This window comes from Burkholderia sp. YHN3-13, from assembly GCF_055810675.1.
Window position 1 is genome coordinate 109,516 of sequence record NZ_JBVVNQ010000010.1, and the last position, 176,782, is coordinate 286,297.

Here is a 176,782-nt window from a genome sequence, read left to right on the forward strand (position 1 = left end):
CGAAGTAGACATCGGTCGCAAATGGCGGGGCGGGTTGCTGCGATGCAGCAATCGCGCGCCAGGTGATTTGAGACAATCAATTTCGCTTGCGACTATCCGCGTCAGCCCGGCGCGGGACAGGCGACGCGTCGGCATCCATTCCAACTCTGGAGACGCGCGTGTTCCTTTACGGCTTTGGTCCTGTTCTCTGGGCCGGCACCGTGCAGACCATCGAGCTGTCGGTGCTGTCGCTTGCCACTGCGGTGGCGCTGGGGCTGATCGGCGCGGTGGCGAAGCTGTCGCACAACCGGGTGCTGCGAGCGATCGCGACCGGTTATACGACGCTGATCCGCTCGGTGCCCGATCTTGTGCTGATGCTGCTGTTGTTCTACAGCATCCAGATCTGGCTGAACCAGTTCACCGACCTCGTCGGCTGGAACCAGATCGACATCGACCCGTTCGTGGCCGGCGTGCTGACGCTCGGCTTCATCTACGGCGCGTATTTCACCGAGACCTTCCGCGGTGCGTTCCTGTCGGTGCCGCGCGGCCAGCTCGAGGCCGGCGCGGCTTACGGGATGAGCGGCGCGCGCGTGTTCGCGCGGATCATGTTTCCGCAGATGATGCGCTTCGCGCTGCCGGGCATCGGCAACAACTGGCAGGTGCTCGTGAAGGCGACCGCGCTGGTGTCGATCATCGGCCTCGCGGACGTCGTGAAGGCCGCGCAGGACGCCGGCAAGAGCACGTTCAACATGTTCTTCTTCATCCTCGTCGCGGCGCTGATCTACCTCGCGATCACGACCGTTTCCAACCTCGTGCTGATCCAGCTCGAGAAGCGATATTCCATGGGCGTGCGGCACGCAGAACTATGATCGAGATCCTCCAGGAATTCGGCAAGGCGTTCCTTTTCTGGGACGGCCAGCGCCTCTCCGGCCTCGCGGTGACGTTGTGGCTGCTCGTTGCGTCGATCTCGCTCGGCTTCGTGTGCGCGGTGCCGCTCGCGGTCGCGCGCGTGTCGAAGAAGAAGTGGGTGTCGATGCCCGTGCGGTTCTACACGTACGTGTTTCGCGGCACGCCGCTCTACGTGCAGCTGCTGCTGATGTACACGGGCATGTACAGCCTCGAGTTCGTGCGGTCGCACTCGCTGCTCGATGCGTTCTTCCGCAGCGGCTTCAATTGCGCGATTCTCGCGTTCGCGCTGAATACCTGCGCGTACACGACCGAGATCTTCGCCGGCGCGATCCGTGCGATTCCGCACGGCGAGGTCGAGGCGGCGCGCGCGTACGGGATGTCGCCGTTCACGATGTATCGCCGCGTGATCCTGCCGTCGGCGCTGCGCCGTGCGCTGCCGCTGTACAGCAACGAGGTGATCCTGATGCTGCACGCGACGACCGTGGCGTTCACGGCGACCGTGCCGGACATCCTGAAGGTCGCGCGTGACGCGAATTCCGCGACCTACATGGCGTTCCAGTCGTTCGGAATCGCCGCGCTGATCTATCTTGCGGTATCGTTCGCACTCGTCGCGGCGTTTCGCCGGGCGGAGCGCCACTGGCTCGCGTATCTCGCGGCCGCCCGTCATTGATTCACTTCGAGGAGAGCCAGTTGGCCGAGATCACTCAAACGCACGGTGCCACCAAGCTTGCGGCGCTCGACATCCACAAGCGCTATGGCGACAACGAAGTGCTCAAGGGCGTGTCGCTGAACGCGAAGGCCGGTGACGTCATCAGCATCATCGGCGCGAGCGGCTCGGGCAAGAGCACGTTCCTGCGCTGCATCAACTTCCTCGAGCGGCCGAATGCGGGGCAGATCGTCGTCGACGGCGAGGCCGTCCGCACGAAGGCCGACCGCGCCGGCGCGCTCGAAGTTGCCGATCACAAGCAGCTGCAGCGTATCCGCACGAAGCTCGCGATGGTGTTCCAGCACTTCAACCTGTGGGCGCACATGAACGTGCTCGAGAACGTGATGGAGGCACCCGTGCACGTGCTCGGCATTTCCAAGAAGGAAGCCGAGGATCGTGCGCGCGAGTACCTGGAGAAGGTCGGCCTGCCGCCGCGCGTCGAGAAGCAGTATCCGTCGCATCTGTCCGGCGGCCAGCAGCAGCGCGTCGCGATCGCGCGTGCGCTCGCGATGCATCCGGACGTGATGCTGTTCGACGAGCCGACGTCGGCGCTCGACCCGGAGCTGGTGGGCGAAGTGCTGAAGGTGATGCAGAAGCTGGCCGAGGAAGGCCGCACGATGATCGTCGTCACGCACGAGATGGGTTTCGCGCGCAACGTGTCGAATCATGTGATGTTTCTGCATCAGGGGCGGACCGAGGAAGAGGGCGATCCGAAGGAGGTGCTGGTGCGCCCGCAGAGCGAGCGGCTCAAGCAGTTCCTGTCGGGCAGCCTCAAGTAACGCGACGGGGCAGGTTTCAGCCGTGGTACCGGTGTCTCGTCCCGCAGGCGCCACCCGCACGACGCAGGTGGTGATCGTTGCATTGCCGCCCGTGTCGATGTCGGGCGTGGGTCCGATCGTCGATGCGTTGAATCTGGCGAACGAGATCGACGGGCGGCTGCTGTACCGCTGGCAGGTGTGTTCGTGGGACGGGCGGCCCGTGCCGCTCGCGGGCGGGGCGCAGTGGCATGCCGATGCGGCGTTCAACGATGCGATCGCATGCGACTGGCTGATCGTCGTGACCGAGCGGTTTCAGCAGTTTGCCGATTACCGGCTGTTTCTCGCGAGTCTCGCGCGGGTCGGGCAGCGGACGCCGGTCGTGACCGGCATTCACCACGGCGTGTGGTGGCTCGCGATGGCCGGGCAGCTTTCCGGGTATCGCGTGAGCGTGAACTGGGAGACGTATCAGCAGTTCGCCGAGCAGTTCGAGCGGTCGATCGTCACGCAGCAGATTTTCGAGATCGATCGCGATCGGGCGACCTGTGCCGGCGGGCAGGCGACCGTCGATTTCATGCTGGCCATGATTGGTCGGGAACACGGGCCCGAGCTGGGCGAGCGGATTGCCGATGCGCTCGGCGCCGGGACCTTGCGCAGCGGCGAGGAGCGGCAGCGGATTCCCTTCGTCACCGCGCCCGGTGAGCGGCATCCTCGGTTGAATGACGCGTTGCTGCTGATGGAGGCCAATGTCGAGGATCCGCTGACGACCGACGAGATCGCCGAGCTGGTCGGCGTGTCGCGCCGACAGTTGGAGCGGCTCTTTCGACAGTATCTCGGGGCGATGCCCTCCAAGTATTACCTCAATCTCCGATTGCTCAAGGCCAGGACGCAGTTGCAGCGGACCAGCAAGTCGGTCGTGCAGGTTAGTCTCGCTTGTGGGTTTTCTTCTGCTGCGCACTTTTCTAATGCGTATCGCGAAAGGTTCGGGGTCACGCCTCGGGAGGATCGGCGCGCGTGGCTCGAGAAGCAGACAGGTGGGGGGAGTGAGCCGCGGGCGGGGGCGCTCGTGGAGCGGGGGAAGGATTGATTTTTTGTGGTTTTTTGGGGGCGGTTCGCTCGCGTTTTGACGTGAATTGCCTGTGATCGTAATGGTCTATTAGCGTCGCCCCTGCGCGGGGCGGCGGTTACTTTTCTTTGTCTTGCCAAAGAAAAGTAACCAAAAGAAAGGCGCTGTGAGAACGCAAGACTTCCCGGTGCCATGGTCAGCAAAGTGGCCCTCGCCTAAATGTCCGCGCCAGCAAGGAACCCGGAGCGGTTCGAGCAATGGTTCTGACTCCACTCATCCCGCAGCGGAGCGGTATACCGCCCGCCAGCTCCATCCTCGCTTCGCTCGGCTGCAAGGTGCTTCTGGTCGTGCGGTGCGCACGTTTGCTTATCCAGGAGCCGTTGCCTGCCAGGCATCTCCGACGATTCACATCGATCGTGCAATTACGCCGCCTGCAAATCGATCATTGCTCGCGGTGTATTGCTGTACCCCATTTTTCCTGGCCGGGGCAGCGAATCAGGTGTTCACCGAAAATGACGTCTTGCCCAGACGAGTGAGGGCGATTGCTGATCGATGGCGACGCTGGAGGGGGTGTACCTGTCGGCCGAGCGAAGCGAGGGCGGAGCTAGCGGGCGGTATACCGCTCCGCTGGGGGATGAGTGATGTCAGAACCATTGCTCGAACCACTCCGGGTTCCTTGCTGGCGCGGACACTTAGGCGAGGGCCACTTTGCAGGCTATGGCACCGGGAAGTCTTGCGTTTTCACAACGCCTTTCTTTTGGTTACTTTTCTTTGGCAAGACAAAGAAAAGTGACCGCCGCCCCGCGCAGGGGCGACGCTAATAGACCGTTACGATCACAGGCAATTCACGTCAAAACGCGAGCGAACCGCCCAAAACCCCCAAAAAAACCACCCCCCACCCCCAGAAGGCAAAATAAAAGCGCACTATCCGCTTCCGATAGAACCCGTCGCAAATCCGCAAGACGCTTGCGTCACCCTTACCTAAACTTGATCCTGTTGAACCCTCTTACGAAACCGAAAGGAACGACCATGACGACCTCGACCGTGACCCGCCAGACATTCGACGAAGTGATGGTGCCGGTATTTTCCCCCGCCCCGTTCGTGCCGGATCGCGCAGAGGGCTCCCGCGTGTGGGACACGGCTGGCCGTGAATACATCGATTTCGCGTGCGGCATCGCGGTCACGTCGCTGGGCCACGGCCACCCGGAACTGCTGAAGGTCCTGGACGAACAAAGCCGCAAGCTCTGGCACATCGGCAACGGCTACACGAACGAGCCGGTGCTGCGCCTCGCGAAGCGTCTCGAATCGCTGACCTTCGCCGATCGCGCGTTCTTCGCGAACTCGGGCGCGGAAGCAAATGAAGCCGCATTGAAGCTCGCACGCCGCGTCGCGTTCGACCGCCACGGCGCCGATAAAGCGGAAATCATCTCGTTCGTGCAGTCGTTCCACGGCCGCACGTTCTTCACGGTCAGCGTCGGCGGCCAGCCGAAGTACTCGGAAGGCTTCGGCCCCGTGCCGGCCGGCATCACGCACCTGCCGTACAACGACATCGAAGCCGCGAAGGCCGCGATCGGCCCGCAAACCTGCGCCGTGATCGTCGAGCCCGTGCAAGGCGAAGGCGGCGTGATCCCGGCCGATCCGGCCTTCCTGAAGGCGCTGCGCGAAGCGTGCGACGCGCACGGCGCGCTGCTGATTTTCGACGAAGTGCAAACGGGCGTCGGCCGCACGGGCCAGTTCTACGCGTACATGGACACGGGCGTCACGCCGGACATCCTGACGACCGCGAAGGCGCTCGGCAACGGCTTCCCGATCGGCGCGATGCTGACGACGAACGAACTGGCCGCGCACTTCAAGGTCGGCGTGCACGGCACGACGTACGGCGGCAACCCGCTCGCCTCGGCGATCGCCGACAAGGTCGTCGAGCTGATCGGCGATCCGGCACTGCTCGAAGGCGTGCGCGAACGCAGCGTGCGCCTGAAGGGCGCGCTCGAACGCATCAACGCACGCTTCGGCATCTTCAAGGACGTGCGCGGCAAGGGCCTGCTGGTCGGCGCCGAACTCACCGCCGCGTTCGACGGCCGCGCGAAGGACTTCGTCACCGCCGCCGCCGAGAACGGCCTGATCATGCTGATCGCCGGCCCGAACGTGCTGCGCTTCGTCCCGTCGCTGGTGATCCCGTTCGACCTGCTCGACGAAGGCGTGAAGCGCTTCGAGAAGGCGGTCGAACAGGTGCTCGCCGCACAGGAAGCCACCGCGCGCTGATCGGCGCCCCCCATCGCAGACAGGAACGACGATGCTATTTGTTCGCCCCGGCAAACTCACGGATCTCGATGCGCTCGCGCACATGGCGCGCACCGCGCAGCCGGTCCTGCACTCGCTGCCGCACGACCGCGCGGCGCTCGAAGCGCGCGTGGCGCTCTCCGAGGATTCGTTTCGCGCGGACGTCGATTTCGCCGGCGAGGAGTTCTACCTCTTCGTGCTCGAGGAATCGTCGACCGGCAAGCTGCTCGGCACGGCGAGCATCGTGGCCGCGGCCGGCTACTCGGAACCGTTCTACGCGTTCCGCAACGACGCACTGATCCACGCGTCGCGCGAGCTGCACGTGAACCGCAAGATCCACGCGCTCACGATGTCGCACGAGCTGACCGGCAAGAGCCGGCTCGCGGGCTTCTACGTCGATCCGTCGCTGCGCGGCGATGCGGCCGCGCACCTGATCTCGCGCGCGCGGATGATGTACATCGCCGCGAACCGCCGGCGCTTCACGCCGGAAGTGTTCACGCTGCTGCTCGGCGTGAGCGACGGCAACGGCGCATCGCCGTTCTGGGAAGCGGTGGGGCGCAAGTTCTTCGGCCGCGATTTCACCGACGTCGACATCGCGTCGGGCGGCCGCAGCCGCACGTTCATCGCCGAAGTGATGCCGGCCTATCCGCTCTACGTGCCGCTGCTGCCGGAAGCCGCGCAGCGCGTGCTCGGCGAGCCGAACGAAACGGCCTTGCTCGCATACGACATCCATCTCGAGGAAGGCTTCGAGCCCGACCGCTTCGTCGACATCTTCGACGCAGGCCCGGTGCTGACCGCGCAGGTCGACCGCACCGCGTGCGTGAAGCACGGCTCGGAGCGCGTCGTGCGCGAGGCCGCGCACCAGCAGGGCGATGTCGCGTACCTGGTGTCGACGGGCAGCGGCGAATCGTTCCGCTGCGTGCTGGCCGACCTGCCGGGCGACACTGCCGAGGCACCGCTGGCCGGCGACGTGCGCGCGGCGCTCGATGTGAAGGATGGCGATGTCGTGCGCTGCGTGCCGCTGCACCGCCGCGACGATGAAGATTTGAAGGGAGACGCAGCATGATCGTCGTTCGGGTCGTACAAACGGGCGACGTCGACGCGCTCGTGTCGCTCGCGAAGGAAACCGGGCCGGGCCTGACCACGTTCAAGCCCGACCGCGACGCGCTCGCCGCGCGTATCGCGCGCGCGCGCCGCACGCTGGACGGGCAGGCCGCGCCGGGCGAGGCCGGCTACTTCTTCGTGATGGAAGAATCGAAGACGGGCGACATCGCGGGCGTGTGCGGGATCGAAACGCAGGTCGGCCTCGAGCAGCCGTTCTACAACTATCGCGTGAGCACCGTCGTGCACGCGAGCCAGGAGCTCGGCGTGTGGACGCGGATGTCCGCGCTGAACATCTCGCACGACCTGACGGGCTACGCGGAAGTGTGCTCGCTGTTCCTGAGCCCGCGCTATCGCACCGGCGGCGTCGGCGGCCTGCTGTCGCGCTCGCGCTTCATGTTCATCGCGCAGTTCCGCGAGCGCTTCCCGGAACGCCTCTGCGCGGAACTGCGCGGCCACTTCGACGAGGACGGCACGTCGCCGTTCTGGCGCGCAGTCGGTTCGCACTTCTACCAGATCGATTTCAACGCAGCCGATTACCTCAGCTCGCACGGCCGCAAGTCGTTCCTCGCGGAACTGATGCCGCGCTACCCGGTGTACGTCGACCTGCTGCCGCAGGACGCGCAGGACGCGGTCGGCCTCACGCACCGCGACACGCTGCCGGCCCGCAAGATGCTCGAAGCGGAAGGGCTGCGTTACCAGAATCACGTCGACATCTTCGACGCGGGCCCCGTGCTCGAATGCCACATCAACGACCTGCGCACGGTGCGCGAGAGCGTCGTCGTGCCGGTCGCGATCGGCGTGCCCGATACGGGCGAGGACGCGCAGGGCGGCCATCCGCCGAGGTCGCTGGTGTCGAATACGTCGCTCGGCGATTTCCGCGTCGGCGTCGCGCCGGGTGTCGTGGCGAACGGCTCGTTCGTGCTGTCGGCCGACGATGCCGCCGCGCTCGACGTGAAGGCCGGCGATCCGGTCCGCGTGCTGCCGCTCAAAGTCAAACAGGGATAAACGAATCATGACGGAACTCTTCATCGACGGCGCCTGGGTCGCGGGCTCGGGCCCCGTGTTCGCTTCGCGCAACCCGGGCACCGACGAGATCGCATGGCAGGGCGAAAGCGCGTCGGCGGCCGACGTCGACCGTGCGGTCGCGAGCGCGCGCCGTGCATTCGCCGGCTGGTCGGCGCTCGACTTCGAATCGCGTTGCGCGATCGTCAAGCGTTTCGCCGCGTTGCTCAACGAACGCAAGGAAGCGATCGCGACCGCGATCGGCCGCGAGACGGGCAAGCCGCTGTGGGAAGCACGCACCGAAGTCGCGTCGATGGCCGCGAAGGTCGGCATCTCGATTCAGGCCTACCAGGAACGCACCGGCGAGAAACGCCAGGACATGGCCGACGGCGTCGCGGTGCTGCGCCACCGTCCGCACGGCGTCGTCGCGGTGTTCGGTCCGTACAATTTCCCCGGCCACTTGCCGAACGGCCATATCGTGCCCGCGCTGATCGCGGGCAATGCGGTCGTGTTCAAGCCGTCGGAACTCGCGCCGGGCGTCGCGCGCGCGACGGTCGAAGTGTGGAAGGAGGCCGGGTTGCCGGCCGGCGTGCTGAACCTCGTGCAGGGCGAGAAGGACACCGGCATCGCACTCGCGAACCATCGGCAGATCGACGGACTGTTCTTCACGGGCAGCTCCGATACGGGCACGCTGCTGCACAAGCAGTTCGGCGGCCGCCCGGAGATCGTGCTCGCGCTCGAAATGGGCGGCAACAATCCGCTCGTGATCGGCGAAGTCGAGGACATCGACGCGGCCGTGCATCACACGATCCAGTCGGCGTTCCTGTCGGCCGGCCAGCGCTGCACGTGCGCGCGCCGCATCTTCGTGCCGCAGGGCGCGTTCGGCGACCGCTTCCTCGCGCGCTTCGCGGACGTCACGTCGAAGATCACGGCCGACGTGTTCGATGCCGATCCGCAGCCGTTCATGGGCGCGGTGATCTCGGCACGCGCGGCCGCGAAGCTGGTCGATGCCCAGTCGCGCCTGATCGAGCAGGGCGCGAAACCGGTCATCGCGATGACGCAGCGCGATCCGCGCCTCGGCTTCGTGAACGCGGCGATCGTCGACGTGACGGGCGTGGCCAACCTGCCCGACGAGGAACATTTCGGCCCGCTCGCGCAGATCGTCCGCTACGCGACGTTCGACGAAGCGATCGAGCGCGCGAACGACACGGCGTTCGGCCTGTCCGCCGGCCTGCTGGCCGACGACGAGAAGGCATGGGAACACTTCCGCCGCACGATCCGCGCCGGCATCGTCAACTGGAACCGGCCGACCAACGGTGCGTCGTCCGCCGCGCCGTTCGGCGGCACGGGCCGCTCGGGCAACCATCGCCCGAGCGCGTACTACGCAGCCGACTACTGCGCGTATCCGATGGCGTCGGTGGAAAGCACGCAACTGACCTTGCCCGCGAGCCTGTCGCCGGGCCTGCATTTCTGATCGAGGGAGCGACGATGAACGCACAAGAAGCCAATTTCGACGGGCTCGTCGGCCCGACCCACAACTACGCCGGGCTGTCGTTCGGCAACGTGGCGTCCCTCAACAACGAGAAGTCGGCCGCGAACCCGAAGGCCGCCGCGAAGCAGGGGCTGCGCAAGATGAAGCAGCTCGCCGATCTCGGTTTCGCACAGGGCGTGCTGCCGCCGCAGGAGCGGCCGTCGCTGCGCCTGTTGCGCGAGCTCGGCTTCTCGGGCAAGGACGCGGACGTGATCGCGAAGGCCGCGAAGCAGGCGCCGGAACTGCTCGCCGCGGCGAGCTCGGCGTCGGCGATGTGGACCGCGAACGCGGCCACCGTCAGCCCGTCGGCCGACACGAGCGACGGCCGCGTGCACTTCACGCCGGCGAACCTGTGCAGCAAGCTGCATCGCGCGATCGAGCACGAAGCGACGCGCCGCACGCTGTCGACGCTGTTCGCCGATCCCGCGCACTTCGCGGTGCACGAAGCGCTGACGGGCACGCCGGCGCTCGGCGACGAAGGCGCGGCGAACCATACGCGCTTCTGCGCGGAATACGGCAAGCCGGGCATCGAATTCTTCGTGTACGGCCGCGCGGAATACCGCCGCGGGCCGGAACCGAAGCGCTTCCCGGCACGGCAGACCTTCGAGGCGAGCCGCGCGGTCGCGCATCGCCACGGGCTCGCCGAGGAAGCGACGGTCTACGCGCAGCAGGATCCGGACGTGATCGACGCGGGCGTGTTCCACAACGACGTGATCTCGGTCGGCAACCGCGACACGCTGTTCACGCACGAGCGCGCGTTCGTCAACAAGCAGGCGATCTACGACACGCTGACCGCCGCGCTCGACGCACGCGGCGCGCGCCTGAACGTGATCGAGGTGCCGGAAGCGGCCGTGAGCGTGAACGACGCGGTGACGTCGTACCTGTTCAACAGCCAGCTGCTGTCGCGCGCGGACGGCTCGCAGGTGCTCGTCGTGCCGCAGGAATGCCGCGAGAACGCCAACGTCGCGGCCTATCTCGACCACCTCGCGGCCGGCAACGGCCCGATTCACGACGTGCTCGTGTTCGACCTGCGCGAAAGCATGAAGAACGGGGGCGGCCCCGCATGCCTGCGCCTGCGCGTCGTGCTGAACGACGCGGAGCGCGCGGCGGTCACGTCGAACGTGTGGATCAACGACACGCTGTTCGCGTCGCTCGACGCATGGATCGACAAGCACTACCGCGATCGCCTCGCACCGGAAGATCTCGCCGATCCGGCGCTGCTCGACGAATCGCGCACGGCGCTCGACGAACTCACGCAGATCCTGCGCGTCGGTTCGCTGTATGACTTCCAGCGCTGAGGCACGGATGCCGTCCGCCGCGCTGCTCGACGACTTTCTCGCGTTCACGCTGGCCGGCAGCGTGCCGGCCGAGCAGGGCGGTACCTGCGCGGGCGGTGCGGTGCGCTGGCAATGGCCCGGCGACGGGCTGCTCGTGCTCGAACCGGTCGCGGCGAACGAGGCAACACGCGCGAGCGTGCTCGTATCGGCGGGCGTGCACGGCGACGAGACGGCGCCGATCGAGCTGCTGTCGATGCTGGTGTGCGATCTCGCGTCGGGCGCGCTGCCGCTCGCGTGCCGGCTGCTCGTCGTGCTCGGCAACGTGCCGGCGATGCGCGCGGGCGAGCGTTATCTCGACGACGACCTGAACCGCCTGTTCAGCGGCCGTCACACGCAGGTGCCCGCGAGCCGCGAAGCGCCACGCGCCGCGCAGCTCGAGGCGGCCGCGGCCGCGTTCTTCGCGGCCGCGCCGGCGGGCAGCGCGCGCTGGCACATCGACATGCACACGGCGATCCGCGCGTCGGTGTTCGAGCAGTTCGCGCTGCTGCCGCATACGGGCACGCCGCCGACGCGCACGATGGTCGAATGGCTGGGCGACGCGCGCATCGCGGCCGTGCTGCTGCACACCGCGAAGGGCAACACGTATTCGCATTTCACGGCCGAGCATAGCGGCGCGCTCGCCTGCACGCTCGAACTCGGCAAGGTGCGGCCGTTCGGCCAGAACGACCTGACGCGCTTCGCGCCGGCCGACCGCGCGGTGCGCAAGCTGGTGTCGGGCCGGCCGACGGATGCCGACGCGGCGCTGCCGCGCGTCTTCACGGTGATCGACCAGATCACGAAGCAGAGTGACGCGCTCGAGCTGTTCGTCGCGGCCGACGTCGCGAACTTCACCGCGTTCGCGCGCGGCACGGTGCTCGCGCAGGACGGCGACTACCGCTACACGGTGACGCACGACGAGGAGCGGATCGTGTTTCCGAACCCGACCGTGAAGCCGGGGCTGCGTGCGGGCCTGCTCGTCGTCGACACGACGCGCGAGACGATCGCGGCATTGGTCTGACCGATCGGCGGCCGCGCCGACGCGCGGGCCGCCTTGCGTATTTGCGACATCGTCTTGCAAGTTCGATGGCCGGCGCGGCCGGTGTCGTATGCGCACCGCAGCATCGCGCATCGGCAGCCGCTTTGCCATGCCGGGCCGCGCGGATTGGTACAATCGCGGCCTTGCGGCTGTTGCGCCGCATCACGGCGCGGCAGCCGCATTGTCGGGGTCATCCGACCCTGCAATGATGCCTGCGCCCGTAGTTCCGGAACATTCGAGTATCGAGGAGAGCACCTGATGAAGTTGGATTGGCGTAAAGTGGCCGCGCATGCGGTGGTGGCGGCATCGGCGGCGGCGGCAGGCAGCGCGTTTGCCGCGGATCTGAAGGAGATCCGGTTCGGCGTCGAGGCCTCGTACGCACCGTTCGAATACAAGACGCCCGACGGCAAGCTGACCGGCTTCGACATCGACATCGGCAACGCGGTGTGCGCGAAGCTGAAGACGAAGTGCGTGTGGGTCGAGAACGACTTCGACGGCCTGATCCCCGCGCTGCAGGCGCGCAAGTTCGATGCGATCAACTCGGACATGACGATCACCGACCAGCGCAAGCACGCGATCGCGTTCACCGACCCGATCTATACGATTCCGAACCAGCTGATCGCGAAGCAGGGCAGCGGCCTGCTGCCGACCCCGCAGTCGCTGAAGGGCAAGCGCGTCGGCGTGCTGCAGGGCACGATCCAGGAAGCGTACGCGAAGAAGAAGTGGGCGCCGGTCGGCGTTGAAGTCGTGCCGTACCAGACGCAGGACCTGGCCTACGCCGACCTGAAGTCGGGCCGTCTCGACGCGACGTTCCAGGATTCGGAAGCCGGCTCGAAGGGCTTCCTGACGAAGCCGCAAGGCCAGGGCTTCGCGTTCGCGGGCGGCACCGTCAGCGACGCCGAGATCCTCGGCTCGGGCGTCGGCTTCGGCCTGCGCAAGAACGACGCGGCGCTGAAGACCGCACTCGATCAGGCGCTGAAGGACCTGAAGGCCGACGGCACGATCGACAACCTCGCGAAGAAGTACTTCAGCGTGCCCGTGACGCTCAAGTAAGCGCTTCGTTCGAACGCACGATGTAAAAAACCGGCCGCCGATGCGGCCGGTTTGCTTTTGGGAACCGGAAACCGCGCGGGCGGCCGGCCGTCAGCCGTGCTGCGCGGGGAAGAACCGCCCCAGTTCGTGCGCGAGTTCGTTGAGGATGCTCATTTCCTGTTGCGAGATCTTGCGTGCCGGCTGCGCGCCGGCCCAGTCGCCATACAGCAGCGCGACCGTCGCCGCATCGACCCGCACCGGCAGCAGCACGAACGCGCGCGTGTCGTCGAACACGTCGAGATACCACGCGGGCAGGCGCTTGAGCATCTTCGGTTCCTGCGCCTGCTCGATGAAGATGCCGACCGAATTGGTGATCGCGAGATGGAATACGTCCGGCTCGAAGCGCTCGTGAAAGCGCAGCCGGTAGAGCGCCGCGTCGACGCCGGGACCGAAACCCAGGCGCGCGGCGAACGTGCCGTCGTCGTGGCGCACGAACATGACGGTGCGCGTGAACGCGAGGCTCGCGAGCAGGCTTTCCGACGCCAGCGCGAGCACCGGCGTCAGCACGTGCTCGGACGGCAGCGCGCGCAGGTCGGCGAGGCCGGCTTCGAGACAGGCTTCGGGCTCGGCCTGCGCACGCGCGATCGCATCGGCGTTCGCGCGCAACTCGACGATCTCGCGCATCACGGTGTCGCTCGCTTCCTCGTGCGCGAGCCGGTCGGCGATCTCGACGAGCGCGTCGGGTTCCGTATCGAGCGCCGGCGCATAGTGCTGCGCGAGCGCCGCGATGTGCGCGTCGCGCTGCGGACCATCGGGCATCGCGAGCGCACTCGCGACGTCGGCCGAGCAGCGGCTCACCGCCCGCAGCCAGTTCACGCGTTCGATCATGTCCTCGTCGGCCGCGAGTTCGCGGCCGAACGCGTCGACGCGGTTCACGTGGTGGTGGTGGTCGGCGATGCCGTCGCGGATCATGTCGGGCAGCCGCCAGCGTGCCGCCGCCTCGAGCCCGATCTCGTCGAAACCGACGCCGAGCACCTCGACGCAGGCGGCCGATTCGTCGACGTGCATCTCGGCCGCGCGGCGGCGGATCTTGTCCCATTCGCTGTCGAGATAGCAGACCACGAGCAGCTTGCCGACCTGGCGCATCAGCGTGCAGACGACGGCTTCCTCGCCCGCGCGCAGGTCGGCGCGCTCGGTGAGCTTGCGCGCGACGCAGCCGGACAGCAGCGCGCGGTTCAGCTCGAGCTTCGCGTCGATGCGCCGCGGCGTGCTGTGGTGGAAATGGTCGACGAGCTTCAGCCCGACGACCAGATGGCCGACGGCGTCCATGCCGAGCACCATCAGCGCGCGCGTCACGGTCGTGATGTTGCCGCCGAACGCCATGTACATCGCGGAGTTCGCGAGCCGCAGCACTTTCTGCGTGAGCGCGAAGTCCGACAGCACGACACGCACGAGTGCGGTGAAGTCGAGGTCGTCGTTCTTCATCGCGGCCATCGTCGCGCGCAGCGATTCCGACAGCAGCGGGAAATCGCCCCGTTCGCTCATCCGGGCCCACAGCTTGTCCAGCAAAGCGGTGCGGGGCAGGTGTTCGGTGATTGACATACGGATCTGTCCGGTTCGCCGCGCGCGTCAGGCGGCGGCGTGCAGGTGCAGCTGCTGCGCCTCGAAGCGCCGCGCGAGCTCCTCGGACGGCAGCGCCTGGCAGACGAGCCAGCCCTGGATGTGATTGCAGCCCATCTCCGTCAGCAGTGCGCGCTGCGCCTCGGTCTCGACGCCTTCGGCGACGAGTTCGAGATCGAGCGTCTGCGCGAGGCCGACCACCGCCGACACGATCGCGCGGTCGTTGCGCGACGTCAGCAGGTTCTCGACGAAACTGCGGTCGATCTTCAGCTTCGCGAGCGGGAAGCGCTGCAGGTACGCGAGGCTCGAATAGCCGGTGCCGAAATCGTCGATCGCGAAGCGGATGCCGAGATCGGTCAGCTCCTCGAGCAGCACTTTCGCATGCGCGGGATCGTGCATCAGCAGGCTTTCGGTGATTTCGAGCACGATGCGGCGCGGGTCGATGCCCGTCAGCGCGATCGCCTCGCGCACGCTCTGCGTGAAGCGCGGGTCGCGGAACTGCTGCGGCGACACGTTGACCGCCACGTACTGCAGCGCAAGCCCCTGGCTGTCCCATGCGACGAGCTGCATGCACGCGGCCTTGAGCACCCAGTTGCCGAGGTAGTTGATCAGGCCGATCGATTCGGCGAGCGGAATGAAGGTCGCCGGCGGCACGAGGCCGTGTACCGGATGGCGCCAGCGGATCAGCGCCTCGACGCCGACCACCGCGCCCGACTGGCTGTGCGTGATCGGCTGGAAGTGGAGCGAGAACTCGCCGTTGCGCACGCCGTCGTACAGGTCGGCCTCGAGCTTCAGCCGTTCGGCGTCGGCCGGATCGTCGACCGGCGCATGGAACGCAAGCGCGTTGCCGCCCGATGCCTTCGCCTGCGCGAGCGCATGGTCGGCGCGGCGCAGCAGCGGGCTGTGATGCTGCGCGCGATGCGGCGCGGCGCGTTCGTCGGGGTAGAGCGCGATGCCGATGCTCGCGGACAGGTGCACGGTCTGCCCCTGGTACACGTAGGGCTCGCGCACCGCGGCCTGCAGCCGGCGCGCGAGCGCGTCGGCGGCGTGGCTCGCCTGCGAGCGGTCCGAGGCGCCGAGCACGATCGCGAACTTGTCGCTCGCGACGCGCGCGAGCCGCTCGTTCGGCGTGACGAGCGCCTTCAGCCGCTGCGCGGTCTCGCGCAGCAGCGTGTCGCCCGCGTCGTAGCCGAGCGCGCGGTTGATCCGCTGGTAGTCGTCGAGGTCGAGCAGCAGCAGCGCCGCGCAGGTGCCGTCCTCGTCGGCGGTCTGCTGCGCACGCATCAGCGCCGGCACGAGCGCGGACAGGTTGTCGAGCCCCGTCATCGGGTCATGGTGCATTTCATACGTCAGCTTCGCCTCGAGCGCGCGCCACGACGACACGTCGAATGCCGCGATCGCGAAACCGTCGACGCCGTGATGGCGGCTCTTGAACGCACGGACCTCGACGTCCAGCGGGTAGGTGAGCGACTTGACGATGCACATCGTCGCCTTCTCGACCTGGCCGGAACGCGCGGCGCGCGCAAGCAGGCCTTCGAGCGCCGAGGTATCCTGTTCGGCGATCAGGTCGCGCAGCGTCAGCGTGTGCAGGTAGTCGCGGTGGTAGCCGATGAAGCGCAGGCTCGCGTCGGACACGTACAGAAAGCGCAGCTCGCGGTCGACATGGGCGAGGAAATCCACCGTGCCGACCGTCTGTTCCAGCCAGTTGCGCACGGAGTCGTCGCGGCGCGGCGCGCCGGCGCGCGCCGGCATCAGCGCGCCGCCCGACCAGGCGAAGCGGCGCAGCGTATGCAAGGCGCTGCGCCAGGAGCCCTTGCGTGACGTCTGTTTCCTGTTGGCTTCCATGTTTCTCGCTGACGTGAAGGGCTGGAACTGGTTGTCCGCAAGGAATAACGGCAGATTGTGCGGAATCTTTAACGGGCCGGCCGCGGATGGCGCAGCCGCCGGCCCGGATCGCATCCCGGATGTTCGACAGGCGAACGCCGGCGTGGCCTGTATCGAGGCTGACTTTATAAGAAATGAGGACGCAGATGAAGCGAAAACTGTTGCTGGGCGCCGTGGCGGCGCTGGTGGCCGGCCATGCGCTGATGGCGCAGGCGGAATTGAAGCCGGGTGCCGCGGCGCCGGATTTCACGACGCAGGCGTCGCTGGGCGGCAAGACTTACACGTACTCGCTCGCCGGCGCGCTGAAGCAGGGGCCGGTCGTGCTGTATTTCTACCCGGCGGCGTTCACGAAGGGCTGCACGATCGAGGCGCATGCGTTTGCCGATGCGGTCGACCGTTACAAGGCTTACGGCGCGACGGTGATCGGCGTATCGGCCGACAATATCGACACGCTGACGAAATTCTCGGTGAGCGAGTGCCGCAGCAAGTTCCCGGTCGCGGCCGATCCGGACGCGAAGATCATCCGGGAATACGATGCGAAGCTGCCGGCGCTCGACCGCGCGAACCGCGTGTCCTACGTGATCTCGCCGGAAGGGAAGGTGCTCTACGAATACACGAGCCTGTCGCCCGACAAGCACGTCGAGAACACGCTCGCCGCCGTGAAGGCGTGGGCCGACGCGCATCCGAAGCCGTAAGCGGCCGCGCCTGGCACGAAAACGGCCCGCCGTGCGGGCCGCGGGCACGACAACACGCGCCGCCGGGCGGCGGCGCGCAGCGGGCCGTCACGCGCGCAAGGCCTGCTCGATCGGCACGCTGCCGCCGACGAAGCCGACGATCTTGCGCGAGATGCCGAGCTTGATCGCCTCGATCGCGGCCCATGCGACGTCCTGGCGCGACACGGGCGGCGCGGGGTCGAGCCAGGCGTCGGTCAGCGCGATCTTGCCGACGCCCGGATCGTCGGTGAGCGGGCCCGGGCGCAGGATCACGTAGTCGACACCCGACGCGATCACGCGGTCGTCGCCCTCGCGCTTCATCTGCGAATAATGGCGCAGCGCGTCCGGCGCCTGTTCGGGCCGGTACGCCGAAAGCGAGCTGATCACGACGAGCTTCTGCGCGTTGAAGGCGAGCGTGTATTCGGCCGCGCGGGCCACCGCGTCGCGGTCGACCTGTTCCTCTTCGGCCGCGCCCTCCGATTCGGCCGAGCCGGCCGCGTAGATCACGTGCGTGATGCCCTGGAACGCGTGCGAGAAATCGTTCGTCAGATCGGCCTCGACGACCCGTGCGCCCGCCAGCGCATAGCCGTGCCGGCGCACGAGCGCCGTGACCTCGAACTCCGGCTGCTTGAGCAGCAGATCCGCGCAGGCCTGGCCCGTCCGGCCGGTCGCACCAATCAGCAGTACCTTCGTCGTCATGAAACCGCTCCTTGCTCGATGCGTCTTCCGTCCAGATAGGGACGGACGACCGATAACTCAAGTGTAATGTCGATTTGCCCCGCCGGCGGGCGCGTATTAAGGGGCGTACCGGCGTCGGGCGTTCATTCGTTCACACGGATGCGGGAATGACGCGCCGACCGGCTATCATGTGCGCGATGGTTTTTTCGCCGTTACGCGTATAACGCGCCGGCCCACCGGTTGGAGTACACATGGCATTACCCCTGGACAACGTCAGCATGGCCGTGTTCTGCGACTTCGAGAACGTCGCGCTCGGCGTGCGCGACGCGAAGTACGAGAAATTTGACATCAAGCCCGTGCTGGAGCGCCTGCTGCTGAAAGGCAGCATCGTCGTGAAGAAGGCCTATTGCGACTGGGATCGCTACAAGGGCTTCAAGGCGTCGATGCACGAGGCGAGCTTCGAGCTGATCGAGATTCCGCACGTGCGCCAGTCGGGCAAGAATTCGGCCGACATCCGGCTCGTCGTCGATGCGCTCGATCTCTGCTACACGAAGTCGCACGTCGATACGTTCGTGATCATCAGCGGCGATTCCGACTTCTCGCCGCTCGTGTCGAAGCTGCGCGAGAACGCGAAGAAGGTGATCGGCGTCGGCGTGAAGAAATCGACGTCGGACCTGCTGGTCGCGAACTGCGACGAATTCATCTTCTACGACGATCTGGTGCGCGAGCAGCAGCGCACGCTCGCGAAGCGCGAACAGCAGCAGCGTGCCGGCAACGGCGGCGCGAGGCGGCCTGACGAGCCGGCCTCGCGCAAGCACGACATGGATGCCCGCAAGGCCGAGGCGATCGCGCTGGCGGTCGAGACGTTCGATGCGCTCGCGTCGGAGCGCGACGACGTCGGCAAGATCTGGGCGTCGGTGCTCAAGAGCGCGATCAAGCGCCGCAAGCCGGATTTCAACGAGTCGTACTACGGGTTCCGCGCGTTCGGCAACCTGCTCGACGAAGCGCAGGCGCGCGGCCTGCTGGAAGTGGGGCGCGACGACAAGTCGGGCGCGTTCGTGTCGCGGGCCCGCCAGCCGGCGGCCATGGAGCATGTCGCGGCGGGCGGGGACGGCAGCGCGCACGGCGGCGCCCACCACCACGGTGCGCGCGCGGCCGAACCGGCGCGGGCCGGGCGCAATGCGCAACGTCGCGGGCAGCGGGCCGAAGCGGTGGCGCACGAAAGCGAGCAGGCCGAAGCGGAAGCGGCGGACGTCGCCGAGTTCGTCGAGGCTGGGTCGGTGACGCCACCGGCTGAAACGGCTGAAGCGGCGGAGGCGGTCGACGCACCGGGCGAGGCGAAGGACGGCCGCAAGCGTGCGCGCAAGAGCGCGGCGAAGAAGACGGGCGCGAAGAAGGGTGCCGCCGCGAAGGGCGCCGGCCATCATGCGGCCGGGAAGACCGACGACGCCCACGGTGAGGCGAAGCACGGCGGCGACCAGCACGCGCACGGCAGGCATGCCGACGACGCGGAGCAGGGCGACGAACGGCATGCCGCCGTGACGCGTGCCGAGCCGGCGGCCGGCGATGCCGGCGGCGACGGGACTGCCGCCCAGCCGTCGCATGAGGCGGCGCCGCTCGAAGCGCATGCCGACGCACCGGCCGCTGCCAAGAAAAAGCCGGCCCGCAAGGCGGCACCGCGCGCACGTCGTCCGCGCAAGACGACGGCGGCCGAGTAACGGCAGGCGTCCGGGTGCCGTCCGAAGCGGGACGGCATCCGCGCCGAACGATACCGGCCGGCGCAATGCCGGCGCGGCTGCGCTAGCCGTTCAGCACATACGGACGCGTCATCACTTCGAGGAAGTGGCCGTCCGGGTCGTCGAAGTACACGCCGCGCCCGCCGTTGTGGCGGTAGATGTCGTCGGGTTGCCGCTTCGCGGGATCGGCCCAGTGCGCGAGCCCGCGCGCGCGGATGCGCGCCAGCACGCGATCGAAGCCGGCTTCGTCGAGCAGGAACGCATAGTGCTGCGACCTGATTTCCCCCGCCTGTTCGTAGAAATCGAGCGACACGCCGTTGTCGAGCGCGACGACCCGCATCGCGCCGAACGGCGTCGGCGGCGGCAATTCCAGGAGTTCGGTCAGGAAGCGGCTCGACGCATGCTTGTCGCTGCACCAGACGATCGTGTGATTGAGCTGGACGTTCATGGCGGGTTCCGGCGAAGGGCTCGCGGTAGGCATGGACTCACGATAGCCGATCGCCGCCCGGGTTCAAGGGCAAAAAAACGGCCGCCTGCCTGAATTGTCCCCAGGAGTTGGACACCACTCCAACCCTTGGGGTCGGCTCAGTCGGGCCGCCGCTTCCCGTCATTCGCCGGCCACCGCCGGCCCGCCCGAATTGCCGCGGCGATTGCGGCGTTTCTCTCCCCACACGCGGAACCGGTCCATGTACAGGTAGACGACCGGCGTCGTATAGAGCGTCAGCACCTGCGACACGATCAGGCCGCCGGCGATCGCGATCCCGAGCGGCGCGCGCAGCTCGGCGCCGTCGCCGCTGCCGAACGCGAGCGGCAGTGCGCCGAGGAGCGCGGCCATCGTCGTCATCATGATCGGGCGGAAGCGCAGCAGGCACGCCTCGTGGATCGCGTCGAACGACGACTTCTTGTTGTTGCGCGTCTGGTCGATCGCGAAGTCGACCATCATGATCGCGTTCTTCTTCACGATGCCGATCAGCAGGATCACGCCGATCAGCGCGATGATGCTGAACTCGGTCTTGAACAGCAGCAGCGCGAGCAGCGCGCCGACGCCGGCCGACGGCAGCGTCGACAGGATCGTGATCGGGTGGATGTAGCTCTCGTACAGGATCCCGAGCACGATGTAGACGGCCAGCAGTGCGGCGAGGATCAGGATCGGCTGGTCGTTCATCGACTGCTGGAACGCCTGCGCGGTGCCCTGGAAACTGCCGACGATCGTCGGCGGGACGCCGACCTGCGCCATGGTCTGGTAGATCACCTGGGTCGCCTGCGACAGCGACACGCCCGGCGGCAGGTTGAACGAGATCGTCGTCGCGACGAACAACCCCTGGTGGTTGACCGACAGCGGCGTCGTGCTCGGCCCGAACGTCGCGATCGCCGACAGCGGGATCATCGTCGACTTCGACGTCGACACCGACGCACCCGACGACGCGCTCGACTTGCCGCTCGCGGCGATCGAGTTGAGCGCCTGGTTGCGCGCGGAATCGGACGCGATCGCCGCGGCGCTCTGCGTGGCCGTCCCGGCGCTCGACGTGCCGGCCGACGTCGCGACATAGGTGCCGGCGGCCGCGTTGGTGGTCTGCGAGCCGTTCGCGCTGCCACCCGACGTGCTGATCCACACCTGGTTCAGCATCTCCGGGCTTTGCCAGTATTTCGGCGCGACTTCCATCACGACGTGGTACTGGTTCAGCGGGTTGTAGATCGTCGAGACCTGGCGCTGGCCGAACGCGTCGTACAGCGTGTTGTCGATCTGCGCGGGCTTGATGCCGAAGCGCGCGGCCGTCGGGCGGTCGATCGTCACCATCGCCTCGAGGCCGCCTTGCTGCTGGTCGGAGTTCACGTCGGTCAGCTCGGGGCGCTTCTGCAGCGCCTCGGTCAGGATCGGCCCCCACTTGTACAGGTCGGCGCTCGAATCGCCGAGCAGCGTGAACTGGTACTGCGCGTTGCTCTGCCGGCCGCCGACGCGGATATCCTGCGCGGCCTGCAGGAACGTGCGCGCACCCGCGACGTCCGCCAGCGGCGGGCGCAGCTGCTGGATCACCTGGTCGGCCGACAGCTTGCGCTCGGAGCGATCCTTCAGCGTGACGAACATGAAGCCCGAGTTGGTCTGCGTGCCGCCGGTGAACCCCGCGACGCTCTTCACGTTCGGGTTGCCCTGCACGATCCGCATCATCTCGGAGAACTTCAGCTTCATCGCCTGGAACGAGGTCGACTGGTCGGCCTGGATGCCGCCGATCATCAGGCCGGTGTCCTGCTGCGGGAAGAAGCCCTTCGGCACGACGATGTACAGGTACACGTTCAGCCCGATCGTCGCGAACAGCGTCAGCAGGATCAGCAGCGGCCGGCGCAGCGCCCACGACAGCGAGCGCTCGTAGCCGCGCTGCATGCGCGAGAAGCCGCGCTCGAGGAAGCGCCCGAAGCGGCCTTCGTTTTGCGGGTCGTGCGACTCGGGCAGCAGGCGCGCGCACATCATCGGCGTGACGGTGAGCGACACCGCGAGCGACACGGCGATCGCGAGCGACAGCGTCAGCGCGAATTCGCGGAACAGCCGCCCGACGATGCCGCCCATCAGCAGGATCGGCAGGAACACCGCGACGAGCGAGATGCTCATCGACAGCACCGTGAAGCCGACCTCGCGCGCACCGTCGAACGCGGCCTGCATCCGCGACTTGCCGTTCTCGATGTGCCGCGAGATGTTCTCGAGCACGACGATCGCATCGTCGACGACGAAGCCGGTCGCGACGATCAGCGCCATCAGCGACAGGTTGTCGATCGAGAAGCCGAGCAGGTACATCGCGCCGAACGTGCCGACGATCGAGATCGGCACCGCGACGCTCGGGATCAGCGTCGCGCGCCAGTTGCGCAGGAACAGGAACACGACCATCACGACGAGGCTGACCGCGATCAGCAGCGTGTGCTCGGTGTCCTTCAGCGACGCGCGGATGGTGGTCGAGCGGTCGAGCACCGGCGTGACCGTGATGTCGGCCGGCAGCGACGCGGTGAGTTGCGGCAGCGCCGCGCGCACGCGGTCGATCGTATCGATGATGTTCGCGCCGGGCGAGCGGTAGAGGATCACGAGCACCGCGCGCTTGCCGTTCGACAGGCCGAGGTTGCGCAGGTCCTCGACCGAATCGACGACGTCCGACAGGTCGGACAGCCTGACGGCCGAGCCGTTGCGGTAGGCGACGACGAGGTCGCGGTATTGCGACGCCTGGGAGGCCTGGTCGTTCGTATAGAGCTGGTAGTGCTGCGGGCCGAACTCGATCGCGCCCTTCGGCGCGTTGGCGTTCGCGGACGCCAGCGCCGCACGCACGTCCTCGAGGCCGATCCCGTAGTGGAACAGCGCCTGCGGTTCGAGCTCGACGCGCACGGCCGGGTTCGCGGAGCCGCTCACCGAGACCTGGCCGATCCCGTCGATCTGCGACAGCGACTGCTGCAGCACCGTCGATGCGGCGTCGTACAGCTTCGCGGGCGACGACGTTTCCGACGTCAGCGACACGATCATGATCGGCGAATCGGCCGGGTTGACCTTGCGGTAGGTCGGGTTGCTCTTCAGCGCGGCGGGCAGGTCGGCGCGCGCCGCGTTGATCGCGGCCTGGACGTCGCGCGCGGCGCCGTCGATGTCGCGGTTCAGGCCGAACTGCAGGATGATCCGCGCGTTGCCGACCGTGCTCGTCGACGTCATTTCGGAGACGTCGGCGATCGAGCCGAGGTGCCGCTCGAGCGGGCTCGTCACGCTGGTCGCGACCGTTTCCGGGCTCGCGCCCGGCAGCGACGCCTGCACCGAGATCGTCGGGAAGTCGACCTGCGGCAGCGGCGACACCGGCAGCTTGATGAACGCGAACAGGCCCGCGAGCGCGACGCCGAGCGCGAGCAGCGTCGTCGCGACGGGGCGGGTGATGAAGGGGCGCGACAGGTTCATGGCTTACGCATCCGTGCGCTTGCCGGCGTCGGGGCCGTGGCGTTCGAACCAGCCGCGCACGCGGCGCGCGAGCGAGTCGAAGCCGAGGTAGATCACGGGCGTCGTAAACAACGTCAGCACCTGCGACACGATCAGGCCGCCGGCGATCGCGATCCCGAGCGGCTGGCGCAGCTCGGAGCCGGCGCCGGAGCCGACGATCAGCGGCACCGCGCCGAGCAGCGCGGCGAGCGTCGTCATCAGGATCGGCCGGAAGCGCAGCAGGCACGCCTGGTAGATCGCCTCGCGCGGCGGCTTGCCTTCGACACGTTCGGCCTCGAGCGCGAAGTCGATCATCATGATCGCGTTCTTCTTCACGATACCGATCAGCAGCACGATGCCGATGATGCCGATGATGTCCAGGTCGTGCCCGGTGATCATCAGCGCGAGCAGCGCGCCGACGCCGGCCGACGGCAGCGTCGACAGGATCGTGATCGGGTGGATGTAGCTTTCGTACAGCACGCCGAGCACGATGTACATCGTGACGACCGCCGCGAGGATCAGGAACAGCTGGTTCGACAGCGAGGCCTGGAACGCGAGCGCCGCGCCCTGGAAGCGCGTCTGGAACGACGCGGGCAGGCTGATGTCCTTCTCGGCGGCCTCGATCGCCTTGACGGCTTCGCCGAGCGACGCGCCCGGCGCGAGGTTGAACGAGATCGTCGTCGACGGGAACTGCGACAGGTGCGCGACCAGCAGCGGCGACGGCCGCTCGTGGAACGACGCGATCGACGACAGCGGCACCTGGCCGCCGCCGGCCGACGGCAGGTAGATGTCGTTCAGCGATTGCGCGTAGTGCTGCTCCTTCGGCTCCGACTCGAGAATCACGCGGTACTGGTTCGACTGCGTGAAGATGGTCGACACGATGCGCTGGCCGAACGCGTCGTACAGCGCGTTGTCGACGGTCGCCGGCGTGATGCCGAAACGCGCGGCGCTCGGGCGGTCGATCTCGATGTAGACCGACTGGCCATTGCTCTGCAGGTCGGTCGCGACATCGGCGAGCGACGGCTCCTGCTGCAGCCGCGCGACGAGCTTCGGCACCCAGGTCGCGAATTCTTCCGCGTTCGGGCTCGTCAGCATGAACTGGTACTGCGTCGGGCTGACGGTCGAATCGATCGTCAGGTCCTGCACCGACTGCATGAACAGCGAGATGCCGGTGATGTTCGCCACGCGGTGCTGCAGGTCGCGGATGATCTGCGCGGCCGTTTTGGAGCGGTCGTCGCGCGCCTTCAGGTTGATCAGCATCCGGCCGCTGTTCAGCGTGATGTTGCTGCCGTCGACGCCGATGAACGACGTGAGGCTGTCGACGTTCGGGTCCTTCAGGATCTCGGCCGCGAGCGCCTGCTGGCGTTCGGCCATCGCGCCGTACGAGATCGATTGCGGCGCCTGCGTGATCGCCTGGATCACGCCGGTGTCCTGCGCGGGGAAGAAGCCCTTCGGCACGTAGATGTAGAGCAGGGCGGTCAGCCCGAGCGTCAGCAGCGCGACGACCAGCGTCGAGCGCTGGCGGTTCAGCACCCATTCGAGCGCGACCGCGTAGCGCGCGATCACCCAGTCGATCGTGCGGTGCACGCGCGCCTCGAAGCGGTGGCTTTCCGGCGGCGGCGAATGACGCAGCAGCTTCGCGCACATCATCGGCACGAGCGTGAGCGACACGATCGCCGAGATCACGATCGTCACCGCGAGCGTGATCGCGAACTCGTGGAACAGGCGCCCGACCACGTCGCCCATGAACAGCAGCGGGATCAGCACCGCGATCAGCGACACCGTCAGCGAGATGATCGTGAAGCCGATCTGCCTCGAGCCCTTCAGCGCGGCCTCGAGCCCCGACTCGCCTTCCTCGACGTAGCGCGCGATGTTCTCGATCATCACGATCGCGTCGTCGACGACGAAGCCGGTCGCGATGGTGAGCGCCATCAGCGACAGGTTGTTCAGCGAGAAGCCGGCCATGTACATCACCGCGAGCGTGCCGATCAGCGACAACGGCACGGACAGGCTCGGGATGATCGTCGCGTAGATGTTCGCGAGGAACAGGTACATCACCAGCACGACGAGCGCGACCGCGAGCAGCAGCTCGAACTGCACGTCGCGCACGGCCGCGCGGATCATCGTCGTGCGATCGGTGACGATCTCCACGTCGAGCGCGGCCGGCAGCGTCTCCTGCAGCTTCGGCAATTGCGCCTTGATCGCGTCGACCGTCTGGATCACGTTCGCGCCCGGCTGGCGCTGCACGTTCAGGATGATCGCGGGATCCGAATTCACCCACGCGCCGAGCTTGGTGTTCTCCGAGCCGGCGACGACCGTCGCGACGTCGGTCAGCATCACCGGGCGGCCGTTCTTGTACGCGACGACCGCGCTGTTGTACTGGTCGGCGCTCGTCAGCTGGTCGTTCGCGTTGATCGTGTAGGCGCGCGTCGGGCCGTCGAAGTTGCCCTTTGGGGTGTTGACGTTCAGGTTCGAGATCGTCGTGCGCAGGTCGTCGAGGTTCATCCCGTACTGCGCGAGCGCGGTCGGGTTCGCCTGGATCCGCACGGCCGGGCGGTTGCCGCCCGACAGGCTGACGAGGCCGACGCCCGCGATCTGCGAGATCTTCATCGCGAGGCGCGTGTCGGCCAGGTCCTGCACCTGCGTGAGCGGCAGCGTCTTCGACTTGACGGCGAGCGTGATCACCGGCGCATCGGCCGGGTTGACCTTCGCGTAGATCGGCGGGGCCGGGAGGTCGGACGGCAGCAGGTTGCCGGCCGCGTTGATCGCGGCCTGCACTTCCTGTTCGGCGATGTCGAGCGGCAGGTCGAGCGAGAACTGCAGCGTGATCACCGACGCACCGGCCGAGCTTTGCGACGACATCTGGTTCAGCGACGGCATCTGCCCGAACTGGCGCTCGAGCGGCGCGGTGACCGACGAGGTCATCACTTCCGGGCTCGCGCCGGGGTAGAAGGTCTGGACCTGGATCGTCGGGTAGTCGACTTCGGGCAGCGCGGCGAGCGGCAGGAACCGCAGCGCGACGAGACCGGCCAGCATGATCGCCGCCATCAGGAGGGCGGTGCCGACCGGCCGGAGAATGAAGAGGCGGGAAGGATTCATCGAGCGGCCCGCGCGTTATTGGGCCGCTGCCTGCGACGCACCGTGCTTGTGTCCGCCGTGATGGCCGGCAGCGCCCGACGCAGCCGAGGCACCCGACGCCGCGCCGGCGCCGCGCGTGCCCGACGCGCCTTTCGGCTTGTCGGCCGGAATCGAGATCTTCGAGCCTTCGCGCAGGCGGTCGGAGCCGTCGGTCACCACGCGCTCGCCGAGCGCGACGCCGCTGACGATGCTCGTGCGTTCGCCGTCGACCGGGCCGATCGTGACCTTGCGCACGGTTACCGTGTTGTCGGGTTTCACGACGTAGACGAACTGGCCGATCGAACCCGTCAGCACCGCGGACGTCGGCACGATCGTCGCGTTGCGCAGCACGTCGACGAGCAGCCGCGTGTTCACGAACTGATTCGGGAACAGCATGCCTTCCTTGTTATCGAAGTTCGCGCGCAGCTTGACCGTGCCGGTGCTCGTGTCGATCTGGTTGTCGAGCGTGGCGAGCGACCCCGTCTCGAGCGGCACCGTGTTGTTGCGGTTGTAGGCGGTGACCGACAGTTTCTGGCCCGCGTTCACCTGCTTGAGGATCTGCGGCAGGTTGTCTTCCGACGTCGTGAAGATCACGCTCATCGGCTGCAGCTGCGTGATCACGACGATGCCGTTGGTGTCGCCCGGCGTCACGTAGTTGCCCGGGTCGACCTGGCGCAGGCCGACGCGGCCCGATACCGGCGCCGTGATGCGCGCATACGTGAGGTTCAGCTTCGCGGAATCGATCGCGGCCTGGTCGGTCTTCACCGCGCCTTCGTACTGCTTGACGAGCGACGCCTGCGTATCGACGGTTTGCGACGCGATCGAATCCTGCGACAGCAGCGTCTGGTAGCGCTTCAGGTCGAGGCGCGCCGTCGCGAGCAGCGCCGAGTCGCGTGCGAACGTGCCTTCGGCGTTCTCGAGCGCCACCTGGTACGGGCGCGGGTCGACCTGCGCGAGCACGTCGCCCTTCTTGACGATCTGGCCTTCCTGGAACGACACCGACTGCAGGTAGCCCGACAGTTGCGTCTTGACCGTCACGTTCGCGAGCGGCGTGACGGTGCCGAGCGCGGACAGCACGATCGGCATCTCGCCTTGCGTCGCGGTCGCGACCTGCACGGGCTGCGGTACGTTCGCCATCGCAGCGGGGCCGCCGCGGCCGCGATGGCCGCCTGCGCCGCCGCCGGCGCTTGCGCCCGCGGTTTGTGCCGCGCTGCCGGCCGCCGGCGTGCGGTTCCACGGATGCCACCACAGCAGGCCGCCGATGACGACGACCGCGAGCGTTCCGATCATCAGCGTGCGGCGCGGGCGTCGCGCGGCGGGGGGCGCAGGGTCTTTCGAAGGGGGCGTGGGCTTTTGTTCGTTATCCATCGTGATCTGTCAGGAAGACGGCGCGGCGTGCCGGAAATCGGACTGCTGGGCTGCGCGTGGGCGAGCGGGTGACGGGACGGGGCGGCCCGGCTCGGTCCGGGGCCCCCGTCGACCCGCGCGGGGAAAAGAGCGGTGCGCGCCGAGAGTGCGGCGCGACGATGGGCATGATCCTACGTCCCGTCCCCGTTACAGTCCAGTCGTCTATCTTTCAACGGGTTACGGTCGTTACAGAACGCGACGGAACGGTGACGGAACGATTACACGCCGACGCGCCGGGCCGGCGCGCCGCCGATCTCGCGGGTGATTTTCGCGATGCACTCCTGCAGCGCGGGCACGACATGTTCCTGCAGCCATTCGGGCGGACACTGGTGCGACGCGCCGCCGCAATTCACCGAATAGCGCTGGCCCGACGGGCCGACGAAACCGGCCGCGACGGCATTCAGGCCTTCGCGCCATTCGCCGATCGCGATCGCGTGGCCGTCGCGCATCGCGTCGTCGAGCGCGGGGGTCAGGCGTGCCGACACGTGCGGCCAGTCGTCGCCCGCCGTGGTGCGCAGCGACTCGAGTAGCAGGCGGCGCTCGTCGTCCTCGAGCGCGGCGAGATACGCGCGGCCGACCGCCGTGCGCGCGATGTCCATCCGCGAGCCGATTTCGAGGCGCGTGACGAGCACGGCCGAGCGCGGCCGGATCACGTCGATCGCGACCATGTCGAGCCGGTCGCGCACCGCGAGGTGCACGGACAGCGACGTGCGTTCGGCCAGCTCGATCATGAACGGCCGCGAGCGCGCGCGGATGTCGAAGTTGCGCAGGAAGCCGTGGCTCAGCTCGAGCACCGACGCGGTGAGCACGAAGCGCTCGCTGTCGGGCAGCTGGAACAGGAAGCCGGCGCTGACGAGCGTCGCGGTGATGCGCGAGACGGTCGGCTTCGGGATGCCGGTCAATTCGGTCAGTTCGCGGTTGCTGACGGGGGCGTCGGCAGCCGCGATGCGGCGCAGCACGGCGAGGCCGCGGGCGAGGGCGGTGATCTCGTCGGGCGACGATTCACGGTCCCGCGACGCGGGAGAGGTTACAGTTGTCGACACGAGGGATTCTCTCTAATTCCGAAACTCGATTTCAATTTTGTTGGTATTGTAGGACTATTGTCAAAGGATGCATGTTCCGCGGGCGAACCGGTCATTGGATGAAATTTTACGGGTTCACCCTTGGTTTATTAGGAAAACGCTCAAATGAGCGTTGCCAGAAAGTGCATGAACCGGTGCAAATACCGCTTGACTTGTCGGGCGGAAACGGAAAGAATGTCTCACGTTTTCGAAACATCGTTTCAAGAGTTTAACCGGCAACGATGTTTCGCGCAGTCTCTCAGGTTCTAGCACGGCCCTCGGAATGGCTAGAACTTTTTTAGCGCCACGGTCTCCGTGGCGCTTTTTTTTGCCCGTCATTTTGACTGTCCGCCCGGGCACGTCAGGCCCGTATTATCCCCCGATCGATGGAAACGCCCGTCCGAGCCCGTTCGGCGCGCGCTGGCGCACGCCATGCACACGATTCGCACGCGCAAAAAAAAGCGCGATGCCCGCACTGGGCATCGCGCACAAAACGGCGTGGAGCGCCGACGAATGAACGGTGATGAAGAAGGGGAGTCCCGGTTAGGGACGCCTGGCCAGCGAGCCCCCCTCGTGTGACCCGGTCAGGCCTTCGCGAGCTTGATGCCGGTCTGCTCGGCCGTCAGGTAGCCGACGCTGGCGCCGAAGCGGTCCTTGAAGTTCGCGCGCACGAGCGGATCGAGCGTCGGCTTGACCTTGTCGTGCAGCGGCGATTCCCAGTCGCCCGCGTGCTGGAAGTTGCTCATGATGTAGGTCCAGCCGTTGATCTCGTCGACCGCGTGCAGGCCCGTCGACTCCGCGCCGGCCGGGCACGACAGCACGCGCGAGAGCGACTTCGTGTCGACGTTGTACGCCCACAGGAAGTTGTTCACGTGCATGCCCGAGTCTTCGCCGATGAACAGCGTGCGCAGCTTTTCGGAGAACTTCAGGTTGTCCGGGTTCGCGATCTTGTCCGGGTTCGCGAGGTTGCCGAGCCCGTCGGCCGCGGCGAGATCCTCGCCGACGAGCGCGGCCGGCGCGCCCATGTCGACCGGCACCCATTCGCTGTCGATCGCGCCGCCCGTCGTGTCGCGCTGGCCGGCCTTCAGGTTCAGCGCGTAGACGGCGCCCGCGGCGATCTTCTTGTCGACCGCGACGTCGCGCGACACCGCATTGCCCTTGACCATCGACGTTTCGATCCGCGACATCGCCGTATAGACGATCTTGTCCTTCGCGTTCACGGTCGTGCCTTCGAGCTTGGTGAAGCCCATGCTGCCGCCGAGCAGCGCCGCGTAGCGGTGCGTCTCGAGGAACGCGGCCGCCTTTTCCATCCCCGGCTTCACGCGCATCCAGTTGAACTTGCCGCCGAAGTGGATCTTCGTGTAGCTCGCGTCGTTCGGGTCGGCGGTCACCAGGTCCATGATGTCCGACGCCTTCAGCGTGTTCGCGAGCGCTTCGATCTCGCTGCTCGTCGCGTGGCCGATCCTGATCCACGTGAGCGTCGCGGTGCCGGCGCCGGCCGACGACGTCTGCGTCCATTTCGCGACGTACAGCGTGCCGGCCGACAGGTCGGCCGCCTTGTCGGCGACGAACATGAACAGGCCGCCGTTGGTGGCGTCGTCACCCATCATCACGGTGCGCTGGTCCGGCATCACCTGGATCAGCTCGTGCGAGATGCGGCCGAGGCAGTAGTGCTTCTTCACGCTGCCCGTGCCGTCCGGGTTCACGGTGATCTCGGGGAGGTGGCCGTAGTGGTAGGGGTTCGCCTTCGTCTCGTCGCCGAACGTGTTCTTGCTGAACGCCTTGAACTGCGCGTCGGTGGCGGCCTTCGTCGCGTCCGGCTCGTATTCCTCGCTCGACAGGTGCGTGCCCCACGGCGACAGGCTCGCGCCGCAGGTGATCCACAGCCCGTGCGCCTTCGACGTGTCGACGTTGTGGTACTTCACGACCTTCAGCGCGCCGGTGGCCGGATCCTGGTCGAGCGAGAGCACCGCGATCGGCGACGGCAACTGGCCGTACTGCGATGCGCTCGCCTGGTCGCGCGTCGTGTATTCGAACTGCACGACCGCGAACACCGTGTTGCCCTTCACGCCGGGCACGTTCGCGTTCTTCAGCGTCAGCAGCGAGCTGCCGTCCGGGCAGTCGGAATAGAACTGGCGCTCCTTGCCGGCGACCGAGCGATCGATGATCGGCTGGTTGTTGATGTCGTAGTAGCCGCCCGCGAGCGTCGTGCCGCCCTTGCCGTCCGGCACCATGTCGCCCGTCACGAAGAACGGCCGGTACGCGAGCTTGAAGTTGCGCGACGAACCGTCCGAGAACGACACCGACAGCGTCGAGCCGACCGTCGTCGTGGCCATCGCGGCCGCATTGTCGAGCGTGGGGGCGGCCATCGCCGAGAACGTCGCCGACGTATAGGCAGCGGCGACCGGGGCCGGCGTCGACGCGGGATCGTCGCCGCCGCAACCCGTCAGCAGGGCCGGCAGCGCGAGGCCGGAAAGGGGAAGCATCGGCGCGCCGGCGAGGATCTTCAGGGCCTGACGACGGGAAGCATTGGGCAACGCGGGCATGTGGAGTCCAGTTTCGGTTGTTGGAAGAATGGCCTTCGCGAAGCAGGCGGTCGGCAAGCTTCGCGAAGGCTGATTGAAAACTGGACGGAAGTGTAAGGACGCTAGATGAAAGTTTTTTGAATTGAAACCGTAATGGTGTGCCTGGCGTCCTTCGATGGATCAATCGCGCTCGGGCGTTGCCGTGATGCGATGGATCGACAGGTCGGCGCCGTCGAACTCGGCTTCGCGATCGAGGCGCAGCCCGACGGTCGCTTTCAGCGCGCCATAGACGAGCGTGCCGCCCGCGCTTGCGATCACGATGCCGCCGAGCGTGCCGACGAGCTGCGACAGGAACGACACGCCGCCGAGGCCGCCAAGCGCAGGCAGGCCGAACACGCCAGCCGCGAGGCCGCCGAGCGCGCCGCACATGCCGTGCAGCGGCCACACGCCGAGCACGTCGTCGATGCGCCACTTGTTCTGCACGCAAGTGAACATCGCGACGAACAGCGCACCGGCGGCCGCGCCCGTGACGAGCGCGCCGATCGGATGCATCACGTCGGAGCCCGCGCATACGGCAACGAGGCCCGCGAGCGGCCCGTTGTACGTGAAGCCCGGGTCGTTGCGGCCGGCCATCCACGCGGCGAGCGTGCCGCCGACCATCGCCATCAGCGAGTTCACGGCGACGAGGCCGCTGATCTTGTCGAGCGTCTGCGCGCTCATCACGTTGAAGCCGAACCAGCCGACCGCGAGCACCCATGCGCCGAGCGCGAGGAACGGGATGTTCGACGGCGGGTGCGCGGCGATCCGGCCATCCTTCGCGTAGCGGCCGTGACGCGCGCCGAGCAGCAGCACGGCCGGCAGCGCGACCCAGCCGCCGAACGCATGCACGACGACCGAGCCGGCGAAATCGTGGAACGGCGCACCGAACGCGTGCGTGAGCCACGCCTGCACGCCGAAGCGCTCGTTCCACGCCATCCCTTCGAAGAACGGATAGATGAAGCCGACGATGATCAGCGTCGCGACGAGCTGCGGATTGAACTTCGCGCGCTCGGCGATGCCGCCGGACACGATCGCGGGAATGGCCGCCGCGAAGGTCAGCAGGAAGAAGAAGCGCACGAGCGCGTAGCCGCTGTGCTGCGACAGCGTGCCGATGTCGTCGAAGAACTCGACACCGTATGCGATCGTGTAGCCGATGAAGAAATACGCGAGCGTCGACACCGAGAAGTCGACCAGGATCTTCACGAGCGCGTTGACCTGGTTCTTCTTGCGGACCGTGCCGAGTTCGAGAAATGCGAAGCCCGCGTGCATCGCGAGCACCATGACGGCGCCGATCAACAGGAACAGTGTATCGACGCCGGATTTCAGACCATCCATGCCGTGGCTTCCTTGCGCAAAAAACGGGCAAGGAACGCAAATATCGAGCCAACTTGGTGAACGGCTGCGTGGAATTGGTGCCTCGATACCGCGTGGTGCGGCATTCCGGTGAATCGTGCACGGGTGACGGAGCGGCCGACGACGATTGGTGACCGCACGATTTGCACGTGTGTGGTGCGGTGCGTGCTGAACTGGTGCGTGCGGCGGGCGAGGCGATGCGATGTGGTGCGCCGTGGCGCACCGATCTGGCGCGTCAGTGACGGGCGAACAGCGTGGGCGGCCGGCGCAGCCGCCACGCGCATGCCGACCAGTAGGCGGCGACGGTCGACAGCCCGAGCGCGGCGAACGCGAGGGCCGCGAAGCCGGCGAGCGACTGGCCGTCGCCGTCGGCGCCGAGGATGCCTTCCGCGATGATCAGCGCGGCCGTCCAGAAACCGATCACGGCCTGGGTGAGCAGGCGCGCGGATGCGACGCGGCGCGGGCGCCCGGATTCGGCCAGGCGGGGCGCCGACGGCGCGCGCAGGCACAGGAACAGGGTGGCGGCGAGCAGCGTGGCCAGAACGATGAACCAGTCGACGAGAAAAGCCATAAGAAAAAAGGGACACGTACGAAGCGGATTGAGGCGTGCCCACTTTAGTGGCGTAGCGCCTGCGATTGAATCAGACGAATCCGAAATTGAAAGGCATTTTTAATGGCTGGTCGTCATTTGGCCTGTTCCACAGGCGGTATCATCGACACCGGTCCAACCACAAGGCCGTGCGACGCACGGCCGGAGATTTGCTGATGAACATGAAGACATCGCGGGCGCATCGCGTGCCCGGGTCCGTACTGGCGGCGGTGGCCGCCGGTGCGCTGCTGTTGCTCGCGGGCTGCGAGAAGTCCGGCGCGCCGGCCACGCAAGCCGATACGGCCGCCAGCGCGGCCGCCGATGCCGCGAACAACGCGGCCAAGGCGCTCGACCAGGTCGCGAGCACCGTCAACCAGCAGATCAACGCCGCGAAGGCCGGCATCGCTTCGGCGGCGTCGGCCGTGCCGCCGCTGTCCGCGAGCGGTCTCGCGTCGGCCGCGCAGGCGCAGATCGACGCGGCCGCTTCCGCGGTCGTCGCGCATGCGGCCTCCGAAGCCGGTGCGAAGATCGCGGAAGCCGGCAAGAAGCTGCAGCAGTGGAGCCAGCAGAACGCGTCGGGCGCCAAGCCCGCGAGCGGGGAATGACGCGGGCTTGCACGATCCACGAAATGTAATTATCATGATTACATATGTCGCCGGTCGCGGTTCGGGCCGGTGTCGCCGAGTGAGTGAGGAATGAATACCAGCAGCCGGTTCGCGTTTGCCGTCCACGTGCTCGCCTTGCTGTCGATGCAGGAAGGCGTGCCGCTGTCGTCGGACATCATCGCGGGCAGCGTGAATACGAATCCGGCGCTGATTCGCCGGTTGCTGTCGATGCTGGCAGCCGCGGGGCTGACCACGTCGCAGCTCGGCGCGGGCGGCGGCGCGTTGCTGGCGCGCGAGCCCGGCGAGATCACGCTGCTCGACGTGTATCGCGCGGTCGACGACGCGCAACTGTTCGCGCTGCATCGCGAGACACCGAATCCCGCGTGCCTCGTCGGGCGGCACATCCAGGTCGCGCTGACCGGCTATATCGGCGATGCGCAACGCGCGATGGAGGCATCGCTCGCCACGCGCACGCTCGTCGACGTCACGGCCGACATGCTGGATCTCGAGCGGCGCACGCAACAGGCGGCAGCCGGCAGGTAGCCGGCGGCAGGCAGGGCAGGAAGCCGGATGGCGCGCAGGTGCGGGTGTCCGGTGCAACGGGGGCTTCGCCCCGTTTTTTTCGATCTTATCTGTAATTAACTGTGTTACATATTTTCTGACTGGAGAATCGTCATGACGCAACGTTCGTTGAAAATCGCGCTGTTCGGCGCCACCGGCATGATCGGCTCGCGCATCGCGGCGGAAGCCGTACGACGCGGCCACCGCGTGACCGCGCTGTCGCGCCATCCGGGCACGGCCGGCGACGGCATCACCGCGCAGGCGGCCGACCTGTTCGACGCGGCCAGCATCGCGGCCGCGCTGCCGGGGCATGACGTGGTCGCGAGCGCGTACGGTCCGAAGCAGGACGATGCGGCGAAGGTCGTCGGGGCCGCGCAGGCGCTGGTCGCCGGCACGCGCCAGGCCGGCCTGAAGCGGCTCGTCGTGGTCGGCGGCGCCGGTTCGCTCGAAGTCGCGCCGGGCAAGCAGCTGGTCGACAGCGAAGGTTTCCCTGACGCGTACAAGGCGGTCGCGCTGGCCCATCGCGACGCGTTCGACTACCTGAAGACGGTCACCGATCTCGACTGGACCTTCCTGGCGCCGGCCGCGCTGATCGCGCCGGGCGAGCGCACGGGCACGTTCCGCACGGGCGCCGGCAAGCTGATCGTGGACGCGCAGGGCAATAGCAAGATCTCGGCGGAAGACTACGCGGTCGCGTTCGTCGACGCGCTCGAGCAGGACAGCTTCGTGCGCGAGATCGCGACGGTCGCGTATTGAGCGGCGTGACGACCGGCGGCGTGTGAGCGCCGGCCGGGGCGTGGCGTACAAGCCGCGGCGCGTAACAAGGTCGGGCGATGCCATCCTCACGGGCGGCGTCGCCTGTTTCGTTTGGCGTGGCGAGCACGTGGCGGATCGGTATTTATACCGGTCGACGCGGCGAAGCCGTTTTCATACTGTTCCCCGTTGTGCAGGATGAATAGAATAAATTTCTATCTACGAGGGACTGGAGAAATGGACGCCATCGATCGCAAGCTGCTGGAACTGCTGCAGGCCGATGCCACATTGCCGATCGCGGAACTGGCGCAGCGCGTGAACCTGTCGCAGACGCCATGCTGGAAGCGCGTGCAGCGGCTCAAGGAGACCGGCGCGATTCGCGCGCAGGTTGCGCTGTGCGATCCGCGCAAGCTCGGCGTCGGCACGACCGTGTTCGTCGCGATCCGCACGAACCAGCACACCGAGGAATGGGCGCAGCGTTTCACGCAGGCCGTGCGCGACATGCCGGAAGTGGTCGAGGTCTACCGGATGAGCGGCGAGACCGATTACCTGCTGCGCGTCGTGGTGGCCGGCATCGACGACTACGATCGGGTCTACAAGCAACTGATTCGCACGGTGCCGCTGTTCGACGTCAGCTCGTCGTTCGCGATGGAGCAGATCAAGTATTCGACCGCGCTGCCCGTGCGCGATCTCGCGGAGCCGGCGTAGCGCGTCAAGGACGCGGCACGGAGGCTGACGGTGTCGCGCGACGGGGCCGCGGCACGGCGTCAGCGGCCGCGTGCCAGTGCGCGTGCGCGTTCGTCGGCGAGCGCGTCGCGGCGCACGAAATCCGCGACGAATGCGTTCGCTGGATGATGGTGCAGCGCGTACGGCGTGTCCCATTGCGCGAGCCGGCCGTCCTTCATCACGCCGATCCGGTCGGCGATCGCGAACGCTTCGGCCTGGTTGTGCGTGACGAGGATCGCGGTGTGGCCCGTGCGTTTCAGGATGTCGCGCAGCTCGAACGCGAGCCGCTCGCGCGTATCGACGTCGAGATTCGAGAATGGCTCGTCGAGCAGCAGCAGCTCCGGGGACGGCGCGAGCGCGCGGGCGAGCGCGACGCGTTGCTGCTGGCCGCCCGACAACTCGTGCGGATAGGCGCCGCCGGAATCGGCGAGGCCGACGAGTTCGAGCATTTCGGCGACACGCAGGCGCCGTTCGATCTTCGGCATGCGCCGCAAACCGAAGGCGACGTTGTCGGCCGCGCTGAGGTGCGGAAACAGCGCATAGTCCTGGAACATCATGCCGATGCGCCGCCGCTCCGGCGGCACCTCGAACGACGATGCCGCGACGGGCCTGCCGTCCAGCATGATGCGCCCCATGCGAACGGGCTCGAAGCCGGCGATCGCGCGCAGCACGGTCGTCTTGCCGCAGCCCGACGCGCCGAGCAGGCAGCCGATGTCGCCGCGCGGCAGCGCGAGGCTCAGCCCGTCGACCACCGTGCGGCGGCCGTGCGGCGTGTCGTAGGCGATGCAAAGGTCATCGAGTTCAAGCAGGTTCACGGGTTCAGGCTCCGATCTTGTGGCGGGTGCGGGCGAGCAGGATCACGGGCACGAGCCCGGCCAGCACGATCGCGAGCGCGGCGACCGCGCCTTCTTCGTAGGTGCCGCGTGCGGCTTCCGCATACAGCCAGGTCGCGAGCGTGTCGAAATTCAGCGGACGCAGCAGCAGCGTGGCCGGCAACTCCTTCATCGCGTCGACGAACACCAGCAGCGCGCTTGTCGTGAGCGCGGGCCGCAGCAGCGGCAGGTGGACGCGGCGCAGCGTGCCGCCGGCCGTCTCGCCGAGCGAGCGCGCCGCCTGTTCGAGCGACGGCGGAATGCGCGCGAGACCGGCCTCGATGCTGCCGGCCGGGATCGCGAGAAAGCGCACCGCATAGGCGATCACGAGCGCGGTGACCGAACCCATCAGCAGCAGCCCGTCGCGGCCGAGCGCCGCGCCGAACAGCCGGTCGGCTGCCGCGAACGGAATCAGCAGGCCGATCGCGAGCACGGTGCCCGGTACCGCATAGCCGAGGCTCGCGATCCGCGCGCACAGGCGGGCAGGGCCCGCGCGGGCGCTGTCGCGTTGCGCGCGCGCGGCCCACGCGACGACGAGCCCGCAGGCGAGCGTCGCGGCGGTGGCCGCGGTGGCGATCGTCAGCGTGTTCGTGAGCCCCGTCAGCAGTTGCGCGGACACGCCGCCGACGAGATGCAGCCGCTTGCCGGTCTCCACCGCGAGGTACGCGGCCGGTGCGCCGAAACCGAGCAGCACGGGCAGCCAGCCGAACACGGCGGCGCCGAGCGCGGCCGCGCCGGTGAGGCGGCGCGGCGCGATCGGCCGCATGCGCCGGCCATGCGCGTAGCGCTGGCGGCGGCGCCCATAACGTTCGAGCACGATCATGCCGACGACGATCGCGAGCATCGCCAGCGCGATCTGCGCGGCACCGGCGAGGTCGGAGCGCGTGATCCACGTCGTGTAGACCGACACGGTCAGCGTCTGCACGCCGAGAAATTCCGACGCGCCGATGTCGTTCAGCGTTTCGAGCAGCGCGAGGCTCACGCCGACCGCGATCGCGGGCCGCGCGAGCGGCACGACGACGCGCCAGAACGTCGCGACGCGTCCCGCGCCGAGCGTGCGCGCGGCCTCGAGCAGGCTCGCGGACTGCGTGACGAACATCGCGCGCGTGCTCAGGTACACATACGGATACAGCACGAAGCCGAGCACGAAGATCGCGCCGGGCAGCGAGCGCAGGTCCGGCAGGCGGAACTGGCGCGGGCTGTCGAAGCCGAGCAGCCAGCGGATCGCGCCCTGGACGGGGCCGATCGGATGCAGCAGGTCGAGATACGCGAATGCGACGATGTAGGTAGGCACCGCGAGCGGCAGCAGCAGCGCCCACGTCAGCATCCGGCGACCGGGAAAATCGTACGCGGTGACGAGCCACGCGCAGCCGGTGCCGACGATCGACACGATCGCGCCGACACCCGCGAGCAGCAGCAGCGTATTGACGAGCGCCTGCGGCAGCACGAATTCGGCGAGATGACGCCAGTGCGCGAGATCGGCGTCGAACGCGGCGGCCACGAGCACCGCGAGCGGCGCCGCGACCGCCGCGGCGACCGCCAGCGCCGCGAGCAGCCACAGGCTGCCCGCGCGCGGGCGCAGACGCAGCCGGGATGGCGCGCGGTACGCGCCGGACGATGCGGCGTCAGTTGTCAAAGCCGACCTTGTCGACGAGCTGGCTCGCCTGCTTGCGATGCTTCGCGATGTCCGCCAGCGGCAGCGGGTCGACCTTCAGCGCGCCGAAACTCGCGATCACCGGATCGAGCTTCACGTTCGCGCGTACCGGGTATTCGTAGTTCGCCTGCGCGTACAGCGCCTGCGCTTCCGGCGACACGAGGTATTCGAGCAGCTTCACCGCGTTGGCCTTGTGCGGCGCGTGCTTTGCGACCGTCGCGCCGCTGATGTTCACGTGCGTGCCGCCGCTCTTCGCGTTCGCGAACGTCGGGCGTACGACCTTGATCGCGTCGCCCCACTTGCGCGCGTCGCTGCCGGCTTCCGCGTTCTTCATGTGGCCGACGTAGTACGCGTTCGCGAGGCCGACGTCGCAGATGCCGCCGAGGATGTCGCGCGCGACGTCGCGGTCGCCGCCCGTCGCCTTGCGCGCGAGGTTCGCCTTCACGCCGCGCAGCCATTTCTCGGTCGCGGCCTCGCCGTCGTGCGCGATCATCGCCGCGACGAGCGCCGTGTTGTACGGATGCTGGCCCGAGCGGATGCAGACCTTGCCCTTCCATTTCGGATCGGCGAGATCCTCGTAGCGGAATGCGTCGACCTTCAGGTCCTTCTCGACGTACAGCACACGGTCGCGCAGCGACAGCGCGTACCAGTCGCCGTTCGTGCCGCGCAGGTTCGCGGGAATCGCGTCGTCGAGCGCCTTCGAGCGTACTGGCTGCGTGACGCCACCGTCGACCAGGTCGAGCAGGTTGCCGACGTCGACCGTCATCAGCACGTCGGCCGGCGACTGCGCGCCTTCCGCCTTCACGCGCTCGAGCAGGCCGTCCTTCACGAACACCGTGTTGACCTTGACGCCGCTCTGCTTCGTGAAGGCATCGATGAGCGGCTGGATCAGCTTGGGTTCGCGGGTGGTGTACAGGCTCACTTCCTCGGCCGCCTGGGCAAGCGGCGCGAAGGCGGCCGCGGCCAGGGCGAGGGCGCCGGCGAGCGGCAGCAGGCGGGTGCGCGGATTCGACATGGTGACTCCGGTGGGACGGGTGAACGAAGGAAATATTACAAAATGAAAGATTTTGGATTCTAAATCGAAATGGGAACGATTACCAACTGAAAGCGTGCGGAAAGCAGCGGGGGATGGGCGTAACGGCGATCGGAAACGGGACGTCGCAGCGCGGGCGCAAGCGCGTAGAATGCGCGCTTCGATGAATTTGACGGAGACGCACCGACCATGAACGATCAGCGCAAGAAGAACCCTGTTCGCAACGTGAGCATCCTGATCGTCGTGGCCGTGCTCCTCGTGATCGGGACGATCCTGTACAACGCGATTTCGCAGAAGCGGGCGTACGACGAGGCCCATCCGGCCGAGGCCGCGAGCGCGGCATCGCACTGACGTGCCGGTACGCGGCCCGGCCGGGCCGCGCACGCGGGGCATGCGAAGGGGCGCAATCCGCGGCTTCCGGCGCGACGGGCGCCGCGCGGGGCCTTGACGGCAGCGGGCGCCGAACGAGGCGCGCCGCGCATTCGGGTCAGCCGTGCGTCAACGTGACGCAGGGGCGAATTTCGGGCGGATCCGTGCGTAGAACACGGCCGCGAGCAGCGCGAGCCACGCCGCGCCGACATACAGCGCGACACGCGTATCCTCGAACCAGCCGAGCATCACGATCACGAAACCCATGAACGCGATCGTCAGCGCCGGCGCGGCCGGCCACAGCGGCACCTTGAACTTCAGCGCGGCGACTTCCGCGCTCGACAGGCGGCGGCGCATCGCGACCTGCGACAGCAGGATCATCAGCCAGACCCATACGGTCGCGAACGTCGCGATCGCGGCGACCACCAGGAACACGTCCTTCGGCATCAGGTAGTTGAGCAGCACGCCGACGAGCAGCGCGCCGGCCATCACGAGCACCGTGACCCACGGCACGCCGTGCCGCGACGTCGTCATCAGCACGCGCGGTGCCTGGCCCTGTCGCGCCATCCCGAACATCATGCGGCCCGCGCCGAAGATGTCGCTGTTGATCGCCGAGATCGCCGCGCTGATCACGACCAGGTTGAGGATCGTGGCAGCCGACTTCACGCCGAGCGCCGAGAAGATCTGCACGAACGGGCTGCCGTCGCTGCCGACGCCCGTCCACGGGCTGATCGACATCAGCACGACCATGGTCAGCACGTAGAACAGCAGGATGCGCGCGGGCACCGCGTTGATCGCGCGCGGAATCACGCGTTCCGGATCCTTCGCCTCGCCGGCGCTCATCCCGATCACCTCGATCCCGCCGTACGCGAAGATCACGACCGACAGCGACGCGACCAGCCCGCCGATGCCGTTCGGCAGGAAGCCGGCGTGGTTCCACAGGTTCGCGAACGTCGGCACGTCGGCCGAATGGCCGAAGTGCATGCCGGACAGCAGGATCGCGACGCCGCCGCCGATCATCGCGACGATCGCGCCGACCTTGATGATCGACAGCCAGAATTCGAGCTCGCCGAACACCTTCACGTGGCACAGGTTCAGCCCGCAGATGATCGCGACGACGCCGAGCACCCAGATCCATTGCGGGACATCCGGAAACCAGAAGCCCATGTAGATGCCGAACGCGGTGATGTCGGCGATCGCGACGATCACCATTTCGAGCGTGTAGGTCCAGCCGGTGACGAAACCCGCGAACGGGCCGAGGTTCTCGGTCGCGTAATGGCCGAACGAGCCGGCGACGGGTTCGCGCACGGCCATCTCGCCGAGCGCGCGCATCACCATGTAGACGGCCGCGCCGCCCAGGATGTACGCCAGGATCACGGCCGGGCCCGCGAGCTGGATCGCGGACGCCGAGCCGTAGAACAGGCCCGTGCCGATCGCCGAGCCGAGCGCGAGAAAGCGGATGTGCCGCGCGCTCAGGTGGCGCTGCAAGTTTTTCATCGAGTCTCCGATATCGTTATGCGACGGACCGGGCGAGCGGGGCCGGTCCGATTGGCTCAAGTTGTCTATACAACTTGAATGTGAACGAATGATAACAAGCCGGGCCGGGTGACCGGAATCGGGTATTCCCTGACTGGCGCGGCGAGCGGGAAGGGGCGTGGGGCGGTCGCGCGACGGATGCGCGGGCCGCGTGGAGCGGGCGGGTCATGCTTCGGGGATCGCTGAGTCGGGGCGCGCCGGTGGCCGACCCGCGGCGTGCGCGGGCCGGCCCGACGGCGCGGGTAGTCGGGGTCAGGCGGGCAGGCGGATCACGCTCGCATCCTTGCGGATCAGCAGCGACGACGCAAGCATCTGCTTGCATTGGTGGGCAAGCACTTTCAGGTCGTGCGTGAGCTCGGCGCCGACCGCATCGGATTTCTCCGCGGACACGACCATCGCGTCGAGATCGCGCGTGATCTGCTTCGACGCTTCGAGCTGGTCGGCGGGCGGCGGCTCGCCGGCCTCGGCCTTCTCGAGATTGTCGAGCACGGCGGCGAGGCCGCGATGCAGCGCGTCGTCGTGCTCGATGCTGCCGTCGGCCGAGCACGCGTTGCGGATCAGCGGCGCGGCGGCCGTGATCTGCGCGCCGAGCACGTGCGTCTGCACGAGCAGGTCGTTCAGTTCGGGCACGAAACGCTGGTGCGCCTTCGGCTCGATCATCATCCGCTGGAACGCCTGCCCGAGGTTCGCGAACGCGATGTGCACGTCCTTGCGCGCCAGGCGGTAGCGGTAGTCGTCGTCGAGGCTCGTGGCCGGCGTTTCGACCGCCGCGGCGACGACCGGCACGACGGCGGCGCCGTCGGCGGCGGGCACGGGCGGCGGCGACGCGCCACGCCCGGCGCGCCACACGGCCTCGAAATACTTGCGGGTCGCGGTGAGCATGTCGGCGACCTGCTTGCCCATCAGCCGGTATTCCCAGTACGGGAACAGCCGGCTCGCGGCGATCGCGATCATGCAGCCGACCACCGTGTCGATCGCGCGCTCGCCGATGATCCGCATGCTGCCCGGTGCGAGCAGGTGAAACATCAGCAATACGTACGACGACGTGAACACGACGCTTGCCGCGTAATTGAACAGCAGCAGGCTGTAGCTCATCACCATCGACCCGAACATGATCGCGATCAGCAGGTGCGGCTCCTTCACCGTGTAGATCAGCGCGATGCTCGCCGCGCAGCCGATCAGCGTGCCGATGATCCGCTGCGCGTTGCGCTGCTTGGTCAGCGAGTAGCCGGGCTTCAGGATGATGATGGTCGTCATCACGATCCAGTACGCGTTCGTGAGCGGCAGCAGCCGGCCGATCCAGAAGCCGACCGCCACCGCGATCGTCACGCGCAGCGCGTGGCGAAAGCTCGGCGAGCGCATGTTCAGGTTCGAGAAGATCAGCAGCGGCGACATCCGGCGGCGCTGCAGGAAGCGCGTGAGCGCCTTGTCGATCTTCAGTTCGGTTTGCTGCGGATCGGTGTGGCCAGACAGGTTGCGGCGCATCCGGTCGATCAGGCGCGTCGCGCTCCAGATGCGCCGGAACGTCGCGAGCACGGCCGCGTACGCTTCCGCGTTGGTGGCCGCGAAGTTCTTCTTGCGCATCAGCTCGATCTCGTACTCGATCGCGCGCAGCTCGGCCTTCACGCTGATCCGCGAATGCGGCGCGCGGTTCTCGAGCACCGCGAGGCCGATCTCCTCGAGATCGGCGGCCGCCTTGCGGATCAGGTCGCGGTAGAAAATGATCAGATCCGAGCCGCCGAACGTGTTGCGCACCAGCGGGTAGTCGGTGTGGGCGCCGACGAACAGCTCGTGCAGGTCGACGCTGTTGATGAACAGGTTGTACATCGTCGTGCGGCCGGGATCGAGCTTGCCGCGCCGCAGCTTCGGCAGGTTGCGCAGCACGATGTCGCGCGCGGTTTCCTGCGTTTCGACCGCGGTGATCTGCCGCGCGACCAGATTGCGGTAGCATTCGTCGAGATCGGCGTCGAGATCGTAGAACTGTGCGCGCGCCAGCAAGTAGTCGGCACAAGCGAACAGGCTCTCGGCCAGCGCCTGCTGCTCGATCCGGCGCGCCTGCCATCGCGACACGAGCGTGGCCCAGTACGTGTACCAGAGGCCGCCCGCGAGAATCCAGCCGGCGTTGATGAACGCCTGCAGCGGCGTGAACTTCTCCTCGAGCGTCATCACCATCATGAACAGCGTCGCGAAGCTGATTTGCGGCCAGCGGTTGCCGTAGACGACGATCAGCGACAGCACGAACGTGAGCGGCACGATCGTGAGCCACAGCGCGAAGATGTTCGGTGTCGCGAGGCCGGTGGCGAGCGCCGCGAGGAAGCCGATCACGCTGCACGCGAGCATTTCGTTGTGCTTGTACTTGAGCGGGCCCGGCATGTCGACGACGCAGGCGCCGAGCGCGCCCGTCGAGATCGTGAAGCCGAGTTCGCGGTTGTGAAACACGATCAGGCACAGCACGGCCGGCAGCGAGACGCCGACCGCGATCCGCAGGCCGCCGAAAAAGTACTGGCTGTAGAAAAACTTTCTGATTTCGACCGAATAGCGCATCGATGGGCTGAATGGCAGACGAAGACGCCGGGGCGGCGTATTGACTGGCGACGAGTCTATCGTATTTCGCGGTCCGCAAAACCTGGCTTTCCGGCAGAGGTTCGCGGCGGCGGTCCATTTGCTATCCTTGGTGATCCTGTTCGCCCGGCCCGGCCGGGGCGAGGTTCCGACGCCCGCTTCATGCTCCATCTCTTCTATTCGAACCGTCACGATACGCTGGCCGACGCGCTGCTCGAGGATCTGGCCGCGTTCCCGGCCCGCAACGGCCCGTGGGCGCCGCAACAGGTCATCGTGCCGAGCGCGGCGCTGCGCCGTCGTCTCGAGCTCGACATCGCCGCACGCAACGGCGTGTGCGCGAACGTCGAGTTCACGTATCTCGCGCAGTGGCTGTGGGCGCAGATCGGCCGCGTGATGGAGGTGCCCAAGCGTTCGCCGTTCGCGCCCGACCGCCTCGTGTGGCGCTGCTACCGGCTGCTCGCGCAGGCGGCCGACGGCGCGCCATGGCTCGCCTCGCCACGGCTGGCCGCGTACCTGTCCGCCTCCGACGATGCGATGCGCTACGAGCTCGCGCACCGCGTCGCGGCCGTGCTCGATCATTACCTGACCTATCGCCCCGAATGGCTGGCCGCCTGGCAGGCCGGCGAATCCGTGCTCGCGGGCGACGCCGCGCCGCGCGGGATCAGCGACGCCGCACGCGACGACGAGCGCTGGCAGGCCGCGCTGTGGCGCGCGCTGCTCGCCGAGCTGAGCGACAGCGGCACGCCGCCCGCGCACCGTTTCCTCGTCGAGGCGCGCCATCTCGATGCTGAAACGGTCGCGCGCGCGGACTGGCCGGAATCGGTCAGCGTGTTCGCGCTGCCGACGATGCCGCCGCTGCACGTCGCGTTGCTGCGCGAGCTGTCGCGCTGGATCGACGTGCGCGTCTATGCGCTGAACCCGTGCCGCGAATTCTGGTTCGACATCGTCACGGCCGCGCACGCCGAGACGCTCGATGCGGCCGGGCGGCTCGACTATCAGGAAGTCGGCCATCCGCTGCTCGCCGAGTGGGGCCGGCAGACGCAGGCGCAGCTGCACATGCTGCACGAGCTGACTGAAAGCGCCGCGTCGGGCGATGCCTCGCGCTTCGTCGAGAATCCCGCGCCCACGTGGCTCGCACGCGTGCAGAACGCGATCCTCGAGCTGCGGCCGGAGGCCGAAACCGGCGACACGCCGGCCGAGCGCGGCATCGAGGTGCACGTGTGCCACAGCCTCGCGCGCCAGCTCGAGGTGCTGCACGACCGCCTGCTCGCGTGGTTCGACGCCGATGCGAGCCTGCAGCCGTCCGACGTGCTGGTCGCGGTGGCCGACCTCGCGGCGGCCGGGCCGCTGATCGATGCGGTGTTCGGCACGGCCGGCGCCGGCGGCGCGCGCGTGCCTTACCGGATCACCGGCCTGCCGCCGTCGCAGGCGAACCCGGTCGCCCGCGTGCTGCTCGACTGGCTCACGTTGCCGGAACGGCAGGTCGGCGCGCCGGAGTTGGTCGAATGGCTGCGCGTCGATGCGGTGGCCGCGCGATACGACATCGACGCGGCCGCGCTCGAGACGGTGCAGACCTGGCTCGCGGCCGCCGGCGCGCGGCGCGGGCTGTCGCCGCTTGTCAGCGACGACGCGGCCGTGCCCGCGCCGCGCCATACGTTCTCCGATGCGCTCGCGCGGCTTTTTCTCGGCTATGCGATGCCGGAAGGCGCGGCGCCGATCGGCGCGTGGCTGCCGATCGAGGCGGCCACGGGCAGCGAGGCCGAACTGCTCGGCCGGCTGGCGCGCTTTACCGACGATCTCGACGGCTTCGCGCGTCGCCTGGCCGAATCGCACACGCCGAGCGGCTGGAGCGAACTGTTCGCCGATACGCTCGCGCGCTTCTTCGATTCGGGCGCCGCATATGCGGACGCGCTGGCCGGCGTGCGCGATGCGCTCGACGCGATGCTGGCCGCGATGACGGAAGGGGCGCCCGACGAAGCGTTGCCGGCCGCGGTCGTCCGCGCGGGGCTGGCCGCGGCGCTCGACGATCCGGCGCGCGGCGGGGTGCCGTGGGGCGGCGTCACGTTCTCGTCGCTGACGAGCCTGCGCGGGCTGCCGTATCGCGTCGTCTGTCTGCTCGGGATGGACGACGGCGTGCTGCCGAGCCTCGCGCGCGCGGACGAATTCGACCTGATGGCCGTGTTGCCGAAGCTCGGCGACCGGCAGCGCCGCGACGACGAGCGCAACCTGTTTCTCGACCTGCTGCTGGCCGCGCGCGACCGGCTGCTGATCGCCTATACGGGCCGCAGCATCCGCGACAACGCGCCGTTGCCGCCCGCGGCGCTCGTCGACGAACTGCTCGATCATCTGGCGATCGTCACGGCCGGGCCCGACGCCGCGCCGGACGCCGTCGATGCCGCGCGGCGCGCGTTCATCGTCGAGCATCCGCTGCAACCGTTCGCTGCCGCGTATTTCCAGCCCGGCAGCGCGCTCGTGTCCTACGACGCCGAGCGGGCGACGCTCGCGTCGCTGCTCGCCGCCGAAGCGTCGCGCGACGGCCCGCGCGAATTGCCGTTCTTCGCGCAGCCGCTGCCGGCCGAACCGGTCGAGCCCGTCGCGTTCAGCGAATTCGAACGCTTCTGGCGCCATCCGGCGCGCGCGTTGCTGCGCGGCCGGCTCGGCATCGTGCTTGCCGACGCGCAGGCCGAACTGCTCGATACGGAACCGTTCTCGCTCGACTTCGCCGGCAGTGATGCGCTCGCCGAGCGCGTGTTGCCGCTGTTGATCGAATCGGACGAGGGCACGGTGCATGACCACGCGCTGCGCATTGCCGATGCGAGCCCCGAACTGCCGGGCGGCGCGACGGGCACGGTGTGGCGCGATCAGGCGCTCGGCTCGATGACGCAGCTTGCGTCGAGCGTGCGCCGCGCGCTGGCCGACGGCATCGAGCGGCGGCCGTTCTCGCTCACGGTCGTGCCGGCATGGCCCGATACGGAGCAGGCGTTGTTCGGCACGGACGACGCGATGCTGTCGGCCGACGCGGTGAGCGCGCCGCTCGAATTGCAGGGCACGCTGAACCGGTTGACGCCGGCCGGGCAGATCATCTATCGCTACGCACGACCGAGCGCGCGCGACTATCTGTCCGCCTGGCTCGCGCATCTCGTGTACTGCGCGGTCGAGCCCGGCGGGCCGCGCCGCACGCTGTGGTTCGGCAGCGGCGGCGCGTTCGAGCTGACGCCCGTCGCGGCGCCGCTGGAACGGCTCGCGCCGCTTGCCGCGCTGTTCCGCGCGGGGCGGCGGATGCCGCTGCGGTTCTTTCCGCGCAGCGCATGGGCGCGGGTGTCCGACGGCGAGGCCAAGGCCGCGAGCGTGTGGATCAACGAACGTGTCGTGAGCGAAGCGGACGATCCGGCGATCGCGATCGCATGGCGCGGTGCGCACCCGTCGCTCGACGAGCCGTTCGGCACATTGGCGCGGCTCGTGTTCGAGCCGCTGATCGAGCATCTGAAGGAGGTTGCATGAGCGCCGTGTCGCAGCCGCAGCAGGCGCTCGAACTCGACGTGTTCGCGTGCCCGCTCGACGGCGTCAACCAGATCGAGGCATCGGCCGGCACCGGCAAGACCTGGAACATCTGCGCGCTGTACGTGCGCCTGCTGCTCGAGAAGGATCTCGGCGCGGACGAAATCCTCGTCGTGACCTTCACGAAGGCGGCGACGGCCGAGCTGCACGAGCGGATTCGCAGCCGGCTCGCGCAGCTTGCGCATGCGCTCGATACGGGCGACGACGGCGGGGACCCGTTCATCTCGCGCCTGCTCGAGACCACGCTCGGCGCAGACGGCGCGCTCGATTCCGAGACGGCCGCGAAGCGCATCCGGCGCGCGCTGCGCGCGTTCGACCAGGCCGCGATCCATACGATTCACGCGTTCTGCCAGCGTGCGTTGCAGGAAGCGCCGTTCGCCGCCGCGATGCCGTTCGCGTTCGACATGGAGGCCGACGATGCGTCGCTGCGCTTCGAACTCGCGGCGGATTTCTGGCGCACGCGCGTCGAACCGGCGGCCGCGCGCTGGCCGGGTTTCGCGACCTGGCTCGTCGAATCGGGCGCCGGCCCGGCCGCGCTCGATGCGCAGCTCGCGCGCCGGCTGAAGAAGCCGCTCGCCGCGCTGCGCTGGGACGGCGTGACCGAGCCGGACGAGTCGGCCGAGGCCGCCGCGGCCGAATGCTTCGCCGAGGCGGCGCGGCTGTGGGCGGCCGAGCGCGAGACGATCGACGCGTTGCTGCGCACGGCGCAGCCCGCGCTCAACCAGCGCTCGCACAAGCCCGATGCGGTCGCCGATGCGCTGGCCGCCTGGACGGCGCATTTCGCGCAGGGCGACGCGACGGCCGCGCTGCCGAAAGCCGCGCTGAAGCTCACGCAATCCGCGCTGACGAAGGCGACGAAGAAAGGCGGCGTGACACCCGAGCACGCGTTCTTCGACGTCGCCGATGCGCTCGAAGCCGCGGTGGCCGCCGCCGAGGCCACGCAGCGCGCGCGCTGGCTCGCGCTGATCGCCGACTGGCTCGACGTGGCGCCGGGCGAGCTGGCCGAGCGCAAGCGCACGCGGCGCGTTGTGTCGTTCGACGATCTGCTGGCGAACCTGTACCACGCGCTGCATGCGCATCCGTGGCTCGCCGAGACGTTGCGCGCACGCTATCCGGCCGCGCTGATCGACGAGTTCCAGGATACCGACCCGCTGCAGTTCGCGATCTTCGACCGGATCTTCGCGCCGGGCGGCCCGCTGTTCCTGGTCGGCGATCCGAAGCAGGCGATCTACAGCTTCCGCGCGGCCGATCTGCATACCTATCTGGCGGCGCGCGCACGGGCGAGCGCGTGCTACACGCTCGCGGTCAACCAGCGTTCGACGCCCGCGATCGTCGACGCGTGCAACCGCTTCTTCATGTCGAATCCGCGCGCGTTCGTGCTCGACGGGCTCGACTATTACGCGGTGCGTGCCGGCACGCGCGTGCGCGCGCCGTTCGTCGACGAAACCGATCCGGGCCCGTCCGGCGACTTCCGGGTCTGGGCATTGCCGGGCGGGGAAGGCACGTTGCTCAAGCGCGATGCGCAGGCACAGGCCGCGCAGGCGTGTGCCGCCGAGATCGCGCGGCTGATGCGCGGCGCGCGCGAAGGGCACGTGCGGCTCGGCTACACGCCGCTGTCGCCGGGCGACATCGCGGTGCTCGTGCAGACGCACCGGCAGGGCAGTCTCGTGAAACGCGTGCTCGCCACCTGGGGCATCGGCAGCGTCGAGCTGGCGCAGGCGTCGGTGTTCTCGACCGGCGACGCCGAGCAGCTCGAACGCGTGCTGGCGGCGATCGATGCGCCGGGCGACCTGCGGCGCCTGCGCGCGGCGCTCGCATCCGACTGGTTCGGCCTCGATGCCGGTGCGCTGTGGCGGATGGAGCAGGGCGACGGCGATGCGTCGAGCGGCGCGTCCGACAGCACCGACGCGATGAGCTGGGTCGAGCGCTTCTCGCGCTATCGGCTGCTGTGGCGCGAACGCGGTTTCGCGGTGATGTGGCGCACGTTCACGCGCGAGCTGCGGATCGCCGAGCGGCTGATGGCCGGTGCGGACGGCGAGCGTCGTGTGACCGACATCAACCATCTGGCCGAACTGACGCAGGCGCGCGCTTCCGCGCAGCCGGGCATCGCGCCGACGCTGCGCTGGCTCGCCGCGCAACGGCTCGACGGCGGCGGCGAGGAAGCGCAGCTGCGGCTCGAATCCGATCGCAACCTCGTGCAGATCGTGACGGTGCACAAGTCGAAGGGGCTTGAATACGCAATCGTGTTCTGTCCGTTCCTGAACGACGGCGGATTGCGCGAACCGCCTGCGTCCGCGTTGCCCGATGCGCGCGAGTATCACGACGAAGCGGGCGACGCCGTGCTGCATTACGGATGCGACGACGAGGCGGCCGCGCACGCGGCGCGGCAGGCGTTGCGCGAGCAGGCCGCGGAACGCGCGCGGCTCGTCTACGTGGCGCTCACGCGTGCGGTCTATCGTTGTTATGTCGTTGCCGGGCCGTACCTGTCGTCGCGCTCGACGCGCGAAGCGCGGCGCAGCGTGCTCAACTGGCTCGTCGCCGGCGCCGGCCAGTCGTTCGATGCGTGGCTCGACGAACCGCCCGACGAGGCTGCGCTCGAGGCGGCGTGGCGCGCGCTCGCGGGCGGCCCCGTGAGCGTCGCGCCGCTGCCCGTGCCCGCGCGCCGCGAGCGTCTCGCGGCGGGGCACGACGCCTCGCAGACGCTCGCGGCGCGCCACGCGACGCGTGTGCTGCGCGACGCGTGGCGGATGGCGAGCTTCAGCTCGCTGACCGCGTCGATGGCGCGCGAGGAGGCGGGCGTCGCGGCCGTGCCCGACGACGAACTGCGGCCCGATCACGATGCGCTTGCCGAGGTGACGCCGGACGGCGAATGGCACTTCTCGGAGCCGGCCGCGGCGGAACCGCCGGACGACGACATCCTCGTGTTCCCGCGCGGGGCCGCGGCCGGCGAATGCCTGCACCGCCTGTTCGAACTCAGCCGCTTCACGGAGCCCGAGTCGTGGCACACGGCCGCGCTCGGCGCGCTGCATGACCGGCCGGTCGAGGCGGAGCCCGAGCTCGCGACCCGGCTGCCGGCGATGATGGCGCAGCTGGTCGACGATGTCGTGCACACCGAGCTCGTGCCGGGCATGCGGCTCGCCGATCTCGATCCGGCGAAGCGGCTCGACGAAATGGGGTTCCTGTTCCCGGCACCGTCGCTCGACCTGGCGGCGCTGCGCCGCTTGCTGGTCGCGCACGGCTATCCGGACGTCGCACTGGAGGCGGGCACGCTCGCCGGTTTCATCAAGGGTTTCATCGACATGATCGTCGAACACGATGGCCGCTTCTGGATCGTCGACTGGAAGTCGAACCATCTCGGCACGACGCCGGATGCCTACGGCCCGCGCGCGCTCGACGTCGCGATGGCCGATCACGCGTATCACCTGCAGGCGCTGCTCTACACGGTCGCGCTGCATCGCTACCTGCGCGGACGGCTGCCCGACTACGACTACGATACGCACATCGCGGGCTACCTGTACCTGTTCGTGCGCGGCGTGCGGCCCGGCTGGCGCAGCGGCGGCGAGCCGTCCGGCGTGCATGCCCGCCGGCCCGCGCGTGCGCTCGTCGAGGCCCTCGACCGCATGATGGAAGGGAGGCGCGCATGAACGCGTCGGACGACACGCTCGAATTCACCGGCGGCCTCGTCGCGCGGCTGCCCGAGCCGGCCGATTTCGGCATCGCGCTTGCGGAAGGCTTCGCGCGTCGCATCGGCGAACTCGCGCGGCGCGCCGGCGCGCCGTCGGCCGCGGCACGCTGGGCGGCGCGCGCCGCGTTCGCGACAAGCCGCGCGACGGCCGGCGGCCACGTGTGCGTCGCGCTCGGCGCACTCGCGCAGCGCTACGACGCACCGCTCGACGAGGTGCGCGCCGCGCTTGCCGCGAGCGGCGTGGTCGCGTTCGGCACGCTGGCGCGCGGCGACGAGCGGCCGCTGATCGTCGACCGGCACGATCACCTGTACCTATCGCGCTATTTCGATTACGAACGGCGGCTTGCCGATGCGCTCGTCGCACAGGCCGGGGTTGCCGGTCCGGACGAAGGCCTGTCGCCCGACCGGCTGCGCGACAGTCTCGCGCGCTATTTCGGGCCGGCCAACGGCGAAGTCGACTGGCAGCGCGTGGCGGCGATCGTCGCGCTGACGGGCCGCGTGACGATCGTCAGCGGCGGCCCCGGCACGGGCAAGACGACGACGGTCGTCGGCGTGCTGGCCTGCCTGCTCGACGCGCACCCGGGGCTGCGCATCGCGCTGGCCGCACCGACCGGCAAGGCCGCGCAGCGGATGCAGGAAGCGCTGCATGCACGGGCCGGCGACCTACCGCCCGAACTCGCGGCACGCCTGCCCGACACGTCGTATACGCTGCACCGGCTGCTGGGCGGCGGCGGGGCGGCCGGCTTCCGCCATCATCGCGACAATCCGTTGCCGTACGACCTGATCGTCGTCGACGAGGCGTCGATGATCGACGTCGCGCTCGCCGCGCATCTGCTCGACGCGCTTGCGCCGGGCGCACGGCTCGTGCTGCTCGGCGACAAGGATCAACTGGCCGCGGTCGAAGCGGGGGCCGTGTTCGCCGAGTTGAGCGCGCGGCCCGCCTTTACGGCCGCGGCGCGCACGCGCATCGCACAGGCGCTCGGTATCGACGAGGCGACGTTCGTCGCGGCGTTGCCGGTGCCGGACGAAGCCGCAATCGCCACCGCGGCGGGTGTGCCGACCGCACGTCCGGCTTCCGTTTCGGCGCAGGCGTTGCCTTCGGCATCGGCTTCCGTTTCCCGCAAACCGGCGTCGCGGCAGAAGGCCGATCCGCGACAGGCATCGCTCTTCGACGACGAACCGCAGGATGACGAGGTTTCGTCGGCCGAGATCGTATCGCCACCGCCGGCAGTCCCGGCGCCGGCCGATATCGGCGGCACCGTTACCGCGGGGGAGACACCCGCATGGATCGAAGTCGACGAACTCGCATGGCTCGATGCAGTCGAGCTGCCGCCGTTCGACGCGGGCGACGCGGCGCTCGCATCGGTGACGGCAGCGACATCCGCATCGACCGGCGAAGTCGACGCCGCAGCCGCCGTCGCGCGCGCGCCGGCGCCGCTCGCGGACTGCGTCGTCTGGCTCGAACGCAACTACCGTTTCGGTCTCGATTCGCCGATCGGGCGGCTGTCGGTCGCGATCCGCGGCGGCGACGTGCAGGCCGCACTGGATGCGCTGCCCGCCGACGATACGGCCGCCGCGTCCTTCCACGACGATGCGGGCGATACGCTTGCATCGTCGACGGTCGAGCGGCTCGCGCGGCGGTTCGGCGCTTACCTCGACGCGTTGCGCGCCGCGCTGGACGCGCCGGTGCCCGATCCGCTGCCGCTGTTCGATGCGCTTAACCGGTTCCGGATCCTGTGCGCGACCCGCAACGGCTCGCGCGGCGCGGAGCACGTCAACGCGCTGGTGGCCGCGCACGTGCGGCACGCGGCGCGCGTGCCGCTCGCGGTCGGCGCGCACTGGTTCACCGGGCGGCCGATCATGGTGACGCGCAACGACTACGCGCTCGGGCTGTTCAACGGCGACATCGGCATCGCGTTGCCCGATGCGCACGGCGTGCTGCGCGTGTGGTTCCGGCGCGCGGACGGCACCGCGCGTGCGGTGTCGCCGGCCGCGCTGCCGCCGCACGAGACGGCGTTCGCGCTGACCGTCCACAAATCGCAGGGTTCGGAATTCGACGAAGCCGCGCTCGTGCTGCCGGCCTCGTTCAGCAGGGTGCTCACGCGCGAGCTGGTCTATACGGCCGTCACGCGTGCGCGCACGCGGGTGCAGGTGATCGGGCCGCGGCGCGTGCTGGCGCAGGCGGTCGCGACACGCACGCAGCGCGATTCGGGGCTCGCGGCGCGCGTCGACGAAGCGCTCGCGCGACGCCGCACGGAGGTTTCGCGATGATGATCCGCTATACGCTCGATCCGGCCGAGGTCGAATGGACGGCCGTGCGCGCACAGGGCGCGGGCGGGCAGAACGTGAACAAGGTGTCGAGTGCGATTCACCTGCGCTTCGACATCCGTGCGTCGTCGCTGCCGCCGGTGATCAAGGAGCGGCTTCTCGCGCTGTCCGACCAGCGCATCACGCGCGACGGCATCGTCGTGATCAAGTCGCAGGAATACCGCACGCAGGAGAAGAACCGCGAGGCCGCGCTGGCGCGACTCGATTCGCTGATCTCCAGCGTCGCGTTCACGCCGCGCGCACGCGTGGCGACGCGGCCGACGCGTGCGTCGAAGGAGCGGCGGCTCGAACACAAGTCGCGCCGCAGCGTGGTGAAGTCCGGAAGAGGGAAGGTGATCGACTGACGAATGAACGGCCGGCGGCGCGCGCGGCTAGCGCATCACCGTTCCCGCGCTGTCGAGCACGAAGTCGACGCAGAACACGACGAGCCGGCTCCGTGCGCGGATCGCGACGGCGGCCGTGTAGCAGTCGCGGCCTTCCGTCAGCGAGAAATGCGGGCCCATCAGCGCGACGCGTCCGGGTGCGGCGATCGCGCGCTGGAAGTACGGGCGCCGCGACCAGTTGCTGTGGGTTTCCGGGAACAGCGGCGCGAGGCGGGCGGCGACTGCCTGACCGTCGTCGGGCCGCGCGGTGATCGACGGCAGGAACTGCTCGCCGATCTCGTCGGTGACGAACACGCGGCGCGCGGCCGGCACCGTGAACACGCGTTGGGCGGCATCCTGCAGATTGCCGCTGGCGGAAAAGGCGGCCGCACCGCCCAGCACGAGTCGTTCGATCGCATCGAAGCCCGGCTGCTCGGCGATGACCGGCGGGCGCCGGCGTGCGATGAAGCGCTGCCACGCGGCGTCGAGCATCGCGGGCGCGGCCGCGCTCGCATGCGCGATCGACGCATCGGGCTGGCCGAACTGGAAACCCTGCACGAAATCGATATCGGCCTCCATCAGCGTCTGCAGCGCGTCGTCGCTTTCGACGCCTTCGGCCAGCACCATCGCGCCGGCCTGGTGCAGCATCGACACGAGGTGATGCATGATGCGGCGATCGTCGGCCGACCCGGTCGCGCGTTCGACGAGCGAGCGGTCGAGCTTGACGATGTCCGGCCGTGCGCGCCAGACGCGGTCGAAATTCGAGAATCCGGTGCCGAAATCGTCGATCGCGATCAGGAAATCGCGATGCTGGATCATGTCGATCGTGCGGGCGAGCGCGGCTTCGTCGCGCGCCGGTTGCTCGACGACCTCCAGCACGATGCGGTTCGGCGGCAACCCGAAATGCCGGCACAGCGCCTCGACGAACTCGCGCTGCACGAGGCCCGTATCGAGTACGCGCGGCGTCACGTTCAGGAACAGCCAGCCGTCGCCGATTCCCTGCGCGACGAAGTTGGCCGTGTGCAGGCAGCGCGCGAGCCGGTCGAGCAGCAGCGCGTCGGCGTCGGCACGCGTCTTGTCGAAGAGGGCGGTGGGCGAGAGCAGCGTGCCGTCCGCGTCGACGACGCGCAGCAGCGCTTCGTAGCCGACGACGCGCTTGTGCGTGATCGACAACACGGGCTGGAACACGCTGCGCAGCGTCGTGGTGCGAAAGGTGGCGACCCAGCCGCCGGGCGTCGGCGTCAGGCGTTCGAGCAGGGCGTCGAGCGACAGGTCGCGGGCGGGCTTCATGTCAACGGTGCCCGGGAGCGTACGGTGGCGCGGGAGCGGGCCGCCACGCCGATGCGGTCGCACGCGCAGGCGGACGCGAAAGAACGTGGTACATCGAGGCCGCCTCGTGCGGATAAGTGTTTCGAGTGTACCGGGATTGCAGCGGCGCGCGTATCAGGGTAACTCCAGACGCAAACGGTACACGGCCCGGCCATGGCAACGGCGCGGGGGTGCCGGGTGCCGTTCGCGTGCGTGCCGCGCATGACCGTCACGCAGCGGCGGGCGCTGCCGGCGCACATGACAACCCGACCGCATGGCGAATGGTAAAGGGCGGGGGGGACGAAAAATCCCGGCGGCGGAGACAGGCACGAACGAGATCCGCCGTCGGATGAATGCGGGTGCGCGGTGCCGCCATCCGCGATGCGTTGGCGCCCGCGCCGGATCCTCAGGCCGCTTCGCCGCCGCGCGGCCGGATGCCGGGAATCCGCTTGATCACGCCGGTCGCGAGCGCGGTGCCGACGAGTACGATCGCGCAGCCTTCGATCATGACGGCCGACACGTGTTCGCCCAGGAACAGCGCGCCCCACAGCAGCCCGAACACCGGGATCACGAACGTCACGGTAATCGCGCGGGCGGGGCCGACATGCGCGATCAGGTAGAAGAAGATGAAATACGCGATGCCGGTGCACGCGATGCCGAGGGCGAGTACCGCGCCCCAGGCGTGGGCGCTGACCGGCGCCGCCGGCCAGGTGGCGATCGCGAACGGCAGCAGCAGGAGGGTCGAGCCGATCATGCTGCCGGCCGCGTTGACGAGCGGATCGACGCCACCGAGCGTGCGCTTCGTGTAATTGGCCGCGATGCCGTACAGCAGCGTCGCGCCGAGCGCCGCGGCGGCAGCGAGCGCGGTCGCGCTGGCGCCCGTGTCGCCGTGCGCGTTCGCGATCTGGTTCCACACGAGCGTGAGGACCCCGGCAAAGCCGATCACGAGGCCGAGCGCACGCGGCAACGACAGCTTGTCCTTCAGCCACAGGTACGCGACGAGCGCGCCCCACAGTGGCGTCGTCGCATTGATCACCGACGTGAGCCCGGCCGACAGCGTCAGCTCGGCGAACGCGAACAGGCAGAACGGGATACCCGAGTTCAGTGCGCCGACGACGAACAACGGCCACGCATGGCGGCGCAATCGCGCACCGAGGTCGGCGGGTTTGAAGCGCGTCAGCGCGAAGCCGGTGAGAAACAGCGCGCCGATGCCCACGCGCAACGCCATCAGCGGCGCGACGCCGAGATCGATCACGCCGATCCGGATGAACAGGAACGACGCGCCCCACAGGGCAGCGAGCACGGTCAGCAGGAAGGCGTTCTTGGGTGACATCGATCGTGAGGGCGGGGACGGGATGCGATGAATCTTACACCGCGTTACCGCGCCGTCGTTTCACGATTCGATGAAACGACAAGAAACGGAATATCGCCGGTCGAGGGGGCAGGGCGCCACCCGTCGGCGGCCGTGCCCGGTCAGTGATGGCGCCAGCCGCCGCGTCCGCCGAAACCGAAATTGAGCGACAGCGCCGGTCCCCAATAGCCGCCCCAGGCAGGCGCATAGGCCGGCGCCGGATAGTAGTAGGCGGGGCCGGGATCGACGTACACGGGCGCCGGCTGCACCGGCGCGGCCGTGTAATAGCCGCCGGGATAGTAGCCGTACGGGTAGTAGCAGCCGGCGAGCGTCGTGCAGACGAGCGCCGCCGCGACGAGGGTCCTGTTCATGATGTCTCTCCGGCGGAGCCGGCAATCGGCAGATGCTTAAGCTTAGGCCGCGCGCCGATGACACGGTGTGCAAAACGGTAACCGATCATTTCCGGGCGGCTGCCGCGCCTATTGCGGCGCCGCATGCGAAAACGGCGCTTCCGCATCGCGGAAACGCCGTCTGGACGAAGGTTGCGCCGGGTCCGGCCGGCGGCTTACTTGCCGACCTGGTTACCGATGATGCCGCCGGCTGCCGCACCGCCGAGCGTCGACAGTGCGCTGCCGCCGATCGCCGCGCCGGCGACACCGCCGACACCCGCGCCGATTGCCGTGTCGCGCTGACGTCGTGACATCGAATCGCAGGCCGACAGGCTGGCCACCGTCGCGACGAGAAGCGCGCATACCCCAAAACGCCGAATCGAGTTCATGATCGTTGTCCTTGTGGTAGTGAGCGGAGGTCGCGCGACCGGCTGGCGGCCGCGCATGACCCCAATCTACGCGCCGCTTGGCGGGGCTGCTGTAAGGACTTGTTAAGGCTTGCGCGGTTTCGTAATCAATTGTTTCCCGTGCCGCCGCAGGCACGCGACATGCGCAAAAAAGCCCGCTCGAAAGCGGGCTTCGTGCATCGCGATGCGACCCGGCGCGGATCGCTGCTTGCGCTTACTGACGGTGATAGATCTCGGCGCCGGTCTTGACGAACTCGACCGCCTTCACTTCCATCCCTTTCTTCAGCGCCTCGGTTTCCGACACGCCCTGCTGTGCCGCGAACTCGCGCACGTCCTGCGTGATCTTCATCGAGCAGAAGTGCGGGCCGCACATCGAGCAGAAGTGCGCGACCTTCGCCGAATCCTTCGGCAGCGTTTCGTCGTGGAATTCGCGCGCCTTGTCCGGATCGAGACCGATGTTGAACTGATCTTCCCAGCGGAACTCGAAGCGTGCCTTCGACAGCGCGTTGTCGCGCACCTGCGCGCCCGGGTGACCCTTGGCGAGGTCGGCGGCGTGCGCGGCGAGCTTGTACGTGATGATGCCTTCCTTCACGTCGTCCTTGTTCGGCAGGCCGAGGTGTTCCTTCGGCGTCACGTAGCAGAGCATCGCGGTGCCGAACCAGCCGATCATCGCCGCGCCGATGCCCGACGTGATGTGGTCGTAGCCCGGTGCGATGTCGGTCGTCAGCGGCCCGAGCGTGTAGAACGGCGCTTCCTTGCACCAGTCGAGCTGGAGATCCATGTTCTCCTTGATCAGCTGCATCGGCACGTGGCCGGGGCCTTCGATCATCACCTGCACGTCGTGCTTCCACGCGATCTGCGTGAGCTCGCCGAGCGTCTTCAGCTCGCCGAGCTGCGCTTCGTCGTTCGCGTCGTAGATCGAGCCGGGACGCAGGCCGTCGCCGAGCGAGAAGCTCACGTCGTACGCCTTCATGATCTCGCAGATCTCTTCGAAGTGTTCGTACAGGAAGCTTTCCTTGTGATGCGCGAGGCACCACTTCGCCATGATCGAGCCGCCGCGCGACACGATGCCCGTCATCCGGTTCGCGGTGAGCGGCACGTACTGCAGGCGCACGCCGGCGTGGATCGTGAAGTAGTCGACGCCTTGCTCGGCCTGCTCGATCAGCGTGTCGCGGAAGATTTCCCACGTGAGGTCCTCGGCCTTGCCGTTGACCTTCTCGAGCGCCTGGTAGATCGGCACCGTGCCGATCGGCACCGGGCTGTTGCGGATGATCCACTCGCGCGTTTCATGGATGTGCTTGCCGGTCGACAGGTCCATCACCGTGTCGCCGCCCCAGCGGATCGCCCACGTCATCTTGTCGACTTCCTCGCCGATCGACGACGTGACGGCCGAGTTGCCGATGTTCGCGTTGATCTTCACGAGGAAGTTGCGGCCGATGATCATCGGCTCGGATTCCGGGTGGTTGATGTTCGCGGGGATGATCGCGCGGCCGCGTGCGACTTCGTCGCGCACGAATTCCGGCGTGATCTCGGCCAGCGCATTCGCGCCGAAGGCCGCGGCGCCGAATGCCTGGCCCGGGTGCTGGCGGCCCATCATCGCGGCGAGCTTCGCGCCGTTCGGGCCGCTCGACTTCAGGCTCTCGATGTATTCGGCGCGGCGCTGGTTCTCGCGGATCGCGATGTACTCCATTTCCGGCGTGATGATGCCCTGGCGCGCGTAGTGCATCTGCGTGACGTTCTTGCCGGCCTGGGCGCGACGCGGGTTGCGGTGCAGGCCGGGGAAACGCAGGTCGGCCGTGGCCGGATCGGCCGCGCGCTCGAGGCCGTACTGGCTCGACAGGCCGGAGAGCACGTCGGTGTCGCCGCGTGCCTCGATCCAGCGTTGGCGCAGCGCGGGCAGGCCTGCACGGATGTCGATCTTCGCGTCCGGATCGGTGTAGGGGCCCGACGTGTCGTACACGTAGATCGGCGGATTCTTTTCGCCGCCGAAGCCGGTCGGCGTGTCGGCCTGCGTGATTTCGCGCATCGGCACGCGGATGTCGGGCTGCGAGCCGGTGACATAGACCTTGCGCGAATTCGGCAGCGGCGCGACGGCAGCCGCGTCGACGTGGGCGTCGGCGGACAGAAACTTCGGATTGGCGTTCATTCGATCTCCTGTGTCGGCCCGAGTCGGCGCTTCGGCGCTTACTCGGGCCCCATGCAAAGCAATTGTGGGGCGCGAGCTAAGCAGGAGACGAGATTCGTGAGGCGGCGGGTTTCGTCAGAGGGATGGCGGCGAAATCCGTACGCTTCCCTGCGCTGGCATTATCCAGATCAGGTTCAAAGGGTATTTCTCACCCGCAATGCCGGTTGTTTGACCGGGCGCATTGCAGGACCCCCGCGTTAGCAAGGGCACACGATACACCGGCTTGGCGGCGGTTTCAACCGGGAGCGGAGCGGATGCCGCCGGGCGATCGCTTGATCGCCGCGGCCGGACCGGGCGGGGTGCGCCGCAGCAATCGCGGCCGCCGAACGGCTTCCCGGTGGGGCCGCCCAGGGCCGAGCGGTGCAGCATTCGCGTCTTCATTTTCGGCGTCTAGAATTTTTTTTTGACATCGCTGTCATTTCCGGCGGTGTGCTCCGTCTATTCGGCTCCTAAACCCATGTAGTGGAGAGATGTCATGAAAAACGTATTCCTGGTTGCCTGTGTCGCCGCGCTTGCCACGATCGCAACGGGCGCATATGCGCAGAACGATGCGATGTCGAAGGACGGCATGTCGATGTCGAAGGACGCGATGGGCCACGACGCGATGGCCAAGGACGGCGCGATGAAGAAGGACGGCATGAAGAAGGACGGCATGAAGCACGACGCGATGAAGAAGGACGCGATGGGCCACGACGCGATGTCCAAGGGCGACGCGATGAAGAAGGACGCCATGAGCCCGTCGAACTGACGAATGCGCGGGGCGCGACCGGCAGCACGCATCGCGTCCCGCCCCGACGCCTCAATCCGGGAGTCTTCATCATGCAAACGGTTCCTGTCACGGATCGCACGAGCACGCCGCCGCCCGCGCCCACGATTCATCCGCCGTGGGTGCGCGTGAGCCACTGGCTCAACGCGCTCGCGGCGATCCTGATGGCGCTGTCGGGCTGGCGCATCTACGACGCGTCGCCGATCTATCCGTCATTCACGTTCGCGCACGGCATCACGCTTGGCGGCTGGCTCGGCGGCGCGCTGCAATGGCATTTCGCGGCGATGTGGCTGCTGGTCGCCAACGGGCTGTTCTACCTCGCGATGTCGATCGCGACGGGGCGCTTCGCGCGCAAGCTGCTGCCCGTCACGCCGGCATCCGTATGGCGCGACATCCGCGCCGCGCTCGGCGGGCGGCTCGCGCATGACGACCTGAGCGTCTACAACGCGGTGCAGCGTGCCGCGTACCTGACCGCGATCGTCGATCTCGTCGTGCTGGTGCTGTCGGGGCTCACGATCTGGAAGTCCGTCCAGTTTCCGCTGCTGCGCGAACTGTTCGGCGGCTACGACAACGCGCGCGTCGTGCATTTCTGGGCGATGTCGCTGCTGGTCGCCTTCTTTGTCGTCCATGTCGCGATGGCGCTGCTGGTGCCGCGCTCGCTGCTCGCGATGCTGCGCGGCCGCTGACCTGCCCACCGCGGGCGAAGGAAATCATCATGTCGGAATCCGAAAAAAGCCGCGACGAGCCGCGCTGGACGCTCGACCGCAAGTCGCTCGAACTCGACGTGCGCCGCGAGCTCGAGATGCCGTCGCGGCGGCTCTTCAACCGGCGCGTCCTGACGCTCGGCGGCCTCGCGATGCTGACCGGCTGCACGTTGCAGGACGACGCGTCGGTCAACACGTTTCTCGAGAAAGTGTCGCGCATGAACGATCGCGTGCAGGCTTGGCTGTTCAACCCCGACCGGCTCGCGCCGACCTACACCGAGGCCGACATCACGCGTCCGTTCCCGTTCAACGCGTACTACGGGATCGACGAAGTGCGGCACGTCGATGCGTCGACGTATCGCCTCGTGCTGTCCGGCCGCGTGACGGGCAAGCGCGTGTGGACGCTCGACGAGCTGCGCGCGCTGCCGCATGCGGAACAGATCACGCGGCACATCTGCGTCGAAGGGTGGAGTGCGATCGGCCGCTGGGGCGGCACGCCGTTCGGCGCGTTCCTCGCGCGCGCCGGCGCCGACACGCGGGCGAAATACGTCGGCTTCAAGTGCGCGGACGATTATTACGAAAGCATCGACATGCCGACCGCGCTGCATCCGCAGACGCTGCTCGCGCTCGAGTACGACGGCCGCCAGTTGCCGCCGGAGTACGGCTTCCCGATGAAGCTGCGGATGCCGACCAAGCTCGGTTACAAGAATCCGAAGCACATCATGGAAATCTTCGTGACCGATACGTTCCCGGGCGGCTACTGGGTCGATCAGGGCTACAACTGGTTCGGCGGATCGTGAGCGGCGCGCGGGGCGCGCGCGTCCGGCACGCGGATTCGCGCACCTGAAGATCGACAGGCGGGCCGACCGCAGCGGCCCTGTTCGCGAACGCGTCGAGCCGACCCGTCGTCCGTCACGACCGGCGCGACGGACGGACCGGCGCGCACGGCGGGCCGTTTGGCCGACGCCGGATTCGACGGCCCCGGATTGCGCGGGTGCGCGCGCGTTCCGCTCATCCGGCCCCGGATTTCATCCGCGTGCGGGCCGAAAAATGTCGCGCCGAAACGTCAGTCTTTATGCTTTCAGACAGGTCTGACGATGCTTTCGAATCCTTGATGCCATAATGCCGAGCGTGTGCAGCCGAAGCGGGTGCGCACGTTTTTTTTGTCCCTCTGCCGCCGCTCGCCGGTTCTCTTTCGTCGCCGTTCGCACTGCCATGTCGTTCCGCACGTTCGCTCTGCCTTTCCGGTCCCGCCAGGACCGTTTGCCGGCATGGCCGGCGTCTTTCAGCGGGGCACGCGGCGTGACGTGCGGGCGGGCTGCACGATGACGCCGCTCGACCGCCTGCTCGATTTCCTCGCGCGCTTTTCGTTCCGGATCCGCCTGCCGCAAAGCCGCGGCGGCCGGGTCGCGCTGGCGCTCGTGTTCATCTATTTCGTCTGGGGTTCGACCTACAGCGGCCTGCATTTCGCGCTGCAGTCGTTCCCGCCGCTGCTGCTGTCGGGGCTGCGCAACCTGCTCGGCGGGATCGGCCTGTTCATCTTCGCGCTGCGACGCAAGCCCGAATGGCCGACGCTGCTCGAAATTCGCAACGCGGGGATCGTCGGCACGATGCTCGTCGCGCTGTCGTCCGGCACGATCGCGCTGGGGATCAGCTCGGTCAGCAGCGGCTCGGCCGCGGTGATGGTGGCGACCGTGCCGCTGTTCGCGACGGTGATCGCGGCGGTGGCCGGGCGGCCCGTGACGAAGGGCGAGTGGGCGGCCGTCGCGCTCGGGATGGTCGGTATCGTCGTGCTGAACTCGGGCGGCGCGGCGGCCCGGAATTCGGCACTGGGCACGATCTGCGTGCTGGCCGGCGCGCTGTTCTGGGCGGGCGGCGCGCACCTCGCGACGCGGCTCAGGCTGCCGTCGGACCTGTTCCTGTCGACGTCGCTGCAGATCGGCCTCGGCGGCCTGATTTCGACGCTCGTCGCCTGGCTGATCGGCGAACGCATCGAACAGGTGATGGTGGGGCCGGTGTTCGCGTTCCTGTACCTGATGGTGTTCTGCACGATGGCCGCGTATGTCGCATACGGCTATCTGATCCGCCATACGAGCCCGATCATCGCGAGCAGCTGCATGTACGTGAACCCGATCGTCGCGGTCGCGCTCGGTGCGCTGCTGCTCGGCGAGCCGGTGACGATGGCGACCGTGGTCGCGACCGTCGCGATCCTCGGCAGTGTCGCGCTGTCGTTCGTGTTCGATCCGGCGCGTCGGCCGGCGGCACGGGCGGCGGCCGACGGTTCGGCGGCCGTGGCGGCCGAGCACGCGCCCGCGGCGGCGGCCGATGCCGCCCCCGAGCAGATCGCGATTCCCGAAGCGGCGCCGATCCTCGCGCCTTCCGCCGTTCCGCTCGCGGTGCCGGCGCCGGCTGCCGTGATGGATCCCGCCGCGGTGATCGACCCGGCACCGGCGTTCGCGCCGCCGCCCGTCGACGAACCGGCCGTGCCGCGCGCCGACGCGTGACGCCGCCGTGGCCGGCCGCGCTCAGCCGTGCCGGCCGCCGCGATGGTGGGACCAGCCCGCGAGCGCGGCGAACAGCAGCCCCGTCGCGCACATGCCGGTCCAGCCGAACGCATGCCATGCGGCAACCCCGACCGACGAGCCGAGCGCGCCGCCGATGAAGTAACACACCATGTACACCGTGTTCACGCGGCTGCGCGCGTCGGGCTTCAGCGCATAGATGCGCGACTGGTTGGAGATCTGCGCGGCCTGTACGCCGACATCCAGCACGATCACGCCGATCACGAGTCCGGCGAGGCTCGAACCCGACACCGCAAAAATCACGAATGACAACGCCAACAGCGCGATCGCGAGCGAGATGATCGCGCGCGGGCCGCGCGTGTCCGCGAAGCGGCCGGCGTACGGCGCCGCGAGCGCGCCGGCCGCCCCGACGATCCCGAACAGGCCGGCAGCCTGCGGGCCGAGATGGAACGGCGCGCCGGCGAGCAGCAGCGTCAGCACGGGCCAGAACGCGCTGAACGCCGCGAACAGCGCGGCACCCGTCAGCGACGCCTCGCGCAGCCCGCGCAGTTCGACGGCCAGATGCCACATCGAGCCGAGCAGCTTGCCGTACGACAGCGTCGACGTCGGCGAACTGCGCGGCAGCCGCATCACGATCACGGCGGCGAGCACGACGAGTGCCGCGACCGACGCGGCGAACACCGCGCGCCAGCCGAAATACTCGGCGACGAAACCGGCGGCCGTGCGCGCGAGCAGGATGCCGAGCAGCAGGCCGCTCATCACGGTGCCGACTGCATGCCCGCGTTCGGCGGGCGGCGCGATTTCGGCGGCGAACGGCACGGCCTGCTGCGCGATGGTCGCGAGGACGCCGATCGCGAGGCTCGCGGCGGCGAGTACGGCCAGCGACGGCGCGGTGGCCGCCACGATCAGCGCGACCGACAGGCCGGCGATCTGCATCAGGATCAGCCCGCGGCGGTCGAACCGGTCGCCGAGCGGCGCGAGCAGGAACATGCCGGCGGCATAACCGAGCTGCGTCGCGGTCGGCACCGCGCCGATCCATGACGCGCCGTCGGGAAAAGTCGAGCGGAAGCTGTCGAGCAGCGGCTGGTTGTAGTAGATGTTCGCGACCGATACGCCCGCGATCGTCGCGAGCAGCAACAGCAGGCTGCGCGAGTAGTGGGGCGAGGCGGTGTCGGTCGGACGGTCGGTGGAGGCGGTGGACATGGCTGCGCGGACGGAGTTGGACGGCGTGGCGAGCGTCGGGTGCACAGGCGGGCCGAGCGCCGGTCGAGGCTGCCGATCATACCGGAGCGACGCGAATCCTGCCGGGCAGGCGGCGAACCGGCCGCCGCCCGCCGCCGTGCGTGCCGCAAGCCGTCAGTCGACCAGTTCGCCCGTCGGTTCGTAGAACGGATACGGGCCGGCGCCTTCGTCGACGTACACGTGATGCGACGTCATCCCCGTATCGGGCGCATAACGATGGACCGCGAACGCCGGCGGTTCGAGCCGGAACGCGGACGGCGCGTCGGCCCGCAGGTCGAACGCCACCTGATGCGCGGGCGACGGCACCGCCGCCGCGAGCGTGCCGCCGAAGCGCGTGAACATCGTGCGGTGCACGTGGCCGCACAGCACCCGCTCGACGTTCGGATGACCGCGCAGCAGCGCGTCGAGTTTCGCGGCAGCGGCCGGCGCGAGGCGCAGCTTGTCCATATGGCCGATGCCCGCCACGAACGGCGGGTGATGCAGCGCGACGATCACCGGCCGGTCGCGTGCGGCGTCGAGCTGCGCGGCGAGCCACGCGAGCCGTGCGTCGCACAGATCGCCGTGACTCGCGCCGGGCACCTGCGAATCGAGCGCGAGCACGCGCACCGCGCCGACGTCGAGCGCGTACTGCACGAATGCGCCGTCCTGCAATTCGGCGCGCGCGGCAAACGCACGGCGCAGCCCGGCGCGGTCGTCGTGGTTGCCGATCATCAGGTAGTACGGAATCTCGAGCGCCGCGAGCAGCCCGCGCAGGTTGCCGTACTCTTCGTCGTGGCCGAAGTCGGTCAGGTCGCCGGTAACGAGCACGGCGTCGGGACGCGGCTCGAGCGCGTTCAGCTTCGCGATGCAGCGCGCAAGCGCGGCCGCCGTGTCGACACGCCGGTACGCGAGCTGGCCCGGACGCTTGATGTGGAGATCGCTGATTTGAGCAAGCAGCATCGTCGTTCCTCGGAATCGTCTGTTTGTTGTCGCGGCGCTGTCGTGCGCCGCGGTGGGGGCTGCAGGAATGATGCCCGAACGACGGGTCACGCGCCGAGCGCGATCAGGCCTTCCGGTGCGATCGTGAGGCCGACCGCCGTGCCGCGTGCGAGCGCGATGCGGCCCGGCACGTCGATCACGAGCGCATCGGGTGCCGCGTGTTCGATCGTGAGCCGCGTGCGCTCGCCGAGGAACGCGCACGCGCCGACCGCGCCGCGCAGCGGCGCATGCGCGGGATCGGCGAGCTGCGCGTCCTCCGGGCGGAAGAACCATTCGTCGGCGGCGTGCGGCGTCGCGATCGCGCCGCCCGTCGTCACCAGCGCGCCGTCGCGCCATTGCCCGGCGAGCCGGTTCAGCGTGCCGATGAACTGTGCGACGGTGCGGTTCGCCGGGTGGTAGTAAATGTCGCGCGGCGTGCCGATCTGCTCGATGCGGCCCGCGCCCATCACGACGATCCGGTCGCCGAGTTCCATCGCCTCGGCCTGGTCGTGCGTCACGTAGACGGTCGTCACGCCGAGCTCGCGCAGCAGCGTGTTCATCTCGCGGCGCAGCACGTCGCGCAGTTTCGCGTCGAGCGCGGTCAGCGGTTCGTCGAGCAGCAGCACGCGCGGCCGCACCGCGAGCGCGCGGGCCAGCGCGACGCGCTGGCGCTGGCCGCCCGACAGCTGGTCGACCGGCTTGTCCGCATGCGCGTCGAGCCGCATCATCGCGAGCAGTTCGTCGACGCGTTCACGCAGCGCGCGCGGCTCGGTCTTGCGGATCTTCAGCCCGTAGCCGACGTTGCCGCGCACCGTCAGGTTCGGAAACAGCGCATAGTTCTGGAACACCATGCCGACCTGCCGGCGCTCGATCGGCAGCGCGGTGACGTCGTCGTTGCCGAACGCGATCGTGCCGCCGGCGTCCGGCGTGTCGAGGCCCGCGATCAGGCGTAGCGTGGTCGTCTTGCCGCAGCCTGACGGCCCGAGCAGCACGAGTGTCTCGCCCGCGCCGATCGACAGGTCGAGCGGTTCGAGTACGCGCGTGCCGCGGAACGTCTTCGCGCAATGGGTCAGCGTGATGGGAGTGGAATCGAGTTTCATATCTGCGAAAAATTCAGCGCGGGCGCTGCTTGAGCGCACGTGTGCCGGACGGATCGACGCCGAGCCACTGCATCGCGACGAGGAGCGGCAGCGTCATCAGCAGGAACAGGATCGTGTACGCGCTGCCGACTTCGAGGCGCAGCGACGCATAGGTATCGGCGAGCCCGACCGGCAGTGTCTTGGTGTCGGGCGTGTGCAGCATCCACGTGAGGTTGAATTCGCCGATCGACAGCGTGAGCACCGCGAGCGCGCCCGCGACGATGCCGGGGCGCAGGTTCGGCAGCACGATCGTGACGAAGCGCGTGACGAACGACGCGCCGAGGCTCGCCGCGCCTTCCTCGAGCGTGCGCAGGTCGGCGCCGGCCGCGACGGCGGCCACCGCGCGCACCATGAACGGCAGCGTGAACACGACGTGGCCGACGACGATGAACCACAGGCTCATCCGGAACGCGGTGAAGCCGCCGTACACGACCAGCAGCGCGAGTGCCGACGCGAGCCCGGGCAGCGCGACCGGCAGCACGAGCGCCTCCTCGATCGCGCGTGCGACGCGGCTCTTGCTGCGCGCGAGCGCATAGCCGGCCGGCACGCCGGCGACGAGCACGATCGCGAGCGTCGCGAACGCGACTTCGAGCGACAGCGCGACCGAGCCGTGATACTGCTGCCACACCTGTTCGAGCCAGCGCAGCGTGAGGCCGCTCGACAGGCCGCGGAAATAGTTGACGGTCAGGCCCGCGAGCACGGACATCCCGACGGGCACGATCAGGAACGCGCACAGCAGCAGCGTGACGCCCCATTGCAGCGCGGCGATCGCGCGCGCGCCCGTGACGTGCGGCGCGCGCCGCGCGACGCCGTTCGCCTGCGCGGGAGCGGGCGCCGGTGACGGCGCGGAGGAGCTGGAAAGCGATTGCATGCGGGAATCCTCAGGCCGCCGCGGCGGCGGTGTGGCCGGTGAAACGGCGCGCGAGCGCGAGCACGGCCCAGGTGACGATGCCGAGCACGATCGACAGGCCGGCCGCCGTCGCGATGTTCGCGTTCAGCGTGAATTCGGTATAGATCGTCATCGGCAGCACGTTCAGGTCGGTGGCGAGCGTGAAGGCGGTGCCGAAGGCGCCCATCGCGGTCGCGAAGCAGATCGCGCCGGCCGCGATCAGCCCGGGCGCGAGCGCGGGCAGCACGATGTCGACGAAGATGCGCCACGGCGACGCGCCGAGCGAACGCGCGGCTTCCTCGAGCGACGCATCGAGCTTCGACGCGGCCGCGATCACGGTGACGATCACGCGCGGAATCGAGAAGTACAGGTAGCCGACGAACAGGCCCGCGACCGAGTACGCGAATACCCATTTGTCGCCGGTGAGCTTTGCCGACAGCATGCCGATCAGCCCCTGGCGGCCGGCGAGCATGATCACCATGAAGCCGACGACGACGCCCGGGAACGCGAGCGGAAACGTGAGCAGCGCGAGCAGCACGCGCTTGCCGGCGAACTCGCGGCGCGCGAGCAGGAGGCCCGAGATCGTCGACAGCGCGAGCGTCGCGAGCGTGACGCCCGCGGACAGCGCGACCGTCTCGCCGAGGCTCTTCATGTAACGCGCATTGCCGAGCAGCGCCGCGTAGTGCGACAGGAACGCGCCGTCGGCGGATACCTGCACGAGCGCCGCCATCGGCAGCAGCCAGAACGCGGCGAACACCGCCAGCGCCGGCGCGACGAGCGCGACGCGCCAGCGCAGCGGAAAAGTCAGGTCGAGCATCGATTGTGTCCTGCCGCTTACTGCATCACCTGCAGGTACTGCTGGCCGAACGCCTGCTGGCCGGCCGCCATCTTGCCGAAGTCGACCGATTTCGCGCGTGCGTACTCGCTCGCCGGCAGGAACTTCGCGGCGACGTCGGCGCCGAGCGCCTGCGCGCGCACCGGGCGCAGGTAGGCGTTGGCCCACAGCTTCTGGCCTTCGTCCGACAGCACGAAGTCGAGCACTTTCCTGCCGTTCGCGTCGTGCGGCGCACCCTTCACGAGGCTCATCACGTACGGCACGGCGATCGTGCCTTCCTTCGGAATCACGAACTCGACGTTCGCGCTGTCCTTGTACTTCGCACGATACGCATCGAAGTCGTAGTCGAGCAGGATCGGAATCTCGCCGGACAGCACGCGTGCATACGCAGTCTGTTTCGGCACGATCGGCGCGTTCGCCTTCAGCTTGCGGAACCAGTCGAGGGCCGGCTTGAAGTTGTCGAGGCTGCCGCCCAACGCCTGGTTGACGGCGACCGCGCCGGCATAACCGACGAAGGCGCTCGACGGATCGAGATAACCGACCATGCCCTTGTATTCGGGTTTCAGCAGATCGGCCCACGAACGCGGCACCGGCTTGCCGTCGAGCGCGTCCTTATTCACGAAGAAGCCGAGCGTGCCCGAGTGGATCGCGAACCAGTAGCCTTGCGGATCCTTCAGGTTCGCGGGAATGTCGTTCCAGTGCGCGGGCTTGTACGGCGCGATCACGCCCTTGTCCTTCGCCTGGAAGGCCGACGACACGCCGAGGTAGACGACGTCGGCGACCGGGCTCTTCTGTTCGGCGATCAGCTGCGCGATCGACTGGCCCGAATTCTTGTTGTCGAACGGCACGCGGATGCCGGTCTTCTGCTTGATCGCCGCGATCTGCGCGGCCCAGTCGGCCCATTCCGGCGGGCAGTTGTAGCAGATCGCCGTTTCGTCGGCGTGGGCGGCGGGCGCGCCGGCGACGAGCGCGGCAAGGGCAAGCGGCGCGGCAAGCGCGCGCAGCAGCGAGGTCAGGCGAAAGGACACGGTGGGTCTCCGGGCGAGTGGGTGGTGCGCTGGGGTGGTGGGGTGGTCGGGGGCGGCCTGCGTTCAGGCCTGGCGCCGTTGCAGATCGATGGACGGCGGTGCGACCGTCGCGCCGTCGCGCACCGCATGCGGCAGGATCAGCGACGTGCGCTCGAGCGTCGCGCCGCCGATGCATTCGACGAGACGCCGCCACGCGTGACGGCCGATGTCGCGGTTCGGCGTCGCCACGCTCGCGAGCGGCGGCGCGAGCAGTTCGCCGATCGCAATCCCGTCGAAGCCGAGTACCGACAGGTCGTCGGGAATCGAGAAGCCGGCGCGGCGCAGGCCGCGCATCACGACCATCGCGAGCAGGTCGTTGCTGCAGAAGAGGGCGGTCGGGCGTGTGGCGTGCGCGGTGAGATGCGCGAGCACGGCTTCGGGCAGCTCGGGTGCGTTGAAGTCGACCTCGACCGGCGGCAGCGTGGCCATGCCACTTTCCTGGAGGGCCTGCGCATAGCCGAGATGACGCTGGCGCGCGCGATCCGACGCGGCGAGCGAACCGGCCAGCATCAGCACGCGGCGGTGGCCGCGCGCGATCAGCAGCCGCACGCCGTCGTAGGCGGCACGGCGGTTGTCGACCGACACCGACGGGCGGCGTTGCGTGTCGTTGTGCATCAGCACGTAGTGCGGGCCGTCGCGGTCGAGCATGTCGAGCAGCGGGTGCGTGTCCGCGTCGGCGACGGTGAGGATCAGCCCTTCGACGCGCTGCTCGCGCAGCGTCTCGATCGCATGGCGTTCGCGCGCGGCGTCGTACTCAGTCGTCGTCACGATCAGCTTGAAGCCGGCCGCGGTCGCGAGCGCGTCGATGCCTTGCAGGCAGTCGGCGAACACGGGGTTCGACAGCGTCGGCACGACGACGCCGACGAGTCGCGTGCGTTCGCCGCGCAGTTGCCGGCCGAGCGGGCTCGGGCGGAACTGCAGCGTATCGATCGCGGTGCGGATCGTCTGCAGCGTGGCGGGGCTGACGGTATGCGGGGCGTTGATCGCGCGCGAGACGGTGGCGATCGAGAAGCCCGCGAGGGCAGCGACGTCCTTGATGGTCGAGGTCATGAAATAACGCGATGTAAACGTTTTCGGCGAGGGAATTATCGAAAACGTTTGTGACTTCGCGATGACGCACACGACGCTTGTTTCGCAAAAAAGCACGATACAAACGTCAGACGGTTGGGGCCGTCGGACGACGCGGGCTTGATTGTAGCGGGGAGGGCGCGGCGCGCGACGAAACCGGCGCCCCTGTCGTAGCGACGGCGAGCGGGCGGGAGTGCATCCGCGCGACGGCGGCCGGTGTCGCGATGCGGTGCGGCAGAATAAGGGAACGCATGCGCAAGCAATGGTAGAATCGCGTCCGCCCTCTTGCCGGGGTGATGAAATTGGTAAACATAGCGGACTTAAACGATTGAGTGCCCGGCCGGAAACGGTCGGTGCAGAACCCTTCAAATTCGGCGAAACCCCTGATGCGCGCATCGAGGCAACGCCGAGCCAAGCCTCGCGGCATCCGCGAGGAAGGTGTAGAGACTAGACGGGGGGCGCCTAAGGCGCACGGGCAGCGGTCACGCCCGCGCGCGACGGTGAAGGCATAGTCCAGCGCACGAACGGCTTCGCTTACGCGACGTCGGCTTTGAAAGAAGCAGTGTGACGAAAATCCGCCGCCTTAACTGGCTTGCCGGTTCGAGTCCGGTCCCCGGCACCACGATCGCTTCGATGCGTTTCGATGAAGGTCTGAAAAAACCCGCGAGAATTGAAGCGCTCGCGGGTTTTTTGTTTGTGCGGCGTGGCCATTCGTCGGAGGCCGCGGTGTCGGGGACGGATGTTGCCGCTGGTGAAGCGTTGGCAGATCCCCGGCCATCCGAGACCTGCCCGTTCGCATGGCTCGTTTCCGATGATGCGAGCGCGATATCCCGGCACAGGTCGGTCGCGGTGCATCACCTACTCATTCGACGCGCAATATCAGCTTGCCGGTCGTTTGACCGCTTTCGAGTGCCCGATGCGCGTCGGCGATCGCGTCGAATCCATAGCTGCCGCCGATCAGCGGTTTCAGCTTGCCGGTTGCCAGCAAGCCGAACAGCTCAATGAGGGCCTTGTGCACGACGTCGTTGGTGAGGAACGCATGAAGCGCGAAGCCGGACAGCGAACGGCAGCCGAAGATCAGTATATTCATCAGGGTTTCGTCGACCGTGAGCAACTGGCCGCTGGCCGCGCCATAGCTGACGAAGCGGCCGTATGTCGCGAGGCCGGATACAAGCGTGCGGGCCACCGTTCCGCCAATCGAATCGAACACGACGTCGGGTCCGGTGCCGCCGAGCGCCGTGCGCAACCCGTCGGCCCAGTCGCCGTCGCGATAGCTGATGGCTTGATCTGCGCCGAGCGCGCGTACTGCCCGCAACTTGTCCGTTGAACCCGCGAGGCCCACGATCGAGCGTGCTCCGTCGAGTCTCGCCAGCTGGATCAGCAGTGAACCGACGCCGCCGGCTGCGGCGGTGATCGCGACCGTGCGTGCGGCCACGGGCGTCTCGCGCAGCAGCACGCGGGCCACCAGCCCCTGCAGCATCACGGCGACCGCGTCGTCGTCGGAGACTTCGTCGGGAATCGCGGTAATCAGCGCGGCGCCGAGCGTCACGTATTCGGCGTAGCCCCCGGTCGCGCGCATCGCGCCGAACAGCGGCGCCGCGACACGCGCGCCGATCTGGATATTCCGGACATCCGCGCCCACGGCAGCGACGGTGCCGACGACTTCCGAGCCCGGCACTGCCGGCAGCGTCAGCGCCGGACCCGGATAGGTGCCGGCGCGTTGCAGCGTTTCCGCGAAGTTCAGTCCGACACGCGTGACCCGCACGAGAACCTCGTCGGTGGCAGGCGTCGGACGCTCGATCACGACCGGACGGAGGACGGAAGGATCGCCGATACGGTCGATCTGGATGGCATGCATGCTGCTCATGAAAAAATCTCGCTTGCAAAGGGGGGCTCGCCCCCGGGGATGAATGAAGCGCGGGCCGGCTCCGGCCGCGCAGTGGAGGCGTGTTGCCCGATGCCCGGCGGATCAGTCCGGTTGAGCGCGATCGAACGCGACACGACCGGCTCCGTTCAGGACGAGTGCGAGCAGACCGCCTGCCATCGACAGGTTCATCATGAAGAACGTCTGCTGAGTCTGGTCGCCGCCGCCGTGGAAGATCGCCGCGGCGATGATCGAGAAGATCGCGAGTCCGAGCGCCGCGAGCCGTGTCATGAAGCCCGTGATCAGCGCCAGGCCGCCGGCGACCTCGACGACGATCACGAGCGGAAGCAGCGCGCCCGATACGCCCATGTGCTCCATGTATAGCCGGGTGCCCGCATAGTTGAAGACCTTGCTGATCCCCGCGCCGAGATAGACGCCGGCGATGAGAAGCCGTACGAGCACGGAGAGCAGGATGTTGACGACGGGCGTTTGCACGGCCGTCCGGTAGAGTGTGCGATTGATTGAATTAATCATATGGAATCCGTAATTATTGGGTGGATGGATCGCTGATCCTGGCGGGTGATCTTTGTGCTGTCGAGCGGCTTTCCGCTTATGCGTCGAGCGCCGGATAGTCGGTATAGCCGGCCTCGCCGCCGCCGTAAGCGGTGGACATGTCGGCCTGCGCGAGCGGGCGATCGTGTCGAATGCGCGTCACCAGATCGGGGTTCGCGATGAACGGGTAACCGAACGACACGAGATCGGCACTGCCCTCGTCCAGTGCCTGTTGCGCACGCGCTTTCGTGTAGCCGCCGTTAGCGACGTAGAGTCCACCGAAGGCACGGCGCAATGCGCGATAGTCGAACGGCGGCGCCTGATCGGCCGCCACCTGGGGAATGCCTTCGACGACATGCAGGTAGGCCGCGAGACCGGTGAGCCGGTCGGCGAACCGGTCAAACAGCGCCTGCGGGTGGCTGTCCGCGATGCCGCCGAAATACGGCGTGACCGGAGAAATGCGGACGCCCACGCGACCGGGACCCACGACATGCCCGACCGCGCGCACGACGTCGAGCGGCAGCCGGATACGCTTGTCGATCGTGCCGCCGTACGGGTCCGTGCGCCGGTTCGTACCGTCGCGCAGGAACTGGTCGAGCAGATAGCCGTTTCCCGCGTGAATTTCGACACCATCGAAGCCTGCCTGCAACGCGGCATGTGCCGCTTGCGCGTATTGCTCGACGATGCGGGGAATTTCGTGCGTGTCGAGCGCGCGTGGCACGGGATGCGGTTGCGGGCCGCTCGGCGTGAATGCCTGGCCGTCCGGTCGAATGGCCGACGGCGCGACGGGTAGTGCGCCGTCGGGCTGCAGATCCGGGTGGCCGATGCGCCCGACGTGCGCGAGCTGGACAAAGATGCGGCCGCCTTCGCGATGCACGGCATCGGTCACCCGCTTCCAGCCGGCGATCTGCGCATCGCTGTAAATCCCCGGCGTGGACGGATAACCCTTGCCCTGCGGGGAGATCTGCGTGCCTTCCGTAACGATCAGGCCGGCGGACGCGCGCTGGGCGTAGTAGACGGCATTGATCGCGCCGGGCGCATCGCCGGCGCCGGCGCGGCTGCGTGTCATCGGTGCCATCACGATGCGGTTCCCGAGCGTGACCGGGCCGAGCTCGAGTGGGTCGAACAACGTGGGGCCGGCCGTTTCCGAACGTCGGGGAAGGGAGCTGTCGAGCGTCATGATTCGATTTTCCTGTGGTGTTCACGAGGGCGCCGAGGCGCGATCCGGGATGTCCGGCATGCGCGCTTCGAACGCTGCTGAGCAGGAATTTAGGAGAAGGCTGTAATCTAAACAATCGTCTAAAATGGATCATTAGAATCCATTTTCTTGATGGATCATGGAGCGAAGCCCCAATCTGGATCAATTGCGCGCGTTCATCGCGGTTGTCGAAGCCGGCAGTTTTTCCGGCGCGGCCCGGCGGCTCGAGCGCGCCCAGTCCGTCGTCAGTTACGCGATCGCCAATCTCGAGTCGTTGCTCGGCGTGCCGCTGTTCGAACGTGGCAAGCGGCGGCCGACGTTGACGGCGGCCGGTGAAATCGTCCTGGCCGACGCCCGGCGGCTCGACATGCTGGCAGGCCAGTTGCTGGCCAAAACCGCCGGGTTGCGCGGAGGCGTGGAAGCAGAACTGTCGCTGGCGGTGGACGTGATGTTTCCACTGGCGAGACTCGTCGATGGGTTGGGCGCGTTCGCCGACGAATTTCCGACGGTCGCGCTCAACCTCACCATCGAAGCGCTCGGTGGGGTGATGAAGCTGGTGGTCGACGGCGGATGCGCCCTCGGCATCAGCGGGCCGGCGCAAAACTGGCCTGATGCCATCGATGCAACGTCCATGGGCTCGATCGAGCTGGTCACGGTCGCTGCGCCCACGCATCCGCTCGCGCAGCGCCGCGGGCGTGTTCCTCTGTCCGAGGCGCGCGAATATACGCAACTCGTGTTGACGGACCGCAGCAAACTGACCGAAGGGCAGTTGTTCGGCGTTTATGCGACCCGCACATGGAAGACTGCGGACCTGGGCGCCAAGCATCGCTTGTTGCTCGAGGGGCTCGGCTGGGGCTCGATGCCGATGCATTTGGTCGACGATGACTTGCGACAAGGCCGGCTGGCCGTCGTGCGGTTGTCGGATCGCGAGGTGTTTCGATACGGCCTGTCGTTGATCAGGCGGGCCGATCGTGCGTGCGGACCCGCGACGCAGTGGCTGATCGACCATCTGACGCGTCCCGGCGAACCGGACGCCTGAAGCGCGACGCCGTGCACCGGCACAACGCGGGCACCGGGACACGCGAAGCCTTCATTGGCGTTGCCGCTGCGCTGCGGCAAAAACGGCGTCATGTGATACTGGCGACGCCCGTCGTACCGGACGCGTGGGTCGCCATCGGCACACGCGTCCCGCCGACCGCCTCCAACATCGTTTGCGTCACGCAAAAACATCGTCATGACCGACTCGACCCATCACTATTACGAACCGTCGCAAGGCCACGGCCTGCCGCACGATCCGTTGAACGCGATCGTGGGCCCGCGCCCGATCGGCTGGATCTCTTCTCGCGGCAGCGACGGCACACTCAACCTCGCGCCATACAGCTTCTTCAACGCGTTCAACTATCGCCCGCCGATCATCGGCTTTTCGAGTACCGGCGCCAAGGACAGCCTGCGCAACGTGCAGGAGACGGGCGAGTTCGTGTGGAACCTCGCGACGCGCGAGCTCGCCGAGCGGATGAACCAGACCTGCGCCGCCGTGCCGTACGACGTGAACGAGTTCGAACTCGGCGGCTTGACCGCGGTGCCGTCGCGCCTCGTCAACGTGCCGCGCGTCGCGGAAAGCGGCGTCAACTTCGAATGCAAGGTGACCGACGTGGTCCCGCTGCGTGATCATCACGGCGTCGAGACGCCAGCCACGCTGGTGCTGGGTGAGGTCATCGCGGTTCATATCCGCCATGACTTGCTGAAGGACGGCATCTTCGACACGTTTGGCGCCGGCATCATTCTTCGTGCGGGCGGTCCGTCGGCCTACGTGCACGTAAAGCCCGACAGTCGCTTCGACATTTTCCGTCCCGACGCGTGATCGATCGCGCCGGCGCAAGCCGGCGACCGGGCGCCGAAGCGCCCGAACCTGAAAGGACCCCGCGCAGCGCAACGATGTCGCGGGGTCTTTTGCTTCGTACCCTCGCATGAGACGGACGGGCCGATTCGTCCGCCCCCGATGCCCGATCGCGGCCGGCTCGGCGGTCTTGCACTGCAGCAACCACATCCTTCGCCGGTTCCGCCCGCCCGACGCGCGCCGTGGACCTCTGCCATGGCAAATCTGCTCACGACGAACGAGCGGCTTGGACATCGACGCCCGGCGCCGCAAGGCATAGATTTCCAAGGTTGACGCGCTTATCCGCGCGTCAACCCGCGCGCAGGCCGGCAACCGGCCGCGCGTTCCCAACAGCGTGAGACACAATCGAGCGTGGAGACGACACGATGAGCCTGTCAGAGCCATTGCGTCTGCATGTGCCGGAGCCCACCGGGCGTCCGGGCTGCAAGACGGATTTTTCCTATCTGCATCTATCGCCGGCCGGCGCGGTCCGCCGCCCGCCGATCGACGTGGCCGCGGCGGACACCGCCAATCTCGCCCGCAGCCTCGTGCGCGTGCTCGACGGCAGCGGCCAGGCCGTCGGCCCGTGGGCGCCGGAGCTCGACGACGCGCGACTGATCGCCGGGCTGCGCGCGATGCTCAAGACCCGCATTTTCGACGCGCGCATGATGATCGCGCAGCGCCAGAAGAAAATCTCCTTCTACATGTTGAGCCTCGGCGAGGAGGCGATCGGCACCGCGCACGCGATGGCGCTGCGCGACGGCGACATGTGCTTCCCGACCTACCGGCAGCAGAGCATCCTGATCGCGCGCGACGTGCCGCTCGAACGGATGATCTGCCAGCTGATGTCGAACGAAGGCGACCCGCTGAAGGGCCGCCAGCTTCCGGTGATGTATTCCGATCGCGAAGCGGGCTTCTTCTCCATTTCCGGCAACCTCGCGACGCAGTTCATCCAGGCGGTCGGCTGGGCGATGGCGTCGGCAATCAAGGGCGACACGAAGATCGCGTCCGCGTGGATCGGCGACGGCGCGACGGCCGAAGCCGACTTCCATACCGCGCTCACGTTCGCGCACGTGTACCGCGCGCCGGTCGTGTTGAACGTCGTCAACAACCAGTGGGCGATCTCGACGTTCCAGGCGATCGCGGGCGGCGAAGGCACGACCTTCGCGGGGCGCGGCGTCGGCTGCGGGATCGCATCGCTGCGCGTCGACGGCAACGACTTCCTCGCGATCTACGCGGCGTCGAGCTGGGCCGCCGAGCGCGCGCGCCGCAATCTCGGCCCGACGCTGATCGAGTGGGTGACCTACCGCGCGGGCGCGCATTCGACGTCGGACGATCCGACCAAGTACCGGCCGAGCGACGACTGGTCCCATTTCCCGCTCGGCGACCCGATAGAGCGTTTCAAGCGTCACCTGATCGCGAAGGGCATCTGGTCGGACAGCGCACACGAGGCGCTGACGGCCGAACTCGAGGCCGAGGTGATTGCCGCGCAGAAGGAAGCGGAGCAATACGGGACGCTGGCCGACGACCGGATTCCGTCGCCGGCCTCGATGTTCGACGACGTGTACAAGGAGCTGCCCGCGCACCTGCGCCGTCAGCGCCAGGAACTGGGAGCATGATCATGGCGCAACATGAGACAGACACGGCGACGCAGCCGATGACGATGATCCAGGCGCTGCGCTCCGCGATGGACGTGATGCTCGGCCGCGACAGCGACGTGGTCGTGTTCGGGCAGGACGTCGGTTATTTCGGCGGGGTGTTCCGCTGTACCGAAGGACTGCAGAACAAATACGGCAAGTCGCGCGTGTTCGATGCACCGATCTCCGAAGGCGGGATCGTCGGCGCGGCGGTCGGAATGGGCGCGTACGGGCTGCGCCCGGTGTGCGAGATCCAGTTCGCCGACTATTTCTACCCGGCGTCGGACCAGATCGTGTCGGAAGGCGCGCGGCTGCGCTATCGCTCGGCCGGCCAGTTCACCGCGCCGATGACGATCCGGATGCCGTGCGGCGGCGGCATCTACGGCGGCCAGACGCACAGCCAGAGCCCGGAGGCGATGTTCACGCAGGTGTGCGGGCTGCGCACGGTGATGCCGTCGAATCCGTACGACGCGAAAGGGCTGCTGATCGCGTCGATCGAAAACGACGATCCGGTGATCTTCCTCGAGCCGAAGCGGCTGTACAACGGGCCGTTCGACGGCCATCACGAACGGCCGGTCACGTCGTGGCTCAAGCATCCGGCGAGCGCGGTGCCCGAGGGTTATTACACGGTGCCGCTCGACACGGCCGCCATCGCGCGGCCCGGCAGCGACGTGACGGTGCTGACGTACGGCACGACCGTGCACGTATCGCTCGCCGCCGCCGAGGAGACGGGCATCGACGCGGAGGTGATCGACCTGCGCACGCTGTGGCCGCTCGATCTCGACACGATCGTCGCGTCGGTCCGCAAGACCGGGCGCTGCGTCGTGGTGCACGAGGCGACGCGCACCTGCGGCTTCGGCGCGGAACTCGTTTCGCTGGTTCAGGAACACTGCTTCTACCACCTCGAAGCGCCGGTCGAGCGCACGACGGGCTGGGATACGCCGTATCCGCATGCGCAGGAATGGGCGTACTTTCCGGGGCCGGCCCGGGTCGGTGAAGCGTTGCGACGCGTGATGGAGGCGTGAAATGGGGATTCATGTCATCAAGATGCCGGATATCGGCGAAGGGATCGCCGAGGTCGAGCTGGTGGCCTGGCATGTGGCAGTCGGGCAGACGATCAAGGAAGACCAGCCGCTCGCCGACGTGATGACCGACAAGGCGGCGGTCGAGATTCCGTCGCCGGTGACGGGCAAGGTGATCGAACTGGGCGGCCGGATCGGCGAGATGATGGCGGTCGGCAGCGAGCTGATTCGACTCGAAGTCGAAGGCGACGGCAACCTGAAGGCCGGCGCACCGGTGCGGGAAACAAAGGTAGCAACCGCACCGGTCGCGGCGGCGCCGGCGAAGCCGGCGGTCGACGTGCCGGCCGAGCCGCCTGCACGGCCGACGGCGAGCGACGCTCCGGCGCGGCCGCGTCGTGACGCACCGGCGGCGCAGCCGCGCGCGGCGCTCGCGCCGGGCGAACGGCCGCTCGCGTCGCCGGCCGTGCGTCAGCGCGCGTGGGACATGGGCATCGAGCTGCGCTATGTGCGCGGCACCGGTGAAGCCGGGCGGATCCTGCACGCGGACCTCGATGCGTATGCGGGCGGCGGCGCGGCGCGGTCGGTGCACGCGCACGGCTACGACGAACGCAACGACGAGACCGAGGTGCCGGTGATCGGCTTGCGCCGCGCGATCGCGCGCAAGATGCAGGAAGCGAAACGCCGCATCCCGCACTTCAGCTACGTCGAGGAAATCGACGTCACCGAGCTCGAGTCGTTGCGCACGGAACTGAACCGACGCTACGGCGACACGCGCGGCAAGCTCACGCCGCTGCCGCTGCTGATCCGCGCGATGGTGATCGCACTGCGCGATTTCCCGCAGATCAACGCGCGTTTCGACGACGAAGCAGGCGTCGTCACGCGTTACGGCGCGGTGCACATGGGGGTCGCGACGCAGACGGACGGCGGGCTCACGGTGCCCGTGCTGCGCCATGCCGAAGCGCGCGACGTGTGGTCGATCTCGGCGGAAATCGCGCGGCTCGCCGATGCCGTGCGCGCGAACCGCGCGCAGCGCGACGAGTTGAGCGGGTCGACGATCACGATTTCGAGCCTCGGCGCGCTCGGCGGCATCGTGTCGACCCCGGTGATCAATCACCCGGAAGTCGGCATCGTCGGCGTGAACCGGATCGTCGAGCGGCCGATGATCCGCGACGGGGCGGTCGTCGCGCGCAAGCTGATGAACCTGTCGTCGTCGTTCGATCATCGCGTCGTCGACGGCGCGGATGCGGCCGAATTCATCCAGGCCGTGCGCGCGGTGCTCGAACGCCCGGCACTGCTGTTCGTGGAGTGAGCGCGATGAAGAACGAACACACCACACTGCTCGTCGTCGGCGGCGGCCCGGGCGGCTACGTCGCCGCGATCCGCGCCGGCCAGCTCGGCATTCCGACCGTGCTGGTCGAGCGCGACCGGCTCGGCGGTACGTGCCTGAACATCGGCTGCATTCCGTCGAAGGCGCTGATCCACGTGGCCGATGCGTTCGAACAGGCGTGCGGCCAGGCGGGCGAAGGCGCGCTCGGGATCCGCGTGCGCACGCCCGAGCTCGACATCGCGAAAAGCGTCGCGTGGAAGGACGGCATCGTCGACCGGCTGACGCGCGGCGTCGGCGCGCTGCTCAAGAAAAACGGCGTGCGCGTGCTGCACGGCGACGCCCACGTGATCGACGGCAAGACCGTCGACGTCGTCACCGGCAATCATTCGGTGCGGATCGGTTGCGAACACCTGTTGCTCGCGACGGGTTCCGAGCCGGTCGAGCTGCCGACGATGCCGTTCGGCGGGCACGTCGTGTCGTCGACCGAGGCGCTGTCGCCCGCGACGTTGCCGAAGCGGCTGGTCGTCGTCGGCGCCGGGTACATCGGGCTCGAACTCGGGACCGTCTATCGCAAGCTCGGTGTCGACGTCAGCGTCGTCGAGGCGGCCGAGCGCGTGCTGCCTGCATACGATGCGGAACTCGGGCGGCCGGTTGCCGATTCACTCGCGCGGCTCGGCGTCCGGCTGTGGCTTGGCCACCAGGTGCTCGGGCTGGCGGAGCACGGCGCGGTGCGCGTGCAGGCCGCCGACGGCGCCGAGCAGACGCTGCCGGCCGATCGCGTGCTGGTGGCCGTCGGCCGCCGGCCGCGCGTCGACGGATTCGGGCTGGAGACGCTGCAGCTCGATCGCAACGGCCGCGCGCTGCGGATCGACGACACGTGCCGGACGTCGATGCGCAACGTATGGGCGATCGGCGACGTCGCGGGCGAGCCGATGCTCGCGCATCGCGCGATGGCGCAAGGCGAGATGGTGGCCGAGCTGATTGCCGGCCGGCGCCGCCAGTTCGTGCCGGCGTCGATTCCGGCCGTGTGCTTCACCGATCCCGAGATCGTGACGGCCGGCTGGTCGCCGGACGATGCGCATGCGGCCGGCGTCGATTGCGTGAGCGCATCGTTCCCGTTCGCGGCGAACGGGCGCGCGATGACGCTGCAGGCGACCGACGGCTTCGTGCGCGTCGTCGCGCGACGCGACAATCACCTGATCGTCGGCTGGCAGGCCGTCGGACGCGGCGTGTCGGAACTGGCCGCGGCGTTCTCGCAGTCGCTGGAGATGGGCGCGCGGCTGGAGGATATCGGCGGCACGATCCATGCGCATCCGACGCTGGGCGAGGCGCTGCAGGAGGCCGCATTGCGCGCGCTCGGGCACGCGTTGCATGTCTGATAGGCGGGCCGCCTGAAACGGAACCGCCGGCGTGCCATGCGGGCATCGGCGGTTCGTGCTTTTTCACGCTTGCGTCGTGTGCATCCAGTCGGTATGCGGAATGCATCGATGCCGGCTTCCGCGCCGGCGCTGATCGCCGAAGGCCGGCTGTCGATCGGGCCGGCGTCGGCCGCGTCGTGGCGCGCGACAGGACAGGGAAGACGCCCGATCGGTAATTTTTGGAGACAACGGACGGGTTGTGCGCGAGCGGCCGGCCGGGGATCATGTCGATAGCCGGAAACCGGGCCGCATCGGGCCCGCCAACGCAGGCTTCACACGGAAGAACCGGACATGAAACTGCTGCTCGTCGGCGCGACCGGACTCGTCGGGCGCCACGTCCTCGAAGTCGCGCTTGCCGATTCGCGGGTCGATCAGGTCATCGTCCTCGCGCGCCGGCCGCTGTCCCCGCATCCGAAGATGCGCGCGCTGGAGGTCGATTTCGACCAGTTGCCCGACACGGCCGACTGGTGGCAGGCCGATGCGGTCATTTGCACGCTCGGCACGACGATGCGGGCCGCCGGCTCGCAGGCGGCCTTCCGGCGCGTCGATCACGATTATCCGCTGGCCGTCGCGCGGCACGCGCACCGGCACGGCACGCCGACCTACGTGCTGAATTCCGCACTCGGCGCGGATGCCGCGTCGCGCATCTTCTACAACCGCGTGAAGGGCGAGGTCGAGCAGGCGCTGGCCGGCGTCGGCTTTGCGTCGCTCACCTATGTGCGGCCGGGCCTGATCGGCGGCAGTCGTGACGAATTCAGGTTCGGCGAGCGGCTGTTCGTGTTCGCGTTGAACGCGGTCGGGCCGGTGCTGCCGGCGAAGTGGCGCGTGAATCCGGCGGCGCGGATCGCGCGTGCGCTGGTCGATGCCGCGATCGACGCGCGGCCGGGCGTGCACGTCGTCGCATCGGACCGGCTCGTCTGACGCGCGGCGGGCTGCCTCGCGTAGCCGGTTACCGGCCCGACCAGTCATCGAGCCCGCCGAACTGTTCGGCGAGCGCCGCGGTGAACGCGTCCATCGCGTCGCTGCCGTCGCGGTTCCGCGGCGTCGCGAGCTGGAATTCGACCGTGTGGCTCAGCTTGCTGGCAAGCAGCCGGCGCATCTTCCCGGCAGCGATCCACGGCGCCGCGACGTGGTCGGGCAGGAACCCGACATGCGCGCCGGACAGGATGAAGATCACGTCGGCGTCGACGTTTTCGGAGAACGCGGTCGGTTGTGCGTTGCGCAGCGCCGCACCCGACGTGTTCGTCTTGTAGAGCCGCGCGACGTTACTCGCGCGTGCGATGTCGCTCGCCGACACGCTTTTTTTCGCAAACAGCGGATGGCGTGCGCCGCAATGCAGCGACTGATGTTCGACGAACAGCGGCGCGTAGTGCAGGCCGGCCTGATGGCCGGAAAAATAGCCGATCGCGAGCTGCAGTTCGCCTTTCAGCAGCCTGCGCTCCAGTTCGTCGGGCGGAACCGCGAGCATCTCGATCAGCACGTCCGGCGCCTGTTCGCGAAAACGGCCGACGGCCGCCGCGATCGATTCGACGACGTCCGGCGCGAGCCGTTCGGACAAACCCACGCGCAGCTCGCCGAGCAACGTGCCCGACACGTGCTGCGTGTCGCGCGTGAACACGTCCATCGCCTGCAGGAGCCGCCGCGTCGACTGCAGCACGCGCTCGCCTTTCGGCGTCAGCCGGAAGCCGCGCTTGCCGCGATCGCACAGCCGGAACCCGAGGCGCGTCTCGAGCTTGGCCATCTGCGTGCTGATGGTCGAAGGCGCCATGCCGAGCGTGCCCTGCGCGGCGCTGAAGCCGCCGCACTCGGCGATCGTCAGGAACAGCCGCAGCAACTGCAAATCCATGTCTCGGAGCCGGGTCAGCATGGCAATACATCGCATTTCGTGAAGTCGGCTTATGTTAGTTCATATTTTTCGTTGGATGCCGTGGCGGCAGAATCGGGCACGAGGTCGCCAGCCGCGCGGCCGTGTCCCCTTCAGACAGGAATCCGACGATGAGCCAGAACGATTTCGCGTTTACGCGCGACAGCCTCCACGGCACCCAGGCCGAACCGACGTTTGCGGGCGCGACGAGCTTCATGCGGCGGCGTTTCAGCCGCGATCTCGACGGCGTCGATCTCGCGATCACCGGCGTGCCGTTCGACGCCGCCGCGTCGCACCGGCCCGGCACGCGCTTCGGCCCGCGCGGGTTGCGGATCGCGTCGACGGGCCTCGCGTGGGAGCGGCCATGGCCGTGGTCGTTCGATCCGTTCGACGTGCTGGCCGCGGTCGACTACGGCGATTGCGCGTTCGATCTCGGGCAGCCGGAATCGGTGCCGGGTGCGATCGAGCGGCATGCCGATGCGATCCTCGCGAGCGGCTGCGCGATGCTGACGCTCGGCGGCGATCACTTCATCACGTATCCGCTGCTGAAGGCGCATGCGAAGGTGCACGGCCCGCTGTCGCTCGTGCATTTCGATGCGCACACCGACACCTGGCCCGACCGCGACGTGAAGCGCATCGATCACGGGACGATGTTCCATCACGCGGCGCGGGAAGGGTGGGTCGTGCCCGCGCGATCGGCGCAGATCGGCATCCGGACCACCAACGACGAGCCGATGGGATTCGACATCCAGGATGCGCGCCGCGTGCATGCGTCGACGCCGGCCGCGGTCGCCGCGCGGATTCGCGAGCGGGTCGGCGATCATCCGGTGTACCTGACGTTCGACATCGACTGTCTCGACCCGGCGTTCGCGCCCGGCACCGGTACGCCGGTGTCGGGCGGATTGTCGAGCCACCAGGCGTTCGAGATCCTGCGTCACCTCGACGGCATTAACCTGGTCGGCATGGACGTGGTCGAGGTGTCGCCGCCGTATGATCATGCTGAAATCACGTCGCTGGCCGGCGCGACGATCGCGCTGGAACTGATCTGCCTGTATGCGTCGCGCCGGCGGCACACCAAGGAAACATCGATCGATGGATGACCTCATCTGGCGCAAGGCCGTGCCCGGCGACGCGGCCGCGTGCATCGCACTGCGCGGCAAGACACGCGAGAACGCGTTCACCGAAGCGCAGTTGCGCGACCTCGGCATCACCGTCGAAAGCTGGGGCGACGGGATCCGGGACGGCCGGTTCGCGGGCCATGTCTGCTGCACGGACGGGCGCATGGTCGGCTACTGCTTCGGCGCTACCGCTTCGGGCGAGATCGTCGTGCTCGCGATCCTGCCCGAGTACGAAGGGGCGGGGATCGGCAAGCGGCTGCTGCGGCGCGTGATCGACGATTTCGCGGCGAACGGCTTCACGTCGCTGTTTCTCGGCTGCTCGACCGATCCCGCATCGCGCTCGCACGGTTTCTATCGACATCTCGGCTGGATGCCGACCGGCAGGCTCGATGAAGCCGGCGATGAAATCCTGACGCTTCAGGTGAGGCGGGGCGCCTGACCGCATGCGCTGCCCGGATCTCGATACGCAGGCGATCCGTAAAACTGTTTCGTCATACCAAGCAATAACGCCATTGCCGCATGCGCGCTGATCTACGATGGAAGCATTGCCTCCATGGTCGGCACGAACCGTGTGCACTCACTACCGCGCTCCCGGCGAAGACCCCGGCATCAGCGAACTGAAGATCGGCATCGGCGACCTGTATCGCCGCGACCCGTGGGCACCCGACGTGTATCCCGACTACGCGGCGCCCGTCGCATGCGCCGACGGCGACGGCCTTGCGGTCGTGGCGGCCGTGTTCGGCTTCTGGCCGAAGTTCATGCAGCCCGAGCGGCTCGACGAGCACGGCCGGAAACGAAGGAAGCTCGATACGGTGAACGCGCGCACGGAAACGGTCGGCGCATCGCGTCTCTACGGGAACGCCTGGCGCAACGGCCAGCGCTGCCTGATTCCGGTGCGCTGGATCTGCGAGCCGTGTTACGAGACCGGCCGCAACGTGTGGCACCGGATCGGCGTCGACGGCTGGCAGCCGTATTGCGTCGCCGGTCTCTGGCGTCGCCATGAAGACAGCGGCGGACGCGTCCGCATCGGCATGACGATGCTCACCGTGAACGCCGACGATCATCCGCTGTTCGCGCGAATGCATCGGCCCGCCGACGAGAAGCGCGGTGTCGTGATCCTGCGCAGCGAGGATTACGACGAGTGGCTGCACACGCGCGACATCGAAGCGGCGCGGCGCATGCTGAACCTGTTCCCCGCAGGCGGCATGACGGCCGAGCCCGATCCGGCACCGCCGGCCGGCGCCTGACCTTTCATTTTTCCGACGTCCGGCTTGCGGCGAAATTGCCCGACCCCGCACCGATTGTTCGGACGATTTCGAAAATCGGTCGATACCGGGTAATCACCGATATCTCACAAGTTGTATATACAAGATCATCCGCTGGCAATGTCGGCACACGTCGTGCCGCTTGCGCGCCAGCGTGCAGACCATGCGTGCGTGGCGCATGCCGGCGATCCACGGCGCCCCGCATCCGCAGAGCCGAAAGGGCGGCTCGCTGCATCCTGTCCCGTTCAAACCATGTGTGGTCCTGAGTATTGGGGAGATTGACCCGTGTCAACGAATTCGAGTGGAAAGGCCGGCGGACTGATCGAGGTCCGCTCGATCGACTTCATTCCCGACGCCGAGCGCCACGGCGGGCTGCTGAGCCAGTTCACGCTGTGGCTGTCGGCGAACATGCAGATCACGGCCATCGTCACGGGCGCGCTCGCGGTCGTGCTCGGCGGCGACGTGTTCTGGTCGCTGGTCGCGCTGCTGCTCGGCCAGCTCGTCGGCGGCGCCGTGATGGCGCTGCACGGCGCGCAGGGGCCGCAGCTCGGGCTGCCGCAGATGATCTCGAGCCGCGTGCAGTTCGGCGTGTACGGCGCGATGATCCCGATCGTGCTCGTGTGCCTGATGTATATCGGCTTTTCCGCGAGCGGCTCGGTGCTGGCCGGGCAGGCCGTCGCGCAGTTGCTGCACGTCGATGACGCCGCCGGCATCCTGCTGTTCGCGGCCGTGATCGTCGTGCTGACCGTATTCGGCTACCGCGCGATCCACTTCGTCGGCCGGATCGCGAGCGTGGTCGGCATCGTCGCGTTCGTCTACATGTTCGCGCAGCTGTTCGCGAACCACGACGTCGGCGCGCTGCTCGCGAACCGTCATTTCTCGCTCGCGAGCTTCCTGCTGTCGATGTCGCTGTCCGCGTCGTGGCAGATCGCGTTCGGCCCGTACGTCGCCGATTACTCGCGCTACCTGCCGCGCTCGACGTCGTCGGTCGCGACGTTCCTCGCGGTCGGCCTCGGCTCGGTGATCGGCGCGCAGGCGGCGATGGTGTTCGGCGTCTTCGCGGCCGCGCTGGCCGGCAGCCAGTTCGCGCATCACGAAGTGTCGTATATCGTCGGGCTCGGCTCGACGGGCGCCGTGGCGGCGCTGCTGTACTTCAGCATCGCGTTCGGCAAGGTGACGGTGACGGCGCTCAACGCGTACGGCAGCTTCATGTCGATGGCGACGATCGTCAGCGGCTTTCGCGGCAAGGGCGCGGTGTCGTCGAAGAGCCGCCTCGTGTACATCGTCGGGATGATCTGCGTGTCGACGCTGATCGCGCTCGCCGGCCGTCATTCGTTCCTGAAGGAATTCACCGCGTTCATCCTGTTCCTGCTCGCGTTCTTCACGCCGTGGAGCGCGATCAACCTCGTCGACTACTACTGCTTCACGCGCTCGCGCTACGACGTGCCGGCGCTGTCCGATCCGGACGGCCGCTACGGACGCTGGAACGGGATGGCCATCACGATCTACGTGGTCGGTATCCTCGTGCAACTGCCGTTCATGTCGACGCACATCTACACGGGGCCGCTCGTCGATGCGCTCGGCGGCACCGACATCTCGTGGATTCTCGGACTGATCGTGCCGGCCGTGCTGTATTACATCGGCGCGCGCGCATCGCGTCGCAGCATTCCCGAGCGCCTGATCCTGCCGCTCGAACGCGGCGAAGTTCACCACTGACGGCGCATCCCGCGCATCGGGCCGGCTCGTTGCCGGCCTGAGCGTCGAGCCGGGTGCGGTCCGCGCCGGGCCTACCCGATCGATTCCCATTCCCGCGATACCGGTGCCGCGTGACTGTCGCGCCCGGTGTCGTTTCCTTCTCTGCCTATTTAAATAGTATGACTAAATATATTGAAGCGCACGGCAGCGATTGCCGGGCGCGGACGGTGCACGCCGGTCTTCGCGCGACGGTCACGATCGCATGCCTCGCCGCATCGGGCACCGTGCTCGCGCAGGACGGCGTCACGTTGTACGGCGTGATCGACGAGTTCGCGCAGTACGTGAATACGGGCAACGGCTATACGGCGGCGATCAACTCGGGTGGCCAGTGGGGCAGCCGGTTCGGCTTGAAGGGCGGCGAGGATATCGGCGGCGGGCAGAAGATCGAGTTCGCGCTGGAAAACGGCTTCAATCCGAACGACGGTTCGCTGGCGAGTGCCGGCAGCATGTTCAACCGGCAGGCGTGGGTCGGCGTCGCGGGGGCGTGGGGGAAGCTGCGCGCGGGCCGGCAGAATTCGCCGCTGTTCAACGACCAGGGCGGGCAGGACGCGTTCGGCGGCGTCACGCAGGCATCCGGCATGGACAACCTGACCGTGTTCGCGTTCCGCACCAGCAACACGCTGTCGTACCAGAGTCCGGAGATCGCGGGCTTCCGGGGCGGGCTGTATTTCGGCTTCGGCGACGCGGGCGGCGTGCGCTCGGCCGGTTCCAGCCAGCAGTTCGACCTGACCTACGAACACGGGCCGTTCGGCGCGTTCGTCGCGGGCCAGTGGCTGAAGAACGCGACGGCGACCACGACCGATCGCACGATCATGGCCGGCGCCTCGTACGAGATCGGCAAGGCAACCGTGTACGGCGGTTTCTCCGCGGTGAAGTGGGCCGACCTCGGGATCGATTCGCGCGTGTACGGGCTGTCGGTCAAATACCAGTTCAACCCGGCGAACTATGTCGCGCTCGGCTACGCGTACCTGCATGACCAGTCGTCGCAGGGCAACAATGCGGACCAGCTGGGGCTGATGTACGAGTACGACCTGTCGAAGCGCACGAGCTTCTACGGCGCGCTGTCGTACCTGCGCAACCGCAACCAGGCCGGCTACACGCTGGCCGGCGCGGCGAACCCCGGCCTGCCGCTCGCCTACCCGGGCGCGAATGCGCGCGGCGTGCAACTCGGCATCGTGCATCGTTTCTGATGCGTGCGACGCGCCGGGCCGCCTGCGCCCGGCGTGTTCTCCGCGCGCAGGCGCACCGTCACTTCCCCAGCCGCTCCGCGAGCGAATAGCGCTGCATGCAGCGCTCCATCGCGTCGAGAAACGCCTGCTCGGCTGCGTTCATCTTGCGGTCGCGATGCCACAGCAGGAACACGTCGACATCGACGAGCCCGTCATCGGGCGGCAGCCGCCACAGCCGCTGCTGCGCGATGTCGTCGCGCACGATGTGCTCGGGCAGGCAGCCGATCCCGTAACCCGCGAAGATCAGCCGCCGCACTTCCTCGAGGCTCGGCGACGATGCCACGATGCGCCCCGTGAAGCCCTTCTGGTCGCGGAACACGGTGAGCGGCGACAGGCTGTCGCCGATCTGGTCGCTCGTGAACGACACGAAATTCTCCGCGAGCAGATCGTCCATCCGCAGTTGCGTCTGCCCGAACAGCCGGTGATGGCGGCCGCAGTAGATCGCATAACGCTGGCGCAGGAAACAGCGCATCTCCAGCTTGTCGTGCGGCGTGCGGCACAGGCCGAGCCCGGCCGTGGCCGTCTTCTGCAGCAGCGACGACAGGATGTCCGACGAGCGCATCACCTCGATCTGCAGGTCGATGCGCGGATACGCGCGATGGAATTCCGCGAGGAATTCGTCGTAGACGGGCGACTCGATGCGGCTCACCGTCAGCAGCCGGATCGAGCCGGTCAGGTCGGCCGTGCTGTCGTCGATTTCGGTTTCGAGGCGCGAGATGCCGCCGTAGATGTCGCTTGCGATCCGGTACACGGCCTCGCCGGCCGGCGTCGCCGCGAAATGCGCGCCGCGCCGCTCGATCAGCCGGCGCTCGAGCGTCTCCTCGAGCCGCCGCAGCGCCTGGCTCACGGCCGGCTGCGTCACGTGCAGGCGCGCGGCCGCGCGGCTCACGCTGCGCTCCTGCATGATCACCAGATAGGTGCGCAACAGGTTCCAGTCGAGGCGGTCGTTCAGGAACGGGGCAAGGTCGGGGCGCATCGGGTCTCCGGGCGAGGCGTCGGGTAGGCATTAGTTGAATTTATACAGCGAATAATAACTTGAAATTTGACTAATGATTTGCGGTCGCCGATAAAGGAGGGGCGCCGCAGCGTGCGGCGCGAGGCCGCGCGAGACGGTCGTCACCACGATATTGCGCGTCGCCCCGCAGCGGCGTGCGTCAGGAGCCCGCATGACCCAGTCTCTTCCTTCCGCGCGCCAGCCGGGGCGTGCCGCGACGGCCGCGTTCATCGGCACGATGATCGAGTGGTACGACTTCTACATCTACGCGACCGCCGCCGCGCTCGTGTTCGGCGAGCTCTATTTTCCGTCGCACGACCGCTTCGTCAGCACGATGGCGTCGTTCGCGACGTTCGCGGTCGGCTTCTTCGCGCGGCCGCTCGGCGGCGTGATCTTCGGCCACCTCGGCGACCGCATTGGCCGCAAGAAGGCGCTGATGACGACGCTGATGATGATGGGCGTAGCGACCGTGTGCGTCGGGCTGCTGCCCGATTATTCGACGGTCGGCATGCTCGCGCCGGTGCTGCTCGTCGCGCTGCGCGTGGTGCAGGGCATCGCGGTCGGCGGCGAATGGGGCGGTGCGGTGCTGATGGCGGGCGAGCATGCGCCGCAGGGGCGCCGCACGTTCTTCGCGTCGTTCGCGCAGCTCGGCAGCCCGGCCGGGCTGATCCTGTCGCTGGTCGCGTTCCGGGCGGTCACGTCGATGGACAAGGCCGACTTCCTCGCGTGGGGCTGGCGCCTGCCGTTTCTCGCGAGTTCGGTGCTGCTCGTGGTCGGCATCCTGATCCGGCTCGGCGTGAACGAATCGCCGGAATTCGCGCGGGTGAAGGAAACCAACCGCACGGTGAAGCTGCCGGTCGCCGAAGTGTTTCGCTCCGCGTCGGGGCTGGTGCTGCTCTGCATCGGCGCGAACACGATCGGCATCGCGGGCGTCTATTTCACGAACACGTTCATGATCGCGTACACGACCCAGTACGTCGGCGTATCGCGCTCGCTGATCCTCGACAGCCTGTTCGCGGTCGCGATCATCCAGTTCGTCGCGCAGCCGGTCGCCGCCTGGACCGCCGAGCGGATCGGCGGCGCGCGCTTCCTGAAGCTCGCCGCGCTGCTCGCGATGCTGTCGCCGTATCCGATGTTCATGCTCGTGCAGGGCGGCACGTCCGCGTCGCTGATCGCAGGCATCGCGCTCGCGGTCGTCTGCATGGCCGGCTTCTATTCGGTGATCGCGGGTTTCGTCAGCGACGTTTTCCCCGCGCACGTGCGCTATTCGGCGATCTCGCTCGCGTACCAGATCTGCGGCGCGATTGCCGGCGGCCTGACGCCGCTCGTGGGCACCTGGCTCGCGCATCGCTTCGCCGGCCAGTGGTGGCCGCTCGCGGTGTTCTACACGGGTCTCGCCGGCATTTCGCTGCTCTGCATCGTGGCGCTCGACGCGCGCCGTGCGGCCCGGCCGGCTGCCGCCGAAGCGCTCGGTTCGCACTGACCCTCAACGTACGAATTCATCCGGAGTGCACATGAAAGACCTGCTGGAAATCGACGGCGCCCGCTTGTGGCGGAGCCTGGCCGACATGGCGCGCGTCGGCGCGACGCCGCGCGGCGGCGTGCGGCGCCTCGCGCTGACCGAGGATGACCGGCGCGGGCGCGACCTGTTCGCGCAATGGTGCCGCGACGCGGGGATGGCGGTGCGCGTCGATGCGGTCGGCAACCTGTTCGCCCGGCGCGACGGCGCCGACGCGCAAGCCGCGCCCGTGCTGATCGGCAGCCATCTCGACACGCAGCCGGAAGGCGGTCGTTTCGACGGCGTCTACGGCGTGCTCGCCGGGCTCGAACTCGTGCGCACGCTGAACGACGCCGGCATCGCGACCGACAAGCCGCTCGAAATCGTGTCCTGGACCAACGAGGAAGGCGCGCGCTTCGCGCCGGCGATGCTCGGCTCGGCCGTGTTTACGGGCGCGCTGCCGCTTGACGACGCGCTCGCGAAGCAGGACGCCGACGGCGTCACGCTCGGCGCGGCGCTCGACGCGTGCGGTTATCGCGGCACGCGCGCGGCGGGCGGCGCGGTCGATGCGTATTTCGAGGCCCATATCGAACAGGGGCCCGTACTCGAGGCCAACGGCACGACGATCGGCGTCGTCACCGGCGGCCAGGCGATTCGCTGGCTCGACGTGACGGTGACGGGCGTGGCCGCGCATGCGGGCACGACACCGATGCCGTATCGCAAGGATGCGTATTTCGCGAGCGCGCAGATCGCGCTCGAACTCGAGCGGATCGTCGCCGGGTATGCGCCGCGCGGGCTCGCGACGATCGGGCAGGTCGGCATCCGCAACGCGTCGCGCAACACGATTGCCGGCGACCTGACGTTCACGGTCGACCTGCGTCATCACGACGATGCCGAAGTCGACGCGATGGAGCGCGACCTGCGCGATGCGTGTGCACGCATCGCCGCCGCCCGCGGCGTGCAGGTCGCGATCGACACCTGCTGGCGCAGCCCGGCGACGCCGTTCGACCGCGATTGCGTCGAGCTGGTCGCGCAGGCGGCGGCTGCATTCGGCTATACGAACGAGCGGATCGTCAGCGGCGCCGGCCACGACGCGATCCTGCTCGCGCGCCGCGTCCCGACCGCGATGGTGTTCATTCCGTGCGTCGACGGCCTGTCGCACAACGAGGCCGAGGACGCATTGCCCGACGACGTGACGCGCGGCACGAACGTGCTGCTCCATGCGGTGCTGGCGCGCGCGGGCATCGCGGCGCCGGTCGAAGCGGAGGCGGCCGCGCGCGTGGCGTGACGCGGCGATTCGACGAGGACGAACGATGAAAACCTATTTCCATCCCGAACAACTGCTGCATCATCCGCGCAGCTACCTGTCGCGCGGCCGGATGCGCGAACCGCAGGAAGTGCCCGAACGCGCGGCGCGGCTCGTCGCGGCCGTGCGCGCGCTCGACTTCGACGTGCGCGAGCCGGCCGACCGCGGCACCGCGCCGATCGCGGCCGTGCACGACATGAACTACCTGCGCTTTCTCGAAGAGGCGCACCGCGACTGGCAGCGGATGCCCGACGACTGGGGCGACGAAGTGATGTCGAACGTGTTCGTGCGCGACCCGAACCCGTTGCGCGGCGTGCTCGCGAAAGCCGCGCGCTACCTTGCCGACGGCAGTTGCCCGGTCGGTGCGAACACGTGGCGCGCCGCGTACTGGTCCGCGCAGGATGCGCTCGCGGCCGCGGCCGACGTCAACGACGGCGCGCGCGAGGCCTACGCGCTGTGCCGCCCGCCGGGCCACCACGCGCGCCGCGATGCAGCCGGCGGCTTCTGTTACCTGAACAATGCGGCGATCGCCGCGCAAGCGCTGCTGGGCCGCCATCGCCGTGTCGCGATCCTCGACACCGACATGCATCACGGGCAGGGCGTGCAGGAGATCTTCTACGGCCGCGACGATGTGCTGTACGTGTCGATCCACGGCGATCCGACCAACTTCTACCCGGTCGTCGCGGGTTACGAGGACGAGACGGGCGCGGGCGCCGGCGCCGGCTTCAACCTCAACCTGCCGATGCCGCACGGTGCGCCGGAATCGGTATTCTTCGAGCGGCTCGACGACGCGTTGCGCGCCCTCGCGCGATTCCAGCCCGACGCGCTCGTGCTCGCGCTCGGCTTCGACATCTACCAGGACGATCCGCAATCGCAGGTTGCCGTCACGACCGACGGGTTCGGGCGGCTCGGCGGCGCGATCGGCGCGCTCGGGTTGCCGACGGTGATCGTGCAGGAGGGCGGCTATCACCTCGACAGCCTCGACGCGAACGCCCGTGCGTTCTTCGGCGGGTTCGGCGAGGCGCGCTGACGCGGACGCCGGCGCGCCGTGGGGAGGGGCCGGATCATCGGCATGCGCTCAAGTTTTCGGCTTGCGCGCCGTCAATTCGCGCATACGCTGGATCAATGCATGAAGGAGAGCCGAACGATGAGCGCAACCGGCCGAATCAAGTGTGCGGTGCTCGCGCTGGCGGGCGTGGCGGCGCTCGCGCGTGCCGCGGAGCCATCGATCCCGTTGAGGGTCAGCCTGACGATTCCCGAAACCTGCACGATCGCGCCGGCCGTGCAACCGGGCGTGGACGCGGACATGCCGAGCGTCAGTTGCGCGCACGGCACGCCGTTCCAGGTGAGCCACGTGAGCGTGGCCGGCGCGCGGCCGACGCCGCCGCGCAGCGTCGGCGCGGGCGCGCCGGCCGCGTGGACCGTGATGTTCTGAGCGCCGCGCCGCCCGCCCGCTAGAAGCTGATCGTCGCGGTGATCGTGTCGCTGTAGTTGCCGGGCGCGGGCGTGGTCTGCGCGGGCACCGCGCCGTACACGGTGACGGCCTGCGACGTGCCGGTGCCGACGCCCGTGACGGTCGCGCTTCCGCCCGTGTCGTCGCCCCAGGTGACCGAGTGCGCGGCATCCGTGTACAGCCCGTAGTTGATCGCGCCGCCGCCGCCGCTGCGCTGCATCTGGCGCGCCGTCACGTTGCCGCTGCCGCCGCCGTTCAGCGCGATTTTCCACGCGTCGCCGTTCGTGCATTGCGCGGTGATCGAACCGGTCGCCGCGAGCGCGCCCGACAGCACGCTCGCCGTGCCGAAGTTCACGTTGGTCGCGCTGATGTTGCAGTCGTTGATCACGTTCGCGGTTGCGCTGAACGGAAAGGTGCCGTTCGATGCCGTCAGCGACGCGCAGGTCGGCGCACCGAGCAGATAGAACCCCGCGTTGATCGATGTCGTGTTGCCGCCGAACGTCTGCGAGTAGGTCGTCGTGCTGTTGCCGGTGGTCGGCACGGTCGGCTGGTTCGCGGTGATCTGCCCGTAAACCGTGACCGTGGCGCTCGCGCTCGTGCCGAGCGCGGGTTTGACGAGCGTGACCGACGCGGGCGTCGTGCCGGAGTAGACGGAGCCCCACGCGACGGAGTGCGCGGCATCGAGATAGAGGTCGTACTGCATCGCGTTGGTGCCGTTCACGAGGCTGCGCGGGCTCGTGCCGCCGAGATTCAGGCACACGAGCACGTTCGGCGTCAGCGTGACGGCCGACCACGTGCAGGTGACGCTGACGGTGCCGGTCGCGGCGACCGACGCGCGCGTGATCGGGCTGACCGAACCGAAGCTGACCGTCGACGCGGTGGCCGTGCACGTTTCCGCTTGTGCACGGCCCGGCACGCCGCACCACGCGACGAACGCGACGACGAGCAGCAGCACGGCCCTCATGGCGCCGCCCTGCAGACGAGCGGCCCGACGGTCGGCAGCGTGCCGTTGCCGGGCGCGGTGAACGCGAATGCCGCGACGCAACGCCGCGTGCCGTCATCGATCACGAGATGGTTGTCCGCCTTCAGCCCGTCGATGAACGTGAGCCCGTCGTAGCCGACGATCGTGTCCGCGCCGCTTTCGGCATGATGCACGCGCGCGCCGGCCGGCAGCGGCTTGCCGGCGGCATCGTGCAGGATCACCGACGCCGCGCGATAGCGCGACACGCCGAAATGGGCGATCACGCCCGATCGCGCCTGCGGCACGACCGTCATCGACGTGCGGGCGATCCGCGCGTCGGCCGGCAGCTTCATCGAATCGATCGCGACCTGGTTGTTCTGGTACGCGTTCAGGTCGGGCACGAGCAGATGCCCGGCACGATCGGTCGTGCCGATCACCCGGTTCTCATGCAGCACCGGGATGCCGGCGACGCCGTCGGTCGACACCAGCGCGAAGCCGTCGTCGATGCGGCGCGACATCTGCAGGCTGCTGTCCATCAACACGAGCGCGCCGCTGACGTCGAGCGATGCGCCCGTCTGGCGGTCGATGCCCTGCGCGGCCGAGATGACTTCGCCCGCGCGGCCGAGATAGCGCACCTGCGCCTGCCGGTAGGGCACGGCGCCCGTCCCGCCGGTCTGCACGCCCCAGCCCCAGCCGCCGTCGTAGTCGGGCGGACGGCTCGCGTCGACCGTGTAGTTCGACTGGCCGCGCTGGCGGCCGACGGTCGCGTTGATCGACGTATTGCGGCCGAGCCCGATGTTCAGCGACACGAATGCGCCGTTCGCGCCCTGCTGCGCGAAATCGCGGTAGGCGCTCACGCTCATCGACGCGAGATCGCCGAAGCTCAGCGTGTACGACACGGTGCCGATCCGCGCGCTCGGGCCTTGCGGCAGCCGGAAGCCGATATAGCTGAGCGACAGCGTCTGGCGGTGCATGAACGGCAGCGCGAGCGTCGCCTGGTCGGTCGCCGACGGCACCGGCGAGCCGTCGCGCGATGCGAGGTCGCCGTAGCGGCCGAACGCGCGGATCGTCTGCGCGTTGATCGAGAAGCGCGGCTCGATCAGCTGGTAGCCGACGCTCACCTGCGTGCCGGAAAAGCGGCCGACGCTGCCCGCGATCGCGCCGTTCAGCACACCGGCATAACCGAGCCGCATCAGCGCGCCGACGCCGGCGTTGAGCACGCCGCCGGTCGCTTCCGCATGCCCTTCGACGGTCAGCGCATCGCCGAGGCCGCGCCGCATCGAGCCGCTGACGGCCGGCCGCGTGTCGTAGTCGAACGACTGCAGCGCGTAGTTGCGGCGCAGGAAGCCGGCCTCGAACGAATAGCTCGACAGCCCGGCCGACAGCATGCGCGTATCGACATAGAGCGGCACCGACGTCGCGACCGTGCGCCCGAGCGCATCGCGCGTGATGACGGTCGCCTGGCCGGCGCCGGTGATGCCCGGCACGTCGTGGATGATGAACGGGCCGCTCGGTACGTTGCCGGTGTATTGCCGTACGTTGTTGATGTACAGGTCGACCGCCGACGGCACCGCGGCCGAGCCCGCGAGCGACGGAATCGGAAACGTCACGAGGTCGGGCCGCAGCGCGAAATTGCTGCGCCACTGGACGCCGCCGAGACGGACCGAACGCGTCCACGCGAGCGACCCGGAAATCGCGTCGCCGATCTGCGTCGTGCTCGGCCGCGCCGGGTCCGAATGGCTCCAGTACGTATCGAAGCGCGTGTAGCGCCGCTGGCCGTTGTAGAAGGACGCGGTGCCGGTGTGGTTGAACACGCCGTTCGGATCGAAGTAGCGCACGTCGGTGTAGAGCGAGAACTGCCGGTCGCCGATCGTCTGCGCGTATGCCTCGTAGTTGATCGCGAGCCCGCGCGATGCGGTGGGCGCTTGCGTGGGCGGCAGCGCGCGGCTGTCGACCGCGTACGGGCGGCGCAGTGCGTCGGCCATCTCCAGATCGACGCTCTGGCGTGCTGCGTCGTAGCGGTAACGCAGGCCGGCAATCGTGTCGAGTTCGACCGTCGCCGCGTCGGCGATGCCGAGGCGGTCGGTCGCGAAGCCGATCGTGCGCAGGTCGGCGCCGCTCGCCGACAGTCGGCCGTCGCGTTCGCGGAAGTGCGCGAGCAGCGCCGTATTTTCGCCGTTGACGCTGACTTCGAGGATCACGTCGTGCGTGCGGTCGGTCATCACGAGCGCCGCGGGTTCGTCCGCGCGGGCGCCGCCGGGCACGAGCAGGCGGCTCGCCACGACGGCCGCGAGCACGATGCGCCGGGTGCGTCGCGACTTTCCGCGTCCGTTGGCCGGGCGTGCGCCGGCGCGTGGCGGAGGGGAAGAGGCCGGGCGGCGCACCGGCGGTCTAGCCCGGCGGCTCCACCGCGACGACCGCGCTGGCCGGCTGCGAATTGACGGCCGCCCGCACCGTGACCTTGCCGCCGGGCACGAGACCCGCCGGCAGCGGCGCGCTCCACTGGCCGGTGCGGCCCGCCAGCGCGTAGCCGAGCAGCCCGCGCGTGAGCGGGTACGCGCGACCGTCGCCGTTGACGAGTTCGACCGACGCCAGTTGCGCGCGGCGCGTGCCGACGTTGCGCACGCGCAGCACCCAGCCTTCGTTGTCGCGCGCGAGCGTCCAGTCGAGTTGCGGCGCGCCGGGGGCTGCCGGTTCGACGAACACCGGAATCGAATAGCGCAGCCGGATCGAGACACCGTTGGTCGGCGCCTCGCCCGGGGGCGGAAGCTCGTCGATCAGCAGCCGGTAGCACTGTTCGACGCCGGACGGCGCGCGCGAGGCGCGCACGACGCGGATCAGCTGCTCGGACTGCGTGCCGACCTCGATCAGCGGCGGGCTCGCGACGAGATCCTCGGTGGGCGTCAGCGTGTCCTGGCCGTCGGCCTGGTCCCAGCGGAATACGCGTACCTGTCCGTACACGGGCCGCTCGCCGGGATTGCGCAGCGTGATGCCGGTGGCCGTGTCGTCGGTGCCGAATTCGATCGTGACGGGGGAAATCTGCAGCGACGCGGCGTGCGCGGCGCCGGCCGCGCACAGCAGCGCGGCGAGCGTTCGACGTATTGCGAGCATGCGAAACGGCGCCGGTCAGAAGTAGACGGTTGCGGTGACGGTCGTCTGATAGGTGTCCGGCTTCGGCGTCGCCTGCGCGGGCACCTGGCCGTAGACGGTCAGCGCCTGCGCGGCGCCCGTGCCGGTGCCGGCCACGGTGTTGGTGCCCTGCGTGTTGCCCCAGATCGTCGTGCGCCCGGCGTCCTGGTACAACTGGAAGCCGACGGTCGTCGTCGTATTGCCGGTCGACGTGCCGGCCATCAGGCGGCTCGCGACGCTCGATCCGGTGACCGAACCGGCGTCGAGGCCGACGTTGTATGGCGTCGTGTTGGTACAGGTGACGCTGACGGTCGTCTGCTGGTTGATCGCGGTCGCCAGCACGCCGTTGGTCCCGAAGGCCAGCGGGTTCGCGGCGATCGTGCAGTTCGGCTGCAGGGTCAGCGTGACGTTGAAGGTGGCGGTCGCGGTGCCGTTCGTATAGACGGCCGCGTCGGCGGTGGGTGTCGAAAGGCCGATTGACAGCGCGAGCGACAACGTCGTGGAAGCGATGGCGACTTTCACTCTGATCCCTCATCGGTCGATTTTTCATTGGATTTATGCCGCGCTTCGCACGCCGCAGCACGGTAAATGCTGATACGAATCGATGAGTCTTTCAATCTTAAATTTGGGGTTGTTGTATTTCGTGACGAATGAATGGGTTATTTATTGAATAAATCGGGGAAATATTACGGATTTGGATTTAATTGCCGGATTCCACGCGAAATATTTTGCTGCGACGCGGAAAAGAATGCCTGTTGGGGTGGGGTGCGGCACGATTTTTCCGATTGGTTCGGTGAATCGAAGCGGCGAATTCGAATTGGATAATTCATGCGCGCGGTGAAATTGAACGAGCGGCAATGAATCGGTTGGGCGATGCCAGGTATTTAACCGGTTCGTGAATCGATCCGGTCGAAATGATGTCGGGAGACGGATATTCCGGATTTTTCCCGGGTGAAGAGAAAACGGGAATCCGGACGGCGGACGGGAAATGAAAACGGCCGCATTGCGCGGCCGTAGGTGTCCTTGCCGAACCGGGCGGCAGCCCGGGCGAGCCGCGCGTGTCAGTTCGCGGCGGCCGGCGCGCGGCGCTGCGCGATCTGCAGCAGGACGAGTGCGAGTCCGGCCGCGGCGATCAGGCCGCCGACGAGCGGCACCGCCGCGTAGCCGAACCCGGCCGAAATTGCCGCGCCGCCGGCCGCGGCGCCCACCGCATTGCCGAGGTTGAACGCGCCGATGTTGACGGCCGACGCGAGGCCCGGCGCTTCGTGGGCCGCGCGCATCACGCGCATCTGCAGCGGCGGCACGACCGCGAACGTGGCGACGCCCCACACGAGCAGCGTGACGGCCGCGCCGGCATGCGTGCTGGCGAGCAGCGGGAACGCCGCCATCGTCGCGATCAGCAGCAGCAGGAAGCCGATCAGCGTGCCGTCGAGCGAGCGGTCGGCCAGGCGGCCGCCCGCGATGTTGCCGATCGAGAAGCCGACGCCGATCAGCACGAGCATCGCGGTCACGAAGCCGGGCGTCGCGCCGGTCAGGTGTTCGAGCGTCGGTGCGACATACGTGTAGAGCGTGAACATCGCGCCGGCGCCGAGCACCGTCGTGGCGAGCGCACCGAGCACGACCGGGCGCGTCAGCACCGAGAGTTCGGCCCGCAGATCGGGCATCTTGCCGGCCTCGCCCTTCGGCAGCGCGGCGAACAGGCCGGCGATCGCGATCAGGCCGAGGCCCGCGGTCGCCGCGAACGACATGCGCCAGCCGATGATCTGGCCGAGCCAGGTCGCGGCCGGCACACCGCCCACGTTCGCGATCGTGAGGCCCATGAACATCGTCGCGACGGCGCTTGCCTGCTTGTCGCGCGGCACGAGGCTGGCCGCGACCACCGAGCCGAGCCCGAAGAACGCGCCGTGGTTGAGGCTCGTCACGAGGCGGGCGAGCAGCAGCGTCGTGTAATCCGGCGCGACGGCCGACAGCAGGTTGCCGATCGTGAAGATCGACATCAGCGCGATCAGCGCCGAGCGGCGCGACCAGCGGGCGAGCAGCAGCGTCATCAGCGGCGCGCCGACCATCACGCCGATCGCATACGCGCTGATCAGCATGCCGGCCTGCGGAATCGACACGTGCACGCCGTCGGCGATCACGGGCAGCAGGCCCATCGGCGAGAACTCGGTCGTGCCGATGCCGAACGCGCCGGCGGCGAGCGCCAGCAGCGGCAGCGCGGCGCTGCCGCCGGGGCGGGAAGGAGAGGAAGTCGTGGTGTTCACGCGATGGGCTCCTGTATTCGTGGGTGACGGCACGGGGCCGTTGCGGACAGGGCGAAGTGTGCCTGGATTATTTTTGCGGAAAAAGCCGGATTGGAACGAAATTATCTTGATTCCATGTCAACAATACGGAGCGCGCGCGGTGTGCCCGCCAGGCCGCGGGCGTTGCGCCGGCGAGGCAGGCGAACGACGGTGTCGGTGGTGAAAGGTATGGGTAAGGCGGAAATCGGATTGTTCTGCCGCGCGCCGCGATTCGGTGACGGTTTGCGGCGGACGGGCGGGCCGTCCGGCATTGCATGCCGCACGTTGCCCGGCAACCGTGCGGTGACGGGCGGCGGGGCAGCCAGGGCCCGTCGACCGGGCGCCTTCCATCCCGTGAAACAGACCTCGCGCCACGGCGGGAAACCCTTTACAGGCAAGGCGCAAGCGAAAAAAGCCCCGACCACAGGGGGACCGTGGCCGGGGCGAAAACGCATCCTCTCTTTGGCACGAGGGTTGGATGCGGGCGCAGTATATTTCGGGCCATGACAATTCGAAGCGGCGTTAAACGGCGGTTTTTGGTGCCAATTTAAAAATTCCGGCGCCGCGGCGTGGATTGTCGGGGTTTTGAAAGATTTTTCGCTGGCACGGCCATCTTGTTTAGCGCGATGAGGCCGCCAAAACGGCGAATCAGCAGAGGGGGCGTCGCGCGTCGGCTGGCGTGCGGATCGCCTTGCCTGACCGGATGCCGGGCTGGCCCGGCGCCCGGTGCAGGGTCAACCCGCTTCGTCGGCCGCATCGCGCACGGCCGCGAGAAACCGCGCGACGATCGGCGAGGGCGCCGCCGCCGCGCCATCGAACACGAATTCGATGTCGAAGCGGCTCGCGAGCTCGTCGAGCGCGACGAGCCTGACCGTGTGCGGGCAGGTCGGCGACGCGCTTTCCGGCACGAACGCGCACCCCATTCCGGCCGCGACGAGGCCGATCAGCGTCGGGATGTCGCTGCCGACCTGCGCGATGCGCGGCGTGAAGCCGGCCTGCTGGCACTGCGCCATCAGGAACCGGTGGTGCGCGGCCGAGCGCTGCGCGTCGAACCAGACGAACGGTTCGTCCGCGACGTCGGCCAGCGCGCGCGGCGCATTGAAGCGGCCGCCCGGCGGCGCGGGCATCGCGAGCACGAAGCGGTCGCTCAGCAGCCGCACGCCCGACAGGTGCGGCGCCTCGTCGCGGCGCCACGCCATGATCCCGGCGTCGAGCTGGCCGCGCATCAGCGCGCTCGCCTGTTCGGCCGACAGCATCGGCGCGATCGACAACTGCACGTCCGGGCACGCGTCGCGAAACGCCTTGAGCACCTTCGCGACGATCGGCAGCGGCAGGCAGTTCGGCAGCGCGCCGAGCCGCAGTTCGCCGAGCTGGCCGGCCGCGCTGCGCAACGCGCGTTCGCGGCTGGCCTGCACCGGGGCGAGCAGGCCGGTCGCATCCTTCAGGAAGCTCGCGCCGGCCGCGGTGAGCGTGACGCCCGTCGCGCGTCGGATCAGCAACGGCGTGCCGATCGCGTCCTCGAGCTCGCGGATCTGCCGCGACAGCGCGGGCTGTACGATGCCGGCCGCGCGGGCGCCTGCCATCACGCTGCCGGCCTGGGCGACAGCCACGAAATAGCGCAGGTGACGCAGTTCGATCTGGCGCATGCGATGTTCGTCCGGGTTCGTCGATATACCTGTGGAGCATAGCAAATACCATTCGATGGTATTGGAAAGCATGGCAGGCCTGCCGTACGATGACCGTCATGGGCGCACGCGCTGGCTCGCGAGTCGCGTGCGCTTCCTCCGTCTCCACTGAGCCTTGTCCGATGCCGCTTCATATCCCGACTCCTTATATCCGCTCGCAAATCGCGTCCCGCCGGCTCGGCCGGACGATCCGGCTGAAGCTCGATGCGCTGCAGCCATCGGGCTCCTTCAAGCTGCGCGGCATCGGCGCCGTCTGCGAAGCGCGGCACGCGGCCGGCGCGCGGCGATTCGTGTCGTCGTCGGGCGGTAACGCGGGCATCGCGGTCGCGTATTGCGGCCGCGTGCTCGGCGTGCCGGTACGCGTCGTCGTGCCGGAAAGCGCCTCGGCGCGCGCGCGTGAGCTGATTCGTGTCGAAGGCGCCGAGGTGGTCGTGCATGGCGCGAGCTGGGCCGAGGCAAACGCGTTTGCGCAATCGGCGCTCGGCGAGCACGATGCGTTCGTCCATCCGTTCGACGATCCCGTGCTGTGGCAGGGGCACGCGACGATGATCGACGAGATGGCGGCCGCCGGGCCGAAGCCCGGTGCGGTGGTGCTCGCGGTCGGCGGGGGCGGCCTGCTGTGCGGCGTGCTCGAAGGGCTCGCGCGCAACGGCTGGCACGACGTGCCGGTCGTCGCGGCCGAAACGGAAGGCGCCGACTGCTATGCGCGCTCGGTCGCGCAGGGGCGTCCGGTCGAACTCGCGGCAATCGCGAGCATCGCGACGTCGCTCGGCGCGAAGCGGCCATGCGATGCGGCAGTCGAATGGGCGACGCGGCACGCGATCCATCCCGTCGTCGTGTCCGATGCGGACGCGGTGGCCGCGTCGCTGCGGTTCGTCGACGAACACCGGATCGTCGTCGAACCCGCATGCGGCGCCGCGCTGGCTGCGCTCGAGCGGCCGGTGCCGGTGCTTGCGTCGGCGTCGGACATCGCGGTGATCGTCTGCGGCGGCGTGACGGCGTCCGTCGAGCAGTTGCAGACGCTGCGCGCGACGTTGCGGTAAGGCGGGAGCGCCGCAGGCAGGGCGGTCACGCCGCCCGATGGCGGAAACTGCTGCGGTGAATAACGCGGAAGGCGGGCGTATCGTCGTGCCGAGCCGTATGCAGCCGGGCGCGACGATACGGCGGCCCGGTCAGTTCGCGGCCGGTGCGCTCGCGCCGGACGGCGCGGACGATGCGACAGGGTTGGCGGTGGCGGGCGCCGGCGATGCGCTCGACGGCGCGGATGCCGATGCGGGGACGGATGCCGCGGACGCAGGTGCAGGTGCAGGTGCAGGCGCGGGCACGGTCGACGCCGGCTTGCCAGCGGCCGGTGCCGGAACGGCGGGCGTCGACGCCGCGGCGGCAGGCGCGGCCGCCGGGCTGGCAGCCGATGCAGGCGTGGCAGCCGACGCGGCAGCGGAAGCCGGCGCAGGCACGGAACCGGCGGAAGCCGCAGCCGGTGCGGCAACCGGCTGCGAACCCGACGCCGCTCCCAGCGCGGCGGCACGCACCGCGGCCGGCACGGCGACGGCCGACGCCGCGGCAGGCACGGCATGCGCACCCGACTCGGGTGCGACACCCGGCACCGACAGCGGCACCGGCGCCGCGGGCGGCGTCGGCACGACCGGCGTCGTCATCTTCAGCGGTTCGCCCTGCGGCGTCGGCGCGGGTTCCGGCAGCGGCGTGACGGGTTCCTTCTCGGCGGCCTTCACGGTCGCGCGATCGCGGCGCGCCGGGTCGATCTTCAGGAAATGGTCGACGAGATTGAAGAAGCGCTCATAGAACACGCCGGCCGGAATCGTCTCGCTCGCGGTCTTGACGAGCGCGTCGTCGCTCGACCCGATCGGCAGCGACAGCGAGCCGAACACGCTCAAGCCCACGCTGGCCGACGTATTCGACTTCTTCAGCGTGTAGCGGTCCTGCACGGCGTTCACGTACGCGATGCTCGACGTGCCGTCGGCGTTCGCATCCGCGCACACGACGTGAAATTCGATCACGACGTGCATGTCGTTGCTCGGCTGGAAATTCTTGCTGCCGTCGACCGCATCGTTGCGCGACGACGACACCACATAACCCTGGCTCAGCAGCGCGCGCCGCGCGGCCTCGCAGGCCGCGTCGGATTTCGAGTGGAACGTATGCGCATACGGGCTGCTGGTCGCGTCGAACTGTTCCTGCTGGTAGATCGGCTTGGGCGGCGACGAGCACGCGGCCAGCACGGTCGCGGCCGCGAGTGCGCACGAAACGGAAAACAGGCGAAATCGGTTGTGCATGGCGTCTTTCAGAAGGCTTGGCGAGCGGCCGCGCAACGGCGGTGCCTGGATGAGGCGTGCGGCAATCTCGTAAGGCCGGGGCGCCATTATAGTTTCGTTTGATGTCGCGCTCGCTTCAGTCGGCCGGTGCGACGCGCACCGCGGCCAGCAATTGCGACGTCAGCGGATGATGTTCGCCGCGCCGCGAGCGGATCGCGTGGATCTCCTCGGTCACGTCGCCCGCGCGCCCGAGCCGCCGCAACCCGCTCAGCAGCGACGCATCGTTCGCGCCGAGTTCGCTGAGCGGAAACACGCCGAGGCCGCGCGCCGCGAACACGGCCATCAGCGCGCTGTCCTCGAATTCCCCGGTCACGCGCGGCACGATCCGCTCGCCTTCCAGCCACCGGTCGAGGCGCGCGCGCAGCGCCGAATGCGCGGTCGGCAGCAGCACCGGCAGGTCGGCCAGGCACTGCGGAAAGCGCTGCCGCGCGGCCGGCGTGACGAGCGCCGCGGGCCCGTACCAGTCGACCGGCGATGCGACGAGCCGCTCGCTCGTCACGCGCAGGTTCGACCCCGACGGCGCGCCCTGGCCGGCCAGCACGAGATCGAGGTGATGCAGCGCGAGCTCCGCGAGCAGCGCATCGTGCTCGCCCTCGTGGCACAGCAGCCGCAACGTCGGCGTGTCGAGCACCGGCGCGAGGATCGCGTGCGCGGCGAGCTTCGAAATGCCGTCCGCGAGCCCGACCGCGAGCCGCACGGTCGGCTGGCTGGCCGCCGCGCGCACTTCGTCGGGAATCAGCCGCCCCATCTCGAAGATGACCTCGGCGCGCGCAAACGCGGCCTGGCCCGCGTCGGTCATCGTGACGCCGCGCCCGGCCGGGCGCAGCAATTGGTGCCCGAGCGATTTCTCGAGCTCGCGCACCTGCGCGCTGATCGTCTGCACGGCCATGTCGAGCCGGCCGGCCGCGCGCGCGAAGCCGCCTTCCTTCACGACGACCCAGAAATAGTACAGATGTCGAAAATTGAGCATCGGATCGATATATCGAAAAAACCGAACTTAAATTCAGATTCTCTCTGATTTTTTCGAAGTACGGGGCGGCATATCATCGGGCTTTCCACTTTCCAATCGGCCCATTTCATGGACTACCTGCTGACGCTTGCCGCCGACCCCGCCGTCTGGGCCGCGCTCCTGACGCTCGTCGTGATGGAAGTCGTGCTCGGCATCGACAACCTGATCTTCATCTCGATCCTCAGCAACAAGCTGCCCGAGGCGCAGCGCGCCCGCACGCAGCGCCTCGGCATCGCGCTCGCGCTGGTGATGCGCCTGGCGCTGCTCGGCAGCGTCGCGTGGATCGCGAGCCTGACCGAACCCGTGTTCACGCTGTTCGACCATGCGTTCTCGTGGCGCGACATGATCCTGCTGTCGGGCGGCCTGTTCCTCGTGTGGAAGGCGACCACCGAGATCCATCACCACGTGTCGCACGACGGCGGCGGCGAGGGCGGGGCGGGCGGCGCGGCCGGGCTGACGGTGTGGGCCGCCATCGGCCAGATCGTGATGCTCGACATCGTGTTCTCGATCGACAGCATCGTGACGGCGATCGGCATGACCGAGCACATCCCGATCATGTTCGTCGCGGTGATCGTCGCCGTGACCGTGATGCTGTTCGCCGCGCAGCCGCTCGCACGCTTCATCGACCGCAACCCGACCATCGTGATGCTGGCGCTGTCGTTCCTGGTCGTGATCGGCATGACGCTGATCGCCGAAGGTTTCGGTTCGCACGTGCCGAAGGGGTACATCTACGCGGCGATGGCGTTCTCGGCGTTCGTCGAGGGCATGAACATGCTGGCGCGGCGCGCGAAGGCGAAGCGCGCGGCGCAAGTCGATGGCGACTGAGTCGCCGCGCGTGACGCCGGCTGCCGCGGCTGCCGGCGCGCACGCTGCATACGGAATCCGGACGAGATTCGCACGGAAAGGAGAAACGCGATGAAATGCCCTGTCTGCAAGACGCCCGACCTGCTGATGGCCGAGCGCCAGTCGATCGAGATCGACTACTGTCCGACGTGCCGCGGCGTATGGCTCGACCGCGGCGAGCTCGACAAGCTGATCGCCCGCGAAACCGGCGACGCGCCGGCTCGCCGCGCCGATCCGCCGGCACAGCACGCCGCATCGGCGCAGCACGGTCGCGACGATGGCTGGGGGCGCGACGGCCGCTCGCGCGACGAGCGTTACCGGCACGATGGCCAGCGTCGCAAGAAGTCGGTGTTCGACCTGTTCGATTTCGATTGAATCCGGATCCGGCGTGCCTGCACGCACGCCGGGCCGCCGATCAACAAAGAAGCCCCGCCCGGCATCGCGCCGGGCGGGGCTTCTTTCATGCGTGCCGCGACACGTCGCGACTCACGCCGACGCTTACGCGTGGCCGGCCGTCACGTCGATACGGCGCGGGCGCGTTTCCTCGCGGCGCGGAATCGTCAGCGTCAGCACGCCGTCGCGCAGGTTCGCGTCGATCCGCGACGTGTCGAGGTCGGGACTCAGCACGAACGAGCGCGCATAGCGGGTCGCGCGCACTTCCGCGTGCCGCACGCGCAGGTCGGCCGGCGTGTCGATGTGCGTGTCCGCTTCGATCGTCAGCGTGTTGTCGTGCACCTTCACGTCGAGGTTCTCGCGCGGCACGCCGGGCAGGTCGGCCCGCAGCGTGACGCCGCGAGGGGTCTCGACGATGTCGACGTTCGGCGTGATCGCGGGCCGGCGCGCGGCCTCGGCGGCGGCAGGATGAACGGGTTTCGTTTGGCGTTCGGCCAGGGTCGGGTTCGTATACATGTCGGTATCCTGAAGATTACTGAACGGTGATCGCACGCGGCTTCGAGGCTTCGCGCCGGCCGACGCGAATCAGCAGGCAGCCGTTTTCGTAGCGCGCGGTGACCTGGTCGGGATCCGCGTCGCGCGGCAGCTCGACGACGCGGCGGAAGGCGCCGTGAAAACGCTCCTGCGCGTAGGTCCGCACGTCTTCGCCTTCGATGCCCGGCGCCGGCTTGCGCTCGCCGCTGACGGTCAGCAGGTCCTTGTCGATCGATACGTCGAAGTCGCCCGCGGCCATGCCGGGTGCGAACGCGACGATCTCGATCGCATTGTCGGTGGCGCCGACGTTGAGTGCCGGGAACGTGCCGTGCCGCACCGCGCGGATGCCGGTCGGGCGTTCGCCGAGCAGGTTCGCCACTTGCCGCTGCACGCGGGCGAATTCGTCGAACAGGTCGTTGCCGAAATGGATACCGCTCATGTGGGTCCTCCTGAACAGGGAACACGGGAGACGTGACGGCGCGACGCCTGCGGCGGGCGCGACGGGGGCTCCACTGGATCGAAACGGAGGCAGTGCAACGGATGAGGCACTGCCCGACGACGGGTAATTAGTGGCCGCCATCGCGCATTTCAAGAGGGAATCCGCAATCCGCGTCAACGCATGCGCACGGGATTCGATGCGACAATCGCCGCGAGCTATCCGCAGAACAACCACACGGGACAACCATGGACATTCGACGTATCGCGATCGTCGGCGCCGGCGTGATCGGCGCGAGCTGGGCGGCTTTCTATCTGACGCAGGGTTTCGACGTCGTCGCGACCGATCCGGCGCCGCAAGCCGACGCGCGGCTGCGCGACGCGCTGGCCGCGTTTCTCGGCGAGCGTGCCGCCGAACTTTCCTCGCGGTTATCGTTCGACGCCGATCTGGTGCGCGCGCTCGACGGCGTCGACTTCGTGCAGGAGAACGGCCCGGAGCGGCTCGACCTGAAGCGTGCGCTGTACCGCCAGATGGACGACGTGCTGCCCGCGCACGTACCGATCGCATCGAGCTCGTCGGGCCTGAAGATGTCCGACATCCAGACCGCGTGCGCGAAGCATCCGGAGCGTTGCCTGATCGCGCATCCGTTCAATCCGCCGCACCTGATTCCGCTCGTCGAGCTGGTCGGCGGCGATGCGACCGGCCAGGACGTGATCGCGCGCGTGAAGGATTTCTACGACGCGCTCGGCAAGCAGACGATCGTCCTCAACAAGGAGATGACCGGCCACGTCGCGAACCGGCTCGCGGCCGCGCTGTTCCGCGAGGTGTATCACCTCGTCGGCGAAGGCGTCGTGAGTGTCGCCGATGCGGACAAGGCCGTCGCGTGGGGGCCCGGCTTGCGCTGGGGGCTGATGGGGCAGTGCCTGACCTATCACCTCGGCGGCGGCGCGGGCGGGATCGCGCACTTCCTCGAACACCTGTCGGGGCCGATCGCGAGCTGGTGGGACGACCTCGGCACGCCCTCGTTCGATCCGGAGGTCGATCGCCAACTGAACGAAGAACTGCGCGCGATCCAGGGCGAGCGTTCGATGCAGGCGCTGGCGGCCGAGCGCGACCGCTTGCTCGTCGAGCTGATCGATGCGCGGCGCCGCAGCTTCCTGCCCTGAGCGCGCGGGTTATTGCTGCGACGCGGCCTGCGGTGCGGGCGGCGCATGCGCGAGCCAGGCGGGGCTCGCGGCCTGCACGAGTTCGCGGTTGCGTGCCCGCGTCGCGGCATCCGGCGGGTAGTTGCCGTCGTTCGTCGGCAGTTCGCCGTCGAGATAGGCCTGCTTGAGCTGGTCGATGACTTCCGCGCGTGTCAGGCCCTGGGCGGGCGCCGACGCGTCGGTTTGCGCAAAGGCAGGGGACAGCAGCGCGGCTGCGGCGGTCGCGACGGCGAATCGCAAGACGTTCATGGTGGGCTCCGATCAAGGGACGGGGTACCGGATGCGCGCGGCGATCGCCGTGCCTGCCGATGGGTCCCATTGTCGCGAGCGGGTGCTGCGCGGACGATGACGCGTTCCGGGCAAAGCTGTCAGGTGCGGGCGCGGCCGTGCATGCGCGCGGCGCGCCCGGTGCGCCCGGTGCGGTTACAACCCGGCCGCCGCCGCGATCAGCGTGGCTTCCAGCGCGAGCGTCGAGCGCGACGCGGCTGCCGGCCGGTCGATCACGTATTCGAGTTCGCCGAGTTCGGGCAGCCCCGCGTCGAGCCGGGCGAGTCCGGCCGGGATCACGTAGCCGGCGAACGCGCTGACGCCGAGCCCCGCGCTCGCGGCCGCGCGCAATACCGCGACGCTGCTGCTGACCACCGCGATCCGGTACGGCCGCCCGATGGCCTCGAGCGATTCGAGCACGCGGCGGCGCGACACGCTCGGCTCCGGATGCATCGCGAGCGGCAGCACGACCTCGTGGCCGGTGAGCCGCGATTCGGGGCCGGTGCACCAGTACAGCGGTTCGCTGCGGATCACGCGGCCGCGCCGGCTGCCCGCGATACGCTTCGCGAACACCAGGTCGTGCCGGCCCTCGTCGAGCGCGTCGAACAGGTCGCCCGACAGCCCGGTCGAGATCGCGAGCTCGACGTCCGGATTGCGCTGCACGAAGCTCGCGAGCGCGGCCGTCAGGTGGGCGGACGCGAAATCCTCCGACATCGCGAGCCGCACCTTGCCCGACAGCGGCGGCCCGCACACCGACGTGACGGCTTCGTCCATCAGCTCGAGGATGCGCACCGCGTAGCGGAACAGCGCGTCGCCGTGCTGCGACAGGTGCACGTTGCGCGTGTCGCGTTCGAACAGCGGCCGGTCGAGCAGTTCCTCGAGGCGGCGGATGTGCTGGCTGACGGTCGACTGCGACAGGCTCACGCGCTCGGACGCGGCGGTGAAGCTGCCGGACTGGGCGACGGCGACGAAGCTGCGCAGCAGCTCGGGCGGTAACGGACGCATTGCTAAATCCACTGAATCGGTTTCGACAACTTCATAAATGGCGGGAATCGGCGGCGCTAGTATCGGATCACGCGCCAGTGCGGCCCGCAACGGGGGCACCGGCGCGTAGCCCGCGTCGTGCCGGCGGCTGCCTCGATCAGTCTACGGCATCCGGCGTCCGGCCCGAAACCGCATCATCCCATCGACCGCCCGAGAACAGGCCCGCCAGACGGGCCGCCGGGCCGCGGCGCACCGCCGCAGGAGACAAGTCCGTGCACGGGATCGCCGTGCGGGGCCGGCTCCCGCGTGCGTCCGGCGCCCGTCACGAAGAGACTGGAGACGACTCATGATCATCTACGGAACCGCGCTGCTGGCGTTTTGCCATCTGGCCGGACTGTTTCTCGGCGACCTGCTCGGCAGCGCGATCGGCGTGAAGACCAATGTCGGCGGCGTCGGCATCGCGATGCTGCTGCTGATCTGCCTGCGCCTGTGGCTGCACCGGCGCGGCTGGCTGCCGAAGGAGACCGAGGCCGGCGTCGGTTTCTGGGGCGCGATGTACATTCCGGTCGTCGTCGCGATGGCCGCGAACCAGAACGTCGTCGCCGCGCTGAAGGGCGGTCCCGTCGCGCTGCTGGCCGCCGTCGGCGCGGTTGCGATCTGCGCATGCTGCATCGCGGTACTGGTGCGCACCGGGCGCGACGACACGGCCTTCGCGGGCGTGCCGCAATTCGAAGAACGGTAACGGAGGCCGCCATGCTGCAGATGCTCGAAAAAACCGTCGCCCACAACGGGCTCGTCGCGTCGTTCGCGCTGGTCGGCCTGATCATGTGGCTGTCGTCGATTGCGTCGCGCAAGCTGACGTTCGGTCGCGTGCACGGCTCCGCGATCGCGATCGTGATCGGTCTCGCGCTCGCTTACGTCGGCGGCGCGTTCACCGGCGGCGAAAAGGGAATCGCCGACGTGCCGCTGTTCGCGGGTGTCGGCCTGATGGGCGGCGCGATGCTGCGCGATTTCGCGATCGTCGCGACCGCGTTCGAAGTGCAGCCGACCGAGGCGCGCAAGGCCGGGCTCGTCGGCGTCGTGTCGCTGCTGCTCGGCACCGTGCTGCCGTTCATCGTCGGCGCATGCATCGCGCGCGCGTTCGGCTACACCGACGCGGTCAGCATGACGACGATCGGCGCGGGCGCCGTCACCTACATCGTCGGGCCCGTCACCGGCGCGGCGATCGGCGCGAGTTCCGACGTGATCGCGCTGAGCATCGCCACCGGGCTCGTGAAGGCGATCATCGTGATGGTCGGCACGCCGGTCGCGGCCGGCTTCATGGGCCTGAAGACGCCGCGCTCCGCGATGATCTTCGGCGGCCTCGCGGGCACCGTCAGCGGCGTGAGCGCGGGGCTCGCCGCGACCGACCGCCGGCTGGTCCCGTACGGCGCGCTGGTCGCGACGTTCCATACGGGCGTCGGCTGCCTGCTCGGGCCCACGGTGCTCTACTTCACGACCCGCGCGCTGGTCGGCGCATAGCGCCCCGCGGCGCGGCCCGCGCGCGCGGGCCGCATCCATCGCGGCGTCCTCTGAGTCGCATTCGTCAACATCATCAATCGGCGGCGGCGCCCGGCTTAGAATGCCGCTGAACCATCGAAGCGGGAGAACTGTTCATGACGGGATGGAATCACGCGCGGCAGGCGCGCGATGCACGGCTCGCGGCCGGCGCGGCTTACGCGCAGGGCAAGCGGGTCGATGCGCGCGACACCGTCGCGTTGCTCGAAGCGGTGCTGCGGCCCGGCGACCGCGTGTGCCTCGAAGGCGACAACCAGAAGCAGGCCGACCTGCTCGCGACGGCGCTCGCCGACGTCGACAGCGCGAAGATCCACGACCTGCACATGGTGCAGTCGGGCGTCGTGCTGCCCGAGCATCTCGACGTGTTCGAGCGCGGCATCGCGAAGCGCCTCGATTTCGCGTACTCGGGCCCGCAGTCGCAGCGCATCGCGAAGCTGCTGTTCGGCGGCAAGATCGCGCTCGGCGCGGTGCATACCTATCTCGAGCTGTTCGCGCGCTACTTCATCGATCTGACGCCGCAGGTCGCGCTGATCGCGGCGGTCAGCGCCGACCGTGACGGCAACCTGTACACGGGCCCGAACACCGAGGACACGCCGACCGTCGTCGAGGCCACGGCATTCAAGGACGGCATCGTGATCGCGCAGGTCGACCGCATCGTCGACAAGGTGCCGCGCGTCGACATCCCGGGCGACCGCGTGCATTTCGTCGTCGAGGCCGGCCGGCCGTTCTACGTCGAGCCGCTGTTCACCCGCGATCCGGCCGCGATCACCGAAACGCAGATCCTCACCGCGATGCTCGCGATCAAGGGCATCTACGAGCCGTACGGCATCAAGCGCCTGAACCACGGGATCGGCTTCAACACGGCGGCGATCGAGCTGCTGCTGCCGACCTACGGCGAGAAGCTCGGGCTGAAGGGCAAGGTCTGCACGCACTGGGCGCTCAATCCGCATCCGACGCTGATTCCCGCGATCGAGTCGGGCTGGGTCGAGCAGGTGCACTGCTTCGGCTCCGAAGTCGGGATGGACGACTACATCCGCGAACGGTCCGACGTGTGGTTCACGGGCCCCGACGGGTCGCTGCGCTCGAACCGTGCTTTCTGCCAGACGGCCGGCCTCTACGCGTGCGACATGTTCATCGGCTCGACGCTGCAGATCGACCTGTCCGGCCATTCGTCGACGGTCACGGCCGAGCGCATCGCCGGCTTCGGCGGCGCGCCGAACATGGGCAGCGACGCGCGCGGCCGGCGCCATCCGAGCGCGCCGTGGCTGAAGGCCGGCGCGGAAGCCGACCCCGACACGCCGGCGGCGCTCAGGCGCGGCCGCAAGCTCGTCGTGCAGATCGGCGAGACGTTCGGCGACAAGAACGTGCCGATGTTCGTCGAGAAGCTCGACGCGCTGAAGCTCGCCGACAAGCTGCAGCTCGACCTCGCGCCGATCATGGTCTACGGCGACGACGTCACGCACATCGTCACCGAGGAAGGGATCGCGAACCTGCTGATGTGTCGCGACAAGGACGAACGCGAGCACGCGATCCGCGGCGTCGCCGGTTATACGGAGATCGGCCGCGGCCGCGACCGGAAGATGGTCGAGCGGCTGCGCGAACGCGGCGTGATCCGCCGCCCGGAGGATCTCGGCATCGATCCGCTCGACGCCGACCGTCGCTGGCTCGCCGCGCGTTCGATCAAGGATCTCGTGCACTGGTCGGGCGGGCTCTATGCGCCGCCGGCGCGGTTCCGCAACTGGTGAGGAAGAGGGCATGGAACAGTTGAACTATCGCTTCACCGCGCGCGAACGCGCGAAGGGCGAGCAGGCCGCGGCGCTCGTCGGCGTGGTCGCGTCCGGCAATCTCGAGGTGCTCGTCGAGCGCGTGCTGCCGGGCAACGAATGCGAGATCGACATCCGCACCGCGGCGGTCGGTTTCGGTGCGGTATGGCAGGCCGTCGTGTCGGATTTCGTCGAACGGCGCGCGCCGGGCGGCCTGAAGCTGTCGATCAACGACGGCGGCGCGCGGCCCGACATGGTGTCGCTGCGGCTCGCGCAGGCCGTGCGCGCGATCGAGGGGGGCGCACGATGAGCGACTTGATCCACGACGCACCGGCGTTCGTCGCGAACGGCGCGAGCTGGTACGAGGCGTCGGCGCGGCAGCGCATCGACGGACTGCTCGACACGGGCAGCTTCGACGAATTCCTCGGGCCGGCCGAGCGCGTGACGAGCCCGCACCTGCCGCTGTTCGACCTGCCGCAGCAGTTCGACGACGGGATGGTGGTCGGCCACGGGCGGCTCGATGGCCGGCCGGTGTTCGTCGCCGCGCAGGAAGGCCGCTTCATGGGCGGCGCGTTCGGCGAGGTGCACGGCGCGAAGCTCACCGGGCTGCTGCGCGCCGCGCGCGAAATCGACAAGCCGGTGCTGATCCTGTTCGATACGGGCGGCGTGCGGCTGCAGGAAGCGAACGCGGGCGAGCTCGCGATCGCCGAGATCATGCGTGCGCTCGTCGACGCGCGCGCGGCCGGCGTGCCGGTGATCGGGCTGATCGGCGGGCGTGCGGGCTGCTACGGCGGCGGCGGGTTGCTCGCCGCGTGCTGTTCGGCGCTCGCGGTGTCGGAGCAGGGGCGCATCAGCGTGTCGGGCCCCGAAGTGATCGAGACCAATCGCGGCGTCGAGGAATTCGATTCGAAGGATCGCGCGCTGATCTGGCGCACGATGGGCGGCAAGCACCGGCGGCTGATCGGCGGTGCTGACCGTTACGTGGCCGACACGCCGGACGCGTTCCGCGCGGCGGCGCTCGAGCTGATCGGCCGCGCGCCGAGGTTCGATGCGGCGATGCTGCGCGCGGAACAGGCGCGCCTGGAAGCGCGTGTCGCCCGGTTCGGCGCATGCAGGGATGCGCTCGACGTGTGGCGCATGCTCGGGGCCGATCAGCCCGAGGCGATTCCCGGCATGCCCGACGACGCATTCGCCACGCTCGCCGACCAGTTACAGGAGCCGCAGCATGACGCTCGATGAAGTACTGAATTCGCTGTTTCCGAAGGGCCATTCGATCGTGCGTCACGGCGGCCTGCTGACCGGCCATGCGGAACTGGCCGGCGCGCGGGTCGACGTGATCGGCGTCACCGACCGCTTGCCGTTCGGCATCGACGAAGCGCTGACGCTCGCGTCGCAGGTGCTCGACACGGTCGCGCGCGGCGGCGACACGCCGATCGTCGTGCTCGTCGACAGCGACAGCCAGCGGATGAGCAAGCGCGACGAGCTGCTCGGCCTGAACGAAGGGCTGTCGCATCTCGCGAAGTGCCTGATGCATGCCGATCTCGCCGGGCACCGGACGATCGGCGTGCTGTACGGCCACACCGCCGCCGGCGCGTTCATCGCGACCGCGCTCGCGACGCGCACGCTGCTCGCGGTGCCGGGCGCCGAGCCGGAGGTGATGGACCTGCCGTCGATGTCGCGCGTGACCAAGCTGCCGATCGACGTGCTGAAGGAGATGTCGCGTACGACGCCGGTGTTCGCGCCGGGGCTCGACAATCTCGTGAAGATGGGCGCCGTTGACGCCGTGCTCGACCCGGCCCGCGCGCTCGACGCACAGGTCGGCGAATGGCTCGGCAAACCGGCCGACCGAATCGACCGGCGTGCGTCGCGCGGCCGGCCGGTCGCGACCGACGTCGCGCAGCGCGTCGAGGCACTCGCGCGTGCCGCGCGCTGAGCTGCCGCTGCGCCGCCACACGCTCGTCACGCTGACGGCGGCCGGGTGGGACGCGGCGTTCGCGCGCGACCGCGCGCTCGCGGGCGATCCGCTCGTGCGCGCATGGGCCGGACGCGGCTGGCCGCTGATCGTGCGCCGCGCGTCGCCGGATGAAGCCGGCGCCGGCCGCGTGCCGCTCGGCATGCCGCTGCCGCCGGCGGCGGGCAAGCGGCGTATCGCGCTGAACGTCGCCGCCGACGCGCTCGCGACGGTCGGCCCGCTGCCCGCGCTGGCCGATGTGCTCGGCGCCGCGCCCGACGCATGGCACGTACCGCTGCGCGCGCTCGACGCGCTCGGCGCGCGCAGCGGCGTGCAGGGGCGCGTGTTCGGCAGCCTCGCGTGGCAGGCACTCACGGGCGAGCCGTACCTGGGCCCGTCGTCCGACCTCGACATCGTGTTTCCGCTGCCGGATGCCGCGTCGCTCCGGCCGTTGCTCGACGGTCTCGCGGCGATCGACGCGCACGCGCCGATGCGCATCGACGGCGAACTGCTGCGCGCCGACGGCGCGGGCGTCAACTGGCGCGAACTGCATGCGCGGCGCCCCGAAGTCGCGGTCAAGACCGCGGTCGCCGTCGAATTGATGGCGGCCGACGCATTCACCGGAGGCGCGCGATGAGCGCATGGGCTGCCTGCCGCGTAGCGGCGCCGTCGGATGCCGAGCGCATCGCCGCGCTGGCCGAGCGCAGCCTCGTGCTCGAGATCGAGACTTATCCGAAGCCGGGTCTCGTCAGCCATGTCGACACCGGCAGTCACACCGACATGGATGCCGCGACGTTCGCGCGCAGCGCCGCGGTGCTGCGGCCGTACTTCGCGGCACTCGCCGACGCGGGCGCACGCGACGCGGACATGGCCGTGCTGCGCAAGATCGGCCTGCGTGCCGAACACGCGATGCTCGCCGCGACCGGCGGCGTCAATACGCATCGCGGCGCGATCTTCGGGCTCGGGCTGCTGTGCGCGGCCGCGGGCCGGCGCGCGGTGCCGGGCGCGGTGCCTAACGGGACGACGCTCGGCGCGTTCGTCTCCGGCCGCTGGGGTGCCGACATCCTCGGCGGCCCGCGTTTGCCCGACAGCCATGGCGAGCGGGCGAGCCGCCGCTACGGTGTCGGCGGCGCGCGTCGCGAAGCGGCTGACGGCTTCCCGACCGTGTACGCGGTCGGGTTGCCCGCGCTGCGCCGCGCGCGGCGCGACCTGCCCGGCGATCCGGAAGCCGCGCGCGTCGACGCGTGCTTTGCGCTGATCGCGGCGCTCGACGACACGAATCTGCTGCACCGGGGCGGGCAGCACGGCCTCGATTTCGCGCGGGCGACCGCCCGTGCGTTCGTCGCCCGCGGCGGCGTGCGGGCGCGTGACTGGCGGCTGCGCGCGGCCGCCGCACACCGTGCGTTCGTCGCACGCCGATTGAGCCCGGGCGGCGCGGCCGACCTGCTCGCGATGAGCGTATTCGTCGATGCGCTCGAAGCCGACGGGCACCCGCGATGACGCTTGCCATCCTCTGTTCGGGGCAGGGCGCGCAGCGCACCGACATGTTCGACCTGACGGGCGCCGCGCCGCAGGCCGACGCCGTGTTCGCCCATGCCGGCCGGCTCCTTGGCGACGATCCGCGCGCGTGGGTCCGGCAGGCCGGGCCGGACGCGCTGCGCGAGAACCGCGCCGCGCAGATCCTCTGCACGACCCAGGCGCTCGCGGCCGCCGCGCTGCTCGATACGGCGTGGCCGCGCCGGCGCTGCGTCGCCGGCTACAGCGTCGGCGAGGTCGGTTCGTGGAGCGTCGCGGGGATGATCGAGCCGCATGACGCGCTCAACCTGGCCGACGCGCGCGCGCGCGCGATGGATGCGGCGAGCGGCGGCGACGAGCGGATGGTGTTCGTGCGCGGCCTGACGCGCGCGCGGCTCGCGTCGTTGTGCGACGGCCGCGATGCGGCCATCGCGATCGCGAATCCCGGCGACGCGTTCGTCGTCGCGGGGCGCCAGGCCGACGTCGATGCGGTGGCCGACGATGCGGCGCGCGCCGGCGCATTGCGCGTCGCACCGGTCTGCGTGCGGATCGCGTCGCACACGCGCCGGCTCGCGGCGGCCGTGCCGGTGTTTCGCACGGCGCTTGCCGCGACGCACGTCCGGCGGCCGCTGCCCGGCACGCGGCTGTTTTCCGGGATCGATGGGGCGTCGGTGCTCGACGTCGACGCGGGCCTCGACAAGCTCGCGCGGCAGATCGCGGAGCCGGTCGAGTGGGCGGCCTGTCTCGCCGCCTGCGTCGAGGCCGGTGCGACGGCGTTTCTCGAACTGGGCCCCGGGCGCGCGCTGGCCGAGATGGCCGGCGGCGCGTACCCGGCGTTGCCGGCGCGCAGCCTCGCGGATTTCCGTTCCGTCGACGGCGTGACGAGCTGGCTCGCGCGCGTCGCGGCCTGATCCTCGGCCCGAAAAACGGGCTGAAACACAGTCGTCGCGCCCGCGTTCCAGGCGGGGTGTTGCGCCGGCGCAGCAGCGTCGCAGCCGGTGCTTGCCACGCGAATTGGCATCGCTACAATGGCGCCCGCCATGAGACCAGCCGCCATCCTTCTCGCCGCGCTGTGCTGCGCGACGAGCGCCCACGCCAGCCAGATTCCGTCCGACGCCGCGTCGGTCGGCACATACTTTTCGTATGACAACGCGGCGGCCGACGCGACCGTCGACCTGATCGAACAGGCGCAGCGTCGCGTGCTGCTGGCGGGCTATACGCACGTGACGCCGGCTGTCGCGGGCGCGTTGCGCGCGGCCCGCGCGCGTGGAGTCGAGGTGCGTGTCGTGCTCGTGCGCTCGCCGCGCGCGGGCCGCTACAGCGGCGCCGGTTTTCTGAAATCCGCGGGCATCGACGTCGCGATCGATTCGCGGCATGGCGATCCGGCACCGCGCTTCGTGATCGTCGACGACAGCGTCGCGCTGACGACGCTGTCCGACGGTGCGGCCGCCCATGCGGAAACGGTGAATGTGTTCCAGCGCGCGCCCGAGCTTGCGCAATCCTATGCGCAGTCGTTCTGGCGGCTGTACCGGCAGGCCGGCGGCCTCTGATCCCTTCCTTCGGCGTCGCGTGCGCCGGTATGACCCTGCTTGCATCGGCGCGGCCGATGCACCATGCTCGTTGACAAGGCGCCGGCGCGGGTTTCGCGCATCCGGCGCAACGGCAGGGAGCCGATCGTGACCGAGTGTTTTGCCGATCGCGCCGATGCCGGCCGCCAGCTGGCCGACGCATTGCGCGATTACGCGGGGCGGAGCGACGTCGTCGTGCTCGCGTTGCCGCGCGGCGGCGTGCCCGTCGCGTATCCGGTCGCCTGCGCGCTGCGCGCGCCGCTCGACGTGCTGGTCGTGCGCAAGCTCGGCGTGCCGTTCGATCCCGAGCTCGCGATGGGCGCGATCGCGACCGGTGGCGCGATGTATCTGCAGCGTTCGGTGATCCGCTCGATGGGCGTGTCGGACGGGCAGCTCGCCGACGTGATCGTGCGCGAGACGGCCGAGCTGCATCGCCGTGAGGCGTTGTATCGCGGCGCCGTGCCGCCGCTGCCGGTCGACGGACGCATCGCGATCGTCGTCGACGACGGCGTCGCGACCGGCGCGTCGATGCGCGTCGCGCTGCAGGCGTTGCGCGAGCGCCGCCCCGCACGCATCGTCGCGGCGGTACCGGTCGCGCCGGCGAGCGCGCGGCACGCGTTCGACGATCTGGCCGACGCCTTCGTCACGGTGTCGCAGCCGCTGCGGTTCTTCGGGATCAGCCCGTTCTACGCCCGCTTCGAGCAGACGAGCGACGACGAGGTGCGCAGGCTGCTCGACGCGGCGCGCCACTGAAGCCGCATCACGGCCGCCTGGCGCGGCGCGTGCGCGGGCGGGCCGCTTCCGCCAGCGCGAACACGCGCTGCAGCGCCGGATGGACGTCGCCGCGCCAGCGCGGCCCGGTAAACAGCCCGTAGTGATCGCAATCGTCGATATCGACGCGATGGCGTTCGCCGGCCGTGAGGCCGCGGCACAGGTCGAGCGCCGCGTGCGTCTGGCCGGCGCCCGTGACCGCGTCGCGCGCGCCTTCGACGGTCAGCAGCGCGACGCCGCGCAGCGCGGCCGGCTCGACGCGCGTGCCGCCGACGTCCCACGTGCCGGTCGCGAGGCTCATGCGCTGGAACACGATGTCGACCGTGTCGAGGAAATAATCGGCCGGCATGTCGAGCAGCGCCGTGTATTCGAGCAGCGCCCGTCGCGCACCGGCGAGCCCGGCCATGTCGAAGCGTGACGCGGCCAGCGCGTAGGCCTCGATCAGCGTGAGGAAGCGCTGCGGATACAGCAGCGCGATCTCGCCCTGCTGCAGGTAGGTCGGGAACACGTGGCGGCCGTGCCCCGCGAAACCGGGCGGCACGATGTCGATCAGGTGGCGGCGGCACCAGTCGAGCGAGTGGGTGGCGGCGGCGGTGCCGAGTGCGCTCGGGTTCCGGCGCGCGTCGAGCGGGCCGCCGATCAGCGTGATGCTCGCGGGCGGTGCGAGGCCGCGCGCGGCACGCAGCGCGAGCGCGCCGAGTGCCGGCACGGTGGCCTGGCACACGGCGACGACGTGCAGCGGCCGGGCGTCGTGCGCGAGGCCGTCGACGAAGCCGTCGAGCAGCGCGACGTACTCGTCGAGCCCGAAGCGGCCTGCTGCAGGCGGCACGTCGCGCGCATTGCGCCAGTCGGTCACGCAGACGTCGCCGTCGGCGAGCAGCGTCTCGACGGTTTCCCGCATCATCACGGCCGCGTGCCCGGCGAGCGGCGCGCACAGCAGCACCGTGCGCCGTGCGTCGGCGCGCACGAAGCGCCGCAGGTCGCAGAACGGCGTGCGGGCGACGACGCGTTCGTCGACGGCCGGCCGCCCGATGTCGAAGCGCGGCGGCCCGGCCGACGGGCCGAGCAGCGGTTCGAACAGGTCGTCGTAGCACGACGACGCAGCGTGCGGCAGCGTGGCCGCGGGCCATGCGTCGAACGCGTGCCGCGTCGCCGCGCGCCAGGCGCGCATCCATTCCCGCTGCTGCTCGACGAGGGCATACCACATGGCGAACCTTGGGGCGGAAGGGGGCGTGAATCTTCATTATGGTCACTGTGGCCGCGCAGCGGGAGCCGAAAGCGCGGCCGTCTGCTTAGCATCAAGCGTGCGGGCGCGCTGGCCGGTGCGGCGCGACACTGCTACAGTCGTCGGTCCCATCCCCCCCAGAAGCGGAGCGTTTGCGATGAAGCTGATCGGCATGCTGGATTCCCCGTTCGTGCGCCGTGTCGCCATTTCGGCGAAGCTGCTCGACCTGCCGTTCGAACACCATTCGATCTCGGTGTTTCGTCATTTCGAGCAGTTCGGCACCTTCAACCCGGTCGTCAAGGCGCCGACGCTGGTGACCGACGACGGCTCGACGCTGATCGATTCGTCGCTGATCGTCGACTATCTCGATCATTGCGTCGCGCCCGAGCGGCGCCTGCTGCCCGACACCGCCGATGCGCGGTTGCGCGTGCTCGTGCCCGTCGGGTTCGCGCTGGCGGCGGCCGAAAAGACCGTCCAGGTCGTCTACGAGCAGGCGCTGCGACCGGCCGACAAGCAGCACGCGCCGTGGCTCGAGCGCGTGCTGGGCCAGCTTGAGGCCGCATACGGCGCACTGGAGCCGCTCGTCGCGGCCGCGAACGGCTGGTTAGGCGGTGCGCGCCTGCTGCAATCCGACGTGACGGTCGCGGTCGCATGGCGTTTCACGCAATTCATGGCGGCCGATTACCCGGCGCTCGCGCGGATCGATCCGGCCCGCTATCCGGCGCTGGCCGCGCATTCGGCACGGGCCGAGACGCTGCCGGCATTCGTCGAAACGCCGCTCGCGTAGGCCGAGTGCCTTGTCCGGCAAGGGTTTGCCGATTGTTCGCAACCGCTGACAAGTGACTTCGCATTCGCGCTGTTTATCCGGAAGCGGCCGGTCCCTAGAATCCACTCCATCGAATGACGCATTGCCAGATGGAGCCGATGATGAAAGCCCTGATCGAATCGAGCCTGTACCACCCGTCCGTCGTGTTGCCGCTCGCCGCGCTGACGCAGCTGATGGTCGAGCGCGATTTCAATCTCGGCCAGGTCGGATTGATCATGGCGACGCGCGGTGCCCAGGCGGCCGTGTCGCGTTCGCGCGAGCTGATCTTCTGCCGCCATTGCGAAGCGCGCGCGTGAAGGCGGCCGCATCGAAAGGATGAAAAAAAGCCCGGCCGGCGCAAGCCGGTCGGGCGGATCGGGTTCGATCGAGCCCCGGCTGCGGCCGGGGCTTTTTCATTGCAGGACGCTCACGCGCGTGCCGGCGTCGCGACGTCGTACATCTGCGGCGCATCGTCCTCTTCACGCAGCTTGCGGGCGAGCTGGTGCGCCTCGCGACGCGTCGCGACGGCCGGCGGCGAGCCCTTCAGCGGCTGGCGCGCGGTTTCGGCGAGCGCGACGACCGACACGATGCCGATCACGGCGGCGCCCATCATGTAATACGCGGGCATCATCAGGTTGTGCGTCACGTCGACGAGCCACGCGGTCATCAGCGGCGTCGTGCCGCCGAACAGCGATACCGACACGTTGAAGCCGATCGCGAGCGCGCCGTAGCGGATCTCGGTCGGGAACAGCGCCGGCAGCGCCGACGGCATCACGCCGGTGAAGCACGACAGCAGCACGCCGAGGATCAGCAGGCCGCCGAACACCGACGCCGTGGTGCCCGCGTGAATCAGCATCATCGACGGGATCGACAGCACGAGCAGGCCGACACAGCCGGCGAGCATCACGGGCTTGCGGCCGATCTTGTCCGACAGGCGGCCGGCGTACAGCGTCATCGGCATCATCAGCACCATCACGATCAGCACGAGCACGAGGCTGTGCGATTCGTCGAAGTGCAGCGTCGACGACATGAAGCTCGGCAGGTACGACAGCACCATGTAGTCGGTCACGTTGAAGATCAGCACGAGGCCGACGCACAGCAGCAGCGCACGCCAGTTGCGCATCAGCGTCTCGCGGAACCGCGCCTTCGGCACGGCCTTGTCCTGCGCTTCGCGCTCTTCGGCCTGGCGCTTGAACGCGGGCGTTTCCTCGAGCCGCATCCGGATGTAGAGGCCGATCAGGCCGAGCGGGCCGGCGATCAGGAACGGCACGCGCCAGCCCCACGACAGCAGCGCTTCCTGCGACAGCGACGCGGTCAGCAGCGCGACGACGCCGGCGCCCATCACGTAGCCGATCAGCGTGCCGAACTCGAGGAAGCTGCCCATGAAGCCGCGGCGCTTGTCGGTCGAGAATTCGGCGATGAAGGTGGCGGCGCCGCCGTACTCGCCGCCGGTCGAGAAGCCCTGCACGAGGCGGGCGACGAGCAGCAGCACGGGCGCCATGATGCCGATCGACGCGTAGCTCGGGATCAGGCCGATCGCGAAGGTGCCGACGGCCATCATGATCATCGTCGCGGCGAGCACGCGCTGGCGGCCGATGCGATCGCCGAGCGGGCCGAACACCATGCCGCCGAGCGGGCGCACGAGGAACGCGGCCGCGAACGTGCCGAAGGTCGCGAGCAGCTGCGCGGACGGGCTGCTGGACGGGAAGAACACCTTGCCGAGCGTGACGGCGATGTAGCTGTAGACGCCAAAGTCGAACCATTCCATCGCGTTGCCGATGGCCATCGCGCTGACGGCGCGCTTGAGCAGGCTCTGGTCGACGACGGTGATGTCGTCCGCGGCGAGCGGAGCCTCGCCGGACGGCGAAGCGGTGGAAGAAGCAGCGGTCGGGCTGACGTGTGTTGCGGTCAAGGTCATGCACTCCTTTGACTGCGCCGGAACGGGCGGGCCGTCCGACACGGTTTGCCTGCGAGCGCGATGTCGGGTGCGGCGCGTCGGGGCAGACCATTAAGCGCTTACTGCACAAGGGGCAGCAAAAGGCCGTAAGGGGCTGCTTCGACGCGGGCCCGATGGGCCGTCGCGACAGTGCGCTCATGAAGAATGGGCCGCGTGATGCAGGCGGCGGATGCCGGTGCGGACGAAGGGTCCGGTGTTCCGGCAACGCCCCGGAGGGGCAACGAAACGAGAAAAGCGGGCCTGTCGGGCGGGCTTTCCTGTAGGTGCAATTTCGGTCGAAAGGCCGGCCCGCAACGCGCGGACGGATTTCTCCCGAAATCGAATAGACAGAGATTGAATGTTGAAACAGGCGACATGATAGCACGATGACGGATGATCGTGCAAATTGCCGGGAGACGCCCGCCTGGCGGGGGATTCGGCGCGGCCTGCTCGGGTATGATCGGCGGCGCGCGGTGGGGCCGTGCAGCGCCCGGCGACGGGGGCCGAATTCACGAGGAACCGGATGACCGAACTGATCAGGATCGCGGCGCTGTTCGCCGCTACCGCGCTGGCCGAAATCGTCGGCTGCTACCTGCCGTGGCTCGTGCTGAAGGATGGGCGTCCGGCCTGGCTGCTGGTGCCGGCCGCGCTCTCGCTCGCGCTGTTCGCGTGGCTGCTGACGCTGCACCCGAGCGCGGCCGGGCGCACTTATGCCGCGTACGGCGGCGTCTACATCGCGGTGGCGCTGGTGTGGTTGCGGGTGGTCGACGGCGTCGCGCTGACCCGCTGGGACGTGGCCGGCGCGGCGCTCGCGCTCGGCGGGATGGCCGTCATCGCGCTGCAGCCGCGCGCGTAAGCGCGGCCGCGGCGGGTATGGGCAGGCGTCAGGCCGCTTCCGCGGCGCCTTCGTCGGCGGACTTGCGCCACACGCAGGTGCCCTTGACCGACTTGTCGAGCTCGTCGAGCTGCGCCTGGTGCGCGGCGAGTTCGTCGTCGCTCGCGACCACGATGGCCAGGTCGAGCGCGGCGAGCGAGACGCGCTGGCCGTTCGCCGCGCCGCCGTCGGCGCCCGCGTCGTCGAGCATGTCGATCACGAGGCTGTCCTGGCCGCGCGTCATCGCGAGATACACCTCGGCGAGCAGCTCCGAGTCGAGCAGTGCGCCGTGCAGCGTGCGGTGCGCGTTGCTGATGCCGAAGCGGTCGCACAGCGCGTCGAGCGAGTTGCGCTTGCCTGGGAACATCTGCTTGGCCTGCACGAGCGTGTCGATCACGCCGCCGCAATGTTCGGTGAACGGCGGCAGGCCGAGCCGCGCGAATTCCGCGTCGAGAAAGCCAAGGTCGAACGGCGCGTTGTGGATGATCAGCTCGGCGTCCTTCACGAAGTCGCGGATCTGGTCGGCGACTTCCGCGAATTTCGGCTTGTCGCTGAGGAATTCGGTCGTGAGGCCGTGCACCGCCAGCGCGCCCGGATCGCTGTCGCGCTCGGGGTTCACGTAGAAATGCAGGTTGTTGCCGGTGAGCCGCCGGTTCAGCAGCTCGACGCAGCCGATTTCGATGAGGCGGTCGCCCGTGCGGGCGTTCAGGCCGGTGGTTTCGGTATCGAGAATGATCTGGCGCATGTCGGGGAAAACGAAGAAAACAGGGGAACGGCCGGCGTTCAGGCCGTGAGCGATTCGACGCCGCGATTCGCGAGCGCGTCCGCGCGCTCGTTTTCGGGGTGGCCCGCGTGGCCCTTGACCCAGCGCCACTCGACTTCATGCTGCGCGACGAGCGCGTCGAGCCGCTTCCACAGGTCGGCGTTCTTCACGGGTGTTTTTGCCGCGGTGACCCAGCCTTTTTTCTTCCAGCCGTGGATCCACTCGCTGATCCCTTTCTGCACGTACTGCGAGTCGGTATGGACGATCACCTGGCACGGCCGCTTCAGCGCTTCGAGCGCGGCGATCACGCCCATCAGCTCCATGCGGTTGTTGGTCGTGTTCGGCTCGCCGCCGAACAGCTCCTTCTCCTTGTCGCCGTAGCGCATCAGTGCGCCCCAGCCGCCGGGGCCGGGGTTGCCCTTGCAGGCGCCGTCGGTATAGATGTCGATGGTATCGATTGTCATGAATGTTCTTGATGGGTGGTCGGGGAGGCCGCCGGCGTCAGGCCCGGGGCGAGCACGGGCTTCTTCATCTTGATCTGGCCGACGAGGCGCATGCCGCGCACGCGCTTGACGGCCGTCACCATGTAGACGGCGCCGAAGATCGGCCACCAGCGGTCGCCGGCGGCCTCCATGAAGCCGTAGCGGGCCAGCCACTTGTCGGTGACGAGCGGCGGGCGGTAGCAGCCGAAGCGGCCGCGTTCGAGGTCGAAACCGAGCAGCTTGATCCAGTCCTTGAGCCGGATGAACGCGATCTGGTCGCGCGTGGCCGGCACGAACGGGTGGTTCGCCATGCGCCCGAACGACTGGCGCATGCCCCACAGGCTGAGCGAATTGAAGCCGGTGATCACGAGCTGGCCTTCCGGCATCAGCACGCGCTCGGCCTCGCGCAGCAGGCGGTGCGGGTCGGACGTGAATTCGAGCGTGTGCGGCATCACGATCAGGTCGACGCTCTGCGACTCGAACGGCAGGTCGAGCAGGTCGCACCAGGTCGTGCTGCGATCGGCGGGCGCATGCTCGGGTGCGTGCGCCTCGCGTGCCCACGGGTACTGGTACGGCGCGCTCGCGCCGCTCGCCGGGTCGAGCACGAGGCCGCGATACGGCATGCGGTTCTCGCGCAACGCGTCGAGCTGCGGCAAGCCGAGCTGCAGCGCGTGGAACCCGAAGACGTCGGACACGATCCGGTCGAGCTGCGCCTGCTCCCAGCCCAGCACGTAGCGGCCGGGAGGCGAGTCGGTCCAGGCGGGCCAGTCTATAATTTGACGGTCAGACATAACGATGATTGCGCGCCCATGAACGAGCTGGAATACGTGCCGGTTCCGGCATTCGAAGACAACTATATCTGGCTCGTCTCGGACGGCCGCGATGCAATCGCCGTCGATCCGGGTGAAGCCGCGCCCGTACGCCGGGTTCTTGCCGAACGAGGCTGGCGGTTGACCGCTATTTTACTCACGCACCACCACGCCGACCATGTCGGCGGTGTCGAGGCGCTGCGCGATAGCCAACCGGCCGATGCGCCGCTGGCGGTATACGGCCCCGCGGCCGAAGCGATCGGCGTGGTCACGCGGCCGCTGGCGGGCGGCGATCGCGTGACGCTCGACGCGCCGGCCGTCGCGTTCGACGTGCTCGACGTACCCGGTCATACGCGCGGCCACATCGCCTATTTCCAGGCGGCCGGGCCGCGCAACGCGGCGCCGCACGTGTTCTGCGGCGACACGCTGTTCTCGTGCGGGTGCGGCCGCCTGTTCGAAGGCACGCCCGCGCAGATGCTCGCGTCGCTCGACGCGCTCGCGGCGCTGCCGGGCGACACGCGCGTGCATTGCGCACACGAATACACGCTGTCCAATATCCGCTTCGCGCTCGCGTGCGAGCCCGGCAATGCGGCGCTCGCCGCGTGGCGCGACGAAGCGCAGGCGCTGCGCGCGCGTGGCGTGCCGACGCTGCCCACTACGATTGCTCACGAGCGTGCCGTTAACCCGTTCATGCGGGCGGACAGCGCGGCGATACATGCCACGCTCGAGGCCGAGCTGCACGAAACAGTGCCGGATCGTCTGGCGGCATTCACGCTGATGCGCGAGTGGAAAAACCGGTTCCGATGATGATTTCCGGAGGACTCCAAAGCTCAAGCGGTGTCTGTAAAAATTGCTCCAAATGTAGGATTTCGCTGAGTTTTCGGTGTTTTTATTGACGTGAAGCACGCACTTCCGTAGTATCGCCTGCAATTTCCAGCCGTCGGAAGCCGAGATTTTCATGCGACTTATATTGAGTGCGATGGTGGTCCTGCTACTCGCCGCTTGTGCGAGCCAGGCGCCTGTCGCCAACAACGCCGCCGATTCGCAGGCGACGTCCAACTACCTCCGTAAATCAGCCACCGCCAAAGAAACTGTCGACGTCGACAAGCAATCCGTCGGCGACCTGACCAGTGCCGACTCCGATCTGTGGGGGCGCATCCGCCGCGGCTTCCAGATGCCCGACCTGCAGAGCGACCTCGTCGACATGCAGACGACCTGGTACACGCAGCGTCCGGATTACGTGCAGCGCATGACCGAGCGCTCGCAGAAGTACCTGTATCACATCGTCGAGGAGCTCGAGGCGCGTCACATGCCGACCGAGCTCGCGCTGCTGCCGTTCATCGAGTCCGCGTACAACCCGCAGGCGCTGTCGGTCGCGAAGGCGGCCGGCATGTGGCAGTTCATGCCCGGCACGGGCCGCACGTACAACCTGAAGCGCAACATGTGGCAGGACGAGCGCCGCGACGTGCTCGCGTCGACGAGCGCCGCGCTCGACTACCTGTCGCGCCTGCATGACATGTTCGGCGACTGGTATCTGGCGCTGGCCGCGTACAACTGGGGCGAGGGCAACGTGCAGCGCGCGATCGCGCGCAACCAGGCGGCCGGCCTGCCGACCGACTACCAGAACCTGCGGATGCCGAACGAGACGCGCAACTACGTGCCGAAGCTGCAGGCGGTGAAGAACATCATCGCGAGCCCGCAGCAGTATGGCCTGACGCTGCCGGACATCCCGAACCACCCGTATTTCGTGACGGTCACGACCGCGCGCGACATCGACGTCGCGGTTGCCGCGAAGCTCGCGAACCTGTCGCTCGACGAGTTCCGCTCGCTGAACCCGTCGTTCTCGAAGCCGGTGATCCTCGGGGCGACCGAGCCGCAGATCCTGCTGCCGTTCGACAACGCGTCGGCGTTCGAGAAGAACCTGAAGACCTACAACGGCCAGCTGTCGACGTGGACCACCTATACGGTGAGCGAGCGCGCGCGCCCGGCCGCGATCGCCGAGAAGATCGGCGTGGACGCCGATACGCTGATGTCGGTCAACAAGATTCCGGCCGGCATGCGCCTGAAGCCGGGCTCGACGATCGTCGTGCCGCGCGGCGACGACGATGACGAGGACATCAGCGCCGACGTCGCCGAAAACGGCGCGCTCGCGATGGAACCGGACGTACCCGACACGCGCAAGATGCTGATCCGCGTGCGCCGCAAGCAGTCGATGGCGGCGATCGCCGGCCGCTACGGCGTGTCGGTCGGTCAGTTGAAGGCGTGGAACCGCACGCACCGCGATCTCGCGATGCCGGGCCAGGCGCTCGTGCTGCACGTGCCGGTCGGCCGTTCGGTGCCGGCGGAACCCGGCCCGGAGCGGATCGCGACGTCGTCCGCCGGGGCGCACATCGAGCGTGCAAGCCTCGCGGTGGGCGGCAAGTCGCACGGCGCGAAGCGCGGTGCGGCAAAGCCGGCCGCCAGGTCGGCGAAGGCGGCGCCCGCGAAGGCCGCGCCGGCCAAGGCCGCGGCACACAAGGGCAAGAAGAAGTAACGCGGCTGCCCCGCGCAGCGGGCGGCCGATCGGGTTCGCGCGATTGCGCTATCATCCGACGAAATGCGACGAAACGCCGTCACCGAGGTGACGGCGTTTTCGTTTGTGCGCGGTGCGAGGGCGCCGTTTCGGATGTCTTCATATAACGAGGGGAAGTGATGTCGTCGGTGCAGGTGAGGGTGCTCGCGCTGTTTTCGGTCGGGTATTTCGTGTCGTACGTGTTTCGCGGCGTCAATCTGGGCTTCGCGCCGTTCGTCACGCACGAGCTCGGGCTGTCGGCCGCCGATCTCGGCCTGCTGACCAGCCTCTATTTCCTCGGCTTCGCGGGCGCGCAGATTCCGGCCGGCGTGATGCTCGACCACTTCGGCCCGCGTCGCGTGACGGCCGGCATGCTGCTGTTCGCGGCGGCCGGTGCGGCCGTGTTCGGCGCCGCGCACGGCCTCGGCACGATGATGATCGGCCGGCTGCTGATCGGCGTCGGCGTATCGGTATGTCTCGGCGCGGCGTTCAAGGCACTCGCGCAGCATTTCCCCGTCGGCCGGCTGCCGCTCGTCAACGGCCTCGTGATGGCCGTGGGCGGCCTTGGCGGCGTGATGGTCGGCTCGCCGCTGACCTGGCTGCTCGGCTGGACGAGCTGGCGCGCGATCTGTTTCGGCCTCGCGGTGCTGACGGTGGTCGTCGCGGCGTCGATCGGCTTCGGTGCGCCCGAGGCGAGGCAGGCGCGCCACCAGGGCGGCCTCGTCAGCCAGTTCAAGGGCACGTGGCACATCCTGAGCAGCCGTGCGTTCTGGAAGATCTCGTCATTCTCCGTCGTCACGCAGGGCGTGTTCTACGCGATGCAGTCGCTGTGGGTCGGGCCGTATCTGCGCGATGTCGCCGGTTTCGATGCGGCGCATGCCGCGCGCCTCGTGTCGGTGCTCGGCTTCGCGATGATGGCCGGCTGCGTCGGCTTTGGCGCGGCCGCGCGCGTGCTCGAGCGGCGCGGCGTGTCGGTCTACGCGTTCTGCGGCGTCGGCATGGCGCTGTTCGTCGCGACGCAACTGGCGATCGTCGCGCGCGTGCCGCTGCCGCCGGCCGCGCTGTGGGCGGCATACGGGATGTTCGGCGGCGTCGGCATCCTGACCTACGCGGTGATGGCCGGACACTTTCCCGCGCATCTGATCGGCCGCGCGAACACGACGCTCACGCTCGTGATCTTCCTGCTGATCTTCGCGTTCCAGATCGGCGTCGGCGCGGTGCTGTCGCACTGGCCGGCGGTCGACGGCCGTTATCCGGCGGCCGCGCACTTCACCGCGTGGGGCGTGTTGCTCGCGCTGCAGCTCGCGAGTGCGGCCTGGTACGTGTGGCCCGCGCGCGGCGCTGGCCAAGCGCACTGATCCGGCGGTACGCTGGCGGGTAGGGCGGTCCTGGAAACGGGGCCGCAGCGCGCCGCGCCGTGCGGCAGGGCGCGGCGCGCGTACGATCGGACGGCCATATCCATTGAAGATAGGGCCATTTTCAGGCTATAATTTGAAAGTTTGTGCTGATCAACCTCGCACCCTAGCGCCTACCTCTTTCATCCCGTTCATCCGCCGCACGCCGCCTGCCGGGCGATGCCGCGAAGCCTCGTGCGCCACGCGCCGGGTTCGCGACTCGACAACGCAGGCCGCGTCCAGCAAGCGACCACGCGCGCCCACGCAGCGCGGCGCTCGCGCGGCAGGGTAAACAGGTCGGCAGCAGGGTGTTCCCCAAGGAGCCTCCCGTGTTGCCGTCTTTTTCTCCCGCCTTGCTTGCACTCGCCGACGGCACGGTCTTTCGTGGTTATTCGATCGGGGCCGAAGGCCACACGATCGGCGAAGTCGTGTTCAATACCGCGATCACCGGCTATCAGGAAATCCTGACTGACCCGAGCTACTCGCGCCAGATCGTCACGCTCACCTACCCGCATATCGGCAACGTCGGCGTCAACGCCGAAGACGTCGAAGCCACGAAAGTCCATGCCGCCGGCCTGATCATCCGTGATCTGCCCACGCTCGCGTCGAATTTCCGCATGGACCGCACGCTCGGCGACTACCTGCGCGACGAAGGCGTCGTCGCGATCGCCGGCATCGACACCCGCAAGCTGACCCGCATCCTGCGCGACAAGGGCGCGCAGAACGGCTGCATCCTGACCGGCTCGGACGACGCAGCGAAGGCGATCGAGCTCGCGCGCTCGTTCCCGGGCCTCGCGGGCATGGACCTCGCGAAGGTCGTGTCGACCACGAAGCCGTTCGAGTGGAAGCAGACCGAATGGCGCCTCGAAGGCGGCTACGGCATGCAGGAAGCGCCGAAGTATCGCGTCGTCGCGTACGATTTCGGCGTCAAGTACAACATCCTGCGCATGCTCGCGGAGCGCGGCTGCCACGTGACGGTGCTGCCGGCGCAGGCCAGCGCGGCCGATGCGCTCGCGCTGAATCCGGACGGCATCTTCCTGTCGAACGGCCCCGGCGATCCGGAGCCCTGCGATTACGCGATCGCGGCCACGAAGGAATTCATCGCGCGCGGGGTGCCGACCTTCGGCATCTGCCTGGGTCACCAGATCATGGGCCTCGCGGTCGGCGCGAAGACGCTGAAGATGAAGACGGGCCACCACGGCGCGAACCATCCGGTGAAGGATCTCGGCGACGGCCGTGTCGTGATCACCTCGCAGAACCACGGCTTCGCGGTCGACGCCGATTCGCTGCCGGCCAATGCGCGCGTGACGCACGTGTCGCTGTTCGACGGCACGCTGCAGGGCTTCGAGCTGACCGACAAGCCGGCATTCTGCTTCCAGGGCCACCCGGAAGCGTCGCCCGGCCCGCACGACATCGGCTACCTGTTCGATCGTTTCACCGCGCTGATGGACGCGGCGAAACAGCGCAACGCCTAAGTCACTGACGCAACCGAAGGACGGGAGATTCACATCATGTTCGGCCACGCACTCGGCATCACGGATATCTGGACCTACGTGTTCGGCGTGATCTTCATCATCCTGCTGCCGGGACCGAACTCGATGTACGTGCTGTCGCTGGCGGCGCAGCGCGGCGTGAAGGCCGGCTACCGCGCGGCCTGCGGCGTGTTCGTCGGCGATACGGTGCTGATGGTGCTGTCCGCCGCGGGCGTCGCGTCGCTGCTGAAGGCGAACCCGCTGCTGTTCTCCGTCGTCAAGTACGGCGGCGCCGCGTATCTGCTGTACATCGGCACCGGGATGCTGCGCAGCGCGTGGCGCAAGCTGCGCGCGCGCGGCGACGCACCGGTCGATGCGCCGCAGGCGGTTGACGGCGAGCGGCCCTTCCGGAAAGCGCTGATCGTGAGCCTGCTGAATCCGAAGGCGATCCTGTTCTTCATCTCGTTCTTCATCCAGTTCGTCGACCCGGCATTTCCGCATCCCGCGCTGTCGTTCGTCGTGCTCGGGGCGATCGCGCAATGCGCGAGCTTCCTGTACCTGAGCACGCTGATCTTCGCGGGCGCGCGGCTCGCCGAGCATTTCCGCCGCCGCCGCAAGCTTGCGGCAGGCGCGGCGAGCAGCGTGGGCGGCCTGTTCATCGGTTTCTCGGTGAAGCTTGCGCTCGCGACCATGAGCTGAGCGCTGCCGGCCGACCCACGACAACGATTACTTATTGAATTCACAAGCCATGCCAAAACGCACAGACATCAAGAGCATCCTCATCATCGGCGCCGGCCCGATCATCATCGGCCAGGCGTGCGAGTTCGACTACTCGGGCGCGCAGGCTTGCAAGGCGTTGCGTGAGGAGGGCTACAAGGTCATTCTCGTCAACAGCAACCCGGCGACGATCATGACCGACCCGAACACGGCCGACGTGACCTACATCGAGCCGATCACGTGGGAAGTCGTCGCACGCATCATCGAGAAGGAGCGCCCGGACGCGATCCTGCCGACGATGGGCGGCCAGACCGCGCTGAACTGCGCGCTCGACCTGCATCACCACGGCGTGCTCGAGAAGTTCGGCGTCGAGCTGATCGGCGCGTCGCCGGAAGCGATCGACAAGGCGGAAGACCGCCAGAAGTTCAAGGAAGCGATGACCAAGATCGGTCTCGGCTCCGCGAAGTCGGGCATCGCGCACTCGATGGAAGAGGCGACCCAGGTGCATGCCGAGATCATGGCCGGCACCGGCGGCAGCGGCTACCCGGTCGTGATCCGTCCGTCGTTCACGCTCGGCGGCTCGGGCGGCGGCATCGCGTACAACCGCGAGGAGTTCGAGGAGATCTGCAAGCGCGGTCTCGACCTGTCGCCCACGCGCGAGCTGCTGATCGAAGAGTCGCTGCTCGGCTGGAAGGAATACGAGATGGAAGTCGTGCGCGACCGCGCCGACAACTGCATCATCGTCTGCTCGATCGAGAACCTCGACCCGATGGGCGTGCACACCGGCGACTCGATCACGGTCGCGCCGGCGCAGACGCTCACCGACAAGGAATACCAGATCCTGCGCAACGCATCGCTCGCGGTGCTGCGCGAGATCGGCGTCGACACCGGCGGCTCGAACGTGCAGTTCTCGATCAACCCGAAGGACGGCCGCATGGTCGTCATCGAAATGAACCCGCGCGTGTCGCGTTCGTCGGCGCTCGCATCGAAGGCGACGGGCTTCCCGATCGCGAAGGTCGCCGCGAAGCTGGCGGTCGGCTACACGCTCGACGAGCTGAAGAACGAAATCACCGGCGGCCAGACGCCGGCGTCGTTCGAGCCGACGATCGACTACGTCGTCACGAAGATCCCGCGTTTCGCGTTCGAGAAGTTCCGTGAAGCCGATTCGCGCCTCACCACGCAGATGAAGTCGGTCGGCGAAGTGATGGCGATCGGCCGCACGTTCCAGGAATCGTTCCAGAAGGCGCTGCGCGGCCTCGAGGTCGGCGTCGACGGTCTCGACGAGAAGTCGACCAACCGCGACGAGATCGCGATCGAGATCCACGAGCCGGGCCCGGACCGCATCTGGTACGTGGGCGACGCATTCCGCATCGGCATGACGGCCGAGGAAATCTTCGCGGAAACCGCGATCGACCCGTGGTTCCTCGAGCAGATCGAGCAGATCATCCTGAAGGAAAAGGCGCTGTCGGGCCGCACGCTCGCGTCGCTGACGTTCGACGAGCTGCGCTACCTGAAGCAGAGCGGCTTCTCCGACCGCCGCCTCGCGAAGTTGCTCGGCGCGACGCCGGAAGACGTGCGCAAGCGTCGTATCGAACTGAACGTGCGCCCGGTCTACAAGCGCGTCGACACCTGCGCGGCCGAATTCGCGACGAAGACGGCGTACATGTACTCGACCTACGAGGAAGAGTGCGAGGCGCAGCCGACCACCAACAAGAAGATCATGGTGCTGGGCGGCGGCCCGAACCGGATCGGCCAGGGCATCGAGTTCGACTACTGCTGCGTGCACGCGGCGCTCGCGATGCGCGAGGACGGCTACGAAACGATCATGGTCAACTGCAACCCGGAAACGGTGTCGACCGACTATGACACGTCCGACCGCCTGTACTTCGAGCCGCTGACGCTCGAAGACGTGCTCGAGATCGTCGACAAGGAAAAGCCGGTCGGCGTGATCGTCCAGTACGGCGGCCAGACGCCGCTGAAGCTCGCGCTCGACCTCGAGGCGCACGGCGTGCCGATCGTCGGCACGTCGCCGGACATGATCGACGCGGCCGAAGACCGCGAGCGCTTCCAGAAGCTGCTGCAGGACCTCGGCCTGCGCCAGCCGCCGAACCGCACCGCGCGCGCCGAAGACGAAGCGCTCGCGCTCGCGGACGAAATCGGCTACCCGCTCGTCGTGCGCCCGTCGTACGTGCTGGGCGGCCGCGCGATGGAAATCGTCCACGAGCCGCGCGACCTCGAGCGCTACATGCGCGAGGCCGTGAAGGTGTCGAACGATTCGCCGGTGCTGCTCGACCGCTTCCTGAACGACGCGATCGAATGCGACGTCGACTGCATCTGCGACGGCGAAGCCGTGTTCATCGGCGGCGTGATGGAGCACATCGAGCAGGCGGGCGTCCACTCGGGCGACTCGGCATGCTCGCTGCCGCCGTACTCGCTGTCGAAGGAAACCGTGGCCGAGCTGAAGCGCCAGACGGGCGCGATGGCGAAGGCGCTGAACGTGGTCGGCCTGATGAACGTGCAGTTCGCGATCCAGCAGGTGCCGCAGGCGGACGGTTCGAAGCAGGACATCATCTACGTGCTGGAAGTGAACCCGCGCGCATCGCGCACGGTGCCGTACGTGTCGAAGGCGACCAGCCTGCCGCTCGCGAAGATCGCGGCGCGCGCGATGGTCGGCCAGAAGCTCGCGCAGCAGGGCGTGACGAAGGAAGTCGAGCCGCCGTACTTCAGCGTGAAGGAGGCCGTGTTCCCGTTCGTCAAGTTCCCGACCGTCGATCCGGTCCTCGGGCCTGAAATGCGCTCGACCGGCGAAGTGATGGGCGTCGGCCAGACGTTCGGCGAAGCGCTGTTCAAGTCGCAGCTCGCGGCCGGCTCGCGCCTGCCGGAGTCGGGCACGGTGCTGCTGACCGTGATGGACGCGGATAAGCCGAAGGCCGTCGAAGTCGCGCGCATGCTGCACGACCTCGGCTACCCGATCGTCGCGACGAAGGGGACGGCTGCCGCGATCGAAGCGGCCGGCGTGCCGGTGAAGGTCGTGAACAAGGTGAAGGACGGCCGTCCGCACATCGTCGACATGATCAAGAACGGCGAGATCGCCCTCGTGTTCACGACCGTCGACGAGACGCGCCAGGCGATCGCCGATTCGCGCTCGATCCGCATGAGCGCGCAGGCGCACAAGGTCACGTACTACACGACGATGTCGGGCGCGCGCGCGGCCGTCGAAGGCTTGCGCTACCTGAAGGATCTGGAAGTCTATGATTTACAAGGTCTTCACGCTCGCCTAAACTAAGCAGTCAGTTACCTGTCGAAGCAACACGTGCCGCGATTAGGCGGTGTTTCCAGTGCATCGGAAACGCGCTTAATCGCGGTGATTTTTTTTAAAGCCGTTTTTAGCGATTGAGCCGTTTATGAGCACCATTCCGTTGACAAAGCGTGGCGCGGAGCAACTGCGCGATGAATTGCAGCGCCTCAAGTCCGTCGAGCGGCCGGCCGTGATCAACGCGATCGCGGAGGCCCGCGCACAGGGCGACCTGTCCGAAAACGCCGAATACGATGCCGCGAAGGAAAAGCAGGGCTTCATCGAGGGTCGTATCGCGGAAATCGAATCGAAGCTGTCGGCCGCGCAGGTCATCGATCCCACCGTGCTCGACGCGGAAGGCCGCGTGGTCTTCGCGTCGACCGTCGAGCTCGAGGATCTCGAATCGGGCGACACCGTCAAGTACCAGATCGTCGGCGACGACGAAGCCGACATCGATCACGGCCTGATCTCGGTCAGCTCGCCGATCGCGCGCGCGCTGATCGGCAAGTCCGAAGGCGACGTCGCGGCCGTGCAGGCGCCGAGCGGCGTGCGCGAGTACGAAATCATCTCGGTCAGCTACATCTGAAGCGGGGCGACGTGATGCCGCATCGCGTGTTCCGCCTGCTGTCGGCCGTGTGGGTCGGCAGCCTGCTGACGATCGGGTATGCGGTCGCGCCCGTATTGTTCAAGACGCTGGAGCGGATGACGGCCGGTTCGGTCGCCGCCCAGCTGTTCCGTATCGAGGCGATCCTCGGCGTCGTGTGCGGCGTGCTGCTGCTCGCGCTGTCGAACCAGCAGGTGCGGCGCGGCAGCAGCGAATATCGCCGCGTGCGCTGGGTCGTCGCCGCGATGGTCGGGTGCGTGCTGGTCGGGTATTTTGCGCTGCAGCCGTTCATGAACGCGCTGCGGGTGGCCGCGATGGAGGCGGGTACCGATATCGCGAATTCGCCGTATGCAAGCCGCTTCGGGATGCTGCACGGCGTCTCGAGCGTGTTCTACCTCGTTGAGAGCGTGCTGGGGCTGATGCTGATCTGGCGTCTGCCGGCACGCGACGTCTGAGCGCCGCGCGGGCAGCGCGGCACGGGATGGCCCGTGCCGCATGCGTGATTACTTGTCCTGGAACGGCCGCTTGGTGCTGGCCTGGCGCTTTTTCGCACGCTTCACGTTGCCGCCGGCCGTCACGCGCTCGTTACCGCGCACGACGACCTTCGTCGGCTTCGGGCGACGCACGGGGCTCGCGTTCGGCGACACCTTGACGACCTTGACGGTGCGCGGTGCGCGGCCTTTCCTGTCGTCGGCGGCTTCGGCCGCGCTCGGCAGCGTGCCGGCACGACGGCCGCGGGCCGGGGCCGCCGCGGCGGCTTCGGGCTTCCAGATCACCAGCAGCTTGCCGATGTGCTGGATCGGCGCGGCGCTCAGGCGGTCGCAGATCTCGTCGTAGATCGCGATGCGCTCGTCGCGTTCGTCGCCGAACACGCGGATCTTGATCAGCTGGTGCGCGTTGAGGTGCACCTTGATTTCCTTCAGCACGGCGTCGGTCAGCCCTTCGGCGCCGATCAGCACGACGGGCTTGAGCGCATGGGCCTGGGAGCGCAGCGCGGAGCGCTCGGCGGGAGAAAGCGAAAGGGCGGGCATGGGAATGTCGAAATCTAAATAAGGGCGCGCTGACTGAATGGCGATCGCGGGAAGTTACCGCGTCAGCCGTGCGCCGAAACCACGTAAAATCGCGGCTTGGGCCTGAAAAGGGGCCGCAGCCGCGCGAAGAAGACGCGTATTATCCGCTAAAAGCGCGGCTTCACGAAGCAATTGGCAGCAATCTCTCTCTCGAATGGCAAAAAACCGCTTCAACCAGCACTGGCTGCACGACCACATCAACGACCCGTACGTCAAAATGGCGCAGCGGGAGGGCTATCGCGCGCGCGCCGCGTACAAGCTGAAGGAAATCGACGAGCAGGACAAGCTGATCCGTCCGGGCCAGGTGATCGTCGACCTCGGCGCGACGCCGGGCAGCTGGAGCCAGTATGCCCGCAACAAGCTCGCGCAGGGCAAGAAGCGTGACGCGGAGCGCGAAGGCGGCATCGACGGCACGATCGTGGCGCTCGACATCCTGCCGATGGAGCCGATCGCCGACGTCCACTTTCTCCAGGGCGACTTCCGCGAGGACGATGTCCTTCACCAGCTCGAAGAAGTGCTCGAAGGGCGCGCGGTGGACCTTGTTATTTCCGACATGGCCCCCAACCTCTCCGGCGTGGCCTCGGCAGACGCGGCGCGCATCGAGCATCTCTGCGATCTGGCGCTCGAATTCGCGCAGAATCATCTGAAGCCGGACGGTGCGCTGCTCGTGAAGTGCTTTCACGGCAGCGGCTACAGCCAGATCGTCGAGAAATTCAAACAGCAGTTTAAGACCGTCGCGCCGCGCAAGCCGAAGGCGTCCCGCGACAAATCGTCCGAAACGTTCATTTTGGGTCGGCATCTGAAGCATCCGCGGTGACGCGGAGCGGGATACCGCAAACGGGCTCCGGCCCTTGCCAGACAAGCGAAGCGCTATCGCGGCGGTTGTCAATGCTTATGGCGGGGGTGGTCGGACTGGATTAGAATGACCGAGGGGCGCCGCAAGGAAAATGTAGGCGCTCGTCTACGAGTGAAGGAGTGGTGCTTTGAACAACAATATGTTTTCGAAGGCAGCGGTGTGGCTGGTGATCGCACTGGTGCTGTTTACGGTGTTCAAGCAGTTCGACAAGCCCCGCGTCCAGGAAGGCGTGTCCTATTCGCAGTTCATGGACGACGCCAAGAACGGCAAGGTCAAGAACGTCATCGTTCAGGGGCGCAACCTCACCGTCACTCCGGCTGATGGCCAGAAATACCAGATCGTGTCGCCCGGCGACATCTGGATGGTCGGCGATCTGATGAAGTACGGCGTGCAGGTCAGCGGCAAGGCCGACGACGAGCCGAACGCGCTGATGTCCGCGCTGTACTACCTCGGGCCGACGATCCTGATCATCGTGTTCTGGTTCTACATGATGAGGCAGATGCAGGGAGGCGGCAAAGGCGGCGCATTCTCGTTCGGGAAATCGCGTGCGCGGCTGATCGACGAGAACAACAACGCGGTGAACTTCTCCGACGTCGCGGGCTGCGACGAAGCGAAGGAAGAAGTGTCCGAGCTCGTCGACTTCCTGCGCGATCCGCAGAAATTCCAGAAGCTGGGCGGCCGCATTCCGCGCGGCGTGCTGCTGGTCGGCCCGCCGGGTACCGGCAAGACGCTGCTGGCCCGCGCGATCGCCGGTGAAGCGAAGGTGCCGTTCTTCAGCATCTCGGGTTCGGACTTCGTCGAAATGTTCGTCGGCGTCGGTGCGGCCCGTGTGCGCGACATGTTCGAGCAGGCGAAGAAGCATGCACCGTGTATCGTGTTCATCGACGAAATCGATGCGGTCGGCCGTCATCGCGGCGCCGGCATGGGCGGCGGCAACGACGAGCGCGAGCAGACGCTGAACCAGATGCTCGTCGAGATGGACGGCTTCGAGGCGAACTCCGGCGTGATCGTGATCGCCGCGACCAACCGTTCCGACGTGCTCGACAAGGCGCTGCTGCGTCCGGGCCGTTTCGACCGCCAGGTCTATGTCGGCCTGCCGGACATCCGCGGCCGCGAGCAGATCATGCGCGTGCACCTGCGCAAGGTACCGATCGCGAACGACGTCGACGCGGCCGTCATCGCACGCGGCACGCCGGGCTTCTCCGGCGCCGATCTCGCGAACCTCGTGAACGAAGCCGCGCTGTTCGCCGCCCGCCGCGGCAAGCGCATCGTCGAGATGCAGGACTTCGAGGACGCGAAGGACAAGATCTTCATGGGTCCGGAGCGCAAGTCGGCCGTGATCCGCGAGGAAGCGAAGCGTGCGACCGCGTATCACGAGTCGGGCCACGCGGTGATCGCGAAGCTGCTGCCGAAGGCCGACCCCGTGCACAAGGTCACGATCATTCCGCGCGGCCGTGCGCTGGGCGTCACGTGGCAGTTGCCGGAGCACGACAACGAGACGTACTCGAAGGACTACCTGATGGATCGCCTCGCGATCCTGTTCGGTGGCCGCGTGGCGGAAGAGCTGTTCATGAACCTCGTCAGTACCGGCGCATCGGACGACTTCAACAAGGCGACGCAGACGGCGCGTGCGATGGTCGCCCGTTTCGGCATGACCGACGCGCTCGGGCCGATGGTCTACGTCGACGACGAAAACGATGCATCGCCGTTCGGCCGCGGTTTCACGCGCACGATTTCGGAAGCGACGCAGCAGAAGGTCGACTCGGAAATCCGCCGCGTGCTCGACGAGCAGTACGGCCTTGCGCGCCGTCTGCTCGAGGAGAACCGCGACAAGGTCGAGGCGATGACGGCCGCCCTGATGGAGTGGGAGACGATCGACGCCGATCAGATCAACGACATCATGGAAGGTCGTCCGCCGCGTTCGCCGAAGAGCTCGGCGGCGGTCGGCGGCGATTCGTCGGGCGGTGGCAGCAGCGCCGAGGTCAAGCCCGGCAACGCACCGGCGCCGGCTACGCCGGCGGCGTAATCTCTCCGCTTTAGCACCGTTCACGGGCTGGTGTGGCTTCACACCGGCCCGTTTTGCATTCATCCACGCCAGTCGCTCGTGTCCGATTCCGCTGTGTCCCCGTTCATTCCCGCGCCCCTCCAGTGCGGCCGCTTCGAGCTGACGTTCGAGCGCCCGCTCGTGATGGGCATCCTCAACGCCACGCCCGATTCGTTCTCCGACGGCGGCCGCTTCCTCGCGCGCGACGATGCGCTGCGCCAGGCCGAGCGGATGATTGCCGACGGCGCGGATATCCTTGACATCGGCGGCGAATCGACGCGCCCTGGCGCACCGCCCGTGCCGCTCGACGAGGAGCTGGCGCGCGTGATTCCGCTCGTCGAGGCGCTGCGGCCGCTGAACGTTCCGCTGTCGATCGACACGTACAAGCCGGCCGTGATGCGCGCGGCGCTGGCCGCCGGCGCGGACCTGATCAACGACATCTGGGGGTTCCGCCAGCCAGGCGCGATCGACGCGGTGCGCGAGGGCAACAGCGGACTGTGCGCGATGCACATGCTCGGCGAGCCGCAGACGATGCAGGTCGGCGAACCCGACTACGGCGATGTGGTGACCGACGTGCGCGATTTTCTCGCCGTGCGTGCGCAGGCGCTGCGCGACGCGGGCATTGCCCCGGAGCGGATCTGCGTCGATCCCGGTTTCGGGTTCGGCAAGGCGGTCGTCGACGACAACTATGCGCTGCTGGCCGCGTTGCCGGACACGGCACCCCTGCGGCCCGACGGGCGGGCATATCCGATACTCGCGGGCATGTCGCGCAAGTCGATGCTCGGCGCGGTGATCGGCGGCAAGCCGCCGATGGAGCGCGTCGCGGCGAGCGTGGCCGCCGCGTTGTGCGCGGTCGGGCGCGGTGCCGCGATCGTGCGCGTGCACGACGTCGCGGCGACGGTCGATGCATTGAAAGTGTGGAATGCCGTGCGCGAAGCCGCGCGGCAACGATAAGTCAAAAGACGAAGGAGAAAGGATCCCATGGGACGTCGATATTTCGGCACGGACGGCATTCGCGGCACGGTGGGCGAGGCACCCATCACACCGGATTTCGTGTTGCGTCTCGGTTATGCGGCGGGCAAGGTGCTGGCCGGTTCGGCCGACGTCGCGGCGGGCGCGCGTCCGACCGTGCTGATCGGCAAGGACACCCGCGTGTCGGGCTACATGCTCGAGGCCGCACTCGAGGCCGGCTTCTCGGCGGCGGGCGTCGACGTGATGCTGGCCGGCCCGATGCCGACGCCGGGCGTCGCGTACCTGACGCGCGCGCTGCGCCTGTCGGCCGGTGTCGTGATCAGTGCATCGCACAACCCGTATCACGACAACGGGATCAAGTTTTTCTCGGCTGACGGCAACAAGCTGCCCGACGACACGGAAGCCGCGATCGAAGCGTGGCTCGACAAGCCGCTCGAGTGCGCGTCGTCCGACGGCCTCGGCAAGGCGCGCCGCCTCGACGACGCGGCAGGCCGCTACATCGAGTTCTGCAAGAGCACGTTCCCGGCCGCGTTCGACCTGCGCGGGCTGAAGCTCGTGATCGATTGCGCGCACGGCGCCGCCTACCAGATCGCGCCGCACGTATTCCACGAGCTTGGCGCGGACGTGATCCCGATCGGCGTCGCGCCGAACGGCTTCAACATCAACGACGGCGTCGGTGCGACCGCGCCGGACGCGCTCGTGCGCGCGGTGCGGGCGAACCACGCCGATCTCGGCATTGCGCTTGACGGCGATGCGGACCGCCTGCAGGTCGTCGATTCGACCGGTCGCCTGTACAACGGCGACGAACTCCTCTACGTGCTCGTGAAGGACCGGATCGCGACGGACGGCAAGGTCGACGGCGCGGTCGGCACGCTGATGACGAACCTCGCGGTCGAAGTCGCGTTGCAACGCGAGGGCGTGAAGTTCGTCCGCGCGGCGGTCGGCGACCGCTACGTGCTCGAGCAGTTGCGCGAACACGGCTGGCAGCTCGGCGCGGAAGGGTCGGGCCACATCCTGTCGCTCGACCGGCATTCGACCGGCGACGGCATCGTGTCGGCGCTGCTCGTGCTGGCCGCGCTGAAGCGCGGCGGCCGTACGCTCGCGCAGATGCTCGACGGCGTCACGCTGTTCCCGCAGAAGCTGATCAACGTGCGGATGAAGCCGGGTGCCGACTGGAAGGGCAGCGCATCGATTCGCGCGGCGATCGACGCGGCGGAGGCCGCGCTCGCCGGCCGCGGCCGCGTGCTGATCCGCGCATCGGGCACCGAGCCCGTGCTGCGCGTGATGGTCGAGGCGCAGCAGGCGGCCGAGGCGGTGCGCCATGCGGAGACGATCGCCGACGCGGTGCGCGCCGCGACAACCTGATGCGGGGTGGCGGCGCGCGGCAGTCCCGTCGCCCGCGCGCCGGCGTTTCGACGAATGACCAGGCGGCGCCTTCGGGGCGCCGCCATTTCGTCAGGCGCAAAGGTTTGCGATATATATAGATGTGTTTTGGGCGTGTGTTTCCGCACGCGCATGCTTCCGACCAGATAAATCCTCCGACCCCGGATATCCAGCCCGCCACCGGCAGGGCTTCCCGCATCGCCGGCGCCCCGCGGCGATCCGCCGGTCCACCCGCGAATCGGGTGTCCGCTCGGTCCTTGCCAGGCAGGCAATTCTTGCCGCCATGGCCGTTCCGGTGCCGCCCAGGCGCCGCCCGCGCCCCCTCGCTATTCCCTTTCAACCAGTCATGTTACTGTCACGCCAGTTTCATCGATTGTCACATTACCGTCATGAGGAGCCCCTAACCTTCGCGGTGCCGTAGTCATCCGCTCACACACTGGAGGTCTCATGAAATTGATGCAAACCGCGATTGCCGGCCTGGCTGGCGCGCTTTTCGCCGTCGCCGCCCACGCTGCCGACATCACGGGCGCAGGCAGCACGTTCGCGATGCCGATCTATACGAAATGGGCTGCCGACTACCAGCAGTCCGGCGGTTCGAAGGTCAACTACCAGGGCATCGGCTCGTCGGGCGGCCTGAAGCAGATCATCGCGAAGACGGTCGATTTTGCCGGTTCGGACGCTCCGCTGAAGGATGAAGAGCTTGCGAAGGAAGGCCTGTTCCAGTTCCCGACGGTGGTCGGCGGCGTGGTGCCGGTCGTCAACGTGCCGGGCGTGAAGGCCGGCGAACTGACGCTGTCGGGCCCGGTGCTCGGCGACATCTACCTCGGCAAGATCAAGAAGTGGAACGACCCGGCGATCGCCGCGCTGAACCCGAAGGTCAAGCTGCCGGATACGGACATCGCCGTGGTTCGCCGCGCTGACGGTTCGGGCACCAGCTTCATCTGGACGAACTACCTGTCGAAGGTCAACGACGAGTGGAAGTCGAAGATCGGCGAAGGCACGACGGTCAACTGGCCGACGGGCACGGGCGGCAAGGGCAACGACGGCGTCGCGGCCTTCGTGCAGCGCCTGCCGGGCGCGATCGGCTACGTCGAATGGGCGTACGCGAAGAAGAACAACATGGTCTACACGGCCCTGAAGAACTCGACGGGCACGGTGGTCGAGCCGAAGACGGAAACGTTCAAGGCGGCCGCGGCCGGCGCGAACTGGTCGAAGTCGTTCTACCAGATCCTGACGAACCAGCCGGGCAAGGACGCATGGCCGGTCGTCGGCGCGACGTTCGTGCTGCTGCACGCGAAGCAGGACAAGCCGGAGCAGGGCGCCGAAACGCTGAAGTTCTTCAGCTGGGCGTTCAAGAACGGCGAGAAGGCTGCCGACAGCCTCGACTACATCTCGCTGCCGTCGGCGGTCGAGACGGAAATCCGCAAGCAGTGGAAGACGAAGGTGACGGACGCTTCGGGCAAGGCGGTCGCCGCCGAGTAAGCAATGCAGCGGTTCGCTGCCCGGCCGCGCCGGCCGGGCAGTGTGTGCGGTAAAGCCGGGCGTCATGGCGCCCGGCGATCAAAAGCAGGCACCCATGTCTGATATTTCCTACACGTCCTCCCGATCGTCCGACGGTGCGCAGCGCGCGCCGGGTCGTCTCGGGGATGTCCTGTTCGGCGGCCTCGCTCGGCTCGCCGCGATCGTGACCCTGCTGCTGCTGGGCGGGATCATCGTTTCCCTGATCGTTGCGTCGATGCCGACCATCGAGAAGTTCGGCCTCGGCTTCCTGTGGCAATCCGAGTGGGATCCCAACTCGGACATCTACGGCGCACTCGTGCCGATCTACGGCACGATCGTGACGTCGCTCATTGCGCTCGTCATCGCGGTGCCCGTCAGCTTCGGCATCGCACTGTTCCTCACCGAATTGTCGCCCGTCTGGCTGCGCCGCCCGCTCGGCATCGCGATCGAGCTGCTCGCCGCGATTCCGTCGATCGTGTACGGCATGTGGGGCCTGCTCGTGTTCGCGCCGATCTTCGCCGAATACTTCCAGAAGCCGATCGGCCGCCTGTTCAAGGACGTCTGGGTGCTCGGTCCGCTGACGGCGGGCCCGCCGATCGGCATCGGCATCCTCGCGGCCGGCGTGATCCTCGCGATCATGATCATCCCGTACATCGCGTCGGTGATGCGCGACGTGTTCGAGGTCACGCCCGTGCTGCTGAAGGAATCCGCGTACGGGATCGGCTGCACGACCTGGGAAGTGATGTGGAAGGTCGTGCTGCCCTACACGAAGACCGGCGTGATCGGCGGCGTGATGCTCGGCCTCGGCCGCGCGCTCGGCGAAACGATGGCCGTGACCTTCGTGATCGGCAACACCAACCTGCTCGACAGCGTATCGCTGTTCGCGCCGGGCAACAGCATCACGTCGGCGCTCGCGAACGAATTCGCCGAAGCGCAGCCGGGCCTGCATACGTCCGCGCTGATGGAACTCGGCCTGATTCTCTTCGTGATCACGTTCATCGTGCTGTCCATCTCCAAACTGCTGCTGCTTCGTCTCGAGAAGGGAGAGGGCAAGAAATGAGCGAGCCCATCATGAATTTCCCGGGAGCCGACGGCGCCGTGCTCGACGCGATGCGCAACCGCCTGCAGCGCAAGCGCAAGGCGATCAACGCGATCGCGCTTACCGCGTCGCTCGGCGCGATGGCGTTCGGCCTGCTGTGGCTCGTGTGGATTCTCTACACGACGGTGCACCTCGGTATCGGCGGCCTGTCGCTGCAGCTGTTCACCGAATCGACGCCGGCGCCGAACACGGAAGGCGGCGGTCTCGCGAACGCGATCGTCGGCAGCCTGCTGCTGTGCGGATTCGGCACGCTGGTCGGCACGCCGATCGGCATCCTCGCGGGCGTCTATCTCGCCGAATACGGCCAGAAGAACCTGCTGGCGAGCACGATCCGCTTCATCAACGACATCCTGCTGTCGGCGCCGTCGATCGTCATCGGCCTGTTCGTGTACGCGATCGTCGTGGCGAAATCGGGACGCTTCTCGGGCTGGGCCGGCGTCATCGCGCTCGCCCTGCTGCAGATTCCGATCGTGATCCGCACGACCGAGAACATGCTGAAGCTCGTGCCGAATGCGCTGCGCGAAGCGGCCTTCGCGCTCGGTACGCCGAAGTGGCGGATGGTGCTGAAGATCACGCTGCGCGCATCCGTCGGCGGGATCGTGACGGGCGTGCTGCTCGCGGTCGCACGGATTGCCGGCGAAACGGCGCCGTTGCTGTTCACCGCGCTGTCGAACCAGTTCTTCTCGTGGGACATGAGCCAGCCGATGGCGAACCTGCCGGTCACGATCTACAAGTTCGCGATGAGCCCGTTCGCGGAGTGGCAGTCGCTCGCATGGGCGGGCGTGTTCCTGATTACGCTCGGGGTGCTCGGACTCAACGTCCTGGCGCGCTCGATCTTCTCGAAAAAGTAACGGCGGAGCAATCCGATGAATATGGCAGAGAGCCACCTGAATCCCGTCGAGCGCACCGCTGCGCCGGCCGGCACGCATGACGCGGCGAACGATCGCCCGCTCGCGCCGCTGAACGCGAAGATCGAGGTCAACAACCTCAACTTCTTCTACAACAAGTTCCATGCGCTGAAGAACATCAACCTGCGTATTCCGGACGGCAAGGTGACCGCGTTCATCGGCCCGTCGGGTTGCGGCAAGTCGACGCTGCTGCGCACGTTCAACAAGATGTTCGCGCTCTACCCGGAGCAGCGCGCCGAAGGCGAAATCCTGATGGACGGCGAGAACCTGCTGACGACGAAGCGCGACATCTCGCTGCTGCGCGCGCGGATCGGCATGGTGTTCCAGAAGCCGACCCCGTTCCCGATGTCGATCTACGACAACATCGCGTTCGGCGTGAAGATGTTCGAAAAGCTCACGCGCTCGGAAATGGACGACCGCGTCGAATGGGCGCTCACGAAGGCTGCACTGTGGAACGAAGTGAAGGACAAGCTGGGCCAGAGCGGCTACGGCCTGTCGGGCGGCCAGCAGCAGCGCCTGTGCATCGCGCGCGGCATTGCGATCCGTCCGGAAGTGCTGCTGCTCGACGAGCCGTGCTCGGCGCTCGACCCGATCTCGACGGGCCGCATCGAAGAGCTGATCGCGGAGCTGAAGAGCGACTACACGGTCGTGATCGTCACGCACAACATGCAGCAGGCCGCACGCTGCTCGGATTACACGGCCTACATGTACCTGGGCGAGCTGATCGAGTTCGGCGAGACCGAAAAGATCTTCATCAAGCCGGTGCGCAAGGAAACGGAAGACTACATCACCGGCCGTTTCGGTTGATGACGGAGAACAACAGCCATGTCGGATAAACATCTGTCGAGCCAGTTCGATGCGGACCTGAATGCCGTGTCGTCGAAAGTGCTGGAAATGGGCGGCCTCGTCGAGTCGCAGATCGTCGGCGCGATGTACGCGCTGAACGAGTTCGACCGCGAGACGGCCGAGAAGGTGATCGCGGCCGAGGAAACGCTGAACGCGATGGAAGTCGACATCGACCAGGAGTGCGGCAACATCATCGCGCGGAGGCAGCCGGCCGCGCGCGACCTGCGCCTTTTGATGTCGATTTCGAAAACGATTACGAACCTCGAGCGCGCCGGCGACGAGGCCGAGAAGATCGCCAAGCGCGTGCGCCGCCTGGTCGACGAGCCGGCCGCGCGCGCGGTCAACATCGCCGAGATCAAGGTGTCGGGCGAGATGGCCGTGACGATCCTGCGCCGCGCGCTCGACGCGTTTGCGCGCCTCGACACGGTCGCGGCCGCGCAGATCGTCAAGGACGACAAGGAGATCGACCTGGAATTCCGCGCGTTCGTGCGCAAGCTCGTGTCGTACATGCAGGAAGATCCGCGCACGATCTCGGTCGGCCTCGAGTACCTGTTCATCGCGAAGGCGATCGAGCGGATCGGCGACCACGCGAAGAACATCGCCGAATTTATCATCTACATCGTGAAGGGCACGGACGTGCGGCACCAGCCGCGCGACACGCTCGACCGTGAAGCCAACAGTTAATACGACCCAGCACAGGAAAAACAGAGGTGCCGATGCCCAGCAACATTCTCGTCGTTGAAGATGAGCCCGCGATTTCCGAACTGATCTCGGTGAATCTCCAGCACGCCGGTCACTGCCCGATCCGTGCGTACAACGCCGAACAGGCGCAGAACCTGATCAGCGATGTGCTGCCCGATCTCGTGCTGCTCGACTGGATGCTGCCGGGCAAGTCCGGTATTGCGTTCGCGCGCGACCTGCGCAACAACGAACGGACCAAGCACATCCCGATCATCATGCTGACTGCCCGCGGCGACGAGCAGGACAAGGTGCTCGGCCTCGAAATCGGCGCGGACGACTACGTGACGAAGCCGTTCTCGCCGAAGGAGCTGATGGCGCGGATCAAGGCCGTGCTGCGCCGCCGTGCGCCGCAGCTGACCGAGGACGTCGTGTCGATCAACGGGCTGCGCCTCGACCCGGCCACGCATCGCGTCGCCGCGCACGGCGATGGCAGCGAGATCAAGCTCGATCTCGGCCCGACCGAGTTCCGCTTGCTGCATTTCTTCATGACGCATCCGGAGCGCGTCCACAGCCGAACGCAACTGCTCGACCAGGTATGGGGCGACCACGTGTTCGTCGAGGAGCGTACCGTCGACGTGCACATCAAGCGATTGCGCGCGGCCTTGAAACCGGCCGGTTGCGATGCGATGATCGAGACCGTGCGCGGCAGCGGCTACCGGCTCGCCAAGCACGCGTAACGTATCCGCGCATGCCGTGTGCCACGGCATGCCGTTCATTCTTTCGGACGCTGAATCATGAACATCATCTGGGCGCGCTTTCTGGTGTCGCTCGTGCTGCTCGTGCTGATCGGCGTATTGGTCGGCGTTTTCGCCGGCCCGACCGCGGGCCTCGTGTTCGTGGTCGTGATGCTGGTCGCGCAGGGCTTTTTCAGCACCTTCCATACGCAGCGTCTGTGGCGCCTGCTCGACGCGCCCGTCTACGGCGAAGTGCCGAGTGCGCCGGGCATCTGGGGCGAAATCTACTATCGCCTGCACAAACTCGCGAAGCAGTGGCATGCGCAGGTGCGGCAGGTCGAGCAGCAGCATTCGCGCTTCATCCAGGCGATCCAGGCGTCGCCCAATGGCGTCGCGATGCTCGACGACCACGACCAGATCGAGTGGTGCAACGCGATCGCCGAGGTTCATTTCGGCCTCGACGCGAAGCGCGACCTGCGCCAGCACATCACGAACCTGGTGCGCCATCCCGATTTCGTCCGCTACCTGAACGCGCAGCTTTACGACGAGACGCTCGTGATGCGCGGCATGGGCGACTCGCGGCAGAACGTGCTGGAAGTGCAGGTGTTTCCGTACGGCGAGAACCGCAAGCTGCTGCTCACGCAAGACATCACCGAGCTCGAACGCACCGACGCGATGCGGCGCGACTTCGTCGCGAACGTGTCGCACGAGCTGAAGACGCCGCTCACCGTGCTGTCGGGCTTTCTCGAGACGATGCGCGAGTTGCCGCTGAACGAGGAAGACCGCGCGCGTTATCTCGACATGATGGAGCAGCAGGCGTCGCGCATGCGGCACATCGTGACCGACCTGCTGGTGCTCGCGAAGCTCGAAGGCGAGAGCAAGCCGCCGCTCGATCACGCGATCGACATGCGCGCCGTGTTCGACCATCTGAAGGAGGATGCGCAGACGCTGTCGAACGGGCATCACGACATCGCGTTCATGATCGACGAGACGCTCGGCGTCACGGGGGCGCAGACGGAGCTGTTCAGCGCGTTCGCGAACCTCGTCACGAACGCGATCCGCTATACGCCGGAAGGCGGCAAGATCGTCGTCACGTGGCGGCGCGAGGGCGCGCAGGGCGTGTTTTCCGTCACGGACAGCGGCTTCGGCATTCCGGCCGCCGACCTGCCGCGGCTCACCGAGCGCTTCTACCGCGTCGACCGCAGCCGTTCGCGCGACACCGGCGGCACGGGCCTCGGGCTGGCGATCGTCAAGCACGTGCTGCAGCGGCACGACGCGCACCTGTACGTGCAGAGCGAGGAAGGGCGCGGCAGTACGTTCACCGCGCGGTTCCCGGGTTCGCGCGTCATCGCGATCCGGCCGGCCGCGTACGAGGCGTGACCGCGTAGCGTTCCGACGTTCGAAACAAAAGAGCAGCCCGCGGGCTGCTCTTTTTCATGCGCGAGGCTTCGCGCGACTGGCGGCGCGCCGACGGCTCACGAGCAGAACTTCGCGAGCAATCCGAGCTGCGCGTTGCGGAGCGTCTTGCCGGCGCGACGGCGGCGGTAGTGGCCGTCGCTGTGCATCTGCCATGCTGATTGGTTGTCGCCGAGACACACCGACAGGCCTTCGGCGATCACGCGCCGCTTGAGCTTGCGCTCGCGGACCGGGAACGCGACTTCGACGCGGCGGAACAGGTTGCGGTCCATCCAGTCGGCGCTCGACAGATAGACGTCCTCGGCGCCGCCCGCATGGAAGTAGTAGATCCGGTGGTGCTCGAGGAAGCGGCCGACGATCGAGCGCACCGTGATGTTTTCCGACAGCCCCGGCACGCCGGGCTTCAGCGCGCAGACGCCGCGCACGATCAGGTCGACCTTCACGCCGGCCTGCGACGCTTCGTACAGCGCGGCGATCACCGACGGCTCCAGCAGCGCGTTCATCTTCGCGACGATGCGCGCACGCTTGCCGGCGCGCGCATTGTCGATTTCCGTGCCGATCGCGTCGACGATGCGCGGGTGCAGCGTGAACGGCGACTGCCACAGCTCGTGCAGCGTGAGCTCGCCGCCGATTCCCGTCAGTTGCTGGAAAACGTGGTGGACGTCCTCGCAGATCTTCTGGTCGGCCGTCATCAGCCCGAAGTCGGTGTAGAGGCGCGCCGTGCGCGGGTGGTAGTTGCCGGTGCCGAGGTGCACGTAGCGGCGCAGCGATGCCTTGCCGCCCTGCACGACGCGCCGCACGATCAGCATCATCTTCGCGTGGCACTTGTGGCCGACCACGCCGTACACGACATGCGCGCCGACGGCCTCGAGCTGCGACGCCCAGTTGATGTTGGTCTCCTCGTCGAAGCGCGCGAGCAGCTCGACGACGACGGTCACTTCCTTGCCGTTGCGCGCGGCTTCCATCAGCGCGTCCATCAGCGGCGAATCGGTGCCGGTGCGGTAGATCGTCTGCTTGATCGCGACGACGCTCGGGTCCCTCGCGGCCTGCTGCAGCAGTTCGAGCACGGGCTGGAAGCTCTCGTACGGGTGGTGCAGCAGGATGTCGCCGTCGTCGATCGCGTCGAACATCGTCGGCGCGTTCGTGATCGAGGCCGGGGTCGACGCGGTGAACGGCGCGAACTTCAGGTCGGGGCGGTCGACGAGATCGGGAATCTGCATCAGCCGCACGAGGTTCACGGAACCGGCCACGCGATAGCAGTCCTTTTCGCCGAGCTCGCTTTCCTCGAGCAGGCGGCGCACGATGTGCGCCGGTGTGTCGGCCGACACTTCGAGACGCACCGCGTTGCCGAGGTGGCGTGCGGGCAGCTCGCCCTGCAGCGCGACGCGCAGGTTCGTGATTTCGTCCTCGTCGACGAACAGCTCGCTGTTGCGCGTGATGCGGAACTGGTTGCAGCTCTTCACGACGAGTTGCGGGAAGAGTTCGCCGACGAAGCGCTGCATGAACGAACTCAGCAGCACGAAGCCGTGCTCGAAGCCCGACAGCGCGTGCGGCATGCGCACGACACGCGGCAGCGCACGCGGCGCCTGCACGATGCCCATCACGGCCTGGCGGCCGAACGCGTCGCGGCCTTCGAGCTCGACGACGAAGTTCAGGCTCTTGTTGAGCACGCGCGGGAACGGGTGGGCCGGATCGAGGCCGATCGGCGTCAGCACGGGCAGCAGCTCGTCGAGGAAGTAGCGCCGCGCCCATTCGAGCTGCTCGTCGTTCCACGTGTCGCTCGCGTGGAAGTAGATGCCTTCCTGTTCGAGCGCGGGCAGCACGGTTTCGTGCAGCATCGTGTACTGTCGATGGACGAGCCGCTGCGCGCGTTCGACGACGAGGTCGTAAGCGTGCTGCAACGACATGCCGTCGGGCGTCAGCGCGCCGGGATTGTCGCGGATCTGTTCCTGAAGGCCGGCCATCCGGACTTCGAAGAATTCGTCTAGGTTGCTGCTGGTGATGCAGATGAAGCGGAGGCGCTCGAGCAACGGGACTTGCGGATCGGCCGCCTGGGCCAGCACGCGCTCGTTGAAACCGAGGATGCCGAGTTCACGATTGAGAAGCGGATAACGGACGGACATCGGCAGAGTAGGGGGCAGTTCAGGCGATGATTCGAAAGGACGCTCGGAAACTCTCACGGTACGATGACGTGCTGATGACAATCATGTATTTATATCGGGAAATTCTACGCCTTAACCATTTCGTCGCATAAATGTTTCGGCTATATGGAATCGAGCAGTGTGCATACCCGTGAAGCGTGGTAACGGCAAGCGTTCCACGCTTAAAATGTCGCCTTTGATTGATCGCCCTGGGTTGCCGGTCCGGCTGCCGCGGGCGACCGCGCACGGAGCCCCCTTCTGATGGTTACAACCCCCCACTTGCTGGCTGCCGTGGATCTCGGCTCGAACAGCTTCCGGCTGATCGTCGGGCGCGTCGAGGAAACGCCGGCGGGCAGCCAGATCTATCCCGTCGACGCGTTGCGCGAACCGGTTCGGCTGGCCGCGGGCCTGTCGAGCGACAAGATGCTCGATCGCGCGTCGCAGGAGCGTGGCTGGGAGGCGCTCAAGCGGTTCGGCGAGCGCCTGCGCGATTTTCATCCCGACCATGTGCGCGCGGTGGCGACCAACACGCTGCGCGTCGCGAAGAACGCCGCCGAATTTCTCGGCGAGGCCGAAGCGGCGCTCGGTTTCCCGATCGAAGTGATCGCGGGCCGCGAGGAAGCGCGGCTGATCTATGCGGGCGCCGCGCACTCGGTGCCGGCGAGTGCCGGCAAGCGGCTCGTCGTCGACATCGGCGGCGGCTCGACCGAATTCATCATTGGCTCGCACTACACGCCGATCGTGATGGAGAGCCTGTATATCGGCTGCGTGAGCCACAGCCGCAGCTTCTTTCCGGCCGGCAACGTCGACGAATACACGATGCGGCAGGCCGAACTCGCGGCCAAGCGCGAGATCCAGATCATTTCGAGCGAGTACAAGAAGGCCGGCTGGGACCAGGCGATCGGGTCGTCCGGCACGGCGCGTGCGCTCGCGGAACTCGTCGAGGCGAACGGATTCAACGATCCGGGCATCACGCACGGCATTTCGCGCGGTGGCCTGGAGCGGCTGAAGCGCGCGCTGATCAAGTCGGAGAACGTCAACCGGCTCAAGCTGATCGCGTTGAAGCCCGACCGCGTGCCGGTGCTCGCCGGCGGCCTCGCGATCATGCTCGCGGTGTTCGAGGAGCTCGGCGTCGATTACGTCGATACGACCGACGGCGCGCTGCGCCTAGGCGTGCTGTACGACCTGCTCGGCCGGACGCAGCACGAGGACATGCGCGCGGTGACCGTCGAGGGCTTCACGCGCCGCTACGGCGTCGATCGTGCGCAGGCCGAGCGGATCGGTGCGCTTGCGGTGCGTTTCTACGACGAACTCGAGGAAGACGACGAAGAGGCGCGCGAGGAAGGGCGGATGTTCCTCGGCTGGGCGGCCGCGTTGCACGAGATCGGCCTGTCGATCTCGCACAGCGCGTATCACAAGCATTCGGCCTATATCGCGAGCAATGCGGACATGCCGGGTTTCTCGCGCACCGACCAGGCGCGGCTGGCCGCGCTCGTGCTCGGTCATGCGGGCAAGCTCGGCAAGCTGTCGCAGGCGCGCGACGTCGAGTGGCCGCTGCTGTTTTGCCTGCGGCTCGCGGCGCTGCTGTGCCGGCGCCGGACCGATGCGGGGCTGCCCGACATTTCCGTTTCGCAGATGAAGAAGGGCGGGTACGAAGTGCGCCTGCCGAGCGCGTGGGTCGAGCAGAATCCGTTGACCGACTACAGCCTCAGCCAGGAGGCTGCCGAGTGGGAGAAGGTCGGGATCCCGTATCGCGTGGTGTACACCGGCGCGTAATGGCCGCAAGCGTGGCCTGGAAGCCGTTGATGGGGCGGGAGCGTGGCTGCGGTGGCCTCAGGCGTGCCGCACGACCGTCCTGACGGCTCGCTCAATCCGACGAGCAGACGATCGCGGTCAGAAACGGGAACGCCTGCTTGACGGTCGCGTCGCTGCCGGCCTTGCGCACGGCTTCCTCCACCGCACTCTTCGTGCCGCGTACCACGACGCCGTAGGCCCAGTCGCCGATCGGCGTGCCGTCGCCCGGACGGAAGATCGGGTCGTTCGCTTGATAGCCCAGCACGACATAGACGCCGAAGCCGTACGCCGTCAGCGAGCGGTTCGTGCGGAATGCGTTCACGGAATTCGATTCGACGTGCATCGGCTCCGACTGGATGTCGCCGGCGGCGAGCAGCGGCGCGACGAACTTGTGGCCGGTCGAATGGCAGTCGAGCGCGTCGTCGAGCGCTTTCGCCGACGCGGGGCCGGCGGTCGCGAGCACGAGCAGCGACGCGCAGAGGGCGGTTTTGACGATGTTGTTTTTCATGCGCGGATGCGGGTTGTTCATACGCATTATCGCGTGTTCCCGGAAGTGTCGCGCGCGGGTGCGGGCAGGGCCGGAGCGTTGTCGCGTCGGTGCCCCAATGAATCCCTACAATGAACGGAAGTGCGTGAGCCGGGAATCCGTGCGGGCGGCGCAGGGCCCAGAAACGGAAAAGGGGCTACGGTGTTTAACCGTAACCCCTTGATTCCTTGGTCGGAGCGATAGGATTCGAACCTACGACCCTCTGATCCCAAATCAGATGCGCTACCAGGCTGCGCTACGCTCCGACGAGCCAAAGATTATATCGTTGCATGATCCATCCGGTCAATCACGACATGCGGGTAAATGCCGCGGCGGCGAACCGGCCGCGATTTGCGACAATCCACGGGACGATCGGCCGGCCGCGACGCATGCGTGCGCGGACGCTCGCCGAAGCAAGGAGAACATCATGATGAACCTGATCCTGTGGCGTCACGCCGAAGCCGAAGACTATGCGACGAGCGATCTCGCGCGCCAGCTGACCGTCCGCGGCCGCAAGGACGCGCAGGCGATGGCCAAATGGCTGCGCGGCAGGCTCGAGACGAACAGCGTGATCCTCGCGAGCCCGGCGGCTCGCACCGTGCAGACGGTCGAGGCGCTGACCGACGAGTACCGGACCGTCGACGCGCTCGCACCGGGCGGCAGCGTCGACGACGTGCTGGCAGCGGCAGGCTGGCCGGACGGCATCGCGCCGACGGTCGTGATTGTCGGGCACCAGCCGACGCTCGGCAGCGTCGCCGCGCAATTGATTACCGGCAGCGACGACAGCTGGAGCGTCAGGAAGGGCGGCATCGTGTGGCTCGCGAGCCGCACGCGTGACGGCAGTCGGCAGGCGGTATTGCGGGCGGTATTGACGCCGGAACTGGTGTGAATCCCGGCTGAATAGGTTTGAAGGGATTGATCATACGGTTTCGCAAGCTTTCTGCTAAAGTCAATTCGGCGACACGTCATTGAAAGGACACGGTCGTGCCACATAACGGTCACGGCCGGTTACTACATTGGCGGGCATGTCGCCTTATTCCTTACGACCAGGAAAGCCTAATGCGAGAACTGCCGACGCCTACGCTCCCTTTTGCCTCGCTGCCCCTCGACACGTCGCGGCGCCACCTGCCGCGCGCCAGTGAAACCGTCACATCGGAGTATCGCCTGCGCGCCGCATGGGCGCGTACGGAAGACGAATTGCGCGAAGCCCAGCGCCTGCGCTACAGCGTGTTCGCCGAAGAAATGGGCGCGCAGGTCAGCGGTCCCTCCGGTCTCGACGTCGATCCGTTCGATGCGTACTGCGACCACCTGCTGGTGCGCGATCTCGACACGCTGAAAGTCGTCGGCACGTACCGCGTGCTACCGCCGCACCAGGCGGCGCGGGTCGGCCGCCTGTATGCCGAGGGCGAATTCGACCTGTCGCGTCTCACGCACCTGCGCGGCAAGATGGTCGAGGTCGGCCGCTCGTGCGTGCACAGCGACTACCGCAGCGGCGCCGTCATCATGGCGCTGTGGGGCGGTCTCGGCGCGTACATGATGCAGAACGGCTACGAGACGATGCTCGGCTGCGCGAGCGTGTCGATGGCCGATGGCGGCCACTATGCGGCGAACCTGTACCAGTCGCTGTCGGCAGGCTCGCTGACGGCGCCCGAGTACCGCGCGTTCCCGCACACGGCGCTGCCGGTCGACGAACTGCAGACGGGCACCGTGGTCGCACCGCCGCCGCTGATCAAGGGCTACCTGCGTCTCGGCGCGAAGATTTGCGGCGCACCGGCCTGGGATCCCGACTTCAACTGCGCGGATTTCCTGACGCTGTTCCGCCTGTCCGACATCAACTCGCGCTACGCCCGCCACTTCCTGGGCTGAACCGTCCGAACCGTGGCGCGCCCGCATCCGGATGCACGCAAGCGAACGCCGTCGCGCGCCATTGGTCAGGCGACGGCATTCGTGCATTCGGCCCTGATAATTTCCGCGGTATGCGATTGCCGGCGTGCCACGGGATGGCACGTTTCAGGACGGCCCGGATCGTCGATACGGGCCGGACTGCGGGGCGGCTCGCTCAGTGCTTGCGCCGCCAGTCGAGCAGGTGATGTTCCGCCATCCAATGGTGGATCATCCCTTCGCCGCCATGGCTGCGCTTGTATTCGCGCGACTCGAAGTACGACAGCGCGACCAGCACCATCAGGCCAATGAACAGGCCGATCAGGCCCGCAATTTCTTCAGACGACATGGCAGCCTCCTTTCCACGGCACAGCGCCATGCGTACATAGTAGGACATGCGCGGCACGACCCTGAAACCGGATTTCCGCTAGACTCGGCGCGGTCCCGGCGCGCGATGGGCGCACCGGTTTCCGGAGCCACACCCGATGACCCGTTTCATGCTGGCCGTGCTGGCCGCATCCCTGCTTGCCGCCTGCACCAGCGATCCTCGCCAGGCCCGTCGCGGCCACCCGCCGGAAGACCCGGCCGACTATCACGGCGTGCCGACCGACATGACGCCGCCGTCGATGCTCGACGCGCCGCCGCCGAAACCGACGCAGTAACGACAGGGCTCGCCGTTACGCGCGGGCGGCGGACGTGGCGTGCGCGTCGGCGCCGATGCGCCGCAGCAGCCCGGGCAGGTAACGCGCGAGCGTCGCGCCGCGCGCGGCCATGAACAGCAGCAGCGCGAACCACAGACCGTGATTGCCGAACGTGCCGACGGCCGCGAACGTGGCAACAATGAAGATCGAGAGCGACACGACCATCGCGCGCATCAGCGATCGCGTTTGCGTCGCGCCGATGAAGACGCCATCGAGCAGGAAGCCCCAGACCGACACGATCGGCGAGATCGCAGCCCACGGCAGATAGCGCAATGCGACGGCGCGGATCTCGGCCTGGTCGGTCAGGCGCGCGACGATCCAGCCGCCCGCCGCCCAGTAGGCGAGCGCGAACAGCAGCGCGCCGAGCGCCGACCAGAGCAGCGTGACGCGCACGGCCTGCCGAAAGGCGCGGCGGTCGCGCGCCCCGGCGGCCGCACCGACGAGCGCCTCGGCCGCATGCGCGAAGCCGTCGAGGCCATAAGCCATGAAGGTCTGGAAATTCAGCAGCAGCGCGTTTGCCGCGAGCGTCGCGTCGCCTTGTCTTGCGCCCAGGTGCGCGAACCAGCCGAACGCGCCGAGCAGGCACAGCGTACGCAGGAAGATGTCGCGATTGAGCGCAACCAGGCGCTTGAGCGCGGCGCGCTCGGCAAGTGCGCGTACCGCGATCGGCGCAAGGCCGCGCGGGCGCAACCGCCACAGCATCCACGCACCGAGCGCGAAGCCGCAAGCGTCCGCGGTGGCGGTCGCGGCGCCGATGCCGGCGATGCCCCAACCGAAGCCGTACACATAGAGCAGGACGGCACCGATGTTCACCGCGTTGATGAACACCTGCGCGACCAGCGCCAGCCGCACACGCTGTACGCCGAGCAGATAGCCGAGCACGACGTAGTTCGCGAGCGCGAATGGCGCGCTCCAGATCCGCGCATGACTGTACGCGAGCGCCGTCGCGCGGACGGCGTCGCTGCCGCCGAGCGCGGACAGTGCGAACGACAGCAGCGGCACCTGCAGCGCGAGCACGGCGCTACCGAGCGCGAACGCGACGATCAGCGCGCGCAGCAGGTTCAGGCGAATACCGGCGGTGTCCCCGGCGCCGTGCGCCTGTGCGACGAGGCCGGTCGTCCCCATCCGCAGGAAGCCGAAACCCCAGAACACGAAATTGAAGAACAGCCCGCCGAGTGCGACGCCGCCGAGATACTGCGCGCCGTCGAGGTGGCCGGCGACGGCCGTGTCGACGGCGCCGAGGATCGGCTGGGTCAGGTTCGCCAGGACGATCGGGAAGGCGAGCGCGAGGACGCGCCGATGCGTGACGGTGGCCGAACCGGCGCCGGCTCCGTGCGCTAACGCGGATTCGGACATGGCGGACGCGTCAGGCGCGTTCCTGCACGCAGACCCACGGCGAGACGACGACCGCCCACAGCTCCGGGTTGCGCGCCGCGTAGTCGGCGGCGGTCTCGGCGGGCATGCGCGCGACGAGACCGGCCGACAGCCAGCGCGTGACCTGTTCGGCATCGTCGCTGGCGACGGCTTCCGCGACGCTGACGAGATCGAGGTCGCGCGCGACGGACAGCAGCTTGCCCTGCGCGAAGAAGCGTTCGAGATCGCACCAGTCGATCTTCGCGGTTTCGCCGAGGAGTTTGGCGTAGAGCGGGCTGTGCGACGCGCCCGCGGCGGATGGCTGATCTGAGGACATCGTTTTCTTGGAAAAACTGCGTGGCGCCACTATAAACCATCCGGCCGCACGGGCCGAGCCGGTGGTGAGCGGCCTACGCGTCGCGCAACGCGCGGCGCACGATCTTGCCGGTCGCGGTCATCGGCAGGCTGTCGACGAACGCGATCGCGCGCGGGTATTCGTGTGCGGCGAGCCGCGTGCGCACGTGGGCCTGCAGCGCGAGGACAAGCGTGTCGTCACCGACGTGGCCGGGGTTCAGCACGACGAACGCCTTGACGATCTCGGTGCGCGTCGCGTCGGGCACGCCGACGACGGCCGCCATTCGCACCGCCGGATGCGTGAGCAGGCAGTCCTCGATCGGCCCCGGGCCGATCCGGTAGCCGGCGCTCGTGATGACGTCGTCGTCGCGGCCGACGAAGCGCACGAAACCGTCGGCGTCGAGCGTGCCCGTATCGCCGGTCAGCAGGTAGTCGCCCGCGAACTTGTCGCGCGTCGCATCCGGGTTGCGCCAGTATTCGAGGAACATCACCGGGTCGGGGCGGCGTACCGCGATGCGACCTTCGACGCCCGGCGGCAGCGGCGTGCCGTCCGCGTCGACGATCGCGACCGCATGACCGGGTACCGCCTTGCCGATGGCGCCGGGCCGCGCGTCGAACAGCGCCGCGCAGGACGACAGCACCATGTTGCACTCGGTTTGCCCGTAGAACTCGTTGATCGTTACGCCGAGCGCGTCGCGCCCCCAGGTCGTCAGTTCGGTGCCGAGCGATTCGCCGCCGCTCGCGACCGATTTCAGCGACAGCGCATGGCGTTCGCGCGGTGCCGCTACGGTGCGCATCAGCTTTAGCGCGGTGGGCGGCAGGAACGCATGCGTGACGCCGTGCCGCGCCATCAACGCAAACGCCGCGTCGCCGTCGAACTTCTCGAAGCGGCGCGCGAGCACCGGTACGCCGTGATGCCACGACGGCAGCAGCACGTCGAGCAGGCCGCCGATCCATGCCCAGTCGGCTGGCGTCCAGAACAGGCGTGCATCGCGCGGGAAGCATTGCTGCGACATCTCGACACCGGGCAGGTGGCCGAGCAGCACGCGATGGGCGTGCAGCGCGCCTTTCGGTTTGCCCGTCGTGCCGGACGTGTAGATGATCACCGCCGGATCGTCGGCAGCCGTATCGGCCGGCACGAACTCCGGCGTTTCGGCGGCGAGCGCCGCGTCGTAACGCAGCACGCCCGGCGCGTCGGGCGCGTCGGGCGCATCGTCGCCGACGCAGTAGACGGTACGCAGCGTGGGCAGCTGCGCGCGCAGCGGCGCGATTTTCGCGTAGCCGGCCGCGTCGGTGACGAGCGCGGCGGCCCCGCTGTTCGCGAGCCGGTATTCGAGTGCATCGACGCCGAACAGCGTGAAGAGCGGCACCGCGATCGCGCCGAGCTTGTACGCCGCGAGATGCGCGACAGCCGTTTCGGGACCCTGCGCGAGAAAGATGCCGATCCGGTCGCCGCGTTGCAGGCCCGCACGCACGAGGCTGTTCGCGAAACGGTTAGAGGCATTCTTCAGATCGTCGAACGTCATCCGAAACACGTCGCCTTGCGCCGTTTCGTAGATCAGCGCGAGGCGTCCGCTGCCGTCGGCCCATTTGTCGCAGACGTCCACGCCGATGTTGTAGCGCGCCGGAATGTTCCACCGGAAGCGGGAGAGCAGGTCGTCGTAGCGGTCGGCGGCGGGCAGCATCGATTGTCTCCTGGGTGTCGATCGTGGCGTCGGGCGCACGGCTTACATCAGGTTTTCACGCAGACGAATCCACAATGGGGTCTGCTGATAGGGAATGCTCGGGCTCGTCCAACGGCCGACGCTCGGTGCACGATTCCGGAATGACGCATAAGATCACGACAAAACAGTGATGTGACCATGGATTTGCTTCTGATAGCTGCGGGGTTCAGCCTGATCGGAATCGGTGCGCTGGTGGCGTTTGCCAGTCACGTCGATCCGTTGTCCGGCCGTTTCACCGGACGTCTGCGCAAGCGCTGACTCGACCATTCCCGTTTTTCGCCGCGACGGCACGCGATGCGCGCCGGCATCGCGTGTCGTCCGTTGGTCGCTCAGCGGGCCGGCAGGTAACGAGACGGGTCGATCGACCGGCCGCCGTAGCGCAGCTCGAAATGCAGCGCGACGCGATCGCTGTCGCTGTTGCCCATCTCCGCGATCGACTGCCCCTGCGTGACCGACTGGCCTTCCTTCACCAGCAGCGCGCGGTTGTGCGCGTAGGCGGTCAGGTAGTCGGCGTTGTGCTTCAGGATGATCAGGTTGCCGTAGCCGCGCAGCCCGTTGCCGGCATAGACCACGACACCCGGCGCGGCCGCGACCACCGGCGTGCCCGGCGCGTTCGCGATGTCGATCCCCTTCGATTTCGAGCCGTCGAACGTGCGCACCACGTTGCCGGCCGCCGGCCAGACCAGCGCGATGCTCGTGGCCGGTTTCACGGCCGATTCGACCGGCGCGGAAGGGGCCGGGCGGGCGCGTCCCGCACTGCCGGTGCCGGTGGTCGACGGCGTCGATGCGGTGGCCGTGCCGGGCGGCGGCGCGACGCGCAGCACTTGACCGACTTCGATCGCATCGGGGTTCGCCATCTGGTTCCAGCGCACGATGTTCTGTACCGACGTGCGGTTGTCGCGCGCGATCTTGTAGAGCGTGTCGCCACGCTCGACGCGATAGAACCCGGGGCCGACGGGCGCGGAGCCGCACGCGACGAGCAGGGCCGCGCAGGCGGCCGCGAAGAGTCGCTTCGTTGTTGTTCCGAACATTGAACCTCGCAAAACCCCGCCGCGCGTGACGCGGCAGGCAACACAAAACGTCCGATTTTAACGGGTTCGACCCGAGCACCGCAGTTTCGTGCCGCTGCCGGGGCCCTTGCGCGCCCGTTCGGCGCGCCGATCAGCCGGCGAGCGGCCGCACGCGAATGCGCAGCGCGGCCGTTTCGGTCGCGCCCGGCGCAAGCATGCGCAGCCCGAGGCCGTTGTGGATCGCATCGGGCAGGCCGAGCCACGGCTCCACGCAGTAGAAGTCGGAATCCGGCTTTTCGGTCCAGGTCGTGACTGCGTACCAGGGGATCGAGCCCGGCGCGTCGAGCGCGATTTCGATCGTGCGGCCGCGGCCCGGCATCACGATGCGCACCGGCGCGGACGGTTCGCCGTCGAGGCAGTGGAAGCGGTCGAGGATGTCCGGATTGTCGAGGCGGTAGCGGGCTTCGCCAGGTTCGAGCGGGCTGATCGAGCCGTCCGGACGCTGCTGGCAGCTGCGGGTCGGCGGCAGTTCGAGGGTGGTTTCCGCGCGTTCGCCATGCGGCAGCGCGAAATAGAAATGATGACCGGCGTAGTAGGGCAGCGGCGTGTCGCCGCGGTTGGTCGTCGTCAGCGCGACGTCGAGCGTATGCGCGTCGGCCAGCCGGTAGGTCGTCTCGAACCGGAAGTCGAACGGGTAGCTCGCGTGCAGGGCGTCGTTCGCGTCGAGCGTCATCGACAGCGCGGCGCCGTCGGCGGACGGGTGCGCGTCGAACGGCAGGTCGCGCGCGAAGCCGTGCATCGGCAGATCGCGGACCACGCCGGCGGCGTCGCGCCAGCGGCCGAGTTCCCCGTCGATGCGGTGGCGGCCGAGGAACGGAAACAGCAGCGGATTGCCGCCGCGCACGCGTGCGAGGTTGCTCCAGTCGGCCGTTTCCGGCCAGAAGATGACCGGTTCGCCGTCGACGTGCCAGGACAGCAGGCGGCCGCCGAATTGCGGAGCGACCCGGACGAGCGACGGGCCGGCGTGAAGTTCGTGGATATCGTGTTGCTGGAAGATCGGCATGGCGAATCGGGTTGGGCGGGTGGACGGAGCAACGCGCGTTCCATTATCGGGCCGCGGCTGCTCGGGGAAAACCCTTCTCGGGAAATTGCGAGTTTTTAACATTGTCAACGGTCGGGATAATGCCTCTAAACCGGTGATGTTGCCGGGTCATGACACTTCGTGGAGGGGGCCATGGATCTGGCAATGGCAATGGGTATCGCACTGTTCGGCATGTTCACTGGCAGCACGGTATTATTTTTCTATCAGCTCGGCCGCTGACGGCAATTCCTGCCGAAATCGACAGGCCCGCCATGCGAATGGCGGGCTTTTTGCTTTCTGGGTCCTTACAAATTGCAAGCGTTTGTGTGCATTGCCGCAATAACCTGCCAAATGCCTTGGCGCGGTAATCCTGGCTCGGCATAATCGGGGCGCGTTTTTCGGACGCGCATCGCGTCGTCCGTCTTTCTCCCCGCTTAATCTCGACTAAAAGGACCGACGCGTGAGCCTCTGGTTTCTGGTATTCCTGAGCGTCCTGCAGGGCGTCACCGAACTCTTCCCCGTCAGCAGCCTCGGCCATACGTTGCTGGTGCCGGCGCTGTTCGGCATGCATATCGACAAGCACGCGCCGCAACTGCTGCCGTTCCTCGTGGCGCTGCACCTCGGCACCGCGCTCGCGCTGCTGTGGTACTTCCGCGCGCGCTGGATCGCGCTGATCGGCGGCTTCTTCGCGCAGCTCGGCGGCCGCAAGAACGACGACGGCCACCTGATGTGGGCGCTCATCATCGGGACGATCCCGACCGGCATCGTCGGGCTGCTGCTCGAGAAGCGTATCGAACGCGTGTTTCATGACCTGCGGATCGTGGCGATCGCGCTGATCGTGAACGGCGTGCTGCTGTGGCTCGGCGATCGCATCCAGCGCAGCCGCGCGCACCAGGCGCCCGAGAAGATGACGTTCAAGCAGGCGTTCTTCGTGGGTCTCGCGCAGATCGGCGCGCTGATTCCGGGTTTCTCGCGCAGCGGGCTGACGATGATCGCCGGCAATGCGGCCGGGTTGACGGCCGAGAAGGCGGCGGAATTCTCGTTCCTGCTCGGCACGCCGATCATCTTCGCGGCGGGCGTGCTCGAGCTGCCGAAGCTGTTCCATGCGCGCGACCAGCTCGCCGACGCGCTGCTCGGCGGCGTGCTGACGGCGATCGCCGCGTACCTGAGCGTGCGATTCCTGATGCGCTATTTCGAAGGGCGCGGCCGGCTCGCGTCGTTCGGCGTGTATTGCGTGATCGCCGGCGTGTTCTGTCTCGGCTGGTTCATGCTGCATCCGCAGCCGGTTTGACGCGGTGATGGCTCGCTTCGCGTGATGTGGCGCGATGATCGGGTATAATTTCGGGCTCGGTTTCGTACCGGGCCCGTTTTGTTTCGGGGCTTTGAGTCTGGCGGCGCGGTTGTCGCAGCTGCTCGAAAGCCCGGCGCGGAATGCGGTCCGTGGCAGGCCGTGTCTTTTCTCCCCGACCGCCCTTAGCTCAGTTGGATAGAGCAACGGCCTTCTAAGCCGTAGGTCACACGTTCGAATCGTGTAGGGCGGGCCAGTCAAGTCAAGCACTTACATTCGCGCTCTTGCTGCATCAGCCATCGATCGGTCGTCCATGTGACCGTGGTGTAACCGGATTTGGGTAATCGATGGCGGCTCGTGACGCTCCGGGATCCAACGCTTGAGCCGCTCATTCTCCGATTCCAGTTCCTTGAGCCGGCGGACATCCGCCATATCCATGCCGCCGAATTTGTCGCGCCGACGATAGAACATCCGTTCCGAGATGTTGTGGCGCCTGCACAGATCCTTCGCGTGTTCGTCCGGGCGCTCTGCCTCGCGCAAAATTCGAATGACCTGTTGGTCGGTAAATCGCTTTTTCAGCGAGTTCTCCTTGCCGCTAGAGTAAAAAAGAACTCGCTTGCCGAATGGCTGCAAGAAGCGTCCCAGGTCACGGCACTGGATGCCGGGCAAGCCCGCTTCAGCGTTCGTACAGGGATCGGAAATCCGGCTCGTGATCAACGAGCAGCGTTTCGTTCAATTCAGTCTCGACGAGTTGGGTCGCGTGATGGATCGACCTTTTACCCCGTACGTGCCAATTCCCTGCTTCGTACAGATCGCGTTGGTCACGCGGGAGAGGCCGTTGCGGTACTGCGACGCGGTGAACCCTCCACCGGTACCCAGCCGCATATTAGATAAGCGGACGGACAAGGGTATCAGCAAGGAAATTGCAACGAAATTTCAGGTATCTTTCGCTGGCAAACGTTTTGTCCTACAGTAGCGGGGCCTCAAGCTGGCGAGCCAGTTGGGGACAGAACCTGAGACGAAAATAAAGGGAATTCAAATGAGTTTCGCCCCGAATGGCGGTATTCCGGCCGGTTCCGGCGGGAATCTGTTGGGCTCGCTGAGCGCGCTCGGCGGCCTTGCCGGGCCGGTTGCGTCCACGGTGGCAGGCCAGATCGGCCCCCTCGCCGGTGTCGCAGGTCATATCGACACCGTGCAACGCGCCGTCCAGCTTGCGCAGACCGGCTTCTCGCTCATGAACAAAACGCCGGCCGCGATTGCGGACGCGCTCAACAATGCGGTCGGCGGCGTTGCTCGGCTGACTCAGCTAAATCGATACGTGACCATCGACTCGCCGCTCGGTTCGGACGTGTTGCTGGTCAGTACCGCGGTCATCGATGAGCACGTCAATCGGTTGCCGGAGATCCACCTGGATTTGCTGTCACACCAGCATGACCTGGTACCCGATCAGCTGATCGGTCAACCGATCAAAATCCGATTCGATGAGAGTGCGCGGCAGTCCACGCTGGAGCGTATCGTCTCGTCAGGGGGGGCCGACGGCATCCGCTACTTCGACGGCTACGTCACGTCGTTCGATCGGGCCGGCAATCCGGGCAAGGTGACGCAATATCAAATGACGGTGGCGCCGTGGTTCTGGTTTTTGACGCGCTCGACCGACTGCCGGATTTTTCAGAACAAGACCGCTCAGGACATCCTCACCGAGATTTTCCAGGATCACGGGTTCACCGACTTCGAGTTCGATATCCGGACCGCACAGAAGCCGCTCGAATACATCGTGATGTATCAAGAGTCGTACTACAACTTCTGTGCGCGTCTGATGGAGCAGGAAGGCCTGATCTGGACGCACCGCTACGAGAAGGAAAAGCACTTCCTTGTCATCGGCGATACGAATTTCGTTTTCCGCCCGATCGACGGGCTGGCCAACCTGCCATATGCCGCCAGCGCGGCGAGTGAAGACAACGGCATCGACCAGTTGCATGAAGGCCGACGTTTCGGTGTCGGCAAGATCGCTTTTCGCGACTTCAATCACCAGAACCCATCGTCGCCGCTGATGCTGGCGCAGGCAGAGCCGGAGAATCTCCGACATGCAGGGCTCGAGACAACGGAGCGTTTCGAGCACCAGTCGTTGTTCGACCACGGTGATGATGGCGACCGTTACGCGCGCATTGCGATGCAGGCAGAAGAAGCGAGCGCGCATCGGTATACGGGCAGCGGCTATGCGTGGCGGATGACGACTGCAGGCAGCGTGACGGTGACGAACCATCCAGTCATGGCCAACAATCAGGAATACGCCATTCTGCACGTTCGCCACGAGGCCGTGAACGACTATACGGAACACAACGCAAAACTGCCGTACCGCAATACATTTTCTCTGCTCCCGAAGAAGTTTCCGTACCGTTCGCCCAGAAATACCCCGAAGCCCGTCATCCACGGCACCCAGTCGGCAATTGTGGTCGGCCCGAAGGGCGAGGAAATTCATACGAACGGCAGTGCGGTCAAGGTGCACTTCCTGTGGGATCGCCGCGGCAAGCTGGACGGCTCGGATTCGATGTGGATCCGCGTGTCCCAGCCGTGGGCGGGTGACGGGTGGGGGGCGGCTGCCATTCCACGGATCAAACAGGAGGTCCTGGTCGCGTTTAACCAGGGAGACCCGGACAATCCGGTCATTGTGGGCCGCGTCTACAACGGCGAGCAGGGCAATCCTTATCACGGGGCTGCCGGGCAGACGATGGGGATCAAGAGTCAGACGCACAAGGGGGCCGGCTCGAACGAACTGCGGTTCTCCGACGTGAACGGTGCGCAAGAAGTCTTTCTGCATGCGCAGAAGGATATGAACACGGTCATCAAGGATTCGGAAACACACACGGTCGAAGCCGGCGCGCGCACGGTGTCGCTGCTCAAGGGCAGTGAGACGAAGCAGATCGCGCAGGGCGGATTGAAGGAAACCATCGCGCTGACTCGCGACACCACGGCGAACGTGATCAATACCAAGGCCATCGCGAGCAAGGCCGGCCCCGGCATGCAAAGCCACCAGGCGAGCGACGGCATCGAGCACCGTGTCGGCGACGGCGTCGTGACGATGACGCCGGACAGCATCAAGCTGACCTTCGGACCGTCCACGATCGTCATCAATGCGAATGGCATCTATCTCGACGGGCCGGTCATCCACCTGAATCGCGGCAGCGCGCAGTCCGCGGAACAGGCGCTCGCGCTCGAGTGGGCCGCGGAACAGGCGACGATCGCGAAGGGGCTGGCGAGCCCCGATCCGGCGACGCGCGCGGCGGCGGCCAAGCTGGCGAGTTCGCTGAAGGCGCAGCAACTGGCGAAACTCGCGGACCACGTGTATCACCCGAACGATCCGCCGCCGACCGGGTGGAAGATGGCGACCAACGATCCGGAGGCGTTGAAGGCTTTCGGGCTCAAGCCGAGCGACTTCGAGAAAAGCGGTAGCAACTTCGGGTCGCAGATGTATATCCCGGATCCGAAGGTCTTTGGCGACAGCATGAAGCCGACGGTGGCGTTCAAGGGGACCCAGCAGCTCTTCGGCGAAGACATGAGCAACAACATGGCGCAAGGTCTTGGCGCCGATGCGCCGTATTACCGCAATGCGGTCACGATCGGCAAGAACATCGAGACCACCGGCGCGTCGGCCGGTGTCGATTTCACCGGGCATTCGCTCGGCGGCGGCCTGGCGTCCGCTGCAGCCGAGGCCAGCGGCGGTTCGGCGGTGACCTTCAATGCTGCCGGCCTCAATCCGGAGACGGTCGCGCAATACGGCGGGACCGCCCAGGCGGCCAATATCACGGCCTATCGCGTCGACGGGGATATCCTGACCGGCCTGCAGGAAGGCCGACTCGGGCCGATCAGCGACGGCACGGCGGCGCTGATGCCGAAGGCGGTTGGCAGCCCTGTCACGCTCGACGGTGAAAGCGTGACCACGGTCGGCCGTCACCTGATGGGTGACGTGACGAACGGGATCAACCAGCAGGTCGCGAAGGATCAACTCGACCTGGCCTCCCAACTGAATTCATCTCACTGATGCGATACAAGAAAGCGATAACCGCCGGCGCGATTGCCGCACTCGTTGGAGTGTCCTCGCCGCTCTGGTGGCCCACTCAAGCTCAAGGGACGAACATGACTGGCTTCAAGCGTTACGCACCGGAGGATTTTTTTTCGGGGCAGCAACTTACGTTGGCTCAGGCCATTCATGACGGCGATCTCGGCCGCGTTCAGCAGCTCGCGCCGAAGACTGATCTGAATGCGCCGGGCGCGAAGAATACGACACTGCTGTCGTATGCGGTGCAGGAGATCGTGCCGGTCAAGAACGATGCATCGAACCCGCGCTACCAGATCATTTCGGTGCTCCTGAAGAATGGGGCTGATCCGAAGGCGCCTGTCGGTGCAAATGGCGGCTCGGTTGCGGATATTGCGCTGCGGGCAGACACACCGAACCTGCTTCGCGTGCTGCTCAATGGCGGGCTCGATCCGAACTGGCTGTACAACGGCGACACGCCGATGATTTTTGCAGTGTCGGAGAACCGGCTGCTGCCCCAGTTGAAGCTGCTGATCGAGCACAAGGCGAACGTGAACGCTCGCGATTCGCTCGGGAAGACGGCACTCTTCGAGGCGACGATGATTCAGCAGTGGGACATCGTCGATTATCTGCTCGCGCACGGCGCGGATCCGAAGATTGCCAGCCAGCTCGGCGTGTCGTACGGGTGGGTGCTGCAGAACGAGTTGAAGAACCATACGACCGCGGATTCCCCGGCGCGTACGCGTATCGAAGAGATTCGTCGCAAGATCGTCACGGCCGGCGCGCCGTGGCCGCCGCTTGATCCGAAGGCGCAACGGGCAGCAATGCGCGCCCGCGGCGAGAAGGTCGTGACGCCGGCCGGTCAGACGGATTGAACGCACGCGCGACTGTTGAAGCGTCGTGCAATGGATGCGGGAAATGACGAACGTTTTTGATTCGACACCGCGTGTCAGGCGAGAGATAGTCCTCGGCGTATCGGGGGGGCTGTACGTCCTCTCGCTTACGATGCCGGCGATGTATTTCGAAAAAGAAGCGTCGCTTAGCGGGTTGTCGGTTCTCGCCCAGGGCTGGTGGGGACTGTTCATGCTCAATCCAGCATGGCTCGCCAATCCGCTTTACGTGGTTGCGGCCGTCCAGCTCGCCCGGAACCGGTATACCCGCGCGAGCCAGTTTTCGGCCGCTGCGCTCGCGTGTGCGCTCTGTTCACTGTTCACGACGAAGTGGTACTTCAACGAAGCGGACGCGACGCCGATATCCGGCTACGGCGTTGCATTTTATGCGTGGCTCGTCGCGCATATCGTGTTGCTCACGGGCAGCTTGCGCTTGCGCCGGGAAAGCCCCGTCGCGCCACGGTGAAAATGAATGTCGGCGCCTGTGGATGCTGATTTCGACCCATTCCAACAACTACACATCACGAGAGAACTAGCATGACGGATTCCGAAAACCGTATCCGGATTCACGAAGGCAGCATCGTGCTGCCGAACGGTTTCGAGGATCGGACGACCAACCTCTTCGTGCCGGCCGATACGGCCGCACAGCCGAACCTCAGTGTCGCACGCGACTGGCTCAAGGACGGAGAGGCCCTTGCGCCGTATATCGATCGTCAGATCGCGCTGCTCAAATCGCGGTTGCAGGGACACCGGGTGCTTTCGCGCCAGGCTGAACGGCTTGGGCCTGAAATTGATGGACTGCCCGGGGAGCGCATCGACGCTGCCTATCGGAACGGTCCGAAGACCGTTTTTCAACGGCAAGGTGCATTCATCGTTGCTCCGGGGCGCGTGCTGATCTTTACCGCATCGAGCGCGAAGAGTTTCGGCGAAACGCTCGACGCATTGTGGCGCAACTGGCTCGACGGCTACCGTCCGGCAGAACAAGAGTCGGCATAACAACAGCAAAGGACAACCATCGTGTACGAAGCCGCACGAGTCACTGATCCGATCGATCACACCAGCGCGCTTGCGGGCTTTCTGGTCGGAGCCGTGCTGGGCATTGCCCTGATCGCCGCAGTCGCCTTCGCCACATTCACATGCGGATTCGGCGTGGCGTTGCTGGCGGGGATGATGGCCGGTATCGGAGCGCAGGCTCTCCTATCAATAGGGGAGTCGATCGGCAAGATGTTCAGTTCGCAATCCGGCAACATCATCACCGGTTCATCCGACGTGTACGTCAACTCCATGTCGGCGGCCTATGCGACGCTGAGCGGCGTGGCTTGCAGCAAGCACAATCCCATCCCGCTTGTCGCGCAAGGCTCGACGAACATCTTCATCAACGGGCGGCCCGCGGCGCGAAAGGACGACAAGATCACCTGCGGCGCGACGATCGCCGACGGTTCGCACGATACGTTCTTTCACGGCGGCACGCAGACCTATCTGCCGGTCGACGATGAAGTACCGCCGTGGTTGCGCACTGCGACGGAATGGGCGTTCGTGCTGGCGGGGCTGGTTGGCGGGTTGGGCGGGTTGTTGAAGCAGGCGGGCGGACTGTCGCGGGCGGTCTTGCCGTGTGCTGCGAAGTTCATCGGCGGGTACGTACTGGGTGAGGCTTTTGGGCGTTATGTTGCCGGACCCGCGATCAACAAGGCGATCGGCGGGTTGTTCGGCAATCCGGTAGATGTCACGACCGGAAGAAAGATCCTGTTGGCGGAATCGGAAAGCGACTTCGTGATCCCGAGCCCGATGCCGGTCGCGATCAAGCGGTTCTATTCCAGCAGCATCGACTATGCGGGGACACTCGGGCGCGGCTGGGTGGCGCCGTGGGAGCTTCGTTTACATGCCCGGGACGGACGTCTCTGGTACACCGACGCGCAAGGACGTGAGAGCGGATTTCCTTTGCTGCGGGCCGGGCAGGCGGCTTTCAGCGAAGCTGAGCAACGGTATCTAACCTGTACCCCGGACGGGCGTTACATCCTGCACGACCTCGGCGAGACGTATTACGACTTTGGTCAATACGATCCAGATTCCGGCCGTATTGCCTGGGTGCGCCGCATCGAGGATCAGGCGGGACAATGGTGCCAATTCGAACGTGATAGCCGCGGCCGCGTCACCGAGATTCTGACGTGCGGCGGTTTGCGTGCCGTGCTCGATTACGAGCCGCAGCATGAACGGCTGGGTTCGGTCACGCTTGTGCATGGCGAAGAGCGTCGATTGGCTGTCGCTTACGGATACGACGAAAACGGGCAGTTGGCGTCGGTGACTGACGCGAACGGGGCGGTCGTACGGCGATTTACTTACGTCAATGGCCTGATGACGAGTCACACGAACGCACTGGGTTTTACGTCATATTACGTGTGGTCGATGATCGACGGGCAGCCGCGGGTTGTCGCGACACGCACCAGCGAAGGCGAGGAGGCGACGCTCGAATACGACATCGATGGTCGTCAAACCCGTGTTCGGTACGCCGATGGCCGCACTGCGCACTGGCGCTTCGACGCACAGTTCCAGATTGTCGAGTACACCGACTTCGACGGCGGACTCTACCGGATTAAGTACAACGACACTGGCATGCCGGTGATGCTGATGCTACCGGGTGAGCGCACCGCCGAGTTCGAGTACGACGACGCAGGTAGGATTGTCGTTGAGAGGGATCCACTTGGCCGTACGACTCGCACTCGTTACGACGGCAACAGCATGCGGCCCGTGGAAGTTGTCGGGGCGGACGGCGGCGCCTGGCGCGCGGAATACGATCCACAAGGCCGGTTGCTGTCGACCAAGGATCCGCTTGGCCACGAGAATCGCTACGAGTATCCGAAGGGATTGACCGCGTTGCCGATCGCACATATCGACGCGCGTGGCGGACGCAAGAGGCTCGAGTGGAATCGTCTCGGAGAATTGGTTGCCTATACCGACTGCTCAGGTAAAACCACGCGCAGCAGTTTCGACGCGTTTGGACTGCCGCTTGCGCGGGAGAACGCCCTGGGGCAGCGCGTCGCATATGACGTACGTCCGACCGGCGAGCCACGTCGCATCACGTATCCCGATGGCAGCACGGAAACTTTCGAATACGATGCGGCTGGGCTCGTCGTGCGGCATGTCGGCCTCGGAGGACGGATACAGCAGTCACTGCGCAATGCCCGCGGTCAACTTGTCGAAGCGATCGATCCTGCCGGACGACGGACCCGCTATCACTATGACGTAGCGGGGCGCCTGCGCGAACTCCAGCAGGACCACGCACGCTACGTGTTCACGTACAGCGCGGGCGGCCGTCTTTTGACCGAAATGAGGCCCGATGGTGTCCAGCGGCGATTCGAGTATGGCGAAGGCGGAGAATTGCTTGCCGTGGACATCGTGGGCTCGCCGGACCGTCATGCGACGGCGGATCGGCCGATCCGTACGATTCGATTCGAACGCGACCGGATGGGTAACCTGAAGGTCCAGCATACGCCGACCGACGTTACCCGTTACGAGCGTAACAAGAATGACCAACTGGTGAAGGTCGAACGTACACCGACGGCCGCCGGTACGGCACTCGGCATCACGGCGAACGTGGTGCGTTTCGAGTACGACAAGGTTGGTCGTCTTGTCGCCGAGCACGGTGCGAATGGCGACGTTGAATACGACCTTGATGAACTGGGCAACGTGATATCGCTTGCGCTGCCCAACGATCAGACGCTCCGGATGCTGCGTTATGGCTCCGGTCACGTTCATCAGATCCGTTGCGGTGATCAGGTGGTGAGCGACTTCGAGCGTGACGACTTGCATCGCGAGATCGCGAGAACGCAGGGAAGGCTGACTCAGCGTTTTGCCTACGATCCGCTTGGCCGAAGAGTCTGGCAGTCCGCTGGCTTCCAACCGGACGCACTCGGTCGAGGACGCGGGCAGTTGTGGCGTAACTACGGCTACGACGCGTCAGGCGAGCTGATCGAGACCAGCGACTGCCTGCGTGGCAACACGCAGTACAGCTACGATCCGGCCGGACAGCTGACACGTCGTGTGAACACCATGGATCGCGAGCTCGAGGAATTTGCCTGGGATGCCGCTGGCAATATGCTCGACGGCGCACAGGGTAAGAGTCGCGGATACGTCGAAGGCAATCGTCTGCGGATGTGGCAGGACATCCGCTTCGAATACGATCCGTTCGGCAATCTGGCGACGAAGCTTCGCGGAGCCAACCAGCAGCAGCGCTTCACATACGATGGGCAGGACCGGCTGATCATGGTGCGCACGGAGGACGCGCGTCGTGCGGTCGAAACGCGCTTCCAGTACGATTCTCTGGGCCGACGTATTTCGAAGACCGATACCACTTTCGACGTGCGTGGCGTGAAACTGCGCAGCGAGACGAAACGGTTCGTATGGGAAGGCTTGCGCCTCGCGCAGGAAGTGCGCGAGACAGGCGTGAGCAGCTATGTGTACAGCCCCGATGATCCGTACTCACCGGCTGCCCGCGTCGATGCGGTGATCGCGGAGGCCCTGGCCGCGGCCGCGATCGATACGGCGAAGCGCGCGTCGCGGATTTATCACTTCCACACGGATCTGGCAGGGGCGCCGCAAGAGGTTACCGACGAGGCTGGCGAGCTGGCCTGGGCGGGGCAATACACGGCGTGGGGCAAAGTCGAGCCGAGCAAGCGGCAGCTCGCCACCGCGCGGACAGATCAGCCGCTGCGCTATGCCGGTCAGTATGCCGACGAAAGTACGGGGCTACACTACAACACGTTCCGGTTCTATGATCCGGACGTGGGACGGTTCATCAATCAGGATCCGATTGGGTTGGTGGGCGGCGACAATTTGTACGCGTACGCATCAAACCCATTGACCCGAGTCGATCCGATGGGGTGGTGTTCCACAAAGCTCGGGGAAAATATGGGGGCTCGCCCGCATGACGGTATGGCGAACCACCATCTGATTCCTGAAGAACTCATGAAGCACCCTGACTTTGCGGCTATGTTCAGCCGGTTGCGCGGGATGGGATTCGATGGCGATGGTGCGTCTAATGGCATATTCCTGCCCGGTAGCTCCAAGCTTGCCCAAACGCTGGAGCTCCCAGGGCATTGGTCGAACCACGGGCAATACACTGCGGCCATTGAAACTGAGCTAACGAAACTTAACCAACAATTCCTGGCGGGCCGTCTCAGTGATACGCAACTTGTGCTCGGTGTCGGGCGCATTCAAAATATGGCGAGAGAAGGATTGGAGTCCGGTAAATATTTGGTTGATGCAATAACGGGAAGGTTACTTTGATGAATGCACGTTTCTTTGTTGTTAAATACCGCGCTGGAGACCCAGGCTGCCCTCCATACCTGTCGGGAGAATTGAACCGTGCTGAATGGGAGTGGCCGATGTATGTCGCTGATCCGTTTGGCGTCGATGTAAAGCATGAATATATTTTCACACTATCAGATCCATCGATTTCGATTGATTTCGATTTCTACGGAACGCAAACGAATTACGTGTCAAAAGAGTTTTTGGCCGCATGTGAAAAATTGGGAGTTAGATATAGGGTGGTCCCCATTGGTATCGTTGCGGGTGGAAAGCCGGCGGGTAATAAGGCGTATTCAATTTTCTTGCCGGCAGATCATGAGTCTCTGCTTGATCGACAAAAGTCGGACTATTCCGAGGACCGGGATCTGGAAACAAAAGAGGTCGCCGAGAATAAGTTGTTTCCAGGGACTCCAATGTATAGTTGGATCAAAACCTTCATTCCGCGCGACGACTGTGCTAGCAATCTTTTTAGATGTACCGAAACAATGGAGCTGGTATGTAGTCAGGAGTTTAAATCGGAAGTGGAGCGATGCGCATTGAAAGGTATTGATTTTTCGCCGATCGATGAAAGCTATTCCTATGACCCTTGGGGTGAGGCACCGTAGGCCGCTACTTATCTGGGTGCTATGATTTGGATGTGAGGCAATGTGTGAGTGACGTTTACGGTTTGAGGCAGGATGAAGCATTTCAGCCTCTCGTTCAAGTCGATGATGACAGTGAAATCGCATATGACAAGAGCGTAGCTATACGAGCAACCGCTCTCTGTGGGCGGGGGTTTGGCCAAGACTATGGCCCCGTTAAGCTTACGTGGGGCACTTCGCGCAGAAAAAAGACCAGCGACGTTCATACGATACTATCTCCGTTTCTCGTGTTTAGTGAGAGGGCGCTTGATGTATTGGCGCCGGTACTTCGTGACAGCGGGGAGATATTGCAGGTCGAGGCCCCGATAAAAGACATGTTCGGATTTCATGTAACCCGGGTGATAGAGAATGCTGTCGATTTGGACGCGTCAAAATTCAAGATTTACCCTCAGGCAACGGTTTTTAATAAAATATATCTTCTGAGGAGCTGTATCGAGGGGATTGATATATTTCGCTTAAAAGAAAGCCCTGCAACAGTATTTGTATCCGAGCATTTCAGGGGGCTTGTGGAACAGAATAAGTTAAAGGGATTCAATTTTGGAGAGATTATTTCGCAATCTGATAAATAGGATTGCTCAACTCTCGGTGACCGATCAGAGCATGGTGCGGATAGCCTCGCTTTCGCGAGAGTAACTTGTGAAATCATACGTTGGAGGCGACTTCTCGGCCTCCATGCGCGTGACTGATCCTGCCTCGTTTTCACGTACAGCAACTCATGCGGCGATCAAGCTGGCCTCGTAGTCGACGGGGGGTAAGGAAGTCGATTGAGGTATGCAGGTGTTGTCGATTGTAATAGCCCTCGATCCAATCGTCGATATCCACACGGGCGTTGGCACGCGTTTCGTAGTGAGTCTGGTAGATTCTTTCGGCCTTCAGCGTCTTGAAGAAACTCTCCATCCGGCGCGCGACTGGCGTATTGGGTGGATTCAACCGGTCGTCGCAACACCTTAATCCAGGAGGTGTTTCATGGGTCGTCCATCGAAGTGGATACAACAGTTGACGAGGCGAGGAGCGATGCGCTCGCCAGGTGCACCATCGCTTCGGCACGAGGTTGAGCGCCAGTCTTGAGAGCAGGTTGCGACCGGAATCACAAGCGAGAAGGCTGCTGTGGCAGTTGGCGTGTCCCAGGCGGCAGGGACACGCTGGTTTCGCGAGCGTGGCGGTATGCCGTTGTTCATGGCAAGTCCAATATCCGGCAGGTAGAGGGTGCCTCGAATAAGCAGAAACCTGTCGGCATAAACAATCCTAACAAGGATGTTTATTTGTCTGCGGCGGACGAACATTTGGCGGAAAAATCAAATGTACCGAAGGGCGGGAAGGGAGTGATGGGGTGTTGAAAAAGATAGTCTGGTCGGAGAACTCAATATTCAATGTGAAGTTGAGTGATAATTTATTTACGATTGCGCAGATGCGATGTAATCATCTAATGCAATTTTTTGACGTAAGTAGTGAAGATGGTGCTTGGTCTGGAGTGGACCTAAATACTGTTCCTGAGTTATTTTCGATTTATGTTGCGGAAAATAAGTTAAAGCCAATTCTGGTTGAGAAAATCGACGAAAGCCGAGTTGCTCCTAATCTCAGACCGGCTCCAAAGCTTATGTTGAGTTTGAGAATTGATGGCTCCGGCGAGTTTGGCGCCGATTTGATTGAGCTAAGTGACACTTACTCTGGTGACGGGAAAAAAATCGTCAAGCAGAAACTTTCTTCTCAGGAGGACCTGGATTCCATCCGGCGCTATGAATTGGCTGGAATGGTGGGCGATCCGAACAAGATCAAGGGCAGGCTGTTAAGGTTTTTTGAGAGTGGAGTGAACTGGGACGATTCAAAATATTTTATCTTTAAAGATATACGGCCACTACATGCAATAAGGAATTAGCGGGGTGTGATCTCTCGATTGAATGGGAGGGCGGGACGTGGTTCTTTGCTGTATTGTTCGGTATTGGTCAGCCATCCTTGCTTAGATCAGCAAATACTCGGTGTGAGTAGGTTTGAGTTCAAGGTGTTGGCTATGGTGAGATGACCCTGAACCAGAATTAGTCCCGGTCGGAAGTGGAGATTTCCGGCTTGGTTGAGTTGTCAGGCGAGGCGGATTCCCTTGCCTGACGGGCGAATTCGGCGGGCGTCATCCACTGCAATGCGGAGTGGGGACGAACCTCGTTATAGTACGTGCGCCAGTCGTCGATTTTGCTCTGCGCGTCGGCCAATGACAAGAACCAATGCGCGTTCAGACATTCTTGCCGGAAGCGCCCGTTGAAGCTTTCGAC

The 176,782-nt window shown here is 67.4% G+C and carries 152 protein-coding genes, 2 tRNA genes, 3 pseudogenes and 1 riboswitch; of the genes and pseudogenes, 94 read left to right on the plus strand and 63 right to left on the minus strand.

What is annotated here, in order from left to right:
* Window positions 1-158 precede the first annotated feature (158 nt).
* The 11 genes from AC0KUR_RS22390 (at window position 159) to AC0KUR_RS22440 (ending at window position 12,737) form a co-directional block, all read left to right on the plus strand.
* A complete protein-coding gene (locus AC0KUR_RS22390) occupies window positions 159-848 on the plus strand; it encodes an ABC transporter permease (protein ID WP_006488734.1) in 690 nt (229 codons plus the stop codon).
* Entirely contained in the window at window positions 845-1,558 is a 714-nt protein-coding gene (locus AC0KUR_RS22395; protein ID WP_034186546.1) for an ABC transporter permease, read from the plus strand. The genes AC0KUR_RS22390 and AC0KUR_RS22395 overlap by 4 nt, the downstream gene beginning before the upstream one ends.
* Window positions 1,559-1,578: 20 nt before the next feature.
* Window positions 1,579-2,373, plus strand: coding sequence for an ABC transporter ATP-binding protein (locus tag AC0KUR_RS22400; RefSeq protein ID WP_034186547.1), 795 nt, complete (start codon window positions 1,579-1,581; stop codon window positions 2,371-2,373).
* Window positions 2,374-2,395: 22 nt separating this feature from the next.
* The gene (locus tag AC0KUR_RS22405; RefSeq protein ID WP_175027834.1) at window positions 2,396-3,436 is read left to right on the plus strand and encodes a GlxA family transcriptional regulator; all 1,041 of its coding nucleotides are present in this window, start codon (window positions 2,396-2,398) and stop codon (window positions 3,434-3,436) included.
* Between the two features lie 1,008 nt (window positions 3,437-4,444).
* Window positions 4,445-5,677, plus strand: a complete 1,233-nt coding sequence (locus tag AC0KUR_RS22410) for an aspartate aminotransferase family protein (RefSeq protein ID WP_034186549.1) — start codon at window positions 4,445-4,447, stop codon at window positions 5,675-5,677.
* Window positions 5,678-5,708: 31 nt separating this feature from the next.
* A complete protein-coding gene (gene aruF, locus AC0KUR_RS22415; RefSeq protein ID WP_034186550.1) occupies window positions 5,709-6,761 on the plus strand; it encodes an arginine/ornithine succinyltransferase subunit alpha in 1,053 nt (350 codons plus the stop codon).
* Complete coding sequence (gene astA / locus AC0KUR_RS22420) at window positions 6,758-7,804, plus strand: arginine N-succinyltransferase (RefSeq protein ID WP_034186551.1); 1,047 nt, start codon at window positions 6,758-6,760, stop codon at window positions 7,802-7,804. The genes aruF and astA overlap by 4 nt, the downstream gene beginning before the upstream one ends.
* A 7-nt stretch (window positions 7,805-7,811) precedes the next feature.
* The gene (gene astD, locus AC0KUR_RS22425) at window positions 7,812-9,275 is read left to right on the plus strand and encodes a succinylglutamate-semialdehyde dehydrogenase (RefSeq protein ID WP_034186552.1); all 1,464 of its coding nucleotides are present in this window, start codon (window positions 7,812-7,814) and stop codon (window positions 9,273-9,275) included.
* Between the two features lie 14 nt (window positions 9,276-9,289).
* Window positions 9,290-10,630, plus strand: a complete 1,341-nt coding sequence (astB, locus tag AC0KUR_RS22430; RefSeq protein WP_034186553.1) for an N-succinylarginine dihydrolase — start codon at window positions 9,290-9,292, stop codon at window positions 10,628-10,630.
* 7 nt (window positions 10,631-10,637) lie between these two features.
* Window positions 10,638-11,666, plus strand: coding sequence for a succinylglutamate desuccinylase (gene astE / locus AC0KUR_RS22435; protein WP_473376464.1), 1,029 nt, complete (start codon window positions 10,638-10,640; stop codon window positions 11,664-11,666).
* Between the two features lie 276 nt (window positions 11,667-11,942).
* On the plus strand, window positions 11,943-12,737 hold the full coding sequence (locus AC0KUR_RS22440; RefSeq protein WP_059560659.1) for an ABC transporter substrate-binding protein: 795 nt from the start codon (window positions 11,943-11,945) through the stop codon (window positions 12,735-12,737).
* Between the two features lie 90 nt (window positions 12,738-12,827).
* Here AC0KUR_RS22440 and AC0KUR_RS22445 read toward each other — a convergent pair whose 3' ends face one another.
* Window positions 12,828-14,318 carry an HDOD domain-containing protein gene (locus AC0KUR_RS22445; RefSeq protein ID WP_175027836.1) on the minus strand — a complete coding sequence of 497 codons (1,491 nt, stop codon included), beginning with the start codon at window positions 14,316-14,318 and terminating at the stop codon, window positions 12,828-12,830.
* A gap of 27 nt (window positions 14,319-14,345) precedes the next feature.
* Complete coding sequence (gene cdpA / locus AC0KUR_RS22450) at window positions 14,346-16,088, minus strand: cyclic di-GMP phosphodiesterase CdpA (protein WP_193791016.1); 1,743 nt, start codon at window positions 16,086-16,088, stop codon at window positions 14,346-14,348.
* A gap of 278 nt (window positions 16,089-16,366) precedes the next feature.
* Here cdpA and AC0KUR_RS22455 point away from each other — a divergent pair, with 278 nt between their 5' ends.
* Window positions 16,367-16,915, plus strand: a complete 549-nt coding sequence (locus tag AC0KUR_RS22455) for a peroxiredoxin (protein ID WP_034186558.1) — start codon at window positions 16,367-16,369, stop codon at window positions 16,913-16,915.
* Between the two features lie 87 nt (window positions 16,916-17,002).
* Here AC0KUR_RS22455 and AC0KUR_RS22460 read toward each other — a convergent pair whose 3' ends face one another.
* The gene (locus AC0KUR_RS22460) at window positions 17,003-17,632 is read right to left on the minus strand and encodes an NAD(P)H-binding protein (protein WP_034186559.1); all 630 of its coding nucleotides are present in this window, start codon (window positions 17,630-17,632) and stop codon (window positions 17,003-17,005) included.
* 230 nt (window positions 17,633-17,862) lie between these two features.
* Here AC0KUR_RS22460 and AC0KUR_RS22465 point away from each other — a divergent pair, with 230 nt between their 5' ends.
* Window positions 17,863-19,329: an NYN domain-containing protein gene (locus AC0KUR_RS22465; RefSeq protein ID WP_175027838.1), complete on the plus strand. Its 1,467-nt coding sequence runs from the start codon at window positions 17,863-17,865 to the stop codon at window positions 19,327-19,329.
* Between the two features lie 82 nt (window positions 19,330-19,411).
* Here AC0KUR_RS22465 and AC0KUR_RS22470 read toward each other — a convergent pair whose 3' ends face one another.
* From AC0KUR_RS22470 to AC0KUR_RS22505, 8 genes are all read right to left on the minus strand, one after another.
* Window positions 19,412-19,795 carry a VOC family protein gene (locus AC0KUR_RS22470; protein WP_049028599.1) on the minus strand — a complete coding sequence of 128 codons (384 nt, stop codon included), beginning with the start codon at window positions 19,793-19,795 and terminating at the stop codon, window positions 19,412-19,414.
* 159 nt (window positions 19,796-19,954) lie between these two features.
* The gene (locus AC0KUR_RS22475) at window positions 19,955-23,263 is read right to left on the minus strand and encodes an efflux RND transporter permease subunit (RefSeq protein WP_473376429.1); all 3,309 of its coding nucleotides are present in this window, start codon (window positions 23,261-23,263) and stop codon (window positions 19,955-19,957) included.
* Window positions 23,264-23,266: 3 nt separating this feature from the next.
* Window positions 23,267-26,380 (minus strand): MdtB/MuxB family multidrug efflux RND transporter permease subunit, encoded by a 3,114-nt coding sequence (locus AC0KUR_RS22480; RefSeq protein WP_034186563.1) that lies wholly within the window; start codon window positions 26,378-26,380, stop codon window positions 23,267-23,269.
* 15 nt (window positions 26,381-26,395) lie between these two features.
* Complete coding sequence (locus AC0KUR_RS22485; RefSeq protein WP_473376430.1) at window positions 26,396-27,766, minus strand: MdtA/MuxA family multidrug efflux RND transporter periplasmic adaptor subunit; 1,371 nt, start codon at window positions 27,764-27,766, stop codon at window positions 26,396-26,398.
* Window positions 27,767-28,023: 257 nt separating this feature from the next.
* Entirely contained in the window at window positions 28,024-28,848 is an 825-nt protein-coding gene (locus AC0KUR_RS22490) for an IclR family transcriptional regulator (protein ID WP_034186565.1), read from the minus strand.
* 602 nt (window positions 28,849-29,450) lie between these two features.
* Window positions 29,451-31,412 carry a PhoX family protein gene (locus AC0KUR_RS22495; RefSeq protein ID WP_059560645.1) on the minus strand — a complete coding sequence of 654 codons (1,962 nt, stop codon included), beginning with the start codon at window positions 31,410-31,412 and terminating at the stop codon, window positions 29,451-29,453.
* A 159-nt stretch (window positions 31,413-31,571) separates the two neighbouring features.
* A complete protein-coding gene (locus AC0KUR_RS22500) occupies window positions 31,572-32,765 on the minus strand; it encodes an ammonium transporter (protein WP_034186567.1) in 1,194 nt (397 codons plus the stop codon).
* Between the two features lie 253 nt (window positions 32,766-33,018).
* A complete protein-coding gene (locus AC0KUR_RS22505; RefSeq protein ID WP_069705392.1) occupies window positions 33,019-33,354 on the minus strand; it encodes a hypothetical protein in 336 nt (111 codons plus the stop codon).
* A 194-nt stretch (window positions 33,355-33,548) separates the two neighbouring features.
* Between AC0KUR_RS22505 and AC0KUR_RS22510 the strand changes: the two genes are divergently transcribed.
* From AC0KUR_RS22510 to AC0KUR_RS22525, 4 genes are all read left to right on the plus strand, one after another.
* Window positions 33,549-33,977, plus strand: a complete 429-nt coding sequence (locus AC0KUR_RS22510; protein WP_473376431.1) for a hypothetical protein — start codon at window positions 33,549-33,551, stop codon at window positions 33,975-33,977.
* Between the two features lie 90 nt (window positions 33,978-34,067).
* Window positions 34,068-34,520: an Rrf2 family transcriptional regulator gene (locus AC0KUR_RS22515; RefSeq protein ID WP_473376432.1), complete on the plus strand. Its 453-nt coding sequence runs from the start codon at window positions 34,068-34,070 to the stop codon at window positions 34,518-34,520.
* A gap of 132 nt (window positions 34,521-34,652) precedes the next feature.
* The gene (locus AC0KUR_RS22520; protein ID WP_059560637.1) at window positions 34,653-35,294 is read left to right on the plus strand and encodes an NAD(P)-dependent oxidoreductase; all 642 of its coding nucleotides are present in this window, start codon (window positions 34,653-34,655) and stop codon (window positions 35,292-35,294) included.
* Window positions 35,295-35,528: 234 nt separating this feature from the next.
* Window positions 35,529-35,999, plus strand: coding sequence for an Lrp/AsnC family transcriptional regulator (locus AC0KUR_RS22525; RefSeq protein WP_006484401.1), 471 nt, complete (start codon window positions 35,529-35,531; stop codon window positions 35,997-35,999).
* A 59-nt stretch (window positions 36,000-36,058) separates the two neighbouring features.
* Here the strand turns inward: AC0KUR_RS22525 and AC0KUR_RS22530 are convergent, their stop codons facing one another.
* Genes AC0KUR_RS22530 through AC0KUR_RS22540 form a run of 3 tightly spaced genes read right to left on the minus strand, consistent with a single transcriptional unit; the run spans window position 36,059 to window position 39,558 of the window.
* Complete coding sequence (locus AC0KUR_RS22530; protein WP_059560634.1) at window positions 36,059-36,832, minus strand: ABC transporter ATP-binding protein; 774 nt, start codon at window positions 36,830-36,832, stop codon at window positions 36,059-36,061.
* A gap of 4 nt (window positions 36,833-36,836) precedes the next feature.
* The gene (locus AC0KUR_RS22535; RefSeq protein WP_473376433.1) at window positions 36,837-38,525 is read right to left on the minus strand and encodes an ABC transporter permease; all 1,689 of its coding nucleotides are present in this window, start codon (window positions 38,523-38,525) and stop codon (window positions 36,837-36,839) included.
* Complete coding sequence (locus AC0KUR_RS22540) at window positions 38,515-39,558, minus strand: Fe(3+) ABC transporter substrate-binding protein (protein WP_059560629.1); 1,044 nt, start codon at window positions 39,556-39,558, stop codon at window positions 38,515-38,517. The genes AC0KUR_RS22535 and AC0KUR_RS22540 overlap by 11 nt, the downstream gene beginning before the upstream one ends.
* A gap of 207 nt (window positions 39,559-39,765) precedes the next feature.
* On the opposite strand from AC0KUR_RS22540, the gene AC0KUR_RS22545 reads away from it, so the two are divergent.
* The gene (locus AC0KUR_RS22545; RefSeq protein ID WP_009688068.1) at window positions 39,766-39,927 is read left to right on the plus strand and encodes a hypothetical protein; all 162 of its coding nucleotides are present in this window, start codon (window positions 39,766-39,768) and stop codon (window positions 39,925-39,927) included.
* A 147-nt stretch (window positions 39,928-40,074) separates the two neighbouring features.
* Here the strand turns inward: AC0KUR_RS22545 and AC0KUR_RS22550 are convergent, their stop codons facing one another.
* Window positions 40,075-41,442: an amino acid permease gene (locus AC0KUR_RS22550; protein ID WP_473376434.1), complete on the minus strand. Its 1,368-nt coding sequence runs from the start codon at window positions 41,440-41,442 to the stop codon at window positions 40,075-40,077.
* A 291-nt stretch (window positions 41,443-41,733) separates the two neighbouring features.
* Complete coding sequence (locus tag AC0KUR_RS22555; protein ID WP_473376435.1) at window positions 41,734-44,025, minus strand: FUSC family protein; 2,292 nt, start codon at window positions 44,023-44,025, stop codon at window positions 41,734-41,736.
* Window positions 44,026-44,205: 180 nt separating this feature from the next.
* On the opposite strand from AC0KUR_RS22555, the gene recC reads away from it, so the two are divergent.
* The 4 genes from recC to arfB are packed head-to-tail and all read left to right on the plus strand — an operon-like array spanning window position 44,206 to window position 53,958.
* Window positions 44,206-47,544 carry an exodeoxyribonuclease V subunit gamma gene (gene recC, locus AC0KUR_RS22560; protein ID WP_473376436.1) on the plus strand — a complete coding sequence of 1,113 codons (3,339 nt, stop codon included), beginning with the start codon at window positions 44,206-44,208 and terminating at the stop codon, window positions 47,542-47,544.
* The gene (recB, locus tag AC0KUR_RS22565; RefSeq protein ID WP_473376437.1) at window positions 47,541-51,245 is read left to right on the plus strand and encodes an exodeoxyribonuclease V subunit beta; all 3,705 of its coding nucleotides are present in this window, start codon (window positions 47,541-47,543) and stop codon (window positions 51,243-51,245) included. The genes recC and recB overlap by 4 nt, the downstream gene beginning before the upstream one ends.
* Window positions 51,242-53,557 (plus strand): AAA family ATPase, encoded by a 2,316-nt coding sequence (locus AC0KUR_RS22570; RefSeq protein ID WP_473376438.1) that lies wholly within the window; start codon window positions 51,242-51,244, stop codon window positions 53,555-53,557. Before recB ends, AC0KUR_RS22570 begins: the two co-directional genes overlap by 4 nt.
* Complete coding sequence (arfB, locus tag AC0KUR_RS22575) at window positions 53,554-53,958, plus strand: alternative ribosome rescue aminoacyl-tRNA hydrolase ArfB (RefSeq protein ID WP_034186580.1); 405 nt, start codon at window positions 53,554-53,556, stop codon at window positions 53,956-53,958. The genes AC0KUR_RS22570 and arfB overlap by 4 nt, the downstream gene beginning before the upstream one ends.
* A 27-nt stretch (window positions 53,959-53,985) precedes the next feature.
* On the opposite strand, the gene AC0KUR_RS22580 is transcribed toward arfB, so the two are convergent.
* The 5 genes from AC0KUR_RS22580 to thiC form a co-directional block, all read right to left on the minus strand.
* Window positions 53,986-55,266 (minus strand): sensor domain-containing phosphodiesterase, encoded by a 1,281-nt coding sequence (locus AC0KUR_RS22580; RefSeq protein WP_473376439.1) that lies wholly within the window; start codon window positions 55,264-55,266, stop codon window positions 53,986-53,988.
* A gap of 424 nt (window positions 55,267-55,690) precedes the next feature.
* Window positions 55,691-56,617 carry a DMT family transporter gene (locus AC0KUR_RS22585; RefSeq protein WP_049035319.1) on the minus strand — a complete coding sequence of 309 codons (927 nt, stop codon included), beginning with the start codon at window positions 56,615-56,617 and terminating at the stop codon, window positions 55,691-55,693.
* A 140-nt stretch (window positions 56,618-56,757) separates the two neighbouring features.
* Window positions 56,758-57,006, minus strand: a complete 249-nt coding sequence (locus AC0KUR_RS22590; protein WP_049035320.1) for a hypothetical protein — start codon at window positions 57,004-57,006, stop codon at window positions 56,758-56,760.
* Window positions 57,007-57,200: 194 nt separating this feature from the next.
* Window positions 57,201-57,413 (minus strand): glycine zipper 2TM domain-containing protein, encoded by a 213-nt coding sequence (locus tag AC0KUR_RS22595; RefSeq protein WP_021162063.1) that lies wholly within the window; start codon window positions 57,411-57,413, stop codon window positions 57,201-57,203.
* Window positions 57,414-57,645: 232 nt separating this feature from the next.
* Window positions 57,646-59,577 carry a phosphomethylpyrimidine synthase ThiC gene (gene thiC, locus AC0KUR_RS22600; RefSeq protein WP_034186584.1) on the minus strand — a complete coding sequence of 644 codons (1,932 nt, stop codon included), beginning with the start codon at window positions 59,575-59,577 and terminating at the stop codon, window positions 57,646-57,648.
* A gap of 126 nt (window positions 59,578-59,703) precedes the next feature.
* Window positions 59,704-59,820: riboswitch (TPP riboswitch) on the minus strand.
* Between the two features lie 271 nt (window positions 59,821-60,091).
* Between thiC and AC0KUR_RS22605 the strand changes: the two genes are divergently transcribed.
* The 4 genes from AC0KUR_RS22605 (at window position 60,092) to AC0KUR_RS22620 (ending at window position 63,590) form a co-directional block, all read left to right on the plus strand.
* Window positions 60,092-60,364, plus strand: a complete 273-nt coding sequence (locus tag AC0KUR_RS22605; RefSeq protein WP_034186585.1) for a pentapeptide MXKDX repeat protein — start codon at window positions 60,092-60,094, stop codon at window positions 60,362-60,364.
* Window positions 60,365-60,435: 71 nt separating this feature from the next.
* Window positions 60,436-61,068 (plus strand): cytochrome b/b6 domain-containing protein, encoded by a 633-nt coding sequence (locus AC0KUR_RS22610; protein WP_034186586.1) that lies wholly within the window; start codon window positions 60,436-60,438, stop codon window positions 61,066-61,068.
* 29 nt (window positions 61,069-61,097) lie between these two features.
* Window positions 61,098-61,886 carry a molybdopterin-dependent oxidoreductase gene (locus AC0KUR_RS22615; RefSeq protein WP_034186587.1) on the plus strand — a complete coding sequence of 263 codons (789 nt, stop codon included), beginning with the start codon at window positions 61,098-61,100 and terminating at the stop codon, window positions 61,884-61,886.
* Window positions 61,887-62,411: 525 nt separating this feature from the next.
* Complete coding sequence (locus AC0KUR_RS22620) at window positions 62,412-63,590, plus strand: EamA family transporter (protein WP_059560749.1); 1,179 nt, start codon at window positions 62,412-62,414, stop codon at window positions 63,588-63,590.
* Between the two features lie 21 nt (window positions 63,591-63,611).
* Here the strand turns inward: AC0KUR_RS22620 and AC0KUR_RS22625 are convergent, their stop codons facing one another.
* From AC0KUR_RS22625 to AC0KUR_RS22670, 10 genes are all read right to left on the minus strand, one after another.
* Window positions 63,612-64,811 (minus strand): MFS transporter, encoded by a 1,200-nt coding sequence (locus tag AC0KUR_RS22625; protein ID WP_124670433.1) that lies wholly within the window; start codon window positions 64,809-64,811, stop codon window positions 63,612-63,614.
* 153 nt (window positions 64,812-64,964) lie between these two features.
* A complete protein-coding gene (locus tag AC0KUR_RS22630; protein WP_059560610.1) occupies window positions 64,965-65,789 on the minus strand; it encodes a phosphodiesterase in 825 nt (274 codons plus the stop codon).
* An 86-nt stretch (window positions 65,790-65,875) separates the two neighbouring features.
* Window positions 65,876-66,907: an ABC transporter ATP-binding protein gene (locus AC0KUR_RS22635; RefSeq protein ID WP_124670432.1), complete on the minus strand. Its 1,032-nt coding sequence runs from the start codon at window positions 66,905-66,907 to the stop codon at window positions 65,876-65,878.
* Between the two features lie 13 nt (window positions 66,908-66,920).
* Complete coding sequence (locus tag AC0KUR_RS22640; protein ID WP_124670431.1) at window positions 66,921-67,817, minus strand: ABC transporter permease; 897 nt, start codon at window positions 67,815-67,817, stop codon at window positions 66,921-66,923.
* A 10-nt stretch (window positions 67,818-67,827) separates the two neighbouring features.
* Window positions 67,828-68,652, minus strand: a complete 825-nt coding sequence (locus AC0KUR_RS22645) for an ABC transporter permease (protein WP_034186592.1) — start codon at window positions 68,650-68,652, stop codon at window positions 67,828-67,830.
* Between the two features lie 17 nt (window positions 68,653-68,669).
* Complete coding sequence (locus AC0KUR_RS22650; RefSeq protein WP_059560605.1) at window positions 68,670-69,698, minus strand: ABC transporter substrate-binding protein; 1,029 nt, start codon at window positions 69,696-69,698, stop codon at window positions 68,670-68,672.
* A gap of 63 nt (window positions 69,699-69,761) precedes the next feature.
* Entirely contained in the window at window positions 69,762-70,787 is a 1,026-nt protein-coding gene (locus AC0KUR_RS22655; protein ID WP_473376440.1) for a LacI family DNA-binding transcriptional regulator, read from the minus strand.
* Between the two features lie 880 nt (window positions 70,788-71,667).
* The gene (locus AC0KUR_RS22660; protein WP_473376441.1) at window positions 71,668-72,672 is read right to left on the minus strand and encodes a quinone oxidoreductase family protein; all 1,005 of its coding nucleotides are present in this window, start codon (window positions 72,670-72,672) and stop codon (window positions 71,668-71,670) included.
* 102 nt (window positions 72,673-72,774) lie between these two features.
* The gene (locus AC0KUR_RS22665) at window positions 72,775-73,203 is read right to left on the minus strand and encodes a DoxX family protein (protein WP_049033532.1); all 429 of its coding nucleotides are present in this window, start codon (window positions 73,201-73,203) and stop codon (window positions 72,775-72,777) included.
* Window positions 73,204-73,279: 76 nt separating this feature from the next.
* Window positions 73,280-74,401: an alkene reductase gene (locus AC0KUR_RS22670; protein ID WP_473376442.1), complete on the minus strand. Its 1,122-nt coding sequence runs from the start codon at window positions 74,399-74,401 to the stop codon at window positions 73,280-73,282.
* A gap of 157 nt (window positions 74,402-74,558) precedes the next feature.
* Here AC0KUR_RS22670 and AC0KUR_RS22675 point away from each other — a divergent pair, with 157 nt between their 5' ends.
* From AC0KUR_RS22675 to AC0KUR_RS22705, 7 genes are all read left to right on the plus strand, one after another.
* A complete protein-coding gene (locus AC0KUR_RS22675; RefSeq protein WP_473376443.1) occupies window positions 74,559-75,458 on the plus strand; it encodes a LysR family transcriptional regulator in 900 nt (299 codons plus the stop codon).
* A gap of 195 nt (window positions 75,459-75,653) precedes the next feature.
* On the plus strand, window positions 75,654-76,280 hold the full coding sequence (locus tag AC0KUR_RS22680; RefSeq protein ID WP_069705407.1) for a flavin reductase family protein: 627 nt from the start codon (window positions 75,654-75,656) through the stop codon (window positions 76,278-76,280).
* A 401-nt stretch (window positions 76,281-76,681) separates the two neighbouring features.
* A complete protein-coding gene (locus tag AC0KUR_RS22685; protein ID WP_473376444.1) occupies window positions 76,682-77,914 on the plus strand; it encodes a thiamine pyrophosphate-dependent enzyme in 1,233 nt (410 codons plus the stop codon).
* A gap of 2 nt (window positions 77,915-77,916) precedes the next feature.
* Entirely contained in the window at window positions 77,917-78,957 is a 1,041-nt protein-coding gene (locus tag AC0KUR_RS22690; RefSeq protein WP_034186601.1) for an alpha-ketoacid dehydrogenase subunit beta, read from the plus strand.
* A gap of 1 nt (window position 78,958) precedes the next feature.
* Window positions 78,959-80,263, plus strand: a complete 1,305-nt coding sequence (locus AC0KUR_RS22695) for a dihydrolipoamide acetyltransferase family protein (RefSeq protein WP_473376445.1) — start codon at window positions 78,959-78,961, stop codon at window positions 80,261-80,263.
* A 5-nt stretch (window positions 80,264-80,268) separates the two neighbouring features.
* Complete coding sequence (gene lpdA / locus AC0KUR_RS22700) at window positions 80,269-81,660, plus strand: dihydrolipoyl dehydrogenase (RefSeq protein ID WP_034186603.1); 1,392 nt, start codon at window positions 80,269-80,271, stop codon at window positions 81,658-81,660.
* 330 nt (window positions 81,661-81,990) lie between these two features.
* The gene (locus AC0KUR_RS22705; protein ID WP_049033568.1) at window positions 81,991-82,620 is read left to right on the plus strand and encodes an NAD(P)H-binding protein; all 630 of its coding nucleotides are present in this window, start codon (window positions 81,991-81,993) and stop codon (window positions 82,618-82,620) included.
* 28 nt (window positions 82,621-82,648) lie between these two features.
* On the opposite strand, the gene AC0KUR_RS22710 is transcribed toward AC0KUR_RS22705, so the two are convergent.
* On the minus strand, window positions 82,649-83,566 hold the full coding sequence (locus AC0KUR_RS22710) for a LysR family transcriptional regulator (protein ID WP_034186605.1): 918 nt from the start codon (window positions 83,564-83,566) through the stop codon (window positions 82,649-82,651).
* A 128-nt stretch (window positions 83,567-83,694) separates the two neighbouring features.
* Here AC0KUR_RS22710 and speB point away from each other — a divergent pair, with 128 nt between their 5' ends.
* The 5 genes from speB to AC0KUR_RS22735 all read left to right on the plus strand — a co-directional run bounded on the left by speB (window position 83,695) and on the right by AC0KUR_RS22735 (window position 88,891).
* The gene (speB, locus tag AC0KUR_RS22715; RefSeq protein ID WP_124609097.1) at window positions 83,695-84,663 is read left to right on the plus strand and encodes an agmatinase; all 969 of its coding nucleotides are present in this window, start codon (window positions 83,695-83,697) and stop codon (window positions 84,661-84,663) included.
* Entirely contained in the window at window positions 84,656-85,120 is a 465-nt protein-coding gene (locus AC0KUR_RS22720; RefSeq protein ID WP_034186607.1) for a GNAT family N-acetyltransferase, read from the plus strand. Before speB ends, AC0KUR_RS22720 begins: the two co-directional genes overlap by 8 nt.
* Before the next feature lie 130 nt (window positions 85,121-85,250).
* The gene (locus AC0KUR_RS22725) at window positions 85,251-85,928 is read left to right on the plus strand and encodes an SOS response-associated peptidase family protein (RefSeq protein WP_034186608.1); all 678 of its coding nucleotides are present in this window, start codon (window positions 85,251-85,253) and stop codon (window positions 85,926-85,928) included.
* 303 nt (window positions 85,929-86,231) lie between these two features.
* Window positions 86,232-87,662 (plus strand): purine-cytosine permease family protein, encoded by a 1,431-nt coding sequence (locus tag AC0KUR_RS22730; RefSeq protein ID WP_034186609.1) that lies wholly within the window; start codon window positions 86,232-86,234, stop codon window positions 87,660-87,662.
* A 158-nt stretch (window positions 87,663-87,820) separates the two neighbouring features.
* Window positions 87,821-88,891: a porin gene (locus AC0KUR_RS22735; RefSeq protein ID WP_473376446.1), complete on the plus strand. Its 1,071-nt coding sequence runs from the start codon at window positions 87,821-87,823 to the stop codon at window positions 88,889-88,891.
* A 58-nt stretch (window positions 88,892-88,949) separates the two neighbouring features.
* Here AC0KUR_RS22735 and AC0KUR_RS22740 read toward each other — a convergent pair whose 3' ends face one another.
* A complete protein-coding gene (locus tag AC0KUR_RS22740; RefSeq protein ID WP_034186611.1) occupies window positions 88,950-89,906 on the minus strand; it encodes a LysR family transcriptional regulator in 957 nt (318 codons plus the stop codon).
* Window positions 89,907-90,096: 190 nt separating this feature from the next.
* Between AC0KUR_RS22740 and AC0KUR_RS22745 the strand changes: the two genes are divergently transcribed.
* The 4 genes from AC0KUR_RS22745 to AC0KUR_RS22760 all read left to right on the plus strand — a co-directional run bounded on the left by AC0KUR_RS22745 (window position 90,097) and on the right by AC0KUR_RS22760 (window position 94,163).
* A complete protein-coding gene (locus tag AC0KUR_RS22745; protein WP_034186612.1) occupies window positions 90,097-91,407 on the plus strand; it encodes an MFS transporter in 1,311 nt (436 codons plus the stop codon).
* Window positions 91,408-91,438: 31 nt separating this feature from the next.
* Window positions 91,439-92,710: a Zn-dependent hydrolase gene (locus tag AC0KUR_RS22750; protein WP_200089314.1), complete on the plus strand. Its 1,272-nt coding sequence runs from the start codon at window positions 91,439-91,441 to the stop codon at window positions 92,708-92,710.
* Between the two features lie 25 nt (window positions 92,711-92,735).
* A complete protein-coding gene (locus AC0KUR_RS22755) occupies window positions 92,736-93,758 on the plus strand; it encodes a histone deacetylase family protein (RefSeq protein WP_200089315.1) in 1,023 nt (340 codons plus the stop codon).
* 117 nt (window positions 93,759-93,875) lie between these two features.
* On the plus strand, window positions 93,876-94,163 hold the full coding sequence (locus AC0KUR_RS22760) for a hypothetical protein (protein WP_124609091.1): 288 nt from the start codon (window positions 93,876-93,878) through the stop codon (window positions 94,161-94,163).
* Window positions 94,164-94,182: 19 nt separating this feature from the next.
* On the opposite strand, the gene AC0KUR_RS22765 is transcribed toward AC0KUR_RS22760, so the two are convergent.
* The 6 genes from AC0KUR_RS22765 to AC0KUR_RS22790 all read right to left on the minus strand — a co-directional run bounded on the left by AC0KUR_RS22765 (window position 94,183) and on the right by AC0KUR_RS22790 (window position 102,196).
* Window positions 94,183-95,145 carry a Csu type fimbrial protein gene (locus AC0KUR_RS22765; protein ID WP_034186616.1) on the minus strand — a complete coding sequence of 321 codons (963 nt, stop codon included), beginning with the start codon at window positions 95,143-95,145 and terminating at the stop codon, window positions 94,183-94,185.
* A complete protein-coding gene (locus tag AC0KUR_RS22770; protein ID WP_473376447.1) occupies window positions 95,142-97,526 on the minus strand; it encodes a fimbria/pilus outer membrane usher protein in 2,385 nt (794 codons plus the stop codon). Before AC0KUR_RS22770 ends, AC0KUR_RS22765 begins: the two co-directional genes overlap by 4 nt.
* Window positions 97,527-97,533: 7 nt before the next feature.
* A complete protein-coding gene (locus AC0KUR_RS22775) occupies window positions 97,534-98,253 on the minus strand; it encodes a fimbrial biogenesis chaperone (RefSeq protein WP_473376448.1) in 720 nt (239 codons plus the stop codon).
* 15 nt (window positions 98,254-98,268) lie between these two features.
* Window positions 98,269-98,766 carry a Csu type fimbrial protein gene (locus AC0KUR_RS22780; protein ID WP_049034614.1) on the minus strand — a complete coding sequence of 166 codons (498 nt, stop codon included), beginning with the start codon at window positions 98,764-98,766 and terminating at the stop codon, window positions 98,269-98,271.
* 566 nt (window positions 98,767-99,332) lie between these two features.
* Window positions 99,333-100,532, minus strand: coding sequence for an MFS transporter (locus AC0KUR_RS22785; RefSeq protein ID WP_059560562.1), 1,200 nt, complete (start codon window positions 100,530-100,532; stop codon window positions 99,333-99,335).
* A gap of 752 nt (window positions 100,533-101,284) precedes the next feature.
* Complete coding sequence (locus AC0KUR_RS22790) at window positions 101,285-102,196, minus strand: LysR substrate-binding domain-containing protein (protein WP_473376449.1); 912 nt, start codon at window positions 102,194-102,196, stop codon at window positions 101,285-101,287.
* 161 nt (window positions 102,197-102,357) lie between these two features.
* On the opposite strand from AC0KUR_RS22790, the gene AC0KUR_RS22795 reads away from it, so the two are divergent.
* Complete coding sequence (locus tag AC0KUR_RS22795; RefSeq protein WP_059560556.1) at window positions 102,358-103,278, plus strand: pyridoxal-phosphate dependent enzyme; 921 nt, start codon at window positions 102,358-102,360, stop codon at window positions 103,276-103,278.
* 129 nt (window positions 103,279-103,407) lie between these two features.
* Here AC0KUR_RS22795 and AC0KUR_RS22800 read toward each other — a convergent pair whose 3' ends face one another.
* Together AC0KUR_RS22800 and AC0KUR_RS22805 are read right to left on the minus strand one after the other, a co-directional pair.
* On the minus strand, window positions 103,408-104,526 hold the full coding sequence (locus AC0KUR_RS22800; protein ID WP_473376450.1) for a DUF2242 domain-containing protein: 1,119 nt from the start codon (window positions 104,524-104,526) through the stop codon (window positions 103,408-103,410).
* 115 nt (window positions 104,527-104,641) lie between these two features.
* A complete protein-coding gene (locus AC0KUR_RS22805; protein ID WP_034186623.1) occupies window positions 104,642-105,535 on the minus strand; it encodes a LysR family transcriptional regulator in 894 nt (297 codons plus the stop codon).
* A gap of 108 nt (window positions 105,536-105,643) precedes the next feature.
* Here AC0KUR_RS22805 and AC0KUR_RS22810 point away from each other — a divergent pair, with 108 nt between their 5' ends.
* Both AC0KUR_RS22810 and AC0KUR_RS22815 read left to right on the plus strand, forming a co-directional pair.
* Window positions 105,644-106,399, plus strand: a complete 756-nt coding sequence (locus AC0KUR_RS22810; RefSeq protein WP_034186624.1) for a TerC family protein — start codon at window positions 105,644-105,646, stop codon at window positions 106,397-106,399.
* Window positions 106,400-106,489: 90 nt separating this feature from the next.
* Window positions 106,490-106,792 (plus strand): TFIIB-type zinc ribbon-containing protein, encoded by a 303-nt coding sequence (locus AC0KUR_RS22815; RefSeq protein ID WP_034186625.1) that lies wholly within the window; start codon window positions 106,490-106,492, stop codon window positions 106,790-106,792.
* A gap of 123 nt (window positions 106,793-106,915) precedes the next feature.
* On the opposite strand, the gene AC0KUR_RS22820 is transcribed toward AC0KUR_RS22815, so the two are convergent.
* Both AC0KUR_RS22820 and AC0KUR_RS22825 read right to left on the minus strand, forming a co-directional pair.
* Window positions 106,916-107,326: an Hsp20/alpha crystallin family protein gene (locus AC0KUR_RS22820; protein WP_049033114.1), complete on the minus strand. Its 411-nt coding sequence runs from the start codon at window positions 107,324-107,326 to the stop codon at window positions 106,916-106,918.
* 16 nt (window positions 107,327-107,342) lie between these two features.
* Window positions 107,343-107,783 (minus strand): Hsp20/alpha crystallin family protein, encoded by a 441-nt coding sequence (locus AC0KUR_RS22825; protein ID WP_069245605.1) that lies wholly within the window; start codon window positions 107,781-107,783, stop codon window positions 107,343-107,345.
* Window positions 107,784-108,028: 245 nt separating this feature from the next.
* Here AC0KUR_RS22825 and AC0KUR_RS22830 point away from each other — a divergent pair, with 245 nt between their 5' ends.
* Window positions 108,029-108,946 (plus strand): 3-hydroxyacyl-CoA dehydrogenase NAD-binding domain-containing protein, encoded by a 918-nt coding sequence (locus AC0KUR_RS22830; protein WP_034186628.1) that lies wholly within the window; start codon window positions 108,029-108,031, stop codon window positions 108,944-108,946.
* 9 nt (window positions 108,947-108,955) lie between these two features.
* On the opposite strand, the gene AC0KUR_RS22835 is transcribed toward AC0KUR_RS22830, so the two are convergent.
* Complete coding sequence (locus AC0KUR_RS22835; protein WP_049031214.1) at window positions 108,956-109,234, minus strand: DUF4148 domain-containing protein; 279 nt, start codon at window positions 109,232-109,234, stop codon at window positions 108,956-108,958.
* 174 nt (window positions 109,235-109,408) lie between these two features.
* Window positions 109,409-110,257, minus strand: a complete 849-nt coding sequence (locus tag AC0KUR_RS22840) for a LysR substrate-binding domain-containing protein (RefSeq protein ID WP_034186630.1) — start codon at window positions 110,255-110,257, stop codon at window positions 109,409-109,411.
* Window positions 110,258-110,582: 325 nt separating this feature from the next.
* Between AC0KUR_RS22840 and madL the strand changes: the two genes are divergently transcribed.
* The 11 genes from madL to AC0KUR_RS22895 all read left to right on the plus strand — a co-directional run bounded on the left by madL (window position 110,583) and on the right by AC0KUR_RS22895 (window position 119,343).
* Window positions 110,583-110,978 carry a malonate transporter subunit MadL gene (madL, locus tag AC0KUR_RS22845; RefSeq protein ID WP_089472508.1) on the plus strand — a complete coding sequence of 132 codons (396 nt, stop codon included), beginning with the start codon at window positions 110,583-110,585 and terminating at the stop codon, window positions 110,976-110,978.
* 11 nt (window positions 110,979-110,989) lie between these two features.
* A complete protein-coding gene (gene madM, locus AC0KUR_RS22850; protein WP_473376451.1) occupies window positions 110,990-111,757 on the plus strand; it encodes a malonate transporter subunit MadM in 768 nt (255 codons plus the stop codon).
* Between the two features lie 134 nt (window positions 111,758-111,891).
* Window positions 111,892-113,538 (plus strand): malonate decarboxylase subunit alpha, encoded by a 1,647-nt coding sequence (gene mdcA / locus AC0KUR_RS22855; RefSeq protein WP_034186632.1) that lies wholly within the window; start codon window positions 111,892-111,894, stop codon window positions 113,536-113,538.
* Between the two features lie 10 nt (window positions 113,539-113,548).
* On the plus strand, window positions 113,549-113,866 hold the full coding sequence (gene mdcC, locus AC0KUR_RS22860) for a malonate decarboxylase acyl carrier protein (RefSeq protein WP_175029336.1): 318 nt from the start codon (window positions 113,549-113,551) through the stop codon (window positions 113,864-113,866).
* Window positions 113,863-114,795 carry a biotin-independent malonate decarboxylase subunit beta gene (locus AC0KUR_RS22865; protein ID WP_473376452.1) on the plus strand — a complete coding sequence of 311 codons (933 nt, stop codon included), beginning with the start codon at window positions 113,863-113,865 and terminating at the stop codon, window positions 114,793-114,795. Before mdcC ends, AC0KUR_RS22865 begins: the two co-directional genes overlap by 4 nt.
* Window positions 114,782-115,489, plus strand: a complete 708-nt coding sequence (gene mdcE / locus AC0KUR_RS22870) for a biotin-independent malonate decarboxylase subunit gamma (RefSeq protein ID WP_059560544.1) — start codon at window positions 114,782-114,784, stop codon at window positions 115,487-115,489. The genes AC0KUR_RS22865 and mdcE overlap by 14 nt, the downstream gene beginning before the upstream one ends.
* A complete protein-coding gene (gene mdcG, locus AC0KUR_RS22875; protein ID WP_124669864.1) occupies window positions 115,476-116,144 on the plus strand; it encodes a malonate decarboxylase holo-[acyl-carrier-protein] synthase in 669 nt (222 codons plus the stop codon). Before mdcE ends, mdcG begins: the two co-directional genes overlap by 14 nt.
* Window positions 116,141-117,007, plus strand: a complete 867-nt coding sequence (gene mdcB / locus AC0KUR_RS22880) for a triphosphoribosyl-dephospho-CoA synthase MdcB (RefSeq protein ID WP_473376453.1) — start codon at window positions 116,141-116,143, stop codon at window positions 117,005-117,007. Before mdcG ends, mdcB begins: the two co-directional genes overlap by 4 nt.
* The gene (locus tag AC0KUR_RS22885) at window positions 117,004-117,933 is read left to right on the plus strand and encodes an acyltransferase domain-containing protein (protein WP_473376454.1); all 930 of its coding nucleotides are present in this window, start codon (window positions 117,004-117,006) and stop codon (window positions 117,931-117,933) included. Before mdcB ends, AC0KUR_RS22885 begins: the two co-directional genes overlap by 4 nt.
* 117 nt (window positions 117,934-118,050) lie before the next feature.
* The gene (locus AC0KUR_RS22890) at window positions 118,051-118,572 is read left to right on the plus strand and encodes a phospholipase D-like domain-containing protein (protein WP_473376455.1); all 522 of its coding nucleotides are present in this window, start codon (window positions 118,051-118,053) and stop codon (window positions 118,570-118,572) included.
* A 126-nt stretch (window positions 118,573-118,698) separates the two neighbouring features.
* A complete protein-coding gene (locus AC0KUR_RS22895) occupies window positions 118,699-119,343 on the plus strand; it encodes a phosphoribosyltransferase (protein ID WP_404823989.1) in 645 nt (214 codons plus the stop codon).
* 7 nt (window positions 119,344-119,350) lie between these two features.
* Here the strand turns inward: AC0KUR_RS22895 and AC0KUR_RS22900 are convergent, their stop codons facing one another.
* On the minus strand, window positions 119,351-120,568 hold the full coding sequence (locus AC0KUR_RS22900; protein ID WP_034186640.1) for a polyhydroxyalkanoate depolymerase: 1,218 nt from the start codon (window positions 120,566-120,568) through the stop codon (window positions 119,351-119,353).
* A 175-nt stretch (window positions 120,569-120,743) separates the two neighbouring features.
* On the opposite strand from AC0KUR_RS22900, the gene AC0KUR_RS22905 reads away from it, so the two are divergent.
* On the plus strand, window positions 120,744-121,373 hold the full coding sequence (locus AC0KUR_RS22905) for a glutathione S-transferase family protein (RefSeq protein WP_034186641.1): 630 nt from the start codon (window positions 120,744-120,746) through the stop codon (window positions 121,371-121,373).
* Between the two features lie 128 nt (window positions 121,374-121,501).
* Window positions 121,502-121,708: a hypothetical protein gene (locus tag AC0KUR_RS22910; protein ID WP_034186642.1), complete on the plus strand. Its 207-nt coding sequence runs from the start codon at window positions 121,502-121,504 to the stop codon at window positions 121,706-121,708.
* 110 nt (window positions 121,709-121,818) lie between these two features.
* On the opposite strand, the gene proP is transcribed toward AC0KUR_RS22910, so the two are convergent.
* The gene (gene proP / locus AC0KUR_RS22915) at window positions 121,819-123,309 is read right to left on the minus strand and encodes a glycine betaine/L-proline transporter ProP (protein ID WP_034186643.1); all 1,491 of its coding nucleotides are present in this window, start codon (window positions 123,307-123,309) and stop codon (window positions 121,819-121,821) included.
* 541 nt (window positions 123,310-123,850) lie between these two features.
* On the opposite strand from proP, the gene AC0KUR_RS22920 reads away from it, so the two are divergent.
* Window positions 123,851-124,183, plus strand: coding sequence for a YnfA family protein (locus AC0KUR_RS22920; protein WP_034186644.1), 333 nt, complete (start codon window positions 123,851-123,853; stop codon window positions 124,181-124,183).
* A gap of 28 nt (window positions 124,184-124,211) precedes the next feature.
* On the opposite strand, the gene dnaQ is transcribed toward AC0KUR_RS22920, so the two are convergent.
* From dnaQ to AC0KUR_RS22935, 3 genes are read right to left on the minus strand one after another with little or no spacing between them, the layout of a single operon-like run.
* Complete coding sequence (dnaQ, locus tag AC0KUR_RS22925; RefSeq protein WP_473376456.1) at window positions 124,212-124,946, minus strand: DNA polymerase III subunit epsilon; 735 nt, start codon at window positions 124,944-124,946, stop codon at window positions 124,212-124,214.
* A 38-nt stretch (window positions 124,947-124,984) separates the two neighbouring features.
* A complete protein-coding gene (gene rnhA / locus AC0KUR_RS22930; RefSeq protein WP_021163370.1) occupies window positions 124,985-125,428 on the minus strand; it encodes a ribonuclease HI in 444 nt (147 codons plus the stop codon).
* Window positions 125,425-126,237 (minus strand): class I SAM-dependent methyltransferase, encoded by an 813-nt coding sequence (locus tag AC0KUR_RS22935; protein ID WP_034186646.1) that lies wholly within the window; start codon window positions 126,235-126,237, stop codon window positions 125,425-125,427. The genes rnhA and AC0KUR_RS22935 overlap by 4 nt, the downstream gene beginning before the upstream one ends.
* A gap of 18 nt (window positions 126,238-126,255) precedes the next feature.
* On the opposite strand from AC0KUR_RS22935, the gene gloB reads away from it, so the two are divergent.
* The 8 genes from gloB (at window position 126,256) to AC0KUR_RS22975 (ending at window position 136,743) form a co-directional block, all read left to right on the plus strand.
* A complete protein-coding gene (gene gloB, locus AC0KUR_RS22940) occupies window positions 126,256-127,062 on the plus strand; it encodes a hydroxyacylglutathione hydrolase (protein WP_034186647.1) in 807 nt (268 codons plus the stop codon).
* Between the two features lie 151 nt (window positions 127,063-127,213).
* Window positions 127,214-128,788: a transglycosylase SLT domain-containing protein gene (locus tag AC0KUR_RS22945; protein WP_034186648.1), complete on the plus strand. Its 1,575-nt coding sequence runs from the start codon at window positions 127,214-127,216 to the stop codon at window positions 128,786-128,788.
* A 158-nt stretch (window positions 128,789-128,946) separates the two neighbouring features.
* On the plus strand, window positions 128,947-130,164 hold the full coding sequence (locus AC0KUR_RS22950) for an MFS transporter (protein ID WP_473376457.1): 1,218 nt from the start codon (window positions 128,947-128,949) through the stop codon (window positions 130,162-130,164).
* A gap of 365 nt (window positions 130,165-130,529) precedes the next feature.
* On the plus strand, window positions 130,530-131,675 hold the full coding sequence (gene carA, locus AC0KUR_RS22955; RefSeq protein WP_049033901.1) for a glutamine-hydrolyzing carbamoyl-phosphate synthase small subunit: 1,146 nt from the start codon (window positions 130,530-130,532) through the stop codon (window positions 131,673-131,675).
* 36 nt (window positions 131,676-131,711) lie between these two features.
* Complete coding sequence (leuE, locus tag AC0KUR_RS22960) at window positions 131,712-132,371, plus strand: leucine efflux protein LeuE (protein ID WP_034186651.1); 660 nt, start codon at window positions 131,712-131,714, stop codon at window positions 132,369-132,371.
* 49 nt (window positions 132,372-132,420) lie between these two features.
* Window positions 132,421-135,675 (plus strand): carbamoyl-phosphate synthase large subunit, encoded by a 3,255-nt coding sequence (gene carB / locus AC0KUR_RS22965; RefSeq protein ID WP_200087379.1) that lies wholly within the window; start codon window positions 132,421-132,423, stop codon window positions 135,673-135,675.
* A gap of 118 nt (window positions 135,676-135,793) precedes the next feature.
* Window positions 135,794-136,270: a transcription elongation factor GreA gene (greA, locus tag AC0KUR_RS22970; RefSeq protein ID WP_021163362.1), complete on the plus strand. Its 477-nt coding sequence runs from the start codon at window positions 135,794-135,796 to the stop codon at window positions 136,268-136,270.
* A gap of 14 nt (window positions 136,271-136,284) precedes the next feature.
* Window positions 136,285-136,743 carry a DUF4149 domain-containing protein gene (locus AC0KUR_RS22975; protein ID WP_473376465.1) on the plus strand — a complete coding sequence of 153 codons (459 nt, stop codon included), beginning with the start codon at window positions 136,285-136,287 and terminating at the stop codon, window positions 136,741-136,743.
* A gap of 48 nt (window positions 136,744-136,791) precedes the next feature.
* Here the strand turns inward: AC0KUR_RS22975 and AC0KUR_RS22980 are convergent, their stop codons facing one another.
* Entirely contained in the window at window positions 136,792-137,319 is a 528-nt protein-coding gene (locus AC0KUR_RS22980; RefSeq protein WP_034186654.1) for a YhbY family RNA-binding protein, read from the minus strand.
* Window positions 137,320-137,512: 193 nt separating this feature from the next.
* On the opposite strand from AC0KUR_RS22980, the gene AC0KUR_RS22985 reads away from it, so the two are divergent.
* The 11 genes from AC0KUR_RS22985 to phoR all read left to right on the plus strand — a co-directional run bounded on the left by AC0KUR_RS22985 (window position 137,513) and on the right by phoR (window position 149,761).
* Window positions 137,513-138,175, plus strand: a complete 663-nt coding sequence (locus AC0KUR_RS22985) for an RlmE family RNA methyltransferase (protein ID WP_034186655.1) — start codon at window positions 137,513-137,515, stop codon at window positions 138,173-138,175.
* 166 nt (window positions 138,176-138,341) lie between these two features.
* Window positions 138,342-140,240 (plus strand): ATP-dependent zinc metalloprotease FtsH, encoded by a 1,899-nt coding sequence (ftsH, locus tag AC0KUR_RS22990; protein WP_034186656.1) that lies wholly within the window; start codon window positions 138,342-138,344, stop codon window positions 140,238-140,240.
* 162 nt (window positions 140,241-140,402) lie between these two features.
* The gene (gene folP, locus AC0KUR_RS22995) at window positions 140,403-141,212 is read left to right on the plus strand and encodes a dihydropteroate synthase (RefSeq protein WP_437341336.1); all 810 of its coding nucleotides are present in this window, start codon (window positions 140,403-140,405) and stop codon (window positions 141,210-141,212) included.
* Between the two features lie 27 nt (window positions 141,213-141,239).
* Window positions 141,240-142,595: a phosphoglucosamine mutase gene (gene glmM / locus AC0KUR_RS23000; protein WP_124609554.1), complete on the plus strand. Its 1,356-nt coding sequence runs from the start codon at window positions 141,240-141,242 to the stop codon at window positions 142,593-142,595.
* 465 nt (window positions 142,596-143,060) lie between these two features.
* The gene (gene pstS, locus AC0KUR_RS23005) at window positions 143,061-144,095 is read left to right on the plus strand and encodes a phosphate ABC transporter substrate-binding protein PstS (protein WP_034186659.1); all 1,035 of its coding nucleotides are present in this window, start codon (window positions 143,061-143,063) and stop codon (window positions 144,093-144,095) included.
* 94 nt (window positions 144,096-144,189) lie between these two features.
* Window positions 144,190-145,173, plus strand: a complete 984-nt coding sequence (gene pstC / locus AC0KUR_RS23010; protein WP_059557054.1) for a phosphate ABC transporter permease PstC — start codon at window positions 144,190-144,192, stop codon at window positions 145,171-145,173.
* Window positions 145,170-146,063, plus strand: a complete 894-nt coding sequence (gene pstA, locus AC0KUR_RS23015; protein ID WP_034186661.1) for a phosphate ABC transporter permease PstA — start codon at window positions 145,170-145,172, stop codon at window positions 146,061-146,063. Before pstC ends, pstA begins: the two co-directional genes overlap by 4 nt.
* Before the next feature lie 15 nt (window positions 146,064-146,078).
* Complete coding sequence (pstB, locus tag AC0KUR_RS23020) at window positions 146,079-146,927, plus strand: phosphate ABC transporter ATP-binding protein PstB (protein WP_034186662.1); 849 nt, start codon at window positions 146,079-146,081, stop codon at window positions 146,925-146,927.
* A gap of 18 nt (window positions 146,928-146,945) precedes the next feature.
* Window positions 146,946-147,650 carry a phosphate signaling complex protein PhoU gene (gene phoU / locus AC0KUR_RS23025; protein ID WP_034186663.1) on the plus strand — a complete coding sequence of 235 codons (705 nt, stop codon included), beginning with the start codon at window positions 146,946-146,948 and terminating at the stop codon, window positions 147,648-147,650.
* A gap of 32 nt (window positions 147,651-147,682) precedes the next feature.
* The gene (gene phoB / locus AC0KUR_RS23030; protein ID WP_006750313.1) at window positions 147,683-148,384 is read left to right on the plus strand and encodes a phosphate regulon transcriptional regulator PhoB; all 702 of its coding nucleotides are present in this window, start codon (window positions 147,683-147,685) and stop codon (window positions 148,382-148,384) included.
* A gap of 57 nt (window positions 148,385-148,441) precedes the next feature.
* Window positions 148,442-149,761 (plus strand): phosphate regulon sensor histidine kinase PhoR, encoded by a 1,320-nt coding sequence (gene phoR / locus AC0KUR_RS23035; RefSeq protein WP_034186664.1) that lies wholly within the window; start codon window positions 148,442-148,444, stop codon window positions 149,759-149,761.
* A 95-nt stretch (window positions 149,762-149,856) separates the two neighbouring features.
* On the opposite strand, the gene ppk1 is transcribed toward phoR, so the two are convergent.
* Window positions 149,857-151,920 (minus strand): polyphosphate kinase 1, encoded by a 2,064-nt coding sequence (ppk1, locus tag AC0KUR_RS23040; RefSeq protein WP_473376458.1) that lies wholly within the window; start codon window positions 151,918-151,920, stop codon window positions 149,857-149,859.
* A 279-nt stretch (window positions 151,921-152,199) separates the two neighbouring features.
* Here ppk1 and ppx point away from each other — a divergent pair, with 279 nt between their 5' ends.
* Complete coding sequence (gene ppx, locus AC0KUR_RS23045; RefSeq protein ID WP_034186666.1) at window positions 152,200-153,714, plus strand: exopolyphosphatase; 1,515 nt, start codon at window positions 152,200-152,202, stop codon at window positions 153,712-153,714.
* Between the two features lie 91 nt (window positions 153,715-153,805).
* Here the strand turns inward: ppx and AC0KUR_RS23050 are convergent, their stop codons facing one another.
* Together AC0KUR_RS23050 and AC0KUR_RS23055 are read right to left on the minus strand one after the other, a co-directional pair.
* Complete coding sequence (locus tag AC0KUR_RS23050) at window positions 153,806-154,240, minus strand: hypothetical protein (protein WP_059557062.1); 435 nt, start codon at window positions 154,238-154,240, stop codon at window positions 153,806-153,808.
* A gap of 207 nt (window positions 154,241-154,447) precedes the next feature.
* A tRNA-Pro gene (locus AC0KUR_RS23055) sits at window positions 154,448-154,524 on the minus strand.
* Between the two features lie 161 nt (window positions 154,525-154,685).
* Here AC0KUR_RS23055 and sixA point away from each other — a divergent pair.
* Together sixA and AC0KUR_RS23065 are read left to right on the plus strand one after the other, a co-directional pair.
* Window positions 154,686-155,147 carry a phosphohistidine phosphatase SixA gene (sixA, locus tag AC0KUR_RS23060; protein ID WP_473376459.1) on the plus strand — a complete coding sequence of 154 codons (462 nt, stop codon included), beginning with the start codon at window positions 154,686-154,688 and terminating at the stop codon, window positions 155,145-155,147.
* Window positions 155,148-155,317: 170 nt separating this feature from the next.
* Window positions 155,318-156,124, plus strand: coding sequence for a GNAT family N-acetyltransferase (locus AC0KUR_RS23065; RefSeq protein WP_034186675.1), 807 nt, complete (start codon window positions 155,318-155,320; stop codon window positions 156,122-156,124).
* A 193-nt stretch (window positions 156,125-156,317) separates the two neighbouring features.
* On the opposite strand, the gene AC0KUR_RS23070 is transcribed toward AC0KUR_RS23065, so the two are convergent.
* Window positions 156,318-156,488, minus strand: coding sequence for a hypothetical protein (locus AC0KUR_RS23070; protein ID WP_162840567.1), 171 nt, complete (start codon window positions 156,486-156,488; stop codon window positions 156,318-156,320).
* Window positions 156,489-156,624: 136 nt separating this feature from the next.
* Here AC0KUR_RS23070 and AC0KUR_RS23075 point away from each other — a divergent pair, with 136 nt between their 5' ends.
* A complete protein-coding gene (locus AC0KUR_RS23075; RefSeq protein WP_167361866.1) occupies window positions 156,625-156,801 on the plus strand; it encodes a hypothetical protein in 177 nt (58 codons plus the stop codon).
* A 15-nt stretch (window positions 156,802-156,816) separates the two neighbouring features.
* Here AC0KUR_RS23075 and AC0KUR_RS23080 read toward each other — a convergent pair whose 3' ends face one another.
* The 5 genes from AC0KUR_RS23080 to AC0KUR_RS23100 all read right to left on the minus strand — a co-directional run bounded on the left by AC0KUR_RS23080 (window position 156,817) and on the right by AC0KUR_RS23100 (window position 162,344).
* Window positions 156,817-158,196 (minus strand): MATE family efflux transporter, encoded by a 1,380-nt coding sequence (locus tag AC0KUR_RS23080; RefSeq protein WP_124609608.1) that lies wholly within the window; start codon window positions 158,194-158,196, stop codon window positions 156,817-156,819.
* A 10-nt stretch (window positions 158,197-158,206) separates the two neighbouring features.
* Window positions 158,207-158,530 carry a DUF2288 domain-containing protein gene (locus tag AC0KUR_RS23085; RefSeq protein WP_034186677.1) on the minus strand — a complete coding sequence of 108 codons (324 nt, stop codon included), beginning with the start codon at window positions 158,528-158,530 and terminating at the stop codon, window positions 158,207-158,209.
* A 73-nt stretch (window positions 158,531-158,603) separates the two neighbouring features.
* Entirely contained in the window at window positions 158,604-160,232 is a 1,629-nt protein-coding gene (locus AC0KUR_RS23090) for an acyl-CoA synthetase (protein ID WP_473376460.1), read from the minus strand.
* A gap of 368 nt (window positions 160,233-160,600) precedes the next feature.
* Window positions 160,601-161,302 carry a peptidoglycan DD-metalloendopeptidase family protein gene (locus AC0KUR_RS23095; RefSeq protein WP_034186679.1) on the minus strand — a complete coding sequence of 234 codons (702 nt, stop codon included), beginning with the start codon at window positions 161,300-161,302 and terminating at the stop codon, window positions 160,601-160,603.
* A gap of 130 nt (window positions 161,303-161,432) precedes the next feature.
* Entirely contained in the window at window positions 161,433-162,344 is a 912-nt protein-coding gene (locus AC0KUR_RS23100) for an aldose epimerase family protein (protein WP_301740677.1), read from the minus strand.
* A 478-nt stretch (window positions 162,345-162,822) separates the two neighbouring features.
* On the opposite strand from AC0KUR_RS23100, the gene AC0KUR_RS23105 reads away from it, so the two are divergent.
* Together AC0KUR_RS23105 and AC0KUR_RS23110 are read left to right on the plus strand one after the other, a co-directional pair.
* Window positions 162,823-163,653 carry an undecaprenyl-diphosphate phosphatase gene (locus tag AC0KUR_RS23105; protein ID WP_021157259.1) on the plus strand — a complete coding sequence of 277 codons (831 nt, stop codon included), beginning with the start codon at window positions 162,823-162,825 and terminating at the stop codon, window positions 163,651-163,653.
* 176 nt (window positions 163,654-163,829) lie between these two features.
* Window positions 163,830-163,906: transfer RNA gene (locus AC0KUR_RS23110), tRNA-Arg, on the plus strand.
* Between the two features lie 104 nt (window positions 163,907-164,010).
* Here AC0KUR_RS23110 and AC0KUR_RS23115 read toward each other — a convergent pair.
* Window positions 164,011-164,229: pseudogene (locus tag AC0KUR_RS23115) on the minus strand (transposase); the annotation flags it as partial.
* A 460-nt stretch (window positions 164,230-164,689) separates the two neighbouring features.
* On the opposite strand from AC0KUR_RS23115, the gene AC0KUR_RS23120 reads away from it, so the two are divergent.
* The 7 genes from AC0KUR_RS23120 (at window position 164,690) to AC0KUR_RS23150 (ending at window position 175,087) form a co-directional block, all read left to right on the plus strand.
* The gene (locus tag AC0KUR_RS23120; protein WP_034186681.1) at window positions 164,690-167,689 is read left to right on the plus strand and encodes a type VI secretion system Vgr family protein; all 3,000 of its coding nucleotides are present in this window, start codon (window positions 164,690-164,692) and stop codon (window positions 167,687-167,689) included.
* Window positions 167,689-168,558, plus strand: coding sequence for an ankyrin repeat domain-containing protein (locus AC0KUR_RS23125; protein WP_034186682.1), 870 nt, complete (start codon window positions 167,689-167,691; stop codon window positions 168,556-168,558). The genes AC0KUR_RS23120 and AC0KUR_RS23125 overlap by 1 nt, the downstream gene beginning before the upstream one ends.
* Before the next feature lie 43 nt (window positions 168,559-168,601).
* Window positions 168,602-169,039, plus strand: a complete 438-nt coding sequence (locus AC0KUR_RS23130; protein WP_473376461.1) for a hypothetical protein — start codon at window positions 168,602-168,604, stop codon at window positions 169,037-169,039.
* Window positions 169,040-169,110: 71 nt separating this feature from the next.
* Window positions 169,111-169,569 (plus strand): DUF1795 domain-containing protein, encoded by a 459-nt coding sequence (locus AC0KUR_RS23135; RefSeq protein ID WP_069705438.1) that lies wholly within the window; start codon window positions 169,111-169,113, stop codon window positions 169,567-169,569.
* A gap of 21 nt (window positions 169,570-169,590) precedes the next feature.
* Entirely contained in the window at window positions 169,591-173,856 is a 4,266-nt protein-coding gene (locus AC0KUR_RS23140) for an RHS repeat-associated core domain-containing protein (protein WP_226251735.1), read from the plus strand.
* The gene (locus AC0KUR_RS23145; protein WP_124609340.1) at window positions 173,856-174,482 is read left to right on the plus strand and encodes a hypothetical protein; all 627 of its coding nucleotides are present in this window, start codon (window positions 173,856-173,858) and stop codon (window positions 174,480-174,482) included. Before AC0KUR_RS23140 ends, AC0KUR_RS23145 begins: the two co-directional genes overlap by 1 nt.
* Window positions 174,483-174,526: 44 nt before the next feature.
* Window positions 174,527-175,087: an imm11 family protein gene (locus AC0KUR_RS23150; protein WP_082744659.1), complete on the plus strand. Its 561-nt coding sequence runs from the start codon at window positions 174,527-174,529 to the stop codon at window positions 175,085-175,087.
* 144 nt (window positions 175,088-175,231) lie between these two features.
* On the opposite strand, the pseudogene AC0KUR_RS23155 reads toward AC0KUR_RS23150, so the two are convergent.
* Window positions 175,232-175,415, minus strand: a pseudogene (locus AC0KUR_RS23155) (IS3 family transposase); the annotation flags it as partial.
* Window positions 175,416-175,505: 90 nt separating this feature from the next.
* Here AC0KUR_RS23155 and AC0KUR_RS23160 point away from each other — a divergent pair.
* Together AC0KUR_RS23160 and AC0KUR_RS23165 are read left to right on the plus strand one after the other, a co-directional pair.
* Window positions 175,506-175,718: pseudogene (locus AC0KUR_RS23160) on the plus strand (IS30 family transposase); the annotation flags it as partial.
* 133 nt (window positions 175,719-175,851) lie between these two features.
* Window positions 175,852-176,394 carry a hypothetical protein gene (locus tag AC0KUR_RS23165; RefSeq protein ID WP_473376462.1) on the plus strand — a complete coding sequence of 181 codons (543 nt, stop codon included), beginning with the start codon at window positions 175,852-175,854 and terminating at the stop codon, window positions 176,392-176,394.
* 157 nt (window positions 176,395-176,551) lie between these two features.
* Here AC0KUR_RS23165 and AC0KUR_RS23170 read toward each other — a convergent pair.
* Window positions 176,552-176,782 (minus strand): integrase core domain-containing protein (locus tag AC0KUR_RS23170; RefSeq protein WP_473376463.1); only part of this gene is annotated, 231 nt, incomplete at its 5' end.

What these genes read in the sequence shown, in the direction of transcription:
- AC0KUR_RS22665 (WP_049033532.1), bottom strand. Translation starts at nt 73,203, where the DNA reads ATGATTAATTCAATCAATCGCACACTCTACCGGACGGCCGTGCAAACG.
- ppx (WP_034186666.1), top strand. Translation starts at nt 152,200, where the DNA reads ATGGTTACAACCCCCCACTTGCTGGCTGCCGTGGATCTCGGCTCGAAC.
- folP (WP_437341336.1), top strand. Translation starts at nt 140,403, where the DNA reads ATGGGCATCCTCAACGCCACGCCCGATTCGTTCTCCGACGGCGGCCGC.
- recC (WP_473376436.1), top strand. Translation starts at nt 44,206, where the DNA reads ATGCTCCATCTCTTCTATTCGAACCGTCACGATACGCTGGCCGACGCG.
- AC0KUR_RS22795 (WP_059560556.1), top strand. Translation starts at nt 102,358, where the DNA reads ATGCCGCTTCATATCCCGACTCCTTATATCCGCTCGCAAATCGCGTCC.
- AC0KUR_RS22935 (WP_034186646.1), bottom strand. Translation starts at nt 126,237, where the DNA reads ATGTCTGACCGTCAAATTATAGACTGGCCCGCCTGGACCGACTCGCCT.
- pstS (WP_034186659.1), top strand. Translation starts at nt 143,061, where the DNA reads ATGAAATTGATGCAAACCGCGATTGCCGGCCTGGCTGGCGCGCTTTTC.
- AC0KUR_RS22580 (WP_473376439.1), bottom strand. Translation starts at nt 55,266, where the DNA reads ATGAAGCCCGCCCGCGACCTGTCGCTCGACGCCCTGCTCGAACGCCTG.
- AC0KUR_RS22760 (WP_124609091.1), top strand. Translation starts at nt 93,876, where the DNA reads ATGAGCGCAACCGGCCGAATCAAGTGTGCGGTGCTCGCGCTGGCGGGC.
- AC0KUR_RS22595 (WP_021162063.1), bottom strand. Translation starts at nt 57,413, where the DNA reads ATGAACTCGATTCGGCGTTTTGGGGTATGCGCGCTTCTCGTCGCGACG.
- glmM (WP_124609554.1), top strand. Translation starts at nt 141,240, where the DNA reads ATGGGACGTCGATATTTCGGCACGGACGGCATTCGCGGCACGGTGGGC.
- madM (WP_473376451.1), top strand. Translation starts at nt 110,990, where the DNA reads ATGCTGCAGATGCTCGAAAAAACCGTCGCCCACAACGGGCTCGTCGCG.
- AC0KUR_RS23075 (WP_167361866.1), top strand. Translation starts at nt 156,625, where the DNA reads ATGACCCGTTTCATGCTGGCCGTGCTGGCCGCATCCCTGCTTGCCGCC.
- AC0KUR_RS22495 (WP_059560645.1), bottom strand. Translation starts at nt 31,412, where the DNA reads ATGCCCGCGTTGCCCAATGCTTCCCGTCGTCAGGCCCTGAAGATCCTC.
- AC0KUR_RS22570 (WP_473376438.1), top strand. Translation starts at nt 51,242, where the DNA reads ATGAACGCGTCGGACGACACGCTCGAATTCACCGGCGGCCTCGTCGCG.
- AC0KUR_RS22985 (WP_034186655.1), top strand. Translation starts at nt 137,513, where the DNA reads ATGGCAAAAAACCGCTTCAACCAGCACTGGCTGCACGACCACATCAAC.
- phoB (WP_006750313.1), top strand. Translation starts at nt 147,683, where the DNA reads ATGCCCAGCAACATTCTCGTCGTTGAAGATGAGCCCGCGATTTCCGAA.
- AC0KUR_RS22660 (WP_473376441.1), bottom strand. Translation starts at nt 72,672, where the DNA reads ATGAGCAGCATGCATGCCATCCAGATCGACCGTATCGGCGATCCTTCC.
- rnhA (WP_021163370.1), bottom strand. Translation starts at nt 125,428, where the DNA reads ATGACAATCGATACCATCGACATCTATACCGACGGCGCCTGCAAGGGC.
- mdcA (WP_034186632.1), top strand. Translation starts at nt 111,892, where the DNA reads ATGACGGGATGGAATCACGCGCGGCAGGCGCGCGATGCACGGCTCGCG.
- AC0KUR_RS22645 (WP_034186592.1), bottom strand. Translation starts at nt 68,652, where the DNA reads ATGCTCGACCTGACTTTTCCGCTGCGCTGGCGCGTCGCGCTCGTCGCG.
- AC0KUR_RS22900 (WP_034186640.1), bottom strand. Translation starts at nt 120,568, where the DNA reads ATGTGGTATGCCCTCGTCGAGCAGCAGCGGGAATGGATGCGCGCCTGG.
- AC0KUR_RS22800 (WP_473376450.1), bottom strand. Translation starts at nt 104,526, where the DNA reads ATGCACAACCGATTTCGCCTGTTTTCCGTTTCGTGCGCACTCGCGGCC.
- AC0KUR_RS23085 (WP_034186677.1), bottom strand. Translation starts at nt 158,530, where the DNA reads ATGTCCTCAGATCAGCCATCCGCCGCGGGCGCGTCGCACAGCCCGCTC.
- astB (WP_034186553.1), top strand. Translation starts at nt 9,290, where the DNA reads ATGAACGCACAAGAAGCCAATTTCGACGGGCTCGTCGGCCCGACCCAC.
- AC0KUR_RS22540 (WP_059560629.1), bottom strand. Translation starts at nt 39,558, where the DNA reads ATGTCGAATCCGCGCACCCGCCTGCTGCCGCTCGCCGGCGCCCTCGCC.
- mdcC (WP_175029336.1), top strand. Translation starts at nt 113,549, where the DNA reads ATGGAACAGTTGAACTATCGCTTCACCGCGCGCGAACGCGCGAAGGGC.
- AC0KUR_RS22630 (WP_059560610.1), bottom strand. Translation starts at nt 65,789, where the DNA reads ATGCTGCTTGCTCAAATCAGCGATCTCCACATCAAGCGTCCGGGCCAG.
- AC0KUR_RS22820 (WP_049033114.1), bottom strand. Translation starts at nt 107,326, where the DNA reads ATGTATACGAACCCGACCCTGGCCGAACGCCAAACGAAACCCGTTCAT.
- AC0KUR_RS22825 (WP_069245605.1), bottom strand. Translation starts at nt 107,783, where the DNA reads ATGAGCGGTATCCATTTCGGCAACGACCTGTTCGACGAATTCGCCCGC.
- AC0KUR_RS22745 (WP_034186612.1), top strand. Translation starts at nt 90,097, where the DNA reads ATGACCCAGTCTCTTCCTTCCGCGCGCCAGCCGGGGCGTGCCGCGACG.
- AC0KUR_RS22775 (WP_473376448.1), bottom strand. Translation starts at nt 98,253, where the DNA reads ATGCTCGCAATACGTCGAACGCTCGCCGCGCTGCTGTGCGCGGCCGGC.
- AC0KUR_RS22705 (WP_049033568.1), top strand. Translation starts at nt 81,991, where the DNA reads ATGAAACTGCTGCTCGTCGGCGCGACCGGACTCGTCGGGCGCCACGTC.
- AC0KUR_RS22605 (WP_034186585.1), top strand. Translation starts at nt 60,092, where the DNA reads ATGAAAAACGTATTCCTGGTTGCCTGTGTCGCCGCGCTTGCCACGATC.
- AC0KUR_RS23065 (WP_034186675.1), top strand. Translation starts at nt 155,318, where the DNA reads ATGCGAGAACTGCCGACGCCTACGCTCCCTTTTGCCTCGCTGCCCCTC.
- greA (WP_021163362.1), top strand. Translation starts at nt 135,794, where the DNA reads ATGAGCACCATTCCGTTGACAAAGCGTGGCGCGGAGCAACTGCGCGAT.
- AC0KUR_RS22640 (WP_124670431.1), bottom strand. Translation starts at nt 67,817, where the DNA reads ATGCAATCGCTTTCCAGCTCCTCCGCGCCGTCACCGGCGCCCGCTCCC.
- AC0KUR_RS22810 (WP_034186624.1), top strand. Translation starts at nt 105,644, where the DNA reads ATGGACTACCTGCTGACGCTTGCCGCCGACCCCGCCGTCTGGGCCGCG.
- AC0KUR_RS22750 (WP_200089314.1), top strand. Translation starts at nt 91,439, where the DNA reads ATGAAAGACCTGCTGGAAATCGACGGCGCCCGCTTGTGGCGGAGCCTG.
- AC0KUR_RS22395 (WP_034186546.1), top strand. Translation starts at nt 845, where the DNA reads ATGATCGAGATCCTCCAGGAATTCGGCAAGGCGTTCCTTTTCTGGGAC.
- AC0KUR_RS23130 (WP_473376461.1), top strand. Translation starts at nt 168,602, where the DNA reads ATGACGAACGTTTTTGATTCGACACCGCGTGTCAGGCGAGAGATAGTC.
- AC0KUR_RS22635 (WP_124670432.1), bottom strand. Translation starts at nt 66,907, where the DNA reads ATGAAACTCGATTCCACTCCCATCACGCTGACCCATTGCGCGAAGACG.
- AC0KUR_RS22460 (WP_034186559.1), bottom strand. Translation starts at nt 17,632, where the DNA reads ATGACGACGAAGGTACTGCTGATTGGTGCGACCGGCCGGACGGGCCAG.
- AC0KUR_RS22685 (WP_473376444.1), top strand. Translation starts at nt 76,682, where the DNA reads ATGAGCCTGTCAGAGCCATTGCGTCTGCATGTGCCGGAGCCCACCGGG.
- AC0KUR_RS22690 (WP_034186601.1), top strand. Translation starts at nt 77,917, where the DNA reads ATGGCGCAACATGAGACAGACACGGCGACGCAGCCGATGACGATGATC.
- AC0KUR_RS22720 (WP_034186607.1), top strand. Translation starts at nt 84,656, where the DNA reads ATGGATGACCTCATCTGGCGCAAGGCCGTGCCCGGCGACGCGGCCGCG.
- pstC (WP_059557054.1), top strand. Translation starts at nt 144,190, where the DNA reads ATGTCTGATATTTCCTACACGTCCTCCCGATCGTCCGACGGTGCGCAG.
- AC0KUR_RS22410 (WP_034186549.1), top strand. Translation starts at nt 4,445, where the DNA reads ATGACGACCTCGACCGTGACCCGCCAGACATTCGACGAAGTGATGGTG.
- mdcE (WP_059560544.1), top strand. Translation starts at nt 114,782, where the DNA reads ATGACGCTCGATGAAGTACTGAATTCGCTGTTTCCGAAGGGCCATTCG.
- AC0KUR_RS22585 (WP_049035319.1), bottom strand. Translation starts at nt 56,617, where the DNA reads ATGTCACCCAAGAACGCCTTCCTGCTGACCGTGCTCGCTGCCCTGTGG.
- phoR (WP_034186664.1), top strand. Translation starts at nt 148,442, where the DNA reads ATGAACATCATCTGGGCGCGCTTTCTGGTGTCGCTCGTGCTGCTCGTG.
- AC0KUR_RS22485 (WP_473376430.1), bottom strand. Translation starts at nt 27,766, where the DNA reads ATGGATAACGAACAAAAGCCCACGCCCCCTTCGAAAGACCCTGCGCCC.
- AC0KUR_RS22950 (WP_473376457.1), top strand. Translation starts at nt 128,947, where the DNA reads ATGTCGTCGGTGCAGGTGAGGGTGCTCGCGCTGTTTTCGGTCGGGTAT.
- leuE (WP_034186651.1), top strand. Translation starts at nt 131,712, where the DNA reads ATGTTCGGCCACGCACTCGGCATCACGGATATCTGGACCTACGTGTTC.
- ppk1 (WP_473376458.1), bottom strand. Translation starts at nt 151,920, where the DNA reads ATGTCCGTCCGTTATCCGCTTCTCAATCGTGAACTCGGCATCCTCGGT.
- pstA (WP_034186661.1), top strand. Translation starts at nt 145,170, where the DNA reads ATGAGCGAGCCCATCATGAATTTCCCGGGAGCCGACGGCGCCGTGCTC.
- AC0KUR_RS22590 (WP_049035320.1), bottom strand. Translation starts at nt 57,006, where the DNA reads ATGAACAGGACCCTCGTCGCGGCGGCGCTCGTCTGCACGACGCTCGCC.
- AC0KUR_RS22710 (WP_034186605.1), bottom strand. Translation starts at nt 83,566, where the DNA reads ATGCTGACCCGGCTCCGAGACATGGATTTGCAGTTGCTGCGGCTGTTC.
- AC0KUR_RS22480 (WP_034186563.1), bottom strand. Translation starts at nt 26,380, where the DNA reads ATGAATCCTTCCCGCCTCTTCATTCTCCGGCCGGTCGGCACCGCCCTC.
- AC0KUR_RS22865 (WP_473376452.1), top strand. Translation starts at nt 113,863, where the DNA reads ATGAGCGACTTGATCCACGACGCACCGGCGTTCGTCGCGAACGGCGCG.
- AC0KUR_RS22445 (WP_175027836.1), bottom strand. Translation starts at nt 14,318, where the DNA reads ATGTCAATCACCGAACACCTGCCCCGCACCGCTTTGCTGGACAAGCTG.
- AC0KUR_RS22830 (WP_034186628.1), top strand. Translation starts at nt 108,029, where the DNA reads ATGGACATTCGACGTATCGCGATCGTCGGCGCCGGCGTGATCGGCGCG.
- AC0KUR_RS22455 (WP_034186558.1), top strand. Translation starts at nt 16,367, where the DNA reads ATGAAGCGAAAACTGTTGCTGGGCGCCGTGGCGGCGCTGGTGGCCGGC.
- astD (WP_034186552.1), top strand. Translation starts at nt 7,812, where the DNA reads ATGACGGAACTCTTCATCGACGGCGCCTGGGTCGCGGGCTCGGGCCCC.
- AC0KUR_RS22500 (WP_034186567.1), bottom strand. Translation starts at nt 32,765, where the DNA reads ATGGATGGTCTGAAATCCGGCGTCGATACACTGTTCCTGTTGATCGGC.
- AC0KUR_RS22840 (WP_034186630.1), bottom strand. Translation starts at nt 110,257, where the DNA reads ATGCGTCCGTTACCGCCCGAGCTGCTGCGCAGCTTCGTCGCCGTCGCC.
- AC0KUR_RS22555 (WP_473376435.1), bottom strand. Translation starts at nt 44,025, where the DNA reads ATGCGCTATTCGGTCGAAATCAGAAAGTTTTTCTACAGCCAGTACTTT.
- proP (WP_034186643.1), bottom strand. Translation starts at nt 123,309, where the DNA reads ATGACCTTGACCGCAACACACGTCAGCCCGACCGCTGCTTCTTCCACC.
- AC0KUR_RS22980 (WP_034186654.1), bottom strand. Translation starts at nt 137,319, where the DNA reads ATGCCCGCCCTTTCGCTTTCTCCCGCCGAGCGCTCCGCGCTGCGCTCC.
- pstB (WP_034186662.1), top strand. Translation starts at nt 146,079, where the DNA reads ATGAATATGGCAGAGAGCCACCTGAATCCCGTCGAGCGCACCGCTGCG.
- AC0KUR_RS22910 (WP_034186642.1), top strand. Translation starts at nt 121,502, where the DNA reads ATGGAGCCGATGATGAAAGCCCTGATCGAATCGAGCCTGTACCACCCG.
- madL (WP_089472508.1), top strand. Translation starts at nt 110,583, where the DNA reads ATGATCATCTACGGAACCGCGCTGCTGGCGTTTTGCCATCTGGCCGGA.
- dnaQ (WP_473376456.1), bottom strand. Translation starts at nt 124,946, where the DNA reads ATGCGCCAGATCATTCTCGATACCGAAACCACCGGCCTGAACGCCCGC.
- carB (WP_200087379.1), top strand. Translation starts at nt 132,421, where the DNA reads ATGCCAAAACGCACAGACATCAAGAGCATCCTCATCATCGGCGCCGGC.
- AC0KUR_RS22735 (WP_473376446.1), top strand. Translation starts at nt 87,821, where the DNA reads ATGACTAAATATATTGAAGCGCACGGCAGCGATTGCCGGGCGCGGACG.
- AC0KUR_RS22945 (WP_034186648.1), top strand. Translation starts at nt 127,214, where the DNA reads ATGCGACTTATATTGAGTGCGATGGTGGTCCTGCTACTCGCCGCTTGT.
- AC0KUR_RS22610 (WP_034186586.1), top strand. Translation starts at nt 60,436, where the DNA reads ATGCAAACGGTTCCTGTCACGGATCGCACGAGCACGCCGCCGCCCGCG.
- AC0KUR_RS22440 (WP_059560659.1), top strand. Translation starts at nt 11,943, where the DNA reads ATGAAGTTGGATTGGCGTAAAGTGGCCGCGCATGCGGTGGTGGCGGCA.
- AC0KUR_RS22805 (WP_034186623.1), bottom strand. Translation starts at nt 105,535, where the DNA reads ATGCTCAATTTTCGACATCTGTACTATTTCTGGGTCGTCGTGAAGGAA.
- AC0KUR_RS23125 (WP_034186682.1), top strand. Translation starts at nt 167,689, where the DNA reads ATGCGATACAAGAAAGCGATAACCGCCGGCGCGATTGCCGCACTCGTT.
- sixA (WP_473376459.1), top strand. Translation starts at nt 154,686, where the DNA reads ATGATGAACCTGATCCTGTGGCGTCACGCCGAAGCCGAAGACTATGCG.
- AC0KUR_RS22475 (WP_473376429.1), bottom strand. Translation starts at nt 23,263, where the DNA reads ATGAACCTGTCGCGCCCCTTCATCACCCGCCCCGTCGCGACGACGCTG.
- AC0KUR_RS22545 (WP_009688068.1), top strand. Translation starts at nt 39,766, where the DNA reads ATGAACGATCAGCGCAAGAAGAACCCTGTTCGCAACGTGAGCATCCTG.
- AC0KUR_RS23120 (WP_034186681.1), top strand. Translation starts at nt 164,690, where the DNA reads ATGAGTTTCGCCCCGAATGGCGGTATTCCGGCCGGTTCCGGCGGGAAT.
- AC0KUR_RS23080 (WP_124609608.1), bottom strand. Translation starts at nt 158,196, where the DNA reads ATGTCCGAATCCGCGTTAGCGCACGGAGCCGGCGCCGGTTCGGCCACC.
- AC0KUR_RS23070 (WP_162840567.1), bottom strand. Translation starts at nt 156,488, where the DNA reads ATGTCGTCTGAAGAAATTGCGGGCCTGATCGGCCTGTTCATTGGCCTG.
- AC0KUR_RS23050 (WP_059557062.1), bottom strand. Translation starts at nt 154,240, where the DNA reads ATGAAAAACAACATCGTCAAAACCGCCCTCTGCGCGTCGCTGCTCGTG.
- speB (WP_124609097.1), top strand. Translation starts at nt 83,695, where the DNA reads ATGAGCCAGAACGATTTCGCGTTTACGCGCGACAGCCTCCACGGCACC.
- recB (WP_473376437.1), top strand. Translation starts at nt 47,541, where the DNA reads ATGAGCGCCGTGTCGCAGCCGCAGCAGGCGCTCGAACTCGACGTGTTC.
- AC0KUR_RS22890 (WP_473376455.1), top strand. Translation starts at nt 118,051, where the DNA reads ATGGCGCCCGCCATGAGACCAGCCGCCATCCTTCTCGCCGCGCTGTGC.
- AC0KUR_RS22515 (WP_473376432.1), top strand. Translation starts at nt 34,068, where the DNA reads ATGAATACCAGCAGCCGGTTCGCGTTTGCCGTCCACGTGCTCGCCTTG.
- cdpA (WP_193791016.1), bottom strand. Translation starts at nt 16,088, where the DNA reads ATGCCGGCGCGCGCCGGCGCGCCGCGCCGCGACGACTCCGTGCGCAAC.
- AC0KUR_RS22510 (WP_473376431.1), top strand. Translation starts at nt 33,549, where the DNA reads ATGAACATGAAGACATCGCGGGCGCATCGCGTGCCCGGGTCCGTACTG.
- lpdA (WP_034186603.1), top strand. Translation starts at nt 80,269, where the DNA reads ATGAAGAACGAACACACCACACTGCTCGTCGTCGGCGGCGGCCCGGGC.
- AC0KUR_RS22920 (WP_034186644.1), top strand. Translation starts at nt 123,851, where the DNA reads ATGACCGAACTGATCAGGATCGCGGCGCTGTTCGCCGCTACCGCGCTG.
- aruF (WP_034186550.1), top strand. Translation starts at nt 5,709, where the DNA reads ATGCTATTTGTTCGCCCCGGCAAACTCACGGATCTCGATGCGCTCGCG.
- astE (WP_473376464.1), top strand. Translation starts at nt 10,638, where the DNA reads ATGCCGTCCGCCGCGCTGCTCGACGACTTTCTCGCGTTCACGCTGGCC.
- AC0KUR_RS23145 (WP_124609340.1), top strand. Translation starts at nt 173,856, where the DNA reads ATGAATGCACGTTTCTTTGTTGTTAAATACCGCGCTGGAGACCCAGGC.
- AC0KUR_RS23095 (WP_034186679.1), bottom strand. Translation starts at nt 161,302, where the DNA reads ATGTTCGGAACAACAACGAAGCGACTCTTCGCGGCCGCCTGCGCGGCC.
- AC0KUR_RS22625 (WP_124670433.1), bottom strand. Translation starts at nt 64,811, where the DNA reads ATGTCCACCGCCTCCACCGACCGTCCGACCGACACCGCCTCGCCCCAC.
- AC0KUR_RS22740 (WP_034186611.1), bottom strand. Translation starts at nt 89,906, where the DNA reads ATGCGCCCCGACCTTGCCCCGTTCCTGAACGACCGCCTCGACTGGAAC.
- AC0KUR_RS23100 (WP_301740677.1), bottom strand. Translation starts at nt 162,344, where the DNA reads ATGCCGATCTTCCAGCAACACGATATCCACGAACTTCACGCCGGCCCG.
- gloB (WP_034186647.1), top strand. Translation starts at nt 126,256, where the DNA reads ATGAACGAGCTGGAATACGTGCCGGTTCCGGCATTCGAAGACAACTAT.
- AC0KUR_RS22520 (WP_059560637.1), top strand. Translation starts at nt 34,653, where the DNA reads ATGACGCAACGTTCGTTGAAAATCGCGCTGTTCGGCGCCACCGGCATG.
- AC0KUR_RS22670 (WP_473376442.1), bottom strand. Translation starts at nt 74,401, where the DNA reads ATGACGCTCGACAGCTCCCTTCCCCGACGTTCGGAAACGGCCGGCCCC.
- arfB (WP_034186580.1), top strand. Translation starts at nt 53,554, where the DNA reads ATGATGATCCGCTATACGCTCGATCCGGCCGAGGTCGAATGGACGGCC.
- AC0KUR_RS22815 (WP_034186625.1), top strand. Translation starts at nt 106,490, where the DNA reads ATGAAATGCCCTGTCTGCAAGACGCCCGACCTGCTGATGGCCGAGCGC.
- mdcB (WP_473376453.1), top strand. Translation starts at nt 116,141, where the DNA reads ATGAGCGCATGGGCTGCCTGCCGCGTAGCGGCGCCGTCGGATGCCGAG.
- AC0KUR_RS22550 (WP_473376434.1), bottom strand. Translation starts at nt 41,442, where the DNA reads ATGAAAAACTTGCAGCGCCACCTGAGCGCGCGGCACATCCGCTTTCTC.
- thiC (WP_034186584.1), bottom strand. Translation starts at nt 59,577, where the DNA reads ATGAACGCCAATCCGAAGTTTCTGTCCGCCGACGCCCACGTCGACGCG.
- AC0KUR_RS22505 (WP_069705392.1), bottom strand. Translation starts at nt 33,354, where the DNA reads ATGGCTTTTCTCGTCGACTGGTTCATCGTTCTGGCCACGCTGCTCGCC.
- astA (WP_034186551.1), top strand. Translation starts at nt 6,758, where the DNA reads ATGATCGTCGTTCGGGTCGTACAAACGGGCGACGTCGACGCGCTCGTG.
- AC0KUR_RS22680 (WP_069705407.1), top strand. Translation starts at nt 75,654, where the DNA reads ATGACCGACTCGACCCATCACTATTACGAACCGTCGCAAGGCCACGGC.
- AC0KUR_RS22655 (WP_473376440.1), bottom strand. Translation starts at nt 70,787, where the DNA reads ATGACCTCGACCATCAAGGACGTCGCTGCCCTCGCGGGCTTCTCGATC.
- AC0KUR_RS22470 (WP_049028599.1), bottom strand. Translation starts at nt 19,795, where the DNA reads ATGAACGTCCAGCTCAATCACACGATCGTCTGGTGCAGCGACAAGCAT.
- AC0KUR_RS23135 (WP_069705438.1), top strand. Translation starts at nt 169,111, where the DNA reads ATGACGGATTCCGAAAACCGTATCCGGATTCACGAAGGCAGCATCGTG.
- AC0KUR_RS22975 (WP_473376465.1), top strand. Translation starts at nt 136,285, where the DNA reads ATGCCGCATCGCGTGTTCCGCCTGCTGTCGGCCGTGTGGGTCGGCAGC.
- AC0KUR_RS22620 (WP_059560749.1), top strand. Translation starts at nt 62,412, where the DNA reads ATGACGCCGCTCGACCGCCTGCTCGATTTCCTCGCGCGCTTTTCGTTC.
- AC0KUR_RS23090 (WP_473376460.1), bottom strand. Translation starts at nt 160,232, where the DNA reads ATGCTGCCCGCCGCCGACCGCTACGACGACCTGCTCTCCCGCTTCCGG.
- AC0KUR_RS22695 (WP_473376445.1), top strand. Translation starts at nt 78,959, where the DNA reads ATGGGGATTCATGTCATCAAGATGCCGGATATCGGCGAAGGGATCGCC.
- AC0KUR_RS22790 (WP_473376449.1), bottom strand. Translation starts at nt 102,196, where the DNA reads ATGCGCCAGATCGAACTGCGTCACCTGCGCTATTTCGTGGCTGTCGCC.
- AC0KUR_RS22755 (WP_200089315.1), top strand. Translation starts at nt 92,736, where the DNA reads ATGAAAACCTATTTCCATCCCGAACAACTGCTGCATCATCCGCGCAGC.
- phoU (WP_034186663.1), top strand. Translation starts at nt 146,946, where the DNA reads ATGTCGGATAAACATCTGTCGAGCCAGTTCGATGCGGACCTGAATGCC.
- AC0KUR_RS22615 (WP_034186587.1), top strand. Translation starts at nt 61,098, where the DNA reads ATGTCGGAATCCGAAAAAAGCCGCGACGAGCCGCGCTGGACGCTCGAC.
- AC0KUR_RS22465 (WP_175027838.1), top strand. Translation starts at nt 17,863, where the DNA reads ATGGCATTACCCCTGGACAACGTCAGCATGGCCGTGTTCTGCGACTTC.
- AC0KUR_RS22835 (WP_049031214.1), bottom strand. Translation starts at nt 109,234, where the DNA reads ATGAACGTCTTGCGATTCGCCGTCGCGACCGCCGCAGCCGCGCTGCTG.
- AC0KUR_RS22885 (WP_473376454.1), top strand. Translation starts at nt 117,004, where the DNA reads ATGACGCTTGCCATCCTCTGTTCGGGGCAGGGCGCGCAGCGCACCGAC.
- AC0KUR_RS22525 (WP_006484401.1), top strand. Translation starts at nt 35,529, where the DNA reads ATGGACGCCATCGATCGCAAGCTGCTGGAACTGCTGCAGGCCGATGCC.
- AC0KUR_RS22675 (WP_473376443.1), top strand. Translation starts at nt 74,559, where the DNA reads ATGGAGCGAAGCCCCAATCTGGATCAATTGCGCGCGTTCATCGCGGTT.
- AC0KUR_RS22765 (WP_034186616.1), bottom strand. Translation starts at nt 95,145, where the DNA reads ATGAGGGCCGTGCTGCTGCTCGTCGTCGCGTTCGTCGCGTGGTGCGGC.
- AC0KUR_RS22905 (WP_034186641.1), top strand. Translation starts at nt 120,744, where the DNA reads ATGAAGCTGATCGGCATGCTGGATTCCCCGTTCGTGCGCCGTGTCGCC.